The organism is Bacillus sp. KICET-1 (assembly GCF_027721405.1).
In the GTDB taxonomy this organism is placed as follows: Bacteria; Bacillota; Bacilli; order Bacillales; family Bacillaceae; genus Bacillus; species Bacillus velezensis.
This window is the reverse complement of the sequence record NZ_CP113515.1, coordinates 1,501,873-1,732,558: the sequence shown is the minus strand read 5'-3', so window position 1 is coordinate 1,732,558 and position 230,686 is coordinate 1,501,873. Positions and strand designations below refer to the sequence as shown.

Below are 230,686 nucleotides of genomic sequence, written 5' to 3'. Positions count from 1 at the left end.
GACCTCACGCCAGTTTTGTCCGCCGTCTGGTTTGATCCAGCCCTGCTTGTTCCGCCCGTGAAAACGGACAAGCGTTTTTTCTTCATCCGTTGCTTTCAGGACGGTCGGAATGCTGCCCTCGCCGATTTGCGGCTCGTCACATATGCTGTGAATCCAGCCTTCCTCCTTCATAAAGGAAAGCGTCTGCTCGTAAAATGGCGGGGAAAACCAAGATCGGTTGCGGAATTCAAGCGCGCACGGAATATCGCCCATCTGCTGCCTGCACCATCTTAAATATGCGACGTTTTCTTTCTTGCAGTCAAACCACGGCGGGAATTGGAACAGCACCATGGCAAGCTTTCCATGCTCTATATACGGCGATAATGACAGCTTAAACGCCTCAAACATTTCTTCCTTCGATTCAAAGGGAATATCGCCGCGCTGATGGCCCGTCATTCCTTGATATGCCTTAATGACAAATTGAAAAGATTCCGGCGTCTCTTTGACCCATCTTTCGTTATTGCGGGCGGGCTGTATCGCGTAAAAGCTCGCGTCCAGCTCAACGATGGGAAAATGGGAGGAATACGCCTGCAGTTTTTGCGGGCCCGCCGTTTTAGGCGGATAGATGCTGTCATGATCCCCCCACCCCGTCAGTCCGATATAAATCACAATCCTTCACCTCTCACTCTAGTTTATCACAGGTGTTTTTCTCTTTCCGTTTCCATGTTTTTTCTGAATGCACTTTTCAGGAACCGATATTGATGTTCATTGGTGTCCGAAAATGCCTCATCTCCGGAAGAAAGAATGTGCTGATAGACGATCGGCTCTGAAAACTGACCGCTCGTGAAATCATATATCTCCCCGTCTATTCGGTTATAAAAATGCCAGCTTGTGCCGGTTTTTGTTTTGAGAATGTCACCGCCGTAAACATCTTGGATGACTAAAGCCGTCACGCCGCACTGGCCTTTGGCCGGGCAATCTTCCGTCCATTTTGTACTAGTCTTGCGCGACCAGGATGCCGTTAATATGTTCAAGATTTGATCATACAATGTGTTTTACTCCTTTTTATAAAAAGATACCACGAGACCCGCTTTCCAAACGACAAAAAAAGCCGATTCTCATCAGAGAATCGGCTCTTTTATTAGAGAAGGCTTCAGGAATGTTCCGAATGCCCCGCTCTGCTTACGACCGCCATCCTGATACACACAGCGCCCCTTGCTGTAGGTCGCAGCAATTCGGTATGGAAAGGTGCGGCCTTCATACAGGCTTTGCTTATGTTTGGAAAACATCGTTTCTTTTGTGACGGTAAAAGGTTCCGGCCGGACAATGGCAAAATCAGCGTCAAATCCTTCTTCAAGCCGGCCTTTATTCGTTAAACCGAAGCGCTCGGCCGGTGCTTCGGCCGTCCATCGGGCCACATGTTCAAACGGAATCCCATGATCGATCGCTAATTGAATCATGCCGAGAAGCGTAAATTGGCCTCCGCTGATCCCGCCCCACGACAGGAACATATTATCCTCGCGTTTCAAAGACGGATGACAGGGAGAATGATCCGAAGACACCATATCAATCAGGCCCTCAGCCAAAACCCCGATCAATTCCTCTTTATCAGCCTCTGAGCGGAGCGGCGGAGCGCATTTGGCAGCCGCCCCTTTTTTGAAGAAGTCTTCAAAGCTGAATAATAAGTAGTGCGGACACGTTTCAACGGTGACATCCAATCCGTCTTTTTTCGCCTGCTGAATGGAGAGCACGGCCCGTTTCGTGCTGATATGTACAAAATGAAGCGCGCATCCCGTCGCTCTTGCATACTCAATCGCCCGCTGCACAGCCTCGCATTCGGCCTCTTCCGGACGTGAGGAAGCGTAAGCGCGGGCATCAATTTTCCCTTGGAGCGCGTACTCGGCTTCAAGGAATCGGGTGAGGGCGTCGCTTTCTGCGTGCAGAGCCAAAACCTTGCCGCACACCGCGATTTCCTTCATTCCCTTTAAAAGAGTCCGTTCATCGGCTGATTGAAATTCATCCGTTCCCGATTTAGACAGAAACGCTTTAAACCCGATTGCCCCCGCTTCTGCCATCGGCCGGATATGTTCGGTATATCCGGGCATCAAACCGCCCCAAAGCGCAAAATCAACCGCTGACTTCCGTTCGGCGATTTCCGCCTTTGCCAGCAGGTTTTCAGCAGTTACCGTCGAAGGGATGCAGTTAAGCGGCATATCAAAATAAGACGTACAGCCGCCGGCAGCCAGCATGTTTGAGCCGGTTTCAATGCCTTCCCATTCTTCGCGGCCGGGTTCATTGAAATGCACGTGACAATCGACCGCTCCCGGAAACACATACATGCCGTCCGCCTGCACCACTTGTTCCGCGTTTTCGTCAATGCCGGGCCCGATCAAGGCAATTTTTCCGTCCTTGATGGCGATATCAGCCCGCTCTGTTCCGCCTTTTCGCACAGCTTTCGCACCCTTTACAATTACGTCATAGGCCATTTTATCTTCCTCCCTGTAAGGATGACGATTTTCTGTCAGTTTTTATCACAACATGCGTCTATGATTGCCAGTTTACTGCTACTATGATCGTAATACATCAGCAAAACCGCTATAATTTTTGATGATTTTTATTCATATTAACCAATGGTTGTCTTTAGAACCTGAAAGGAGATTGACTGATGAATATTTATGATGTGATGAAGATTCCCGCTTATGAGCGGGCCGCATTAATCGCAGGCAAGTCCGGCGGCTGGAGGGAGGTGCAGCACGTCAACATGATGGATGCGCCGGACATCGCTGATTTTTTACATAAAAACGAATTGCTCGTCACCACGGCTTACCACTTGAAGGACCGCCCGCAGCTGTTGAAAGATTTGATCCGCCTCATGGCAAAACGGGGCTGCGCGGGACTGGGGATCAAAACGAAACGTTATCTTAATGTCATTCCGAAAGATGTTGCGGAGCTTGCCGACCGGTATGAATTTCCGATTATTGAGCTGCCGGAAGACATCAGGCTGGGAGATATCGTCAACGCCACACTGAGCCATATTCTTGATATGCGTTCAAATGAGCTGCAGCAGGCCATTTACGCCCATAAAAAATTCACAAACCACATCATGAGCGGCAAGGGGATTCAATCCCTGCTTAAGAAGCTCTCAGACATTCTCCGGCTTCCCGTGCTGCTTTTGGATCAGCATACAAAACTCTTATCATCGTCCCACCGCATACCCATTGACACGTCTTTATTGAAAAACATCTGTTATTCCCTTTCCGGGCCTTATTTCACCTGCTTTTCCATGCTGTCCGACAGAAAGGCGTATTCTGTCCTGCCGATTCTGAATGTTGAAAAAAACTGCGGTTATCTGGTGATTCCGGAGCTGGTGCAGACCGCTGATAAAGGCATGATTTTGACAATTGAACAGGCGGCCAACGTCATTTCCTTTGAACTGCTGAAAGAAAATGCCATCAAACAATTCGGCAGACGGGCGCGCAATGAATTTTTCAGCAATTTCATCGACCGCTCGTTTACCGGCCATGAAGAAATCAAAAGCCGCGCCAAAGAATTCCGGCTCCGCTGGGATCAGCAATACATGTGCATTTGCGGAAAACTCGACCGAAATGAGAAAACGATCAGCTTTACCGAAAATCAGCTCGTTTCCGATCATGTATTTGAACTGCTTGAAGGGGAGCTGTCATCCTTTCCGTTTCCCCCTCATCTCTTTATTAAAGGAAATGTCGGTATTCTTTTAATTGAAGCGACAGACAGCTGGAATGAAATGCACGCGTCTGTCATCAGCTTTTTGGAGCAGTTTCAAAAGCAGGTCCTGACGCAGTTTAAACGGACTGTCTCCTTCGGCATCTCAAACATATGCCAAAAGCTGATCGACGTCCCTGACGCTTTTACCGAAGCTTCAGACGCCATTTCATCCGGGCATTTGTCCAGAAGCGCGGAGTTTATTCAAATCTATCATGCCAAAGACGTGCCGGAGCTGCTCCGCCTGCTTCCCGCGGAAGATGTGAAAAAGTTTTACGAAGCCACCCTCCAAAGCCTGGCCGACCGGCAAAAGGAGGACCAGAGCCTGCTTCATACGCTGTCTGTTTACCTGGAGACCCACTGCCAGATTTCAGAAACGGCTAAGCGCCTGTACGTCCATCGAAATACGGTGATCTATCGTTTAGAAAAATGCGAGGAACTGCTCGGCAAAAGCTTAAAAGATCCGGAAACGACGATGCGCCTGCGGCTCGCGCTGAGAATGCAGCGGCTGATCGGTTAAGAAATCGTTAGAGACAGGGATGCGGGTGTTCTCCCGCATCCTATTTAAGGGGGATTCATTCAGCTACATTCTCAAAATGCTGCCATCAAAATCTGCTTCCGTTGATATCGTCAGCCGTTAGTTATGATTTTCAGCAGACTCTAATCTAAACTAAAAAAGCCTTTCCCGAAGAAAAGGCGTAAGTCGTTCAAGTTTGAAGGCGATCTGAAGCAGTTTGAAAGGTATCATGTGTTTTTCCCACTGTGTTCACACCCAATCCGCATATCAAAGATAACGACAGACCCAAAATAATGAAGATGCTTTTTTTCATACAGGCACTCTCCTTCTTAGGTTTGATTACGATCAGACGAAACTTGATATGATCCATCAAATGAAACAGCCGATGTTGCTAGACCGACCCCTGACATTAAAACGACAGCCGACACAATGATAAATACGCCTTTTCTAAAATTCATACAGGCATTCTCCCCTCTGAATTTGTTTTTGCGTTTGAATCATTTTTTGATGATAAAAATAAGATTTGTCATATTGCTTTGACTCTGCATAAACAGCAGCCGTATCAAGAGCAATATCTTCTACATACGAATAGTTTTTATTTTTCTCAAGGTAATCAATTGTTTTTTTAATTCCCATTTGGTCTATTGCATTAATATATAAAGCCTCCAAATATTTTTGCAGAGATTCAAACAGCTTATCTCCTTGAAATATCGCTGATGAAAGTCCCTTTTTGCTGATTTGAATCGCCTCGCTTGTTTTCCCTTGTTTAAATAGAAGCTTTGCGTATGTAAACAAGGAATGCGGAAGGTTACCCAATTTATACTTCTCAGATATCTCCGCTGCTTTTTTTAAGTAGATTTCAGCTTTATTGTATTCTTCTAAGTCTCCGTAATTCTTTCCTATGTTGTAATAAGCAGAACTGAGCAGCCTTTCATTATTGTTTACTTGTTTCGACAACTCTAAAGCTTTTTCTAAATGCGGCAAGCTTTTTTCATAACGTTTAAAGTCTACATAATTCCCTGATATGACAAATAGACATTGAATTTTCCGGACCTTATACAACTCATACTGATCGTAAATATCGAGCGCTTGCTTTACGTGATGCATGGAGACGTGGCTTTGTTTCATACCGTAATATGCTTCAGCCAGTTTAAAATGAAACTCCGCTCTCTCAATTTCATCATGCACATGAACGAGTTGTTTTTCAGCCTCTTTATAAAAGCCGATCGCCTTTACATACTGCTTTTGATCAAATTCATACATGCCGCGGAAAAATAAAGAATAATAGAACAGCAGGCCGGAAATTCCTTTATTTGATGCTTCAATTTTTTCCAGCAGCTCGTCAATTGTCGGTCTCACGCGGGTAGTCACCGGTTCTAAATAATCCAGCATAAGCTGATGGCGGAATTTCATGAGGGTGTAGTAAATCAGTAGATACTCGTCTTCTTCCATCTCATTTATTTCTTGTTCCACTTCCGCTTTCAAAATCTCCGCATCCGGAACACTGAACTGACGTATCATTTTGTACCATTCATTAATCTTAACGCCAACCTCCGATGATGGTAAAAGAGAACTCACAAGGCCACTCCTCCTTTTATATCATATTCTAACATTTCCAAAATTATGTATGTCCGCAATAAAACCGCAAAATTTCATTCGTCTTGATCATAAATCTTAGTTTGAGTTTTAAGTCTACAACAAAAAAAGCAGGCCTTATGCAGCCTGCTTTTTTTGAGAAATTTATCTAAGATGAACATAAATAATGTGAATAATAGAGACATCATCAACATGTCCAGTATAGTTGCATTAGAATTTTCTTTTACTAAGAAGAACCAGAGAAGCTGTAAAACGAAAGAAATCACAAAATACAATATGTACCTGATGCTATTCATGTCAATCCATCCCTTCAATGATCCTTATTGTCCTATACAGCGTACACTGAACTATGCTGGAACCTCCTGGTAATGATGAGTAAATATATGCAGAATGAACTGGAGCTGATCTAATCACCTAAACTTATTTTAAAATTTCAAAACGTGCAATTTCCCACTCTTTGTTTGCTTTTAGCGGGATTGTTTTTACCTTTTTGCCTGATTTCAAATCATAAGACGTGATGTCTCCAAGCTTGTTATCGCGCTGGATATCAAAGTTTTTGATTAAAACATACATCTCTCTATCAGTGAATTGAACATCATTCATTAATTTGTTATATCCCCCGCATAAAAATTGAAAGAGTTTTTCTTAACCATTTTTTTATCAAATATCTGCAGCTTCCCATCAAAAGAAACGGCTAAGACTTTATCTTTTACTATTTTCAATTTTGCAGGATGAAACCCTTTCTCCATCTCGACTTCTTTTTTTACCTTTAGCGTCTCTCTGTCTATTAATATGAGCTTAGAATTCTCTTTCTCATTCACGTTATCATTAACTGCCAGTACAAATGTATTTTCATCTAGAGCTTGGAACGCATCCTTTTCATCCATGAAGTATATCCCTTTATTCGGTATGGATGCCTTGTTCTCTTGCTTATTTGTCTCTGGGTTAATTGAAAGGATGGACATACTTTCTTCATCACTTGAAATGACATAAATTTTATTTTTAGCGACGATTGCTGATCCAAGTTCTCCGTCAAGCTTTATTTGTTTCTTGTTTTTTCGGCTGTTTTCCTTCCAATATACCAATTCACTTTCCAGCCCTTTGTCTGTATATCCAACGTTAATGTCATGGATGATATAACCGTCAGAACTATTTATAAAGAAAGCACCTTCATCTTCAGTTGTTTTTGACAAACTCTTTTCTTTTATTTTGTTTATTGTTCCGGTTTTATTGTCTATCATCAAGTGAGTATTGCTTCTATTTGACGATAAGAACGTATCGTTTTTGTTATGTGAAGACATCGTGAAATTTATACCATCTTTCAATTCCAAGCTATCCATTTTAGTACCATCTTCACTGTAAACCCCAATCTCACTTCCCCTATCTAAAGTGTTGGAAAAACCAACAATAAAACTCGCATTGTCAATATCCTTTAATACAGTCTTTTGATTGCTGCTTCTTTCCTCTTTTTCATTCCCAGTTGGGATGAGACCGCAAGAGGTTGTGACGATCAGTATGCAAATGAAAATAAACAGGGTTTTAAGTCTATTCATTTTTTTCCTCCCTATGAGATAGCAAAAAGCCTCCGGATACCCGGAGGCTTTTGATTCTTATCCTTGCTGCGTGAACGGCCGGGTCTGTGTCTTTTTGCCCCAGCCAAGCGCGGCCAGAAAACTGATGGCGAGAATGGCCGCTCCCAGCATATACGGAAATTCCATATTTACATCAAAGAGAAAACCGGCAGCAGACGGTCCGGCGATATTCGCTAAGCTGATGAATGAGGTATTCATCCCTCCGGCAAACCCCTGCTGGTCACCGGCAAGCTTCGACAGCATCGTATTAACCGCCGGCCGGAGCAGCGATGTCAGCGTCAGAAAAAAGATTGCCGCGGCAAAAACGGTCCAATATGAACCAGCAAACCGGCACCACACAAGTCCTGCAGCCGCCCCGATCAACGTCACGTTAATGACGCGTTTTTCCCCGAACCTGCGGACGAGATAACTGACGCCGACCGCCTGCACAAACACGCCGATGAGACCCGCAGCCGTAATAATAAAGGCAATATCAGACGCTTTAAATCCGTGTTTATGGTCAACGTAAAGGCCGAAAACCGATTCAAAGTTCATAATTCCGAAGTTCAGCACAAAAACCAGAATCAGCATAAACGCGAACGGCGATTTGAGCGCGCGTGACATTTGCTTAAACAGATGCTCACGTTTTTCCGTTTTAGCCCGGGCTTCCAGCTGCTTTTCACGCCCCAGCGTTTCGGGCAGAAAGAAAAATGAAAGCACCGTTGAAAAGCAGGCGAGACTTGCGGACACGATGAACGGCACAGACATGCCGTAATGAACCAAATAGCCTCCGACACCGGGCCCGATGACGACACCGAGCGTCATCGCCGCGCTGAACAGCCCCATTCCTTTCCCGCGTTCTTCTTCGGTCGTAATATCCGCTATGTAAGCGAACATTGACGGCATTAAAAACGCCGCGCCCATTCCGCCCAAAAGCCGGGATGCGAACAGTTGCCACAGGCTTCCGGCAAAAGCGAAGATCAATTGTGACACGGCAAAGGCGGCGATGCCGAAAATAATCAGTTTCCGCCGTCCGTATTTGTCGGTTATTTCCCCGGCAATAGGCGCAAATAAAAGCTGTGTAAGCCCCGCCGCCGCAACAAGCAGACCCATCGTGCTGCCCGTCGCTCCGAATTCGGTAATATATGCGGGCATAATCGGAATAATCAATCCGATTCCAAGCATCGCAATAAACATATTCAGCATTAAAATTGACAATCGGCCTATGTACGCCATGATTTCTTACCTTCTCCCCAGACAAACAGATGATCATTCCATATTTGTCATTTTTTATACCATTCAGTATAACGGGCAAAAGGGAAAAAAGTCCAGATGATTTCAATCTCGTTTTCAAGTCTCATGACAGCACACCGGTTTCAGCCGGCAGATCATATATGTTAAGGGCCGCCTGCAGCGCTTCCCCGGCTTTAACGGCAACACCGTGTCTGATCAGAACCGCTTCAAGTCCGGCCAGCACAAACAGCACATTTTCCTTTCTGCAGCTGTAGCCCATCGTTCCGATTCGCCAAATTTTCCCCTGCAGCGGACCGAATGAGCTGGCGATTTCAATTCCGAATTGAGACAAAAGCATACTTCTGATCGTTTCGCCGTCTGCTTCCGGCGGAATCTGCACGCATGTGACGACAGGCAGCTTCGCCTCCGGATCGCCGAATAAATCAAGGCCCATCGCTGCAAGTCCCGCCGTAAGCGCTTTTTCGTGACGCCGATGTCTGCGGAACCGTTCTTCAAGTCCTTCTTCCAGGACAAGACGCACACCCTCCCGCAGCGCATAAAGCATTGCTGTCGCTTCTGTATGGTGATTCAGCCTTCTTTCACTCCAATAATCTTCGAGCTGGCTCAGATCAAAATAGTTGCTCGTAATCGGCCGATGACCGGACAGCATGTTACCGTCAGCCGCCGTCGCAATGCCCCGTTCTACCTTTTTACGCGCGGCAATGACAGCTGCCGTCCGGTCATTATAAGTAATCGGCGCCATTCCGGAAGGGACCGATAGGCATTTTTGCGTTCCCCCGATGACTGCGTCAATCTTCCATTCATCCGTTTTTACGGCGCAGCCTCCGATCGTGGCCACGGCATCCACGATAAAGAGTGCGTCTTGGGCGCGGCACGCTTCCCCGATTTCTTTCAGCGGGTGAATCCGCCCCGTTGATGTTTCTCCGTGCACCATAGCGACGATTTTCGGGGAAATCTTTTTCATCTCGCTGATAATCTCGTCAGGCCGGAAGACCGTTCCCCATTCACACTCGATCATATGAACGTCCGCTCCGTATCGCTCGGCGATTTCAGTCAGCAGGTATCCGAAGCGTCCGTATATCGGAACGAGCACGCTGTCGCCCGGTTCTATCACACTTGCGAGAACAGCCTCAATCCCCGCTCTTGATGTGCCGTCAATCGGATAGGCCCAGCGGTTTTCCGTTTGAAACAATTCACGGAGCATTTGCATCGTTTCGTTCATGATGCCGGTAAATGCCGGGTCAAACTGGCCGATGATCGGAGCGCCCATCGCCCTCAGCACTCTCGGTTCAGCTTCTGTCGGTCCCGGTGTCATAATCGTTCTTTGCGGAATGCACAATTCTTTTCTGGTCGGCACGCCGATTCCCCCTTTACGTTAATAGGCAAGTTTATGTAATACATTCGCCAGCGTAAGGACGCCGGTTTCAAGCTGATGTGCGGGTGTGAATTCAAGCGGCGAGTGGCTGATCCCGCCACGGCTCGGCACAAACAGCATGCAGGCCGGAAAGGTTCTGCCGAGCATCTGGGCGTCATGTCCCGCTCCGCTTACGATCTTCTCCGGGTCCGCCCCCTGCTCTATTGCAGCCTCTGCTGCGGTTCGTGTCAGGGTCTGATCCATTTGAACCGGCTCTATCCTCATATATTCATCAATAACAGGTCTGACTCCTTTGCTGCGGCTGATGTTTTCAACAATCGACACCAGTTTCTGATGGAAGGCTGCCAGCACGTCTTCCTGCCGGTGGCGAATATCAATTGAAAACTGGATACGGCCCGGAATGACATTCGCCATATTCGGCTCAACCGTCATTTTCCCGCACGTCAGGCGGAGCTCTTCCGGCTGTCTTTCCGCTGAAAGCATCAGTTCGTGGATGATGCTGCTTCCCGCCGCGAGCGGGTCTTTCCGCCATTTCATCGAAGTGGTGCCGGCATGGTTGCATTCACCGTCAAGCGTAACGGTATAGCGTCTCTGTCCGGCAATCCCGGTGACAATCCCGATATCCTTTCCTGATCGTTCAAGCGTTTGCCCCTGTTCAATATGAATTTCCAGAAAGGCTTTGATATCAGTGCGCAGCGGTGCTGGATAACGGCCTGCACCGAAGCCGTACTGCCGCATGGCTTCTTTCAGAGAAATGCCGGACGCGTCTTTCGGCGTTTCCGCATCTGAAAGCGAGAAAGCACCGGTGATATTGCCTGAGCCCCAATAGGTGATGGGAAAACGGCTCCCTTCCTCTTCACAGAGCGACACAGCCTCCAGCGTTTTTTTCGGACGCCCGCACATCACATGCAAATGCCGGATCGCCAGCATGCCCGCCAGCACGCCGAACGCACCGTCATATTTGCCGCCGTCAATAACAGTGTCAATATGCGACCCGGTCAGAATCACCTCATCAGGCGATTCTGTGCCGTTCAGCCGGCCGAATACGTTACCGACATCGTCAAATGCCGTTTCCAGCCCGAACGCCTCCATTTTCTTTTTAACGGCAAGCTGGGCGTCCATCCATTCTTTCGTATATAAAAGCCTCGTCACTCCGCCGGAAGCGGAAGCGCCGAATTGAGACAGCCATTGTATGTCATCGGAAATCCCGATATTCGCCGCCGAAAGCTGCTGATGTTCCATACACGCCCTCCTTTTAAACTGAAAAACTGACAAGATGATCTTCATTATAGAAGGAGCGCATAACGAGTTCATTATCATATCTTCCAAAAAATCAATGATTTTCCGGATACTTTGACCAATAAGCCGAAGGAACCATTTTTCAAAAAAGATAGAATATTAGATTTATTTTTTGGATAATAGAGGTAAAGGAGGGCAAGTCATGACAAAAAAACTTTGGTTTCTGCCGATTGTCTGCCTGTTTTTCATTTTTGGATGGGCCGTGCCGTCAGCCTCTGCGGGCGCGCCGGCTGACACGAATCTGTACAGCCGGATGGCGGTTTCAACTGCCGGCGGCACAACTCTTTTTCCGCAAACTGCCTCAGCTGTCATCACTCCGTCTGCGGATACGGACACATATTACAAAGAAGCTTCCGGAAAAAGCGGAACAGCCTTAAAGAGCGCCCTGCACCGCATCATCAGCGGACATACAAAGCTGTCTTACAGCCAAGTATGGAATGCATTGAAGGAAACTGACGAAGATCCGGCAAATCCGAACAATGTCATCTTGCTCTACACCCAGGAATCACGGGCCAAAAGTAAAAACGGCGGCAGCGTCGGGGACTGGAACCGTGAACACGTATGGGCAAAGTCACACGGAAACTTCGGAACAGCTGCCGGCCCCGGGACGGACATTCATCATCTGCGCCCTGCAGACGTCCAGGTGAACAGCGCCAGAGGAAACATGGATTTTGATAACGGCGGCTCAGAATACCCGAAAGCGCCGGGCAATTATTACGACGGTGATTCCTGGGAACCGCGCGATGAGGTCAAAGGAGATGTCGCCCGCATGCTGTTTTACATGGCGGTGCGTTATGAAGGAGACGACGGGTATCCCGACCTTGAGCTGAATGATAAAACCGGAAACGGCTCAGCTCCTTACATGGGAAAACTGTCCGTTTTGCTCAAATGGAATCAACAAGATCCCGTCGACAGTAAGGAAAAACGGCGGAACGAAATCATTTACGAAGACTATCAGCATAACCGCAATCCGTTTATCGACCATCCGGAATGGGCGGACGAAATCTGGTAATCGTATCATAAGAAGTGATAAGGGAGCCCCGATCATCAGGCTCCCTTTTTCAATATACGGCGTTTTCAGTGTCGGCATCAAAAAAGACGGCCCGGTTCATATTGACCGCAAGCAGAATGGCATCGCCGGGTTTCACCTGTGAAGCGCCGTCAAGACGGATCGTCATGCGGTTATTTCCGCTCACCGCATGAACGTACATCTCCGCGCCTAAGTTTTCACATACTTCCGCCACAGCGCGGCACACCGCTTCAGGCGGGTGCTCTGATTGTCCGGCAAGCGTCAAATGCTCCGGACGCAGCCCCGCAATCATCTCCTTACCGCTGTATCCTTTCTGCACAAGAACGGCCGCTTTTTCTTTCGGAATGGGCAGACGAACGGACGAACCGGCAAAATACCATTGCCCGTGACTTTCTTCAATGAGGCCTTTTATAAAATTCATACTCGGAGAACCGATAAAACCCGCCACAAACATATTCGCCGGATAATGATAAATCTCATGGGGGCTTGCGGCCTGCTGAATATCTCCTTCATTCATCACGACAATCCGGTCGCCCATTGTCATCGCTTCCGTCTGATCATGCGTCACATAAACGATGGTCGCTTTCAAACGCTGATGGAGCTTGCTGATTTCGGCGCGCATCGTCACTCGCAATTTCGCATCTAAGTTGGAAAGCGGCTCGTCCATCAGAAACACTTTCGGCTCCCGCACGATCGACCGGCCGAGCGCAACCCGCTGCCGCTGCCCGCCTGAAAGAGCCTTCGGTTTCCGCTTGAGCAGATGCCCGATTTCCAAAATATCAGCGGCCGTCCGGACTCGCTCTGCGATTTCTTTTTTCGGCAGCTTTCTGAGCTTCAAACCGAACGCCATATTATCAAACACCGTCATGTGGGGATACAGCGCGTAATTCTGAAAAACCATCGCGATATCACGATCCTTCGGGGGCAGATCGTTTACCGCGTCTCCATCGATATAAAGCTTCCCCTCAGAAATGCTCTCCAGTCCGGCAATCATTCTGAGTGTCGTAGATTTGCCGCAGCCGGAGGGACCGACAAGCACCAGCAGCTCCTCATCTTTTACATCTAAGTGAAAATCCTTCACTGCCGCCGATTGGGCGCCGTATGTTTTTTTGATATGGTCAAATGTTAATGATGCCATTCGAAACCTCCTCCAATACTGGAAACCGCCACATCTTTCTGTTATGTTAAAAATGTTCGGGGTTTCTGACAGATTCATAAATGAAAAGCAAATTTGTATTATAACGTCATAATACATATAATAGTACTACTACTTGACAAAGGAGGTCCGTCCCATTGTTAAATAACGGGAGCTCGAAACCTTTATATATTCAGCTGAAACAAATTATCGCGGACGATATCAAGAAGGGCGTTTATTCGCCGTCCGTAAAACTGCCGACTGAAAATGAGCTGTGCGAAACGTACAACGTGAGCCGCATAACGGTCAGGAAGGCCATCCTTGATCTTGTGGAAGAAGGCTGGCTCGTCCGGCAGCAGGGAAAGGGAACGTTCGTTAAAAGCCCTAAACTGAAGCGGGAGCTCATCGCGGTCAACGGCTACTCTGAATTTATGGAATCAACGGGGAAAAAACCGAAACACCAGATCCTTTCTCATGAAATCATTGAAGCGCCTAAATCCATCGCCCAAAAACTTCGCGTCGATTCCGAAAGTCCCGTTCTTGAATTAAAACGCATTTTATTTCACGACGACCAGCCGCTCTCATTCGAAATCGCCCACTATCCGCTCAGTTTATTTCCCGACATCGGCAAGCATATTAAAGGCGGCGTGTCGATGCATGACATTTTGAAACAGCACTATCAGGTGGTGCCCACCCATAATACGAAGCTGTTAAATGTCGTATACGCCAAGCAGGAAGAAAGCCGCTATCTGGCTTGTGATATCGGGGATGCGCTTTTTGAAATTGACAAAACCGCTTTTATGTCAAAAGACCAGCCGATATACAGCTCTCTGTTTGTAATGCATACCGACCGCGTCACGTTTACCATTAACAGTCCCTATGCGTAACAAGTATAAAAAACGAGACAATGCTTATCGTATTCTCGTTTTTTCACTGCTTTTCCCGCCGCCCGGCCTGTAGGGATGCCCGTAACCGAACGCTCCGAACCCTCCGCATGTTTTGGCAGCCGTCCCGGCGGCCGCAGTAAGCGCTCGCCGAATATCCTGATGCTCGAAGAAATCGGTAAGAAACCCGGCGATAAAAGAATCACCCACGCCCAATGTATCTATTATATCAGCTCTTACCACCGGCTGATGATAGACGCGTTCACCATCCGATAACACCGCGCCATATTCCCCCCTTGTCAGACAGACGATTTTCGCTCCGAAACCGCGGGCTTTTTCGGCAAGCCGCACACATTCACTTTCACTCAAATCACTCCCGGAAAAAAACGCATACGTCACGTACGGACAGACCGCTTCTAAATAGGCTTCGTCACGTTTTACAGAGAAGTCAAAGGAAATCGGCACATGGCCGCTCAGCATCGGAAGGTCACGTTCTATCCTGCTGTATACGCTCGTATGCAGCAGATCATGTCCGGCGATAAATGAGATGTCATTCTCCTGAAAAGCGAGTGTCAGACGCGATTGCACGCCGCCTTTATTTGATCCGGCAAATATCCTGTCCCCTCTTTCATCAAGCGTGACGACCGCCATCCCGTTTTCTCCGTATGCCCGGCGGATCAGATCGGCATTCACCTTTTCCAATTTCAGCACATTCAATACGTGATCCGCCGCTTCATCACTGCCGAGAATCCCGATATAAGAAGTTTCGTGGCCTAAGCGCCGGGCAAGCACGGCTACATTTAACGCATTTCCGCCCGGGTAAAACGTCTCCTGATCCTGATAATAATCTACTACATTATCTCCGGCCGCTATCAGTTTCATCTTTTCATCCCCCTTATCCTTTCACGCTTCCCGCTGCAATGCCGCGGATAAAATATCTCTGCATCAATAAAAACAACGCGATGATCGGAGCAGCAGAAATCGTCAGCCCGGCCAGCAGCACGCCCCAATCCGTCTGCAGCGCATCTCTGAACTGCATCAGCCCGGCCGGAATCGTCCGTAAATTTTCATCATCGATAAAAATAATCGCAAACATAAACTCATTCCATGTATGGTAAGCCGTCAAAATGCCTGATGTCACCAGAATCGGCACGCTTATAGGTAAGAATATTCTGAAAAATATTCCGAAACTTGTACATCCATCCAGATAGGCAGCCTCCTCAAGCTCTTTGGAAATCGACAAAAAATAGGAACGGATCAGAATCACGGTAAACGGAATACGATAGGCGGCGTACGGAAGAATCAATGCCCAATACGTATTGTACAGTCCCAATGACTGGATAATGGAGTACAGCGGCACAAGACTGACCTGCGGCGTCAGCATCAAGCCGCCAAGACAAATGATCAGCACAAACCCTTTTCCTTTAAATTGAAAACGGGCCAGCCCGTATGCCGCCCAGGCGCTCACAAATACGGTGATGAGACAAGTCAGCACGGTCACAATGACGCTGTTCATAAAATAAGCGGAAATCCCTTGGTTCCATGCGGATACGAAGTTTTCGGGATGCCAGACAGAGGGCAGCGACCAGCTGTGCTCAAAAATCTCATCCGAGCTTTTAAAGGCGCTGACCGCCATCCATAACAGCGGATAAGCAACGGCAATGAGGTAGATAAAGAGAAACAGCCACACAGACGTTTCCCCGACATACCATTTTCTCGGTTTTCCGCCTGTTCTGACGGCCTGACGGGCATGACGCAAGTCCGTCTTTTCAGGAAGCATCGGCTACTCCTCCTTTCCGGTCTTAAAGAATTTCATCTGAATAAGCGACAGAGCAAGCGTCAGCAAAAGCACCACCGTCGCGATCGCAGAAGCGTAGCCCATCATATCCTTTGTGAAAGCGCTCTTATACAAAAATGTGCTCAGCACTTCTGAAGCATTGCCCGGCCCTCCGCCGGTCAGAATATACGGTTCATTAAATACGGTAAATGCGCCGGTCAGCGTCATCACCACGGCAACAAACGACATTTCTTTCGTCTGCGGCACCGTAATGTGAAAAAACTGCTGGATTTTTCCGGCTCCGTCCAGCTGCGCCGATTCATATAATTCAGCGGGAATGCTCTGAATCGAGACAATGTACAGCATGGCGATGTAACCGACAGACTGCCATTGAGACACAAAAATGACAGACAGCATAGCGGTGTTTTCATCGCCCAGCCACGCCCGGGTCAGTTCATCAAGTCCGACGGCTTCCAGCAGCTGATTCAAAAGCCCGATTTCCGGGTTATAAATAAAATCAAACAACAGCGCAATAACGGTCATGGAAATAACGACCGGAAGAAAAAAGACCGTGCGGAAAAACGGCGACCATTTTCTTACCAATCTGTCTTCCAGCACGGCCGCCAGAATTAAGCCGCCGCCAACCTGGCAAATCAGCGATATGACCGCATACAGCACATTGTTGCGGAGTGCTGTAAAAAACACGGGATCGTGAAACAGGTCAATATAATTTTTCAAACCGATAAACGTCTTTTCGGGTTGAAATGAGCTCCATTCAAACAGACTGAAAAACACATTCTCAATAATCGGAATGTAAACGAACAGCAGAAAAATCAGCGCGGGCGCGAGAAACAGATACGGAATGAAACGTTTTCGGCTGACCAAGGAAATCCTCATCTCCTTTCTCCAAAGAAATCTGTTCTATTCAGATGACGCTCTGACCTGACGCGCCGCTTTCTGCACGGAATTCATCACCTCGCGCGGTGTCATTGTGCCGCCGAGCATCTGCTGAACGCCTGCCGCATACACATCGGCGATTTCAACGTCAACATCCATATCAAACCAGGGCACCATTGATTCGGCGCGGACGATATCCTGCACGGCTTCGCGCTGGATCGGGGCGGAATTGTTTTCTGTCGCCGTTCCTTGAACCGCGCTGTATTTACCGACGTCTTTTATCAGCTTCTCTCCCATTTTTTTCGAGGTTAAAAACTGAAGAAATTCCATGGCTTCTTTCGGGTGCTTCGTTTTTGAGGAAATCATAAATCCTTCCGGAGATCCGGTCAGTGCACGGGGAGATCCCTTTTCGCCGCTGATTTTCGGGAAAGGAAACAAGCCCAGATTGACCGGTTCGACGAGCTTAATTTCTGCCGTTTCCGCATAAATCATCGCCGCTTTGCCGCTTGTAAACTGCTGGCGCACGTATTCGTGATCAACGGAGTTCACGTGCTTTGTAAAGTACGGCAGCAGTTCCTGAAGCTTTTCAAGCGCTTTGACATAGCCTTCGTCCGTAAACTCCCCGGTTTCCGGGCTGTAATCCTTCGCCCGCGTTTTTTCATCCACCATACGCTGGTTCAGCGTCCCGATATAATGAGAAATCGTCCAAGGCGCTTTTGTGCCGAAACTGATCGGAATATATCCGTTCTCTTTCAATTTCTCAGAGACTGTGATCAGTTCATCCCATGTCGCCGGGGGCTTCAAATGTAATGTATGAAAAATGTCCTTATTATAAAAGAATGATTTAGCGTCCATTTGCCACGGAACACCGTACTGTTTTCCGTCATGCGTAAAGGGTTTGATTTGTGACTGCACAAGCTGTGAGGACCAATCTTTATCCTGCTGATAGTAAGACGACAGATCGAGGGCTTTATCTCCTTTGATGAATTTATAAGCAAACCGGTCGCTCCATGAAAAGAAAATATCAGGGGGGCTCGTTGTTCCGAGCATGACTTTCACCTTGTCTTTATAAGAATCGTTTAAGACCGCTTCCGTTTGGATATGAATATCCGGATGAGCGGCTTCAAATTCTTTGACCGCTTCTTCAAAATAGCTTTTTTCCGGCTCCTTCGGCCACCTGTGAAAAAACTTCAAGGTCACTTTTCCGTCAGAGGAACTGCTTTGGCTTGAACAGGCGGCGGCTGACAGACATACGGCTAACAGAACGAACAGGCAGATGAGCTTTTTCAGATGCTTTTCCTCCTTTGTCACCGGACTATAACGTTATATATCATTATAGTCCGGTGAAATATAATGCGCGTTCTTAATATTCGACTTTCCACATGTAACGCCGCTGGCTTAACGGATGGTTCCTTGCTTCCGCCAGCGCATCCGCATAGCTTCTGAGCACCCGGTTTAATACGAGAGGAGCCAGATAGCCTTTTACAGAATCGTCAATTCCGGAAAAATCATATGCTGCCGCATCAAGCACAGTCAGTTTTTTGCCGTATCTTTTTGAGAAGGAAAGCGCCCGCTCTTCAAGGGGTCTTGTTTCGTCTAAGCCGAGCAGGATAATAAATGGAACGGATTCATCAATGATTTCGAACGGGCCGTGAAAATATTCTCCGGCATGAATGGCGTGGGAATGAATCCATTGCATTTCCATGAGAATGCAGATGCTGTAGGAGTAAGCGACGCCGTAGTTCGCACCGCTTGCCATCGTGTAAATGATATCTTCTTTTTCGTGGGCTTTCGCGAATGCCTTTGCGTGATCCGCTTCTTGTTTAAGCGCTTTGTCATATACGGTCTGGAGCTTATTGAGTCCGTCGATCGCCTGCTCAAACGCGGGATGGTTTTCCAGCACGTGTAAAGCGCCGAACACGATTTGATACAGAACCCCGTAATTCGTATTTATCGCCTGTGCTTTCTCACCCCAGTCATAAACCGCGACATATTCGGCTTCTTTCGCTAACGGCGAATCAGGCTCAAAGGTCATCGCAATCGTAAGCGCGCCTTTTTTTCTGGCGAAACCGGCGGCTTTCACCGTTTCCGGCGTATTGCCTGACTGAGAACATAAAATCACGAGAGAGTTCTCTCCGAGCTGAATGGGATTGCGCTGAATAAATTCATTTGAACTGTAGAGATCAGAGCTGATGGCTTTCGCCTCTCTGTCAAACACGTACTTGCTCGGATACATAATGGCTGAAGAACCCCCGCAAGCGACGAAAAAGACGTGGTCAATCGTTTTTCCTTTCAGATCATCCAAGAAAGCCTGAACCTTGTGATTCACTTGTGCGGCAGTTTGACTCAAATCCTTCACTCCTCAGTGTTTTATTATATAACGTTATATAACATTATATAACGTTATATTAATCGCAACAAAGGTGCGTTGTCAATCATATTTTCTGAAATTTCTAAAATATAAAATAAACCCGTCTTATTTCCCGCCCTCTCTTGACCTGACCCTTAGAGACACGTTTAGAATGAAAAGCAGGGAGTGATTCAGAATGAATATAAAAGAAGCCGCCAGACAGACGGGTCTCACGAAAAAAGCCATCAAATATTATGAGCAGGAAGGTTTAATCACCGTCAGCAAAAACCCTGATAACGGATACCGTGAGTATTCCGCTCAGAACGTGAATACGCTGAAAATGATTGCCGCCCTCCGAATGCTGGCACTGTCTGTAAGCGATATTAAAGCGTTCCTCTTAGAGGGCAGCAGTCTGCATGATATACTGCGCCAGCAGCATCAAAAGCTCAGCCGGCAGATTGAAGAGCTTGAGCAGGAACGGAAACTGACTGAAATGCTGATCAAGCGCGTGGAAGATGCGGAAAATGTCGATTCAATTTTGCATGATATCGGCGAGGTCAAAATAGATGAACCGAAGTATATGGGACTTCAGCTGAAAAAACTGTTCCCGGGAGATTTCGGAGAATTTATCGCCGCGCTGTTTGAACCGTTCCTCGACTTTTCTATTGATACAGATGAGAAAAAAGCGATATGGGCGGAGCTTATTAAAGTATTGGATGATATGGAAGAAGTTCCGGCTGAACACCCGATGATGCAGCTGGTCGGCAAGGAGGATCCGGCTCAGCTCCAGCAGCACAAAGTCCAGCATGACCAATTTATCGAGCGGATTTTGGAGAGAGACCCCGCCACTTGGGACACTCATAAAAACATCATCATTCAGCTTGTGAAAAGAGTGCAGACAGATGAAGAATACAGAGAAAGCCTGATCAAGGTCGGAGAATCCGCTTCTGATCTGCCCGCGCTGAAGGCGGGATCGCCTTTCAGCAATCTTCTTCAAAAGCTCAGCCCGAAATATGACACGTACGTGCGACTTCAGCTTGAACTGAAAAAAGAAGCCGACGAGGAACTCGGCTTTGATTCAGAAGCATATTTAAAAGAGATGCTTCAATCAAAAAAACGCTAAGGTTCGTTTCCTTAGCGTTTTCTTTCTTCAGCCTCAGTGCTGCGCGTTAATGCGGTCAACGACATTAGCGATGAGCTGCTCTTTTCCTAAGTCGGAATCTTCGTCAACGCTTGCTACTGTCAAAATGATGGCCGCTACCGCAAGAGCGATCGTCTCAATGGCGGCCGCCGCGTTTAAAAATACCCATACAGCCGTTGCGCATTGGCCGATGGCCGTTGATTTTCCTTTGTCCATGCTCTTTTTGTCAAACTCTTCTTTCAGCACTTTCGCCATAATCTGCGAACCTTGATCAATGACGCTGTTCACTTTCTCATAATCGCCGCTGTAGACCGCCGCTTTCAACTCTTTAAAATAATCCGGCGATGACTTTTTAATATCAGTAATCACCTGATCGGAAACTTGCTTTAATTCATCCTGATCAATCTTTTTGACAGCCTTGGTATCCCATACTTCAGGAAGGAGCTTTGCGACCTCACCTTGTCCGAAAAAGATGCCGGAAAAAATGTCTTCACCCGAATAAGAGACGGATGGCTCAGTTTTCGCCGCGGCATGCGGGCCGACTAATGCAACCATTAAAACAAACACCAGCATCATGGCAGCTGCGGACTTCTTGCTTTTAACCATATAATTTCCTCCTTTTCCTTTTATTGAAAAAATTGTATCTGATAAAAAGGGGATTGTAATGGTTCAAAGCTACTGTTTTCTCTGCCGGCACCAAAAACAGGACCAAAATACCAGCCACCGTAATGGAAAACGAGGTAAGCCCCAGCATAACGGCAAAGATTTCGTGCATAAAAATGGATATAAACAATATCAGACGCCAATATGTTTTCGGAGCGAACAAAGCGCAGAACATAATGGTTTGCACAATAAGCGTGCCCCAAGTCGGGATGATGACAAGCTTGGACTGCAGGATAAAGTCAAACAGACCGTGAAGCGCATCCGGCAGACCCAGCATCGGATCGTTCAAATAGTAATAAACGGCAGTTCCGTTCTGCCACTCTTCTTCCATCAGTTTGGCAATGACGGAGTTAAAATACAGCATTGCGACCTGTATTCTGATGATTGTCAGCGTCGCCCAGCACAAGGAGCGGTAATAAGGCTCAAGCGGCCTTTTCTCAAAAGACGCCTCGTACGGAGACCAGTGCCATTTCCGCGGATCGGTTAATGTCAGCGGGAGCAGCAGCAGTGTAAAAACGGCAGCCACCTGATCTCCTCCGTCAAGGGTAACGGCGGAGTTTTGGAAGCTGTACGAAATCCACCAGTGAAAAAAACCGGTGATTCGCGGCCGCCAGCCAATGACGACAAGGATTAACATACAGATACAAACGGCTTTGACGATCTCAATGTAACGGAAATCGGGAAACAGCAGAAACAGGCTGAACGTGTCGGAAAAGCTGAGCATTTGATTTTGCGTTTTGAAGAAGACAGATGCCGGATTGAACAGCAATGTCAGCAGCGTGCCGAGCGCGATTAAGCTTCTGGCAAGCCCGTACACATTTGTCCAAGGCGGATTCTTCATCATCCATAAGGTGAGCTGCTTTTTTGCATCCTGAATCAATTGACATCCACTCCGATGTATTTTTTGATGGTTCTTTTCGTTTCGGTATGCTGGCTCCATGCCCACGGGGTAATGCGTTCATATGTAATGATCATTTTCCCTTTCAGCCTTGGGGAGGGGGACTCATTTTTCATTTTCAAAAATGTGGTATCCTTAAAGTCTTGGCCAGCCGAAAAGTCATTCCACTTCTCTTTGGAAGGCAGCTTTTCCAGCATAAGGCCGAGCTCTATCCCTTGCGTCCGCCCGTAGCGGTTTAAGCCGATCACATTTTTCAGAGAATTATTCGGCCATCTGAGCTCCTCATCGGCATCAAGAAGATAGATGTTCAAGCTGTCTTCTCTCGGATCTTTACTGAAAAATCCCCAGCTTTGCGGATAAATCATGGAAACGGTTTTGGATTGATGCTTGGTTAATTGGATGGCAGAGCTTGGCAGTGCCGCGATGACGGTAAAAAACAAAACGATGATCCAGGCGGCCATGATAAAAAGAAAGAATGAAAACATGCTGGTTTGCTTCTTGTCAGTCAATTGAAACCCTCCTAGCGTATGGAAATTTCATTGACATGATTATACACCAATCAACAGGTAAAATATTGATAAATTAGTTTTTTTCGAACTAATATACTATTATATGTAAAAAAGGGAGTGTTCATATGTTTTTGATGAATGATAAAGTGCTGTGGGGAGCTGTGGTTCTCGCCTTTATTCTGTCGATTGTGTTTTATCCGTTTCTTCCTGCTGATATGGCCATTCACTATGACGTGTCAAACCGTCCGAATACATCAATCAATAAAACGGCCGGCGTCCTGATTTTTCCTGTGCTCATGATGATCTGCATGTTATTCAGAAAAAAGGTCGTCCAGCTATTCCTCGTCGTTTACTGTCTGCTGATCGTGCATATTGCAGTGATGTGGCTGGCACTGTAAACATAAAGAAAACCGGAGCCCTTAAGCTCCGGTTTTCCTTATTTATAAAATACTTTCTCAATGTTGTATTTCGACTGAAGGGTATTGATCGCGTACGTTTCGTAAATCTCCCTTTCCATCGGATCATTGACGACACATACTTCAATTTTATACACTTCGTCCCTGTGATGTTTAACAGGCGACACATTGTCTTCAAAATGCTTTTTGATTCTTTGTCTTAATTTACGGGCTTTCCCGACAAACAGCAGCTCATCATGAATGTTATAAAACATAAAGATGCCGCCTTTGTCTCTCGGAATTTGGTGAAAATCAATGAAACCGTAAATCGCTTTAATCGCCGGTTCATTCTCCGACGGTGACTGCTGCCGTTCCGTAATGGTTACATCAGGAGCAGGAAGGTTTATTTTTATCAAAATGGGTCACGTCCTCTTATTCATTAAAGCTCCATCCTATCATAAGAATGCACCAAAAGCTATTTTTTATTCAAGCGCCCCGGCCGGATCATAAAGGCTTAAATCAATTTCCGTCTGCTGACCGAGCGCGAGTTTCGCCAGTTCAGCCCCCAGATACGGCCCGCTCGTCAGTCCTGAGGCGCCCAGCCCGTTGGCAACGAGGAGTCCGCTGATATTCGGCACTTTGCCGATGACAGGAAGAAAGCCGGGAGTAAACGGCCTGAAACCGACTCTTGTCTCTATTACAGTACTGTCTGAAAGGCCTGGCGCCACGGTTAATGCTTTGTCAAAAATCTCGCGGAGGCCGCCGGCCGTCACCCGCAAATCCATGCCGGTATCGTTTTCATGAGTCGCACCCGCTATGATTCTGCCGCTGTCAAAGGCGAGAATGTATTGATCGTTTGGGGGCATGACGACGGGCCAGCCGCCCGTCTCCTCTCCCTGAAGCTCTAAATGAACGATCTGCGCCTTTTGGTATGATACTGAAAAACGGATGCCGAGCGGCTCAAGCAGCTCTCTCGCCCAAGCGCCGGCCGTTACGAGAACCTGGTCGGCAGTAAGCGTGCGTTCTGCGGTTTTCACACCGATGACGGCACCGTCCTCTGTCAATATTGACGCTTCTTCATTGTAAACAGCCGCTCCGTACTTAACGGCCGCATTTAACAGCGCCTTACGAAGCGCCCTCCCGTTCACCCGGGCCGCGCCGCTGACATGAACTGCCCCGTATTCCTCCGACAGCGCGGGGAACAGCGCCTTCGTTTCTTCCGGAGTCAGTCTTGTAATGTCACCGATTTCAGGGGCATCCTCTCTTCTTTTATAAGCTCTTTCCTCCATTTGGCTGAGCTTTTTTTCATCCGTATGGAGGCTGACGGCACCGACCTTTTGATAACCGGTTTCTGTTTCTCCGTCCGCTTCAAGCTGCTGTATCAATCGTTCATAATAACGGGCGCCGCCTTTTGCGATCGCATACCATGCCTGATTGCGCCGCTGCGACAGCCACGGGCAAACGATCCCCGCCGCGGCGTCAGTCGCTTGCCCCGGGTGTTTCCGGTCAATGACCGTTACATCCGCCCCGGCCTTTGCGAGATGATAAGCCGCGGACGCACCGAGAATGCCGGCCCCGATAATCATATAAGACTTCATGTGTAACACCTTTTCTATCTGTTTTGTCTTATTTATTTTAACAAATAGAGCGCCCGGTTCCTACCGGAGTCCTGACAGCAATGATGAGTTTCGAAAACGGAAACGTATAATAAAAGGAATACGTTCTTGTCTGAAAGCCGTTTTCCTCAAGAATCTCTCTGTATTGTGATGTATTTTTTATATCTGACACGGCCAATGTGCCGCCAGGCTTCAGCACCCTCACCATTTCTGCAATCGCCCGTTCCCTCTCTTTTCTGCCTGAAATGTTGTGTACGACAAAATGCGAAATGACAAGGTCAAACGTTTTATCAGGAAACGGCATGTCTTGCGCGAGTCCGTCATACAAATCAATTTCCGGCGCTCCTTCTGCCCGTCTGTTCTTTTCGAATGCGTCTCTCCCGTTTCCGCCCAGATCCCAGCCTGACCATTTGTCAATCGCTGAGACGTCAGCGCCTTTTTGAGCCGCGGCGATGGCTAGCAGCCCCCGTCCCGTCCCAATATCAAGCACCTTCATGTCCGGCTTTAAACCGGAAAGCGCAAGAATGCGGTGGCGGTGTGAAAGTTTAATGGCCGTTGAATACAAGAGCATCCAAAGTCCGAGCACTAAAAACAAGGCGCCCGTCAGCCAGCCCCAGAAAAGAGGAATCATGCCGCATAACGTGCCTGCGGCATAAAGGATCGCAAGCAGGATAAACCCAAAAGCCCCATAAGGCGCATCAATTCCGTAACGTGTTGTCATACCGTCAAGTCCTTTCAATATTTATCCAACTATTATACCATAATATTCAAAAGCCGAAAGGAGATACGACCATATGAAACGCGGCATTACATTTAACATCCCAAATCAATTCGGACGGTTTGCGGCAGATATATTACAACCGTTCCCGATCTCTCCCTATACGTGGTTTATCGGTGATGGAGAGGCGTATATTGAGTTCAAAGAAGACACCGATACAGACCTGTTTCCGCAAAATCAGCGCATCATTCAGGGTCAAGAACTCCGTCAGCGTCTGGAAGGAAACCCTTATTATATGATTTTTGCTGAATTGAAAGCTTTCCCGGGCGGGATGGTAACGGAAATCAATACGTATGAGGAATATTTGGAGAGTTCCTGTGAGCTTGTGCTTCTCATTGCAGATTGCTCGTATGTAACGTTATATTACAAAGATCCGGTTATGCTCGAAGCCCTTTATCAGCAGGCTGTACAATGCGGGTTTCACCGCGTTGACTATGTTACAGATGAGAATGACGCAAGAACGGGATTGTCTGTCTGGTGAAGGTCGTTCTTTTTATGAAGCGCCGGATAGGGCTTAGGATTCAAAATATTGACAAATTCGTGTGTTTTCAACAAAAAAACAACCCCCTCATGTATACTGAGTGCGTAACTTACATATGAAAGGGGTATGGCAATGAAAATCAGCTTGAAGAAAAAAGCAGGTTTTTGGAAGAAGACGGCGGTTTCATCTCTTATTTTCACCATGTTTTTTACCCTGATGATGAGCGGTACGGTTTTTGCGGCCGGGCTGAATAAGGATCAGAAGCGCCGGGCGGAACAGCTGACCAGCATCTTTGAAAACGGAAAGACGGAAATCCAATACGGATATGTTGAAGCGTTGGATGACGGAAGAGGTTACACTTGCGGGCGGGCCGGCTTTACGACGGCTACCGGAGATGCGCTGGAAGTAGTCGAAGTCTACACGAAAGCGGTGCCGAATAACAAATTGAAAAAGTATTTGCCTGAATTGCGTCGTCTTGCGAAGGACGAAAGCGATGACATCAGCAATCTGAAAGGATTCGCTTCTGCCTGGCGCTCACTTGGCAATGATAAAGCCTTCCGCGCTGCCCAAGATAAGGTAAATGACAGCTTGTATTATCAGCCGGCGATGAAACGTTCAGAAAATGCCGGACTGAAAACGGCCTTGGCAAAAGCAGTGATGTACGATACGGTGATTCAGCATGGCGACGGCGATGATCCGGACTCCTTTTATGCCCTGATTAAACGCACGAACAAAAAAATGGGCGGGTCACCGAAAGACGGAACTGACGAGAAGAAATGGCTCAATAAATTCTTGGATGTGCGCTATGACGATCTGATGAATCCGTCAGATGAGGACACTCAGGATGAATGGAGAGAATCGGTTGCCCGTGTCGACGTTTTCCGCGATATTGTCAAAGAGAAGAACTACAATTTAAACGGGCCGATTCATGTCCGGTCAAGCGAATACGGTAATTTCACTATTCAATAAACAAAAAAACCCCGCCACATGGCGGGGTTTTACTATTAACCGATGGAACCTTCCATTTCGAATTTAATCAAACGGTTCATTTCAACTGCGTATTCCATCGGAAGTTCTTTTGTGAACGGCTCGATGAAGCCCATAACGATCATTTCTGTTGCTTCTTCTTCAGAAATACCGCGGCTCATCAAGTAGAAAAGCTGTTCTTCAGAAACTTTTGATACTTTCGCTTCGTGCTCCAATGAAATGTTGTCGTTCAGGATTTCATTGTAAGGGATTGTATCAGAAGTTGATTTGTTATCCATAATGAGCGTATCACACTCGATGTTTGAACGGGCGCCGTCCGCTTTTCGTCCGAAGTGGACGATACCGCGGTATGTTACTTTTCCGCCCTGTTTGGAAATCGATTTTGATACGATTGTGGATGACGTATTCGGTGCAAGGTGAATCATTTTCGCACCCGCGTCCTGATGCTGTCCTTTGCCCGCAAGAGCGATAGAAAGCGTCATGCCGCGCGCGCCTTCACCTTTCAGAATGACAGCCGGATATTTCATCGTCAATTTAGAACCGATGTTTCCGTCAACCCATTCCATCGTCGCGTTTTCTTCACAAACCGTACGTTTCGTTACTAGGTTGTAAACGTTGTTCGCCCAGTTTTGAATTGTTGTATAACGGCAGTAGCCGCCTTTTTTGACGATGATTTCAACAACCGCGCTGTGAAGCGAGTTTGTTGTGTACACAGGAGCCGTACAGCCCTCTACGTAATGAACGCTTGCTTCTTCGTCAACGATGATCAGCGTACGTTCGAACTGACCCATGTTTTCGGAGTTGATGCGGAAGTAAGCTTGAAGCGGTGTTTCAACCTTCACGCCTTTAGGCACGTAGATGAAAGATCCGCCGGACCAAACAGCTGAGTTCAGCGCCGCAAACTTGTTATCAGTCGGCGGGATAACTTTCGCCCAGTGCTCGCGGAAAATGTCTTCATTTTCTTTCAGCGCGCTGTCTGTGTCTTTGAAGACGATGCCTTGCTCTTCAAGATCTTCTTTCATATTGTGGTACACAACTTCGGATTCGTACTGTGCAGAAACACCGGCAAGGTATTTTTGCTCAGCTTCAGGAATACCGAGTTTGTCGAATGTCTGTTTAATTTCCTCAGGCACTTCATCCCAAGAACGCTCTGAACGCTCAGACGGCTTTACGTAATACGTAATTTCGTCAAAGTTTAAAGAGTTTAAATCCCCGCCCCACTGCGGCATCGGCATGTTGTAGAAATGCTCAAGAGATTTCAGGCGGAAATCAAGCATCCATTGAGGCTCTTCTTTCATGCGTGAAATTTCTTCTACGATTTCTTTTGTCAATCCGCGCTCTGAACGGAAAATGGAAACGTCCTTATCGTGAAAACCGTACTTGTATTCACCAATTTCAGGCATTTTTTTAGCCATCCATTTTCACTCCAATCTTTTAATTGCCGCCTTTTTCGCCAGCGACTCCTTTTTCAAGTGCTTTCCATGAAAGGGTGGCACATTTAATCCGGGCCGGGAATTTCGAAACGCCTTGAAGGGCTTCAATATCCCCGAGATCTATTGAGTCGTCATACTCTTTCCCTTGCATCATGTCTGAGAAAATCTTAGACATGGAAAGGGCGGTATCAATATCTTTTCCTTTAATCGCCTGCGTCATCATGGAAGCTGAAGCCATGGAGATGGAGCAGCCTTCTCCTTCAAACTTCGCTTCCTGAACGGTATCGCCGTCAAGCTTCATTGTCAGTCTGATCCGGTCGCCGCAAGTCGGGTTGTTCATATCGACGACGATGCTGTCATCCAAAACCCCTTTGTTGCGCGGATTTTTGTAATGATCCATGATCACTTGTCTGTATAATGTATCTAAATTTGCATTAAAAGACATTTGTAAAGTACTCCTTTGTCTTTTGGAGGGCTTCCGCGAGCTTATCGATCTCTTCCTCTGTATTATACAGATAAAAACTCGCTCTCGCAGTAGCAGATACATCCAGCCATTTCATGAGCGGCTGGGCGCAATGATGGCCGGCTCTGACCGCAATGCCCTCAGCATCGAGGACAGTCGCGACATCATGAGGGTGAACCTCATCAAGATTAAATGTCACAAGTCCCGCCCGCTCTTTCGGACCGTATACCGTCACGCCGTCTAGCTGCTCGAAACGGTCAAGCGCATAGGCGGCAAGCTTATGCTCATGCCGGGAAATCTCGTCGAGTCCGATCTCTTCAAGAAAATCAATCGCGGCTCCCAATCCGATCGCGCCTGCAATGATCGGCGTGCCTGCTTCAAATTTCCACGGAAGCTCTTTCCAAGTTGATTCATAAAGCCCTACAAAGTCGATCATCTCGCCGCCAAATTCGGCCGGCTCCATATTCTCAAGCAGTTCTTTCTTGCCGTACAGCACGCCGATTCCCGTCGGGCCGCACATTTTATGGGAAGAAAGCGCGAAGAAGTCGCAATCCAAGTCCTGAACGTCGATTTTCATGTGCGGTGTGCTTTGCGCCCCGTCCACCACGATGACCGCGCCATTGTCATGAGCGATTTTGGCGATCTCTTTAATCGGGTTGATCGTGCCGAGCACGTTTGACACATGAGCGACTGCCACGATCTTCGTATGGCTTGTGACAGTCTGCCGGACGTCGTCCAACGAAAGCGTGCCGTCTTCCTGCATCGGGATATATTTTAAAGTCGCGCCGGTTGCTTTGACAGCCTGCTGCCATGGAATGATATTCGCATGATGCTCCATTTGGGTGATGACCACTTCATCACCGGGTTTTAAGCTGGCGCGGGCATAGCTCAGCGCCACCATATTCAGTGAAGTTGTCGTGCCTTTTGTGAAAATGACCTCAGCCATTGACTTCGCATTGATAAACTTACGGACTTTTTCACGCGCACCTTCATAGCCGTCTGTCGCTCTCGTGCCAAGAGTATGAACGCCTCTGTGGACATTGGAGTTGTATTTGTTGTAATACTGATCCACTGCTTCAATGACAGCACGCGGCTTCTGGGAAGTCGCCGCGCTGTCAAGGTACACGAGGTCATGTCCGTTCACTTGCTGATGAAGGATCGGGAACTGTTCACGAATATCGGTGATATTCATTATTTTACTTTCCTTTCGATGACGGAGACGAGCTGTTTCTTAACTCCTTCAATCGGAAGCTCTTTTACCACCGGAGCAAGGAATCCGTAAATGACTAAGCGTTCTGCTTCTTCTTTCGCAATTCCGCGGCTCATCAGGTAGTAAAGCTGAATAGGGTCCACACGGCCGACAGATGCCGCATGTCCTGCAGTTACATCGTCTTCATCAATTAAAAGAATCGGGTTTGCGTCGCCTCGCGCTTTTTCACTCAGCATCAGGACGCGGGATTCCTGTTCAGCGTTTGCTTTAGACGCGCCGTGCTCAATTTTGCCGATGCCGTTAAAGATGGAAGATGCGGCATCTTTCATGACTCCGTGCTTCAGGATATAGCCTTCGGAAGCCTTACCGAAGTGGATGATCTGCGTCGTAAAGTTTTCCGTCTGTTCTCCTCTTCCGACAACTACGGTTTTCGTATCGCCGTATGTGCCGTCTCCGTAGAGGTTTGTCGTGTTTTCAGAAATCGTGTCGCCATCGTTCATCAGACCGAGCGCCCACTCGATTTTGCTGTCGCGTCCGAGCGCGGCTCCGCGGCGGTTGACGTATGTTGTGACACCTGCTGACAGGTTGTCAACGGCGCCGTACGTCACGCTGGCATTATCGCCTGTGACCACTTCACTGATAATGTTGAATACAGCTTCTTTCGGATTCACCGTGCTGATGTAGTTCTCAACGTAAGTGACGGAGCTGTGGTCTTCAGCGACGATCAGCACGTGGTTGAACAATGCCGTGTCATTGCTTTCATGAACGTAAACGGCCTGAACAGGCGTCTCCACCTGAACGTTTTTAGGAACATAAAGGAATGCCCCGCCGTTCATTAATGCTGCATGAAGCGCAGTCAGTTTATGTTCGTCGACCTTAACGCCGTCTTTCATGAAATACTTCTCAACGAGGTCGCTGTGCTCACGGGCAGCCGTTAAGATGTCCGTAAAGATGACGCCTTTGTCTTTCAGTTCTTTAGAAAGAGAAAGGAAAGCGGGCGTTTGGTCACGCTGCACATATAACGTTTTGTCTTCGTTTTCGATATCGATCAGCGCTTTTGCTTCATCAGCTAAATCTTCTAAAGAAGCAAGCGGCGCATTTTCTACTGTATGCTTGTTGAACTTTGTAAAGTTCCAATTTGTGATTTTTGTTTTATCAGGCTTAGGCAGCGGCAGATCTTCAGCTTTTTCAAGAGCCTGTAAGCGCAGGTTTTTCAGCCAGGCAGGTTCTTGATGCTTTTCGGAAAAGCCTTTGACATATTCCTGATCTACGGATAGTTTCGTTTCCAATGTCATGATTATCCCCCTAACGCTTACGCTTCTTGGCCTACAGTTTCGTCTTCAATGCCTAGTTCTTGTTTAATCCAGTCATAACCTTCCGCTTCAAGGCGCTGTGCAAGCTCCGCGCCGCCGGATTTCACTACGCGTCCCTGCATCATAACGTGAACGACATCAGGCGTGATGTAGTTCAGAAGGCGCTGGTAGTGAGTGATCATTAAGCAGCCGAAGTTTTCGCTGCGCATTCTGTTAATTCCTTTAGAAACGACTTTAAGCGCATCGATATCAAGACCTGAATCGATCTCGTCAAGAATGGCGATTTTCGGCTCGATCATCATAAGCTGAAGGATTTCGTTGCGTTTTTTCTCCCCGCCTGAGAAACCTTCGTTCAGGTAACGCTGCGCCATTTCAGGGTCCATTTCAAGGAACTCCATGTTTTCGTCCATTTTGCGGATGAATTTCATAAGAGAAATTTCATCGCCTTCTTCACGGCGGGCGTTAATCGCAGAGCGAAGGAAATCAGCATTTGTCACACCGCTGATTTCGCTTGGGTACTGCATCGCAAGGAAAAGACCCGCCTGAGCGCGCTCGTCCACTTCCATTTCCAGTACATCCTTGCCGTCAAGCGTGATGCTGCCTTTTGTAACTTCGTATTTCGGGTGTCCCATAATCGCTGCTGAGAGCGTGGATTTACCGGTACCGTTCGGCCCCATGACAGCGTGGAATTCGCCGCCTTTTATTTCAAGGTTTACACCTTTTAAGATCTCTTTTCCTTCGATTTCAACGTGAAGATCCTTGATCGTTAATGTTGAAGCAGCCATATCTATACCTCCAAAATATATAATCATTATTCTCAATTTATTCTCATTCTAATTTTATAACAAATGAAAAGTAAATACAACTTTTTATATTACCCGGAACATTCCTAAAGTTTATCAAAGATCAAGGCGTAATTAAAGCTGTTTGAAACAGAAAAAGGGCGGAAATCCACCCTTTTTTACTGACCGATTTTCTCATTAAGCTGCGCTGCGAGGAACTTGCTTTTTTGATATTCAAGCTCCCTCTGCCGTTCGACTTCCATCCTTTTTGAAAGACGCCGTCCGTATTCCTCGTAGCCGATGCCGTGTGACTTCTGCATCGCTTTTTCCATTTCAGGCGTATAGTCAAGGTCCAGTCTCTCGTGGCTGGTGCAGATAATGAATCAATCCCTTCATATATTTGTTTCTATTGTAACAATGATCCCCTGCTCCGGCCAAAGAGAGTGTGCCCCTGAATCCTTTCGAATGTGCCGAAAACCGGCGCTCGCTTTATCTGAAAAACGGTATTCACACGATTGCTCTTTCTAATGCGTCGTATGTCCGAATTCCTGAATGCACTGCTGCACGAGGGTCACTCCCTGACTGAGAGCCGCGCCGCCCCCGAATGCCGCCGCGACGCCGATGACCTCAAGGATGTTTTCTTCTGTCGCCCCTTGGTCAAGGCAGCCCTTCGTATGATAAATCATGCAAAATTCATCTTGAGCGCTGATGCTGATGCCCAGAGCGATTAATTGTTTCTCTTTTTCAGTTAATGAATCCGCAGAGAAACACTGTTCAGTAAATTCATTAAACTTCCGCCCCATCATCGGCATTTTTTGCTCAAATATGCCTAAACCTTCTTTATATTGTTTCAATGCGTCATGCACGCTTTTGCCGTTATCCTGGTATTGAGCCACTGCCATTTCCCTCCAATAAGTTAACCTTCCTTTTTATTATGGACAGTTCTCCGATTAATACCCGAAAAAAACCCCGGATGATTCATCCGGGGTTTTCGTTTTATTCAGATACGGGAAGCACGGCTCCGTCGTATTTTTTCTCAATAAAGTCTTTGATTTTCTTAGAGTGAAGCACTTCCATAAGCGCTTTGATTTTCTCTGATTTTTCGTCACCTTTGCGTACGGCGATGATGTTTGCGTACGGGTTGTTTTTCGTTGATTCCACTTCAATCGCATCTTTTAACGGATTCAGTTTGTTTTGAATCGCATAGTTGACGTTAATGAAGACTGCATCGCCTTCTTCTTCATTATATGCTTTCGCCGTTAATTCAGGGGCGATTTTTTTGAAAGTCAGGTTTTTCGGGTTTTTCGTAATGTTTTTCGTAGTGGCTTCAATCGTTTTTACCTTCGGATCAAGTGTGATCAGCCCGGCTTTTTCAAGCATCGCCAGCATACGGCCTTGTTCAGCGACATTGTTCGTCATGATGATGGTCGCGCCTTTAGGCAGGTCTTTCAGTGATTTGTATTTTTTCGTGTAAATTCCGAATGGCTCAAGGTGAACGGCTCCGGCATTCACGAGTTTGTAATCTTTATTTTCTTTCATTTCCTGTTCAAGGTAAGGAACGTGCTGGAAGAAGTTCGCATCCACTTCATTATCAGCTAACGCTTTGTTGTACATTTTGTAATCATTCAGCACTTTTACTTTTAATGTGTAGCCTTTTTCCTTCAAGAGCGGTTCCGCTTCTTTTAAGATTTCAGCATGCGGTGTTTTTGTCGCGGCGACGACGATTTCCTTTTTATTCGAGCCGTTTGACCCGCAGGCGGCCAAAACTCCCGCGAACACAAGCAGCAGCGCACTTAATACAATCTTTTTCAATGTAAATCCTCCCTTATCTTTTGTCTATTATATTTGTAATTACATCACCGATAATCTGAATGATAAAGACGATGATGAGTATAAATACTGTCGCTACAAACGTTACATCCGTATTATTGGACTGGTAGCCTTCTACATATGCAAGGTTTCCGAGTCCGCCTGAACCGATGGCGCCGGCAATGGCGGTAGATCCGATCAGGGCGATGGCCGTAACGGTGATGCCTGAAATTAACGCAGGCATTGATTCAGGAATCAGCACTTTGAAGATAATCGTCGATGTCTTTGCTCCCATTGATCTGGCAGCTTCAATGACTCCTTTATCGACTTCCCGCAGCGCAATTTCCGCAAGACGGGCGTAAAACGGCGCGGAGCCGATAATCAGCGCCGGCAATGCGGCGTTCGGTCCTAAAATCGATCCGACCAAAATCTTAGTAAAGCCGAGAAGCAGAATAATTAAAATAAGAAACGGAATAGACCTGAAAATATTAACGACCGCCGCAATCACGGTGTTAATGATTTTATTTTCCCATAAGCTTCCCTTGCCCGTTAAAAAGAGCAGAAGACCGAGAATCGCTCCGATGATAAATGAAAAAACTAATGCCATGACCGTCATATAAAGGGTCTCGTATGTGGCCGTCCACAGCTCGGTTATATCAACGTTCGGGAACCATTTTTCAAACATTTGTGATCACCTCTGCTTCTACCTGTTTGTCTTTGATGAACCGGATCACGTTTTCTACTTCTTTTTCCTGACCGTCAATATGAATGAATAAAGAACCGTAGGCTCCGTCCTTCGTCTGTGAAATTTTCCCCTGCAGAATATTGACGTCCACATCAAAGTTTCGGATCATTTCCGTAATGAGGGGCTGCTCGGCGGCCTGCCCGACAAATGAAAGCTGAATCGTTTTTCCTGTCGCTGTTTCCTGCAGAAAATGCTGGATGGTTTCTTTCGTCTCCTCCGGTTCTGTCACCTGCTGAACGAAACGCTTAGTCATCGGTTCGCGCGGGTTTCTGAAAACTTGGAGTACTTCGCCTTCTTCAACGACTTTCCCGTTTTCCATGACGGCGACTCTGTTGCAGATTTTTCGGATGACGTGCATTTCATGGGTAATGAGCACGATCGTCAGACCGAGTCTGTCATTTATATCGGATAAAAGATCCAAAATTGAATCGGTCGTCTGCGGATCGAGCGCTGATGTCGCTTCATCGCACAGAAGGACTTTCGGATTATTGGCGAGCGCCCGGGCGATGCCGACACGCTGCTTTTGACCGCCGCTCAGCTGCGACGGATAAGATTTTTCTTTCCCCTCTAATCCGACCAGTTTAATCAATTCATCGGCGCGGCGGACCCGTTCGCTTTTTTTCACGCCGGCGATTTCCAGCGGAAACATAATGTTCTCCCGGACGGTGCGCGACCACAGAAGGTTAAAATGCTGGAAGATCATGCTGATTTCCTGGCGCGCTTTTCTCAGCCCGCGGCTGCTTACTTTATTTAATTCCGTCCCCGCGACTTCCACGGTTCCCGACGTCGGCTTTTCAAGGCCGTTCAGGAGACGGATTAAGGAACTTTTACCAGCTCCGCTATATCCTATAATTCCAAATATTTCGCCCTTTTTGATATCAAGAGTGACATCTTGGACAGCATTGACATCCCCATGCTTCGCTTTGTAAATTTTTGAAACATTTTGAAGATGGATCAAAGCAATCACCCGCCTTACACTATTCTAAGAAATCTTCCGGGTTTCTCCGCAAAAGAAAAGCCTTTCTGCAAAAATGAGCAGAAAGGCTTATTGAAAAAGGCCTTTCTCTCATCTTTCAAAGCAGACCGCTTCGAGTGAATTGGCACCATTTCAACATTGTTGATGGTTGCCGGGCTTCATAGGGCACTTCCCTCCACCTCTCTTGATAAGAGAAAACATATCGTATTTTCGTCCGGAAATTCTTACTGTAGAATAGCACGGCGAATGATAAAAAGTCAATAAAATAAATATTGGAAGCTATTGTCACATAGTAGATTGGCAGTTTAAGGCCGTTTACTGATCGCCTGAAAAAATCCATTTGTCAGCCAGAGGATGGCCTCCAGCTTCAGCAGAGCTCTGAATGATCCTTTCACTTTGAGTTTTCCGCTTTGGATAAGCTTTTGCAAAGAGACATCACCATGCAGGAGATGGATGATTTCCGTCTGGTTTCCGTAGAAGGTCAAATTAGATTTTTCCTTTGAAACCGACGTTTTTCTCATTTCTCCCTGTCCGTTAATTGAGACCGTTAAGGCTTCTGTTTCTCCTTGGAATGTAATCAGCAGCGTTGAGGCGTTTAATAGCGGTTTCAAAAACAGATGCTGTCCGTCATTCTCTGAAACTTCTATTTTCTCCACTCGTATAACCTCCCGTTTTAATGGCCATACATACACTTTCTCTTTTTAACGGACAGAACCCTTTATAAACCGCACGACATTTTCCTGTAAATATTGTCACATCGGGAACGTTTGCGATGTTTTTTGTTTAATCAGCTCATATAAATAGGAAACGGAGCGGAAGGCGTATCCTTTCTCAACAAGCTCTCCGCCTTTAAACAGCAAAAAGCACGGAACGCTTTCAATCTGATAGGCTTTGGCGAATGCGGGGGAATAATTCACGTTGTTTTTATAGAAGGCGGCGCCGGGCAGCATTTCTTCGACGACAGTAAGCATTTTGGACGCCAGCTGGCATGTGCCGCAAAACGGGGTGTACAAATACAGGAGATAAACGTCATCCTGAATCGATTCGAGTTCATTTTCTTGGAGTTCTTTCATGATTACCACCTCAGGTCGTTCTTTTTCAAAAATACAGTGTCAGCATCAAAGCCGGCTCTGATCAGCACAGATGCGAGATGATGGCCCGGGCACGACTCGACTTGCCTGTATGTTCTGTCTATATAAATATGGCGCGCTTCGGGAAGCTCCCGTTTCAGCTGTTTTCTTAGTTTATCTCCCGAGTCATCTGCGTCCGTTAAAATATAGACGTCTCTGTCAAACAGGCGGTCCGCCAAATCTTCCAGTTCGGTTTGGCCGATCGTCCCGTTTGTACAGACGATTTCCGCGGGTTCGATGAGCACTTCCCTGACTTTGATTTTATCAGATTTTCCTTCTACGATAATGACCTTTTCATCTCCGTTGTACATAAGCGCGTCACCTGCCGATTGTTTTAGCGTCAGATTGAAAAAGAAGGCAGTGAAATTCACCGCCAACTGTTAACACCAGCCATTCTCATAATCGCAATCGACATATTTCGGATCGCTGCCGTTTATGACATCGGCTGTTTTATAAAATTTTTGATTTTCAAATGAAAAGCCCTGTTTGAGCTCGTACTGGTCCATGCCTGTCATCTCGCCGATGGCTTCATTTTCATGAAACAAGGAAAACCGGCCGTTTTGAAAGCGGCCCGTGACGTTCTCCGTCACATCGACCTTTTGTTTATCAAAAGCCATTTTAGACACCTCCCGTTACAGATAGAATGTCCAAATGGCCCCTTTGCTATCCGATCAGTCTTCCTGTGTCATTTCGTCATATTGCTCGGAAGTCATGAGGTTTTCGATTTCTTCAGCATCAGCCGGTTCCACGACGATCATCCACGCTTTTTCATACGGAGACTCGTTTACGAATTCAGGACTGTCATCAAGGTCTTCGTTCACTTCCGTCACCGTTCCGTTAATCGGTGCGTACAGTTCGGATACGGTTTTGACGGATTCCACGCTGCCGAATGGCTCGTCCGCTTTAATTTCGGCGCCGACTTCCGGAAGCTCGACAAATACGATGTCGCCAAGTTCGGCTTGCGCGAAATGTGTAATCCCGATGCGGGCTTTTCCGTCCTCAACTTTGACCCATTCGTGCTCTTTGGAATAACGCATATCTTTCGGTGTGCTCATCTAAATCCCTCCATTTTTTTCTTATAATAAGAAGATACCATAATTCTTTGAACCTGGCATTACATCCAATATTTTTCGAATTGGTCTTCTTTAAAGCCGACAGTGACTTTTTCGCCGTCTGTCGTAATCGGGCGTTTCAGGAGCATACCGTCTGATGCCAGGAGTTCAAGCTGTTCATCCTCTGACATGTGGTACAGTTTTTCCTTTAAGTTCAGCTCGCGGTATTTCATTCCGCTCGTGTTGAAAAACTTTTTGAGCTCAAGACCGCTCTTTTCATAGAGGTCTTTAATTTCTTCTTTCGACGGAGTTTCCTCCGCGATATGTATTTCGTTTATTTCCTTACCGCGGTCTTCCAGCCATTTTTTCGCATTACGGCACGTTCCGCATTTAGGGTACCAGTAAAAATTTAACGACATCTTCTTCACCCCTTGTAAATGATCGTCGTTATTTTAACACAATCACTTGTAAAAACCTATAACGTTGCTTCATGAAAAAGCGCCCCTGATGAAGGAGCGCTTTCAGCATGTGATCAGACCGTATATTTTTCTTCACGGAAGACGGCGGCTGCCGCTTCACGTTTTTTCTGAATGAGGTTTTTCGGCGTCAGGCGCGTCAGTTTGCGCAGCACGGAAAGCATCATGCGGAGGGAATCTCCTTCCTCCATGGCGATCAGTGATTCTTTGGCGTGCGCTTCAATGTTCTGAAGGGCTTCCTGGGCAAAGATTTCCGTATATAACAGCTTCTGCGCGGCTTTTTCGGCACCGTCCGCCGCAATTGCTTTTTCCGTTCTGAGGACGGCAGATTCCAAAGCGTATAGCGCGCTGACAATATCCGCAATGTTCACCATGATTTCCTGCTCGCCTTCGATCTCTTTGCCGTATTTCTGCGCCGCGAGACCCGCTGTCAAGAGGGCGATCTTTTTCGCCTGTCTGACAATGTATTTTTCCTGTTCAAGAGGTTCTGAGCCCGGCTCTTCAGGCATCAGCATCATGAGTTCTTCTTGGAGCGCTTTTGCTTTTTCAAAGAGCGGCAGCTGACCTTTTACGGCTTTTTTCAGGAACGTGCTCGTTACGATCAGGCGGTTGATTTCATTTGTGCCTTCAAAAATTCTGTTGATTCTTGAGTCGCGATAGGCGCGCTCCACTTCATATTCCTGCATAAATCCGTAACCGCCGTGAATTTGAACGCCTTCATCGGCAATGTAATCAAGCGTTTCAGAACCGCACATTTTGTTGAGCGAGCATTCAATCGCGTACTCGGCGATTGACTTCGCGACTTCGCGTCCGTCTTTTTGCTCCTCTTCCGTCAGTCTGCTCATATTATCTTCGAATAAGCCCACTGTTCTGTATACAGAGCTCTCCATGGCGTAAAGCCGGGCTGACATCGTCGCAAGCTTTTCCTGAGTGAGCGTGAAGCTTGAGATCGGCGTTTTAAATTGCCGGCGCTGGTTTGCATAAGAGGCAGACAGCTCAATCACCCGTTTTGAAGCGCCGATTGTGCCGACGGCAAGCTTGTAGCGCCCGATATTCAGAATATTAAAAGCGATGACATGGCCTTTTCCGATTTCGCCGAGAAGGTTTTCTTTCGGGACTTCCGCCTGATCTAAAATCAGCGTTCTTGTCGATGAACCCTTAATCCCCATTTTTTTCTCTTCCGGGCCCGTTGACACGCCCGGATAGTTCTTTTCTACGATAAATGCGGAAAATTTATCTCCGTCCACTTTAGCGTAGACGACAAAGACATCTGCAAAGGCGGAGTTTGTAATCCATTGCTTTTCTCCGTTAAGAATATAGTGTGTGCCTGCTTCATTCAAAACAGCTGTCGTTTTCGCGCCGAGGGCATCTGAACCTGAACCGGGCTCAGTTAAGGCGTATGCCGCGATTCTTTGTCCTGAAGCCAAGTCCGGCAAATAGGTTTTCTTCTGTTCTTCCGTTCCGAAGAACACGATCGGCAATGAGCCGATACCGACGTGAGCGCCGTAAGACAGCGAAAAGCTGCCGGCACGTGAAAACTTTTCCGTAATGAAGGCTGAACTGATTTTATCCAATCCGATGCCGCCGTACTCTTCAGGCACGTCTGCTCCGAGGAGGCCGAGATCTCCGGCTTTTCTCAGCAGTCTGACCGAATGCTCGAACTGATGGTTTTCAATTTCATCGATATAAGGAAGCACATCGTTTACGACATAGTCTTCTGTCGTTTTGCCGATCATTTTATGTTCGTCTGTAAAGTCCTCCGGAGTGAATATTTGATCATATCCCGTCTCTTCAATCAGAAAGCTGCCGCCTTTTTTGACGTTGACCGTTTCCTGTTTCATGTTCATTTCCCCCTTTTTTTAAATGAGTTCAAATACGCCGGCAGCGCCCATGCCGCCTCCGATGCACATCGTCACAACGCCGAATTGCTCGTTTCTCCGTTTCATTTCATGTATAAGTGACAGGGTCAGCTTCGTCCCCGTGCATCCGAGCGGATGTCCGAGCGCGATGGCGCCTCCGTTGACGTTCACCTTTTCTTCATCTATCCCGAGCGATCTGATGACTTGAATGGCCTGTGAAGCAAAGGCCTCATTCAATTCAAAAAGCCCGATATCCTGTAATTCGAGTCCGGCAAGCTTGAGCGCCCGCGGAATGGCTTCAATCGGACCGATTCCCATTACCTCAGGGGGAACGCCGCCTACGGCAAAGGAACGGAATTTGACTAGCGGCGCCAATCCGAGCGACGATGCTTTTTCGCGATCCATCAACATGACAGCCGCCGCGCCGTCACTTGTTTGTGAAGAGTTCCCGGCCGTCACGGTTCCCGTTTTAGAAAAAGCCGGGCGGAGCTTCGCCAAGACGTCAGCCGATGTGCCGGGGCGCACGCCTTCATCCTGAGAAAACGTAAATTGTTTTTTCCGCGGCTTATGGTCATCCCCGACTTCTGTCAGCGATACTTCAACCGGCACGATTTCGTCATTGAATTTCCCTTCCTTAAGGGCTTTTGCGGCATTCTGATGGCTGCGGACTGCAAATGCATCCTGGTCTTCTCTGGATACGCCGTACGTTTCGGCGACCTGCTCCGCCGTATGCCCCATGCTCATGTAATACTCAGGCGCATGCTCCGCCAAAGCGATATTCGGCCGTGTCACATGCCCCATCATCGGAACTTGCGACATGGATTCCGCACCGCCCGCAATGACGGTGTCACCCGCGCCGATCATGATTTTTTCCGCACCGTAAGCGATGGATTGGAGCCCGGAAGAGCAGTAGCGGTTCACCGTAATGGCCGGCACCGTATGAGGAAGCCCCGCCAGCGCACCGATATTCCGCGCCATATTTAATCCTTGTTCGGCTTCAGGTGTTGCACATCCGATAATTAAGTCATCGATATTTCCTTCATAGCCGCCTGCCCGTTTCAGCGTTTCTTTTACACAAAGCGCGCCTAAATCATCAGGACGAACGGCTGCAAGCGATCCTTTTTTCGCTTTACCGACCGGGGTTCTCGCACCGGCCACAATGACTGCTTCTCTCATAAACACCCTCCTAGTTCCGTAAAGGTTTGCCTTTGACGAGCATATGCTGCATTCTCGCTTGAGATTTCGCCTCGCCAGCGAGGCTTAAAAAGGCTTCTCTTTCAATCTCGAGTAAATATTCTTCTGAAACCTCCGTGCCGAACGGGACTCTTCCGCCGGCAATGACATGGGCCAGCTTCTTCGCAATCTTCATATCGTGATCGGATAAATAACCCGACCGTCTCATTTGGTCTGCTCCGAGCAGTAATGCCGCACAGCCGGTTTCTCCGGTGACTTTCACTTTTTTGCGGGCAGGCGGGCGGTATCCGCTGTCATATAAGGAAGCAGCCAGCTGTTTCGCATCGTGCAGCAGGTGATCCTGATTCATGCTGATACGGTCTGCCGCGGACAAAATCTTCATGTCACGGGCTTCGTGTGCCGAACCGGACACCTTGGCAAGCGCGATTGTTTCGAAGGTTTTAATGGCCGCGTCCATCAGTTCACTTCCGCCGTCCAAATAATTCATGTACAGCTCTTTGTTTCCTCCGCCGCCCGGAATAAGGCCGACGCCGGTTTCAACGAGACCCATATACGATTCGCTCGCCGCCTGAACGCGTGCCGCCGGGAGACAGACTTCCGTGCCGCCGCCGAGTGTCATCCCAAATGGCGCCGCTACAACGGGTTTAGCGCTGTATTTGATGTTCAGCATCGTCTGCTGAAAACGGCGGATGACAAAATCGACTTCCATGAAGTTATCATCCTGGGCTTCCATTAAAATCATCGCAAGGTTTGCTCCCGCGCAGAAATGTCTGCCTTGGTTTCCGATGACAAGACCTTTATAATTCCGCTCCGTTTCCTCAAGCGCATTGTCAATCATCTGAATAATGTCTAAGCCGATCGCGTTGCTTTTCGTATGAAATTCCAGCAGCGCGACATCATCGCCGAGATCAATCAGACTTGCGCCGCTGTTTTTAGTGATAACGCCTTTTGTTTCTTTTAACGTCTGCAGGCTGATCCGTTTCGGATTTTCTTTCACAGCCCTGTATTGGCCGTCTGAATAATAAAATTGTGTTCCGTTTTCCTTCATATAAAATGTTTCATGGCCCTGATCAAGCATCTCTTTCACCCAGCCGGGGAGTGCTGCGCCTTCTTCTTCGAGCCGCTCCGCTGATTTTCTGACGCCGATGGCATCCCACATCTCAAACGGTCCGAGCTCCCATCCGAAGCCCCATTTCATGGCGTCATCAATTGCTTTAATATCATCAGCGATCTCACCTAAAAGCCGGGCTGAGTATAAGAGTGTTTGCGATGTAATATTCCAAAGCAGGCGTCCGGCGCGGTCATCAGAGTATATAAGCGCTTTCATTTTGCCTTTGGCACCCTTTGCCTGTTTGGCGGCTTCTAACGCGGGCGTCTTCATTTTCGAGCGCTCACCGTATGTCATGGTCAGCGGATCAAGTTCATATATTGTTTTACCTTCTTTTTTGTAAAAACCTTGGCCTGATTTGCTGCCCAGCCAATTGTTTTTCAGCATGTCATTCATAAATTCAGGAAGCTTAAACATGTCTTTTTCAGCGCCGTCGGCTTTATCATACACATTTTTTGCCACATGAGCGAAAGTATCTAGCCCCACAACGTCAAGGGTTCTGAAGGTCGCGCTTTTCGGTCTGCCGATCAAAGGCCCGGTCACCGTGTCCACCTCGCCGATGCGGCAGCCGGAAGAAAGCATTTCTCTTACCGTGACCAGGAGGCCGTACGTACCGATGCGGTTGGCGATAAAGTTAGGCGTGTCTTTTGCGATGACGACACCTTTCCCAAGCGTGTTTTCTGCAAATGAAGTCATAAACTCCAGAACGTCAGGATCTGTTTCCTGAATCGGAATGATTTCCAAAAGCTTTAAGTAGCGGGCCGGATTAAAGAAATGGGTTCCTAAGAAATGAGCTTTAAAATCGGCAGATCGGCCTTCCGCCATTTTTGTGACGGAGATACCGGACGTATTGCTCGACACGATGCTTCCCTGTTTCCGGTATTCATCAACGAGTGAGAAAATCTGTTTTTTCACGTCAAGATTTTCGACGACGACTTCAATAATCCAATCAGCATCCTTCAATTGAGCTGCGTCATCTTCCAAATTCCCCGCCGTTATATAGTCGAGATTGGCAGCCGAAGTCAGCGGCGCCGGTTTTTGCTTCAGCAGCTTTTGCATGGCCGATCGGCTCAGTCTGCTGCGGACCTCCGGGCTTTCTAATGTCAGCCCTTTTTTCATCTCATCCTTTGTCAGCTCGTTTGGCACAATATCAAGCAGCAGGACGGGAATTCCGATGTTAGCCAAGTGCGCGGCAATTCCGGACCCCATGACGCCTGATCCGAGAACGGCTGCTTTCTTTATAAACTTGTGCATGAGTCATCCCCCTTGAACTTTGAATGAATAGTCATTCATTTTTTCGGCAAAAAAAATGAAACCCTTTTCTTCTTTCATCTTAAAAGATTTTCAGGATGACTTCAATAGCAAATATGGAATTTTTTTAAATTTTTCGGCTTCCGCATGTTCCATGGCGCGGGCGGGAAACTTAAACCCGGAGGTGAAGGGAATGGTGCGAGGGAGAAAAGATCCGTCTTCTGCCGCAGTGAGCGCGGCCAGCATGAAAGGAAATGCGGGACCGAAGCAAAAATACGGCGGCGGCAAACGGACGAGCCAAAATCAGCAATATAAAAAAGACAACATGGAATAACATACTGCGGCTGCTTTTTGGAGCAGCCGTTATTTTTTAAAGATCCCTTTCAGCACAAACGCCGCATTTGCCGGGCGCTCGGCAATTCTTCTCATCAAGTACCCGTACCAATCGGTGCCGTACGGGACATACACCCTCATCCTGTATCCTTCTTCGGCAAGCTCCTTCTGGCGCTCCGTTCTGATGCCGTACAGCATTTGGAATTCAAACTGCTCCCGTGGAATTTGATGCTCGCTGATGAGTGTTTTCGTATAAGAAATGATGTCATCATCATGTGTTGCCACCGCCGTTTCATGGCCGCTCAAAAGCTGCAGCTTAATCAGCTGCTGAAAATGAAGGTCGGTTGCTTTTTTATCAGGGAATGCAACGGCCGCCGATTCTTTATAAGCGCCTTTTACAAGCCTGAGCCGCGGCTTGTATGGCATCAGACCGCTGATGTCTTCAGCTGCGCGGTACAAATAAGCCTGAATGACGGTGCCGAGCATCGGAAAATCCGGCTTGCACCGCTTATACAGCTCGAGTGTACGGCCGCATCTTGAATAGTCCTCCATATCAATCGTTACAGGCACGCAGCGTTCTTTTGCCTCCGTCAATATGTCTCTGACATGCTGTTCCGCGAGTTTCTCGGAAATATCCAGACCGATGGATGTTAATTTCAGAGACAGCTCACAATCCAGTTGATTCTCGGCAATGGCCCTGATTGCTTTTTTACATTCTTCCGCCGTCCTTTTCGCATCCTTCTCTGAACCCGCATATTCACCTAGATAATCAATCGAAGCCGACAGCCCTTTTTGGTTCAGCCGCTTTACCGTTTTCACAGCTTCCGTGAGTGTTTCCCCTGCAACGAACCTTCCCGCACCGAAGCGGATTCCGTAAGCCTGGGCGAATTTTGTAAGCATTTTATTTTTCGACAAAAATAAACATATGCTCCGCAGCAAGGATGAACTCCCTCCTTTTTCTTTTATTCGTGTATGAAATCCCGATCGCAGAGAAAGCTAAAAAGAACAGAATTGAAGGAGGCGTTTATATGAACAACCAAGAGCAGCACGGAAACTTGCCGCCTGCCGTCATCTCAACGAAAGACCATTTGTATCTTGAGGACATGCTGAACTGGAATCTGCTTGCCATGAAAAAAGCGCATTTTATGGCGGAACACTGCCAGAATCAGACGTTAAAACAAGAGCTTGATCAGATCGGCCGGATGCATGAGAAGCATTATCAGCACATATTAGGCCGCTTGAACCCCGATCAAGGCGGACAGACAACAACAGGCTACATGCAATAGGAGGACAATACATGGAACAGCAAAATCAAAAAATCACGAATCCGCAAACGCCCGTGCCCAATACGGCGCAAATGAATGACAGAGACTTGGTCAATGAGCTGCTGACGACGGAAAAATACATCACGGCTTCATATTGCACAGCCCTGCACGAGTTCAGCCACGAGTCTCTTTATCAAGATATTCAGGCGATTTTCGATGAGTCACAAAAAGCGCAAAGAAGATTATACGATGTGATGTTTCAAAATGGCTGGTATTCCATTGAAGCAGCCGATACCCAAAAGCTTCAGCAATCGTATGAGAAGTTCCGGCAGACCATTCAGCAGCAGTCTCCCTATCAGCAGTAAAACGAAGAAGGATTTGATGTTTTCGACAAGCATCAATCCTTTTTTTATTTTTGCACAAAAAGATTGACTTATCATTAATCCTTATTTATATTTAACTAATGTTAATTATTTTCTCAAGGAACAAGATGAGGAGGAGTTATGAAAAACGCGGATCAATATGTGTCTGACATCCAGAAATCTCTTCAGACGCTGCTGCAAAACATACAGCCTGAAATGGTGGAAAGCATGGCAAAACACGAGGTGACGCCTGCCCAATTATTTGTTTTAGCCAGCCTGAAAAAACACGGGAGCTGCAAAGTTTCCGAAATTGCGGAACGCATGGAAGTAAAACCGAGCGCAGTGACGCTGATGGCCGACCGCCTCGAGCAAAAAGGACTCATCGTCCGCAAACATAATCAGCAGGACAGACGTGTCATCGACATCAGCCTTACCAAAAAAGGCGAAAAAAAATTCGAAGATGTCGTGGAAGGAAGAAAAGCGATATTAGCGCGAAACCTATCCGTTCTGACTGACGATGAACTGATTCAGTCCATGAACATTATCCGCAAAGTAGCGGAAGCCGCCGAGAAATACGCGGCTGATCAAAAAGAAAACGAATAGAATAGAGGAGCTGCCGAAACATGAGCATTGAAAAGAAAGATCCAAAACGCACATTATTGATAACCGGCTTAATCATCGCCATGTTTTTCTCAGCCCTTGACGGCACCATCGTAGGAACGGCGATTCCTAAAATCGTGGGTGACCTCGGGGGATTAAGCATGATGACGTGGCTGACCACGGCATATCTTTTAACTTCGACGACGATCGTTCCGATTGCGGGGAAACTTGCAGATTTATTGGGACGCCGCGTCGTCTATGTGTCAGGTTTATTGATTTTTATGGGAGCTTCCGCACTGTGCGGAATGGCCAGCAACATGACGGAACTGATTATTTTCCGCGGACTTCAGGGAATCGGCGGCGGTGTCATGATGCCGATGGCTATGATCGTCATCGGGGATTTGTTCACAGGAAAACAGCGTGCCAAGTTCCAAGGGCTTTTCGGGGCGATTTACGGGCTTGCTTCCGTGATCGGCCCGCAAATCGGGGGCTGGATTGTTGACTCATTAAATTGGAAATGGGTTTTCTATATCAACCTGCCTGTCGGAATTTTAGCCGTGATCTTTATCGCAAGAGGACTTCAAGGCAGAAAACAGACTGGGCCGATTAACTTTGACATCGCCGGCATTTTCACAATGATCGTCGGAATCGTCAGCCTCCTCCTCGCGCTCAGCTTCGGAGGAAAGGATTACGCATGGGGCTCTTGGCAGATTCTCGGTCTCTTTGCGCTTGCGCTTGCCGGGATTGTCGGATTCATTTTCGCTGAAATCAAGGCAAAAGAACCGATTCTGCCGATGTACCTGTTTAAAAACAGAACGTTTACCGTACTGAATCTGATCGGGTTTTTCATGAGTATCGGCATGTTCGGCGCCGTTACGTTCGTTCCTTTCTTTATGCAGGGAATTATCGGAGTCAGCGCCACCGCGTCCGGCACGATTATGACGCCGATGATGGTATCTATGATTATCACAAGTATTATCGGAGGCCAGCTGGTTTATAAGATCGGTATTAAACCGCAAATCATGATCGGCATGCTGATCATGGCCGTCGGCTTCTTCTTATTAACGACCTTGCAGCTGGATACAAGCAAGCTCGCGGCTACATGCTATATGGCCGTGATCGGTCTGGGAATGGGGCTTGTCATGCCGCTTCTCACACTCGCTCTGCAAGAAACGTTTTCAAAAGAAGAGCTGGGCGTTGTGACTTCATCAAGCCAATTTTTCCGGATGATCGGGGGAACGTTCGGCATTACGGTGCTCGGCGCTGTCATGAATGCCAGATCAGGAAGCCTTTTAACCGACAGACTGGTGCCTTACTTAGATTCACTCCCGAAACAGGCAAGTGCCTTTGCCGCCCAGTTTAAAGGTATGATTGACAAGAATCCTGAAGGGCTGCTTCAATCCTTGTTCAGCCAGGAATCGATTAAGCAGATTCCGGCCGCATTTTCTTCCCATATCGTGCCGGTTTTGAAAACGTCACTGATGGATTCGCTTCACAGCGTGTTTTTCACAGGGCTGGCCTTTATCGCAGCCGGATTGGTCCTGACACTGTTTGTCAAATCAATTAAGCTGACAAACAAAAAAACAGGCAAAGAAGAAGAAAAAGCGAAAGCCGTTTAATAGAGAAAAAGCCCGCGAATGCGGGACTGCCCCCCGTTTTTGAGACAGGGGTCAAAACACCTTTTAAACAGCCAATTGCCGATAGTTTATCGGTGATTGGTTGTTTAGTTTGGTTTGAATACGAATATTGTTATAATAATGAATGTATTCTATGACAGTGCGTTCTACGATGGCAGTCGTAGTTCGATCAATGCTGTTAAGATAGAACGTTTCAGACTTTAGCGAGGAATGAAACGATTCGATGGAGGCATTATCAGCGGGCGTCCCTTTGCGGGACATGCTCATGGTAATGCCTTTTGTTTTAACAGCTTTTTGATACTCGTAAGATGTATACACAGAACCTTGGTCACTATGTAACACGCAGTTCTCAGGCAGCATTGGTAGCTGATCAAGTGTGTCTAAGACAAAGGCTGTGTCCTGCTTATCCCCAATAGTAAAAGCAATCACTTCTCCATTGTATAAATCTAATATACTGGAAAGGTACAATTGTTTCTGTCCATAAGGCAAATATGTGATGTCCGTTACTAGTTTTTCAAGAGGACGATCAGACTGAAAGTTCCGATCCAATATATTATCGACCACGGCATATGGCTGCCCATCCTTCTTGCGCTTTTTCACCTTAACCCGACACTGCCATTGATTTTTCTGCATAATACGTTGAACCGTTTTATGGTTAATACACATTCTCTTTTTTAGTATGGCTGTGATTTTTCGATATCCATATCGATACTTGTGCTCTCGGCACAACGTGCCGATTTGTTTTTCCAAATGGCGCTTGGGATGATCCTTCATCAGATTCTTCTTCCAACGATAATAAGACGCTCGAGAGATACCTAAATGAATACAGATATCCTGTACGGTCATTGTGCTGTGCAATATTTCTACAAGTTCGACTGACGTTTCGCTATCAACTTCCTTTCCAATTCGTTGTACTTTTTTAAAACTTCATTCTGTTGTCTCAGGTAACGAATCTCTGCCTGCAGTTTCTCTAAATCGGAAGAATACTCCGGACCTTTTCCGTAAGTGTATTGCTTTCCAACAGGCTGTTCGAATCGATGTGTATCACCAGCCTTATACCATCTAACCCATGTCTGAACCTGTGTCTTATTCTTAATATTCAACTCCTGCAGGATCTCTTTCATAGGTACGCCTGCCAATCTCATTTCTACAGCCTTCTGTTTCACTTCAACCGGATAACTCACTCTTGTCCCCATAGAAAAAACACCTCCAAGTCTAATTTCGGCTAACAATCATCCGTATTCAAACTTGAAGGTGTTTTTATTTGTCTCATCTTATGGGGTCAGTCCCATGCCGCGGGATTTTTTTATATCATCTGGGAATGGCCAGTCTTCCGCCTCATTGGAATTGGGGGAAAAATTCAAAAAAATAATGATGAAACCCTTTAATAAACCTTAAACATTTCATAGTTATCTTTATAGTACGACATAATAAAGTCACGAAAATTTCTTACCGAAGAAGATAACAGCTTATGTCTTAACCAAGATAAGCCGACTGGATATGAAGCAGAGTGATCAGTCACTTTTATAAAATTCAGCCCCAATGTTCTGCAAACTGAAATAGGAAGCAACGCCACACCTTGATCCAGCTTTATAATCTCGACCAGTAAAGGAAAGGGTGTCATTCAATGAAAATTGATGTGAAAGATATAGCAAAAAATTTAAATACGCCACTAACGGCTCCTGCTTATCCTATCCCAACCTATAAATTTGTTAACCGGGAATATCTTAATATTATTTACCGAACGGATGAAAAAGCTTTACGTGCGGCAGTGCCGGAACCTCTTGAAATTACTGAACCTTTAGTGAAATTCGAAGTGATGTGGATGCCCGATGTTTCCGGACTTGGTGCCTATACAGAGGCGGGACAAGTCATCCCTGTCAGCTTTAATGGTGAAGAAGGGGATTATGTACATTCTATGTATGTAGACAATTTCCCGGCTATTGCAAGCGGACGGGAACTTACTGCATATCCAAAGAAATTGGGTGCCCCTAAGCTGTATATAGACTCTGATACTCTTGTTGGCACATTAGATTATGGCAGTCTTCGTGTGGCAGCTGCGACTATGGGATATAAACATTTCGAAATGGACAAGGAAAAAGCGAAAAGGGAAATTTGCCGACCTAATTTTATGGTGAAGATTGCTACTGATTACAATGGTGATTTAAGGGTTTGTGATTTGGTGCGAACGCAAATAACGAATATAGAAGTTAAAGGTGCCTGGACTGGACCGGCGCGGCTTCAATTATTTGAACATGCTCTGGCACCGCTTGCAGATTTGCCTGTACTAGAAGTTGTTTCAGCATCTCATATTATTACGGATTTAACCTTAAATGCAGCACAGCCGGTTTATAACTACTTAGAGGAAAAATAAGGAGACGTTTACAATGAGAATTGCAGTTTTAGGAGCAGGTTCTTTAGGAACCATTATTGGAGCATATCTGTCTGCTGGCGGAATGGATGTCGAATTGATTGATTCATACAAAGAACATGTAGATACTTTAAATCAAATAGGTGCTAAAGTAGTTGGTACAACGGAATTTCAAGCAAAGGTGAAAGCCATTACCCCTGAAAACAAGTCGGGCAAGTATGATTTCATATTACTTCTGACGAAACAATTATATAATGACTCCATTCTTAAGGAGTTACTGCCTTTTTTAAAGGATGACAGTGTAGTATGTTCCTTGCAAAACGGTATACCTGAACAGAAAGTCGCTTCGATCGTTGGTGATGAACGTGTTATTGCAGGTTCTGTTGAATTTGGTGCTACGTTTATTGAACCGGGCGTATCCAGACTTACAACTGAGTATACTCAATTTAAAGAGTACGCTTTTCAAATTGGAGAATTACATGGTGAAACAACAGAAAGAATCCAGCGTATTAAATCGGTTTTAGACCTTATCGGCGGAACACATATTTCCGATAATTTAGTTGGAACGAAGTGGTCAAAATTACTTATCAATAATGCATTCAGTGGTTTATCAGCAGCATTAAACGGAGAATACGGAGACATTCTTGACCATGAAATCGGCATTGTTAGTGCAGTTCATATCGCAGATGAGACGATTAAGGTTGGACACGCCAATGGTGTCAAATTTGCGAAAATGGGCGGCCTTGATATAGAATCTTTGGAATTAAGAAGCGAAAATGATATTCCTGAACGTATCCAAACATTTAGGGCAGCCATGGAACCATCTAGGCTGCTAAGAGCAAGTATGCTCCAGGATCTTGAGAAAAAACGCAAAACTGAAATTGATTATATTAATGGAGTTATTCCCAAAATGGCAGAAGGTACTGGCATTTCAACACCTTTTCATGATTTGGTTGTAGCACAAGTCAAATGTGCCGAGGAATCTCAAACAGTGCCCAATTTTGATACAAATATAAAAGCATTTGAAGAGTTATTACGTATCCGAAAGGAAATGTGATATATAGGAAAGAGAGAAAGGGATTGCTGCGGCGGTCCTTTTTTCTTGGTTCAGCAAGCGGAAGAAATATACGTTAACAAACGGGTGCGTTACATTAAAGTTCTTCGCTATGAATTGAACGGCGCCTTTATTGATTCCTTTTCAGAAAAAAAAGCTTCCGGCACCTCTCTTTGATGCCGAAAGCTTTTTTATTGTTTTTTTCTGTGTGCTTCATTGAGCTGTTTAATGTGCTGTATCGCAGCTTTGATGCCCTCTTTGGCGTCCGGGTAGGATTGATTCCAATGTTTGACGAGCGGAGGCATGCTTTTTGCGATATGTGTATACAAAATCCACTGCCTGACTTCTTCCTTTACATCCGGGTTTGTTTCGCCAAGCAATAGTTCCGTGTATTTTTCAAGCAGGCCGTCCAGCTGCTGCTGCAGTTTCTCTTCCATACCGTCCCCTTCCCTTTTTCATGATTATGACAATCGGGCGGTGAGGGCCGCTTCCTGCACGATACATCTGCCGCGTCCGTGCGGAATGCAAAGCGGCGTGCCGAACAGCGGGTCTTGCGTTACCTGGCAGTTCATCGCAAAGACCTGCTGTACAAGCTCGCAAGTGATGACTTCTTCGGGACGGCCCTCTGCGTAAATCTGTTTATCCTTAATGGCGACCAGATAATGGGCATAACGGCATGCCAGATTGAGGTCGTGCAGCACCATGACGATTGTGCGTTTTTCTTTTTCATTTAATTCAAACAGCAAATCAAGAATTTCAATTTGATGCGTCATGTCGAGATAGGTTGTCGGCTCGTCAAGCAGAATGATATCCGTATCCTGAGCGAGTGTCATCGCAATCCATGCGCGCTGGCGCTGTCCGCCTGACAAGGAATCCACCGGACGGTCGGCCATTTCCTCAAGCTTCGTCGCTTTAAGCGCGTTTGCCACTGCGTCTTCGTCCTCTTTGGACCATTGCTTCAGCCAGCTTTGATAAGGGTATCTTCCCTGCTTCACAAGCTGATGCACCGTCAGGCCTTCGGGAGCTGACGGACTCTGCGGCAAAATAGCGAGCTCTCTTGCCACTTCCTTCGTCGGAAGCTTAGCGATGGCTTTTCCTTCTAAAAGCACAGAACCGCCCCTCGGTTTCATCAGCCGGGCCAATGAACGTAAAAGCGTCGATTTTCCGCAGCCGTTGCTTCCGATCAATACAGTTATTTCGCCTTTTGGAATCGCGACATCCAATTCGTCAATGATAACAGTTTCTCCGTACCCTAAGCTCAGCGTCTCTGTAGAAATTGCACTCATACCGCTAACCGCTCCTTTTTTGAGTTTCCCAACACTATGTATATAAACAAATTGCCTAAACATTCAACGTGAGATCATGATTATATTGTAACAGAAATTAATGACTCTGAATATCATTATCAATTAGTTTTGGGCAAAAAAGCAGCGGACGGCGGTTATTTTTTTATTTCTGTCATTTCTCCGTCGTTCTTTTTCAGTTTCAGATAAAAATGGTCATAGCGGCTGTCTAAATTAAAAGCCGAGAGCACCTGCCGGACGACCTCGCTTTCCTGCATCCGGCTGTTTACGGCAAGTTCTCCGAGGATCATCTTCATTTCATCAAGCGCTTCCTCGCCCTCTCTGTGAACCCCTGAGAGCTTGTCCCGGATGTCCGCCTTTTCATGACCGCTTTTTCTTTCATACAAACCTTCATAGCGGTTATGCTCTCCGGCTCCGTAGCTGACGCGAAGGGAAAAGCTGCTGTAAGGAACCGGCTTCGCGGATGACACGGGTGTGCTGTCTTGTTCCGCTTCCCGTTTTTCTTCATTCAATCGGCAGCCGGCAATCAGCATCAGCGTAAGACATAAAACGCCCGCCGTCCTGAACCATTTCATGCGATTCACTCCCATTCCATTCCGATCGTTTTTAGGTATTTCCAAGGGAGGCGGCTGTCATTCATTAAACAAAAAAGAACCGGAGCGGTAACACTCCGGCCGGTTCATCTCCAGATTATCATTCAGTCAGCTCTAAAAATTCCTGCACATCCTGTACAGCAAGGCGGACTGCGTCTTCCCAAAACGACCGTTCCGTCAGATCCGCTCCAAGGTGCTTCATCGCCAAATCCTCAACAGTCATCGAAGCCGTGTCACACAAAAGCGCGATATATTTTTCTTCAAAATCCGCTTTTTCCCGAAGAGCTCTTGCATATATTCCAAGCGAAAATAAGTAACCGAACGTATACGGAAAGTTGTAAAACGGCACTCCCGTAATATGAAAATGCAGTTTTGACGCCCAGAAATGAGGGTGGTATTCCCCTAATGAATCGCAAAACGCTTCTTTCTGCGCCGCTTCCATCAGTTCATTCAGTTTCTCAGCCGGAACGACGCCCTGCTTGCGCTCTTCATAAAAACGCGTTTCAAATAAAAATCTCGCATGAATATTCATAAACATGGCTACGCTTCTTTGAATTTTATCCTCAAGCAAGAACAGCTTTTCATCCTTTGTTTCCGCTTGTTTCAAAGCGGCGTCGGCGACGATCATTTCCGCAAAGGTCGAGGCTGTTTCAGCGACATTCATAGCGTAGGCTCTGTTCAGCTGCCGCACTTGAAGCATGGCCTCCTGATGGAACGCGTGACCGAGCTCATGCGCCAGCGTCGATACATTCGAAGCGCTTCCGGAAAACGTCATAAAAATCCGGGATTCCCCGCTGTCGGGAAAGCTGGTGCAGAAACCGCCGACCCGTTTGCCGCTGCGGTCTTCCGCTTCTATCCACCGATCGCGGAACGCTTTTTCCGTAAACGCGGACAGCTTTTTGCCAAACGTCGAAAATTGGCTGACGATCAGATTGGCCGCTTCATCAAATGTGTATTCTTTCGGAGCCTCGCCGATCGGCGCGTCCACATCATACCAGTTCAGCCGCTCAAGCCCTAAAAGAGATGCCTTTCGATTCAGGTATTCGGCAAAAGGTTTTTTATGATCGGTAATGACCTGCCACATGACATCCAGCGTTTCTTTTTTCATCCGGTTGATCGCAAGCGGCTCTTCCAAAGCGCTTTTCCAGCCCCGCGCTTTATAGATTTCCGTGCGGAAGCCGGCCAGATGGTTCAGCGTGCTGCCGAAAAGCTCCTCTTCTCCTTTCCAGGCTTCATTAAGCTCTTTGAACACTTGGCGTCTGATGCGGCGGTCCGGGTGCGCCATCATATTTTCCGCTTGGCCGACCGACAGCTCTTTATCCTCAAACGGAATCTTCATTCTGCCGACAGCCGCATTATACAGGTCGCCCCATGCGTGATAGCCGTCAACGGCCAGGCCTTCAATCAGCCTTTCTTCCGAAGCGCTGAGCTTCTCTTTGACACGGTCTCTTCTCTCATTTAAAACATATGTGAGATCCTGAAGTTCCGGTTTTTGCAGCAGCTCCTCCCAGACCCGCTTGTCAATCCGGGCAAGTGTATCGTCAAGGGTGACCAGAGCGGATTTAAAATCACTGCTCAGCTGATTAATCCGCGCCCTCCATTCATTCGCTTTCTGATCATGAGTGTTCTGAGCCTGAAGACAGCCGACGAACGCTCCCGCCTGCCTGATCATGATCGCTGACCGTTCAAACCTATCGATCAGATTGATCAGGTCCCGGCTTTCATCCGCATGCGCCGGAACTGTAAACGCTTCAACCGCATGTTGAAAAGCACTTAGATGCTTTTTGAGCTCTTGTATGTATTGCTGAAACTCTTCCGACCGGCTCCCGCCCTCAAAAATGGAGTTTAAATCCCATGTTTCCTTCAATCCCTTTAATGCCATCTTTTCTTTACCCCTTTCTATCCGAAGCTGACTCCATTATAAAACAATTCTGACATATTTCCGAACGATTTCTCCTTCTTTCCGCGAGATGTTATACACTATGAGATAAGAACAAACGGGGAGGATTATAAGATGAACAGAAAAATTGCCATTGTAACCGGCGCGACGAGCGGATTCGGGCTGCTGACAGCGCTGAAGCTCGCCCGGTCCTATCACGTCATCGCAACAGCCAGACAGCCGGAGAAAGCTGAAATACTGAAAGAGGCCGCCGCTCAAGCGGGTGCATCCGATCATGTTACGGTCGTTTCTTTAGATGTGACAAATGAGCAGTCGGTGTCTGACTTCGGGAACACCATCAGCGGTTTCGGACCGATTGACCTGCTCGTCAATAACGCCGGCTCTGCGTACGGGGGGTTTATTGACGATGTGCTGATGGAACATTACAGACAGCAGTATGAAACGAATGTATTCGGTCTGATTCACGTCACAAAAACCGTGCTGCCTTATATGCGAAAACATGGCGGGGCGAAAATCTTCAATATCAGCAGTATCAGCGGACTGACCGGTTTCCCGGCTCTATCTCCGTACGTCTCTTCCAAATTCGCGGTTGAAGGATTTACAGAGTGTCTGCGCCTCGAACTGCTGCCTTTAGGAATTGATGCCGCTTTAATAGAACCGGGCTCCTATAAAACGTCTATTTGGGAAACGTCTCTCTCCAATCATCTTACGGCACCCGCCAAAGATTCGCCTTATTACCGCTATTATCAGCAAATCGAAGCTTACTTCAAAGCCAACGCATCCAAAAGCGGCGATCCTGATGACGTAGCGGAGCTGATTTATCAATTGGCACAAAGGAAACGGCTGAAGAAACTGCGGTATCCGATCGGCAGGGGCGTTAAGCTGGCATTGGCTTTCCGCTCACTCTTCTCGTGGTCCGCCTGGGAATCTGTTGTGAAGAAAAAGCTGTTCACTTAAACCTAAATTATAATTATTATAATTTAGTATTGATTTTTATTTGATACGTGATATAATTAAATTAACAGATCACAGGGAGGACGATGAATATGAATACACAAAACGCGAAAAAAACTGAAACTCTTGTTGAGAAATCAATGAACACACAATTATCAAACTGGTTTATCCTTTACTCTAAACTGCACCGCTTCCATTGGTATGTAAAAGGCCCTCATTTCTTTACGCTTCATGAAAAATTTGAAGAACTGTATAACGAAGCGGCGGAAACGGCGGATGCCATCGCAGAGCGGCTTCTGGCCATCGGCGGACAGCCTGCGGCGACTTTACACACTTACCTTGAACAAGCTTCCATTACGGATGAAGGCCAGGAAAAAACGGCTTCTGAAATGGTGGAATCACTGGTTCAAGACTATAAACAAATCAGCCGCGAATCAAAATTTGTCATCGGCATCGCCGAGGAACAAAATGACCCGTCAACTGCCGACCTGTTTGTCGGATTAGTTGAAGAAGCGGACAAGCATGTGTGGATGCTGTCAGCCTACTTGGGAGAATGACGAAAAAAGCTGAACCTCAGTTGAAGGTTCAGCTTTTTTTATGCGTTCAGCTTGCGCTTTCGGTTTGTTTCGTTAATGTGACGTTCAGCGTCTTTTTGCTTCCGCTTCTGAGAACTTGAACAGTCGTTTTATCGCCGATTTTCAGCTGGTTATATAAGATTTGTCTGATATCTGCGCTGCTGTCGACATCTTTGCCGTTCAATTGTACAATGACGTCATTTGATTTGATGCCCGCCTTCGCAGCCGGTGAGCCGGATTGCACTTCTTTTACGTAAACACCCTTAGACAGCTGGTCGCCGAACAGTCCGAGCGTGTTTTCCTGATAGGTTTCCGGCACTTGGGACATATCAATCATCTGCACACCTAAAAATGGGCGCTCGACTTTTCCTTTTGCAAGGAGCTGGTCGACTATCGGTTCTACATCATTGCTCGGAATGGCAAAGCCGAGTGACTCCACGCCGTTTTCACTGACTTTCATGCTGTTGATCCCGATAACCTGGCCGCTTGAGTTGATTAACGGGCCGCCGCTGTTTCCGGGGTTAATCGCCGCATCCGTCTGAATCACGTTCATTTCCACCGTGCCTTGAGATGTATCGGCGTCTACCGTTCTGTTCAGCCCGCTGATGACACCTTGTGTGACGGTGCCGGAAAACTGCTGGCCGAGCGGGTTGCCGATGGCAATCACTTTATCGGCAATGCGGAGCTTGGAGGAATCCCCGAAGCTGGCCGCTTTTTTGACATTGGACGAGCTGATTTCCAATACAGCCAAGTCACTGATGGCATCCTTTCCGACAAGCTTTGCCGTTTCGGTTTTCCCATTGTAAAGAGTGACCGACAGTTTGTTCGCCCCTTCTATGACATGATTGTTTGTGATGATGTACGCTTTTTCGCCGTCTTTTTTGAAGATGACGCCTGACCCCGTGCCGCTTTCCGTTTCAGAGCTTGAACCGCCGTCAAGTCCGAACTGGCTGCTTTGCGAAGCTTGGTAGTTGGACACTCCCACAATCGCAGGCTCCAAATCTTCTACCATATCCGCTACGCTTGAGGTATTTTTCAAAGGCGTTGACGTAAAATTCGAAGACTGAACTTGTTTCGTATCAGAAACGGCTTCTGTCTTATGCTGCTCACTCGGCAGGTTCGGCACAATGCCAAGCACGAGGCCTCCGCCGATAATACCGCCTAAAATCGGGCTCAGCCAAGCGGCTCTCCGTTTTTTTTCTTTTTTCACGGCAGCCGTTTTTTCAAATTCCGCGCCGGCGGCCGTCTCTTTTTCCGCTTCTTTCGAGACGGGCCCTTCGAGCAGCTCCGGCTCCTGATGGCTGATCCGCTGCTGTTCATTTCTGTTTTGTTCCGTATGTGAAAGATCTGACTGATCGCGGCTTCTGCCGTCATCTCGATGATCATTCATATTCACGCACACTCCTTTTAGCATGTTTTCATTCTATCGATTACATATTCATCGCATGTACAAGTTCTATTGTCCCAATAATAAGGAGAAAAGCAAAGCTCCAAAACAAAATGTGTTTAAACATGTTATCTTCCCCGCTTTTTTTCTTCCTTTCTTCCCTTATACACATCATAAACAAACATTGTGGGATAAAAATGAAAAGAATATGTGAAATTATGAAAATGCGGCTTGAGTGTGTTAAAACTAGTATAATGACGTTGAAAGGATGTGAAATGCCTTGTCATACACCATTTATCTAGTTGAAGATGAGGATAACCTGAATGAACTGCTCACAAAATATTTAGAGAATGAAGGCTGGAACATTACATCTTTCACAAAAGGCGAAGATGCCAGAAAGCAGATGCAGCCGTCTCCCCACTTGTGGATTCTCGACATCATGCTTCCGGATACGGACGGCTATACATTGATAAAAGAAATAAAAGAAAAAGATCCCGATGTGCCCGTCATTTTCATTTCCGCGCGGGATGCCGATATTGACAGAGTCCTCGGGTTAGAGCTTGGAAGCAATGATTATGTCGCCAAGCCTTTTTTGCCGAGAGAGCTCATTATACGGGTTCAGAAGCTGCTGGAGCTCGTGTATAAAGAACAGCCCGCCGCAAAGAAAACCGGCATCACCGTTTCTTCCTACAATGTGATCGAAGATGCCCGAGAGGTTTATGATGAAACCGGCAGCCTGGTCAATTTGACGTCTAAGGAATTTGATCTGCTGCTTTTATTTCTTCACCATAAAGGACACCCCTTTTCCAGGGAAGATATTCTGCTGAAAATATGGGGCCATGATTATTTCGGCACTGACCGGGTGGTCGATGATCTTGTGCGGAGGCTGCGGAAAAAAATGCCGGAATTAAAGGTTGAGACCATTTACGGATTCGGCTACAGGATGATGACGTCATGAAAAATAAGCCGCTTGCTTTTCAAATATGGGTGGTCATCTCAGGCATCCTCTTAGCCATTTCGATTCTGCTGCTCGTGCTGTTCTCAAATACGCTGCGTAATTTTTTCACGGATGAAACGTATACGACCATTGAAAATGAACAGCATGTACTGACGGAGTACCGGCTGCCCGGATCGATCGAGCGTGGATATTACAGCGAGGATGCGACCGCTCCGACGACTTTCCGATCCGTTCAGCACGTTCTTCTGCCGGAACGGGAGGAATCGGCCAGTGACAAAGACTTGAACTACTTTTCTTCTTCCTTTATCCATAAGGTGTACAAGCTCGCGGGCCGCCAGCACAGCGTCACGAAACGATACAGCGCGGACATCAGCGGTGAAAAAGTATTTTTCGTCATTAAAAAAGGCCTCACCATTAACGGCCAGGATGCGATGATGCTGTCTTACGCCCTTGATTCTTATCGTGATGATCTGGCATTCACCCTGTTCAAGCAGCTGCTCTTTATCATTGCCGGCGTGATTTTGTTAAGCTGGATTCCGGCGATTTGGCTTGCCAAATATCTCTCGCGCCCGCTCGTTTCCTTAGAGAAGCATGTCAAACGGATTTCAAAACAGGATTGGGATGATCCGGTCATCGTCGACAGAAAAGACGAAATCGGAAAATTAGGCCATACCATTGAAGACATGCGGAGCAAGCTGGTACAAAAGGATGAAACGGAAAGAACGCTCCTGCAAAATATCTCTCATGATTTAAAAACGCCTGTCATGGTGATAAGGGGCTATACTCAATCAATAAAGGACGGGATTTTTCCTAAGGGGGATCTGGAAACCACAATTGATGTCATTGAAGGCGAAGCAGAAAAACTTGAGAAGAAAATTAAGGATTTATTATATTTAACGAAGCTTGATTATTTAATGAAGCAGCGGGTGCACCATGAGACATTTGACATTGTGAAGGTCACGGAAGAAGTCATTGAACGGCTCAAATGGGCCCGGAAGGAATTATCGTGGACCGTTGAAACAGAAGATGCATTAATGATGCCCGGTGATCCGGAACAATGGAGCAAACTTCTTGAAAACATTCTCGAAAATCAAATCCGCTATGCAGAAACGGCGATTCACATTCGGATCAGCCAAAATCAGCAGCAGATTGTCATGACGGTTAAAAATGACGGGCCTCCGATTGAGGATGAGATGCTATCCAGCTTGTACGAGCCTTTTAATAAAGGGAAGAAAGGCGAGTTCGGCATAGGACTCAGCATCGTAAAACGGATTTTAACCCTGCATAAAGCATCAATTTCAATTGAAAATGGCCAATCGGGTGTAATCTACCGAATTATCGTACCAAAGTAGACTGTAATGTTTCATTGCAGTCTTTTTTTATATGAAGGAGTAGCCGTTAAAATCTCTGTAGTTTGTTTTCAGCGGTTTTTGGCATTGATGAACCCATTTCTTTTCACAAATTGTCTTTTTCGGATATTTCACCTTTTCGACTTTAATTCCTCTGTTTCGCAAGCGGCTGATCATTTCATCTAATTCTTTCATTTTCAGATTCACCCTTTCGCCAGAACTTTGACCATTCGGTCAGCTCACTTTATAATATAAATAAAATAAAACAAAAAAACAAGTTACAATCAGGTTAAATTTACGGAATATCAATATGACCATATAGTCATACATAAGAAGCACAAGCCAGCCTCCTGGCTCCGAAAGGGTGGAACCATTGAAGGAAAAAGAAAAGCTGATCATTGAAGCAGCAATTAAACTGTTTGCCCGAAAAGGGTACAAATCTACATCGGTTCAGGAAATCGCCGATGAATGCAAAATCTCAAAAGGCGCTTTTTATCTATACTTTCCTTCCAAAGAAGCACTGCTTCTATCCATGCTGAATTACTACTATGATAAAACGTTTACCCGAATCACGACGATCCAAACGGAGGGTGACAGTCCGAGAGCCGCTTACCAAAAACAGCTTGCGGTGTTTTACGAATCGATTCTCGCCCATCAGGATTTTATTACGGTGCAGATGAAAGACGGTTCACTTCCTTATACCGAAGAAGCGGCGCAGTGCGGAAAGAGAATCCGCCGGTCGATCCTGCAGTTTCATATCGACAGTCTTCTTGCTATTTACGGAGAAAAAGCTGAACCATACACAGCCGAGCTTTGTTTTTTAATAGAAGGAATCAGTCAGATGTATCTTGAGTATCTGATTCTGACCGGCCGGTCCGTACAGCCTTCGCTTCTGGCAAATACCGTGATTCACAGAATTGATGACATCGTAAACGGAATGGCGGACAGACATGATGAAGCATTTATTTCTCTTGATGAGGCAAGCTCGCTGTTTGGGCCCCTTCATAACGGGCAGCCCGATCCTTTAAGTCAATCGATCTTGCAGACCCTCCGCACCCGCATCGGCACGATGGACAAGGCGCAAGCATCTGAATTCACCGAGAGCTTGGATATTCTGGAAGCGGAAATGAAGAAAAAGTCACCGAAACCGGCAATCATCAAAGGAATGATTTTGAATTTGAAGGAATCCGACCTGCTGGCTGAAGATGCAGAACAGCTCAGATTTTTACTGAAACAGCAGTTTATTTAGAAGAACGGCCGCAATATCTGCAGCCGTTCTTTCTTTTTATGCTTTCGGGTGCACCATATCTTCCGGACGCACCATTTCATTAAATTGTTCTTCTGTCAGAAGGTTCAGCTGTAATGCCGCTTCTTTCAGTGTCAGGCCTTCTTTGTGGGCAAGCTTGGCGATTTTCGCGGCGTTTTCATAACCGATGTGCGGGTTAAGCGCCGTAACAAGCATTAATGAGTTAGAGAGATTTTCCTGAATCGTCTCTTGGTTCGGCTCAATACCGACAGCGCATTTGTCATGGAAGGAATTCATTCCGTCACTGAGCAGCTGCACGGTCTGCAGGAAGTTATAAATAATAACCGGTTTGAAGACATTCAGCTCGAAGTTTCCTTGGCTGGCCGCAAATCCGATTGTCGCGTCATTTCCCATCACTTGCGCGGCGATCATTGTCAGCGCCTCACTTTGCGTCGGGTTGACTTTGCCCGGCATGATAGAGCTTCCCGGCTCATTTTCAGGAATGACGATTTCGCCGATTCCGCAGCGCGGGCCGCTAGCCAGCCATCTGACATCGTTGGCAATCTTCATCAGGTCGGCAGCCAATGCTTTTAACGCGCCGTGAACGTGAGTGATTTCATCATGGCTTGTGAGCGCGTGGAATTTGTTAGGCGAACTTTTGAATGTCTGCCCCGTTACTTTTGTGATTTCTTCCGCGACGTATTCACCGAACTGCGGATGGGCGTTGATTCCCGTGCCGACTGCCGTGCCTCCGATGGCAAGCGCGCGGATTTTTTCCGTTGACTCAAGAATCATTTCTTTCGAACGGTCAAGCATGTATACCCAGCCGCTGATTTCCTGTCCGAGCGTCAGCGGAGTGGCGTCCTGCAAATGCGTGCGTCCGATTTTCACAATATCCTGATAAGCTTTCGCTTTTTCATCAAGCGTCGCGCGCAGCTGATCAAGCGCCGGAACGAGCTGCTCATATACGGCAAGAACCGCCGCAACGTGCATCGCCGTCGGGAATGTATCATTTGAGCTTTGGCTGCGGTTGACGTCATCATTCGGATGAATCTTCAGCTCGGAATTTTTTTCTTTCAATAAAGCAGTCGCGCGGTTGGCCACCACTTCATTCATGTTCATGTTGCTTTGCGTGCCGCTTCCCGTCTGCCAGACAACGAGCGGAAAGTTATCGTCGTATTTGCCGTTTAAAACATCGTCACATACAGCGGCAATCGCTTGTGTTTTTTCAGACTCTAAGTTGCCGAGGCGTTCGTTGGCGATCGCTGTGCTTCTTTTCAATATTGCAAACGCCTTCACAACACGCTGAGGCATTTTTTCTGAACCGATTTTGAAGTTCTCCTTGCTGCGCTGTGTCTGAGCGCCCCAAAATTTATCTGCCGGAACTTTAACTTCTCCCATGGTGTCTTTTTCAATTCTGTAGTCCATTTATGTATCCCTCCATAACAGTTGCTTCACCCTGAGTATTATTCGCCAGTAACAGATGAAACCCTTTTTATTTTTCGGCCTTGGCCGTTTTTAATTTCAGCTCAAGATAGACGCGCGAATCCTTAGAGTATTTATACTTCGGATTTGTTTTACGGTATTCTTTCGACGTGTAAGCCACTTCGTAATGCGCTTCAAATGATTTGATGAGCTGTTCAATTTCTTCGGCATCCCCTGCCAGTCTGACTTGTGCCACATCTCTCCTCCGCTTTCATAAAAAAACTTGTACCATTAAATACTTTATCATAGTATATCATTTTTTTAACAGGAAAAGATAACCTCAATTAAGGATTGGAAGGCGGGTGACTGTCGATGGCGCAATCGGAATTCAAGGAATACATACACGTTAACCTGGCACTGGTGCTTCCCCACGTAGAGCAGAATGATGACCTGGTTCAAAATAAAAAGATGCTTCCGAACGGGCTTGTTTTTTATTATATGTATCTGAGTGAAATGAACGACGAAGACAAAATAAAAGAGGCGATTGAAACGCTGCTTCAGGAGGAAGACACTCTGACGCTGGATACGGTGGCGAAACGTCTTGATAAGATCGACGCCCGTCCCGTCTTTACGTCGAAGGAAGCCGTCATCTCCATTCTGCGGGGAAAATGCGCCGTGTTTATTAACGGACTTGACAGCGTATACATTTTGTCCACGGGAAAAAGAGAAAAAAGAAGCGTAAATGAACCCACATCCGAAAAGGTCGTAAGAGGTCCGAAAATCGCCTTCATAGAAGATTCTGATACAAACATCGCCATGATCAGGCAGCGCACGAACCATCCGAAGCTGAAAACGAAAAAGGTTCCGATCGGAGAAAACAAGTTAAAATACGCCACGGTCATGTACATAGATGATAAGGCGGACCCGTCTGTCGTCAGCGATGTTGTAAAGCGCCTCAGCGAAGTGAAGATGGACGACATCCAGGATTCCGGAACGCTTGAGGAGCTTATTGAGGATAATAAGTATTCGCCCTTTCCGCAAATACAAAATACGGAACGGCCTGATAAAGTCTCTTCCGCCTTGTTCAACGGCCGCGTCGCCATCCTTGTCGACAACTCGCCGTTTGCGCTGGTGGTTCCGGCTTCTTTAGGAATTTTAATGCAGTCTCCCGATGATTATTATGAACGGTGGATTTCCGCCTCACTCATCCGGGCGCTCAGGTTTACGTCTATTTTTATCACGCTGTTTTTTTCGTCCATTTATATCGCCCTCGTTTCGTTTCACCAAGGGCTGCTGCCGACGTCGCTTGCAGTCACCATCGCGGCGAACAGAGAAAACGTTCCCTTCCCGCCTATCATTGAAGCGATGGTAATGGAAATTACGATCGAGCTGCTGAGAGAAGCGGGCTTGAGGCTTCCCAGCCCGCTCGGCCAGACGATCGGATTGGTGGGCGGAGTCGTCATCGGCCAGGCGGCCGTTGAAGCGAATATTGTCAGCTCCATCATGGTCATCGTGGTCAGCATTGTCGCGCTCGCTTCATTTACGGTGCCGCAGTACGGGATGGGTCTGTCGTTCCGTGTGCTCCGTTTTATTTCGATGTTTACCGCGGCAGCTTTCGGGCTGTACGGCATGATTTTATTTATGCTGGCGATCTACACTCATTTATCGAGACAGCGAAGCTTCGGTTCTCCGTATTTCTCGCCGAATGGATTTTTCAGCTTAAAAAACGCAAACGACTCTATTCTCCGTCTCCCTATTAAAAATCAACCAAAAGAGGCGAAAAACATAAATGAGCCAGAAAACAACTCACAATAAGCTTACAAGCTATCAAGGGACAGCATTGATTGCAAACACGATGCTCGGCGCGGGGCTTCTCACCATGCCGCGGGCGCTGTCATCCAGGGCAAATTCGCCGGACGGCTGGATCGCGTTATGTCTGGAAGGCGTCATCTTTATCTTTTTGATTTATCTCAATACGCTCATTATGAAAAAGCATCAGTACGGATCATTATTTGATTATATGAATGAAGGACTCGGCAAATGGGCGGGAAATATCGTCAATCTGATGATCTGTCTCTATTTTATAGGAGTCGCCAGCTTCGAAGCCCGGGCGATGGCGGAAATGGTCAAGTTCTTTTTATTGGAAAGAACGCCCGTGCCGGTCACGCTGTTTATCTTTATTGCCTGTTCCGTTTATTTAATTATCGGCGGCATGAGCGATATCGGCAGGCTCTTTCCTTTCTATTTAACGATTACGATTATTATTTTGCTGGTGGTGTTTTCTTTCAGCTTTAAAATATTTGATATCGACAACCTGCGGCCGGTGCTCGGACAGGGGTTTTCTCCCGTTATGGCCTCCTTGACCGTCGTTTCTGTTTCCTTTTTGGGGATTGAGATTATGCTGTTTCTCCCCGAGTACCTCAAAAATAAAAAGCACACGTTCAGCATGTCGGCCATGGGCTTTGGCATCCCGATTATTTTATACATTATTACCTACGTGCTCGTCGTCGGCGCCTTAACCACCCAGGATGTCAAAACAATGATCTGGCCTACGATCGCGCTCTTTCAATCATTTGAAATCAAAGGGCTTTTTATTGAAAGGTTCGAGTCCTTTTTGCTTGTTGTCTGGATTATCCAATTTTTCGCCACCTATGTATCATACGGATATTTCGCGACATCAGGCCTTCATAAAATTTTCGGGCTGAAGCAGAAAAAGGGCGTCATCTTCGTCGGGATTGCGACATTCTTGGGGTCATTGATGCCAAAGGATGCGAACAAGCTGATGCTGTTCAGTGATATTCTCGGCTATATCTTCTTGGTTTTCTTTTTGCTGCCTTTACTGATATTTGCAGTCGTCGCTGTGAAAAGGAAGGTGAAAAAAGCGCAATGAAGAAATACATCGTAATCATATTTTGCACATTGCTTTTGGCCGGGTGCTGGGACAGCCGCAATTTAGAAGACTTGAGCCTCGTTATCGGGGTCGGGCTCGATAAACCCGAGGAAGAAAATGTAGAAGTGACACAGCAGATTCTGATCCCGCAAAAAGCAAGTTCCCAGCAGTCGTCGTCAGGCGATACGACAAAAGTAACGTCCACTCCCGGGGAAACCGTCCATCAAGCATTAAAAACGGCATCGTTAAAAAATCACCCCGCATTCTCCCAGCACTTGCGTATCATGCTGTTTTCCGAAGCGCTGTTAAAGGATAACATTCCGCTTGACGCATTGATGAACCAATTTATCAGGGACAACGGTACGAGAAGAAGCTGCAATGTGATGACGGTGCCGGATAAAACGAAAGATATTTTCAAAATCAGTGACCAGGGAGAACCTGCGTCAAATACGATCTATGACTTAACGGAGAATAATTCGGTCACCATCCGGATGATGGAGCCCGTGACATTGGGGGAAATATCCGAGAAAATCGCCAAAGGCGAGACCTTTGCCCTTCCTCAAGTGCGCCAAGTGGGCAGCAGACTGGAAATCTGGGGCGCTACCATTATTAAAAATAAATTCTGGTATGCGAATTTAACGCCTTTACAAGTCCAGAATATGAACCTGTTCACAGGCACGGTAAAGGGGGGCGTCACGTTTGCAAAGCATGACAATCATTATTTATCCTTCGAAGTATTTTCCAGCAAATATAATGTGAAAACACAATATAAACACGGAAAATTCAAGTTTATCGTCACCCGGTTTGTTGAAGGCCGTCTGTCTGAGGATTGGAATCCGAAAGAAGATTCCTTCAAGGAGTCCTATATAAATGAAATCAAAAACGCGGTAAAACGCAGCATTCATTCAGATGTCATGGCATTCATTGATTACATGCAGCATGAGTTGAAAGTGGATATTACCGGGTTAGGCGATCAAGTCCGGATTCATTATCCCGATAAATGGAAAAAGATATCCTCGGACTGGGACCATCACTTCAGTGAATCGGATATTGAATACAAAGTCAAAGTCGCCATCAGGGATTTCGGAACAAAGGGAATGTCCCAATGACCCTGTCTTCGGGAGAGTGTGCTGGCGCCGCTCTCCTTTTCTTATGTCACGAGATGATTGCGGTGGGCATATACGGCTGCCTGCGTGCGGTCACTGACATCAAGCTTTGACAATATATTCGTAACGTGGGTTTTTACCGTTTTAATCGTAATGAACAGCTCTTCACCAATCTCTTTATTCGTCTTGCCTTCCGCGACGAGACAGAGGATTTCCAGTTCTCTTTTTGTCAGCGTTTCATGCGGAAGCTGATTCTCTGAATGGCGCAGCCTTGACAGCACTTTTCCCGCCACCTTCGATTCAAGCTTCGGTTCGCCCTTGGCAGCCGCTCTGATGGCTTCGGCTATTTCTGCCGCCTTGGACGTTTTCAGCAAATAGCTGAGCGCTCCCGCTTCGATCACCGGATACACTTTGTCGTCATCAATAAAGCTCGTCAGCACGATGATTTTCGGGTCATTGAGTTTCGCGCAGATCTGTTTTGTCGCTTCGATGCCGTCCATGCCGTCCATGACAAGGTCCATTAAAATCACATCCGGCAAAAGCTCTGCGGCCAGATCGACGCCCTGCTGCCCGTCTGATGCTTCACCGGCGACTTCAATGTCCGGCTGTGCTTCTAAAAATGCGGCCAGACCCATCCTGACCATCTCATGATCATCAATCAGTAACACTCGAATCACTGTCGTTCTCTCCTTTTGTTTTCTGATAAATCGGGACTTTCACGTCGATCTGCGTGCCTTTTCCCTTTACGGAGATAATTTCCGCTATGCCGCCGATTTCACTCGCTCTTTCCTTGATGGAATGCAGGCCGTATGAGGATGCTTTCACTTGATCCATCGTAAAACCCGCCCCGTTATCAATGACTTTAAGCTGCAGCTTTTGATGTTTCGCGCCGAGTCTGACGGTGACCTTGGTCGCCTTTGAATGTCTGAAAACGTTGGAAAGCGCCTCCTGCACGATGCGGAACAGATGGTCTTCAACGCCTTTTGACACACCCGTATCGCTGATGTCCCACTCAATATCCAGCGGCTGCTTCGCTTTGAACTCTTTTAACAGCTCAATCAGCCCTTCTTTTAAGCCTTTTCCTTCTAAAGTGACGGGCCGCAGATGCAATAGCAGCGCTCTCATCTCGTTTTGCGCTTCCCCCGCCATATGTTCAACCATGCGAATCCGTTTGACGATTTTGTCATCCGCATCTTTCACCTGCTCTAAGACGGCGGATGTCATCATAGAAATGGCAAAGAGCTGCTGGCTGACGGCATCGTGCAGATCGCGCGCCAGCCGCTGGCGTTCTTCAGTGATGACCGATTTTTTCATTTGATCCTGCCATTCCGCCCGCTCGTTGGAGAGCTTTTGCAGCGATGTGACTTGGAGCTCGACCCGCTTGGCCATTTCGTTGAGCTGATCTGCCGCCAGACCGATTTCATCATCGCCGAGCGGCGGCACCCGATAAGCAAAATTGCCGTTTTCAAATTTCAAAACCGCTTCAATCAGTGTATCCATTCTTGTTTTCAGGCGGCCTCCGTATACATAACCGGAAATCAATCCGGCCGAAAGAGACGCCAGAAGCAGGATGACCACAAACGGAATACCGAACCAGCCGGAAGAAAACAGCAGCATCGGGTCAAGCCCGTAATACAGCAGCATCAGCGTAATAAACACCGCGCAAAGGAGCAGACTGAGCCCCGCGGTCATCCGCATGGCGCGCCACTGAATATTGGCGAGTAATTTTTTCCTCATAAATACTTCACATCCACATCGCCGATGAATAACGAAATTGAAATTTTAATCCGCCGCGGCGAGTCGCCGTACTCAGACGATACTTTATAAAGATTCGGGCTCATGCCGCTTTTCTTAGAGCCGAGCAGGTTCATATCGCCGATAAAAGCCGATGAACTGACGGACACTTCGATATCCGGCGGGACGTACACATCGACATTGCCGATGACACCGCTGATGGTCATCGTGCTTTCTCCTTCGGGAATCATCGCTTTTGACAAATCAATTTTCACATCGCCGATGAATCCGGAAACATTTAAATCATTCAGCTCAAACGGGTCCTTCATCATCCGCAGCTCGCCGATAAAAAAGCTGCGGAGGTCCGGCTGTCTGCTTTCCGTCTGGGCGGAAGGCTTTGGCTGCTCTTCTTTTTCAAGATTGATTTTCTTCTCTTTATGTTCATACACGCGCTTTCCTTTCAGGAGCCTGTAGCCCGCGTATATGAGAAAGGCGGCGAAGGCATAGCCGAACAGGTTAAAGGTGGCGCTGAACAGGTTCCTCAAAAATAAAAAAGCGGCGAAGATATACAGGACGGAGCCGAGCCAGCCGCGGGAATATTTATTAAAAATATAGCCTGTGATCAGAAAAAAGAGCGGCCAAAACAAGAAGTCGCCGATGCCGATAATACGCAAAAACATGCTGACGCCTAATAAGGCGATGATAAGTCCGAGAATCTGTTTTTTTGCCATCAGCTGCCTGCCCCTCCTTTCCTTGACTATTGCAGTGCAATATTGCCGCTCGTCACTTTTATATCAATCGGCCTGGCGCCGCTGCCTTTCATGCCGGTGAATGCCCCGCCGTCCTTACTCGTTTTCTCAAAGGAATAAGACGGCTGAATCCTTCCGCTTGCCGTCTCGGCGTTCACCGTAAAACTTCCGTCTTTCGGCAGGCTGATCGCTGCGCTGCCGCTCGCAAGCCTGACGGATACGGGAGCATCCGCCGTCTCAAGCGAGGCGTCGACACTGCCGGAAGCGACCCGCACGTCAAGGGCGCCCGCCGCATGTTGAAGCCCGACATGTCCGGAGGATAAGCGGATAGCCCCCGTTTTTGACGCAAGGCCTGCTGCTGTGAGGTTGCCCGACAGCCCCTTCGCTTCAAACACATCCGTCTTCACGTGCTTCAGCGACATATTCCCGCTTACAGAACGGACACCGAGGTACGCAAGAGACAGCCCCTTGTTTCCGTCAATGGCAATGCTGCCGTTTGATGTATGGACGGTGATGTCCCGATGATAATCATACGGAATGCGGACAATCAGCAGAGGGCGCTGAAAGAGATTCAGAAATTGGAACCCTTTCTCCTTCGCTTTAAGATTGAGGGTCTTTCCCCTGTTTTGGACAAACATTTTCCCCGCCGGTCCCGTCATGTTTGCCGCGATATCATTCCGCGCTTCCGCGATGATTTTCACATCCGTCTGTTCCGATGAAACCGACAGGCTGTTGACGGCACGCGGCGGTATGCTTGCCGATTCCGCTTCTGTTTCGTACAGCGGAAAAAAACGCCCGGCAAACACTTCTTTCACCAAAAACAGACAGCAGATCAGAACGGACGCCGCCATCAGTCCTTTGGCAATCTTACGCTTCATTACGTTCCATCCTTTTTCATTCATTTTATTATAAAGGAAAAGCCGGAGAATTGATACGTGCGTATAGGGAAGAGGCGTAAACGCGCCGATCTTCCCTTGTGCACATTATTCATGAGCCGCTTTTTGACGCTCTGTTTTTTCCAGAGAAAGCGAGCGCATTTTTTCAATCTCAGCTTCCACCTCATCTGAATATTGGGAGCGGCTGTATTCTGTGTTCGCCTCAGCTGAAGTGCCGTATTTGACGCGGACTTCCATTTCTTCAATGCGGCTTTCCATTCGAAGGAACTCTCTGTAGGCGCTTTCGCTGTCAATTTTGTCGAAAGAAGCGTTCATATGTTCCTTCGCATTTGCCGCGTTCGCGCGGGCGATGAGCGCCTGTTTTTTATCCTTTACGTCGCGGAGGCGCGTTTCTAAAGTTTCCAGCTGCTCTTTCAGCTCTGCCAGCTGTGTTTTCGCCTGCTCATACGCTTTTTCATGTTCGGCCGCTTTTCCCTCAAGGTATTTCATTTCAGTCAGCGCCTTTTTCGCTAGCTCCTCTTCCCCGGCGTCAAAAGCAAGCTGAGCCTGGTTTTTCCGTTTTGCCGCCGTTTCGGAGGCGTCTTCCTGTTTTTTCTTAAACTGATGAACGATCGTGTGCTGTTTGACAATCGTTTGTTTCGCCTTGGCGATGTCACTTTCCATATCACGCACATATTGATTCAGCATGACTTTCGGATTTTCTAATTTATCAAGCCCTTCGTTAACAGATGCGACGAACATATTTCTTATTCTTTTTAAGACCATTTTGTCTTCCTCCTTATTTTTTCTTCAGAAATTCTTCCCATTCAGAGTCAAATCCGGATTGATAGCCCGGTGATGCCGCTTCCGGTTCATACTGGCAGGAAGCGGTGTCTGAGCCGCCCTGCTTCATCATCTTCCACCCGAAATACACCATGGCGCCGGCCAGTCCGATCGCAACGATAAATGGAAGAGAACCGACGAGAATCATAGCTCCGATGACGCCCGCGATGATACCCGATACCGCCCGGCCTTTTGAAAAACGTTTGATTCCCCAGTAAAGCATCAGCCCTCCGATCGCCAGCGGGATGATAAATGCGAAATGGCCTCCTCCGAAAAAGACAGAAAGTCCGAACACAATCAGCAGAAAGCCGCCTGCCGTTTTACCATTTATATTCATGCAGATCCTCCTTTCGTTTTCCTTGTCTTTACTATAAACAAATCCCGCGGCCGGCAAAACGAGTCAGAGATTGATTTTCATATCAGACCGGGGTCGTATAAGCCCCCGGACCTTCGCATAAAAAAACGCCGCTGCACCGGACGGCGCAGGGCGTTTTACGAAAAATCTATATTCTGATGCTCGCTTCTTTTTCCCTGATGAGATCTGAGCGTTCGGCTTTGGCCAGCTTCGTAAAGAACAATATTCCGAGACCGGACAGGACTTCAACGAGACCGCCGGCGGCAATGACTTTTCCGGGACCGAAGGCGTTAGCCGCATATCCGCAAAGAACCGCGCCGAGCGGAATGGATATGTTTGAAATCATATGGATGACAGCATAGACTTGCGGCTGGTCATCGTGGTCCACAGACGTCTGAATAATCGTATATTCCGGCACATTAATCGCGCTGACGGCAGATCCGAACGCAAACGCGGCGAGGAAGACGAGCGGCAGAAAAGTGTTGAGGCCGGTAATGAAAAATGCCGCTCCTTCTATGATTCCCGCTGACACAAACAGGAGACCGTATTTGTTCACCTTCACCTTAGCCAAAATAAAACCCATTAAAAAGGCTCCGCCCGTTCCTGTCGCTTTCAAAAGCGAGTAGATGATCGGCGGCATGTTTAAATCTTCGGCGACATAAACGGCAGAGAGCGCCTCCCACGGAGCGGCCGCAAAATTCATGAAGATACAATAGATGGCGAGCGGGTATAAAATCTGGTGTTTCCTGACCAGAACGAAACCCCGTTTGAGCCTTCCGAAATACGTCCCGCGCTGTCTGACGGCGACGGTATCCTGTTTGGCATGCCGGACTTGGTATGACATAAAGAGTACGAGAAAACCTGATAGAAGATAGAATATAAGAGCGATAAACAAAGAATAAGCGGGACTGATAAATGTTAAGAACACCCCGCTCAGCGTAATGGCGGCAAGCCTGACGATCTGGCCTGATGACTGGATGACCGCATTCGCTTTCTGCAGGCTGTTTTCTCTGACAATATTGGGGATTAATGAGATAGATGCAGGATTATAAGCGGCTCCCGTGGCTGAATGCACAATCATGAGAAGCATGACAAACCATAAAGGAGAAAAACCGTTAAAATAACAGATCGGAATAATCAGCACGACCGCCGCGCGCGTGAGGTCGGAGAAATACATCCAGAATTTCAGCGTATGCTGCTTCATAAAAGGCCCGGTAATCGGCGCCAGCATCGCCTCCGGAAGGAACGTGACCGCAATGAGCAGGGACGTGCCGATCGCGCCTTCCCCGTCAAAAATCAAAAACCATAGAATGGAATTAAAGGCAAAACCGTCGCCTGACAATTTAACCAGCCTTGAGATAAACAGAAGGGTGAAATTTTTATTCCAGATGCTCTCGCTCTTATTATATGTATCCATCTATCAAATCCCCCATTATTTTACAATGTTTCTTATAATATCTCATTTTTTAATTTTTCAGTCAATAATGCATAAGATACATTTTCCTTCTGTCAATAAAGGTTCAATTGATGGATATCTCTATAAAAAAACAGCCGGCTTGCTGCTGCCGGCTGAACAAAACGTTATTCATCATCACGGAATACCGCGGCGCTTCTTTCATACTCTATATCCTGAACGCCCTGTCTTGCGTTAACTGCTCTTGCCGCCGCGAAAAAATAATCAGACAGGCGGTTCAAGTAACGCATCACCGTATCGTTTATCTCTTCTGTTTTGCCCAGTTTCACGACGAGACGCTCAGCCCGTCTTGTGACGGTCCGCGCAATGTGAAGCTGAGCAGCCGCCTTATGCCCGCCCGGAAGAATAAATTTCTCAAGCGGGGGCGCTTCAGCCGTGTAACGGTCTATACAGTCTTCCAATGCGGAAATAGATGTCTCTCTTAATGTATAGTTTCTATGTTCAGTGACCGTCGCCAAGTCGCTGCCGCAGTCAAACAGCTCATGCTGAATGTTTCGGAGTTCGGCTTTCACATCACCGCAATTCTCACAATCATCTAGCTCCGCAAGCGCAAGCCCGATAAAGCTGTTCAGCTCATCAATCGTCCCGTAGCTTTCAACCCGCAGACTGTCTTTATCCGTTCTGCCGCCGATCAGGCTTGTCTGTCCTTTATCACCGGTTTTCGTATACAGCTTCATCGTTGTATTCCTCCTTCTTCCGCCGCTTTTACACATGCCGCGGTTCCTCTTCTGACGGCTCTTTCCGCGTGAGGGACGTCCATTGCCTCTCCTGTCTGCAAGGCACAAATGACAATGTCGCCTTTTGCCTGTCTGCCGGAAAGGGCCTGCATTCTCGCTTCAGCCGCTGCCGTTAACAGCCGTACAAATCCCTGTTCCGATAAACGTCCGCTGATCAGCACCCAAACGGTATGCTGCGCAGTCACGGCAATTGTGACCGAATCAAACGTACGGCAGATCAAACCAGCGGCCGCTGAGCCGGAAAGCCGGCGGCTCCACGAAAATCCCGGGCCGTCAGATGCGGTTGACAGCATTCTGAACGGCCGTTCTGTATGAAGCGTTACGGTATTTCCGCTTTTGTTTATCAAAGAGGCGAACGGAACGTTGACAGGCTCTCCTTCCTTCCACGCTTCCGGCATGAAAGCGATCAGCGGTTTCGGCGACGATTGCTGGGCAACAGCGCTGACAGTGATACCGTAAATGTCTTCAATCGTCTCTTTTTTCAAAGCCTGATCCGGCGTCTGCTTCGGAAAAGCGCGTCCGTCTTTCATCATCAGGAGCTGATCACAATATTGGCCTGCGGCGTTTAGGTCGTGAAAAATACTGATGACCGTCAGGCCTCTTTCTCTCGTCAGCCGCTTCACCGTATCAAGCAGGTCTTTCTGATATTTGAGATCAAGAAAGGTCGTCGGCTCATCCAGACACAGTACCTCCGGCTGCTGAGCCAGCGCCTGCGCCAGATAGACGCGCTGCCGCTCCCCGCCGCTCAGATTGCGGACGGATTGCTGCGCATATCGGTCGATGCCCGTCATTTCCATCGCTTCCCGGACAATGTCTTCATCATGTTGATCCATCTGTCTGAAGAGTCCTTTTTGATACGGGTATCTGCCGAAGGACACTGTTTCCTTAACGGTAAATGTAAAAGCTTGCTCCGTATGCTGCGGCAAAACGGCCATGATTTTCGCAAGCTCCCGCGGCTTGTATCCGCCGACGGGCCTGCCTGCTACGAGCGCCTCGCCTTTTGACGGAGAGAGCATTCCCGTCAGCAATTTCATCAGCGTTGTTTTTCCCGAGCCGTTCGGACCGAGTATGCCGACAAATTCACCTTTTCCGGCGGTAAAGCTGACATCTTCCACAATCATCCGGCCTCCGTACCCGCCGGACAGGCTGCTCACCCTGATCATAAGCGTTTCCCTCCATGATGCTGGATAAGCAGAATCAAGGCAAATACAGGCGCTCCCGCCAAAGCCGTCATAATGCCGATCGGCAATTCGACAGGCTCAATGACGGTGCGGGAAAACAAATCCGCCAAAATGAGAAACCCGGCCCCCGTCAATGCTGACAGCGGCAGTAAATGGCGATGATCCGTTCCCCATAAGAGCCGTGTCACGTGGGGAATGACAAGGCCGACAAATCCGATCGTCCCCGAGACGGCAACCGCTCCTCCCGTCAGCAGAGATCCGGCGGCGATCATCAGCAGTTTTCTTTTTCCCGTACTGACGCCTAACAGCTTTGCCTTTTCTTCTCCATAAGTCATAATGTTTAATTCTCTGCCATTGATAAGCAGAAGCGCCGTCCCGGCCAGAAAAAAAGGCAGAAACAGCGCGACATAGCCCCAGCCCCTCATGGACACGCTTCCCAACAGCCAGCGGACAATCGGGAGCAGATCATTTCCCGTTAAAGCAATCACAAGCGAAATGAGAGCCCCGAGAAAAGAATTCATGATAATGCCTGTCAAAATGAGCGTCGAAACCGACATCGACGCATGAACGAGGCGGCTGAAAAACAGAACCGCCGCCATAACCGCAATGGCAGCGGCGATGCTGACAACCGGAAGTGTGAACCGGCCGATGACGGGAATCTGAATGCCGAAAAACAAGGTGATAACAGCTCCCGCCGAGGCTCCCGAAGATACCCCGAGTGTATAAGGATCGGCGAGCGGATTTTTCAGAAGTCCCTGAAACGCCGCCCCCGCAATGGATAACGCGGCTCCGACAAGAGCGGCCAGAACGACTCTCGGCAGGCGGATATTGATCATAATATTTACATTCATGGGATCAACAGAGGATGTCCGGCCGATCCCGATCCAAAAAACGTCAGATAAAGGAATATGCAGACTGCCGATTGAAATGCCGAGTGCCGTACAAACGGCTAAAAACAGCAGGCTGACCGTGTAGGCCAGCGGGCGGTTACTTTTTAAACGTTTCAGGATAAACGCTTTCTGCAAGCTTCTCGACCCCTTTGACAAGGCGCGGGCCTGAGCGTGTGACAAGGTCAGGATCAACAGAATAGACATTGTGGTGTTTGACCGCATTGACGGCACCCCAGCCGGCGCGTTTTTCCACTTCAGCGGCCTTTACGCCGTCTGTCGTAATGATGACGTCCGGATTCATTTTGACAATCGCTTCATCCGTCAGCTGCACCCAGCCGGTCTGGCTGCCGGCGGCGTTTTTCGCATGTATATCTTCAAGCATTTCGTTCATAAACGTGCCTTTCCCCGTCGTGTAGCCGTCAGGAGACACTTCGACGAATACTTTCTTTTCGTCTTTTTCAGAAATGGCCGCCGCTTTCTTTTCTATGCCGGAAAGGTCGGATTTCATCGATTGGATCAGCTGATCCGCCTGCTTTTCTTTGCCGGCCGCTTTTCCGATCATGCTGATTGATTTGTACACATCTTGGAACGATTGCGCATCATTGACCGTTAAGACGGTGATGCCCGCATCTTTCAGCTGCTTCATCGCATCGGCGGAAGCGGACATAGAGGACGCGTGGGCAAGCACGAGATCCGGCTTCAGCGCGATGACTTTTTCAGCGTTCACATTCATATCTCCGACTTTCGGTTTTTTTACGGCTTCTTTCGGATATGTATCATTTGTCGTGACGCCTGCGACCTTATCTCCCAGTCCGAGCGCGTATGTAATTTCCGTATTGCTCGGCATGAGGGAAACGATTTTTTCCGGTGCCTGCTTTATGGTTACTTTTTCGTTCGCGGCATCCTTAATGGTTACCGGGAATGCTTCGGTTGAGACGGCTTTTTGTTTGGCCGCGCTTCCTTCTCCCTGTGCGCCGGAACAGCCGGCGATCACAAAGGCGGTGACCAAGAGCGCCGCCCAGACGGCAGTGATCTTCTTCATTCTTTTAACTCCCCCTGATTATGGTAAACGATTGTCTCTTTGACATTCGTATCCTTTTTTCGCAGTAATTATACTATAAGTCTTTAAGGCTTGTATATCCGGCCTTTTTGCATGAAAGCAAATTGTTCGTACACACTAAAATTCATCATGTATACTGTTACACAATGGTGTAAAAAGGAGGATTATCATGGAATTACAGCTTGAACGAAAGCTCGTGTTGATTACAGGATCAACTTCAGGGATCGGAAAAGCCGCGGCAAAAAGCTTTTTAGCCGAAGGCGCCGAGGTGATTGTAAACGGAAGAAAAAAAGAAACTGTGGAACGGACGGTTGAGGAGCTTTCCGCTTACGGAACGGTTCACGGCATCGCTGCGGATTTATCGCGTCAGGATGAGGCGGATGACTTGATCAAGCGCGCCGGCGGAATCGGGGAAGTCGATGTTCTCGTCAATAATCTCGGTTTTTTTGAAGTAAAGGACTTCGCTGAGGTGTCTGATGATGAATGGACTCGGTATTTTGAAGTGAATGTTATGAGCGCCGTGCGCCTGTGCCGGCGTTTTCTGCCGCAAATGCTTGAAAGAAACAGCGGACGGATTTTGAACATCTCCAGTGAAGCCGGTGTCAAACCGCTTGCGCAAATGATTCCGTATTCAATGACGAAAACGGCGTTAATCAGCTTGTCCCGGGGAATGGCGGAAATGACGAAAGGCACAAATGTCACGGTCAACTCCGTGCTGCCGGGACCGACATGGACCGAAGGCGTCGCTTCTTACATGGAAGGAGCCGCAAAGGCTGCCGGAGAAGACACGGACAGCTTCGTCCGGAATTATTTTAAAGTGAATGAACCGACATCATTGATTCAGCGCTATGCAACCCCGGAAGAAGTCGCCAATACGATTGTATTTCTCGCTTCATCAGCGGCTTCTGCCATTAACGGCACCGCACAGCGGGTTGAAGGCGGCATCATCCGCTCCATTTAACACAAAAAAGCCCGGCACAATGGGAACTTCCCCATATGCCAGGGCTTTTTTTTACATCATGCCTGCAAACGGAACCGGCTCCCAGCCACCCGTCTCAAGCTCTGCTGAAAACAGGCCGCCCGCATGCGGCTGCTCAAGTCTTTCGGCTTCCGTCAATTTTTCCGTCGCGGTCGTAATGTATAACGTGTTCAAGTCTCTGCCTCCGAACGCGCAGCAGGTGACGTATTTCGCCGGAACTTCGATAGATGCAATTTCCTTATGCAAAAACGGGTCAATCCGGACGGCACGGCCGCCTCCGAACAGAGCCACCCACAGCATTCCGTCACGGTCAATGGTCATTCCGTCGGGAGATCCTTGCGACTCCGGAAAGCGGTAGACCGTTTTCGGATCTGATACGGCTCCGGTTTCAGGATCATATGAATAACAGACGATTTCCTGCGTCGGAGTATCGATATAGTACATCAGGTTTCGGTCCCGATCCCAATCCAAACCGTTCGAGGTGGAGACCTGGTCTTTTATTTTGGCAAGGCTGCCGTCCGTATTCAGACGGTACAGCGAAGCCTCCTCTTCTTTGCCTTCCATGCTCGTCGTTCCTGCCCATAATCTGCCGGACGGGTCGCATTTTGCGTCATTGAAACGGATATCTTCCCGCATGTCTCTCGGCTGCTTCATCTTCGTCAATGTATCTTCCCGAAGATTGTACAGGTAAAAACCGTCTTTCATCGTCATCACCAGCTCTTCCTTTGAATACAAGGCCAGGGCCGTGACAAATGATTTGAATTTAACGGAACGGTTGATTCCGTCAGCCGGAGTGAAGATATGGAGCTGGCTGCCCAGTATATCCACCCAGTACAGGCATTGCTTGTCCTTGTCCCATAAAGGGCCTTCTCCGATTACTGCTCTCGTATCTGCTCGTAATGCTGCTTCCATGTGTGAACACCTCTTTTGCTTGTCAGTCTTCTATTGTTATTCCCGACAAAGCGGCGTCCAAACTCAATCTTTTTTAAAAAGAATCGTAATCACCGTTCCGGCGCTGATTCTGCTGTTGACATGGATGGTTCCGTTATGAAGGTGTACCAGCTCCTTGGCAATGGCGAGCCCGAGTCCCGTTCCTTCTGACGGACCTTTCGTATTCGTTCCCCGGTAATAACGGTTAAACAGCTGGTGAATCGTTTCGTCGTCCATTCCTCTTCCGTTATCTTTCACCTTCAGAATGAGCTGTTCGGCTGATTCCTCAAGCACGACCCGAATGGCGGTCCCTTTCTTATTATGCTTAACCGCGTTTGCCAGCAGATTCTCCAGAACACGGCGGAACCACGCTTCATCAATGGCGAAAAGAATGTCTTCCTTTTTGGTTTCAAAGGCGATGTCATAGCCTTCCGAGAACGTGTTTTTCGTGAAATCGTTCGTGACGTTTCTGATAAACGGCACGACGTTGATCAGCCGCCGTTCGATCGGGAGGGCCGCGTTTTTGAGGCGGTATGTTAAGTTTAAGTCCTCAATCAGCTTGGACATATATTCTGATTTTTCCCGGACGATCTGCCCCATTTCTTTGACTTCTTCCGGGGTCCAGTCGTATTGCTTCGATTCAAGCATCATGCTGTAGCCGTAAATCGTGCTCAGCGGGGTTTTTAAGTCATGGCTCAGCCCGGCGATCCATTCTTCCCTTGTCGCCTGGATTTTTTCTCTGTTTTTCTTATCCCGCTTCAGCGTGTCGGTCAGCTGATCCATCGATTCGAAAATCTCGGCGAAAAAGCGGAACGGCTGCTTTGTTTTGCCTTTTTTGTTTTTGCTGACCGGCTGTCCTTTGCGGTTCTTTGGCTCTTCAAGCCGGCCCTTTGATAAATTGACGAGCCATTTGATGGTATGAAACAGCGGCCAGCCGAAACGGAAAGAGTACCAGATGGTCAGGATGCAGATCATAAATACCAGGATTCCGATCAAGAGGAAGAGGGTTTTCAACACATTTCTCAAAAATGATTTGTTAAACTCGTGATCGGGGATGTACACGGGGTTCGGCACCGACGCGACCATCCATTTCGTTTTATCGAGTCTTTTAAAAGAAATTTCCCGTTTGTAATTCCACGGCTTGGAACTGTATTTCAGCAATTCAAGCTCATTGACGGTGTTCCGTTCTTTTTTCGTGCTGTTGATATCCCCGAGCAGTCTGCCGCTGTCTTCGAGAAGGTAGACCGCCCCTTTTTCCCGTTTAATATAATCAATCGTGCTTTTTTTATATTGAGAAAGGGAAGCGAGGGATGGCTCCTGTGATTCGATGTAAGTGAGAAGCTGCTCACTGGCGGATTTCCAGCCGAACAGAATCAAATAGGTCTCATCATTTATCGTGACCGTCCAGTAATTCAGCTTGTAGTTGTCAAAATTCCGGTACTGATAAATGGATAAGAGGTCTTTTCTGCTGTAATGGCTCGGGACGTCTTTCGGCACTCTGTACGCATAGTCCGTTTTTTCATTGTCATTAATGATCTGCAGCCAGCCCTTCTGCTTTCTGACCGACATCTTTAAAAACTCATCGACATCCCATGTGCCGTCTTCATTTTTATCAAGCCATGCTTCAAACGAGTCCGCCGTCGCTTTGGTCAGTCCCGCATTGGCTTCCGCTTCGCTGAAACGCCAATCCAAATAGAAGAAAGAAGCGACGGCCAAAACGGACATCAGCAGGATGACAAGCAGCAGCTGTCCGAAAAAGTGGAGCAGAAATTTTCCGCGCATTCTCATGAGCGGGTTCCTTTTTCTCCTTGATCGGGAATAAACCGATAACCGAGGCCGCGCACCGTTACAATATAGGACGGATTGCTGGGGTCTTTTTCAATCTTTTCTCTGAGCTTGCGGATATGCACCATGACGGTGTTGTTGTCGCCGTAAGACGGATATCCCCATACTTTTTCATAGATCTGATCTTTTGAGAGCACCACATCAGGGTGTTCACAGAAATATTGAAGCAGCTGCAGAAGCTGTGCGGAGCAGCTGACGGGCTCGCCCCCGACGATCAGCTCGGCGTTTTGCGGTGAATAGGAAAAATGGCTGTATGAATACGTCTTTACCGCCGTTTTCTCTTCGCGCTTATAGGTTCTCTTTAACGTCGCCCTGATCCGCGCCGCCAATTCGAGCGGATTAAACGGCTTTGTTATATAATCGTCAGCTCCCAATGCAAATCCTGACAGCTTATCCGCATCAGAAGAACGGGCAGTCAGAAAAAAGATCGGAGCGTCGGTATAGTTCCGGATTTCGGTGCATGCTTCAAAACCGGACATGCCTTCCATCATCACATCCAGCACGAGCAGATCCGCGGTTTCATGTTTAACAAACTCGATCGCTTCCTCAGCGCTTCCGGCTGTCTTAATGTTGTGATAGCCTTCTTTGACGAGAACGCGTTTGACCATATCAACGATCGCCTTCTCATCGTCTACAATTAAAATTGACGCATTTTCCACTTGGACGTTCCTTTCTCTTTGTTTTTTTCATCATATCATTATATGGATAAGATTTGGTACTTTTTTAGTGCGGAGGTCTTGCGGGGAAACAGAAAAGAAAAACGAGACCGGACATCTCTTCTCGTTTTTCTCACGTTGTCAGAGCGGAATATCCATCATTCCGCCGCTTTTGTCAGGAGCTTTCATTTATAAGATGAAGAATAAATTCCCAAAAACCCGGCACGTCCTGGCATAACAGCATGTCCGCTTTTTCAACTATTTTAATCTTCAATTCTTGTTCAAGATCTTCTCTTTCCTGGTATGATGTATTGCTCAGTTTTTTTTTATCATTGGCGAAAAACGCGAAATCAAAAGTTCCATTTCGTCGGTATCTGTGTTCTCTTTGCTGAAGTCAAATGGCCCGTTCACTGCTTATTTTCCCCCTTTTTTTGCTTGTCCAGATGCTTTCTGAGATTATCGAGCCCTTTTTTATGAATATTAGAAATGTTCTGCCGTGATTCACCCAGCGACTCGGCAATCTCCTTCATCGTCGCTCCGTGAAGATAAATATTCGTCAGCACGCTTTTTTGCTTATCGGTTAACGTCTGAAGCGCTTCGTATAAATCACGGTTTTGGACATGCTGGCTCAAATCCCCCTGCTTCCGCAGAAACTCTTCATACGCGTCTTTTCCCATTTCATAGGGAAGCGCTTCACCTCCCTCCGGCTGATCCACCGTCAGCGGATAGCGCTTCTGATTTTTACGGATGCGCTTGTCAAAATCGATTGAGAAAATCCGGATCATAGAGTTCATATATTTGATGATCCGGATTTCCTTATAAAACTGCTTAAAATGGTCATCCAATGATTTTGCATCCTTCTCGTCTGAATGTTCCAGCACATTTTTAAATTTCTCGTAATGCTTTGGGTCACTTAAAAAATGTTTAACGATCGGATGTTTCATAATTTCCTTGCATTTTGACCGTAAAAGAACTTGATAGTCCATAAAACCGCCCCCTATTTAAATTAAATGAAAGAAAGCAAAAAAAAGTAAACTACTCCTTTCCGACTAAGATTCCGTATTCCTTATGTCCCGGTTTTGCCGGAACAAAAAAAAGACCCTCAACCGGGATATCAGGTTTACAGGAGCCGCTCTTTCTTTCACTTATATACATGACTGCAGGTCAAGTCAGGAGGTGGCTGATAATGGATCAGGTTTTTATAGAAGAAACGGTCAGACAGATCGGCAATCTCGGCTTTCCGGCTCTGATTGCCATGTATCTTCTCACACGGTTTGAGAAGAAGTTTGACGCCCTGATCGAACTGATGACGGAACTGAAAGAGCAGAAAATGAAAAATTAATTTTCACTCGAAGTTGACTTTTCATCGGAACGCATCACTTAACAAAGCAGAAGGGAAAACGAAAGGCCTTTCACATTCTCTTTCTGAAAAAACAAAGCTTGAGAGGAGACGATTTACATGTCAAAAGAAAACAACTGCAATATCCCGCAGCCGATCAGAGGAGACAAAGGGGCGACCGTCACGATACCGCGCAACCTTGAAAGAGACCGCCAAAATCCGGATATGCTGACGCCGCCGGAAACGGATCACGGCACAGTGGATAATATGAAATTCTCTTTCTCAGATGTGCACAACCGGCTGGAAAAGGGCGGATACGCGCGTGAGGTGACCGTTCGCGAGCTGCCGATTTCTGAAAATCTGGCATCTGTCAACATGCGTTTAAAACCGGGTGCCATCCGTGAGCTGCACTGGCATAAAGAAGCGGAATGGGCATATATGCTGACGGGCAAAGCGCGGGTCACGATTGTTGATGAACAGGGACGCAGTTTTATCGATGACGTGAAGGAAGGAGATCTGTGGTACTTCCCGTCAGGCCTGCCGCACTCCATTCAGGCGCTGAAAGAAGGCTGTGAATTCCTCTTGGTTTTTGATGACGGTTCCTTCTCAGAAAACAGCACATTCCAAGTGACTGACTGGCTTGCCCACACACCGCTTGATGTCATCGCCAACAACTTCGGGGTTTCAGAAAAAGACCTCGCCGGCCTGCCCGGGAAAGAAAAATATATCTTTGAAGAGCCGGTTCCCGGGAAGCTGAAAGATGACATTGTGGAAGGCCCGAACGGTGAAGTGCCATATCCGTTCACTTACCGCCTGCTGGATGAAGGCCCGACTGCTGAGACGGATGGCGGCAAAGTATATATCGCGGATTCCACAAACTTCAAAGTGTCCAAAACGATCGCTTCAGCGCTTGTCGTGGTCGAACCGGGCGCAATGAGAGAGCTGCACTGGCATCCGAACACGCATGAATGGCAGTATTATATTTCCGGTAAAGGGCGGATGACGGTTTTTGCATCGGACGGCCATGCAAGAACATTTAACTATCAGGCCGGGGATGTCGGTTACGTTCCGTTCGCAATGGGCCACTATGTGGAAAATTTGGGAGATGAGCCGCTCGTCTTCCTGGAAATCTTCAAGGATGACCACTATGCCGATGTGTCCCTGAACCAATGGCTTGCCATGCTTCCCGAGAAATTCGTCCAGCAGCATCTGGATCTGGGCAAAGACTTTACGGATATTCTTTCGAAAGAGAAACACCCTGTCGTCAAAAAGAAATGCTGAAGATACACATCGACTTGCAGAGTTCCGTCTCTGCAAGTCTCCTCTGTGTGAAAAGGAGCTGAACAGATGATCAATCAAAACGGGACGAAAATGTTTTTTCTTCAGGTGCTCCGGTATGCCCTGGCAGCCGCTGCCGTATTATTCGGGTATTTTATCGTGATGATGGCTGTATTTTCATTAGCCGGGACGAGCTACGGATCGATGGCGTACGTCCTGCTTTTTTCCGTGCTTTTTATTCTTCTCGGTTTATGTTTTGAACCGCTTGAGCGGCTGATGATACATAGCTTTACCTTTTTTGGGACGGGCAGGCTGCCTTTTCTCCTTTTAGCCGGCACCGTTCAGCTGCTGTTCCTCTGGATGACCGCGTATACGACGGATAAACTGATTGAAAAGATTTGGCTGTCAACGACGGAGGAGCTGATTGTGGCGGGAGTTTTTTTCGTTTTGGATAAATGCGTCTCCGGACAAAAGCAGCCCCGGGCGCACTAAAAAACGCAGGCCGGAATGGCTCTGCGTTTTTTTTTCATCTTACCGTTGCGTTTTCATGCCGGATTAAATCGTAGGTTAAGCAGACCGGTTTGTTCGTGCGCGGATCTTTTACAATCTGTGCGTCAATTTGAAACACGTCTTCCAATATGCCGGGAGTCATGACTTCCTCCGCCGTTCCTTCCTTGATGACGCGCCCTTTTTTCAGGGCGATCATGTAATGGGAAAAACGGGCGGCATGGTTCAGATCATGAATGACCATTAAAATGGTGCGGCCCTGCTCCTTGTTTAATTTGTCCAGCAGCTGCAAAATTTCAAGCTGATGGGAGAGATCTAAATAAGTGGTCGGTTCATCAAGAAGCAGCAGCTCCGTTTCTTGAGCGAGCGCCATGGCGATCCACACACGCTGCCGCTGTCCCCCGGAAAGCGCTTCGATCGGCCGGTCGTAAAATTCGGCCATCCCCGTCTCTTCAAGCGCCCATTTGATCATGTCACGGTCTTTATCACTCAAACGGCCCATTCCGGACTGATGCGGAAACCTGCCGTAAGAAACAAGTTCGTACACCGTCAGCCCGCTCGGCGCTTCAGGCGTCTGCGGAAGAATTGCCATTTCCTTGGCGATGTCCTTCGTGGATTTTTGCATGATCGCCTGTCCGTTTAAATAGACGGCGCCGGATTTCGGTTTCATGATTCTTGACATCGTTTTGAGAACCGTCGATTTTCCGCAGCCGTTCGGACCGATCAGCGTTGTAATTTTTCCTTTCGGGATGGCGATATCCAATTCTTTCGCTATCAAACGGTCACCATAACCGACAGTAAGCTGTTCCGCCGATAATGAGTTCATCGCGGCAGCCTCCTTCCTCTATTTCGTTTTCATCAGTAAATATACAAAATACGGCGCTCCGAGCACGGAAATCACCAGGCCGACGGGAATTTCGGACGGTGCAAGCACATTTCTCGCCAGCGTATCGGCAAGCAGAAATAAAAATGCTCCGATTAAAGCCGAAACCGGGATAAGCGTCTGGTGGCGCGGCCCGGTAAGCCTTCTGGCCAAATGCGGTGCAATGAGTCCGAGAAAAGCGATTCCGCCGGCTGCCGCAACACATGACGCGGTCAGGGCAACGGCGGACATCAGCAGAACGCGCCGCTCCTTTTCAACCCGGGTGCCAAGCCCCGCCGCCAGCTGATCACCGAGCTGAAGCACATTTAAATACCTGGCTTTATAGAGGCTGAACGGTAAAAGAACCAGCAGCCACGGCAAAATGGACAGCACCATTTTCCAATTGGCGTTCCAAATCGAACCGGAAATCCATACAAGCGCCTGCATGAAATCCCGCGGGTCCATTTTCAGCTGAAAAATCAAGAGAAGCGCATTAAACCCCGCATTGACGCCGATCCCGACCAAAACGAGCCGGACAGGTGAAACGCCTTTTTTCCAAGCCAGAACATAGATGAGCAGCGCAGCCAGAAAAGCCCCCGCCAAAGCGCTCACCGGAAGCAGCCATGTACCGGCCATGCTTAAATCAACAGCTGATCCTTGGAAAAAGAAGATAAACAGAACGACCGCCAAAGACGCTCCGGCGTTAATACCGAGAATGCCCGGCTCCGCCAAGTCATTTTGAGACACGCTTTGAAAAATCGCGCCTGAAACCGCGATTCCGGCGCCGACCAGCAATGACAGCACCATGCGCGGCAGTCTGAATTCAAATAAAACGAGCTGATCCCGGGCATCCCCCTGTCCGAAAAAGACACGCAGCGTATCAAGAGGCGCAATCCGGATCACCCCCATGTTTAAACTGATAAAAAAGACGATGCATATGAGCAAAAACGTAACGGCCATGACCGCCAGCGGTTTTTTCGATTTTACATTCATTACAGCCCTCTCCTTTCCCTGCGCGCCAAATAAAAGAAAAAGGGAACGCCGATAAGGGCGGTTAAAGCGCCGACCGGTGTTTCAAACGGCGCATTGACGAGTCTTGCGGCAATATCACTGAAGACTAACAGAACGGCGCCGAATACCGCCGAACAGGGAATGATCCACCTGTAATCTACCCCGACTAAAAACCGGGTGATATGCGGAATTACCAAGCCGATAAAAGAAATGGCTCCGGCGACTGAGACTGAAGCCCCCGTCAAGAGGACAACGACAAACATTCCGATTACTTTTACAAGCGATGTGTACTGCCCGAGCCCTTTGGCCAGTTCCTCACCCAAGCTCAGCACCGTCACTGAGCGCGCAATCAGAAATGCCAGCAATAGTCCGATAACACCGGCCGCCAAAAGCAGCTGCACGCCTTCCCATTTGACGGAAGCGACTCCTCCGGCATACCAGAACTTCACATCCTGGGCGACATCAAAACGGATCGCAATCGCGCTTGAAAGCCCCGTTAAGAAATAGCCGACTGCCGTACCGGCCAGCGCGAGCTTCACCGGTGTCAGACCGCCTTTTGAAAACAGGCCGATGCCAAACACAATAAGCGCTCCGATTCCCGCTCCCGCAAAGGACCACAAAACAAGTCCCGCCGCAGACAGACCCGGAAAAAAAGCAAATGCCAATGCGATCGCAAATCCTGACCCCGACGTCACGCCCATAATGGAAGGCTCAGCAAGCGGGTTCCGCGTCAGCCCCTGCATAATCGCCCCGGACACAGCTAAAAAAGCCCCGACGAGCGCGGCGGCGGCAGTTCTCGGCAGCCTCAGATCGCGTATGATTTGATGAGATGTATTTTGCGGCTGAAAGTGAAAGAGAGCATCCCACACCGTCCGCAGATGAATATCGGCAGCTCCGATGGAAACAGACAGAGCCGCGCCGATCAATAAAACTGCAATACCGGCACACAGCAGCACAGCAGCCCGGAATGAACGCGCCGTCCACTGGATTTCACTCCCTGATGCCCCTTGAGCCGTCATTGTCTGTTTCTTTTTCAATAGACCCAACACTCGTTCTTCCTTTCTCAAAACAAGAATGGTAATGATAATGATTATCAATGACTTGTTTCAGTATAGCACTTTTATCTTCTCTTTTAATAGACCTAATTTCATATAAAAAAAGAAAGTTTTTCTTTAAAAAGAGCGTGCTTCTCTATGAAAGCAGTGATATAATCACACTGATAATGATTCTCTTTATCACTAATTTTTATGAAAGAAGGAATGTCAGATGTTCCATACATACAAGAAAATCGGCGCAGCGCTGATTGCCGTGCTGCTCATCGCCGCTTTGGCCGCATGCGGCAATTCTTCAGACACGAAAGGTTCTTCTGAAAAAGAAGAAACCATCACGTATAAAGCCGAAAACGGCAATATTAAAATTCCGAAGCACCCGAAACGGGTCGTCGTCATGGCTGACGGCTACTACGGCGACTTTAAACAGCTCGGCATCAATGTTGTCGGCGCGCCGCAAAACGTATTTAAAAACCCTTATTACAAAGGGAAAACAAAAGGTGTGACAAACATCGGCGACGGCACGTCCGTTGAAAAAATCATTGACTTAAAGCCGGATTTAATCGTTGTCTGGACGACACAAGGCGCCGATATCGAAAAACTGGAAAAAATCGCGCCGACAATCGCCATTAAATATGACAAGCTCAGCAACATTGATCAATTCAAAGAGTTTGCGAAAATGACAGGCACTGAAGATAAAGCAGACAAATGGCTGGCTGAATGGGATAAGAAAACCGCTGCCGCTAAAACAAAGGTTCAAAAAGCGGTCGGCTCAAAAACCATCTCCATCATGCAGACAAACGGAAAAGACATCTATGTATTCGGTAAAGACTTCGGCCGCGGCGGAAGCATCATTTATGACAAACTCGGGCTGAAGGCCACAAAACTGACGCAGGAAAAAGCCATTAATCAAGGGCCGGGCTACGCCAGCATTTCACTCGAGAAACTGCCTGACTTCGCGGGAGACTACATCTTTATGGGGCCATGGCAGGCCGGCGGTGACGACAAAGGCGTGCTTGACAGCTCAATCTGGAAGAACCTCGATGCCGTCAAACAAAACCATGTCTACCGCATTGATCCGATCGGCTTCTATTTCTCAGACCCGATCTCACTTGAAGGCCAGCTCGACTACATCACAAAAAGCTTAACGAAGTAACCCCGAAGCCGCTGTGACAGCGGCTTTTTATTACGCTTAAAACTTGACAAAAAAATTTATTTATGCTATAATTTACATTTTTGGATTAACATGTATAATAAGATTCTCCCGGCCGGAGATTGATGTAAATAACGGAGGATCTTTATATGAAAGAAAACAAGGCGAGTATGACTTCCCTGCTGTCCGCTTTCGGAAGGGCGTACCACAGTAAATACGACACCCCAGTGATATTTGATGATTTTTTGGCACAAGATCTGATTTCTGAAAAAGAGCATTCGGACATCCGCGATCATCTGATTCAAGGTATATCATTTTTCAGCAAAGACATGGCCCAGAGGCTTCAAGGCCAACCGGATGACATCTTAAAATGGGTGACTCAAGTCCAGCTGTCTCCTACACCGTTAGCCCGTGCCGCATATTGTGAAGAAGTGCTTTTCAATGAAGTGAAGCTCGGGGCCAAACAGTATGTCATCCTTGGCGCGGGGCTGGATACTTTTTGTTTCAGGCATCCTGAGGTGACAAACGCCTTAGACATATTTGAATTCGATCATCCCGCTTCACAGGAAGACAAAATAAACAGATTGAAACATCTGAACCTCGGCATTTCCCATCATCTTCATTTTGTACCGATGGACTTCGCCGCTTCGCTTTCTTTCAGCCGTCTGTATCAGGAAGGTTTTTCAGTCCAAAAAACCTTTTTCAGCCTGCTCGGTGTGTCATACTATCTTACGAAAAAGCATCTCGCCCGCCTGCTCACACAATTATTTGCCGAAGTCCCGCCGGGAAGCTCTATCGTGTTTGATTATGCAGATGAGTCGCTCTTTGAAGAAAGAGGACTGTCAAACAGAGTGGAAAACATGGTGAAAATGGCTGCAGCAAGCGGAGAACCGATGTTATCGTGTTTCAGTTATAAAGAAATCGAAAAAATATTAGAATCATCAGGTCTGCTTATTTATGAACATTTATCTCCGGCGGACGTCAATGACCGTTTTTTCAGCGGACGCACTGACCATTTAACCGCATTCGAGACCATTCATTATATACACGCCGTCAAAAAGTAACCCGCTGCCGCAAACAAAAAAGACATCTCACTGACGTGAGATGTCTTTTTGTCATACCGATTGTCTGTTGTTTGCAAATTTCTTTGAGACGAAAGGATATAACAGCAAACCGACGAAAAACAGCCCGATACCGAGAATAAAGGTCGTTAAATCGGCCGTTCCGGTAATAATGACGTAAAAAGAATAAATGCAGGCAAGGATGGCGATGATACCGTCTCTTACTCTTGAGCCCTTTATCTCGTCATACGTTTCACCCGTAAAAATGAGCTTCAGGCTGTAAAACGCTGACACGAGATACGGAATCAGATAAGCAAGCGTCGCCGCCGTTGTTAAAAACGTAAACGCGTCACTGATCGTCCGGGAAATAACCGAAAAGATAAAGATCTGTGACATCACGTTCGTTACGATTAACGACACAACCGGGCTTCCCTGTTTATTCGTTTTTGCAAAAGCAGCGGGAAAGTCTCCTGATTTCGCCGCTTGATACGGAACTTCAGAACCGAGAAGAATCCAGCCGAGCATCGTTCCGAACAGACACAAAATCGCCAGAATCGCCATGATGACGCTTCCCGCATTGCCGACGATCGCGTACAATACGTCAACAAACGGTTTTTCCGAGCCGACAAGCTTACCATGCGGAAGCACGCCCATCGTAATCAATGTCACGATGATATAGATGCCAAGCGCGATCAATAATCCGGTAATGGTGGCGCGTTTCACGTCGCGCTGCGAACGGGCGCGTCCGGATAAGATGACTGCAGATTCAATTCCGACGAACGCCCATAATGTTGAAATCGCCGCATTGTGGATCTGCCCGCCGATTCCCTCAACTGTGTGAGGACCTGTTTGAACCGGAAAATAAAAATGATCGAAAAACGACGTTTGAAACACAAATAAACCTGCAATGATAAAGAAGATAAATCCTAATACTTTTGAAAACGTCGTGACGAAATTTAATTTACTCGCACCGTTAATGCTGGTGACGAGAATCGTGTGAGTGCCCCATAATAAAACCGTACATACGGCAAACGTCAGCAGCTGGCCGAGCGTAACCGCCTGACCGCCGATCGAAAACATTTCACGCTTATCCGTTAAAATCGGGAAAAATGATGTTAAATATCCGGCAAGGCTCGTGATGATCGCCACGTTGCTGATCCAGCTCGCCACCCAGTAGCCCCACACCATCGTGAAGCCCGCTGCATTCCCTTTTTTCCGATCATTGAACAGCGCACGCGCATAGCTTTGCGGCCCCGCCGTCAGCTCAGGCTTGCGGATGGATAAGTGGCCGAAGACCAGCGCGATCATTAACACACCGGCTCCCGTTAAAAGCCATGCCGATGTAGCGCCGAACGGGCTCGCGATTTTTGCGAGCGTACTCGGAAGCGAAAAGATGCCCGAGCCTACCATATTTCCTACGACAAACGCCGTTAATAACCAAAAACCCCATTTTTTCGTCTGTTCCATTCCTGTACCTCCTGGTTGTTCATTCGTACGGACCAGACCCCGAGACCATATTTACACGCAAAAAAAAGCCTGAACAAAAGTCCATGCTTAAAGAAACACACACACCCTTGATCTCCGGATAGCCCTCCGCGAAAAAGCACGCGGCAGTCCTGCACTTATTCAGATACAGTCCCAGCATAAAGAAGGATCGGCTTTCTTTACACTTCGGCGCTGATGCCTTTAACACATGTTTTGCGGCCCCTATCAGCCTGGCATGTGCGACTCATCATCAAGCGCAACCTCTACCTCACCGAGAAAGAGTGAGGATTTTTATCATTCAATTCTACTCAGAGGTTATCAGAGATAAAAAGATCTGTCAAAGGGAAAAATTAGATGGAAAACGGATAGAGCGTTCGCCCTACCCGTCTTATATGGTCAGCGGTTGTTTTTTTTCTTTTGAACAGCTTCTTGAAGCGGATCGTCTTTCAGAGCTGCACCGGCGTCGTCAAGCGCGCCTTGAATGACGTTTTTGTTTTTATCGCTGTTTTTTCCTTTTTCTTTGTTAAAGAAAGCCATCTGTATCACCTCTTTATCAAATATAGGTACACCTATAATGTGTCTTTTTCCGCGGCAGAATATGCGGAATCCGCGTCTCCTTCCTTTTGGCGGAACAGGTAAAGTTTGTTGATCAAACATGCATTCTCTTGATATATTTGTAATTCAGGGGATTTTGGCAAAAATAAAAAGGAGAAGCGAAAAATGACAGGAAAAACACACATCATGGGAGGCATCGCTTCTTGTTCCGCAATTGCGTATTATTACGGGTATGATCCGGTCCTTATGACCTCAGCGGGTGCCCTCGGGGCGCTGATTCCCGACATATGCCATACGAAAAGCAAAATCGGCAGGACGCTGCCCGTTCTGTCCAAAATCGTAAGCACGGTGTTCGGCCACAGAACGTTTACACACAGCCTGCTGTTTATGCTTATTATGTTTTTCATTACGGCAACCTATATTCCGAATCCGAGCATTTCCGCCGGACTGATGATCGGAATGGCGAGCCACCTTGTGCTTGACGCATGGACCGTCAACGGCATTAAACTGCTGTTTCCGTCCGCCATCCGCTTCCGTCTTCCCCTTTATATGAGAACGGGGAGCTTTTCGGAGCAGCTTGTGCTGGCCGGCTTAACGATTGTATCCTGCTATTATTTATACGAACTGGTTCACGGCCGCATCTCATAAACAAAAAGCATCTTTCGCTTTTAGGGTGAGGAGTCATACATATGAAGAAAACCTTTTTCAGCAATCATCGGTTTTTATGCCTGTCCATCCTGTTCATGTGGATGAAAACCTATGCCGTTTATAAGCTCGGTTTTGATCTGCAGAACAATTCGGTTCTTGAGGAATGTCTGCTTCTCATTAATCCGCTGAGCTTCATTGTGCCGCTGTTCGGCATCGCCCTGCTGCTGACGGAAAAAAAACAGCGGATATTTCTGCTTTCGGCAAATGTGATGCTGACGGGGATTTTAATCGCAAATACGGTGTTTTACGGGTTTTATATTGATTTTATCACCATACCGGTTTTGTTTCAGGCGAGCAATATGGGCGATATGGGGAGCAGCGTCCAAGAGCTGTTTCACCCGCTTTACATCGCTTTATTTTTGGATATTGCGGTTTTGTTTTATCTTGGTAAAAGGCATAAAGCCGGTAAAGGAAAAACGGGCGCCCGTACCGTTAAAGCGTATGCGTGGGCATCAGCCGGCCTCATGCTGTGCAACCTTGCGCTGTCTGAGGCCGAGCAGCCGAAGCTGTTCAAGCACCCTTTTGATCGTGAAGCGCTCGTAAAAGGAATCGGCCTGTTCCACTTTCATTTGTATGACACCATTTCGCAGACGCTGAATGCAGGGGCTAAAGCGTTTGCCGACGAAGACAGCCTTGCGGCGGTCGCAAATTACACTCAAGCCGACTACAGCAGGCCGTCCGAATCAAAGTTCGGGCTGGCAAAGGGGCGCAATGTGATTTTTGTTACGCTCGAATCAACCCAGCGTTTTGTAATGGATGAGCGGGTCAACGAGCGGGAGATTACCCCGTTTTTAAATAAACTGCGGAAAAAAAGTTATGACTTCACTCATTTTTATCAGCAGACTGAACAGGGAAAAACCTCAGATTCAGAATTCATTACTGCGAATTCGCTGTATCCGTCTTCAGCGGCGCCGTTTTTTTTACAAAAAGCGGCCACCGGTTCAATACGATGTACCATATGTTAAAAGATCATCAATACTATTCAGCCGTTCTGCATGCCAATCATAAGGCCTTTTGGAACCGGGATGAGATGTACGGGACATTCGGAATCGACCGTTTTTTCGACGCGGATGAATTTAAGGTGACACAGGAAAATTCAACAGGCTGGGGCCTGAAGGATAAGGAATTTCTCGAACAGTCAGCGGAAAAATTAAAGAAGCTTCCGCAGCCGTTTTACGCGAGCCTGCTGACTTTGACCAACCATTTTCCTTTTGAAATTGATAAACAGGATCAGCTCATTGAAGAACCGGACACAAGCAGCGATTTATTAAACCGCTATGTGACGACGGTCCGCGATGAAGATGAGGCCCTGAAACACTTTTTCAAGAAGCTGAAAAAAGAAGGACTGTATGACAACGCGATGATCGTCCTGATGGGAGATCATTACGGTATATCCGAAGCCCATAATCAAGGACTTGCCGAATTCTTAGGGAAAGAGGAAATCACTCCGTTTGATACGGTTCAGCTTCAGCGCGTGCCGTTTATCATTCATATTCCCGGGGTGACCGACCGTGCGCCGGAAACGATTGCTTCCGCCGCGGGACAGGTTGATGTAAGACCGACGCTGCTTCACCTGCTCGGCATTGAAACGAAAGGCAGCATTCAGTTCGGCAATGATCTGTTTTCCGGAGAGCGGACCCCGTTTGCGGTGCTGAGAAACGGCAGCTTTATCACGGATGATCATATTTATACGAAAAATACGTGTTACAGCCGTAAAACGGGTGAACCGCTTTCTGACATGAGCGCGTGCAGCGATGAGAAAGAAAAAGCGGAACAAGAGCTGATGCTTTCCGATAAAATATTAAACGGCGACCTGCTGCGGTTTTACAAGCAATAAAAAAATCCCTCCGTTATATGGAGGGATTTTTCATGTTTCATATATGAGCCGTCCGGTCATTTTCGTATCATATCCGGATAATTGAGAAAGCTGAGACTTGAATTCCTCAGAATTGAGGATGTCCTGCACGCTTTGAACAAGCTCCCGGTTTTGTTTTAAGACGACCACATCGTACTGTTCACTGATCACCGGGATAAAGTCCGTGCCTGCCATATGCGCCGCATGCTGCGACCCGACTCCGATATCCGCCTTTCCGCTTGATACTTGTGAAGCCGCTGACAGATGATCCGTGACAATGTCATGGTAGCCGGCGACATCAGACGGCGTAATACCGAAAGATCTGAGCTGTTCATCCAGCAGCACCCTCGCGCCTGATCCTTTTTCGCGATTGACGATACGGACATCCTTTCGGCTCAAGTCCTGAAAGCCCTGAATGTTCAGCGGATTGCCCTTTTTCACATATAATCCGGCCTGCCGCAGCACGACATGAAAAAGCGCAAACGGCTCCCCTGAAAGAATGCGCTTCACGTACGGGATGTTATACTGCCCCGTCTCCCCATCGTATAAATGCAGACTGACGATGTTACAAGCCCCGCGGTACATCTCGATCAGGCTGTTCAAACTGCCGCTGTACTTGCGGAGCGGGGCCGCCTGTATTGTTTGTTCCAGCTGTTTGCTGAGGAGGTCCATCGACACATCCTGCCCGCTGATGATAACGGACTGCCTTTTTTCCGGCTCCCGCCCGCGGGACGGGTCAGCAGCTTCTGATACGGATGGCTTTTTTGACATTCTCATGTTTGTTTTATATTGTTTTAAGTCCTCTTCATCGACCCTCATCTGTCTTCCGACCCTGTACGCCGGAATGAGTCCTTTTTTTATCAAATCATATACTGTCAGTTTTGAGACCTTCAAAAGGCCCGCAACTTCTTCTATTGTATAGGAAGTGGCTTCTGTCATATTATCACGCTCCATTTTTATTATAACTGTTCAGATATTGAAAAAAAACCGCACCATTACGTACAATTGCGTTATAATTAGTTTGATCTAATGATATCTAGCTATAAGGGGTGCACAATGTTGAAAAAGAAAGCGACACTACTCACAACTGCGGCTATGGCCGTTTTCCTCGCAACTGCGGGCTGCTCATCCGGACAATCGTCCAAAGGCGGACAAAACGAAAAAGTCACGCTGACCGTTTCTGCGGCAGCCAGCGCTCAGGATGCACTTGAAGAAATCCAGACCAACTACGAAAAATCACATTCAAACGTAACCATTCAAGACAACTTCGGATCATCAGGCACATTGCAGAAACAAATTTCACAAGGCGCGGGAGCTGATTTATTCTTCTCGGCAGCCGAAGATAAATTCGAAAAGCTCGTTCATGACGGAGATATCGATAAAAAGGACAGCACGGATCTTTTGAAAAATGATCTCGTCATGATCGTGCCTGAGAAAAACAGCGCACACCTGACACATCTGAATGACCTGAAAAAAGACAGCGCGGAAAAAATCGCGCTCGGCACGCCTGAATCCGTTCCGGCCGGACAATACGCCAAACAGTCATTGACGGCATTATCCCTGTGGGGCAAGGTAAAAGATAAAGTCGTCTATGCAAAAGACGTTCGCCAGGTGCTTTCTTATGTTGAAACCGGAAATGTCGATGCCGGGCTTGTCTATAAAACAGACGCACTGATTTCGAAAAAGGTGAAAATCACCGATGAAGCGCCGGCGAAAACGCACGATCCGATCGTGTATCCGCTCGGCATCGTCAAGGATACAAAGCACCGTAAAGAAGCAGAGGCGTTTTATCAGTATCTGCAGTCTGATGAAGCGATGAAAGTGTTTAAGAAATATGGATTTACTGCCAAGTAACATTACGGCTTCGGAGTTTTTCACTCCCGTCGTACTGTCGTTTGAGGTGGCTTTGGCATCGGGCCTCGCCGTCATCATTCTCGGGACGCTTGCCGGCGCCTGGATGGCGAAAGCGCGATTTCCCGGAAAAACGGCTGTGGAGACCCTGTTTATGCTCCCGCTCGTTCTTCCTCCTACCGTTGTCGGCTTCATTCTCATTATCATTTTCGGGAAACACAGCTTTATCGGCCGGGCGATTGAGCGGATTTTTCACCAGCCCGTCATTTTCACGTGGTCGGCCGCGGTGATCGCTTCGGCCATTGTCGCCTTCCCGCTTATGTATCAGTCCGCTAAAACGGGCTTCGCCGCGGTTGATGCCGACATCGAGGGAGCGGCGAAAGTAGACGGAGCCGGCAGGTGGCAGGTGTTCACCCGTATTTCCGTCCCGCTTGCCTTTCCCTCCCTCTTGACCGGAAGCATTCTCAGTATTGCAAGGGCGCTAGGTGAATTCGGGGCGACTTTAATGTTTGCGGGAAATATTCCCGGCGTCACCCAAACGCTGCCGACAGCAATTTACGTCGCGATGGACTCCGGCAATGAAACACTCGCCTGGGTGTGGGTGATCTGTATTGTGATCATTTCTTTCCTGATGCTGTTTTTCATCCAATTGAAAAAACCCGCTTGACTGATCCGCCTTCCGCGCACCTTTCGCCGGGAGGCTTTTTGATTTAAAATCGGATGGTATATAATGAAACAAAAAACACACAAAGGGTGCGGCCATGAAGATTAATGTCATTATCGCGGATGATAATTCTTTCATCAGAGAAGGAATGAAAATCATTTTGCATACATATGAGGAATTTACTGTATCGGCAACGTTGGAAAACGGCCTGGAGGCGGCAGAGTATTGTAAACACAATCCCGTCGATATCGCCTTGTTGGACGTCCGCATGCCGGTGATGAACGGCGTCGAAGCCGCAAAACGGATCGCGGAGGAAACGGATACGAAGCCGATGATCCTGACGACATTTGACGACGATGAGTATATTTTAGAAGCGATTAAAAACGGCGCGAAAGGATATTTATTAAAAAATACCGAACCGGAACGGATACGCGATGCGATCAAAAGCGTCTTCAACGGGCACAGCATTCTTCAGGACACCGTGCTGGATAAAATAAAAGACAGCCTTTTACGGCCGGCCGAAGCCGCGCATCAGATTGATGAAAGCCAGTTTACTGAAAGAGAGCTCAGCATCATGTCGCTTATTGCGAAAGGACTGTCGAACAGGGAAATTTCAAAACAGCTTTTCATTTCTGAAGGGACGACGGCCAATTATATTTCATCTATTTTAGGGAAAACAGGGCTTGAGCACAGAACGCAGATCGCCATTTTTTATATCACCGGGAAGGTGGATAACGGGCGTTGAACGGTATGGATTTTTGGATGCTGATGAGCAGACTGATCGCCATTTTTTATACGGCTTTTTTGTTCGTATCGGCAGACCGCCCTTACACGCCGTACGCCGTCTTGTTTCTGCTGCTTTATCTGTCTTTGGGCATCGCGGTCTGCATGATCAGGCCGCCCGTTTGGAGGCGCGGGATCACCCTCATGGCGCTGGCATTGACCGCTTGGCTTTCCGCCTTAGGCCATCCGGCGTTTCTGTTTCTTTTGCCGCCCGCCATTTTTGCGGTTCTTGCCGAATATCCGGTTCACCGCTATGTGTTCTGCCTGCTCGTGTTTTTGCCGTTTTTATTTATCCCGTACGGCGACCTTCCGACTTATATCGTCATGACCTTGTTCTGTCTGGCGATATTCGTTTTGGCCGCCCGGTCCGGCAATCGGCTGAAGAAATATGAAGAACAGTCGGACATCATGCGCTCAAGCATTGAAAAACTGACGAAACAGCTGCACAGCAGCACGGAATATATCAAACAATCGGAGTACACCGGCAAACTCGAGGAAAGAAACAGATTATCCCAAGCCATCCATGATAAAATCGGCCATTCCATGACCGGCGCGCTCATTCAGATGGAAGCGGCGAAGCGGATGCTCGGCTCCCATCCGGACAAAGCGGCTGAACTGCTCCAAAACGCCATTACCATTTCCAAAGAGGGCATAGAGGATATCCGCATAACGCTGAAAAATATGAAACCGCCCGCTGAACAAATGGGCATTCACAGATTAAGAACGTTTATTGATGAATTTTCGGCCAAAAACGGGATGCCGGTTCCGTTTACGCATCAAGGCGATTTGGACAGGCTGACGCAAATGCATTGGAGAGTCATTCAGGAAAACGTAACCGAAGCTTTGACCAATGCGATGAAATACGCCGATGCCACGCAGATTTTCATTGATATCCATGTACTGAATAAAGCCGTGAAAGCGGAAGTGAAAGATAACGGAAACGGCGCCGTCCGCTTTAAAAAAGGCCTCGGCATGCTCGGTATGGAAGAACGGGGGGCCGTCCTGCACGGAACCGTTATTTTTGACGGCACGGCCGGTTTTTCCGTCACGACATTGCTTCCGGTTGAATAAGTGAATGTTTTCATGTGAAAAATATGAAGATTCTCATGTCAAAGGAATGAACAGCTGCACTAACGGCCGTTCATTCTTTTTTTTATAATAAGAGCATCATAAGACATAGAGGTGGAAACATGAACATTTTGGAGCTCAAACAGCTGAGTAAGAAATTCGGTGATTATGCCGCCGTTGACCAGATGTCGCTTGCCGTAAAAGAAGGTGAGATTTTCGGGTTTCTCGGCGCAAACGGAGCCGGAAAAAGCACGACGATCAATATGATCTCAGGTCTTTTAAAACCTTCAGGCGGAGACATTCTGTTTCTCGGAAAAGATATTTTCAAATATAGCAAAGCAACGAAAATGAATATCGGCATCGTCCCTCAGGACCTCGCGATTTACGAAGAATTAAACGCCTATGAAAATGTGAAGTTCTTCGCCGGGCTGTACGGCCTGAGAGGAGCGGCTCTGAGAGAACGGGTCGAGGAAGCCCTGACATTCGTCGGCTTGAGCGATAAACACAAATATTTGCCGAAGCATTTTTCCGGCGGAATGAAGCGCAGGCTCAATATCGCGTGCGCCCTTGCCCACCGGCCGAAACTGATCATCATGGATGAACCGACGGTCGGTATTGACCCGCAATCAAGAAATTATATTCTGCAGTCAGTGAAAAAGCTGAATGAAATGGGCTGCACGATCATCTACACGAGCCACTACATGGAGGAAGTTGAAGAAATATGCACGCGCATCGCCATCATTGACCACGGGAAAGTCATCGCAGAAGGCACAAAAGAACAGCTGACCTCCATCATTACCGACACGAAGGACGTCGTGATTGAGCTTTCACCCGGAAACGGCATCAGCCTCGGCGATATTCAGGAGCTGCCCGGCGTCAGAGCCGCCGCACTGGAAGAAAACAGCGTGAAAATCAGCTCTGACACAGGGGTCAACAATTTAAACCGCCTGATCCGGTACTTCATGGACAAAGGAATTGAAATCCGCTCCTTGCAGGAACAGGCCCCTGACTTAGAAACGGTATTTCTCACGCTGACAGGCAGAAGCCTGCGCGACTGACCCCATTGAAAGGAGGATTGCAAATGAATATTCTGCACATCGCCGGGAAAGAAATCAAAATCAGTTTCCGCGACAGACGGACTTTTATTTTCATGCTTGCTTTTCCGATCGTCTTCATGCTGATTTTTACCGCGGCATTATCAAACGCCTTTGATTCAGAGGTGACGGTCGGAAACATCAAGGTCGTATATACGGACCAGTCAAACGGCCCTCTTTCTCATTATTTTACTGAGTTTATGAAAGCCGCCAAAAAAGAGCATGTCTATTTTCAAAAAGCGGACACGGAGGCAAAAGGCAAAAACGAGGTTCGAGAAAATCAGGCGGATGCTTTCGTCACTGTAAAAAACACCGGTTTTCAAGTCTATACAAATGACCGGAGCGGCATAAACGGCACGATCGTCCAAGGCATGCTGACCGCTTTTACCAATCAATACAAAGCAGGCGCCGCCGCTTACAAGGCGCATAAGGCGCCTTCCGCCGGACAAATCAAAAGCGATTATATGAAGCAGACGTCTTTACACAAAGCGAAAGAACCGAAAGCGAAAGATTTTTACGCGATATCCATGACGACGATGATCGGGCTGTACGCCTCGATTTTTGCAAGCACCTTATTCCGCGGGGAAAGAATACGGCACACCGCGGATCGCCTGATCGCCGCTCCGCTCCGGAAAAGCGATATCTTTCTCGGAAAGATGCTCGGCATTTTGGCTGTGAATGTTCTGACGATTCTTGCCGTTGTCGCCTTCAGCAAATTTATCTTAAAAGCGAATTGGGGCAGCCACATGGGCCTTGTGCTTTTGATTCTCGTTTCTGAAATTCTTTTGGCCGTCAGCTTCGGGCTCAGCCTGAGCTATTTGACCAGAAAACCCGAAAGCGCCAGATTAATCACCGTCATCATCGTTCAGGTGATGTCCATTATCGGCGGCGCCTATTACAAATATGAAGGCGGAGGAATTTCCGTCCTGTCGCCCTTATCATGGATCAATAAGGCGATTAACAGCATCATTTACGCAAATGATGTATCAGCGGCATGGCCTGCACTCGGTTTAAATACAGCATTGGCGGCACTCTTTTTGCTGATCGCCGCATTTACGTTTCAAAGACGGGAGGGATTGTAATATGAAAAACTTCTGGTGGCTGTTTGCACACACTCTCAAAGGGATTACAAAAAGCAAAAAACAGCTTATTCTTTATATCGGGGCTCCGCTGATCGGCGTCTTCCTCTCCTTCATGACCAATGCCAACGGCGGAGCCGAAACGCTCAATATCGGCATTCTCAATCAGGACGGCGGAGAAGTGGCACAGGATACGGTCACGTTTTTAAAAGGACTGGATCATGTGAAGATTTCGGAGGAAACGGCTGCGTCCGCCACATCCAAGATCGCTTCAGGAAAAATGGAGGCGCTCATTACGTTTGAAAAAGGCTTCTCCCAAAGCGTAAAAGACGGGAAACCGGCTCACATCGGCATGACCTCGCTGAAAGGCGCCCAGGTCACCGGATATGTCAGCTCTTATTTGTACAATTATATGAACAGCGCCGCCTCAATCGGCAAATCTTCCGGCGGAGACGCGAAAGCCTTTCAGGCGATGTACGCCGCTTTCAAGCATTCTCCGATTCAAACGGAGTCCGCTGTTTTACAAGATACATCGAATATAAAGAAATGACCTACTCAGTCATCGGGTATCTCATTATCATTATGCTCTATTCCGCCGGCAACCTGACGGAACTGATGATTAAAGAGCGGGAAAACAGGACGTACTACAGGCTTCTGTCAACGCCGATCACATCAAAGCAGTATGTACTGGCAAACGCGGCGGTGAATATCATTATCATGGCCGTCCAAATTCTATTCGCCGTTCTCTTTATGGGCGCCGCTTTTCATATTCATCCGTCATTCCCGCTGTGGCAGCTGTTCGTCCTGATGATGCTGTTTGCATTAAGCGCGATCGGGATCGCCTTTATTGCCGTCGGTTTTTCCAACAGCAGCGCTTCAACATCGGCGCTTTTGAATTTGATCGTCGTGCCGACATGCTTGCTCGCCGGCTGCTTCTTTCCGAGCAATATTATGCCGAAAACGGTGCAGACAATCGCCGAATTTCTGCCTCAGCGCTGGGTGCTCGATACGGTCGATCAATTGCAGCACGGCCGCACGCTCCAAAGCCTGATGCTGAACATCATCATTTTGGGAGCCTTCGCCGCCGCCCTGTTATTAATAGCCGCATACAGGTTCAGCGTAAAACGTCAGACACAGACATTTATGTAAAGAAAAACAGCCCCGTAAAGGGCTGTTTTTTCTTAGAACAGAAGCTCGTCCGGATTCGGGCCGACACGCTCGTCTTTGTTCAATGCGCTGATCTTTTCCATTTCTTCCTGTGACAGTTCGAAATCAAAAATATCGGCATTTTCTATGATGCGGTGCTCTTTAATGGATTTCGGAATGGTAACGACTTCGTTTTGAAGATCCCAGCGCAAAATCACTTGAGCAACTGATTTGTTATGTTTTTCCGCAATTTGTGACAGCACTTCGTTATCGAGGAGCTGTCCCTGCATCAATGGAGACCATGCTTCCACTTGAATGCCCTGCGCTTTGCAGAAATCTCTTACTTCTTTTTGAGTCAGGCGCGGGTGGAATTCAATCTGGTTGACCATCGGCTTGATTTCAGCATCTTTCAGCAGCTCTTCTAAATGATGCACTTGGAAGTTGCTGACGCCGATGGCGCGGATTTTGCCGTCTTTGTACAGCTTTTCAAGAGCGCGCCATGTGTCTTTATATTTATCCTTGCCCGGCCAGTGAATCAGGTAAAGGTCGAGGTAATCGAGGCCGAGGCGCTCAAGGCTTTTCTCAAACGCGTCAAGTGTCGTTTCGTATCCTTGATCTTCATTCCACACTTTTGACGTGATGAACAGCTCTTCTCTGGCAACGCCCGCAGCTCTGATGCCTTCGCCGACACCCTCTTCATTTTTATAAATAGCCGCCGTATCAATGCTGCGGTAGCCGTTTCTGATTGCCGCTTCGACGGAGTCCGCCGCTACGCTTCCGTTTTCCACCTTGAAGACGCCAAGGCCGAACCACGGCATTTCAACGCCATTATGAAGCTTTACAGTATCTTTTAAGCTTTTTGCCACGTTGAACCATCCTTTCTAGTCATTATGTAAACGGTTATTATTATCTCACATTTCCGCCGTAAGAAACCAATTATACGCTCATCGTTATCACAAAAACCATCTTTAGTGCCCAAGCACCACTGACGTTATTATTTTCCTATTTTTCAAAAATTCCGGTTAACCGGGTAACTGTCCGGGTAAATCGCTACTGTAGCCACCACACAATTGAAGGAGGAAATCATATGAAACGTATGCGTATCCCGATGACCGTTGCCCTTGGCGCCGCTTTGTCTCTGACTCCTCTGTCCTTTGTATCCGCTAAAGAAACCCCGGTCCCTCAAAACATGGCACAGCAATCATCAGATGTCTCAGCAAAAGATGTCGGATTAAACATTGACGTTGACCTGCTCGGCATCGGCAATTCGATTGCTGACGCGATTAAGTCGGCGCAAAACCGTGACGGCTTCGTCAAAAACTTAATGGAATCTTCATTCTACGCTTCCGGACAAAAATATAATGTCATGGTGTTTAATTTAAGCCAGGAATATGAAGATCATTTTAACGGCGTTCAGTTTTACGGTTCCGCCGTTTATGACGGCATCACGTACGGCATTTGGGTGTTTGAAGACGGAAGCTTCACCAACAAAGGAGATGGCGGCTGGATCAACTGGGCCTTCAGAGGCTGGTTTGACCGCGACGGCGATCACGTCGAATTCCATCGTCCGTAATCTAAAAAAGTCCGGCGAACAGATGCCGGACTTTTTTTATTCATCTCCGTCAAGCATGGCCGCTTCCACATCATTGATGTATTGGCGAAGCTCATGCGACATGTCGCGGGAAATTTCCCGCTCTTCGAATAATGTTTGGATTTCGTTGCGGATGGCCTGAACGGCCCGCAGTTTGATTTCAAGTTTTTGATTTTCAAAACGGCGGCTCGGACTCTGTTCGTGATACGAGTGCCCCAGCCTGAAAATCAAGTGATTGTAAAAGGAAATGACGGCAAGCGTCACATCTTTATTTTCTTCAGTCATGTGTTTTTTCAGGCTTTCAATGGCCGCTTTTGCCGTTTTAACCCTCGTGGTGCGGATGAGGCCTTCTTCATTTAAAATCGACATTTCCGGCTTTTTTTGTTCACCGAAAAAGATCCAGTACATCAGGCGTTTCAGCTTTTTCTTAGATAAGCCGACTTTAAACGGATTCGTATACAGCACTTCCAGTTCATCAAACCGTTCCTGAAGGCTGTCAGCCGTTTCTTCCGGTATGTCGCCCCGCTCAATCAGCCGCAGCAATTCTTCCTGTTCAGCCTGTATCCCTTGGGCGCGGACTTTCCGCTCATCTTTTTTCGTGCGGTTTTTGACTGTGAACTGCTGAAACCTGAGATTTTTCATTTTCTCATTGTATTCGGCAATGACCGCAAAAGAAGCCGTTTTGTTTGTCTCATTCATATTTTCTTTAATGGCGGTTAAGGCAGCTTTTATCAGCTTCCGTCTCGCTGTCAGCAATTTGACTTTCTTCTCTTTCACATTGTCTTCCGGCTTATCTGTCAAAATCGGCAGTACGATTGTCGCCAGCACCAATGTGCACATAATAACGCCCGCGGCTAAAAAGAGAATCAAATTCCGTTCAGGAAACGGCGAGCCGTCAGAGAGCACGTACGGAATGGAAAAGGAACCCGCAAGCGTAACCGCTCCCCTGACGCCTGAAACCGAAATCAGCAGGGTCGAGCGCAGGCCGGGTTTATAAATGCTCTGATCCTTGTTAAAAAACCACTTGCCGTTCCAAAAAAACAGCACCCACAAAAACCTGAGAATCATTAACGTCAGCGTAATGACGATAATGTACCCGATGACCATCATATTGTTAAACGCGGTATCATTAAAGATGACAGAAACCACATCCGGTATTTGCGCACCTAAAATAACGAAAACAAGACCGTTCAGAATGAACAAAATAATATTCCACGTACTTGAAGAGACGATTTGCAGTTTGACCATCGTTGATTCAAGACGGTCCTGCTCCACCGCATGCGTGATGCCGCCGGCCACAACCGCTAAAATGCCGGAAACGCCGATTTCTTCAGCAGCGAGATAGATGACGAACGGCGTCAGAATTTGAATCAGCATATGCATCGTGACATCCTGCATGCCGAGGCGGCGCAAAAACAGCCGGAAACGGATAATCAAAAAAGAAATGACGACACCGCTGAGTAAACCTCCGGCTGAAATCAGAACGAAACTGAAGGCGGCCTGCGCCAGCGAAAATGCGCCCGTCACGGCAGCCGCAATCGCAAATTTAAAAGCGACCAGGCCGGATGCGTCATTCATCAGTCCTTCTCCTTCAAGGAGACGCAGAATGCCTTTTGGCATCTTCACTCGCCCTGACAGCGCGCTGACCGCGACAACGTCAGTCGGTGAGAGTATCGCCGCCAGCCCGAACGCGGCAGCCAGCGGAATGCTCGGAATCATCCAATGAATCGTGTAACCGCCGACAATCACCGTGGCAAACACAAGCCCGAGCGCAAGCAGCAGAATCGGCGCCCTTAAATTCCAAAGTTCCGCACGCGGCGTCCGTTTTCCATCGTTAAAAAGCAGCGGAGCGATAAACAAAACAAAAAACAATTCGGTATTCAGTTCAAAATGAAGCCCCTGCGGAAATGACGCCGCAATGATACCGAGCGCCACCTGAATCAGAGGCACCGGGATAAAGGGGACAAACCGATTTACGATATTTGAGATCGCGATGATGGTTAAAAGTACGAGTACGACTAAAAATATGTCCAAAGCATGACCTCCTTCATCTGCTGCATCATATCATTATTGCCTGTTCTCTGCCTTTGCCAAAGGCCGGAGCCGATGATCGGGCAGATTCAATATATTTTCCGTACGCAACCATTCTTCTTTTATTTTACCCGTTTTTATTTAAAATTTCTCATAACGTGCTCACGGCGAACTTTTTTTGCCTTCAGCTACATTTTTTCCGGAAAAAGAAAAAGCCTGTTTTCTCTGAAAACAGGCTTTTTCGCAAGCATCGTCATCTGTTTCATGACGCGGTGCAGCGCTTATGCTGCTTAGTAAAGGATAGAGAACGCACCGTCAGTGTGTCTCTATCCTTGGTTTTAAGTGCTCATCTTATTCGTGAAAATTTGTGCCGTCTGTCGTCGCTTTAATGATGCCGGCGCGGATGACGAAATCGCCGAAGTGTTCGCCTTCCTCACGCTCTTTCGCGTAGCGCGGGAGAATGGTGCGAAGCTCACTCAGAATTTCCTCTTCACCGATATTTTCCCGGTACATTTTGCTCAAACGGCTGCCGTCAAACGCCGCTCCTAAATACATATTATATTTTCCGGGCGCCTTTCCGATAAATCCGATTTCGCCGAGCGCATGGCGGGCGCAGCCATTCGGGCACCCGGTCATACGGATGGTGATTTCTTCATCCCGCAGCCCGTTTTCGTCAACAATGTCTTCAATCTTATCAATCAATTTCGGCAGATACCGCTCGGCTTCGGCCATGGCGAGCCCGCATGTCGGAAGCGCGACGCAAGCCATTGAACTGCGGCGGAGGGCGGAATGCTGCCGGCCGTCTGTCAGACCGTATTGTTCGATTAATGCGCTGATTTGTTTCTTTTTCTGGCTCGAGACATTGCCGATAATCAGGTTTTGATTAGAGGTGAGACGGAAATCTCCCGTATGGACTTTGGCGATTTCACGCAATCCCGTCATCAGCTTGTAATTCTCATAGTCCGTGACGCGGCCGCCTTCGATAAACATTGTAAAGTGCCATTTCCCTTTTACACCCTTCACCCATCCGTAACGGTCGCCGTTATGGTCAAAATGATAAGGTTTCGCTTCATCCAGCTGCCAGCCGAGGCGGTTTTCCAGCTCGGCTTTTACGTTTTCCAGCCCGAGACGGTCAACGGTGTACTTGAATCTGGCATTCTTTCTGACGGAACGGTTTCCGTAATCGCGCTGAATCGTAATGGTTTTTTCCGCTACATCATACAGCTGCTCCGGTTTGCAGAAGCCGATGACTTTTGAAAGCTGCGGATAAGTGGCCGTATCGCCGTGCGTCATTCCCATACCGCCGCCGATTGCCACGTTGAATCCGATAAGACGGCCTTCCTCCACGATGGCAATGAAGCCGAGATCTTGAGAAAAGACATCGATATCATTGGACGGAGGCACGGCGATTCCGATTTTGAATTTCCGCGGCAGGTACAGCGGCCCGTACATCGGTTCCGTTTCCGTGTCAGGAGTGCCCGCCACACGTTCCTCATCAAGCCAGATTTCATGATAGGCTCTCGTGCGCGGAAGAAGGTCATCGCTCAATTTCTTCGACCATTCGTATACTTCCGCATGAATTTCAGACTGGTACGGATTTGAAGCGCACATGACGTTTCGGTTGACATCTCCGCAGGCCGCAATGGTATCAAGCAGCGCCGCATTGATTTTCTGAATCGTTTTTTTCATGTTCCATTTTAAAATTCCGTGCATTTGGAACGTTTCACGCGTTGTCAGCTTCAATGTATTGTTTCCGTATTTTTGCGCCAGTTCATCCATGACAAGCCATTGTTCCGGAGTTGAAACGCCGCCTGGCATCCGAACGCGCAGCATGAACTGATAAGCCGGTTCAAGCTTTTGTTTTTGACGCTCATTACGGAGATCGCGGTCATCCTGCAAGTAGCTTCCGTGATGCTTCATCAGCCGGTTGTCTTCGTCCGGGATGCCGGCTGAAATCCGGTCGAGCATGACTTCTTTCAATGTGCCGCGCAAATAATCGCTTTTTTCTTTAATTTCCTCAACATCACTTGGAGGGCCTTCCGGCGCTTTTAAAATGTTGTTCACCATGCTGAATAAGCTCCTTTCAAACCAAAATCAATATACGTCACGCTGATAGCGTTTTTTCTGCTGCATGTCTGCCAGGAAGCTTTCCGCTTTTTCACGGCTCATGCCGCCTTCTTCCTGAATGATATCGAGAAGCGCCTGGTGCACGTCATGCGCCATATGCTGTTCATCACCGCAGATGTATACGGCGGCTCCCTGCTGCAGCCATTCATACAGCTCTTTGCTTTGTTCTTTCATGCGGTGCTGCACATATACCTTTTCCTCCGAATCCCGAGAAAAAGCGACGTCCATTTTTGTGAGAACACCGTTTTGCAGCCATTTTTGCCATTCCGTCTGGTACAGAAAATCAGTGACAAAGTGCTGATCCCCGAAAAACAGCCATGTTTTCCCCTCAGCTCCGGTTTCTTCACGCTCCTGCATAAAGGAACGGAACGGCGCGATGCCTGTCCCCGGCCCGACCATAATGACCGGTGTATCTGGATTTTCCGGCAGCTTGAAGTTTTGGTTGTGCTGAATGTAAATCGGAAGCGTATCTCCCGGCTGAAGTCTTTCCGCACACAGAATGCTGCAGACGCCTTTTCGTTCTCTGCCGTGCGCGTCATATCTGACCGCTCCGATTGTCAGATGCACCTCTTCCGGATTCGCTTCTAAACTGCTTGCGATCGAATAGAGCCGGGCCGGCATTTTACGCAGGATGGAAAGAAAGTCTTCCGCGGAAGCTTCCCACGGACCGAAATCCCGGACGAGATCAAGCAGATCACGGCCGTTGATGTATGCTTTCAACTGCTCTTCGTTTCCTTCGGCCAGAAGTTCACTCAGCTTTTGGTCAGCCGTAAACTGTGCGGCCTTTTGCAGGAACGGTTTTGTTAAGACGGTTATTTCAAAATGAGAAGTAAGCGCATCTTTCAGCGGGAGGCGCTCTCCTTGTTTATTCACCGCCACTTCCTGTTTCGGGTCCCATTTCAGCTCATTGATCAGCTCATCAACGAGCGCCGGATCATTTTCCGGATAGATGCCGAGGCTGTCTCCGGGCTGATACGCGAGGCCCGATCCTTCAAGCGAAAGCTCGAGATGGCGTGTTTCTTTATTCGAACCGCGTCCGTTCAGATTGATGTTCTCAAGAACCTCCGCCCGAAACGGATTCGTTCTGGAATAAACGGATTCACCGAGAGCCGGCGTCTCGGCAGGCGCTTCGGCTGTTTGATTTCCCGCTCCTTCATTCAAACCGCCGATGACCGCGTCAAGCCATTCCGAAAACGGCTCATCATAATCAAGATCGCAATCAACCCGCGGCGCAAGCTGGGTGCCGCCGAGCTCTTGAAGACGCTCGTCAAACTCTTTCCCGGTCTGGCAGAAAAATTCATACGAGCTGTCCCCGAGCGCCAAAACGGAATAACGGAGCGCTTCAAGCTTCGGCGCGCGTCTGCCGTGAAGAAATTCATGAAAGGCCAGCGCGTTATCCGGCGGATCGCCTTCTCCGTGCGTGCTCACCACGATCAGTAAATTGTTTACTTTTTTCAGATTATTCGGCTTAAAATCGTTCATCGACGCGACGGTGACCTGGAATCCCCGTTCCTCAAGCGTCTTTACCGTCTGTTTCGCAAGACCTTCCGCATTTCCCGTTTGCGATCCGTATAATACGGTCACTTCTCTTGAGACTGCCGGGCTTTCTGCTGGAGCCTGAGCAGCGGGTGCGGCTGTTTCACCGGATTCGGACCGGGCAGCAGCCAAATAACCGCTCAGCCAGATTTTCTGTGATTCTGTCAAGGTCGGCAGAAGGCGGTTAAGGAGCTCTGCCTGCTCCTGATTAAACGGACTGTTCATGACCTGAAGTTGCAACGATATCCACCTCACAAGGAATTAAACGTAACGTACGTTATTTCTATAGGAATTGTCAAAATAATATTCTAATTGAAACTTTACCGAAAGTTTGTATGTAAGTAAAATATATAATCATGATGACAATGATTAAGATTACTAATGATAAAAAGCCCTTTGCACTTGGCAAAGGGCTTACACGAATAAGCCGGCGGGCACTTCTTTTATAAAAGGAGAGGGTTCTCCCGGAGACAATACGGTCAGATGATGCATCGCCCGCGTACAGGCCGTATATAACAACTTACGGTCATGTTCGCTTTTGTACTGGGCAGCAGAGGCGTCAGCGGCAATGACGGCGTCAAACTCAATGCCTTTTGCCAAATACACGGGAATGACGCATACCCCTTTTTGAAAAGGCTGGTTTTCTTTATTGATCAAGCGGACACCGCTCCCGTCGCTGACCGCCTGAAACACTTTTTTGGCTTCCGCGGCCGTTTTGCAGATGACGGCGACCGTCTCCCAGCCTTTTTGTCTGAGCTCCCGGATTGTATCCGCCAATTGTTCCCGCCGCGCATTTTCTGTATCCGTCCGCAAAACACGAGGTTTTTCCCCGTTCCGGTTAAAAGGCTCAATATCATCGCCGTCAGCCAGCAGCGCTTTCGTAAATTCAACAATCTGCCGCGTCGATCTGTAAGTCCGCTTCAGGCTGACATACTTTTCTGCACCATTGCGAAAGCAGCCGGCGAGGGAAGAAGGGCCCGTAATGGTGTGGGCATAAATCGACTGGCTGACATCACCGAGCACCGTCATCTTTGCCGCTGGGAAGATGCTTTGAATATACGTGAGCTGAAATGGGGAATAATCCTGCGCTTCATCAATGAAGACGTGCTTCATTTGTGTGTTTTTTCTTTTTCCTTCTAACAGATCCTGCAAATACAGATACGGAGCGGCATCTTCATACGGAAGTGACCGTTCTGCAAATGCGTTTCTGGTCAAAGCGCCGATGCTCTCCCAATGATCGGGCTTTTCATCAGCTCCCCAGTCTGAAAACAGCCGGAGATACATCCGTTTTATATCGAGAAAGCCGAGCCGTCTGACGGCCTGCTTAATCGGTTTAAAGGCTTTGCCGACAATAATGGCGCCAAGCAGCCGCTGTTCGCGCTGATGGTCGTCAAATACAGGTTCATCATCTGCCGCCTGCTTCTTGAGTGTTTGATAAACCTCAGCATAGTCTTCCTTATCAAGCAGCTCGCTCTCCTGCAAGACCCATTCCTTCTTACGCTCCTTTTTTTCGAGAGCGCTGATTTCCGCGAGAAGCCATTCCGCCGTCAGTTCAGCTCTGTTCGGAATCGGCAGCTGCTGATCAAGTGAATAAAAATAGTCTTCAATCCGCTCTTTTGAAATCAGGATGTCTCCCCGGAAGCTGATCTGTTTACACATCAGGCCCGAGCCGGAAAGCGAGCCGGCATAGCGGTCAATCATGGCCTGGAAAGCTGATGACGCTTTGTAAGCAATGGCTGCGAGCCTTACGGAAAGTGCGTCCTGGTTTTGTTCAGTCAGGCAATATTCAAGCTGCTCGTACGGGCTTTCACAATCAAACTTTCGTCCAAGCCGGCGGATGATATATTCTTGAAAGGTGGCCTGCTCCATATTCTCTTCTCCCAATTCCGGCAATACGGCGGACACATAACTGTTGAACAAAATGTTCGGGGAAAACAATACAATCTGACGGGCATCAAGCACCCCGCGCCCGCGGTACAGCAAGTAAGCGGCCCGCTGAAGCGCCGCGGATGTTTTCCCGCTTCCGGCGGCTCCCTGAACAATGAGATATTTGCTTTTTTCATCCCGGATGATTTCGTTCTGTTCTTTTTGGATGGTTGACACGATGTTTTTCATATGCTGTCCGGAATGGCCGCTCAGCACCTCTTGCAGCATTTCGTCACCAATCGTCATATCTGTGTTAAACATCGCTTTAAGCGTCCCGTTTTTAATGATAAACTGCCGCTTCAGTGTGATGTCTCCCTCTATCGTTTCTTCCGGAACTTCATAGCGGGCTTTTCCCGGGGAATATTGATAGTAAAGAGATGAGATGGGCGCGCGCCAATCGTAAATGAGAAATTGCTCGTTGTTTTCATCCATCAAAGAAGTCAGCCCGATATAAATCCGCTCGGAAGAGGACTCCCCTTTTTCCGTAAAATCGACACGGCCGAAGTAAGGAGAGGTTTTCAGCTTTTGGATTTTTTGAAGCTGCCGATATTGAAGCCGATGAGTCCGTTCACGTTCAGAAAGCATTTCTGCCTGCTGTTTAATGCTTGAAAATGTCTCAGCCGCTTCGTGGGCATCATCCATATTCACGGTGACATCATCCCAAAACGTTTTTCTCAAGCCCACAATATCCTGCTTCAATCCGCCCGATGAGGCTTCAAGATGAGTTTGTTTCTGTTCCAGTTCCTTCATGACAAAATTGATTCTTTCCTGCTCTTCTTTCCACTCTTTATCACGTTTTGCCATCAGCGGCACCTCCGACATCAAGCTGACAAATCCGGCTTTCATCATACAAACATATATGCAACATATTATTCAGCATTATGGTCAAATACCCTTTTTCTTATCATATCGGGCGTCTTTTTTTATCAGAAGCCGTTATGAAAAAAACCGATTTCGTTTGTGAAATCGGTTTTTTTACTGATCTATATGATAGGAACGATTCGGCAGGCGCCACCTGAACACATAACTGCAGATGCGGCATGCCACAAGCACAAGAAACAGCACATACAAACCGGCGGCATCCCCGGCCCAGCCGAGGCCCACGATTAACCCTCCGAGCGCGGCCCAGACCGCGTAAATTTCCGCTTTCAGCACAAGCGGCTTTCGTCCGGCAAGAAGATCCCGTATGATGCCGCCCCCGCTGCCGGTCAGGACCGCTGCCGCAATCACCGCACTGAGCGGATGGCCCATTTTCACGGCATATAAAGCGCCTTGGATGGCAAACGCCGAAAGCCCGATGGCATCGGATAGGTTGCCCCATTTACTCCAATGCCTTAACAGCAGCTTCGGAAACAAAAAGACAATCGTAACTGATGCGAGAGCGATTTGAAAAAACGCGCCTTGCTCCCACAAGGCGGAGACCGGAACACCGATCAGCAGATTTCGGATCGCTCCTCCGCCGAACGCCGTTACAATCCCCAAAATATACACGCCTAAAATATCATACTCCTCTTCCATCGCAACAATCGCTCCGCTGACCGCAAACGCAATGATGCCGATTACACTAAGCAGCTCCCAGGCCATTCCATATGCTCCTTTTTATTTGTTAAATTTTCTGACGACCATTAGATTTTATAATCGCTTTCTCTTAAAATCAACCTTATTTTTGAAAGATTCTGATTCCTAATCCGGGACAACCTCACCCGCAACGGCTGAGAGCGAGAGTATTTTCCTATTTTATACTTTAATGGAAGGTTTATTAGAAGTTTCATTGAATACTTTCTCTAACAAAAAGGGGGTTATGAGATGAAAATCAGTTCACTTGTTTTTCCTGTTTTATTGGCCGCCGGATTAATTCCCGGCCTGCCGTCAGCCGAAAGCCATACACATTCGCACACTCATGCGGAGCCGGCGAAAACGGTGTATACGGACCCGCTTCCGAAAGCCGATCATTTTAAAGACCTGAAGGGCCCGGTCCAAGTTGAACAGACGGTTGACACAAAAATTCTGGATGAAAACGGCAAGCAGGTCGGCACGAAACGATTTAATGCCAATGTCAGTCAGGATAAAGCCTCAACTAAAGCCGGTACGGGCAGCCAGAAGGTCAGAGTGCTGGCGGTGGCGGACGCTGAATACCGCGCCAAATACAGCGACTGGCAAACGCGAATCGTCCAGATCGTGGAGCAGGCGGATGTCGCTTTTAACCGTGATCACAACATTGATTTCGTCGTACAGGCCGTGCAGGCTTGGAATTCCTCCGGCTCAAACAGTTCTCAGATTTTATCGAATCTCCAAGGCAGCTTCAGAAATCAAAATTATCATTTTGTCGTCGGTTTTACCGCAAAATCAAGTTTTGACGCCGGCGGTATCGCGTATGTATATAACGGCAAACCGAGCGGCCCGGCTTTCAGCGTGAACCTTGATCAAGGAACGGCCAACACGGCGAAAGCGGCACAGCACGAGTTTTCCCATAACTTCGGACTTCAGCATGACGCCCAAGGCAGCGGCATCCGCTGCGTCATGAATTATGATTATGCCTATTCCGTGGATATTTGGGACAGCTCCCATAACAGACAGATTGCGACAAATAAAGCTTGGTACAAATAATAGAAAAAGAGCCGCTCCCATGGAGCAGGCTCTTTATTTTGCCGTGCGTTCCGTTTTGACAAAACACATGCAGATAATAATGAGAATAAATGCCGTCAATGCCAAGAAAGGAATGGTAATGAAACCGAACCAGTTAATATATTCAGATGAGCAAGGCACGCCGTAGACACACGGCTTGATGCCGCTGAAACCGGGCACCTTCTGCTCAAGGTAATGCATGGTCGATATAAATGCGCCGATGACGGCCATCGGCAGCACATATTTTTTCACGCGCGTGTCACCCTGGAAGGTGGCGATTCCTAAAATCAGGACAAGCGGGTACATGAGAATTCTTTGATACCAGCACAGCTCGCACGGTATGAATTTTCTGATCTCGCTGAAATAAAGGCTGACGAGCATGGCAGCAAGAGCTATCACCCAAGAAGCATATAAAAACACGATTCTATTTTTCATTTTTCAGCTCTTTCTTAATCGTTTTTGAAATCTCATCATATTTAGAGAAGTCATTAATCACCTTGTCATTTACATAAATCGTCGGTGTCGCCGTAATGTTTAATTTATCATTCAGGTCAGTGTCAGCTTTCAGCTCTTTTGCAAAGGTTTCTTTATCAAGGTTTTCCTTCAGCTTGTCAGGATCAACCTTTTTCGCGGTGCTTTTGACCGTTTTTTCAAGCAATGCAGGCGTGACCCATTCCTGTTCGCTTGACGGCTGCTGTTCAAACAGCTTTTCATGGAAAGCCCAGAATGATGCCGGGTCTTCTTTCCACACCTCTTCTGAAGCAAGTGCCGCCAGACGCGAGCCGGTTCCGTGGAACATGACGTTCACAAATGAAAATTTCACGTCGCCTTTATCGATAAAATCTTTTTTGATTTTCGGAAAGATATCGCTGTTAAATACTTTGCATGACGGACATTTGTAATCTCCGAATTCAACTACCGTCACAGGCGCGCTGTCTTTGCCGAGCACGGGCTGTCCTTTAATGGAAGGCTGTTCGGCGACTGTTTCGCCCGCTTTTTCCGTTTGGTTGTTAATAATTACGATGGCCGCAAATAAAACGACAACGATTAACGTCAGAATCACCGCAAATTTCGCAGACGATTGTTTCTTTTTCACTCAGACACCTCATTGTTTTTAAAATAAAAAAGAAGCGGATGCCGGATGGCCCGCTTCTCTATTTTACCAAGACAACCTTGTTTAAGAAAACCCTGAAAAACGAATTATCTTTGACAATTATTCCGCTTTCACTCTCATGACGCGCATCGCGTTGGCAACGGCGATCAGCGTGACGCCTACATCTGAAAAGACCGCTTCCCACATGGTGGCGAATCCGAATGCGCCAAGCAGGAGAAAAATGATTTTTACGCCTAAAGCAAATCCGATATTCTGCCAGACGATCCGGCGTGTGCGGCGTGCAATCCGGATGGCTTCGGCTGCTTTTGACGGCTGGTCTGTCATCAGGACGACATCGGCCGCTTCGACGGCGGCATCAGAACCGAGAGCCCCCATGGCAGCTCCGATGTCAGCTCTGGCAAGCACAGGCGTATCGTTAATCCCATCACCGACAAACATCAGTTTTTCATTCGGTGCAAGCGCCGCTTCGAGTTCTTCGACTCGGTCTACTTTGTCTCCCGGCAGCAGTTCTGTATACACGTCATCAATACCGAGCTCGCGGCCGACCGCTTCACCGGTCTGCTTTGAATCACCCGTCAGCATCACTGTCCGTTTGACGCCGAGCGCTTTTAAACGGGCAATGGCCTGTTTGGCGTCCTCTTTGATTTCATCGGCGATCACGATCGCCCCCGCATACCGCTGATCAACGGCGACATAGACGACGGTTCCGTTGTTTTCAGCTGTGCCGGAAGCGATTTGTTCTTTTGCCATCAGTTTTTGATTTCCGGCCAAAATCGTTGATCCGCCGGTTTTCACCCGAATGCCGTGTCCGGGTATTTCTTCATATTCTTCAATCTCCTCAGCCGCGAGCGGTTGATTGTAAGCCTCACGGATGGATGAAGCAATCGGATGATTGGAATGGACTTCGGCAAGCGCAGCCGCATGAAGCAGGCTGTCTTGCGTAAATCCTGCCGCCGGTTTGATATCAGTAACGGCGAAATTGCCTTTCGTTAAGGTTCCCGTTTTATCAAACACGGCGTATGCCACCTGATTGAGCGCTTCTAAATAGTTGCTGCCTTTCACGAGCACCCCTGCTTTAGACGCAGCCCCGATACCGCCGAAAAACCCGAGCGGAATGGAGACGACGAGTGCGCACGGACAAGAAATCACAAGGAAAATCAGCGCGCGGTACACCCAGTCGGATAGCGCCGCTGAAGGCACGAGAAGCGGCGGTAAAAAGGCGAGAAGCACCGCAACAATGACAACGGCCGGTGTATAATACTTGGCAAACTTCGTAATAAAGTTTTCCGTTTTCGCTTTACGTCCGGCCGCATTTTCGACCAGATCCAATATTTTTGACACGGCAGAGTCTTCATATCCTTTAGAGGTTTCAATATGAAGCACGCCGTTCTGATTCATAAATCCGGCCATCACATCTTGCCCCGGCTCCGCTTTTCTCGGCACGGATTCGCCCGTTAAAGCGGATGTATCAACCATCGAAGAACCGCTCAGCACCTTTCCGTCCAGCGGAATCCGTTCTCCGGGATTCACGACGATGACCTGTCCGACTTTGACGTCCTGCGGCGGAACGGCAGCCATGCCGTTTTCCGTTTTCACATTGGCGTACTCAGGACGGATGTCCAATAACGCGCTGATCGATTTTCTGGATCGGCTGACGGCCGCTCCCTGAAACAATTCACCGATTTGGTAGAACAGCATGACCGCGACGCCTTCCGGATACTGATGAATCACAAATGCGCCGATCGTGGCAAGCGCCATCAGAAAATGCTCATCAAATACCTGGCCGCGGACAATGTTTTTTCCCGCTCTGGCTACGATATCGCCGCCGATGATCAAATATGAAGCAAAAAAGAGCAGAAACTCAAGGACGGCGCCCGTGTGCGCGAAGTAAGCGATGACGGCCAAAACGGCTCCCGCTGCCAGCCTCACTAACATCAGGTGCAGCTTTTTGCGGTATTCATCCTCGCCGGGTTTATCTTCATGTTTCGCACGGACGGTCACATGAGGATCAATGGACTTTACTTTTTTCGCGACTTCGTCTTTCATCCATTGCTCGTTTTTGCCGCCGGCTGAGACCGTGATGGTGCTTGCCGCAAAATTGACAGCACAGCCGTCTATGCCGTCAATGGCTTTTACGCCGTTTTCTATTTTTTTTGCACAGTTGCTGCAATCAAGTCCGTCTAAAACAAATTCACCTTTGGCTGCTTTCATTTTCGACTCACCCTACTTTCCGTAATAGGATTCCCATAACATCAATACAGCTAAACGAATTTATATATATGAACATATACTCATATATGTGTTTTCTCTATTATATGCAGGCTTTGAATAAAGTGTCAATAAAAAAGACAAAACAGGCATCAGCCCATTTTGTCTTTTTTCACCTTCTGTAAACGCAAAGCATTAAGCACGACCGATACTGAGCTGAACGCCATGGCAGCGCCTGCCACCCACGGGGCCAGAAAGCCGGATGCCGCAATCGGAATGCCGATGCTGTTGTATCCCAATGCCCAGCCTAAATTCTGCTTGATGTTTCTCATGGTCAGCCTGCTCATGCCGATGGCGTCGGCAATGCCGTTCAGGTCACCGCGGATCAGCGTAATATCCGCCGCTTCCATTGCGATATCTGTGCCGGTGCCGATGGCCATTCCGATATCGGCCACAGCCAGCGCCGGAGCATCATTGATGCCGTCACCGACCATCGCCACGCGCCGGCCTTCTTTTTGCAGCCGGGAAATTTCCGCCGCCTTTTGTTCGGGAAGCACTTCGGCGATCACGCTGCCGATGCCCGCGGCTTTTGCAATGGCTTCTGCGGTCTTTTTGTTGTCACCGGTCATCATGATGACGTCAAGCCCCATATCATTCAGGCGTTTCACCGCGGCCGGAGATGTTTCTTTGATTGTATCGGCGACTGCGATAAGCCCCGCCGCTTTGCCGTCTGCCGCAATAAGCATCACCGTTTTTCCTTCCGCCTCCAAGCGGGCCATTTGCGGAAGCAGCGCCTCATGTTCAATGTGTTCTGATTCCATCAGCCGTCTTGATCCGGCTAGAATCGTTCTGCCGTCAGCCTCTGCATAGATTCCGGAACCGATCCGGGCTTGGAACCGGGTGATTTTCGGGATGGCAATCCCCCGTTTTTCGGCTCCTGACACGATGGCTTCTCCAAGCGGGTGCTCTGATCCCGTTTCGGCGGCCGCCGCCAGCCGCAGGAGTTCCTCTTCGTTCATTCCCGCTGCCGGCACGGCGTCTGTCAGAACCGGTCTGCCGTTTGTCACCGTTCCTGTTTTATCCAGTACGATTGTCGTCAGACGCTGTGTTTTTTCTAAATGCTCTCCGCCTTTAAAAAGAATGCCGAATTCAGCTGCGCGGCCCGAGCCCGCCATAATGCTCGTCGGTGTGGCGAGCCCAAGTGCGCACGGACAGGCAATGACAAGCACGGCGATGAATTTGCCGATCGCTTCAGAAAACTGTCCCGGCGCGGCCCATACATACCAAATGAGAAAAGTCAGCACGGCCAGCCCCAGCACAATCGGGACGAAAATGCCTGAAATGTGATCCGCGAGCCGCTGAATGGGGGCTTTTGATCCTTGGGCTTCTTCCACGATTTTAATAATGTGTGCAAGCGCGGTATCTTTCCCGACATTCACCGCTCTGATTTTGAGAAAGCCGTTTGCATTGATCGTCGCACCGGTGACACTGCTTTCGGGAGACTTATCGACAGGCATGCTCTCTCCCGTAATCATCGATTCATCAATTGCGGAATGGCCTTCAATCACTTCGCCATCGACAGGGACGCGTTCTCCCGGTTTCACGTATACGATGTCCCCCGTCCGGACCTCATCAATCGGAATCACCTGTACTTTGCCGTCCCGCTCAACCGCCGCCGTCTTCGCCTGAAGCTTCATTAACTTTTTAATCGCTTCTGATGAGCGGCCTTTCGCTTTCATCTCTAAAAGCTTTCCAAGCAAAATCAAAGTCAGCAAAATGGCGCTCGTTTCATAATAAAGCCCCTCAACATGTCCGTCTCGTCCGAGAGACGCAATCGTCATGTACAGGCTGTATGCGTAAGCGGCCGTCGTTCCGAGCGCAACGAGAACATCCATATTGGCGCTTTTGTTTCTCAGCGCCTTGTACGCCCCCATATAAAAAGGCCAACCGATGACGAGCTGCACCGGGGTGGCAAGCGCGAATTGCAGCCACGGATTCATCAGGATATCCGGCATCCAGATAAAAGAAGTAAAAGAAAAATGGCTGACCATCGACCATAGAAGCGGAAAGGAGAGAACGGCAGAAAATATCAGCCTGATCAGCTGTTTTCGCTGCTCTTTCTCCTTTTGGGATAATCCGCCGTCTCCATCAACCGCTTTCTTCTCGTCTAATCTGTAGCCGAGTTTTGCCACGGTCTCTTTCAGCTCTTTCGGTGTCACCTCTTTCGGATTGTATTCAACGGTGACTGTTTCCAGTGCGAAATTCACCGGTGCGCTGTCAACTCCCCCTATTTTGTTCAGGCGCTTTTCAATCCGGTTGGCGCAAGCGGCGCATGTCATGCCTTCAATCTGAAACTCGGCTTTTTCCGTCACGACGTGATAGCCGAGTTTTTCAATTTTTTCTTTTATGGCGCTTGCTTCGATTTTGTCAGGGTGATAGGAAATGTTTGAAGTCTCAAGCGCAAGATTGACGGAAGCGTCATTGACGCCGTCCATCCGTTTCAGCCCTTTTTCAATTCTTGAAGCGCAGGCGGCGCATGTCATGCCCCCCACTTGAATGGTCATTTCTTTCGGTTCACTCAATGTCCTCATCTCTCTTCATAAACCCCAGGGGGGTATAAATATGATAAAAGAAAACCGCGCCCGTTTCCGCAGCGCGATAAATCCTATACGACGTCATAACCTTGATCTTCAATCGCGTCTTTTATATCTAATACGGAGACTTTGTTCTCATCAAACGTCACATCCACCTGTCCGGCTTCCAATTTCACCTGAACCGCCGTCACTCCGTTCAGTTCTCCTACTCCGGTCTCTACTGCTTTGACGCAGTGCTGACAGGACATGCCTTCGACTTGCAGTGTTTTTTGTTCCATGATGATTCCCTCCACGTCTTGTTTTTTCTTCTTCATGTTACCATACCCCTGTAGGGTATTTCAAAACATTTTATTTTACGATTTTGCGATTTTTTTCACAACGTCAAGCAGCTCGGCAATCGCCTGCTCCCCGTTTCCGCTCTCAATGGCGCCGGCTACGCAGTGATGGGCGTGATCTTCCAGCAGATGAAACGCGACTTTCTGCATGGCTGCCTGTACGGCTGAGATCTGCACGAGAATATCCACGCAGTATCGTTCGTTCTCCACCATATTCTGAATGCCCCTGACCTGGCCTTCAATCCGTTTCAGCCGGTTCAGGATCTGGTCTTTTTCTTTGGCGCTTTTATGATTTAACGATTGATGCTCGGTATGTTTGTCCATTTTCCACCTCGGTTTTTTTCTTCGTTATCTTCATTATACAGACTTGAAAATCCGGTGTAAAAAATTTTCAACACACAAGTTTTACCAGTACACCCGCGGGGTATATATTGTTATCACATATCAAGAGGGGGAAATTCATTGAAAACGATACAGGTTGGCATATTGGGATATGGTTTGTCGGGTAAAGTCTTTCATGCGCCGCTTTTGGACGTCCTTGATGATTATCAGATCAAAAAAGTCATGACGTCCAGAACGGAGGAGGTCAAACGTGATCTGCCGGGGGCTGAAGCCGTGCGCGCGATTGAAGACATTACCGGTGATCCTGACATTGACCTCGTCATCGTCACGACACCGAGCGGAATGCATTATGAATCAGCGATGAAATGTCTACTGGCGGGAAAACACACCGTCGTGGAAAAACCGATGACGGCGACTTCAGCAGAAGCGGAGGAACTGAGAAGAACGGCTGAAGATAAAGGCGTCTTACTGAGCGTGTACCACAACCGGCGGTGGGACAATGACTTTTTAACGATACAAAAGCTGATTCGGGACGGGGCGCTTCAAGACATTCATACATATCAAGTCAGCTACGATCTATACAACCCGGTTGTACAGGAAAAATGGCGCGAAAAGAACGGACCCGCCACGGGAACGCTGTATGATCTCGGTTCACATATTATTGACCAGACACTTCTGCTTTTCGGAATGCCGGAATCCGTCACCGCACATGTGATGAAGCAGCGGGACAACAGCGAAACCGTTGATAATTTTCTGGCCGCGCTCCATTACGGCAAGCTTCAGGTCATCCTTCAATCCGGCTCCATGAATGCGGCAAGCGGCCCGCGCTATCAGATTCACGGACGGAATGCAAGCTTTATCAAATACGGAATGGATGGACAGGAAGATGCGCTTTCAGCGGGCAAAAAGCCGGTTGACGAGAGCTGGGGCGCCGATGATCCTGACAACTTCGGAGAGCTGACAACCGCAGCGGATGAAAAAAGGCATACAGAAACAATCCCCTCTGAGAACGGCTCTTACCTTACGTACTACAAACTGCTGGCGGACAGCATCTTAAACGGAAAACCGCTTCCCGTTACGGCAAAAGAAGGCATCGATGTCATCCGTGTCATTGAAGCGGCGATGAAAAGCAGCGAGCAAAAACGGACGATTGCCCTTTAATATAAAAAACCTCCCTGCCGACGGCGGGGAGGTTTTTTTTAAGATCAGAATGATTTTCCGGCTTCTTTCGCGCGGGCAATCGCATCTTCTTTAATTTGCTGTGCTTTATTCGGTTCAGCATTATGGCCTTCAACGATTAAACCGTCAAAAGAAGGAACGCCGAAGAAGTTCATCATGATGCCGATGTAACGGTGGCCCATTTCCATGTCAGCCGCCGGGCCTTCAGAGTAATAGCCTCCGCGCGCCTGAATGTGGAGCGCTTTTTTGTCAGTCAACAGACCGATCGGGCCTTGCTCTGTATATTTGAATGATTTTCCGGCTACAGCCACAGAATCAAGGTACGCTTTCATAACAGGCGGGAATGAGAAGTTCCAAAGCGGTGTGACGAATACGTATTTGTCAGCTGACGCGAATTGATCGCTCAGCTCGTTCAGACGGCCGACTTTCGCTTTTTCGTTTTCAGAAAGCTCTTCAAAACCTGTGCCGGATTGAAGTTTTCCCCAGCCGCTGAATACATCCGCGTCGATATGAGGAATGTTCTCTTTGTAAAGGTCGATATGTACAACCTCATCATTCGGGTTTGATTCTTTATAAGAATCGATAAACGCTTTTCCTGTCGCCATGCTGTAAGATGTCTTTTCATCATGAGGATGAGCAGTGATATAAAGTACTTTTGCCATTATAAACAGCCCTTTCGTTTTCAGATTACACACACATTTATTATGAAATATGAATGTTTTTTTATACTGATCAGTTCTGTAATAATTATAGTTACAAAAAAATCATTTAGCAACAATAATATCTCGAAATCAGTATATTTTTTTGAAAAGGCTGTAATGACGGGAATGGCAAGCAGCAGAAAAAGCAGAAACCTCAGTTTCTGCTCAAAATCGGATTGGGTCTGCAGGCCGGAATATCCAATCCGAGATTCCCCCGCAGTGTATCGGCCGGATAGCTTTTTCGGTACAGCCCCTTTTCCTGAAGGATCGGTATGACTTGATCCACAAAGGCTTCAAGCATGCCCGGAATGTCAGAATGAATAATAAATCCGTCCGCCGCTTCCCGCTGAAACCATGTTTCAATTAATGATGCCACACGTTCCGGTGTGCCGATAAAATGGGTTCGCGGAAACGCGGCTTCGCGCGCCACTTGACGCAGCGTAAGATTCCGGGCTTTCGCCTCTCTTTTGATACGGTCTGTCGTGCTTTGAAACGCGTTTTTCCCGACGTCGCCCAAATCAGGAAACGGCTCATCCAGCGGAAAACGGCTCAGATCATAATCGTCAAAGAATCTGGCCACATATTTAACAGCGTTCTCTATCGGAATCAGCTCGGCGAATTCTTGGTATTTCGCTTCCGCTTCTTCTTGTGAGCCGGCTATAATCGGACTGATTCCCGGAAAGATCCGCAGCTTGGAAGCGTCCCGGCCGTAATCTGCCGCCCGCTTCTTCACATCATCATAAAAAGCTTTCGTTTCCTCAAGTGAATTGGAGTGCGTAAAGACTGCATCTGCATTCCTCGCGGCAAACGACCGTCCGGTTTCTGAAGACCCCGCTTGGAAAACAACCGGCTCTCCCTGTTTGGACCGGCCGATATTCAGCGGGCCCTCCACTTGAAAATACTCGCCTTTATGATACAGGCGATGCAGTTTGTAAGGGTCAAAAAACTGCCCGGTTTCTTTGTTGCGGACGAAGGCATCTTCTTCCCAGGAATTCCACAGGCCGCGCACCACGTCCACATGTTCCTGGGCGATGGCATAGCGCCGGCTGTGGTCGGGAAGGCTTTCTTTGCTGTGATTGCGCGCGGCTCCCGCCTGCGGAGAGGTGACGAGATTCCAGCCCGCCCGGCCGCCGCTGATATGGTCAAGAGACATCAGCTGTCTTGCGATGGTGAACGGCTCAGTGAACGATGTGGAAAATGTGCCGATTAAACCAAGATGGGTTGTAGATGCGGTAAGCGCCGATAAAATAGTGATCGGCTCAAACCGATTTAAGAAGTGCGGGATGGACTTTTCAGAAATGAACAAGCCGTCCGCAATAAAAGCAAAGCTGAACAGCCCTCTTTCAGCAGTCTGCGCTTTTTGCCTGTAAAACGCCGCATTCGTGCTTGCTGTCGGATCGGCGTCGGGATGACGCCAGCCGTCCGTTGTGCCGCCGACACCGTGAATCATGGCTCCGAATTGAATAAGATCCGTCCGGTTCATTTTCTCTCCCCCTTTTTCCCCTCGTAATCGGCAAGCGCCCGTTCTACATGTTCAATGCCGACTTGAGTAACGGCCTGATACACACGACTGTCACCGCTGCCGATTTCAACGACGGGGACATGACGGATGCCGTACTTCGCCTGCAGCACGTCACGTAATTCATCCCGCTCTGTCACATCAATTGTTTCGTATGCAACGGCTTTTTCCCGCAAATATCCTTTCACTTCATCGCAATAGGAGCAGCCCTGTTTGCTCCAGACCACTACGTTTACTTCATGACTCATGTTCATCCCTCCTATAATTGTGGGGCCGGCTGCACCGCTTCGCTTAACAGCCGGTAAGACAATCGTTTTTCCTCAGCGTTTTTGATAGGCGACAAAATCACAAAATCAGTAATGCTGTATTGAACGGATAATCGTCGCAGCTCGGCGGCGGTCTCTTCTTTTGTCCCGGCAATCACACCCGTCTTTTGTGTAATCAGCTTATATGGCTGCGTGACTTGTTCAAGAAACGCTGCCGCTTGTTCCCGGGAACCGACATTCATCTTTTTGCCGTCTTCGAGAATGATTTTGACCGACTCACGCGATACCATGTGTTTTTCCGCTTCTGCTTTTGTATGCGCGGTAAATACCATCGGCGCAAGGTGAAATTCCGCCTTCGACCCTTTCGGCAGATGCTCGTCAAAGGCGTGGCGCGCTTTTTCTAACGCAGCCTCTTCACCGTTTATGAAATAGGCGAAAACGAAGGAAATGCCGAGTTTGGCCGCGGATATCGCGCTTTCCGTGCTGCCGCCGAGCAAAAAGATGTCAGGCGCATACTCAGTATGCGGCGCCGGCCGCAATGACGCGTAGCGGTGCGAGTCCGGAAAATCATTTCGGATGAAATGAGTCAGCTCCTCAAGCTTTTCTTCAAATAAACGGGCGGGCTGAATAAGCTCCCGCTGCAGCGCATCGGTTGACAGCTGAAATCCGCCGGGCGCTTTGCCGACACCGAGCGCCACACGGCCGGGAGCAAGGGCGGACAGAACCCGGAACTGCTCCGCCACTTTATAAGGACTGTAATGCTGCAGCATCACCCCGCCGGATGCGAGACGGATTTTTTTCGTGCTTGCGGCAAGATACCCCAGAACAATTTCCGGAGCTGATCCTGCTATCTCTTCATTGTTATGATGCTCCGCCGCCCAGAAACGGTCATATCCGTATTGTTCGGCCTCCTGAGCCAATTTCACCGTTTGCCGCAAGGCTTCTTCTGCGGTTTGGTTTTCCGCGGTGACACTTTGGTCTAAAATGCTTAAACGAATCATACGACAGGCTCCTTTATGCGCTCTTTTATGTCATAACCGTAATCAGGCAGCACGCGGCGGAGGAACTTCTTCGTTCTTTCTTTTTTCGTCTTGTAAAAGACTTCCTCAGGCGTTCCTTGTTCCACGATTGCTCCTTCATCCATAAACACAATTTGGTCGGACACTCTTCTGGCGAATTCCATTTCATGTGTGACAATGATCATGGTGGCGCCGGTCCGCACAATGTTAAGCATCACATCGAGCACCTCGCCGACAAGCTCCGGATCAAGGGCTGCGGTCGGTTCGTCAAACAGCATCACATCAGGATGAATGGCAAGCGCCCGGGCAATTCCGACCCGCTGCTTCTGTCCTCCCGATAGCTGATTCGGATAGGCGTGCAATTTATCCTGAAGCCCCACCTTGGCCAGTTCCCGCTCGGCAATGGCGTACGCATCTGTTTTTTTCATTTTCCTTGCGACCGTCAGGCCTTCCATGACATTTTGAATCGCCGTTTTATGCGAAAACAAATGATATTGCTGAAAAACCATCGCCGTCTGTTTCCTCAGTCTGAGAATGTCTTTTTTGGCAGGCTTTTTGCAGTTAATGACTTCACCGTGCAGCGAAATGGCGCCCTCATCCGGCCGCTCAAGTAAATTAAGGCAGCGCAGAAAAGTGGTTTTCCCGGAACCGCTCGGGCCGATGATGGTCACGACTTCTCCTTTCCGGACACTTAAATTGATCCCCTTTAGCACGTGATGACTGCCAAAATGTTTCTGAATGTTTCGGATTTCGATCATAATGCGCCTCCTTGATATCTGGCCGCTCTTTTTTCCGCCAGACTGTTTACAGCTTCGAGAATCAGCGTTAATCCCCAATAAATCACGGCCGCCCCGATAAATGCTTCCAGAAACGCATAGTTATCGGATGCCGCAATCGTCGCCGTTCCTGTAATTTCAGGCACTGCAACAATTGCCGCGATGGAAGTGGTATGCAAAAAGCCGATGCCTATATTGGTGAAGTTCGGCAGCGATATCACGAACGCCTGCGGCAGAACCACGCGCCGAATCATCTGTCCCCGCGTCAGGCCGATTGAATATGCCGCCTCCGCCTGCCCCGTATCGACGGCCATGATCCCGGATCGGAGAATTTCCGTCATATAAGCGCCTGCCGTTAATGACAGTGCCATGATGACAAACACGGCGACCGGAATCTGATTGGCCGACCAGCCGAGATGAAACGCGCGGCTGAATTGATCGGCAATCAGCGGAACCCCTAAATAAATCAGCATAATATGGAGAATCGCCGGGGTGCTGCGGAAAAAAGACACGTAAAACGATGAGCAGGCCAGCAGCCATTTGATGCGGAATATACGCACCGTGATATTGCCGAGAGCTATGAAAAATCCGGCAATAATCGGAATGACCGTCATCGCCAATGTAAGCGGAACGGTTTTCATCATTTGTTTTATCGCAGTGCCGATAAACGGAATGTCCAGCTCCACTGTTCTCCCTCCTTTTCAGCCGTGCGCGCTCATGTCAAAAACCGTCACAAGGCGCGTCTCATCTTTCTTGATTCGTTTTTCGGCCCATCTGAAGACACGTTCAAATAAAAGGGCGGCCGCATAATACAGAACAGAAAGCGAGATATACACTTCTAAAGAATGATTGCTCGATGTAATCAAGGTCTGTCCTCTGCCCGACATATCCATCACCCCGATCGAAAAAGCGAGTGATGTATCTTTTAAGAAACCGATCACCATATTTCCGATGTTGGGAAAGGCCTGCACAAGCGCCTGCGGCAGAATGATGCGCCGGAATGTCTGCCCCCCGTTCAGCCCGATGCTGAACGCCGCCTCCGCCTGCCCGCGGTCGACGCTGTTCACACCTCCCCTGATGATTTCCGCCGCTCTTGCCGCGCTGCTCAGCGCATACGTGGCGATGGCCGCATACAAAGGGTCCATTTTGGAGGTATCAATCCCGGCGAGCGCCGTGAGCGCCGGAATGCCGTAAAATACAATGAACAGCTGCACCATGATAGGCGTTCCTCTGAAAAAAGAGATATACAGCTTCGCAAACTGATTCAAGACGGGAATGCGATAGATGCGGGGCAGCGCCAAAAGCAGCCCCAATAGAAAGCCGAACAGCAAAGACACCGCCAATATATACAGCGTGACGGGCAAATACCCGAGCAATGTCGGCACAAAGGACGCGATCATACTGATATCAAACGCTTTTTCCATTGCCGATCCCTCTCTTTTTCACTTAATATTGCTCCTTTGAATAATCCGCGCCGAGCCACTTTTCACTCAGCTTTTTAAGCGTGCCGTCATCAATGATTTCCTGCAGGGCTTTATCAATGTCATCGCTCAGCGTTTGTTCATTTTTGTTAAACATAAAGAACACTTTGGCATTTGACAGCACCCCGCCGACTGTTTTTTCTTTGATCGCGCTCGTTTTGTTTTGGAAATCGACGGCAAACGGCGTTGAAATCGTCGCATCGGCGCGGCCGGATTTCAGCTGATTGGCCGCATCGTTGGAGCCTTGGCCGGCATAAGCGATTTCAAACGGACTGTCGTGTTCTTCATTCCATTTCTTCAGCACAAGCGCGCCGTTTGACGTCGGACTCGTAATGACCCGCTTCCCTTTCAAGTCATCAATGCCGTGAATGTTCCCGTTTTCTTGAAGCACCGTGATTTTCAGCGGGAAGTTGTTATACGCGACTTGATTGAACAGAAATTTTTTCTCCCGTTCGGCGCTTTTCTCCATTTGATGGGCTACGATATCGACTTTATGCTGGCCGAGGCTGACAAGCAGGTTGGAGAAATCCATCGTTTTAAAAGTGAAACGATAGTCCGGCAGGCGCCTGTCAAGCTCTTTCACCAGCTCAACGTCGTAGCCCGTCAATTTGCCCTTATCATCAATAAAGCAAATATTCGGAAATTGAGTTCCCGTGCCGACCGTGATGTTGTTCACGTTTTTCTGATTGCCTGATGCCGCCTCCCCGCCCGCGCCGCAGGCTGATAACGCCGCCGTTGCGGCAATTGTTAATGACATGACCGCCAATCTTATTTTCATGTGATCGCCCCGTTTTCTGCTTCAATTATTTCGTGAAACTTGATTTTGAATAATCCGCGCCGAGCCATTTTTCACTCAGCCTTTTCAATGTGCCGTCCTTCTCAAGCTTTTGAATCGCCCGATCCGTATCGTCCGCCAGGGTTTGGCTGTTTTTATTGAACATAAAATACACCTCGGTATCCAGCAGCACATCACCGACCGTTTTTTGTTTGAACGCGTGCGTCTTATTTTGAAAATCGACGGCAAACGGCGTGGATACGGTGGCGTCAGCGCGTCCCGTCTCAATTTGGTTTGCTGTATCATTGCCGCCCTGCCCGGCGTATTTCAAATGTATCGGGCTGCCGTGGGTTTTGTTGTATGCCGTCATATAGTCCGCCGCGTTTGACGTCGCGCCGACGATGACGGTTTTCCCTTTTAAATCCCGGAGCGTGTGTATCGCGTCATTATCCGCCTTCACCGTGATGTACATCGGCGAGTAGTTATACGGGATCTTGTGATACAAAAAGCGTTTCTCCCGTTCCTTATTTTTCGCCATATTGTGCGCGATCACGTCAATTTTCCGGTTTCCGAGACTTGTGAGCAGATTCGAAAAATCCATCGTCTTAAAGACAAATTTGTATTGCGGCAGCTGTTTATCAATGGCTTTCATCACTTCAATGTCATAGCCGGTCAGCTCGCCTTTTTCATCCATAAAAGCAATGTTCGGAAAATCAGTTCCCGTGCCGACAATGACGGTCTGCGCGCCGCTCCCCGCTTTTGTGCTTTCTCCTTGCCCGCACCCGGCCAGCACGCCGAGCAGCAGAAGCAGACAGCCGGCTCTGATCCGTTTTTTTATCATTGCGCCCAGCTCGGTGTGCCTAACAGCGACGCGTCAAACCGCTCCGGTATGAGCACCTTTCTCATCATGACTCCGATGTCTCCGTCTTTCTCCTGCTCAAAATACACTTCATACCCCCTCCGTCTGTACATATCTACAAGCCAGGGATGCTTGCGCGCCGAAGTGCCGAGCGTGATGGCCGGGGCCTTCAGCGTATCCCGCAGCACGTGTTCCTCTACATAAGTCAAAAGTTTGCTGCCGATGCCCTGCCCCTTCAGCTCAGGAAGCGTCGCAAACCACCAGACAAACGGATATTTTGACGGAGGCGTGTCACTCTCCCACGGAAAACGGATCGTAATTGTTGAAAGAAGCCGTCCGTCCCGTTCGAGCACGACGGCTGAATGATTTTCAATATTTTCTGTTACCATATCGATGTCGGCCCGCGCCGACGGCCAGTCAATCTCCAAATTGCGGATCGGCTGAAACGCGCTGTACAGCAGCTCTAAAAACTCCGGCGCATCCTTTTTCTCAGCCAATCGAAATATGTCTTCACTCATTCCGGTCACTCTCCCCGCAAAAATATATAATTCCAATTTGTTTACTAAGCTTTGATTGTTTATACTATAAAACAAACTGATTTATTTGACTAATCAAAAAAAGTAAAGGAAAGGTTCAAGAAAATTAATGAACAGCCGGGAGGGGATTTCGTTGGAATTACGCACCATTAAAACGTTTCATACCATCGTACAGTCAGGCAGCTTTTATAAGGCCGCCGAAATTCTGAACTACTCACAGCCGACGATTTCAATGCGGATTAAACAGCTGGAACAGGATGTAGGCGCGCAGCTGTTTGAACGGGGAAAGAAGCTGAAACTGACAAGGGCGGGGCGGCTGTTTCATGAGCGGGCCGGGCAGCTTCTCGCGCAATACGAGGTGCTTGACCATACTTTGGCCGACATCAGACAGGGCCAGGCCGGCCTTATTCAGATCGGCATATCCGAACCGACGGCAAGCCTGATCTTCCCTGCCGTACTGCGGGGTTTCTTACATGATTATCCTGACATGTCGGTCAATGTCAGCGTGGATGATGCCAATACATGCAGCCGCAAACTGCTGGAGGGCGCCATTGATTTTGCCGTATGCGGCGAGCCGGAGCTGATTCTGGAAAATTATTTCGATCCGTTTTTCCATGACTCGCTCAATGTCATCGTGTCAGACAGACATCCCCTTGCCGACAAAGCAAGCGTCAATCTCGAGGATTTAGAAAATGAATGCCTGATTTTCACGCCCGCCAATTGCCCGATCCGGATTCAAATTGAACAGCACCTGCAGCGTGCCATCGGGAGCCGCTATCGAAAAATGGAGCTGACCAGCAGCATGGCTCATCAATACTATGTCAGGGAAAATATCGGCGTCTCAATCTTTACGGCGACGGCGCACTCAGAACCGATCGAGGGCACGAAGGTCATTCCGATCAATAACTTAACAATTTCACCGCCGGTCGGGCTGTTGACAAACCAAAAAGAAGAGCATTTTGACTGCGCCACAAAAGATTTAATCAGCAGGATCATCGGCCGGTTTCAGCGTGATCCGCATTAAAAAAACCCCCGCTTTACGGGGGTTTTTTTACGTTCATCTTATATAATGCTCCGCACCAAGCCGCCGTCGATCCGCAATGCAGATCCGTTAATGGCAGACGACAGCGGGCTGCTTAAAAAGGCGACAAAGTGGGCGATTTCTTCCGGACGGATCAATCGCTGAATGATCGACGTCGGACGATTTTCCTTCATAAATCGTCTCTCCGCTTCAGCCACTGTCAGGTTTTCACCGGGATAAAGCGACTCAAGCATTGTTTCGACGCCCTCTGTTTTCGTGGAGCCGGGCATGACCGTATTCACCGTCACATTCGTCCCTTCCGTGAGCTCGGCCAGACTGCGTGACAGCGACAGCTGCGTCGTTTTCGTAGCGCTGTAATGGGCCATTTCCTGAGAAGGCATGACGGCCGCTTCACTCGCGATAAAAATCACCCGCCCTTCCTTCCGTTCAATCATCCGCTTTGCATACCGGCGTGTCAGCCTCACGCCGCTCATGATATTCACCTCGAAAAACCGGAGCCACTCTTCGTCAGGAATATCAAAGTATTCCGCAGGTTCAAAGATTCCTAAATTGTTGACGAGAATATCCACATCCGGATACTGCTGAAAAATCGCGCCGCACCCTTCCGCCGTGCCTAAATCAAATGCGGCCGGATAGAGACGGGCATCCGGCGTCTGTTTCTCTAGTTCCCGGATCGTTTCGTTCACCTTTTCTTCACGGCGGCCGTTAATGATCACGGCCGCACCTTCTGCAATCAGCGAAGCCGCAATCGCCTTCCCGATGCCTGACGTAGATCCCGTCACAAGCGCCGTCTTCCCTTTCAACTGCAAATCCATCATCCATTCCTCCCTATCGCAAGTCTCTTCTTATATATGGACAGAAATCGAAAGCCTGAAACCTTCCGTCCCTATTATCGGATAGAAAAATAGATGAGGGAAGTACGCACTTTTTAGTGCCTGTCCGTTGTCCCGGCTGACGGCTGATCGATTTGAATGACAAATCGATTCCCTAACTCTTCCTGAGCCTCTTGAAGCAGCTCCAAGACATCTTCCGCATCCGAACCCAATGCCTTTTGACTGGCCTCAAAGTTCTTCCACACCAAAGTCAGCGGAAGTTCGATCCAGCCTGTCAGACAATCCCATAAGGCATTCAGATTTTCACCATAATAGTCCGGGAAATCTAATTGATCTTTTAAGATTCGGTGTAATGCTTCTGTGCTTGTAACATCTTTTCCGTCTATGATGACTTTTAACATCAATAACACCTTCCACTATTTTATTTTATGAAATGTTTTATAATGGTCTGTTGTTTTATAGATTAACCCATCATTAGAATAAAGAAGTCCGTCCCTATTATCGGATAGAAAAATAGATGAGAGGAAGTACGCACTTTTTAGTGCCTGTCCGTTGTCCCGGCTGACGGCTGATCGATTTGAATGAAAAATTCACCATCTAATTCTGCCTGAGCCTTTTTTAATATCCTTAATACATCATCAGCATCCGAACCCAATGCCTTTTGACTGGCCTCAAAATTCTTCCACACCAATGTCAGCGGATATTCTATCCAGCCTGTCAGACAATCCCATAAGGCATTCAGATTTTCACCATAAAAGTCCGGGAAATCTAATTGATCTTTTAAGATTCGGTGTAAAGCTTCTGTGCTTGTAACATCTTTTCCGTCTATGATGACGATTTCCATTCACTTTCACTCCTTGATTTCGGCATGAAAAAACCGCAGTGCGTCATGTGACGGCACTGCGGTTCCTCTGTTATGTATGGAGACGGTGGGAGTCGAACCCACGTCCAGAAACATCGATTACTTAAGCGTCTACGAGCGTAGCCTGCATATTTCGTGTTTCACTCGTCTTCGTGCCTGCGGGCGGGCCTTCCGAGAGCTAGTCTGTCAGTCTCTTCTTACGTTCTCAGACGGGAACGCAAGCGTAGCCTACTTGGATGTGCTCTTCACGGACACATAGGCAATGTCAGGAAGAGCTCGCTGCGTTTATTAGGCAGCTAGTGCTAAGTTTTGGTTAAAACTTTTAGTTTTGCCAGTTATATTTAGGTGCGTGTTAACGAGATCGCCTCTCGGCTCGCAGCTCAAGCTCGATCCATCCCTGTCGAATCCGTAACGTCCCCTTGTTAAGGGTATACGGGAGATCTATCAAGCTCTTGCTCAACTGGCTGTACTGTTATTATACCATGATCACAGGCAAATTCAATTGGGAATGTCTTCAATAAACAGCCTGTGAATCTGATGTGTGAACAGTATAGCACAGGGCATATCATCACATCAAGGCTCATGCATCAGAAGCCTTTTTGTCTGTCTCTGAACGCTCTTTCGATTTCTCTTTTGGCGTCTTTTCGTTTTAAATCTTCGCGTTTATCGTATGTTTTCTTCCCTTTTCCGAGGCCGATTAACACTTTGGCAAAGCCGTTTTTCAAATACAGCTTCAGCGGCACGAGGGAATAGCCTTTCTCTTTCGTCAGGCCGATCAGCTTATTGATTTCTTTCCGGTGCATCAAAAGCTTTCTCGTCCGGAGCGGGTCATGGTTATAGCGGTTTCCCTGCTCGTACGGGCTGATGTGCATGTTGTGGAGGAACACTTCGCCGCGTTCGATTTTCGCAAAGGAATCCTTCATGTTTACGCGGCCGGCGCGGATGGACTTAATCTCCGTTCCCTGCAGCACGATGCCTGTTTCATAGGTTTCTTCTATAAAGTAATCATGGTTTGCTTTTTTGTTTTGCGATAATACTTTGCCTGATCCTTTTGGCATGCCTTATCCTCCTCTCTCCGCAAAAACCGTTCATGTGTGCGATACGCTTTATTTTAGCAAATGGAGCGTTCCGCGACAATGAAAATGCGGCTTGCGAAAGAAAGCAAACAGAGCATTTTGCCCCATTTGCTTTTCGCATTTACTTCTTCTTTTTGCGTTTTTGTTTCGGCGCGTTTTGGAAACCGCGTTTTTTCTTTTTCTTCTTCGGTTTTGTAAACCATTCCCCTTTTTCCTCCGATTTCGGCGGTGAAGCCGGGGTATTGCTGTTTAACACGCGTTTCCGCGCCGGTCTGCCTCGTTTTCTGCGGTCGCCTGTTGTTTCTCTCGGACGGCGGGTGCCTTTCATGCCGACAATTTCAAAGTCGATGTTTCTCTCATCTTTATTGACGTCGACGACTTTGACCGTGATTTCGTCTCCGATGCGGTAAACGTTGCCCGTGCGTTCACCGATCATGGCGAAATGCTGCTCGTCAAAACGGTAATAATCATCCGTCATAAAGCTGACGTGCACAAGCCCTTCAATCGTATTCGGCAGCTCGACGAACATTCCGAAATTCGTGACGGAACTGATCATGCCGTCAAATTCCTCGCCGATTTTATCAAGCATATATTCCGCTTTTTTCAGATCGTCCGTTTCCCGCTCGGCGTCAACGGCGCGACGTTCCATCGTTGACGTATGATCAGCGATTTCCGGAAGGCGTTCGGCCCACTTTTCTTGAGTCGCTTCGTCCGATTGTCCGTTGATCAAATACGTTCTGATCAGCCTGTGAACGATTAAGTCAGGATAACGGCGGATCGGCGATGTGAAGTGTGTATAAAACTCAGTCGCCAGCCCGAAATGGCCCAGGCTTTGCGGGTCGTATTTCGCCTGCTTCATGGAACGGAGCATGACCGTTGAAATCACCGTTTCTTCCGGACGGTCCCGTACTTCATCAAGAATGCTTTGCAGCGCGCGCGGATGAATGTCTCCGGCTTTCCCTTTGACGATATAACCGAATGTCGTGACGAACTCCAGGAACTTTTGCAGTTTTTCGGCGTTCGGCTCTTCGTGAATCCGGTAAATAAACGGCACGTTCATCCAATGGAAGTGCTCGGCCACCGTTTCGTTTGCGACAAGCATGAATTCTTCGATCAGCTTTTCCGCTACTGAGCGCTCTCTGATGACGACGTCTTTTACGGCGCCTTCCTTATCGACGAGCACCTTCGCCTCTTTGAAATCAAAATCCACGGCGCCGCGGTCCATCCGTTTCGCCCGGAGAATTTCCGCCAGACGTTCCATGTCTTTAAACATCGGGACGAGCGGCTCATATCTTTCTTTCAGCTCGGCGTCGTCTTCTGTGAGGATCCGGTTGACATCTGAATAGGTCATTCTTTCCGTCGTTTTGATGACGCTTTGGAAGATCTCGTGCTCCGTTACCTGTCCCTGCTGGTTGATTGTCATTTCGCAGGAAAGCGTCAGCCGGTCGACCTTCGGATTTAAAGAACAGATTCCGTTAGACAGTCTGTGAGGAATCATCGGAATGACCCGGTCAACCAAGTATACGCTTGTCCCTCTTTCCAGCGCTTCTTTATCAATCGGGGAATTCTCCGTGACGTAATGGCTGACGTCGGCAATATGGACGCCGAGCTTGTAGCTGCTGTTATCAAGCTTTGTCACGGTGACGGCGTCATCCAGATCCTTCGCATCCGCGCCGTCAATGGTGACAATGACCTGATCGCGGAGATCACGGCGGTTTTTGATGTCTTTTTCATCGATGGTATCCGGCGTGCTTGTTGCCTGCTCCATCGCTTCAGCCGGAAAGTCCCCCGGCAGGCCGTGCTTATGGATAATTGATAAAATATCGATGCCCGGATCATTTTTATGGCCGAGTATTTCAACGATTTCTCCTTCGGCGTTCATTCTGCCTTCAGGGTAGCTTGTCAGTTTGACGACGACTTTATGGCCTTCCGCAGCGCCGTTATTGGCATGTTTCGGAATAAAAATATCACTCGTGATTTTCTTATCATCCGGGATGACAAAGCCGAAGCTTTTCGTTTCTGTGTATGTGCCCACGACGCGGTCGATGCTTCTTTCCAGGATGCGGATGACCGTGCCTTCCTGTCTCGATCCGCTTGACTGGGAATTGAGCCGCACCATGACGATATCGCCGTTCATGGCCGTATTCAGCTCATTCGGCGGAATAAACACATCGCTTAAAGAGGTATCCTCCGGCAATAGAAACGCGAATCCCTTCGCATGCGCGGAAATTTTTCCTTTTACTAAATTCATTTTTTCCGGAAGCCCGTAGCGGTTGCTTCTGGTGCGGACGATCTGTCCCGTCTCCTCGAGCGCCACCAGCGCTTTTACCAGCTCTTTAAATTCATCTGCTTCCGTGATGTTCAGCATCTCCTCGAGTTCCTGAACGGTAAGGGGCTTGTACGCCTCTTCCTTCATAAACGCGAGAAGACGGTCCATAAACGCTTCTTTTTCCATTATTCGACCTCCTGTTTGTTACCAATCGAGTTTCTCTAAAAATTCGTACACATCCTGATGAACGAGGTCCCGTTCTTTATCAAGCGTGATGACATGGCCTGATTCTTCATACCATTTCAGCTGTTTGTCGTCCGTTTCCACCTCGTTGTAAATGATGTTCGCACTTTCTGTATTGATCATATGGTCATGCCGTGCCTGAACCACAAATGTCGGGGAATAGATCATGTCGACGTTTTTGCGCACATCGGCAATCAGCTCTTGAAGCGATTTGAGCGTATTCATCGGTGTTTTTTCAAACTCCTTCATTTCCTTTTCAATCTGCTCCGGCTGTTTTCCTTCGAATTTTTTATAATTGCGCGCGTAGGAAAGAACTCCTTCGTACATAACCTCTTCACTTTTAATGTGCATCGGCGCACACATAGGAACAATTCCCTTTATGGGTACAGTGTAACCCAATTTCAATGAAAAAACCCCGCCCAGCGACAGTCCGCAGGCCGCAATGTTTTCATAGCCTTCAGACCGTAAATATTCATAACCGTCCATGACGTCTTTCCACCAATCTTCAGGCCCCGTATGTACCAGCTCTTCCGGCGGAACGCCGTGCCCTTTATATTGAGGCGCGTGACAAGTGTAGCCGCGCTCATTCAAGTAGCGGCCGAGCATTCTGACGTCTGCCGTATTTCCCGTAAATCCGTGCAGCAGAAGCACCGCTTTGTCTCCGCCTTTAAATGTAAATGGTTTTGGTGTCACAATTTTCATGCTCATAACCCCTTTTTTGCACATTCAATTTAGTTTTCCACAGTTTTGCGAGAAACAAACGCCGTCTCTCAACAAGAAAAAGGCCTGATATTAAATCAGACCTTATACAAACATTGCCTTATACGATATACGCCAGCGAAATCGTCAACACGAAAAACAAGACTGCCAGCACAACGGTTGTGCGGTGAAGAATCAGATCAAGGCCCCTTGCTTTCTGTTTTCCGAAAAGCTGCTCCGCCCCGCCTGAAATTGCACCCGATAAACCGGCGCTTTTGCTGGTTTGAAGCAATACGACAATAATAAGTGCAATACTGACGATAACCAATAAGGTAATCAATAATGTGTGCATTCCATACACCTCCAGACTGACTGGCCTACATTGCTTCTATTTTACATGAAAAGCAAAGGCATGTCACGCCGTATCGGTATACATCATGTCAGAAAAACGGAAATGCGTTTGAATCTTCCATCATCATTGACTTTTGTCAACAAAGTCGTAGTAAAAAAGATCTTCAAATTTCATGTCAAAGTAATAGAGCATTTTTCCGATGACCAGCTGTCCCGGCCTCCGCTCTCCATTCAGTACACGGCTCAGTGTGGCGGGAGATATTCCGATCTCCAGGGCGAGCTGGTTTAACGAGTAGTCATTATTGACCATATACTGCAGCACATAATCTCTTCTGATCTGTATCTTTTCGACCACTTTCTTCACCTTCCGTTCTGTCAAATACTTTCTTTCTTATACATAAGATACGGCTTTTGTTAACTTTTGTCAATACTTTTCCAGCCTGGCTATTCCCTTTAGTCAATAAACATACTAGAATATAAATAGACCGCGGGAGGGGGAGAGACTGTGGAAAGCTTCGGGAAACAATTGCGGACATTGCGGGAAAAAAGGCATCTGACAGTGAACCAGCTGGCAACGTATTCAGGCGTCAGCGCCGCGGGAATCTCGCGGATTGAAAACGGCAAACGCGGGGTGCCGAAACCTGCAACCATTAAAAAGCTCGCAGATGCGTTAAAAATCCCGTATGAGGAACTGATGCAGACGGCGGGATACATAGAGACCGTCCAGGAAACGAGAGCCCCGTACGACACGGGCTGCACCTTGCTGGAAAAAGCCGAAACGTATGAGCTGCATGATTTATCCCTATTGGAGCGGGAGAACTGGCGGCACCTGTCGAAAGAAGACTTGGTTCTGCTTGATAAATACTTTGCGTTCTTATCGGCGGAAGCCAAAAAAAGAACAAACGAAGACTCATGACTTTGCACATGTGAGGCGATCTTATTGAACACATTCGGAAAGCAATTAAGAGAGCTGCGCCGCGCCCGGAAGCTTACCGTCAATCAGCTTGCCGTCTATTCCGGTGTCAGCTCGGCGACCATTTCCAGAATTGAAAACGGGCACCGCGGCATTCCTAAACCCGCGACCATCAGAAAATTGGCGGACACATTAAAAATTCCGTACGAGGAGTTAATGGCGCGGGCCGGACACATCAAGGCATTTCAGGAGGAAATCCGCGAAACATCCGAAAGCTATCAATCCATCTGCGCCATCTATCAGACCGCCGTTGACAGAGGCGCGGAGCATCTGCCGCTGTTTGACAGCAAAAAGTGGCAGCACTTCACAAAAGAAGATATTGAAAGCGTCAGCAAATACTTTGATTTTATCGCGGCTGAAGCGAAAAAGCGCTCCCCGGATTCCTCATCCTCTTTTTGATTCCCTCCCAACTTAACGAGCGCCAGACATACGTTCCCTCCGATTTTGCGGTATAATAGCAGAAGACGAGGTGAAAAAGCATGAACCAATCAGAAATGTGCCCCAGATTCGAAAAAGCGGTCGACATCCTAAGTAAACGCTGGGTGGCTCTAATCGTCTTTCAGTTATTGAACGGACAGCAGCGATTTAGCGAAATTGAAGCGGCGCTTCCGAATTTAAGCGGAAGAGTCTTGTCAGAACGTCTGAAAGAACTTGAAACAGAAGGTGTCATCAAACGGGATGTTATCCCCGAAACGCCTGTCCGCATTGAGTATTCATTAACGGAAAAAGGCTGCGCATTAGCCCCTATTTTAGAGGAAATTTCCAAGTGGTCTTCACAATGGATTGATCCTTCCTGATAAACTCTTTTCCGCATAAGCGGCTGATCTCTCAAACGGGCAGCCGTTTTTATTTTTGCCTTTCTCAAAGAAACATGGAAACAGAAAAAACAAGCCCTCATACGTGCAGGGCTTGTTTTTGTCTGACGCCTTCCAGCGGAATTCGAATCTCCGCCCGGGCTCCTCCAGACTCCTGATTTTCAAGTATTAATTCGCCGTGGTGAAGATGTACGACATGATGGGCGAATGTAAGCCCCATGCCGTGATGCCCCGCCGAATGTCTGCTTTTATCCTCCGTGTAAAAAAGCTGTGTCGCTCTTTTCAGCGCTTCCGGCGAGAACCCGCTTCCGCTGTCGGATACGGCAAGATGGAGGGCGGAATCGGTGCACAGGACGTCCACACGGATTTCTCCTCCTTCCGGCGTATAGTCGACGGCATTTGCCGCGATATTCATGACCGCCCTGTGGAGCAGCTCATGATCGATCGGCGCTTCTATTCGGTCAATTCCCCGTTCGCTGAGGACGAGATCAATCTGCTTCGGCCCCGCAAGCGCCGCCGCGTCACGATATATGTTTTGAATCCACTCTTTGAGGTCAGTATATTCCACATGAACGGCAACTGCCTCCTCCGCTTTGGAAAGCTGGATCAGCTGTCCGACATAATGCTCGATTTTGTTTCCGGCATCCAGAATATACTGCGCATATTCCGCCTGCTCCTCATCAGGCTCTGTTAACTGAAGCAGCTCGGCATTTCCTTTAATGATCGTTGCCGGAATTTTAATATCATGCGCAAGCGCGCCGATCTGTTCTTTCTTTATCCGCTCCGCCTCCCACTGCGCCGCCAGAGATGCTTGAAGCGCGTCTTTCATTTTCAGCAGAGAGTCAATGACATCGTCAAATTCTTTTATACGCGACCTTTTTGGATTGATATTTAAATTCTGTTTTTGAATGCTTGCCGTAATGGAGCTGAGTGTGCTGAAATGCCGTCTCAGCTGATTGGCGAAACGCGTCGTCACGATAAAAACGGTCAAAAGAAGCAAAGTGATCAGAATCGTAAGACCCGTCCATTCATAATTCGGCAGATAGCGCCTTAACAGCGGCGACTGAAATTCCGACCTGAGTGAATATTGGAGAACGCCGTATTCATCTTTCCGATTTATCACCATGAATCCTTTTTGAGCATAATTAAAATACGGCTGATGCTGAATCTTTTTTCTGGCGTTGGCCGCATCTTGTTCCGTCATCGTTCCTTTCGTCATCCGCTTTGTTTTTTTATCAAAAACGGCGTATGTCATACCTGCGGGGATCATATCTTCTGTTATCTTTTCCGCTGATTTCAGGCGGGGTTTGATCTGTTCCGCCTCATGCTCGCTGTAGTTTGCGGGCAGGATCGCTCCGGCATTCATGGCAATGGCATTTAAGGCGACACATAATGCCGCCACCCCCATCGTGCTCAGACACAGTGTGATCGTAAATTTGACAAGCTCTTTGCGGATGCTGGATTTTCCTTTTGCTATTCCCATTTGTATCCGACACCCCACACCGTTTTGATCGGATCAGCCCCGTGTTCTTTACATTTTTTACGGATGGTTCTGATAAACTCCGTAATGGTTGAATAGAGCGCATCGCCGTCCAAGCCGTACACTTCCTCGTAAATCTGCTCCCGTGAGAATGTTCTGTTTTTATGCTGTGCCAGAAATTCAACGATTTTATATTCGTTTTTCGTAAGAGGCAGTTTCCGGTCATCCATCCACACTTCTTTATTGTCAAAATCAAACATGAAGCCTGATATCAGCCGTTTCGTCTGATGCTTTTCCCGCCGTTCCCTTCTGACATGCGCGTTTACCCTTGCCATCAATTCCTGTACGCCGAACGGCTTTGTGATGTAATCATCAGCGCCTGTCATGAGGCCTTTCACAATGGATTCTTCGTCAGACTTTGCCGTTAAAAACAGGATCGGGCTGTCCACCAGCGGCCGAATCCGCCGGCAGAGTTCAATCCCGTCCGTTCCGGGCATCATGACATCGAGAAGAATCAAATCATAGCCTTGAAAAAAATCCAATGACTGATCCTCCGCTTTTTCCAGAATCGTTACTGTATGCTGATCACGCTGTAAAATGTTTCTGATCAGAACGAGAATATCTTTTTCATCATCAATTGCTAAAATGTTTGCCACCGGCCGAATCGCTCCTTGCCTTTATTCATATGAACGCCGCCCTTCCCATCTTCTGCACCAAAAGAGGCCGGCCAGACATAATATCACTATAGAAAAATATAACATTATTTCTCCGAATCTCATATCGTATCTTACATAAGGGAGGAACTCTTTTTTGACTTTGTCAAAATGCAGCAGTCCTGCAAGGCCTGAAAGCCGCACGCTCCATGCCCACGGGAAAAAACGCCAGATGATATCGCCAAGTCCCGTATTCATGAGCGCCGCCATTAATAATCCCGCACCCCCTAAAAGCCCGGACGGTCCCATGCCGTACTTTACGCCGACAAAAAAAGACATCATATAAAGCGGAATACTGCCGGCAATCAGCCACGCCCCTCCTTTTAAAAACGTAAGATAGGGGAGATCATTGATGTGAAGAACAAATTTCATCCCCGCCAAATAAAGACAGATGGCGAGACCTGCCGATAACACATTCAATAGGAGCAGCAAAAGCAGCTTGCCCGCAAAACTGACGATTTTCGAATACGGCACCGCCAGCATCATCTGAAAATGGCCCGCCTGTTCCTCAACCGAGGCAGACATCCCGCAGACAATACTGATGATTAAAGGGTATAAAACAGCAATCGCGCTGAAAAACACACTGTACAGCATATAAGGCTCCTGAACCCTTCCATACATATACAACAGGAAAAATCCCGCGCATAAAACCGGCGCCGCAGCATGCATCCATATGAGCGGCGTGCGCTTCATTTTTAATACATCGGCCCACATATATCGTAAAAGCACGGTCATGACCGGTTTCCCCCTTTTGCAAAAGACACTGCGGAAATCAAACTTATTGCGATAAAAGAAAGGATAGAAAGAATAATAGCCGGAAAGATCACGTTTCCGTTTAATAAGCCGCTGTCTGCGGGAAGCGGAATTCCGTTCGGATGGATCCCGAGAATCGGTGACATCACCCGGACTGACCAGCTCCATGGGCTCAGCCACCACAATGAACCGGACGCCGGCACAATACCCAAAACAAAAGCGGCGATCATATTCACGAGAATGACTGCCGTAAATCCGAACTGTCTGGCAATCCATAAGCAGAACGGAATTTCCCAAAGCGTCGTCAGCCATAAAAGGGAGCCTGCTTCAACGCCTTTCAGCTGCAGCGCAGCAATTCCCGGAAATACAAGGCCAAGTAAAAACATGATGATGAAAAAAACGATTTGCGACAGGAGTGAATACAGCGCGATCAAGCTTATTTTTGAGAGCCATATGCTTTTTAAATCTGCCGGCAATGAGTACACCGCGCGGTCATTCGCAGATTTTTTCTCTTTTTTAACAGATAAACCGCACATTAGAGAAATCATGAGCGGCATGAAAATAACCGCCCACCAATTGAACGTGCCCGTCATAAAATAAGCCGTATTCAGCAGAAAAGAAAAAGCCGTGTTCAGAAGCGGAATCAGAATGATGAGCTTTCTGATAAATGTTCTTTTAGATGTAAGATGTTCCGCCTGCATGTACTGAATCATTTTCCTGTCCCCGCTTTCTCCCGTGTTGATTTGACTACCTCCAGAAACAACTGCTCCAGATCATCTTCCCGGCTGATTTCTCCCTGATATCCTAAAACGCCGTCACTGATGATCCCGATATGGTCTGCGATCTGCTCGACTTCTGATAACAGATGGCTTGATAAAATAACCGTCATGCCCTGTCCGGGGAGGGAGCGGATAAATTCCCGCAAATCCTGAATTCCCATCGGGTCCAATCCGTTTGTCGGCTCATCAAGAATTAAGAGCGACGGACGGCTTAATAATGCTAACGCAATGCCGAGACGCTGTTTCATTCCCATGGAAAATTGTCCGGCGCGCTTTTTTCCGGTTCCCGTTAATCCCGTGATTTCCAGCACTTCCGCAATTCTTGAATCAGGCAGTCCGAGCATCACGCAGCGGACTTTCAGATTTTCAGCGGCTGTCAGGTTGCTGTAAAGCGGCGGCGCTTCAATCAGGGAACCGATGCTTTTCAAGTCTTCGCGCTTCCATGTATGTCCGTCGAACAGGACCTCGCCGGATGTTTGCTGCAGCATGCCGGTCAATATTTTAAGTGTTGTTGATTTTCCCGCGCCGTTCGGACCGAGCAGGCCGTATATACTGTTGCGTTTTACTGATAGAGACACATCAGCCACTGCCTGTTGTCTGCCGAATGATTTTTGCAGCTGTCTCGTTTCTATGATGTTGCTCATTTGATTACCCCTCTGCTTTGTTATTTGATAAGTAAGACTTTACAGCGCAGTTATCAAAATTTAATCAAGAAATCAAAAAAAGCATCCTTCCCGCGGAAGAATGCTTTTTTTCATGAGGCTGAGCGTACGATCAGCTTTCTTTTTTGTTTTTTCACCGGGCTGAGGGCTCGTTCCAGCCACGCCATCAGCAGGTCTGCGGCCACCGCCATCAGCGCGGTCGGGATGGCGCCCGCCAGAATAATGGCGGTTCCGTTTGTCGCGTTCGATCCTCTGACGATCATATCGCCGAGGCCGCCCGCCCCGACGAAGGTGCCGATCGCCGTGATGCCGATGGCAATGACGAGCGCCGTTCGGAGCCCCGCCATAATGACGGAAAGCGCAAGCGGCAGCTCCACCATACGAAGGATTTGGTATTTCGTCATGCCCATCGCTTTTCCCGACTCGAGATAAGCGTGCTCGATATTGATAATGCCCGTGTGCGTATTTCTGAGAATCGGCAGCAGGGAATACAAAAACAAAGCCGTGATGACCGTATTGGCGCCGAGTCCCATGACAAGCATCAGGACGGCGAGCATCGCCAGCGCCGGAACGGTTTGAATCACATTCGCCACAGCAAACACCCAGCCGGAGAGACGCCCGTGCCTGGCTGTCACAATTCCGGCCGGAATGGCGAAAACGGCGGCGAAAACGACGCCGTACGCCGACATGAGAAAGTGCCGCCAGCACTCATACAGAACATAGCTGCCGTTTTGAGCGTAATACGTAAATAGCTCCTTCATCGTGTCCATCCGCACATCTCCTTTCCGTTATTCAAAGTAATGATGTTTTTCTAAATATTCCTTGGCCACGACGGACGGCTCTTTTAATCGGCCGTCAACTTCGTAATTCATTTTCTGCATCATCTTTGTATCAATCGCGCCGATCATTTTATTGATCACGCCCTCCAGTTCGGGATGCTCTTTTAATACTTGATCCGGAACGACGGGTGAACAGTCATACGGAGGAAAGAACCGCTTATCATCCTTCAGCGTTTTCAGTCCGTAAGCGATGATTCTTCCGTCGGTGGAATAAGCGAGCGCGATATCCATCTTTCTGCTTTTCAGCGCGTCGTAAACGAGGCCGATCTGCATCGGATACGTGCCTTCAAATGACATTCCGTATGTGTTCATAAAATCCTGATATCCGTTGCCTCTCAGCTTCATCCAGTAGTTATCTACGCCGAATTTCAGATGAGACGCTTCTTTTTTGACATCGGATACCGATTCTAAATGGTACTTGCGGGCAAGCTGTCCGGAAACGGTAAAGACGTATGTATTATCAAAGCCGTAAGAATCAAACCATTTCATGTCATATCTGCTTTGAAATTCACGCTGAACGAGCCGCAGCGCTTTGTCCGGGTCTTTTTCCGGGTCCATGCGAAGCGTCCCGGTCAGCGCGTCACCTGTATAGCGCGTAGCGGCGATATCAATATCACCGTTGATCAAGGATTGCTGCTGTACGGCGTTGGAACCGAGATTTTTAATAACGGATGTTTTCAACCCGCTGTGATGTTCGATCATCTGTCCGAGCATGCTCGCGATGATTTCTGATTCGGTCATGCTTTGCGCGCCGATTTTAATGGTATCCTCCGATGCGGCGCTCAATCCCGGGAGCGAGCATCCGCCAAGGAGCAGCATGCCGATACAGGCGATTGCGAGCAGCCGTTTTTTGCATCTATTCCCCATGAGAGACCTCCTCCTTATGAAGCATCCTTTATGCTCTTCAGCCCGTCAGGCGTGACTTTCCGTTCTGTCATCCCCAGCATGTAATCGACGGCGGCCGCCAGCACTGTGACCGGAACGGCGCCTGCGATAATATACTCCGGCTGATAAAGGTTCAAGCCGATAAAAATGTAATCTCCCAGCCCGCCTCCGCCGATAAAGGAGGCGAGCGTCGCCCAGCCTATTAAATAAATCGAAGACGTCCTGATGCCCGCCATGATGACCGGAGCGGCAAGCGGGAGCTCTACAAGCCTGATCTGCTCCCATGCCGTCATGCCGATTCCTTTTCCCGATTCCAGAAGATGCCGATTGACGCCGAGAATCCCCGTATACGTGTTTCTGAGAATCGGCAGCATGGAATAGAAAAACAGCGCCGCAACGGCCGGGACCTTTCCTACGCCTAAAAGCGGAATAAAAAACGCAAGAATGGCAAGGCTCGGCAAGGTTTGAATGATGTTGACGATGCCGATGACGGCGCCGGCTCCTCTTTTCATCCTCGTCAGCAGGACGCCGAGCGGAACGGCGGCGAGAATGCCCGCCATGACGGCGATTAATGAGATGTATAGATGCTCCCATGTTTTATAAAGCATCTCTCCTCCATTTGCCTGTAAAAATTGCACGGTCTGATTCATATCAATTGAAGCCTCCTCATGACATCACCGCGAGCTGATTCTCTTCTCCCCAGATGGAGTCATAGACGATGTCAACGAGGCTTGCCCTTGTCACGATTCCCGTTAATCGGCCGGCTTCATCAAGGACCGGCACAAATTTCATGCCTCTTTTTAAAATTTTATGGACGGCGTCGCGGAGCAGAGTGCCGCTTCTGACCGTGTACAGATCCCGCTCAAGCACTTCCGCGACGGTTACCGCTTGTCTTCGTTTGCGGTCAATCATCTCCACATCGACATAACCTTGGAGAACGTTCTTTTCATCAATGACGAGCAGCGAATCCACCCGCTCGGCACGCATCAGCTGAATGGCGGCTGACAGTGTTTTCTCAGGTGTTACCGTCACGGGATCGGGATTCATGATCTGCTCCACCCGTTCAATATCAGGGCTGGATGATTGAATCAGCCGTTCCTTGCCGATAAACTCCTCAACAAATTCATTCGCCGGAAATCTAAGAATCTCATCAGGCGTTCCGGCCTGGACGATTTCTCCCGCTTTCAGAATGACGATTCTGTCCGCAAGCTTGATGGCTTCGTCCATATCATGGGTAACAAATACGATGGTTTTATGTAAGGTTTTTTGCAGTTTTTTAAATTCTTCCTGAAGGGAATCTCTCGTAATCGGGTCAAGCGCCCCGAACGGTTCATCCATTAAGATGAGCGGCGGCTCTGCGGCAAGTGCCCGTAATACACCTATTCGCTGCTGCTGTCCTCCGCTCAGTTCATGAGGGTAACGGTCTAAATATTCAGGCCCCATATCAACGAGCTTTAAAAGCTCCCGCGCCCGTTCCTTCCGTTTTTCGTCAGGATGCTTTAAAAGCTTCGGAACGAGCGTAATGTTCTGCTGAATGGTCATATGCGGAAACAGCCCGATCTGCTGGATGACATAGCCGATGCTTCTTCTGAGTTCCACCGGGTCTTGTTCCATAATGTTTCGGCCCTCTATCAGGATTCTGCCTTCTGTCGGTTCAATTAAGCGGTTGATCATTTTCATCGTCGTCGTTTTGCCGCAGCCGCTCGGTCCGATAAAACAAATAAATTCGCCTTTGGCGATATTCAGGTTGATGCTGTTGACGGCTTTTTTCCCGCCTTTATACATTTTCGAGACATTTTCTAATGTCAGCAAACACTTACACCTCCATGATTAAGTTTATTCAATTCGTTAAATTCAAATTTAACTTTTCAGACAATTGAACGTTTCCCATTATAAATTAAACTTTGTAAATTAAAAAGTTTACAATTTGTCCATATTATATATAAAGGTTGTGTAAGCACTGATTAACCCGTATTGACCGGCAAAGTTCTTCTTATTGCTCCGGATTACTGCCAAATTCTCTCGGAAGAGCATTTCCGCCGGTTTAAAAATGTGGTATATTGACATCGGAATTGCTGACTGAAAGGATTGAAACTGTTGGAGAAAGATCCGTTACACGTAATCGAACAAGCTGAAGATCATTTGATAGAACGAATCGCTGAAAATATGCATACATTCGGAATGCCCGCGACGGTGGGGCGCATTTTAGGCATTATTTATATGAACCGCAAGCCGATGACCTTAACTGAATTATCAGAAGCGACCGGCATGAGCAAAACGAGAATGAGCCAGGCGGTCCGTGAAATGCTTGACGTCAATCTGGCGGAAAAAGTGTTTGAAAAAGGCGTCCGCAAAGATTTATACGACGTCGAGCAGGATTATTACCAAACCTTTATTACGCTGTTTACGGCCACATGGAGCAAGGTCGTCAGCAAAAATAAAATGATGCATAAAAAGCTGAACCGCGAACTGACAGCCGTCCTTGAAAACGGCGTGCCGGAAGAAGCTGAGGAAAAAATCAACGAACTGCTGAAAGAATTAAAGGATTGGCTTGATTACTACAACTGGATCAGCCGTCTGATCGAGTTTTTTGAAAGCGAAGAAATATTCAAGCATGTTCCGAAGCCATAAGAAAAAAACGCCCTGACCCGCAAGGCGTTTTTTTTTCATGCCGCATTCGGCGCTTTGGTTCGTTTTTTCTTTCTCACCGGACTCAGCGCCCGCTCCAGCCATGCCATCACAAGATCTGCGATAACGGCCATCAGCGCTGTCGGAATGGCGCCGGCCAAAATAATCGCGGTTCCGTTCGTGGCGTTTGAGCCCCTGACAATGATGTCACCGAGTCCGCCCGCGCCGACAAACGTTCCGATTGCCGTAATGCCGATCGCGATGACAAGGGCCGTCCGCAGCCCCGCCATGATGACGGAAAGCGCAAGCGGCAGCTCCACCATGCGGAGCACCTGAAATTTGGTCATGCCCATCGCTTTTCCCGATTCAAGATAAGCATGTTCAATGCTGGCGATTCCGGTGTACGTATTCCGGATGATCGGAAGAAGCGAATATAAAAACAGCGACAAAATCACCGTATTGGCGCCGAGCCCCATGACGAGCATCAGCACCGCAAGCATCGCAAGCGCCGGCACGGTCTGAATCACGTTTGTCACCGCGAATATCCAGCCGCTTAATGTTCTGTATCTGGCAATGAAGATGCCGAGCGGAATCCCAACGATCGCCGCAAATAAAACGCCGTATACCGACATGAGAAAATGGCGGTAAAACTCCTGAAGCACATAGACGCCGTTTTGAGAATAATAAGTGCCGAGCTGCTGCAGCACTTCCATTTGCCCCACCTCATTTCTTATTCAAAATAATGATGTTTCTCCAGAAATTCTTTAGCGACGACGGACGGTTCTTTCAGCTTGCCGTCCACCTCGTAATTCAATTCCTGCATCGTTTCCGTATCGATTTTGCCGATCAGTTTATTCACAATGCCCTTCAGTTCAGGATGCTGCTTCAGCACGCTGTCGGGAATGACCGGCGAACAGTCATACGGCGGGAAAAACTGCTTGTCGTCTTTTAAAATTTTCAGATCGTACGCTTTAATCCGTCCGTCCGTTGAATAAGCGAGGACGGCGTCCATTTTCCCGTTTTTCACGGCATCGTATACAAGTCCGATCTGCATCGGATAGGTTGTGCCGAATTCAAAGCCGTACGTGTCGGTAAAGCCTTTATAGCCGTCACCTTTTCTTTTCAGCCACGCATTGTCTACACCGAGCTTAAATTGATCGGCATGCTTCTTAATGTCGGACACTTTGTCTAAATGGTCTTTTTCCGCAAGCTCTTTCGTGACGGTAAAAGCGTATGTGTTCTCAAATCCGTAAGAATCAAACCATTTGTAATGGAAGCGTTTCTCAAATTCCTTCTGGACGATGGCTAATGCTTTTTTCGGGTCTTTTTCCGCTTCCATGCCGAGGGTGCTCGTTAAATCCGTTCCCGAGTAGCGCGTCGCGGCGATATCGATTTCACCGCCGAGCATCGCCTGCTGCTGGACATAGTTCGATCCGAGGTTTTTAATTAATGCCGTATTCAAGTCTGTATTGTGTTCAATCATCTGTGCGATCATATTGGCGATAATTTCTGATTCCGTCATGCTTTGCGCCCCGATTTTGATCGTATCATCGGAAGCCCCGCTCAGGCCGGGAAGGGAACAGCCGCCTAGAAGCAGAGCAGCCGACAGCGCCAGTGCGCACATCCATCTCTTTTGGTTTTTTTTCAAAACAGCCAACTCCTTATGATACTTCCTTCAGTCCTTTCAGCCCTTTCGGCGTCACCTTCCGTTCCGTCGCCGCCAGCAGATAATCAATGATAATGGCTAAAATGGTGACGGGCACGGCGCCGCCGATAATATATTCAGGCTGATAGAGATTCAGGCCGATAAAAATATAGTCTCCGAGCCCGCCGCCCCCGATAAAGGAAGCAAGCGTCGCCCAGCCGATCAGATAAATGGTGGATGTGCGGATGCCCGCCATGATCACCGGAACCGCAAGCGGCAGTTCCACAAGCCTGATCTGCTCCCAGACCGTCATCCCGATGCCTTTTCCCGATTCCAGCAGATTTTTATTTACGCCTTGAATGCCGGTATACGTGTTCCGGAGAATCGGCAGCACCGAATAGAAAAACAGCGCGACGATCGCGGGCACCTTTCCCACGCCTAACAGCGGGATAAAAAACGCCAGTATCGCGAGACTCGGCAAGGTCTGCACAATGTTGACGGCACCGATGACGGCGCCTGCGCCCTTTTTCATTCTCGTCAGCGCCACTCCGAGCGGAACGGCGACGACAATGCCTAATATGACGGCGATGATCGAAATGTATAAATGCTCCCACGTTTTATATAACAGTTCTCCGCCGTTCGTCTGCAAAAACTTGATCATTTCATTCATTGTAAGCGTTCCTCCCCTTGTCAGCCTGTCACCAGCTGGTCTTCCTCGCCCCAGATTGAATCGTAAACGATGTCGACAAGGCTCGCTCTCGTGACAATTCCGACTAAATGCCTTTGTTCATCAACGACGGGTACATATTTCATTCCGCGCTTTAAAATTTTGCGTACGGTATCGCGCAGCAGTGTCCCCTGCTCGACCGTATACAGATCAGAGCGGAGCACGTCGCCGACGAGACTCGCTTTTTTCCGGTTCTGATCAATGATTTCGACATCCACATATCCTTGCAGCACATTCAGGTCATCAACGACAAGCAGGGAATCGACACGGTGTTCCCGCATCACCTGTATCGCCTGCGAAAGCGTTTTGTCCGCCGTAACGGTGACAGGCTTTTTGTTCATCATCTGCTCGACGCGTTCTATATCCGGTCTTGATTGCAATAACCGTTCTTTGCCGATAAATTCTTCGACAAACTCATTAGCCGGATTCCGGAGAATGTCATCAGGAGTGCCGGCCTGAACGATCTCTCCCGCTTTTAAAATGACGATCCGGTCAGCCAGCTTAATGGCTTCATCCATATCGTGTGTTACAAACACAATCGTTTTATTCAATGTTCTTTGCAGTTTTTTGAATTCTTCTTGAAGGGAATCCCGCGTAATCGGATCAAGCGCTCCGAACGGTTCATCCATAAGAATAAGAGGCGGTTCCGCTGCAAGGGCGCGCAGCACGCCGATTCTCTGCTGCTGTCCGCCGCTCAGCTCGTGAGGATAGCGGTCTAAATATTCCGGGCCCATATCGACGAGCTTCAAAAGCTCCCGTGCCCGTTCCTTCCGCTTTTGTTCCGGCCATTTCAGCAGTTTCGGCACGAGGGAAATGTTCTGCTGAATGGTCATATGAGGGAAAAGTCCGATCTGCTGAATGACGTAGCCGATTTTCCGTCTCAGCTCCACCGGGTCCTGCTCCATAATGTTTTCGCCATCGATAAAAATCTTACCGGATGACGGCTCAATCAGTCTGTTAATCATTTTCATCGTCGTCGTTTTTCCGCAGCCGCTCGGCCCGATAAAACAAATAAACTCGCCTTTTTCGATATTTAAATCAATGCTGTTGACAGCTTTTTTTCCGCCTTTATAGACTTTCGATACATTTTCTAATCTCAGCAATCCGTGCACCTCCGAAGGGTTCCGTTATTTTTCTGAAAAGTATAATCTTTATTATAAGATGAAATTTGTAAAATAAAAAGTTTACAATGTGTTGAAATTATATACAATATACGTATTTTTTCATGTTATCCCGCTGACAATGCGGATGTTCTTACAATCGCTCCCGATAGCTCGCATATCCTGCCGCATCATCTTTTTCATCAACTGTAAAAAATATGATATATTGTCAGCATGAAAAGCCAGTGAAGGGATGATCAGCCGTGGAAAAAAACGCTCTTGATATCATCGGGCATGCTGAAGAGCATCTCATTGAGAGAATCGCCGAGAATATGCATACATTCGGAATGCCGGCCACACTTGGACGTGTGCTCGGTATTATTTATATGAACCGCAAGCCGATGACGTTAAATGAGCTGTCAGAGGCGACCGGGATGAGCAAAACGAGGATGAGCCAGGTGGTCCGCGAAATGACCGATGCCAATCTGGCTGAAAAAGTGTTTGAAAAAGGCGTTCGGAAAGACCTTTACGACGTCGAGCGTGATTATTACCAGACGTTTATCTCCCTGTTTACGGCAAATTGGACAAAGGCGGTCAGCAAAAACAAAATGCTCTATAAAAAGCTGAACCGTGAGCTGACTGAGCTTCTGGAATCGGAAAATCTCAGTCCCGATATTGAAGAAAAAGCCCGCCAGCTTTTGGATGAACTGACGGATTGGCTCCATTATTATGACTGGCTGAGCCGTTTGATAGAATTTTTTGAGAGTGAAGAAGTGTTTCAGCATGTGCCGAAAATAGAAAAAAGCAGCACCCGAAGATAACCGGGCGCTGCTTTTTTAAGTCAGGAAACCAATATCGGGAACATGCCTTTCAGACCGGCGCCGATCATGCCGATCGCCACCACCGCCAAAATCAGCCCCATCAGTCGGGTAATGACGTTCATTTCGGTTTTCCCGAGCTTATTGCTGATGAAAGATGAATAGTGAAAGAAGATAAACGTCATCGCGATGACGGCCGCAATGCCGATAAGCACGCTGATGTAATGGATGATGCCGCCATGGCCGGCCGATAGACTCATCACCGTCGCGATCGTACCGGGACCGGCGATAATCGGAATCGACAAAGGCGTCACGGATATATCGGCTTTCTCCTTGCTCTCCCCTTTCTCTTCATGATGGAGAGACTGTACATGAGATTTCTTCGCGTTCAGAAGATTATAAGCGATGCCGAAAATAAAAATGCCGCCCGCGATACGTAAGGCATGAATGTTAATGTCAAACAGTTTAAAGATCAGATGGCCGAAGATTAAAAAAGCCGCCAAGATGATAAACGACAGCACGGAAGCCTTGCGCGCAATCGCTGTCCGTTCTTTCTCCGAGTACCCTTCCGTCAGTGAAAGAAAAATCGGCACGTTTCCGATGGGATTGGAGACTGCAAACAGTGAAATGAAGACATGAATGATGAATGAAAACATGCGTACCTCCTTATGGCTTGCCGTTATTGAGTTATGTTTTGTTCTCCGCTGTTTCTTATGCATGGTTTTTACCCCGGGGTCTGCTTTTTATAACCTCAGCCGGACGGTCCGGAAACAGAAAAAAACCGTCCTTGTAAGGACGGTTTTTTTTGTTTGCTATCTCCATAAGCCTTTTCCGAATTTCAACAGCCGATAAAGCATTTTCAATTTTTTTAGCATGCGTTAATTTCCTTTTTCACTCTGAATCAATGCGCCGAGAGACATGATATCTATCAGCTCCATTAAAATTCTACCATAATGGGTACGTTTTCTCTATTATCAATTCATAGAGAAAGTGATTTGTATATCTTTAGAAAACTCCGTTACATCCGCCCTATTTTCTTTTATAATGTAAATATTGAACAAAATCCCTATATTACTTGTAAAAGGAGTTTTAGAATGTATTGTTCTCAATGCGGCCATCATACTGATGGCGGAAAGTTTTGTGAAAAGTGCGGGGCGCCCCAGCCCGGGCAGGGAGGCGCAGGCCAAACGCAAGGCCAGGCCGCTCAGGCCGGCGCCGCGGCTAAGCAGGCTTCAAAGCAATTTGCCTTATTCGTGCTTGATGTGTTAAAGAGACCGTACCAAACATGTAAAACGACAGGCGGCGAACAGCTTGTCAGCAGCATCATCAACATGGTGCTTTTCTGCCTGGTGACGCCGATTATGTTTTATATTCTCCTATCAGACGGCTTTCGTGACGTCAGTTTTACCGCGGTTGTGATCAAACCGGCGCTTACCTTTGCATTATGCGTTTTCTGCCTGTATCTCTTGATTTTTATCGCTTTGAAGGCCGGCGGCGCGCAGGTGTCATTTAAAGATTCGCTGTCCAGATTCGGGGCCTTTTTGATTCCGTTTACAGCTATTTTGCTTCTTGCCCTCATTTTTATGCTGCTTCATACAACCGTTTGCTTCACCATTCTGGCTGTCGGTCTTTTAGGAGCGGCGTTTGCCGTGCCTCCGCTCATGCTGGCGAGCTATCAGCATCAGCTCACTACTAAGGCGGATATCATTTATTCTGTTATCGTCATCTATTTGATCATTTGCGTAACGTTTCAATTCACGATCAAGCATTATATAAAAGAACTCATGAATTATTTCTTCTTTTAAAAACGGAAACCCCCGCCGCCTGATTGGCGCGGGGGTTTTTTTTATTGAATGGATGTTAAATAAATTCTTCCGTCTTTAACAACGCCGCCATACGTCCAATTGTATGTTCTGAGCTTCGGACTGCCGCCGGCTTTCGTAATATAAAACTCCTCGTACGTGTGAATCGTCAAATGGGAGCCTTTCTGTGAAAAGCTTTTGACATTCACTTCATTAAATACTTCGGTCGTCCCCTCGCTGTGCAGTTTTTTGACCAGTTTCTGCTGATCAGCATACAAAGGGCTCCCCTCTTCTAAATTGCCCGCCATGATGGCAAAATTGTTAAGGCTGACGGCGCTTGATTGATTTGTCAGGTAATCAGTCATAAACGATGTGACTTGCTCGTTTGTCACGCTGGCTGAAGCTGTGTTTCCTTTGGATGATGCCCATGCGGATGTATAGGTTTTCGGCTGGTCATTTTTTATTTTTTTTACATTTGTCCCGGAAGAATCTGAGGCAGGGTCAGCTTTTTCGAAAACCCATTTTTTATGTTTTGTATCATATGAGAGTACATAATGAAAGCTCGGCTCAGCCTCTTCCATATCAGGCTTCGTATTCCCGTCGAAATAAGCAGACTCATGAAGCTCTTTACCCGTAACAGTTACTTGCCAGCGGCCGTTCTCTTGAGAAATCGCAAATGAATCCAGATCAAAGCTTGTCTCTTTATACTGATCCTTCAAAAAGGTGCCGGAACTCTTCATGCCGGATACCACTTCTTTCGTCTGCTCTTTCCAGGCGGAACCAGCCTCGGTCATCTGATCGGTATTTCCGTCTGCCATCGCTTTTGTATACTGCTTCGTTGTTTTGACAATCGTGTCCATGATTGTTTGTTGTGTATCTTGATCCGGGATAAGCGTTAAGTCCACATCAGTACTGTTGATCGGAACATCGGCAGTTTTCATTTTCCCCCAAGGAAAATCAGCCTCCACGGCGGCTGTCATGGAACCGTCAGTTAAGAGCGGACCGTATGTAACGGATGTAAACGGATCTTTATGGACGGACTTGCCGTTTATCAGCAGATCGCCTTTCGCGCTTTTGAAGCTGTCTGCCGGAGTGAATGTCACATCCTCGGCGTCTAACGGCAGGTCAAACTCAACATTCCGGCTGCCGGCCGCCTCTGCCTCTTGCTTTTTGACAACGTCAACCGTCTCATTTTTAAGCTTGGCTTCCGCCGTGTAGACACCGGGTGCATACGGGCCGAAGATTTGGGTTTCATCGGCTTTTTTGACCGTACCTGTTTTCTCGCTGTTGATATAAAGATCGGCGCCTTTATAATTGCTTGTGACGCGGAAATAAACCGGATCGACTTTCAGTTCGTAATGGTCAAACAAAAGAAGGGTTTTTCCCTCTTTTTTGACGTATACCGCATCTTTTTCTGATGAATTGCCGCGAAGCGATGCCAGCAGTTCATCGTGTTTCTTTGCGTATGCAAGGAGCGGTTTGACATTGGTCTCATTCAGCTTCAGTTTTTTGTCTGAAGGAGTGAGCAGGGCTGCGAGCTTTTTCGTGTCCCCGTCATGAACCGCCTGTTCGAATTGATCTGTGAGCCTTTTTTCAGATGTCAGCCAGGCTCCGGTTTTATATGCGGCAATCAATAAGATCAGCGCTGCGGCAATGCCTCCCCATAGGAAGAGCGTTTTTTTAGGGATCGGCTTTCTCGGCTGTGATGCGGATTCAGCCGCCTGCCGCTCCAGCCGGCTTCCTTTCCCGATCGGTTTTCCGCATTCTTTACAGAAATGCGCCTCTTCGTTGTTCTGCTGGCCGCAATACTTACAAAAAGACATGACTTTCCTCCTATTCAATCTGCAAAACTTGTATAACTTTTCCTATGTTTCATATTTTATAATAAAGTAGAATGATTTTGGAGTTATTTTGAAAAATAGCTGTCGATCATAATGGAGGAGGAGAAACGGACATGCAAAAACTGAGTATCCGAAAAGCCGCGGAGCCGGATGAAGCGCTGTATGAACTATTGCTGCTGGCCGATCCGTCGAAAGAGATTGTCGATGATTATCTTGTAAGAGGAGAATGCTATACGGCTTGGACGTCAGACGAGCTTGCAGGGGTCTTCGTCCTTTTGAAAACAAGACCAAAAACAGTAGAAATCGTCAATATTGCGGTGAAAGAATCAATGCAGAACAATGGCATCGGCAGAAAGCTCATAGAAGAGGCCGTGAATAAGGCAAAACAAATGGGAGCGGCGACTATTGAAATTGGAACGGGCAACTCCAGTATAGGCCAGCTTGCCCTTTACCAAAAATGCGGCTTCAGACTTCAAGCCATCGACCATGATTTTTTCATCAGGCATTATGAAGAGGAGATTTTCGAAAACGGGATACAGTGCCGGGATATGGTAAGGCTTTATGCAGATATATAAAAAAACCTCCCCATGGGGAGGTTTTTTCGATTACTTATTCAAGTTATAGAAAGAGTTGATACCGTGGTATTGAGCAGTTTCAGCCAACTGATCTTCGATGCGAAGAAGCTGGTTGTATTTCGCAACACGGTCCGTACGGGACGGAGCACCTGTTTTGATTTGTCCTGCATTAGTTGCCACAGCGATGTCAGCGATTGTGCTGTCTTCAGTTTCACCTGAACGGTGAGAGATAACGGCAGTGTAGCCCGCGCGTTTCGCCATTTCGATCGCATCGAATGTTTCAGTCAATGTACCGATTTGGTTTACTTTGATCAGGATAGAGTTGCCTACGCCGTTTTTGATACCTTCAGCAAGCTTTTTCGTGTTTGTAACGAAAAGGTCGTCACCGACAAGCTGAACTTTTTTGCCAAGACGCTCTGTAAGAAGTTTGTGGCCTTCCCAGTCGTTCTCGTCAAGTCCGTCTTCGATAGAGATGATTGGGTATTTAGAAACCATTTCTTCGTACCAGTCAACCATTTCAGCAGATGTTTTCACAACGCCTTCGCCAGACAGATGGTATTTGCCGTCTTCTTTGTTGTAGAACTCAGAAGATGCAGCATCCATAGCAAGTTTCACTTCTTCGCCAGGTTTGAAGCCGGCTTTTTCGATTGCTTCAACGATTGTTTGAAGCGCTTCTTCATTAGAACCAAGGTTCGGAGCGAATCCGCCTTCGTCACCTACAGCTGTGTTCATTCCTTTAGCAGAAAGAACGGATTTCAGGCTGTGGAAGATTTGAGCGCCCATGCGAAGCGCTTCACGGAAGTTAGGCGCGCCTACAGGCATAATCATGAATTCTTGAATGTCTACATTGTTGTCAGCATGCTCTCCGCCGTTTACGATGTTCATCATCGGTACAGGAAGCGTTTTTGAGTTGAATCCTCCAAGGTATTGGTAAAGAGGAATCTGTAAGAAATCAGCAGCTGCGCGCGCACAAGCCATAGATACGCCAAGGATTGCGTTCGCACCGAGTTTGCCTTTGTTTTCAGTTCCGTCAAGCTCGATTAAAAGCTGATCGATTGCGTTTTGTTCAGTTACGTCAAAGCCGAGAAGCTCTGGAGAAATGATTTCGTTTACGTTGTTAACAGCAGTTAACACGCCTTTTCCAAGGTAACGGTCTTTGTCGCCGTCACGAAGCTCAACCGCTTCGTATTCACCTGTAGAAGCTCCGCTTGGCACTAATGCGCGGCCGAAAGCTCCTGTTTCTGTATATACTTCAACTTCAACTGTTGGGTTGCCGCGGGAGTCGAGGACTTCGCGTGCATAAACATCAACAATGTATGGCATGAGTTTGTCTCTCCTTTTGATTTACGCTTATTTTTGAATTAAAGATGTTCCTGTCATTTCTTTCGGTTTTTCAACACCGAGAAGGTCTAATAACGTTGGTGCGAGGTCGCCTAGGATTCCGCCTTCGCGCAGCGTCACGCCTTCTTTCGTCACAATGACAGGGACTGGGTTTGTCGTATGGGCAGTGTGCGGTTCGCCTGTTTCTGTAATCAGAATGTCCGCATTACCGTGATCAGCGGTAATGATGGCATGTCCGCCTTTAGCGATGATGGCGTCAACCACTTCGCCTAAGCATTCGTCCACTGCTTCAATTGCTTTAATCGTCGGTTCGACCATTCCGGAGTGGCCGACCATGTCAGGGTTTGCAAAGTTCAGGATGATCGCGTCGTGCTTGTCAGCCGCGATTTCTTTTACAAGAGCATCCTTCACTTCATACGCGCTCATTTCAGGCTTCAGGTCATATGTCGCGACCTTCGGCGAGTTAATGAGGATGCGCTCTTCGCCCGGGAATTCTTCTTCGCGGCCGCCGCTCATAAAGAACGTAACGTGCGGATACTTTTCAGTTTCTGCAATGCGAAGCTGTTTTAACCCGTGCTGTGCTAATACTTCACCCACCGTATTGTCAAGGTTTACCGGTTTAAAAGCCACATATCCGTCAACAGATTCACTGAAGTGAGTCAGGCAGACGAAATACAGGTTTTTCGGATGATTTTCACCGCGGTCGAAATCGCGGAAATCTTTGTTGGTAAACGTGTTTGAAATCTGGATAGCGCGGTCCGGTCTGAAATTATAGAAAATCACAGAATCGCCGTCATGAATTTTCGCAACGGGTTCACCGTTTTCTTTTGTGATGACGGACGGAATGACGAATTCATCATGAATGCCGTTCGCATAAGAATCATCGACTACATCCATCGCGCTGCGGTAAGACGGGCCTTCGCCGTAAGCCATTGCGCGGTACGCTTTTTCCACACGGTCCCAGCGTTTGTCGCGGTCCATGGAGTAGTAGCGTCCGGAAATGCTGGCGATTTCGCCGACACCGATTTCTTCGATCTGCTCATTCAGCTGCTGAATGTAAGTTTTCGCTGTTTGCGGACCTACATCGCGGCCGTCGAGGAAACCGTGAATATACACCTTCGTCAGTCCTTCACTTTTCGCAAGCTTCAGCAGCGCGAATAAATGATTGATATGACTGTGTACGCCTCCGTCAGAAAGAAGGCCGAACAGGTGCAGCGCTTTGTCGTTGTCTTTCGCGTTTTTGATGGCGTCAAGGAACGTTTGATTGCGTTCGAATTCGCCTTCGCGGATGGCAACGTTCACGCGTGTTAAGCTTTGGTACACAATACGTCCTGCGCCGATATTCAAATGACCGACTTCAGAGTTCCCCATCTGTCCTTCAGGCAGTCCGACTGCTTCGCCTGATGCCGTCAGCGTCTGATGAGGGTATTGGTTCCAATAACGGTCGAAATTCGGTTTTTTCGCTTGTGCGACTGCGTTTCCGACTGTTTCATTGCGTAATCCGAACCCATCAAGAATGATGAGTGCAGCTGGTTTTTTACTCATATTGACCTTCCTCCAATAATTGAACGAATGACTGCGGTTCAAGGCTTGCGCCGCCGACCAAAGCACCGTCAATATCGGACTCTGCCATATATTCTTTAATATTTGCAGGTTTTACGCTGCCGCCGTATTGAATGCGGAGCTTGTCAGCAGTTTCCTGGCTGAAGCTTTCAGCAACGACTTTACGGATATGCGCGCAGACGTCGTTAGCATCTTTCGCTGTAGAAGATTTGCCTGTTCCGATTGCCCAGATTGGCTCATACGCAATAACGGAAGCGGCAACTTGCTCTTCAGAAAGACCCGCAAGACCTTTTTTCACTTGATCGGCAACAAGACCATTTGTTTTTCCGGCTTCGCGCTCTTCAAGCGTTTCACCTACGCAAATGATCGGCACAATGCCGTGTTTGAAAGCGGCATGCGCTTTTTTGTTAACTGTTTCATCAGTTTCAGCGAACATTTCACGGCGCTCAGAGTGGCCGATGACGCAGTAATCCACGCCAAGGTCTTTCAGAGCGACCGGGCTGATTTCACCTGTGAACGCACCGTTTTCTTCAAAATGCATGTTTTGGGCGCCGACTTTCAGGTCAGTTCCTTTAACAGCAGAAGTCAGCTTTTCTAAGAAAAGAGCTGGTGCGCAAACAACGGCTTCCGCTTTGTCTGCTGCTGGAATGGAAGATTTCACTTCTTCAACGAAGCTGACAGCTTCGCCGAGTGTTTTGTTCATTTTCCAGTTACCGGCTATAATTGGTTTTCTCATCTGTTCCACTTCCTTATAGCAGTTTTTATTTATCGTTCAGCGCAGCTACACCCGGAAGCTCTTTGCCTTCCATGAATTCAAGGGATGCGCCGCCGCCTGTTGAGATATGGCTCATTTTGTCAGCAAGGCCGAATTTTTCAACGGCTGCCGCAGAGTCTCCTCCGCCGATGACAGAGTATGTATCGTTTGCCTCTGCCAATGCTTCAGCCACTGCTTTTGTGCCTTGAGCGAACAAGTCGATTTCGAATACGCCCATCGGTCCGTTCCATACGACAAGTTTGCTGTTTTTGATAACTTCAGCATACGTTTCGCGGGTTTTCGTTCCGATGTCGATCGCTTCTAAATCACTTGGAATCTCAGAGATCGGCACGATTTGAACGTTTGCATCGTTAGAGAAATCATCAGCAACGAGCACGTCTTCCGGCATATAGAATGTAACGCCTTTTTCTTTCGCGCGGTCCATGAATGATTTTGCAAGTTCGATTTTATCTTCTTCAAGCAAAGATTTACCGACTTCATAGCCAAGCGCTTTTACGAATGTGTAAGCAAGACCTCCGCCGATGATCAGGTTGTCCACTTTATCAAGCAGACTTTCGATTACGCCGATTTTGTCTTTTACTTTCGCGCCGCCGATGATTGCCGTAAACGGGCGCTCAGGATTTGTCACGGCTTTGCCGAGAACGTCAAGCTCTTTTTCCATCAGGAATCCTGCAACCGCCGGCAGATGCTCGGCAATTCCGGCTGTAGATGCGTGAGCACGGTGGGCAGCACCGAATGCGTCATTGACATATACATCCGCAAGCTCAGCAAATGCTTTAGCAAGCTCAGGATCGTTTTTCTCTTCACCAGGGTAGAAACGTACGTTTTCCAATACAAGAACGTCTCCGTCCTTCATATCAGAAATTTGTGCTTTTACAGCATCGCCGTAAGCTTCATCCGCTTTTTTCACTTCTTTGCCGAGCAGTTCGCCTAAGCGTGCAGCGACAGGAGTTAAACGAAGCTCCTCAACCGTTTCGCCTTTCGGGCGGCCTAAGTGGCTCGCAAGAAGGACTTTCGCGCCTTGGTCTGCAAGGTGTTTGATTGTTGGAAGCGCAGCTCGGATACGAGTATCGTCTGTTACTTCCCCGTCTTTCATTGGAACGTTAAAGTCAACGCGGCAGAATACGACTTTGCCTTTTACGTCGATGTCTTTTACTGTTTTTTTATTCATGCCTTAGGAGATCCTCCTTCAAAATGGTTTGCATAGCACGAAAAACGTGAAACGTGAAACCGCCTCATGATGCTTCCGCCGCGGGGCAGATTGCAGCTTCCGGGCACGGGGCAGATCGTCTTCTGAGCCAGGGCAGGCGGCTCAGAAAACGAAAGTGCCGCGGAAACTTCAAAACGCGGACGTTCTGCAGCAATCCGGCGCTTTCTGAAAGCCGGTTCTCATGGAAAAAGGGAAAGGGAGTCCGTCCCCTTCCCTTGTCCGCTTTCATTATAGCGTTTCTGTCCGAAAGAACCAAGTCCGGCCCTTTCCGGGAGCTATGAATTAAAGACCTTGTTTTGCGATGTAAGCTGCAAGGTCAACAACGCGGTTAGAGTAGCCGCTTTCGTTATCGTACCAAGAGATTACTTTTACCATGCTGCCTTCCATAACCATTGTAGAAAGAGCATCGATTGTAGAAGAGTTAGCATTGCCGTTGTAATCTCCGGATACTAATGGCTCTTCGCTGTAGCCGAGAATTCCTTTAAGATCGCCTTCAGCCGCTTCTTTAAGAGCTGCGTTTACGTCTTCAGCCGTTACGTCTTTGTTCAGTTCAGCAACTAGGTCAACAAGAGAAACGTTTGGAGTCGGCACACGCATAGCTCCGCCGTTCAGTTTGCCTTTCAGTTCAGGAAGAACAAGGGAAACTGCTTTAGCAGCACCAGTTGATGTAGGAATGATGTTTTCAGCTGCTGCACGCGCACGACGGTAGTCTTTGTGCGGAAGATCAAGAATTTGCTGATCGTTTGTGTAAGAGTGAACAGTTGTCATCATACCGCGTTTGATGCCGAATTTGTCGTTAAGTACTTTTGCAAACGGCGCAAGGCAGTTTGTTGTGCAAGATGCGTTAGAGATAACATGGTGGTTAGCCGCATCGTATTTGTCTTCGTTAACACCCATAACGATTGTGATATCTTCTTCGTTAGCAGGTGCAGAGATGATAACTTTTTTCGCGCCTGCTTCTAAGTGTTTCGCAGCGTCTGCGCGTTTTGTGAAGAAACCAGTAGATTCAACTACGATTTCAACGCCTTGTTTGCCCCAGCTGAGTTTCGCAGGATCGCGCTCAGCAGAAACTTCGATTGTTTTGCCGTTAACAACAAGGTTGCTGCCGTCAACTTTAACTTCTGCATCTAATTTTCCGTGTACGGAATCATATTGTAAAAGATGAGCAAGCATGTTAGCGTCTGTTAAATCGTTAACCGCTACTACCTCAACTTCAGGATTGTTTAATGCTGCGCGGAATACGTTACGTCCAATACGACCAAAACCGTTAATACCGACTTTTACTGCCATGATTATTTCCTCCTTTAAATAAGTGAGAGATATTTATATTGAGGGACTGTTATCCCTTAATAACTTCTTTGCGGCTCCTTCGTCCGTGACGAGAACCGTGTTTCGCTGCTTTTTAAAATAAGCTTCGATTGCTTCTGCTTTTGATGATCCGCCCGCTACCGCGATAATGTCGGGAATGGCATCGAGGTCATCAAGCTGCATTCCGACTGAATGCACCTTGTGAACGACTTCTCCGTCCGCATTAAAGTAGTAGCCGAATGCCTCTGTCACCGCATGATTGTCATCTATTTTCTTCAAATCTTCCAAAGGCGTGTTTCTTCGCTCCGCCATTGTTCTAGCTTCGCCGATTCCGTGAACGAGCATACTCGCTGATTTAATCGTGTGAAGCACCTCTTTTACGGAAGGCTCTTCAATAATAGATGAGTAGGCGCCTTGTGACAGCTGCCCGGGAACGAACAAAAGCCGGTAAGTGCCTGAAGCCTTTTCCGCCATATGCGCGCATATGGTGTTCGCCTGGTTTTTCACATCTTCGCCTAAACCGCCTCTTGCGGGCACAAACAGGAGCTCGCGGTTTTTTGAATCCGGCGTCATCATATCGGCGACGGCTTCAATTGTCGTACCGCCGGTTACAGCGACGATATTTTTGCCTGAAAATCTCTTTTTCATACATGCAACGGCCGCTCTCCCTAATTCTTTTTTGACCCAAGGAGATTGGTCGCTGTCTCCGGAAACGATAATGGCGTCTTTCAGATTAAGCCGCTCTTTTAATGTCTTTTCCAAAAGCGTCAATCCTAAAACATCCTTCATCGTATCTTCCAGAATCGAAAGCAGTGAGTAGCCCTCTTCCGTCATTGTCATGCCGTTTGTTTTAATATCGATGAGATTCTGTTCTTTCAAAAACTGAACCTCGCTTCTGAGAACGCGCTCGGTCAATCCGAGACTGGCTGCAAGACTTCTGCGGCCGATCGGTTCGGTAAGCCTGATATACTGCAAGATTTCAAATCTTTTCTGCATCACAAGCAAAAGATCAGGCAATAATTTTTTTTGAGCTTGTATTAACTGGTTCATGACTCAAACGTTCCTTCCTATTCATACTGGACAGAAAATGTCCCGCTATGACAAAAAACGTCCCATCATAGCCAAAAAAAATTATGTCTGCTTTCTTTAATTATTTTAACAGGATGACATTGTTAATTCAACTGTTAAAGGTCAATTCGTCGACATTCTTCGCAGGATTTCCCAGTATCTCCTTGATACAGTCATTATATACAGAAACGGAATGAAGGTGACAGACAAAAGCCCGCCGGAGCGGACTTTTGTCGTAAAACGCTTTCATTTTATCCAGAGTTTTTCTATTTCTTCTAATGATTTATTTTTCGTCTCAGGGCAGATCGTCACGACAAACAAGAAACAGAGAATATTAATGACGGCGAATATCCAGAAGGTGTACGCGAGCCCCAACCCGCTGATCATCATCGGCACGAACTGGCCGATCGCCCAGTTGGCCCCCCATAAGAATATCGTCGCAATACCGGCGGCGCGTGCGCGGAGGTGGTTCGGAAAGATTTCCGAAATCATGATCCACGTAATCGGCCCGACTGATACGCAGAAAGCGGCGACGAATCCCAATATAATGACGACTAAAGCCGGACCGCTCGCCAGCTTAAAATAAAAGGATGCCCCGATTAAGATCATGAACAGCGCCATAAAGGCAGATCCGACCCCCATCAGCTTTTTCCGGCCCACCTTATCGACTAAAAGAACCGCGATAATGGTGAAAATCACTTCAACGACACCGACGATGCATGTCGTGATAAACCCCGCATTCTGTCCGAAGCCCATCATTTTGAAAATTTCCGGCCCGTAATACGTAATTGCGTTCATGCCGATGACCTGATTGAATAAAGCCAGCAGAATCCCGATCACAAGCGCTTTTCTCAGCCCCGGTTTAAACAGCTGAGACAATGACCCCATTTTTTCTAATTGTAAAGACGTTTCGATTTGTTTGATTTCTTCTTTCGCGGTTTGCTCGCCGTTAATGCGCGTCAGCACGGCGAGGGCTTCATTCCGGCGCCCCGCTTTCGCAAGCCAGCGCGGGCTTTCAGGCACGATAAGCAGCACGATAAAAAAGATGACGGACGGAATCATGCCGTAAGCGAGCATCCACCGCCAGCCGGTGTGCACCCCCCATTCATATGAGCCGGACTGCTGAACGGCGAGGTTAATAAAATAAGTGCCGGAAATCCCTAATATCGTAAACAGCTGATACAGTGAAGACAGACTGCCGCGTATTGCCGGCGGAGCGGCTTCGGTAATATACGTGACAGAAAGCGAGGAGCCCATGCCGATTCCCAGACCGCCGATGACTCTGGCGATCACTAAGGAAGACACACTTTGAGAAAGCGCAGAGACAACCGCTGACACCGCAAACAACAGCGCCGCTGCCATCAAAATCTTTCTCCGTCCGAAACGGTCGCTCAAAAATCCGGAAATCCCGACGCCGAAAACACCGCCGATCATTATGCTTGAAATCACGAGCCCTTCCATAAAAGGACTTAAGCGGTACAAATCTTTCAGGAAACCGATGGCGCCGGAAATCACCGCCGTGTCATAACCGTACAAAAGCCCTCCCAGTCCGGCCGCGCATGAGATGAGAATGACAAACCACTTGGAATGCTGCCGAGTGACAGGTACATTTGAGCCAATTGGTGCCGGGTGATTCTTCATGAATTTTACCCTCCCGCGAATAATAGAATAAAAACGCTTACAAATCTGAGTGCGGCGCTTGATGTTGCTTTGTTTTCTTCAGAATCGCCACATTTGTACGTACTTATAAAGAATTTTATCTAAAAATAAGGAAAATTAGTACGTACAAATAAAGAATAAGCAGTTTTTCATAATCTGTCAATTATTTTTACAGCTTGATGAAAGGGCTTACTATGTTATACTGGAATTTGTCCGTATACATTTTGGAGGAATTGATATGCTACCGAAATATGCTCAAGTAAAAGAAGAAATTTGTTCATGGCTGAATCAAGGAAAAATACAGCCGGACGAAAAGCTGCCTACGGAAAATGAGCTGATGCAGCAGTTCGGCGTCAGCCGCCATACCATCAGAAAGGCGATCGGAGATTTGGTCTCGCAGGGGCTGCTGTACAGCGTTCAGGGCGGAGGCACCTTTGTCGCTTCACGCACGGCGAAATCAGCCATGCATTCAAACAAAACGATCGGCGTCATTACAACGTACATATCAGACTATATTTTTCCGAGCATCATCAGGGGAATCGAATCGTATTTAAGCGAACAGGGCTATTCCATGCTGCTGACGAGCACCAACAACAATACAGAAAGTGAACGGCGCGGCCTTGAAAACCTGCTGTCCAAAAATATAGACGGGCTGATTGTCGAGCCTACAAAAAGCGCGCTGCAGACGCCCAACATCGGCTACTATCTCAATCTGGAGAAAAACGGCATTCCGTTTGCCATGATTAACGCCTCTTATGCGGAGCTGGCCGCACCAAGCTTTTCCGTCAATGATGTCAAAGGCGGCATGATGGCTTGCGAATACGTCATGTCCCTCGGCCACACGCACATTATGGGAATCTTTAAAGCGGATGACACGCAGGGCGTCAAACGGATGAACGGCTATCTTCAGGCACATCGGGAGCGCGGGATTTTTCCGTCTCCGGACATGATCGTGACTTACACGACTGAGGAAAAAGAAACCGTGCTTCTCCAAAAAATTAAGCATACCCTTGAGCAAAACAGCGGGTCACATCCGACGGCCATTCTTTGCTACAATGACGAAATTGCGCTGAAGACGATTAATCTTCTCAGGGAATTCGGGTTAAAGGTGCCTGATGACGTATCGGTCATGGGCTATGATGATTCACATTTCGCCCAGATTTCCGAGGTGAAGCTCACCTCTGTCAAGCATCCGAAATCCATTATGGGGAAAGCGGCGGCAAAATACGTCATCGACTGCTTAGAACATAAAAAACCGAAGAAGGATGACGTCGTGTATGAACCGGAACTCATCATCCGGAATTCAGTCAGGCGGATCGGCGAATAAAAAAGGGCAGATACAACAGTATCTGCCCATCAGTCATTAAATTGAAAACTAAGCTGAAAATCATGAGGCGGAAGAACATCATCTATATTTTCTTTATTAAAATGCTTTAAAATATAATAAAATGACGAATCTGAAATATATAGTCTTTTATCATAGTATGTAAAGACCTTTGGAAAGATATCCTTTTTGGATTGCAATTCATCGAAGTGGTTAAGTACAGAGGTCAGCGCACCATGATTTATTGACTTTTTCTCATGGATTCGGTGAATATTCTCATATAAATACTGAAAAGAAAATCCTCTCCTCGCTATATCTTGATCAGACGTTAACACAATTTTCATTATATAATAGTATAACTTCAGCTTCGCTTTTCTTTCTCCATCTGCAATGTCTTGAATTTTTGTCAGATATTCCTCGCTTACTCTTTTATAATACAGAGCATTACATTCCTTAGCTAATTCAAGACTGTCAAGAACAATGTAATTCTGACTTCTCTTTCTTATCCCACTTTCACGACAATAGTCAAAAAGAAGTTGTTGATATACAGCAACTATTTGGCTAGATGCCTCTATAAAATAATTTGTTACATTTTCACTAATGTCTATGTTCAGCTCTTTACAGCCTCTACTCTTTATATTCATTAAATCTGTAGTAGACCATTTAGTAGCATCAATATAATCAATTCTTTGAGATAATTCTCCATTGAATTTTTCAAAATAGCCATTTATAATTTTCGTCCCGATTATAATGAACCTTAAGCCGCTTTGATAAAACATTTTCAGGTCAAAAGCCAACAGATATTGATCGACTAAATTTAAATAATGAAAGTCATCCAGTACGATAAACTGAATACCTTTTTCCTTCAGTGATTCAGCCACTCTGACACTTACGGTCTTGGGAAGATCCATTTTCCCTGATTCACTTAATAACTCTTTTTCAGATGAATCTCCGGTCACTTTCGCTTTTAAAAATTGAAATAGATTTGCCTCTACTTGACTATCAATTTTTGAGCACTTTTCAATACTTTTGGAGAAGTTATCAGATATCTCCACACCAGATTTGTATAAAATTTGTGTGTAAATATCAGCTAAATCAACTCCCTTCGTACAGTCTATCACTATAGTGTTTTCAGCTTTGGTTACATATTTTTTTCTTAATAATGTTTTTCCGACTTTTGTTTCACCATATATTACGATGTGATGATCCGTAAGTTCAATTTTATCTTGGTAATCCTCATCAATTTGTTGTCTATCAACATAACTTTTTAAAACAATCCGCGAAATACCAAAAACATCTTTCAAAGAAACATCCAAGTTTTTATTCCCCCCTTCTATTTCAAGAAAATTTTTCTAATAAATAATATCACAATAATATGAAATTTCATATTATTATACGAAAACAGGCAGCACATATATATATAGTGTGCTGCCCGTTTTTCATCTTTTTAATTCGGCGATGATTTCAAATGATCTCATTCTGTCGGCATGCTCAAAGCTTTCTGAATTCACCATGATTTCATCCGCCTGTGTTGTCCGGATGAAGCTTTCCAGCTTCTCCTTCACACGCTCCGGTCCGCCGACGATCGTTGAACTGAGCTGTTCATTGACCATCGCTTTTTCATACGGCGACCAGATTTGATCCATGTCTTCAACAGGAGGCTTCAGCTGGTTCGGCGTGCCGCGGACGAGGTCTAAAAATCTTTGATAATGCGATGTTGCCAGATGCTCCGCCTTTTCATCCGTATCGGCGGCAATGACGGTGACGCCGACCATCGCGTACGGTTTATCCAGTACATCTGACGGACGGAAGGAGCTGCGGTACAGCTCAAGGGCGGGCACGGTGTTTTTCGGTGAAAAGTGAGCCGCAAAGGCGAACGGAAGCCCGAGCTCTCCCGCAAGACGCGCGCTGAAGCCGCTTGAGCCCAGAAGCCAGATCGGCACGTCCAGCCCTTCGCCCGGAATGGCGCGGACTAGATTGCGCACATTGCCTGACGGTTTGAAGTAATTTCTCAATTCTTCAAGCTGCTCCGGGAAATCCTCCCCGCTGTTTATGTTTCTTCTTAAGGCCCTCGCCGTTAATTGGTCGGTACCCGGCGCACGCCCGAGTCCGAGGTCAATCCGCCCTGGATATAACGTTTCAAGGGTTCCGAATTGCTCCGCGATTATAAGTGACGAATGATTCGGCAGCATAATACCCCCAGAACCGACGCGGATTTTTTTCGTGCCGCCGGCGATGTGGCCGATCAGCACCGCCGTTGCCGAGCTGGCAACGCCTTCTATATTATGATGCTCCGCAAGCCAATAGCGGTTATAGCCCCACTCCTCGGCGCGGCGCGCTAAATCCATGCTGTTGCGGAACGATTCAGCAACCGTTCCCCCCTGTACGACCGGCGATAAATTCAATACGGAAAACGCAGTATCTTTCAATGTATGTTCAGCCATCGTTTTCTCCTTTATGGTTTAGTGTAAGCAGATCTTAAACAAGGTCTCTCTACACACCTTACCACAGCTTTTCCCGTGAGTTAAACAATTTGATTCGATGATCTTCGAACAATCAGTCAGCGGCGGTTTTCTTACGGATGAACAGCTCCTCGGCGACATCAATAAAAAGCTTGGCGGCAAGTGATGCGTCTTTCATGGAAGGAACCGCCAGCTGCACCTCCCTGAATACATCCGGCGTAAACTCTTTAATCACCACTTCTTCCGGGAGGGGATTGCCGGCCATGGACATATCGGATAAGATTGCCATGCCCAACCCCTCCCGCACCATATTGATGGACGTGCTGACATTAAACACGGTAAAGGCCGCGCAAAGTTCGGCACCGGCTTGTTTAAACAGGCCTGCAAAAGGTGACGTGTAACCGCCTTCGCAAACCACCATCGGTTCACCGTCCAGATCTTTTATCGTTACGGTTGAGCGTGCGGCGAGAGGATGATCTTTATGCATAACCGCTGCCATTTTGTCTTTTTTCAGCAGAAAGGAATCCATATCCTCTGTCGGGAACAGCAGAATGCCCGCGTCAATCATCCGGGATTGCAGCCATTCTTTTACTTCGTCCGCCGTTCCTTCATGAAGCACCAGTTCAAGCTTCGGATACCGTTTTTTAAACACGCTGATCAGCTTTGGAATGAAATAAGCGGAAGCGGCCGGAAATGTGCCGATGTGAATCGTTCCCTGTTCAAGCCCTCTTTCCGCGGCCGCCAGCTGCTCGGCTTTTTCTATGCCTTTGAGCACCTCTCTGATATGAACGAGAATTTTTCCGCCCGTGTCCGTGAGCCTTACGCCGTTGCGGCGCTCGCGGATGATCAGCTTGATGCCGAGCTCTGACTCAAGCGCCGAGATGGCATGGCTGACGGCGGGCTGCGTCATATTCAGCGCCTGCCCCGCTTTTGTAAAGCTTCCCGTTTCAGCGATTTGAACAAAAACCCGCAGTTGTGTAATCGTCATAACGTTTTACTTATGCTCCTTATAAAAAAGATTCATTTTATTTATCTTACTGATTACCGTATCATATGATGGAATTGTTCTACAAGGAGTGAACGACGTGAAACAGCTTTCGAAAATACAGACGGCTCTTATGCTGGCGTTTCTAGTCACGGTATGGGGAATTAACTGGCCGCTGACAAAGGCCGCGCTTGCCTATTCGCCGCCTCTTCTGTTTGCCGGAATCCGCACGCTGATCGGCGGACTTCTATTATTAATGGTGGCGCTGCCCCGTTTTAAAAAGCTGCGTTTTAAAGAAACGTGGCCGATCTATCTTATTTCTGCCATTTTAAATATTACTTTATTTTACGGCCTGCAAACGGTCGGCTTGAATTACCTGCCTGCCGGCCTATTTTCAGCCATCGTGTTTTTCCAGCCGGTGTTAATGGGCGTTTTTTCTTGGCTGTGGCTCGGGGAATCGATGTATCCTTTAAAAATAGCCGGTCTTATTCTGGGCTTTGCCGGTGTCGCCGTCATCAGCGCAGCCGGTTTCGGAGGCCATATTTCCATCGCCGGCATTCTTTTGGCCCTAGGCTCCGCGGTCAGCTGGGCGCTCGGCACGGTATATGTGAAAAGAACGGGCGGACGCGCGGATTCTATCTGGATGGTCGCTCTTCAGCTTCTGATCGGCGGCGTGCTGCTTGTCAGCTCCGGCCATTTTTCAGAAAGCTTTTCAGCCATTCAATGGAAAGCTCCGTTCATTCTCAGCCTTCTGTTCATTTCAGTTTTTGTTATCGCGCTCGGCTGGCTCGCCTTTTTTACGCTTGTCGGTTCAGGGGAAGCAAGCAAGGTTGCCTCTTACACCTTCCTGATCCCGCTCATATCCATTGTCGTCAGCTCGATATTCCTGCATGAGCCGCTGACCGTCAGCCTTTTAGCCGGACTGCTTCTGATCGTCACAAGCATTTGTTTAGTGAATATAACACCGAAGAAACTGAAAACACCTGCTCTGGCCGCAGAAAAAAAGGCCGTTCATTAAAAAAACTCTTGCCGCGGGGCAAGAGTTTTTTTATTTATTGACGTCTCCCTTTCACAAGATACGCAGCCGTAATGAGGAGATAGATGGCCGCAGTGATGCATGTGATGACGATGGATGTCGTCGCAATTACGCCGATCAGGATGGCCAAAAGCGCAAGCACCGAGAACCATGTCGTGTACGGGAACCATTTGACGTAATAAGCCGGCTGTTCTGTTGAATGTTTTCTTGATTTCAAATGGGCGAATCCGATAATCAGCCAGATGAACAGCACGGTATAGCCGAGTGAACCCATCAAATAATTAAACGTCTGGCTTCCTGCGAATAAAGAAATCAGGACGCCTACATATAAAAATGACGTACAAGTCAGAATCGCATAGACGGGAACCTTTTTCTTCGATAGTTTTGAAAAAACTTTCGGCACCCGGCCGTCAGAAGCCTGCGTAAACAAGACGCGGGATGATCCGTACAGTCCCGAATTCATAGACGAGATAATCGCAAGAAGAATGACGGCATTCATAATATGGTCGGCACCCGGAATTCCGATCATCTTAAATACTATGACAAACGGGCTTTCGGGAACGCTGTTGACTTGATTCCAAGGAATCAGGCTGACGATGATGAAAAACGGCAGCAAGTAAAAAGCGACAATCCGCGTTAACGTGCTTCGGACAGCTTTCGGGATCACCTTTTCGGGATTTTTTGTCTCCGCCAGCGTGACGCCGATGATTTCCGTTCCGCCGTATGAGTAGATCACGACGAGCATCGCCGTAATGACGCCCCCCGCTCCATGCGGGAAAAATCCTCCGTGATCCGTTAAATGAGACAGCCCCGGCGCCGTGTGATTGCCGAATGAGAAAAATAAAAGCAGAATCCCGCATAAAATAAAGATGACAATCACTGTAATTTTAATAAGCGCGAGCCAGTACTCCGTCTCGGCAAACAGTTTCACAGAAAGCATGTTTACGACCGTCACCACGATGGAAATGATCAGAGCCAGTATCCATATCGGACATTCCGGCAGCCAATATTGAATGAAAATGGCGGCTACGACCGCCTCCGCGGCAATATTGAGCACCCACATTTTCCAATAGATCCAGTCTAAAAAGTATGCAGCGTACGATCCGAGCGACTGCTGAACCAAATCACGGAACGTCCTTGCATGTTTGTTTCTGACTGCCATTTCGGCCAGCCCTTGCATAATAAATAGCAGAATGATTCCGCCGAGGAGGTAGGCCAGCAGCACGGACGGCCCCGCCTCATCAATCGCCGTGCTGCTGCCTTTAAAGAGCCCGGCCCCGATCGCGCCTCCAAGCGCCATCATCATAATGTGTCTGGACGACATCGTCCGTTTTAACGTTTGCTTGTCCTTTTCCATCTATCACACGCCCTCTCGCAAAAAGTGTTCATCACATAAAAAAGCACGCCGCCTCTTTAGGAAAAGAGACGGCGTGCCTTAGGCAGCCGCGGTACCACTCTTGTTGATCCCGAAATATCCGGAATCCAGCTTAAAAACCTTTTAACGAAGGTCAGCCGTTAGGACATAGGGAATATTCCGACAATTCCGTTCCGCCCTGCCACTTCCGGGCGAGTTCAAAGAACAATCAGTCCGCGTTGCACCAACCCGCGGCTCTCTTTTTCTGACTGGATTCTTTTACTGCTCCCGTTCACAGTGTTTTATGTTAAATGAATCTCTTGAGTTTTTATTTTCTGAATATAGTATCATAATATACAGTCTTCTATTTTCAAAGTCAATACTAATTTTTGCCGCCTATTGTCCTACCCGGTGATTCGGAAATTTCAGCTGAAATCCGGACACAAGGCTTTGCTTTCCGGGCGCCGCGCTTTCCGCTTTCACCTTTGTGTTTGCGTATAAAAACAGCGCAAGCGCAATGCCGAATGATATGACGAGAATCCATACTTTTTTCATTCAGGTGCCTCCTCACTTTCTATCATCGGCGGCTTTTTCTCTTTTTTTATATACAAAATTGAAAAAACAATTTTAAAATTCTGTTTTCCTTATATTGAAACTTGCTTTATCATAAAAGTATGCGTTTACATTCAAGTAGGGAGGTTATAGCATGACCCCTGTGAATTCAAGCAGCATCGGGAAGATTCAGGCGGCCAGCAAAGGTTTGTCGCCAAAATTGAGAGCGATTGCAGACCATATCGTGAAGGAACCGAAAGACGTGGTTCACCTTTCCATCATTCAGCTGGCGGAAAAAACGAAAAGCTCTGAAGCGACGATTTTCAGGCTGTGCAAACGGCTCGGTTTTTCCGGCTATCAGGATTTAAAAATCGCGCTTGCTCAGGAGATCGTTCAGGAGCCGGTGCAGCACATTCATGAAGAAATGAGCCCCGACGACGATATCGAAGTCATCATCCAGAAAGTTTTCCGCACAAACATTTCCGGTCTGACCGATACCTTTCATTTATTAGATCCGGCCGACGTTGAAAAAGCGGTAGAAATGATCCACCGCGCAGACAGAATCGAATTTTACGGAAACGGCGGTTCCGGGCTGATCGCCACTGACGCGTATCATAAATTTATGCGTACGGGTATAAATTGCATCGCGCACACAGATTCTCACTTTCAGGCGATGTCAGCGGGTCTTCTCGGTCCCGAAAGCGCAGTCATCGGCATTTCTCATTCGGGAAGCAATAAGGACGTGCTTGACGCGGTGAAAATGGCCAAATCGCTCGGCGCTGGCACGATCGGCATTACAAGCTACCAAAAGTCGCCGCTCACCCAGATTTCCGACGTGGTGCTGTATACGTCAACAAGGGAGACGGCTTTCAGAACGGAAGCAATGTCCGCAAGGCTTGCCCAGCTGTCGGTCATTGATACACTGTATTTCGCCACGGCCCGGCTGCGGCAGGAGAAAACGCTCGCCAACTTGCAGCAAATCAGAAAAATGATCGCGCACAAACGTTTGTAATCGCTTTCTGAATATTTATTTTTCAAAAGAGAGAATGCCGATACAGCGGGAATTGAGGCAATTTTATGAAAAAAATTTTCTTCTTCATCGTTGATTTATAAAAAATTATTCCTATAATTGACTTTGTAAGGGCATACATTATCAATCTATCTTATTATTCAATCAGATTAGGCGGGATATATTATGAAGGAAACCCAAGCTGTTATCGGTCTGGATATCGGCACAACCAGTACGAAAGCCGTTCTGTTCGGACCAAGAGGCAAAGTGTTAGCCAAGCATTCGGTTCACTATGATTTAATACAGCCAAAGCCGGCATGGGCCGAGCAGGATCCTGAGCACATTTTGGAAGCGGTTATCGGAAGCATCAGGGGAGCCGTCACAAAGGCCGGACTGAGTCCTGACAATCTGCTTGCAATCGGCATCAGCACCGCCATGCACTCATTGATAGCTGTCGATCAAAACGGCGGCCTGCTGACCAAAAGCATCATTTGGGCGGACAACCGCAGCGCCGAGCAATCAAAACGGATTTTAAAAGAGATGAACGGTTTTGATATTTATAAAAGAACGGGTACGCCGATTCACCCGATGTCTCCGCTTTCCAAAATTGTGTGGATGAAAGAACAGGACAAGGAGACATTCGCGAAAACCGCCAAATTCATCAGTATTAAAGAATATATTCTGCACGAGTTTTTCGGAACTTATGTCGTCGATTATTCGATCGCTTCGGCAACGGGGCTGTTCCGTTTAGATACGCTTTCCTGGGATGAAGAAGCGCTCCGGATTGCCGGAATCCGGGAAGATCAGCTGTCGGACATCGTGCCGACCACTCATCAGCTGCGCGGCCTTGCGCCGGAAATCGCTGCACGGATGGGCATTCATGCGGATACACCGTTTATTATCGGCGCAAATGACGGCGTGCTCGCCAACCTTGGAGTCGGCGCGATCGGCAAAGGCGAAGTGGCCGTTACGATCGGAACGAGCGGAGCCGTGCGTTCGGTGACGGATGCGCCGATTACGGATGAAAAAGCGCGGACATTCTGTTACGCGCTGACTGACAAGCATTGGGTCATCGGAGGCCCGACGAATAACGGAGGCATTATGCTGCGCTGGCTTCGAGACGAATTCGCTTCTCCGGAAGTCGAAACGGCGAAGCGGCTCGGCATTGATCCGTACGATTTAATGATTGATATCGCTGATAAAGTGCCCGCAGGCTCTGAGGGATTGCTGTTTCTGCCGTTTTTATCAGGGGAGCGCGCGCCGTTTTGGAATCCGAATGCCCGCGGAACGTTTTTCGGCATCAGCCTCCGCCATAAACGGGAGCATTTTATCAGAGCGGTGCTGGAAGGCGTCATCATGAGCGTCTTTTCAATCGGTGTCGCACTGAGAGATTTGGCGGGCCCCGCAAAAGACGTGCGGGCTTCGGGAGGATTTGCGAGATCACCGCTTTGGAGGCAGATTTTGTCCGATACGATGGGACGGGAAGTCCTCGTTCCGGAAAGTTACGAAGCCTCGGCGCTCGGAGCGGCCGTTCTCGCTTTGCACAGCCTTGGCGAAATGGAACGGATCGAGGATGTTCAGGACTGGATCAGAATTTCTCACCGTCATGAACCGAACGTCAAAAACAGCGAAACATATATTGAGCTGTTTTACTTATACGAGCGGCTGTATGACAAGCTCAAAGATGAATTTGACGTCATCAGTGAATTTCAGCTCAAACAAAGCCGTTAATTCTTCTTTGAAAGGGTGAAAAGGTCATGTTACTGTTTATTGTCATTGCCGCTATTATCGTTTTACTCTTATTGATTACGGTCGCTAAATTAAATCCGTTTATCAGTCTTTTGATTACATCCATCCTTGTCGGTTTCGCAACGGGCATGAATCTGCCGGACATTATCGCTTCGATGAAAACCGGGCTCGGCAATACGCTGTCGCTGCTTGCGATCGTGCTGGCCCTCGGTACGATGCTCGGAAAAATGATGGCTGAATCAGGCGGTGCGGAGCGTATCGCCCACACCCTGATCGGCCGCTTCGGCAAAAAGAAAGTGCATTGGGCGATGATGGCCGTCGCTTTTATCGTCGGCATCCCGGTCTTTTTCCAGGTCGGCTTCGTCCTGCTCGTGCCGCTTTTATTTACGATTGCGATTGAAACCGGGGTTTCATTAGTGACGATCGGGATTCCGCTCCTTGCGGGACTTTCCGTCGTGCACGGATTGGTTCCGCCCCACCCGGCGGCGATGGCGGCTGTCGGCATTTATCACGCCAATGTCGGAAAAACGATTTTGTTTTCTTTAATCGTCGGCATTCCGACTGCCATCATCGCGGGGCCGCTTTACGGAAAATGGATTGGTAAGCGCATTCATAAACCCGTTCCCGAACTGTTGAAAAAACAATTTATTGAACGGAATGAAAAACGCAAGCTTCCGGGATTCGCAAATACATTGTTTACGATATTGGTACCGGTGATCCTGATGCTTATGGCAACGCTTGCCGAAATTGCGCTTCCGGAAAAAAGCGCGCTCTATGAAACTTTTAAATTTATCGGCGACCCTGTCACGGCGCTTTTGATCGCCACGGTTTACTCCTTTTTCAGCCTTGGTTTTTATCAGGGCTTTGACAGAGAAAGCATTTTAAAATTCAGCAATGACTGTCTCGGGCCGATCGCTTCCATTCTGCTTGTGATCGGAGCCGGCGGCGCTTTTAACAACGTCCTGATTGATTCAGGCGTCGGCACGTATATCGCTGACATGGCGAAGCATTCAAGCTTCTCTCCCGTTCTTTTAAGCTGGACGATCGCGGCGGTCATCCGCGTCGCCACAGGTTCAGCGACTGTCGCCATGATGACGGCGGCCGGCATTGTTGCACCGATTGCATCTGTCATGCCTGGCGTCAGCAGCGAGCTTCTCGTTTTGGCAACGGGAGCGGGCTCTTTGATTCTGTCACATGTCAATGACTCCGGTTTCTGGCTCATTAAAGAGTATTTCGGAATGACGGTAAAAGAAACGTTCCTGACATGGACGGCGATGGAAACGATTATTTCTGTCAGTGCGATCTGTTTTATCATGATCATTAACGCGTTTATATAAAAACAAACCCCGGCCGCAAACCGGGGTTTGTTTTTTTATCGATCATTCACAAGGATATAAGCGGCTTTAACGGGTCCGTGGACGCCGACAACCAAATCCATTTCGATATCGGCCGAGTTGCTCGGTCCAGTAATATAGTTGATGCAGGAAGGAACGGTGACGCCGTCTCTGATCTGCTGTTTCAGTATATCGCTGGCCTGTGTCATTCTCGGCACAATGGAAGATTTCGGGATGATTGCGATATAGGTGGTCGGAAGCAGGCTGACAGAACGGCCGGCATGCTCTGACGCATACAAAACGACGGTGGCTGATTCTGCAAGCGTAATCTCGCTGAATGTGATGCCCACATTCGCTTGTTCCGCTTTTTCAATATTTTTCGCTCCTTGTTCCGCGTCCCATTCCCAAACTGGAATCCCTTCATCCGGCCACTCTTCTGTCATAAGGGTCTGCAAGCCGTACGTTTCAAACCGGCTGTCCTTCGGAATGATGACAGGCCCTCCTTCAAAGCGGTTCACCTGCGTGCGCAAAGCGTCGTAAAGCCCGGCTGCATCCGTTTCGATCAGTTCGGTATGAATGTTGACACAGTGGTCTTTCAGCATCGTGACAAGATCGTCTTCCGTACAGTCCGCATGCGTTTGATATTGAGGCTGATACTTCCATTCAGGCAGGGACACGCCTGATTTCCTGCGCTCTCTGCCCAGACTTTCGGCGATCCGGTTTAAAAAGGATTCCTGATGTGTAACCGTCCCTTTCATCATCATTCTTCCCCCTTTTGTTTTTCCCGGTCTTTAAACCAATCTCTGAATCTCGATTTATGCGGCGCCGGGAAATCCCGTATTGCCGTCCATTCTTTTAACGGCCCCGGCCCTTTTGATATTTTGTCATCTTCCGTAAACGGCGTCATGGCGGCAGGCGCCCATTTCGATCCCATTTTATAAAGGGACGGGGATGACGAGCCGAGCCCGAAGGCTTTCATCGCCAGTTTTTCGCTGATCGGCGCTTTGCCCTCTTTTTCCACGATGTTCTGCCGATGCTTGAGCAGCAGCTCGTGCAGCGGAATTTTAACGGGACATGCTTCCGTACAGGCCGCGCATAAGGAAGATGCGTACGGGAGCTCCTTGTATTCGTCATATCCGCCGAGAAGAGGCGATAAGACGGCGCCGATCGGACCCGAATAGATGGACCCGTACGAGTGTCCGCCGACATGCCGGTACACGGGACAGACGTTGATGCAGGCGGCGCAGCGGATACATTGCAGCACCGATTGGAATTCCGTGCCGAGTATGCGGGAACGCCCGTTGTCCACAACCACAAGGTGGAATTCCTCAGGCCCGTCAGCTTCTCCTTGCTGACGAGGTCCCGTCAGCGCCGTAATGTAACTTGTAAGCCGCTGGCCGACCGCGCTTCTCGTCAGCATGCTGACAAGCACTTCAAACTCAGAAAATGACGGAACGATCCGCTCCATTCCCATCACGGTGATCTGCGTCTTCGGCAGCGCGGACACAAGGCGGCCGTTTCCTTCGTTCGTCACGAGACTGACCGATCCGGTATCCGCGATTGCAAAGTTGCAGCCTGTAATGCCGACATCCGCTTCGAGAAATTTTTTCCGGAGAACGCTGCGCGCGTGCATGACGAGCTCTTCCGGTTTTTCCGTCTGTTTGTATTCGAGTCTCTCTTTAAACACGTCACGGATCTGCTCTTTGTTTTTGTGAAGAGCGGGAGCAACGATATGTGACGGCGGATCGTGGTCGTCAATCTGGAGAATGTATTCGCCGAGATCCGTTTCTGTGACTTCACAGCCCTCTTCCTCAAGCACTTCGTTCATATTGATTTCTTCTGTTACCATGGATTTGGATTTTACGATTTTTTTGGCGTTTTTCTGCCGGATGACATCGCGGATATAGGAGGACGCTTCTTCCGCCGTTTCGGCGAAAAAGACGTGTCCGCCTCTGTTGGCGACGTTTTCGGCGAGCTGTTCCAAATAGAAATCAAGATTGTCCAGCACATGCTGTCTGATTTCTTCCGCATGGGAACGCCAATCCTCCCAGTTTCCCAATTCCTCGGCCGCCTGAAGCCTTCTTGTCCTGAGCCGTTCCTGCGCACCGGAGACGGCTCCTCTCATAAACTCATTATCTATTCCTTCTGATACCCGCTCTTTAAAAGCGGCGGTACCGATTTTCATCGCCATGATTTTACCCCCTTGTTGTTTCTCGTCTTATCTGCTGTTCAGCACTTCTGCGATGTGCATGACTCTGACGTTTTTATCCTTACGGTCAAGACGCCCGCCGATATTCATCAGACATCCGCAATCCGCCCCGATCAGCACCTCGGCCTCCGTGTCTTCCACGCAGGCGACCTTCTCATCCACCATTTGTTCAGAGATTTGCGCCATTTTCACAGAAAATGTTCCTCCGAATCCGCAGCATTGGTGCTTTCCGGGAAGCGCGGTCAGCTCGAGCCCTTTGACATGGCGCAAAAGCTTCATCGGCTCCTCCGACACGCCGAGCAGCCTCGTCATGTGGCATGATGTATGGACTGTCGCTTTTTTATGCAGCACCGCCCCGACATCCTCCACCCCGAGAACGTTGACGATAAAATCCGTTAACTCATATGTTTTGTCCGCAAGCTGCTGCGCTTTTGCGGCCCACTTCGGATCGTCCTGAAACAGATGCGGATATTCACGGAACATCGTCGTACAGGAACCTGACGGACTGACGACATACTCCGCTTCTTCAAACGCGGCAATCATCCGCTTCATCGCTTTTTTCGCATCCGTCACATACCCGCTGTTGTATGCGGGCTGCCCGCAGCAAATCTGCCCCTCGGGAAAATCCACCTCACACCCGAGCCGTTCCAGCACCTCAACCGTCGCCTTTCCGACATTGGTCTGGAACATATCCACAAGGCACGTGACAAATAATGAGACTTTCATGATGAACCCCTCTTTCATCCTCAATATGTGATCCGGTCATCTGATGACCTGTTTTTAGGAAAGCTCTATGAATATCCTACACTATTCTGAATATGGATTGGAAGGTTTTTCTGAAAAATCCTTTCGCCTGATGTGCTGAGGGGACAAAAAAAGAGAAGCCCGAAAGCTCCTCATGCTGCTCTACATCCCGTTTTCCAGCAGGCGTCCCAGTTTTTGCACACCCTCTTTTATCGCGGCTTTACCGGCATAACTGAACGACAGGCGAAGATATTCCGCACCGTCTTCCTGATGCAGAAAAAAATATTTTCCGGGGACATAGGAAACGCCGTGAGAAAGAGCCTGCGCCAGCAGTGCGGACGTATCCGCTCCAGGCGCTTTCACCCATACAAAGTAACCGCCTTTAGGCACGTGCCAGGATGCGGATTCCGGAAGATATCGCGCTATTGCGGCGAGCAAAACGTCACGTTTGCTTTGATATGCTTCCCGCAAGGCGGCGAGCCGTTTTTCCACATTCGTTTGTTCCAGATAGACGGCGGTCACCGCTTGGGAAAACGGGTGGCCTAAGTCTTTTTTTAACCATGACAATGCCGTGATGAATGCGGCGTCCCCTGCAATCCAGCCGATCCTCATACCCGGGGCGATGACTTTTGATAATGAACCGGCGTACAGCACCCGGCCGTTTTGATCCATGGCTTTCAAAGGCGGCGGAATATCGGTGAATCCGAGCTCGCCGTATGCATCATCCTCCAAGATGAGAAAATCATACGCTTCGGCAAGCTGAAGCAGGCGGGTTCTCCGCTTCGCTGACATTACGGTTCCCGCAGGATTCTGAAAAGCGGGTATCGTGTAGAGAAGACGGGGAATCAGAAGCCCTTTTCGTTTTCTTTCCTCAAGCATGAACGCTAATGTTTCTGTTTGCAGGCCCTCTTGATCTGTCGGAATGCTCATGATATGCGGTGTGTAATTTTTAAAAATCTCGAGCGCTTCCATATAAACCGGAGCTTCAACGGCAGCGGCGGTTTGTTCATCGAGGAAAACCCGGGCTGCCAGATCTATCGCCTGACAGGCGCCTGACGTCACGAGCAGCTCATCGTCCCGACAGTGAATGCCGCGGGTGGCTAACCGTTCTTGAATCTGCTTTTTTAAAACGGCCGTCCTCGGGCTTCCCATATAATGCAGCGGCAGATCGCGCTCCTCATCCAGAAGGTGGGCGGCGGCTTCTTTCAGCTCCTTATCAGGAACGAGTGCGGGATCGGGATAGCCGGAATGCAGGGGGATGCACGCTTTCGGAACTGCCGGCATCCATTCCCCGGGAGGATCGTTTGTCAGAGCTTTCTTTACATGGTCAGAAAAAAAAGATTCGGCCTGCATGTGATGTTATCCCCTTTCACAAGTCAGCTTCTATACATTTTCTTCAAAATAAGCCCCCAGCACTTCTTCCACATTCGTCAGATGCGCCGTCATCGCCGCTTCCGCTTCATCCGCGTCTCCAGCGGCGACGGCGCTGTAAATGCGTTCATGCTCTTCATACAATCGCTGCACGCTCGTTCGTTTAGAAAACAGCCAAATTTTTCTCGTTTCTCTCATTGTTTCCAAAAGGAGCGCGGAGACATGATTCATGAGATGCTTAAGCAGCCCGTTTTGTGATGCTTCCGCCAGCGCCATGTGAAAGGAGAAATCTGCTTTTTCGCCCAATTCTTCATCTCCGTCGATGTCTTTCATCTCCAAGAGAGCTTGGCGGATTTTTTGTAAATCGTCTTCGGTGCGTTTTTCAGCGGCCATGGCGGCGACGCCGAGTTCAAGCAGCTTTCTGACTTCGAGCAGCTGTTTGACGTCCTCTTTTTTCATCAAGAGGGCGGAAGAAAGCGGCTGGGAAACATGAGACGGCTCAAATTCTCTTATGTATGTGCCTTCTCCCTGCTTCATGTCGACGAGCCCCATCGCTTTCAAAGCCGACAGCGCTTCTCTGACCGCCGAGCGGCTGACCTGAAAACTCTCAGAAAGCGCCTGAACGGAATCAAGCTTTTCACCCGGCTTAAGCTCGCCCGCTTTTATCTTCTCCAGCAATGCGTCAGCGACTTCTTCGTAGATTTTTTTCGTTTTAATTTGTTTATATTTCAACGCGATCACCCCGTCACTTGTGAATCTTGATGTTTATCGTCTATTATACTTCTTTTTTCGCACCGCCGACAGGTTCAGACAATTTGTTCAAGAAAAGTATTGTACTTTCAAAACTTTCAAAATATAATGCTAATTAACCCGGTCATCAGATGACCTTATCATAAAAAGTAATCGCTTACATGACATAAGGAGGGGTTTTTTAGGGATGCAATGGACACAGGGGTACGCTCCTTTAGGGGGAAATTTGCTTTTATCGGCAGCTTGCGCGCTCGTGCCGATTATCTTCTTTTTTTGGGCGCTTGCGGTGAAACGGATGAAGGGGTACATCGCGGGGCTTTTCACGTTAGCCGTTTCACTTTTAATCGCTGTATTTGTTTACGGCATGCCGGCGGAAAAAGCGGTGATGTCCGCTTCTCAGGGAGCGGTGTACGGGCTGCTTCCGATCGGCTGGATTATCGTCACATCGGTCTTTCTGTATAAAATCACCGTGAAAACGGGACAGTTTGAGATTATCCGGAGTTCGGTGCTCTCAATTACAGATGATCGGCGTTTGCAGGCGCTGCTCATCGCCTTTTCATTCGGGGCGTTTTTAGAAGGCGCCGCCGGTTTCGGCGCTCCCGTCGCGATCTCGGCCGCTTTGCTCGTCGGACTTGGTTTTCAGCCGCTGTATGCGGCGGGAATTTGCCTGATTGCCAATACGGCCCCCGTTGCCTTCGGTGCGATCGGCATTCCGATTACCGCCGTCGAAGGTCCGACCGGGATACCTGCAATGGAAATTTCCCAAATGGTCGGCCGGCAGCTTCCGTTTTTATCCGTCTTTATTCCGCTTTACTTAATCATTTTAATGAGCGGGTTTAAAAAGGCTTTTGAGATATGGCCGGCCATTCTTGTTTCCGGCGTCTCCTTTGCGGCCGTGCAGTACGCAAGCTCGAATTTTTTAGGGCCCGAGCTTCCGGATGTGCTGTCGGCGCTTGTTTCCATGGCCGCGCTCGCTCTGTTTTTGAAATTTTGGAAACCGAAAACGGCCTTTCGTTTCGCCGCAGAACGGGAATCAGCAGCGGCCGCTGACCGGGCGCCGATCAAGTACGGGGGCGCCGCGGTGTTTAAAGCGTGGTCTCCTTTCCTTCTTCTGACGGCCATGATATCCGTTTGGGGGATTCCCGGCGTGAAGGCTGCCTTAACCGGTCATTATGAAGGAACGTCAATGTGGCTTTCCTGGCTGAATGCAGCCGGGCGCGCATTGACCTTCACGCCTCCCGTCCCATTTGTAAATCAGCAGATTCTTCAGGCGGACGGCACGCCGATTGAAGCCGTATACAAGCTTGAGCTTTTCGGTTCAGCGGGGACGGCGATTCTGATTGCCGCCGTCATCTCCAAGTTCGCCCTCGGCATGTCGTGGAAGACGTGGGGCGAAGCGTTTATTGAAACGGTGAAAGAGTTAACGCTTCCGGTTGTGACCATTGTTTCTGTTGTCGGCTTTGCTTATGTGACGAATGCTTCCGGCATGAGCACGACACTCGGTCTTGCGCTTGCCATGACGGGCGCGATGTTTACCTTTTTTTCGCCGGTGCTCGGCTGGCTCGGCGTATTTATTACCGGCTCTGATACATCGGCCAACCTATTGTTCGGCGGATTGCAAAAGGTAACGGCGCTCTCTGTTGGGATGGACCCGGTTCTCTCCGTCGCCGCCAATTCATCGGGCGGTGTCACCGGAAAAATGATTTCTCCGCAATCCATTGCGGTTGCCTGTGCCGCTGTCGGTCTGGCGGGCAAGGAAGCCGATCTTTTCCGCTTTACGATTAAGCACAGTCTGTTTTTGCTTCTGCTCGTCTGTCTCATTACATTTTTACAGCATCATCTGTTTTCATGGATGATCCCGTAACACGGAGAACCTCCCCGGGGTTTGGCTCGGGGAGGTTTCAGCTGTACCGTTTTCTCGCCGATGACGGCGGAATATTTAATTGGTCACGGTATTTGGCGACGGTGCGCCTTGAGATTCGGATGTCATATTGTTCATGCAGCAGATCGGCAAGCTTTTGGTCTGAAAAAGGTTTCTTTTTATCTTCTTTATGGACCAATTCCTCCAGATGCGCTTTTACGGCATAATTGGAGGCGCCGCCGTCCCCCGATGATTCAGCTTTCGCCGAGAAAAATGTTTTCATTTCATACAGTCCGTACGGCGTCTGAACGTACTTCCCTTTGATGGCCCGGCTGATCGTTGATTCGTGGAGCTCCAGCGTTTCCGCCACCTCTCTTAAGGTCAGCGGCTGCATTCCGCTTTTTCCTGTGAGAAAAAAGGATTCCTGCCGTTCAGTCAGGACGCCGATAATTCTCGTGATCGTTTGTTTTCTTTGCGACAAAGCCCGGTTCAGCCAGCGCCATTCCTGATATTTTGCCGACAGATAATTTTTCGTGTCACGGCACCCGGCAGCTGACAAGAGCGGCTGATAATGGGTATGAAGCTGGATGTCAGGAAACGAACGGCTGTTGAGCCGCGCTTGAATGATGCCGTTTTTCACTGTGATGAAAATATCCGGTTCCACGTAAAAACCCGGCTCCTCATGCGCATAACGGAGCCCCGGCCTCGGATCAAGGGCGCTGATCATGTCAGCGATGTCCTGAATGTCTTTAAGCGGAATGCCCGTTTTTGTTGTAAGCGCTTTCCAGTTCTTTCTTGCAAATAGCTCAAAATAGGCTTCGGCAATCCATTCCGCCTGTTCGTTCCGCTCAGGAAGACGGCGGAGCTGAAGAAGGATGCATTCCTGCAAAGACCGGGCGCCGATTCCCGCGGGCTCAAGGGATTGAAGCTTTTTCAGAACCGCTTCCGTCTCCTCTTGTGAAGCGGATACATGGTCGGCGGCAGCTGGTATGTCCTCTTTTAAATATCCGTTTGAGTCCAATGAATGTATCAGATAATTGAAAATCTTTTTCTCATCATCGGACAGCTTCATGTCTAAGGCTTGCTGTTTGAGCGAATCCTGCAGCGTTTTGCGGGTATGTCTGATCTGCTGGCTTCCGTCCCGTTCTTTCATCCTGTTTTTATTTGTTTTATGGTAAGATAGTGGCGGCGTGTCTGTTTCCTTTCGTTCAATCAGAGGGTTTTCCAGTGAGAGCTCATCAATATATCCGGCCAGTTCCGCGGAATTGTATCCGAGTAATGTGATAGCCTGTTTAAGCTCTTGCGTTAATTGAGGCTTTAACATTTGTGTTTGCTGAAGTTTGATATCCATCATGCTCACTCCCCTTTTTTCATTGTACATGATTGGTTTCATACCGTATATACTTATTAAAAGGAGTTGCTTTATAGATGTCAGAACTTTTTTCTGTTCCTTATTTTATTGAAAACTTTACACAGCACATTGAAATGAATCCGAATGAAGACCGAATTCATGCGATGAACAGCTATTACCGCTCCGTCGTCTCAACCCTTGTTCAGGATCAGCTGACGAAAAACTCGGTTGTGCTCAAAAGAATTCAGCATTTGGATGAGGCGTACAACAAAGTAAAACGCGGAGAAACAAAATAAACCTTCCGCTCATTCAAAGCGGAAGGTTTTCCTTCGTGCCGGCGATTTCCCCGATCAGACGGACGTCCGGCGCTTCGTGCATCCAGGTGTAATAATAGTTGGCGTTTTTCCCGTATGAATTATCAATGACGGTATTCGGTTTCCCGAGAAGCGAGGACAGGATGTGGCCGTGAAGCCTTGACGTTTCCACCGATTCGTACCTGCTGAAAAACAGAACCGCTTTTTTCGTCAAGAAATCGGAATAGCGTTTCCAAAACCGCGCAATCGGCAGCGGGTTTCCCGCTTTTTTATTCAAAACATTCAGTGTTTGGAAAAAAGCGATTCCCCTGCGGTCGCTTGCTGACAGCACATCCTGCCAGTCGCAGCTTTTAACGGAAGGATTGTTTTGCAGCTTCGGATTGATTTCCCCATCCGTGCGGATAAAATGAAGCCTGCCGCGTGACGGAGCCGCTGACGCCGCGATCGGATACAGCTGATGGGCCATATCAGGCATAAGCCCGATATGATTCGCCGAAAAAAAGCGTTTCGCGGTCTCGTATGACACATGATCCCTCGTAAACAGGTGGAGATCCTTGTGCCCCGCAAAAAGCGCCGATGTCTTCCCAAGCCGTGTCTCATCCTGATAATAGATGGATTGCGGCAGGATGACGATCCTGTTTTCCGGGAAGGATTTGACGATTTTTTCCCTGAACGTCTGATAGTACTGATAGAGATCCCCGAAATTTCCGCCACCCTGACAGACGATGATCGTCTTTTTGTCCGCCCGGCGCCCGAATGGAAAATTGTCGGGATTCCAGCGCTGTTTCACGCAGATGCCGTGTGCTTTAAAAAACGCCTCCGTCCCTTTCATTATCAATAAATCCCCTACATTTCCGTAGAGGGGATAGTCGGCATATATGATGTCAGATTGCGGCGGTATAACGCTGAGCAGACCCGTCAGCGTTTCTTTTAATCGGCTCATAACATGGCGGCTGTCCATGTTTTCTCCCCTTTCGTTTCAAACAGTTGCGCAAGTGCGTCAATGACACGCTGCTGCTCCTCAGAAGACAGGTCAGACCCGGATGGCAGACAGATGCCCCGGCTGAAAAGGTTCTCAGAGACACGCTCATGTTCGCTGTGAGGATAAAAGACGGAAGATGAGAAAAGCGGCTGCGTATGCAGCGGTTTCCACAGCGGCCGGGCCTCAATATTCTGTTCCGCAAGACAGGTGACGGCTTCTTCCGGCGTCACGCCGTTATCAAGCGTCAGAGCCGTCAGCCAGCGGTTTGAAACCGTTCCTTCAAGCTCCGGCATCATGCGGATGCCCGGATACGTTTCCAGCGCTTCCCGATACCTGTGAAAGATTTCTCTTCTGGCCCGGACGCGATCTTCGAGCACTTCCAGCTGCGATATCCCCACGCCCGCGAGAATGTTGCTGAGCCTGTAGTTATAACCGAGCTCGCTGTGCTGGTAATGAACGGCGGCATCTCTCGCCTGTGACGCAAGAAACCTCGCTTTTTCAATCGCGGCTTCATCGTCAGACACGAGCATGCCGCCTCCCGATGTTGTAATGATTTTGTTGCCGTTAAAGGAATAAATGCCGAAACGGCCGAACGTGCCGCTCTGCCTGCCTTTATATGTTGATCCTAAGGACTCGGCAGCGTCTTCAATCAGACAGACGCCGTATGCGTCACAAAGGCTCATTAATTCATCCATTTTCGCGCTTTGGCCGTAAAGATTGACGGCGATCACCGCTTTCGGGAGTCTGCCGCGCCGTTTTGCATCCCGCAGCGCCCGCTCAAGCGCATCGGGCGACATATTCCACGTCTCCCATTCCGAATCAATAAAAACGGGCTCAGCCTGCTCATACACAATCGGATTCGCCGTGGCGACAAACGTAAAGGAAGGACAAAATACAGCGTCTCCTTTTTTCACACCCGCAAGCCGCAGGGCAAGATGGATGGCCGCCGTTCCCGAGCTTACGGCCGCCGCGCTTTTCACTCCCGCATATTCCGCGAGCCGCGCTTCAAACGAATTGACGAGCGGACCGAGCGGGGCAATCCAATTGGAGCGGAAGGCTTCTGCGATGTATTCCTGTTCTTTTCCGCTCATATGAGGCGGAGACAAATAAATCCGTTTGTTTGTTTGCATGAAATCATCCTTTTTCATTATGGATAGGGGAGATGACGCGGGCCGGAACGCCGACCGCCGTCACATGGCCGGGAATTCGGCTGATGACCGCAGCCCCCGCGCCGATAACGGACCAAGGGCCGATGTCAATCTGCGGTATGACGGACGCGCCGATTCCGATGTGCGTTCCTTCCCCGACTTTCACTCCGCCGGCAAGCGCCGCGCGCGGTGAAAGATGGACGTAATCTCCGATTGCATTGTCATGATCGGCAACCGCGCCCGTATTGATGATGCAATGGGCGCCGATGTCAGCGCCCGCCTGAATGACGGCGCCCGCCATCACAACCGTTCCGTGTCCGACGGAAGCCGTTTCACTGACGATCGCCCCGGGGTGAATGAGTGCGGCATAATCGTCATCTTCAAGCCCAATCGTTTCAGCGAACTGCTTTCTGACGCCGTTGCGGCCGATGCATATCGTGAATACGGCCTCGGGGACGAGTTTCCGAAGCATGGGCACGTCTTTCGTCCGGCCCGTATATAAACCGTTCCGAACGGCAAAACCGCTGAATCCGTCATCCAATACGCCCGCAAGCTCCATATCGGAACGGGCCTGCACGATTTCCTTCACGACTTTTCCGTGTCCGCCGTTTCCGATCAGCACGACCTTTTTCACGATGACATATCTCCGCTGCCTGTGAAGCGCTTTGCCGTCACATGGCCGGCTTGATGTATGCCTTCTGACACGAGAACTTTTTTCACTGTTAAAAGCAGAATCTTTAAGTCGAGAAGAAATGTGCGGTTGTCGACGTACCACACGTCGAGCTTGAATTTTTCCTCCCATGAAATCGCGTTTCTCCCGTTAATCTGCGCCCAGCCCGTAATCCCCGGCTTCACCTCGTGGCGCCGCGCCTGCTCCGCCGTGTAAAGCGGCAGATAATCCATCAGCAGAGGGCGGGGGCCGACCAGACTGATATCTCCTTTGAGCACATTAAAAAGCTGGGGAAGCTCATCGATGCTCAGTTTTCTGATCAGCCTTCCCGTTTTGGTCAGGCGCAGATGATCCGGAAGCAGCACACCGTTTTCATCACGCGCATCCGTCATCGTCCTGAGTTTATACAACGTAAACGGACGCCCGTTATGCCCCGGTCTCGTCTGTTTGAACAATACCGGAGACCCGATGGCGCATCTGACGGCGGCCATGGCGAAGAGAAGGATGACGCTCGCGCCGCACAATAACAACACCGCGGCCGCTATATCAAATACACGTTTCGCCTTCAAATCTGAACAGCTCCTTTCACTTTTCGGCATTTCTGTAAAGCAAGCCGCCTTTCTTCTTTCGTACAAATGAAGAAAAAAGCGAATGCGGCATAGCTCATGCATACGGCAAGCCCCGTAGCGATCAGGCCGGCCCAGCTGTCAAGCGGTGAAAACAGCCGGATACCCCGGCAGACAGCCCAGGCAAATACGGCCGCCGCCAACGGGCCGAACATTCCTTTGTAAAACGCGGTTTTCTGAAAACCGGTAATATGCGAAACATACAGCGGCGTGAAGACGGCATTTTTCAAAATGAGCGAGACTGCACCGGCGATGGTGATGCCGTACAGCCCGAGATGAGCCGGTCCGCTGAGAACCACGGCCAATATGACATTCAGTCCGCCTAAACATAAAGTAACGACGGCGGGCGTTTTTTGTTTATTAAAAGCCGTCCATACGTAAAAAAGCGGCATGACAGAGAGACTGACCGCCAAATACGCGGCGTGAATGTATAAAAGCGGCGCCGTCTGCACAAACGACGGGCCCAGCCAAATCGCCAGAAACGGTTCGGCGAGCCCTCCTAATAATGCGGCGGGAAGCGCGAGGAGAAGCCCGTTCAGCCGCACGGCCTTATTGGCGTAAGACAGGAGACCTTCCATATCGCCTTTTGAATAGTAGGAAGTCAAAACCGGCGCAAACAGTGAAGCAAGCGTCCCGGCAAGACTTCTGAGCAGGAGCGGGAATTGAATAATCGCCGCATAGACACCCGCTTCAGACGGCCCCAGCACGAGGTTGGCCGTCATGAGGTCAATCTGCAGAAACAGCAGCACGCCGATCTGGTTGACAGAACTCCAGGCACCGGCCGAAAACAGCACTTTGCTCGTCTGTAATGACAAGGTTTTACGGCTGAAAGAAAACCACGGAATCAATTTCTTAAAAAAGAAAAAAGTCAGCACGGCCGCACAGACGGCTCCCGCTAATGCCGAAAGCTGGATCTGCCAGATTTTCGGCGGCAGGCACGTAAACAGAGCGAGCACACACAGCACCCTGACCAGCATTTGCACGGCCTGAATGGAGCTTGTGATATAAAGCTTGTTGGCGAAAAACGGCCCCGTCGCGAACCCCGCCATAAAAAACGTCAGCATAAACAGCACGCTGCCGATCACGATAGAGAGCCTCACATCCGTTAAGAGCCCGGCCGGTACATTCATAATCTTGTCAATAAAAAAAGCCGTCCCGGCGAGCGGCACAGCGAGCAATAGAGATATCACGACAGACGCGGCTAAATAATTGCTTACATACGCATTGGCCTCGTCCTTGTTCCCCCTGTGGGCGGCGACGGAGAAAAACCTCACAACGACAGAGCTCAGCGCAACGGTAATTATAGAGAAATAGTTAATGATATTCTGTGTCAGATGGACAAACCCAAAAGCCTCCACACCTAATGTTTTCACAATAAAGGGCGTCATCCACACTGATAAAAACACCGATAGTAAAAACGCCGTCACATTGGCGCCGAAATTAATGGCAAATTTCATGCTCCTTCCGCACTGCCTTTCTCTTTCGATTTCCGTTCGAAAAACGCATGCAGAAGAAGAGGAAGGCGCATTTTGCACAGGCCGAGCACCACGCGCTCCCCCGCCAGCAGCTGTTTATGCCGGCACGGCGTGCTGCGCACCGCCGTTTTTACCATGTCATACGTTAAGATTCTGCCGATATGCGCCGTAATCTGATGTGACGGCTGCGGGGCGGCGCATGCGTTGGCGATCAGCATCGGAATCTGATGCTTGCACAAATACGTATCAATATCGCTCCGGCAGGCGTCCGTCAGCCCGTTTTCCTCATAAAAAGCCATTTTCGCTTTATATTGCTTTTGCAGTTCGTGATCTAAGCGGGGCTTAAACGGGGTTTCTGTAAGACTTTGCGGATTTTCCCGGTAGATATACAGCCCTTCGTCTATCACTTTGACACGCGCGGCTTGGCGGAACGCTGCCAAGTTAAACGGAGAGTCCTCGGCAAACCGGATATCTTCATGGAACAACAGTCCTTGCAAAGATTCTCGCCGGTATATATAGCGCCACACATACCAAATAAACCGATGTTCGTGCGCGCGGGTCAGCAATGCAGTCATTTCATCCGCTGTGAAGACGCGGCCCGCCGGAATGGACGGCGGCATATATGTTCTTTTCTTAGACGGCGTTTCCTTATAATAGCCGCATCCGGCGATATCCAGCCGGTTCTTCTCCGCTTCTTCATAAAGCCGCTCGAACATCGTTTCCGTCACATAGTCATCGCCGTCCGCAAAACCGATATAACGGCCGCGGGCGGCTTTTATTCCGGCATTGCGGGCCGAGCTGAGGCCGCCGTTTTCTTTATGAATCACCCGGATTCTCGCATCTTCTGCGGCGAATTGTTCAGCAATACGGCCTGACTGATCCGGTGAACCGTCATTGACGAAAATGATTTCGATGTCTCTCAGCGTCTGTTTTGTTAAAGAAACCGCGCATTCTTTAATAAAAGGCTCTGTCTTATACATCGGCACGATCACGCTCACAAGCGGCGCGGTCATTGGGCATCACCGCTGATTTTCGAGCGCAGCCCGGCAAAATAAACACTTCGCAATGAACCGCCTTCCTCATGCTTGCCGCTGAGCATCCGGTTTACGGCGGACGTTACGGCTTCAGGGTCGGGACGCTCAAGCAATGTCATGTTCGGTATGTTTTTCAGCCATTGATAGCCTTCCATCACCTTATGATCAAACGAACGAATGACGACACAAGGCGTTTTCGTCAGCGCACAAAAAATCATCCCGTGAAGCCTGTCAGTGACGACGGCTTCCGCGCCTTTCAGCGTATTCCAAAGCGCTTCCAGCTCCTTTTCGCGTGTATGGCGGCTGACCCTCCGGCCGACCGTCGTGGTAAAGGAATACAGCTCGCCGTACTCTTTTGCCAAAGCTTCTTTTACCATCGTTCTGTCCTCAGCCGTCAGCGCACTCTCCTTATCCTCCCGTAAACAGAGGTAGATCCCTTCCCGCGGGGTGCGCCGCTCGCTTTTATCCAAATATAAGACCATGTCAGGCTGTTTGAGCACTGTTTTTCCGGGAAAATGACGCTTCATCCATTGATACGTCGTCTCATCTCTCGCCATTAACAAAAGGTCGGGATGCGCATTGTACACTTTTCGGGCGCGCTTCAGTTCCTTCCGTCCCTTTTTTGATTCAGAAAAGTGAGCCGTCGCCGGAAGCTGAACGATCCGATATTCCCGGAATGTTTTGATAATAAAGCGGCGCGTCCATTCCTCATACCGGTACAAATCCCCCATGTTCCCGCCGCCGATGATGAATACCATATCATCGGAGTGGCGCTTTTTGATCAGCGCTTTTGCCGATCTGTATATATCCTTCATATCCACCTCGACAATGTCAAAATCGGGATACTCCCGTTCAAGAAACGTTTTGCTTGCATAGGCGATGGCGTGATCGCCGAGATTATCGTGGGACGGGAGCAGCGTCAGAATGATCTTTTTTCTTGCCGCTGAAAGCCCCGACCCATCCGCTGCCGTTCCGAAATGAAATTGGGACGGGTATTTGACCTTAAGCAACAGCCATTCCGCAAGATTGATTTTTAAAGATTGTATCGACATGTCTTCACCCTCTGATTTTCATTTTGTACTCGATTGCCCGCTGATACGCGGCTGATGCCAGCGACACGAACGGAATCAGCTTCAGCTTCGCCAAAAGCAGAAGGCATGAGCGTTTGGCGTCAAACGGCGCCGTTCCGGTTTTGGAAAGGCTCAGGCGAAACACGGGATCAGCGCATATCCGGCTGATATTCTTCCACTTCTCAGAAAACCGGCCGCCGTTATTCCGCTTCCATTCATTCAGCAGGCAGACTGTTCCGTGCTGAACGATGAAAAAATCCAGCTCCTGCCGGTATTCCTGTAAGCAGCCGTTTTCACGCAAAAAAGCCTCGTTCAGCCGATAGAGAACGAGACCTGAGTCAAACAGCTTTTTCTGATAGCTTTGCACAATGGAAGTCAAGTGAATCCGATAATGATAGAGCGGCTGATCCACGTACGAGACCGCACCTGCGAAAACATGCGCCCTGAGGCTGAAGTACTGATCCTCCACGTGCTCCAGCTCATCACGAAGCGGAAAGCGCAGCTGATGATGCTCGATCATCGTTCTTTTGTACAGCTTGTTCCATGAAAAACCGCTGACTCTTCCTTCAAATAAATCTTTCAGGTACCGTTGTTTCGGGCGGCCCGCGTACGCTGAAGCGATCGTTGAAACGGCGGTTTTCCCCGTATCCGCAAATTCGGCCGCATATTCGCAAATCACGAGATCCGCCTGATCAGCCTTCGCTTTTTTATACATGCGCAGGCAATAATCAGGTTCAACCCAGTCGTCCGCATCAATAAAAGCGATAAATTCGCCGCGCGCCGCCTCGATTCCCCTGTTGCGGACCGCGCCGAGCCCCCGGTTTTGCTGATGAATGACCCTGATTCTCTCATCCCGCTTCTGATAGGTTTCAAGAATCGCCGGGCTTTGATCCGTTGACCCGTCATTAACGGCCACGATTTCGATATTGGCGAGCGACTGATTGAGCAATGAATCTAAGCATCTTTCTAAATAAGTTTCCGTATTATACACAGCAATTAATAAACTGACCGCGGGTGTTTCCATATAAACCTCCAGTGTCCATTACCGGGAAAAAATCGTTCTGTACGGAAGCACAGACGAATCGACCGGCATAAGCAAGTAACTGTAAAGAAAATAACAGACAATAATGGCGATATAAATCAGCGCATTTGATTTTTCATCAAAAATCCTCACAAAATAAGGGATCAGGATCATTTGGTACAGGCCGAAATATATATTAAACCGGGCAAAAATAACATCCTTTGTCGCCAAAAGACCGAAGAGCAGGCCGAGCAGACAGAAATTCACGATGACATCAATGTCAGGCCAGAGCTTCCGCAGCCGCTCCCGATAGCAGAAAGCCAAAAACAGCGGCAGAAGCAGCACCGCGATTTTTACGACGTTCATCCCGTTCGTATTGGTCATCAGCCATTTCTCATAATGGCCGTACGAGCTGTTTTCCAGCACGACGACAAACAGCGAAATGAACTTCTGATACAGAAACGTCATAAGAAGAAACAATGCCGACAGTCCGAAAATCGCGGGCGACCAGGCTCTTTTTCTGACGAGAAAATAAACCGGAATCATAATCAGCGCTGAGGAATGAAAAAGCGAACACAGCAGCACGATTGACATATAACGCTTCCAGCTTCCGCTGATCACGTAGCGGACGGCCCAAAACAAAACGGCCGCCACCATATACTGCCTGATCCCGTTAAAGGAAGCATAATAGTGATACGTGCCCAAAAACAAAAACACACTCAGCTCAAACGGACGGCCGAACTCAACGAGCCCCTTTAAAATAAAGCTGCACGTCACGACCGCCACGGTGAAATACATGATTTGCGGATCTTTCGTGATAAAATTCATGAGCCAGATGAGAGCCGTAAACCCCGGATCAACGGCTGCTTTTTTCGCTCCGAACCCGAAGATCTCCCAAATGCTGCCGTAATTTCCCGCCAGCTTGTACATCAGCGCGTACGTCTGAAAATCCGTCCCGACTCTGTAGCGCAAACCGGAGACCAATACGAGCGATAGCAGCGGAACGATCATGACGAGCTGATTCGGCCGGTATCCGGTCGAAAGCGATTGATCACGCCCGCCGCACATTTTCGCGAACCATGACCAAATATACACAATTCCCATATTGACTACGTATACAATCATTCGTTACTGTTCCTTTTTCCAATTCATATTGTAAAGCTTCATAACAGCCCCCGCATTTTCTCCCGCGTCATATCCCTGCCGTCTGAGGGTTTCTTTAATGCGCGCCCCGTCAGGCTTTGCCGCCTCTGCTGCCCGTAAAACCGCGGATGCCCATTGTCGGGGCGGTTCTTTAAGGCTGAGCCTTTTGACCAGCCCGAGCCCGGCATCGGCTTCTTCCGTTATGCCGTCTGATATCACGCACGGCACCCCGGAGGCCTGCGCTTCAACGAGCGTGACAGGCAGCCCTTCATAAAGAGACGGCATGACAAATACATCCAGCGTTTTCAGCAGGGCATGAACGCGTTCTTCTATGCCGATAAAACGCACATCATCATCAAGCCCCAGCTTCGCCGCCAAATTTTCCATGTCGGTGCGAAGCGGACCGTCCCCGGCGAGAACCAGCTGTAAACCGATGCCCCGCTCTTTCATATCAGCGGCCAGCCGGAGCAGAAATTCGTGGTTTTTTTCTTCTGTAAAGCGGCCGATATGGCCGATCACCAAACGGCCGTCTGCAATGCCCCGCTTCCTTTTTTCAGCTTCTGTGTCCGCGCACCCGCCGGCAAATAAGTCGAGATCAATGCCGTTCGGCAAAAGATGCACGTCTTTTTCTTTCCCGAATAAGAAACGGCCCGCGTCTTTTCCGCAGGCGCACAGTGCCGTGGCGTTTGCCGTAATCAGCCGTCTGAAAACAAACAGCTGCATCCCGGCAAGCCGCGACGCCCGCCCCCGCCACGACGTACTGTGCGAATGGCAGATCCGCACCGGGACGCCGGCTAAACGAGAGGCAAGCGCGATGAATCCCGACTGAAAATCGGTATGGGCGTGCACGGCGGCAAACGGGCCTTTTTCCTGAATCACCCGCTTGACCTGTTTTACAAATGTAATCGGGTTTGTGCTGCCGATGCTCGGCACATAAAAAAGCCGTCCGCCGAGAGCGAGAATTTCCTCATCATAAGCGCACGGATCGTTCCTATGGGTTAAAAAATCAAACTGCACCTTCGTTCTGTCCATCTTCCGGTACAAATTCATCATCATCGTTTCTGCGCCGCCCCTGTTCATCCCGCTGAAGATGTGCAGCACCCGTATCGGTTTGTCAGTCATGTTCGGCAAGCCCTTCTTTTTGGCGGATGTCCCTGTTTTTATGATAACGGTTCATGACCGCGGGCGGCGTAATGGCGCGGATGAGCGGTTTTGCGATATACGCGTAATGGGAAAGCGGCAGCTTCAGCCGTCTGCAGGCCTGAAAAACGAGCACCGCATTATCAATGGAATACGTAAACGATCTCCTCTTAAACGCATCACTGTCCTCTCTTACTTTATACAGCGTTTCTTGGAGATTGTATCCCCGGAAACCCGCTTCAAAAAAGCGCAGCCACAAATCAATATCCTCCATCCGCCGCGTCCGCCTGACTGACCGGTAGCCGCCAAGCGCTTTGTACGCTTCAGCCCGCATCATAATGGTGCCGTGGCAGAACGGTGTGCCTTTCGCCATAATTCCCGGTTTCGGCACGGGCGGCAAAAGCCGGGCGCCCCTTACACCGAATTCGTCAAATACGAGCATGCCCGTGCCTACGACTTGATAGTGGGCGTGCTTGTTTAAGAAAGCGGCCTGTTTTTCCAGTCTCCTGGGGTTGGAGATGTCATCACCGTCCTGCCTGGCGATATAATCCCCCGTTGCGTATGTCAGACAGCGGTTAAGCGAAGCGGCAAGCCGTTGATTTGTCTTATTTTGAATCAGCGTAATCCGGTCGCCGTAATGATCCGCGTAACGGCGCGCAATCTGATACGTTCCGTCAGTTGACGCGTCATCACACATAATCAGTTCCCAATTCTTATAAGATTGGCTCAGGATGGATTCAATACTCTCCGCTAAAGTCTCTTCGCAATTATAAATTCCCATGATGACGGAAATTTTCGGTTGTGCTCCTGCATTCATACGCTTTTCTCCTTTTTATCCATATAACCGGCGTAAATGTGCGCCATTTCCTTTACCGTACGTGTTTCTGAAAAACATTCCGCCGTCCTGCGCCCTTCTTGCCCCATTGCTTTTCGCAGCCCCGGGGAGCGGTACAGCTTTTCAATCCGATCGGCAAACGCCGCGCTGTCCCCCGCCGGCACGAGAAAACCGTTCACGCCGTCTTCGATGATCTCGCGGTGCCCCCTGTTGTCCGCGGCAACGGCGGGCTTTTCGGCAGCCATTCCTTCAAGCAGATTCATGCCGAGTCCTTCGCGGATGCTTGAGGCGACAGACAGATCAGCAAGCTGAATCAGTTCATGAATATCGCGGCAAAAACCGTAAAACCGCACCATGTCGGATACACCGAGTGATTCAGCCTTTTTTCTGTACGGCTCTTCCATCGCGCCTTCTCCGGCAAATACGAGTTTCAGCTCCGGGATGCGGTTCTTCAGCAGTGCCGCAGTCTCAATGAGAAGTCCCTGGTTTTTATTGCCGTTTAATTCAGCGGGGTATACGAGAATAAATTCCCCGGCGCCGAAGCCGTGTTTTTCTCTCAGACGTTCACTCTCTTCCCGGCTCACAGGGCGAAACCTGTCTGTATTCACCCCGATGCCGTGTATTTTTTTCGCGCTGCAATCTGTTTTTTTCATTTGCTTGGCCCGTTCGTAATCCTCTTCATTAATCGTAATCAGACAATCCGTATAAGAAGAAAGAAATTTTTCGATCGGGTAATAAAGAAGCCAGTTTTTCAGAGGCGCTCCGTCGCAGAAGTGAAAGCCGTGCGCGGTGTACAGCACCTTTGTCCCTTTTTGGCGCGCTTGTCTCGCCGCAAGGCGTGCAAGCACGCCGCCGACCGGCGTATGACAGTGAATCATGTCGTAGCCGTTGTCCTGAATGAGCCGTTTCAGACGCCTGTAAACAGAAAGATTTTCGGGATGAAACGGCGAGCGCCGGATCGGAATGGAAAACTTTTCATCAACGAACGGAAGATTCATATTGCCGCCTGCCGCGACGTGCACCTCCCAGCCCATATCCTGAAACCATTGAAAATACGGAAGATGAAAGGCTTTAAAATGATAATCGACTGTGGCGCAGAATAATACTTTTTTCGTCATCTTTCTGTCCTCCCATCACACGCCTGCGGCCGCTTCTTCATGTACTGATTCAATCGCCTCAAACAGCCTTTTTCTCAGCTCTTCTTCAGGCAGACGGCTGAATTCCTCCATAAAACGGATGAGCACGGCCCAATTCCCGTCCACCGCTTTCCCGATATGGATTTTCGGAAAAATCTGCTCCGTATGTACTTCATTATGATTCAGCAATTCTTCATACATCTTTTCTCCCGGACGGATGCCGGAGAATTCGATGGGAATCTGTTCTGTCGTATAGCCTGATAAATGAATCAGGTTTTTTGCCAGATCGACGATTTTGACGGGTTCTCCCATATCCAGAACGAAAATCTGCCGCCCTTTTGCAAGCGCACCCGCCTGAATGACGAGTCTTGACGCTTCGGGGATCGTCATAAAATATCTTGTCATCGCCGGATGCGTGACGGTGACGGGTCCGCCTTTTTCAATCTGCTTTTTGAAAATCGGAATGACGCTGCCGCGGCTTCCGAGCACATTTCCGAAACGGACGGCGGCGAATTTGGTGCGGCTGATCTTTCCGAGGTTCATGATGACCATTTCCGCAAACCGTTTCGTCGCGCCCATGACATTGGCCGGATTGACCGCTTTGTCAGAAGAAATCAGCACGAATGTTTCCGTTCCGCACATGTCGGCGGCTTCGGCGACATTTTTCGTGCCGATGATGTTGTTTTTAACGGCTTCTTCCGGATTATGTTCCATTAACGGCACATGTTTATGGGCAGCCGCATGATAGACGACGTGCGGCTCGTATTTTTTCATCAAAGTAAAGATTTTATCTCTGTCCTGAATATCGGCGATCTCCGCGTGAAAGAGCACCTCTTTGCCGAAGCGTGCGGACAGCTCGGTATGTACGGAATGAATGCTGTTCTCCCCGTGGCCGAGAAGGACGATTTCCCGCGGAAGAAACGCGCTGATCTGGCGGCAGATCTCAGAACCGATTGAGCCGCCGGCGCCCGTGACCAGAATCGTTTTTCCCTTGATGCTGTCAGAAATTTTGCTCGTATCAAGGGTGACCGGCTTTCTGCCGAGCAGATCTTCGGCTTTTACATCCCTGATGTGTCCGGCAGCCTGCGTTCCGAGCAGGATCTCATCAAATTGCGGCATGATTTTAATATGGGCGCCCGTCTGCACACATTCTTTGTATAACGTCTGAAGCTCATGGGTGCAAAGAGACGGAATGGCGATGATAATATGGTGAATTCTCAGCCTCTGCACCGCCGGCATAATGCTTTCTTTTCCGCCGATGACGGGCAGGCCCATGATTTCGAGCTTATGCTTCGTCTGATCATCATCAATAAAAGCCACAGGCATGATTCCGAGATCGTTTTTCTGGGTAAGCTGACGGACGAGCAGCGTCCCTCCCGCACCTGCGCCGATGATCAGCGCCCGGGAAGAGTCATTTTGCTTCCTGCCGATCGTTTCTTTCAGCACCCGTGAAATCATCCGGCTTCCTCCGATGAACAATAGCTGAACCATCCAGCTGACGGCCAACAGCCGGAACAAAATCGTGTGGAACACCCCGTATTGGACGGCGGCTGTCACAGCTGCGGACAGCGTGATCCCCTTCAGCAGATCAAGCAGCTCGCCTATTCCCGTGTACGTCCATACCTGCTTATACTGGTGAAACATAAAAGCGCATACATGATGGCTGATCAGCATGCTCACGGCAGTCAGCAGCAACGCTCCGGAGTCATAAAAGTGATAAGAATCCTCAAAAAATTGATATCCTATAACAACGGAAAGTAAAACGAGATACGTATCCAATGCAAAAATCATTGAAAGTCTTCTCCGGTAAGTCAATCTTTCCCCTCCTCATTTATCGGTTTAGCTGATACGGTTTTCGTAAAAACAGACATAACAGCTAAGCCGATAACAATGCATCATCTTAAGATAAATTGGGCATTTAACCCGTCCTCACACCCCGCCACCGACGACCAGCATCTAAGGCGGCGAAAAACGCCGCCCACAGCAGAGCCGAGTGCCTCCGTTGATAAAGGTAAGGAGACATCACCTGCACCGCTCAATACGAGTAGTGCTCCGTTTTTTTGATTTTCTTTTTATTCAGCAGCGCCCCCAAAAGCTTTGCCTTTGACTGCTGGAGCGCGTCTCTCGCCTTTTGGACGGTATCCATTTTCGTTTTTCCGCTCAAGACGACGAGAACGCTTCCATCTGTCTGGTTCGCTAAAATCTGTCCGTCCGCCACCGCCAAAAGCGGAGGTGAATCGAAAATAACCAGACTGTACCGGCTGTACATCTCCTGAATCAGCTCTCCCATCGCCTTTGAAGATAAAAGCTCAGCCGGATTCGGCGGCGTCGGCCCGCTCGTTAAGACGTAAAGGTTATCAATCAGCGTTTTTTGCACCGTTTCGCCGAGGGAAGCGTTTCCGACTAACACATTCGTAAGGCCTTGTACATTTTCAAGCTGATAGGTCTCGTGTATCGTCGGTTTTCGTAAATCCGCATCGACGAGCAGCACCTTTTTTTCCTGCTGCGCAAATACCGCGGCAAGGTTGGCGGCGCTGAATGACTTTCCTTCTCCCGGAACGGAGGAAGTGACGAGAATAGAGCGCAAATGGGTCTGAACAGAGGAGAACTCAATATTTGTCCGAATGGTGCGGTATTGTTCAGCCACCAATGATTTGTGATGTAAAACGGATATTTGAGCCAGTCCCCTTCTTGATTTCTTTTTTCTGAATCCCAAACGCCTCACTCCCCGAAATGTTTTTCATCAGACCGTGTCTGCTGATTTTTGATGTCATACACAACCCCTAAAACAGGCAAGTCTGTTTTTTCGCTGAGCTGCCGCTCGCTTTTAACGGTTTCATCAAGAAAGTGGAGAAAAAACGCAAGCGTCACACCCGCCATGAGAGCCGCACCGAACGCCATCATGATATTCCTGATGCGCGAAGGCTTGACCATCGGGCTTTCCGATGCTTTTGCCTCGGACAAAACAATGACGCCTTTTATATTCATCCTGTCACGGACTTCTTTTTTAAATGTCTTCATCAGCGTGTTCGCTATAGCGGCGGCCTGTTTCGGGTTCTCGTCCTGCACCGCTACGGTAATGATCTCTGAATCGGTTTCGCTGCTTGTCGTGATCTTTGCTTTTAAAGCGGATGCCGTCTCAGAAAGATGCAGCTTCTGTTTCACTTTCTCAAGCACAACCGGGCTTTTCATTATCGTTTGAAACGTATTGTTGTAATGAAGATTCAGCTGAACGTCGCTGAGATTCGAATTTTTTTCACCGCTTGTTTCATGAATGAGCACTTGGGTCGATGCCTGATAAACGGGCGAAACCACCCGGAATTGGATGTATCCCGTCACCAGCGTTACAACTGCTGTCATGATAAAAATCAGTAAAAGTCTGTGTTTAATAATGTCAAATAATTCTTTAAAACTCATATTCTCATTCATGTAATTACAGCCTCATCCTTATTGCATCAGGCTTAAACGCCCCCTTCTGTTAATGATTGGATTATAAAAGAAAAGGTCGAAATTTGAAAATTTCAAATTAAGCCATTTGGTTCTTTTTAGAGAACATTATCATGATTTTCCTCTTATTTACTGCACTTACCTTATAATTTTAAATTTTATAAAGAACGAAAAATTTCTTATAATGAACAAAAAATGCCAGTATACAGGGGAGAATTCAGCACAATGATTGGAAGAATAATTCGTTTATACCGCAGAAGAAAAGGCTACTCTATTAATCAGCTAGCAGTTGAAGCAGGTGTCTCTAAATCTTATTTAAGCAAAATAGAACGGGGGGTTCACTCAAATCCGTCCATCCAATTTCTGAAAAAAGTATCCGCCACCCTGCAGGTCGATCTGACGGAGCTTTTTGATGCCGAAACGATGCTGCATCAGATGGGAGACACGGAAGATGAGTGGCGCATCCACCTTGTGCAGGCCGTGCAGTCGGGCATGCCGAAAGAAGAACTGTTCACCTTTACGAACAAACTGACTGAAAAACGCCCGGAGCCCGCACCCTACCGTAACAGAAAACTGACTGAATCCAACATTGAAGAATGGAAAGCGCTGATGCAGGAAGCAAAAGAACTCGGCTTGTCCGTTCAGGAAGTCAGATCATTTTTAGAACGGAAGCGTTACTGATGATATGCTGATGAAAGGGCTTTTATTCGCTTCATGCCTTCATCTCTGTTTATAATGAAAAGAAAAAAGGGGATGAAATCATGACAAAACTTACCGTTCAAACCCGCTGCGGCGCACTGAAAGGAACTGCCGGCCGCGGTGCCCGCACATGGAAGGGCATACCGTACGCGAAGCCGCCCGTCGGAGAGCTCAGATTTAAAGCGCCGGAGCCGCCCGCACCTTGGGACGGCGTAAAACATGCCGACTCGTTCGGGCCGATTTGTCCGCAGCCGGATGATATGCTGTCTATATCGTTTTCCGGGGATATACCGGCTCAATCTGAAGATTGCCTTTACCTCAATGTTTTCGCCCCCGATTCAGAGGGCGAAAAAAAGCCTGTCATGGTATGGATACACGGCGGGGCATTTTATTTAGGTGCCGGAAGCGAACCGCTTTACGACGGATCTGCCCTTGCCGCTGACGGAGATGTCATTGTCGTGACACTCAATTACAGGCTCGGACCGTTAGGCTTTTTACATTTGTCTTCTATTCATGACGCGTATTCCTCCAATATCGGGCTGCTCGATCAGATCGCCGCGCTGCGCTGGGTGAAGGACAATATCTCCGAATTCGGAGGAGACCCGGATAACGTCACGATATTTGGTGAATCGGCAGGCGGCATGAGCATCGCCTCCCTTATGGCAATGCCTGACGCAAAAGGCCTGTTTCATAAAGCCATTTTAGAAAGCGGCGCCTCTCATACGATCCCGGCGGACATGGCAAAAGACATCGCGGCGGCATTTATTCATGAAGCCGGCACTGATCAATTGCAGGAGCTTTCCGTTAATGACCTGCTTAAGACTGCGGATAAAGTGCGGCGCTCACTAGATCAAAACATTTTTCAGCTTTTGTTTCAGCCCGCCATCGATCCGGCCACATTGCCTGCGGAATCGGTGAAAGCCATAGCAGACGGGGCCGCAGAAGGCATACCTATGATCATCGGAACCAATCGTGATGAAGCATATTTGTTTTTCACCCCTGATACAGACATTCATTCCGAGAAAAAGCAGCAAGATTATTTGCATTATTACCTCGGAGAGAACTGCACCGAGCAAGCGGCAGATTTATATCCGCATTCATTAAAGGGACAAATCGATATGATGACGGATCTGATTTTCTGGCGGCCGGCTGTCGCTTTCGCACAAGGACAGTCGCAGCACGCACCGGTCTGGATGTACCGCTTTGATTGGCATGGCGAAACACCGCCGTTTCATAAAGCCGTTCACGCTCTGGAATTGCCGTTTGTGTTCGGAAACTTTGATTCTTTGAGAAAGACGCTGCAAGAACCGCTCGGTGATGACGCAGAACAGCTTTCCAAACAAATCCAATCCGCATGGCTCGCTTTTGCAAAAACCGGAAACCCGAACACCTCTCACTTCAATTGGCCTGAATATGATACCGATTCACGCGAAACTTTGCTTTTCAACACGGATACCGCTGTCGAAAGTGATCCCGATTCAGCAAAACGCCGCATCTTGTTTCAAGCATAAAAAACGCCAAGGGAGCCGGCTCCCTTGGCGTTTCGTTTTCATCTTACTTCAGACATCGCAGAAAATCCATTTCCGCATTACCCTGATATGTTATATTCTAACCCAATACGTTAACCAAACATTCATAAAGGAGTTTTTATATGGAGAAATCAAGTATTATCGGCACAGCTGCCGTTATAATCGGGGCGCTTATGACCTTAGTTTCATTAATATTCCTGCGCGACACTGATTTCTATGCCGTGAGGTGGATAGGGGTTGTTATCATGGTTGCAGGATTTTCATGCGGGCCGGCCCACTCCATTTCAAAACATAAAAACAAACATGAAAAAGAAACCCGGTAACCTTTACTGGGTTTCTTTCATACACTTCATTTCATCTCACTTCATAATGCAACTCCGCAAATTGCTTATAGCGCCTGACATCAGTCAGCTTCAGCCCTGTCTCCCGGTCTCCGGGTTTGAACAAAGAAATTCCGCGGCCGAGCAGAACGGGGGCGATCTGAATGATAAACTCATCGACAAGTTTTTCCTCCAAAACCGGGTGCAGCAGATCACTCCCGCCGACAATCCAAATCCGCTTGCCTTCTTGGCGTTTCAATGCTTTTATAAAATCGGCAGGCTCTTCATGAATAAACCGCACATGTTCAGTGCACCCGGTCAATGTCCGCGAAAACACATAGCATTCTTTACCTTTGTACGGAAATTCCTCAGGCAATAAAACCAATATTTCTTCGTATGTTTTTCTGCCCATGATGATCGTATCGACAGATTCATAGAAAGCTTCATAATCGGTGCCGTCTTCACCTTCAGTTCCGATTAACCAATCTAAAGAGTGATTTTCCCGCGCAAGATAGCCATCTGCGCTGACAGCTCCGTAAAAAACGAGCTTTCTTTGACCGCTCATAAAAATCCCTCCCCCTTTTTTATTATACCTTGAACATGCGGATGAAATGAAAAATGATAGAACCGGATAAAAACCCCTGCTACCGGGTTTTCGTTTCTTCCTGCTTTGGAGATGCTGTTAATATGCCGTCTATCCATCTTCCGGTAATCGGCATAAAGAAATGAAGGATGATCCCGCCTAAACAAACGGTTAATAACGTTCCGATGCCTACCGGACCTTTTAGCATCACGGCCAGTATGAAAAATATGAAGTAAATGACCGTTCTTGAAAAAAAGATGCTTCTCCCGGTTAAATCGCGGACAATTAGCGTTAACCGATCAACCGGGATCGGGGCGAAATTTGTGTGCAGATAGGTTGCGGTTCCTATCCCTATCACAACTAAACCGATTGCAAAACAGCCCGCTTTTCCGTACCATAGTTCAGGCGTTATGACTCGATGCAGAAAAAAAAGCCACATATCAATCCCGATTCCCGTTATAAACGCCGTAATCATCCCTGAAAATTCCGGCCTTTGCCTTTTTAACATTGAATTACAGCAAATTAACAGGAAAGCGATGATGATTTCCCAGCTTCCCACGGTAAGCCCTGCATGGACGGATAATCCCACAATAAGCGCATCAAAAGGAGACGTTCCAAGATCTGATTGAATCGTGACAGAAATACCAAAGGTCAAGATCATGATTCCTAAAACATAAAAAACATATTTCACTTTATCGTCCTCATTTTCTTATTTTATGTTGCAAATACAACAAAAATACGGTATGTTTACTATACGGTATTTTCATTGCAAACACAACAAAAAAACAGCTGATATGATAAATGAAGAAAGGAGCTGTATGACCATGAGTATTCAATTAAAAAAGTGCAGCCTTAACGATATAACAGAGCTCCGGGAGATAAGCATTGAAACATTCAATGATACATTTAAGGATCAAAATTCAACAGAAAATATGAAAGCTTATTTGGAAAATGCATTCCGCTCTGAACAGCTGAAAAAGGAATTATCCAATCCGTCTTCTCAATTTTATTTTATTTATTATCATAATGACCTTGCGGGGTATGTAAAAGTCAACATGAACGAAGCACAGTCAGAAAAAATGGGGGATGATTCTCTTGAGATTGAGAGAATTTATATAAGAAAAAGCCATCAGAAACACGGGCTTGGCAAATATCTGCTGAATGAAGCTGTGAAAATCGCAACAGCACACAATAAAAAGAACATCTGGCTGGGCGTATGGGAAAAAAACGAAAATGCAATCGCCTTTTATCAAAAAATGGGGTTTGTCCAAACCGGAGAACACTCTTTTTATATGGGGGATGATAAACAAGTCGACTTTATCATGACCAAAACCCTGTCGTAAAAGGATACAAAAAACCCGGCCAAGCTGCCGGGTTTTTTCTCTTATTTTAATTTTCCCGCACGGATTTCATCGGTCATTCCTTCGTACGGCGCTTCTGAAATCAATGTTTCGTTATTGATTCCCGCATTGTTGAGATACGTAATATCCGCAAACTCGGGAACGACATATTTCGGGTACGTTTCATATTTCTCACGTGATTCTTTCATCACGTCAATGTAATCATTTTGGTAGCACACCGTGATTTCCGGATGCTCATGCACCCATTTCGGGAAGAAAATAATTCCGTGCATCCGTTTTTCATTCGGCATAAAGTTTAAGGAAACATCTGTGCCTGTCGGTTCAGTCCATGACACTTTGTATACGCCTTCTGTCAGCTTGACGATATTCACTTCCTGGTCGCGCACCCAGCGGCCGCCTACCATTCCGCTATGAATCCGATAGTCGATCGTATGATCATTTTTAATATAGATTTCATACTCCCAGCCGTTTTCATACGTGTAAATCATATGGCTTCCGATAAAGTTTTCCATGTTGACTCACTCTCCATCTTATTATTGAACTTCATAAATATCTAACCGAATGTCATCCGGCAATCGGACCGCAGCCCCGATAAACAGCCGGTCCTGCAGATGCTGATATGCCTCGCTGCTTGTTTCAAACACAGGCACAGTGCGGAAATACGTGTGCTCGGGATCAATGATGCGGTTCACTGACTCATAAATGACTTTTTTAAAGAAGGTTCATTCAAGGACGTATCACCTCCCGAGACATTATGTTTATTTAAACATGTAACTATTTACACGTTTAATTGTAACGCTGTTAAAATGGACTGTCAAATGATGAGCTGTTTCTGATTATGTTTTCCAATGTTCAATGAAAAAAGACAAGGGCGGCACATGCCGAACCCTTGTCTTTTTCGTTTAGTGTATGCTCATACCAGACGAGCGTCTTTATTAATAATCGCAATCTTTATCTCTGCATTCTTTCTTTATTACAGCGTCTATTGAGTGCCCCATGATCTTGTCATTTGCCTTATCGTAAATACCATCGAATTTATTCGATGTATCACCGTTGTAATAGCCAAATACCTCTATCCCGCCCATTGGATCTATTTCGTATTTATCTTTAAATGTAACGTTATGTATGCCTTCATAATTCGCTTTGATAAATTTCTCCATTCGTTCTTGAGCAATCTTTATCTCTTCAGCCTGAACATTTTTATCATTCATACTCTTCATTATAAAGCCTCCGGCTGCTATAAAAATAACTATGAAGATAATAATGTATTTTTTCACAGAATCATCCCTCCCATGAGTTATGATGAAGCTCGCGGACTGGAAAAAATGGTCGGTGACATCCGGTGCATTTAGGCGTCTTAAGATTTTTCTTCAGTGTCCACAGAGGATCATATAAGCGGCATTCCAGAGTACTTCTTTATTCCAGCGTCTTTTTTAGTATTCACATTCTTTTTCCTGACACTCAGGTTTCTCTTCCGCATCGACTGACGAAACTCCTATTTCATCATTCGTTTTGTCATAAAGCCCGAAAAATTCTTTTTCCTTATTACCATTCAAGTACCCCTTCACGGAAATACCACCCATAGGATTTATTTTATAATCGTTAATGTATGTAATTTGCTTTATATTTTTGTAATTAGCTTTTATATAGCTTTTCATTTTATTTTTCGCTTGGATAAAAAGTTCTTGTTCTGCTTCTTTTTTATCATGTTGGTACTTCATGTAAATACCTCCTAATGCTATAATTATTACAGAGATTAGGATAATTATGTATTTCTTCATAAACTCATCCTTTCTTAGATTAATCTTACATCAACTCCGGGGTGTTGTACATGTCTAAAAACATCAATGTAACAAATATCAGTGACCGAGAATACTTTTATTTAAGCCAAGTATCTTATGATTATGAAACTCTTAAGAATCACTTAGAAACACAAAAGCCATTAAAATTTAAATCTTCCACCAGATGGTACGTCGATCAAATAAAATCGGACAACGATACCGGACTTGACGCGGTTGTTCTGTCACAAGCTGAAAAGAACAACGGTAACTGGACAAAATCAAAAAACCCTGAAAACGTGGTCGTCGCCTTTGCGGGAACCGATATCGGAAAAGACCCGATTAATGACGGCGTAAAAGCGGACGGCGGCAATATTGTTTTCGGAAATGATCCGAAAACAGAAGTACATTATATTGTGAAAAAAGACGCGGAGGATACCTCAAAAACACTCGGAAAATACAATGGAACGCCCTCTCAAGACGCCATGCTCACAACCGGAAAGTATAAGCTGATGACGAAAACATCGCAAATCGACCAAGCCGATCAGCTGGTACGGAGCGTAAAGAAAAAGTATGCCGGAACGTCAACGATTATTTCAACAACCGGCCATTCACTCGGCGGCGCTGAGGCCGAATACAGCGCGGTGAATAATGATGTGTATGCCGTCGCGTTTAACAGTCCTTCCGTCGTGAAGCTGCACGATGAAGAAACACAGAAAGAGATCAACAGCGGCATATATGATCCTTACATCCGGTCAATTATCAATCCGGACGACATGGTCGGGGCAGGTTATTGGAACGAATATGACCGCCACAACGGGACAACGATTTACACGAAAAACCCCTCTCTCTCACAGTTCAGCCGAAAGCAGCGGCTTGATGGGAAATTGAGCGAGCAGATCGGAAAAAATCTCGCTTATTTCTTCACTACCGTCATTCTGAGAAATCCGGATACACACGGCTTAAACGAAGCAAATTTCGTGTTCGACAGAAACGGAACTATCGCAAATCCGAACGGAGATGAATTAGTCTTTGATAAAAACCTCGGCGCTCTTCTGCCGGCCGGTGCAATCGGAAGCGCAGATACAATAAAAGTAACGCCGACAAACGCAAAGAAGCTGGCTGAAAAGGTGCAGGCTATGACTGAGGATTTGCGGACGATGAAAAAAGAAGCGCAAAACGCCTATCAAGAACACGATGAAAAAATCGCCGAGCTGAAAACGGAATTTTACGGCCAAGTCGGACACGGCTTGTATGATCAGCTTCAAGCACAGGACGTGACCAATACCATTGAAGATATTGCGCTATCTTACGATAAAGGCCCGATTTTTTATGACACTCAGGCTGAGCAGGCGTTTATTGATTCTTTGCAGGCAGCGATCACAGACCTTGAAGAGATCGGCGGATTCTTACATAAAATAGCAGACGAATTTCAGGAAAAAGACCAGATGCTCGCAAACTGGTTAAGATGATAGAGGTGGATACATAATGCCGACATTAGACGAACTTTTAGAACACAAGGACGATCCAATGAAGAAAATGCTGCAGCGGCAGATGCTGAAAACAGGAATAACGCAGGCAGCGGGGACAAAATTGGAGACAGTGCGCCGAACGCTGAAACCGACATTCGAAATGGATACGTTGAAAGATGAATTATATGAAGTGTATTCAGCACTATTGAACAGCTTTGAAGGCAAGGCGCAAAAAGCTCTCGCGCAGCGGATCAGTGAAAGTGCGCGGCTGATTGCCGGCACCGAACATAACAGAGACACATTCGTTAACAGTTTCAAAACAAGATAAAATAAAAAAACCTCACAGATTTAACATCTGCGAGGTTTTTCCTATCGTCTTAACTGAGACGCGCTCGGAGGGATTCGAACCCCCGACAGACGTGGTACCGGAAACCACCGCTCTATCCAACTGAGCTACGAGCGCACGTTTTTTCAATCAGATACCTTTATATTATAATAAAGAAACGCACAGAAAGCAACTCTTTTTTGATAATGCAACAACAGGATTATGCAGCTTCCTCATGCAGCATAATCCTGCATCGTATAACGGCATTGATTTTCACAAAAAAACCATTTCAGGCGGACTGCCCCCGGATCGGTACATTTCCAGCCACTTCAGAAAAAGCACATTTCAGCTTTTTTTCCAAATGTCCTTTAACGTCCAATAGGTGAATTCCTCAACCTTTACGGCGCCTTTCTCCGAAAACAGCTCAATCCCCAATCTGCCTTCATTCGGATAGATACGGCTTGTCATCGTTGTTTCTCCATGATTGGCGAATACTTCAATCGAGGATCTGTCAATAAAGATACGCAGCGCCAGCTTGCCGTTTGTATCCGTCTGCACCCTTCTCACACCGTCTTTCGCTTTCCCCATCTTGGTGCAATCAAGTGTCAGCTTTTTATCCGTCAGATTGTATGTCAGCACAAGTTCTTCTTCGTCAAGGCCGCGAATCTTAAAACCTGCCGTTTCGGCATCAGAATCGTTTATATCAAACACGACTCGGACTTCAAGCAGGTCTTCGGACGTCTTTGCCAAGTAACTCCCTGAAACCGATCGTCCGGCACATTCCCGATATTCCATTTTCCGCAGCTGCTTGGTTTCTTCCACGGGATTCATCAAAAGTTTATGATCATCACGCAAAGTCAGTTCTCGCGGCAAAGTCAGTGCACCGCACCATCCGTCCGCTTTTGTCGGCATCTCAGATTCCCACATATCCATCCACCCGATAGCAATTCTGCGTCCTTTATCATCTAATAATGTTTGCACGGCGTAAAAGTCATGGCCGTGATCCAGTTCTTTAAAAGCGCCGTGTGTAAATTTGTTTGTTTCATCATGATAGTCACCGATTAAATAACCGGTTTGATGTAAATTTTGATATGAATCACCGTCCGCCTCGATCCCCTGGGGCGAAATCAGCAGGACATGCTTGCCGCCTAATTCAAAGAAATCAGGACATTCCCACATATAGCCGAGATTACCGTCACTTTGGGCGAGAACCCCCGCGTATTCCCAATCACGCAAATCAGGTGAACGGTATAAAACGACCCGTCCGACGTTTTCTTTTGAGGAGTTGCCGATGACCATATACCAAACATCGCGATGCTTCCATACTTTCGGATCGCGGAAATGACGGGCGCTGTCTTCCGGCGGTTCCGCAATAACAGGGTTTTCCTGAAGCTTTTCAAACACGGTTCCATCTTGGCTGACAGCGATATTTTGAGTTTGATAGAATAGGTCTTTCTCTTGATCAATTATATTATGTCCTGTATAGATGAGGGCCAATCTTCCATGATCATCGACCGCGCTTCCCGAAAAACAGCCGCTTTGGTCGAATTCATCCCCCGGAGCTAAGGCAACCGGCAGGTGCTCCCAATGAATGAGATCTTTACTTTTTACATGTCCCCAATGCATCGGCCCCCAATGCTCATCATACGGATGATGCTGAAAAAAGACGTGGTATTCTCCTTTAAACTGAATAAGCCCGTTCGGATCATTGATCCAATTCGCCCGGGGCATAATATGGTACCCCAATCGATATCTTTGTTTCACTTTACCCTCGGCTTCCTTCAAAGCTTCTTCCGCCTGCTGAATTCTATCCATTTGTAACATCCTCTCTATCCGATTTTTTGCAGACGCTGGACACGCCTGCTGTTTTGTTTCGGGCCCAATAAAGTAAATATGGAGATGACGGTAAAACCGAAGACGACGATTCCCATGATGAGATAGGTTTGACGGAACCCCGCACTGTCATATAATCCTCCCGCAAGCGGCGACAGAATCGACGCGCCTGCCTGAGATGCGAATTGAAAACCGACGAGGTAAAGGACGGACGACAGACGCGTATCAAAATTGGCAGCCAAATATTTAAAAACGGCGATCAGCATAATCGGCAATTCCAGTGCGTGGATGAGTTTCATTGATGAAATGCCTACAGGCTCAACTGCAATTCCGGACCCGACGATGCGGAAAGCCATTAAAAACCCCGCTAAAATCAAACTGTTTTTCGCCCCGAACTTATTGACGATAAAAGGCGCAAGAAACATCATGCCGGCCTCCAAAAACACTTGGAATGAATTAAGATAGCCGAATACTTGGTTACCCGTCGACACTGAAGGAAACAAAGACGCATAGTAGATCGGGAACTGCTGATCATATACGCCGTAAATGCAAGTCACCCCGATAATGTACATCATAAAAAACCAGAAATCTCTTAGTAAAAAGAGCCGCCCCACATCTTTTAACCGGACCGAATCCGCTCTGTTTTTCTCATGATCGGTCATTTCAATTTTCACAGACATGATGATGACCGTTAATATGACGGCTGAAACAGACGCGATCCAGAAGTTGATATTGGGATTGATATTGAAAAGCTGCCCTGCAAAAAATGCAGCCGCCGCCCAGCCCAGCGAGCCCCACATTCTTGATTTTCCATACTCGAAATCATATTTACGGCTGACCTTTTCAATGTACGTTTCAATCGCGCCTATCCCCGCCAAAAAAGCGGCTCCCAAATATAAGCCTCCGACAACGGCGCCAAGAAAGACGTTGTATTGTAAAAGCGGCCCATAGACGAAGATATAAAACGGACCCGTGAATATGAGAAGACAGCTGATCATAAACAATATCTTTTTCTTCAGCCCCAATTTGTCAGAGATAAAACCGTAAAGAGGCTGCATGCACAGGGCAAATACGGCGTTTACAGAAAAAATAATGCCTGTCGCTGATCCGTTTAAATTGATTTCCTGCCCTAACCAAATCGCAAATAAAGAATAGCTGGAAGACCAAGTAAAAAAGAAAAAGAAGAAATAAGCACTCAGTTTCCAATACAGACTTTTTGAGCTTTTCATTTGCACCGCTCCTTTAATAGGACCTTTTAATAGCCGTTTTAGAGCCGCATACTTCCTTCTTCATTTTCATCACATACATGCGAGCTCTGAGTAAGCGCTTACTTTACACCGTTGCTCGATTCTTTCACTTTATTGCCGCCAGCCATCTCTCCATACCCGTCACTTCCCTTCACTCTGCGAATAAAGCGCTTTCAAAAAGAATTGTATGTCAACCGGTTCCATATGTCAATCGGTTGACATACAATTTTCTGATTATTTCAATCAAACCAAACACGCCCTCTTTATATGAAAACAGAAACATGGAATGTCCTTGCACATGTCAGCCTGATTCTCTAAAATAAGTGCGTGACGGAAATTGTAAGCCATTTCAGTAAGCAGGAGGGCACGGGAATGAAGCCTAACATTCATGATGTTGCGAAAATAGCGGGAGTTTCATCTACAACCGTTTCGCGGGTATTAAATAACCGCGGCTATATCAGCGAAAAAACAAAAGAAAAAGTGTACAAGGCGATGGAAGAAATCAATTACTTTCCAAACGATCTGGCCCGCTCTTTATTCCGAAAACGAACCAATTTAATAGGACTTATCATCCCAAACTCCAGCAATCCGTTTTTCGGCGAACTCGCCTTTCATATTGAAAGCATTTGTACGTCCATGGGCTACAAACTGCTGCTTTGCAACAGTTTACATCGAAAGGATAAGGAAGAAAAATATTTGGAGATGCTGATAAGAAACCAAGTGGACGGCGTGATCGCCGTGACTTACAACCGGGGAATTCTCAATGATCACAAGCAGAATCTGCCGATTGTCGCCATTGATCATTACTTATCGGACACGATTCCCGTCGTCGGCTCAGACAACTATGACGGCGGAAAAAAGGCGGCAGAACTGCTGATTGAAAAAGGGTGCCGGCACATCGTCCATATCAACGGCCCGATTGAACTCGAAACACCGGCAAACCTCAGAAGAAAAGCATACGAAGACGTCATGCATGAACACGGACGGAAGCCTATTACATATGAAGTACCCTTTTATCAGCATTACCATGACATTATTTCAACATTATTCGATGAACAGCCTGACACCGACGGAATTTTTGCCAGCGATGATATCATGGCGGCTGCCGTGATGACCGAGGCCAAAAAACGGGGAATAGACATCCCGAATCAATTAAAAGTGATCGGTTATGACGGCACTGAAACCGTTCAATCGGTTCTGCCGGACTTGGCAACCATCCAGCAGCCGATTGAATTGATTTCCAAAACAGCCATCGAGATTTTAGCAAAAGAAATTGAAGGCGAATTTGATGATTTGCCGCTGGAAACGTATTTGCCGGTACGGCTTTTGGAAGGGCGGACAACGTAGTCAGACCCTTCAGCCGTACGTAGCGACGCGATTGCGGTCTATTTTGAGCGCTCCGGCCATATCATTTTCTCAAGCGCCGGTGCTGATCATCCTCATTTCCACTTTGCTGTTTGAACTTTTTGTTTTATGGGAAAAATGGTGTTAGAAGAAAAGGTTGGCATTTTGGTCAGCGTTTTGTTTGACCTTTATTGACCAAAAATGTATCATGTAAATACATACTTACCTAAAAGGTGAAGGAGGAGCATTATGAATTTAATACCTACAGTCATTGAACAAACGAACCGCGGAGAAAGAGCTTATGACATTTACTCCCGTCTTTTGAAGGACCGTATTATCATGCTTGGATCTGCGATTGATGACAACGTTGCGAACTCCATCGTGTCACAGCTTTTATTCCTTGAAGCGGAAGACCCTGAAAAAGATATTTCCATTTACATTAACAGCCCTGGCGGATCAATCACTGCCGGTATGGCAATCTATGATACAATGCAGTTCATTAAACCGAAAGTATCCACGATCTGCATCGGTATGGCCGCTTCTATGGGAGCATTTTTACTTGCAGCCGGAGAAAAAGGCAAACGTTACGCGCTTCCTAACAGTGAAGTTATGATTCACCAGCCGCTTGGCGGAGCGCAAGGACAGGCGACAGAAATTGAAATCGCGGCAAAACGCATTCTCTTGCTTCGCGACAAATTAAACAAAGTGCTTGCTGAACGTACCGGCCAGCCGCTTGAAGTCATTGAGCGCGATACAGACCGCGACAACTTCAAATCAGCTGATGAAGCCTTAGAATACGGCTTAATCGATAAAGTGCTGACACGCAATACAGAAGACCAGAAGTAATGCCCAAAAAACCTGCAAGAGATGATGTCTCTTGCAGGTTTTTTTCACTCTCTGATGCTTTTTAAAACCTTTCCCCTATACTGCTTCCATTCTTCCTTCAACAGCTCAAACGACAATTCACCGGTTTGCCTCACAACCAGATCAGCACCAAGCATCGACTGTTCACGCCCGACACCGACCGCGAACATCCCGGCAGATTTGATTGCAGATATTCCTGCTTCAGCATCTTCTATTGCCGCGCAATCAGCCGTGGAAACACCGAGCAGCGCTGCAGCTGTTAAAAAGATTTCGGGATCAGGCTTCCCCTTCGCAAGAGCCGCCGGGTCAACAATGGCTTGAAAATCATCGATAACCGCCAAACGTTTTAAGATCGCGCGGGCATTGCGGCTTGAAGATGCTAACCCGATTTTTATATGTTCATTTTTTAATTCACAAAGAAGCCTGCCGATTCCCGGCAAGAGATCTTCCGGCGTCAATCTGCTGATCAACGTTTGATAATATTGGTTTTTTTGATGCAGCAGTTCTTGTTTCTCCGCATGTGTAAACCTTTTTTCCGCTCCGCCAAAGATCAGTATGCTTTCCAGTGACTCTTCCCGGCTGATTCCTTTCAGGCCTTCATTCACATTCCTGTCAAAGGGAATATCAATTTGTTCTGCGATGTGCTTCCAAGCGAGAAAATGATATTCAGCCGTATCTGTTATCACTCCGTCTAAATCAAAAATAACCGCTTTCATATGCTGATGCCCATCACAGCTTCATAAGGTTTGAGGCTGATGCGCTTCAAGTCAGCCGGCTCCTGCGGATAGTTCGAAATAAGCACTTTCCAGCGCTCATGGATCAGTTCCGGAGGCGCTTCGAACTGGGCCTTGTCTTCCGACAAATTCACAACGACGAGAAGCTTTTTCCCTTGATATTTACGGATATAACAATAGATTTGCGGATCATCTTCCAGCAGCAGCTGATAATCTCCATATATCATGACCTTATATTGCTTTCGTAATTGAATGAGCTTCTGATAGTAATAGAAAATTGAATCTTGATCTTCCAAGGATTCTTTCACATTGATTTCTTGGTAGCGGGAATTGACCGCTAACCAAGGGTCTCCAGCTGTGAATCCGGCATGTTTTCCTGCATCCCATTGCATCGGCGTCCTCGCGTGATCTCTTCCTTTTATCATCACGGCTTTGACAAACTCTTTTTCTGTCATCGTCTTGTTTTCGATGACTAGTTCACGGTATGCATTTTTTATTTCAAGATCGTCATACATCTCCAGCGGCATATCACTGTTGACCATGCCGATTTCTTCTCCCTGGTAAATAAACGGTGTGCCTTTCATCCCGTGGAGAACCGTTGCGAATGCTTTCGCACACTGTTTTCGCAGCTCACCGTCATTGCCCCAGCGGGAAATCACCCGCGGCTGATCGTGGTTCTCAAAATACAAGGTATTCCAGCCGCTATTCATCAACCCGGTCTGCCACCTTGTCATCGTTTGTTTTAAAGCAATCACATCAAACGGCTTGATCTGCCATTTCCCATTTGGCGAGTTTTGTTCTGTATCGATATCCATATGTTCAAATGTAAAGATCATATTCAGCTCTTGCCTGCCTGCATCCGTATATTTTTTCGCCTCTTCAATATCAGAACCGTTTGCCTCTCCGACTGTCATGCAGTCGTAATGAGAAAGCACTTCCCTGTTCATCTCTTGAATAAATTCATGCAGGCGGGGGCCGTTAGAGTGGTAACGGCCGACGATATGGGGGCGGCTGTTATCTGTTTCATAGTCCGGAAAATCGGTATGTTTGGAAATGGAGCCGATCACATCCATCCGCCAGCCGTCAACGCCTTTATCCATCCAGAACTTCATCAGATCATACACTTCCCGGCGAACGGCTTCATTTTCCCAATTTAAATCAGGCTGTTTTTTCGAAAAGTAGTGCAAATAATACTGTCCTGTCCCTTCATCGAACGTCCACGCCGAGCCTGAAAAAATCGATCCCCAATTATTCGGCTCAGAACCGTCCGATTTCGGGTCTTTCCAAAAATAATAATCCCGGTAAGGATTGTCCTTCGACTTGCGGCTTTCAGCAAACCAGGCATGTTCATCCGACGTGTGGTTCACGACCAGATCCATGATGATTTTCATTCCGCGCTGATGCACTTCATCAATTAACTGAAACATATCTTCATTTGTTCCGAATTTTTCGTACATGTTTCTGTAGTCACTGATGTCATAGCCGTTGTCATCCTGCGGAGAATCAAACACGGGCGACAGCCAGATCACATCCGCGCCAAGTCCTTTGATATAATCAAGCTTTTTGATAATGCCTTGTAAATCCCCAAATCCATCTCCATTGGAATCATAAAAACTGCGCGGGTAAATTTGATACACGACAGCTTCTTTCCACCATTCACTCATCAGGCATTCTCCTTTCACATCGTTCATTCAGCACCATTGGTTCTCCATAAACTGTGATGGACACCGGTTCGCCTTTGACAAGCTCAAAAATGGCGCGCCTTTCTTCGACCGTCACCTTGATCAAGCGGTTTCGATAATTGATATGGAACGAGTAACCGTCCCATTCATTCGGCAAAAATGGGGTGAATGAGAGCGTTCCTTTTAAAGTACGCATGCCGGCAAACCCTTGGACGATCGCCAGCCAGCTTCCCGTCATTGAAGTAATGTGAAGGCCTTCCTCCGTATCGCGATTGTAATTGTCGAGATCAAGCCTTGCTGTACGCTTATATAATTCAAGCGCCTTCTTTTCCATCCTCAATTCGGCAGCGAGCACCGCGTGAATGGAGGGCGATAGGCTTGATTCATGAACCGTCATCGGTTCATAAAATTCATAGTTGCGGCGTTTTTCGTCTATAGAGAAACGGTCAGGAAATAAATAAATGCCTTGCAGCACATCGGCTTGTTTAATAAAGCTGGAGCGGAGGATTTTGTCCCATGACCAATTTTGATAAAGAGGCCGTTCAGCTGGATCTAATTCGTCAACTGATTGCAGGTCTTTGTCCAAAAATGTGTCATGCTGAACGAAAATTTGCAGTTCTTCACTATACGGATAGTACATGTGCCGGATGATTTCTCTCCAGACTTTCAATTCTTCTTCCTGCACATCCAGAAGGCGGCGTTTCTCCGCTGAGATCCTTTCGAGACTTTGCAGAGTATAATCCAACGTCCAAGCCGCAATGACATTCGTATACCAATTGTTGTTAACGTTGTTTTCGTATTCATTCGGCCCTGTGACGCCGTGGATCATATACTTATTTTTTCGTTTCGAAAAGTGAACGCGGCCGGCCCAGAATCTGCTGACTGCCACAAGAACGTCTATCCCATATTCCTCCATATAGGCGCGATCACCTGTATATTGGACATAATTGCAGATCGCATAGCAAATCGCGCCGTTGCGGTGAATTTCTTCAAACGTAATCTCCCACTCATTGTGGCATTCATCTCCGGTAAACGTCACCATCGGATAAAGCGCCCCCTTCATCCCCAGCTTGGCGGCGTTCCGTTTGGCAGCCTCCAAATGATGATAGCGGTACAAAAGCAGGTTTTTCGTGACTTCCGGCTCGGCTGTCGCCAAATACATCGGAACGGCATACGCCTCGGTATCCCAATAGGCGGCACCGCCGTATTTTTCGCCTGTAAATCCTTTCGGTCCGATGTTCAAACGGGCATCTGCCCCGTAGTATGTCGAGAATAACTGAAAGATATTGTAGCGGATGCCTTGCTGAAGTTCCTTATCTCCCTTTATCTCTATATCCGCTTTTGCCCATCTTTCCTTCCACTTGGCAATATGCTGCTGTCTCGCTTCTTCATAACCTTGCTTAAGAATAGCCGCCAAAAGCTCCTCCCCTTTCGAAGTAAGCTCTGCTTCTTGAACATCGCGTGAAGTCGTGACAACAATAAACTTCTTCAATGAAGCTTTGTTTTGGTAGCTGAAGCGATTTTCAGCATACATGCCGGAAGTTTGAAAGCTTTGACTGACATAGCCTTCTGTCAAATTTTCCATTAAGGCTGAGACAGTGAAACGCGGCGTTCCGAACGGATTGTCGAGCGTTTTTGCCGTTATATGCCCGCGGCGGTAATCCGCTCCTGTCTCTTTTTCCTGCCAAAACCGCTCTTGATAGTTTGAATCTTCGTTTACAACATTGCCATCAAGATAAGGAACAAGCGTAATAACGGCGTCCCCTGTCAGACACTCCGCTTCATAATGAATCGCACATAGCTCTTTTACGGCCAGGCTGAGAAATCGTTCTGATTTGATTCGCACGGTTTTATCCTGAATACGGACAACAGCGCTCCTCCTCAGAATTCCTTCTTTCATATGAAGCTCTAACTCAAATGATTCGAGTCGGTTTTGATAGAGATCGACTTTTTCACCGTCAACATACACATCTATACCAATAAAATTCATCGCATTGATCACTTTTCCGAAATAGTCCGGATACCCGTTTTTCCACCAGCCTACCCGCGTTTTGTCAGGGAACCACACGCCCGCAATATATGTGCCTTGATGGCTGCCGCCTGAATACCCCTCTTCAAAATTCCCCCTGATGCCCATATAGCCGTTGGCAAGAGAAGTCAGGCTTTCCTGCAGCCGTATATACTCTTTTTGAAATGTATTGGTTTTGATTTTCCATTCATCAATCTCAAACAACCGCTGATTTATCATGTCTTCCTCCCGAATGAACATTTTCATTATGACGGCGGGTTTTGGCCATATATCTGAATAAAAAAGCAATCATCAACGTGACGCCGCATGTATGAACCATTAATACAGTAATCAAATCAAAGCGGATCAGCCCGATAGCAGCTGCCGCGAATGCAGGCAGAGCCGATGCGCATATCGCTGCAGAAGCTGCTTCCTTACATGACGCGATATCGATCATTTTTGATAATTTTGCCATCCAGATGCCTCCCGCAAGCACAGCTGTAAAAAATAGCTGGATCAAAAAAATCACTGCGCACCCCAGCATCATGATCATCGGCTTATACTGTGCCAGCCACAATTGACCGATAACAGCCTCCGTCTCATATACGCCCGGGTCCGTAAGACTGGCGTCCGCTTTCCCATAGCGAACTGAAAACCCCATTCCGTTTTGGTCGGTAATAATCAGCCGGTCAGGCTGGAATATGACCGCGTTGTCATATCCTTTTACACGCAAACGCCCATTTTCACCGTTTGGTTTCCATTCATGCTCCATATCGACTGCCATCAGATGGTTGCCCTCTTCAATTTGATCAAAACGCTGTCCGCCTGTCAGTTTTCCGTTCCTGATTTGAATACCGTTTAATTGTTCGGCAAAACGATCATTCACTGCAGAAAGCGCCACAGGCATAACCAATTTGAGGCTGAAGCGGTCCATTTTCAAAAACGACATCGTAAACGGCGCCATAAGGCAGGACGTCAAAAACATAAAGAGAAAGGAAAGCTGAAGCCAGCTGAATGTTTTCCCGTAACGGCAAATACCTGACGGAGACACCGATGCTTTAAGACTGCGGATCATAAAGCTTTCATTTTGCACATTCTTCATTGAACTACCCCTTTGTTCCGCCCGCCGCCAGCCCGGATACAAAGTTCTTTTGGAGAAAAAAGAACAAGATGCATATCGGCAGTGCGGCAAGTATAGCTCCCGCCGCAAACAGGGCGACTTTTTGCTGCTGCGGATTTGAAATGAACGACTGCAACCCTACTGCAATGGTCAGCCTTTCCGGCGAGCGAAGCAAAAACTTCGCCAGCAAATAGTCCCCGAACGGCGCCATAAACGCCCAAAGCGCTTGAACGGCAAGCATCGGCTTCACAAGCGGCAGCACAATGGAGGCAAATATCCTGAAATGCCCCGCTCCATCCATCCGCGCAGCCTCATCAATTTCTCTCGGAACTGTATCAAAATAACCTTTCATCAGCCACGTGTTCATCGGAATTCCGCCGCCGATATAGATCGCTGTCAAAAACCAGTATTGATCAAGAGCGCCTATCAGCATGGCCAATACATAAAAAGCAGTCAGCGCTGCCATTGTGGGCACCATTTGAATGATTAAAAAGAAGACAAGACTCTTTTTTCGCCCCGCAAACCGATAGCGGCTGTACGTATACCCGGCAAGCGTTACAATCGTGACCTGCAATACCATGACTGACAGCGCGATAACCAGCGTATTGCTGTACCAATGAAGATAGAGCGTCTCTTCAAACAGCCGCTTAAAATGATCAAAAGTCCAGGGACCTGAGAAATCGAGCTGAAAAGCCGTCACATTTCCCGCACGGAAAGCGGAAGAGGCCGTAATCAGCAGCGGATATAAAATGACAATGCTTAAAATCAGCAAAAACAAATAGGTGCAGATTTTCGTAAGCATTCCGGCCGTTCTGGAACCCATCTACATCACCTCCTCATTGCCGAAAGCATTTGACTTTTTAAAAGCAATCAGGGATATTCCAATGACGACGAAAGAAATTAACAATGTCACGGCCGCTGCCACAGCATATTGCGGAGAAGTGCCGGTTGTCAGTTTATAGATCCAGGAAATTAAAATATCGGTCGACCCGGCACCGGCTCCCGCGCTTCCCGGACCGCCTTCATTAAACAAATAGATGATCGAAAAATTATTAAAGTTAAATGTGTACTGTGTAATCATCACCGGTGCCGTCGCAAATAAAATCATCGGTAATGTAATATTGCGAAAACGCTGCATAAAAGAAGCTCCGTCAATCTTTGCGGCTTCATACAATTCACCCGGAATCGACTGCAAGACCCCCGTTACCATGACATAAATATAAGGAAAGCCAAGCCAGGTCTGAATCATAATCAGAGCGGTCTTCGTCCAGAAAGCATCAGTCTTCCACGCGATCGCCGGCAGTTCCACAAACGGCAGGTGGTTAATTAATGGGATCACCTGCGTGTTCATCGCCCCAATACTGTCATTAAAAATATTGGAAAAGCTCATAATTGTGATAAAGGCCGGAACAGCCCATGGAAATAAGAAAATCATTCGGAATATCCGTCTGCCTTTAATAAAATCTTGATTCACAAAAAGTGCCGTCACGATCCCCAAAATGATTTGCAGCGTTGTTGCACAGATTGTCCATATCATGGTCCAGCCCAGTACATTCACAAATGTTTCCCGGTAGGAACCGACAAAAAAGATATTCAAGAAATTTTTAAAGCCGACCCAGTCAATCAGACTGTTAGGCGGTATATGATAAAAATCATAGTTTGTTAAGGCAACAAACAGAGTCACCAGAACAGGAAAAATAATCACAAACACCATCATGAGATATGCCGGCAGTGTAAATAAATAAGGAAACCCTTTATCTCCCGCATGGCGGATGATATCCTTGGCCGCTGTATTCACCTTCAAACCCGCCGCTTTCATAGTGGCGGTATGACGGAAATCATAAACTGAAAAGATATAGAACATGAGAAAAATCAACGTTAAGATCAATTGCAGCGTGCCTTCAATCAGCATAAATAATGAGTGATCTTCACCGGGAACACTTCCCAAGGTAACCAATCCGGTCAGCGCCTCAATACCGAAAACGCATAATTCAACAGCAAACAAACTCGTAATGACCAGAAATAAGATCCCCTTTGATATCTGCTGATTCGCGATCTGTCCAATTCCCGGAATGATCGATAAAAACCATGACGCCTTCCGTTTTTGGTGTAAAAGTGTATCATCTTTATTCATTTTTCGCCCTCTATTCTTACGGACACTTCCCCTCCGATTTTATTTCACATACTTTTCTCTGATGTTTTCTTTTATGACGTTTACCGCATCATCCGCCGATTTTTTTGCTGTTTTTTTCCCCGAAGCCGCATCAAACATTAAACTTTCAGCGCCGGTCCATACCTCGGCCATTTCAGGAATATTCGGCGCAGGTGCCGCTGACTCATATTGTTTAATAACAGCTGACGCCAGCTCATTTTTTTGCTCTCCCGCTTTCTTCCTTGCGGCTGTGTTGGCCGGAACTTCATTTGTCTTCTCATAAAAGGCGTAAGCATTGGCATCATTTGTTGCATACTCAAGCCATTTTTCAGCCAGCTCGGGTTCCTTTGTATATTTTGAAGCAACCCAGCCTTTGCCGCCCGCAAACGGAGCATATTCTTTTCCGTTTGGCAATGTCGGAATAGGAGCGGCGCCATAGTTCAGGCCGGCCTCTTGAAAATTGGCAGCCGACCAAGGCCCGCCGATGATTGCAGCCGCTTTCTTATCCAAAAACATTTGCTGAATAAAATCGTCTGCGCTTGAGTTATCCTGCATGCCTTTTGGCCAATACGTTTTAAACCATTTCTCCGCATATTTCACCGCTTCTGCAGCCCCTTTATTGTTCAGGCCGATATCCCCGGGATCTGTGCCGTTTTTCCCGAATACATATCCGCCGTAACCGGACAGCAAACCGTACGACATATAAAAGTCAGTCCACTTTGCCAAAAATCCCGTTGACTTTCCTTTTTCAGAAGCAAATGAAAACCGGGGATCCTCTGTTAATGTTTCAAGGTCTTTAAATGTTGCCGGCGCTTTTTTTATAAGATCTTTGTTGTAATACAGAACAAGCGTCTCAATCACCAGCGGCATTCCATACACCTTTCCGTTAACCGTTACCTGCTGCATCTCTTTATCTCCAAAGCTTTTTGTATCAGCAGGTTTTAGATCAAGCAAATGGCCTTGCTGCGCCAAACTGCCGATCCGGTCATATGCGGCAAGCATAACGTCAGGCGCATTGCCGGCCGGGCCGTCCAAAGGAAGCGCCTCCAGCTGATCGAACATTTGCTTTTCTGCAATGTTGATTGTGACGTGATTCTCTTTTTCAAACTCTCCTTTAATGCTTTCAATATATTTTTTATAGGTTTCTTCAACGGACACGGTCAGTACCTTTTTGCCGTCAGCGCCGGCCGATTCCTTTGAATTTGAACAGGCGCCGAGACAGAATGCCAAAACTGATGCCGTCAATAAAGCCAATCCCTTTTTGACGAACCCCGCCATATCTTTTCCCCCTTTTATTATGAATCTATTACAATTCTACTCTGTTAGAGAAAGCGGTTTCAAAGCCTTTCAGCCTGTTACCGATAACAGAATTCAGACAGGGGCGTCAGCGCTCAAAATCAAAAATTCTCCCGGCTGAACAGCAATAGCGGCATCATGTTGAAGGATCTGATCCGTCCACGCATCGTAAACTTTTCTGCTTCTCTCCATATTAAAATCTTGCAAACGGACATCCCAGGCCAGGTTCCCCTGATTAAAATAGAAAATCAATTGCCTGCCATTGAAAACCCTCGAAAAACTGATACAATCGTTTTGATCATCAAGCAGATGCCACTCAAGACTTCCGTACGTCAATAAAGCGTTTTCTTTTTTGCGTAAGGTGATTAAGCGTTTCATAAAGCTGAGCATTTCCCGGTTTTGCTTTTCCTTTTCCCAAACCATACACTTCCGGCATAATGGATCTCTCCCGCCGTCCAGACCGATTTCCGTTCCGTAGTAGATGCAGGGCGCTCCTGTCTGGGCAAACATAAAGGCCAGCAGAGCGCGGGCTGTTTTCTCATCATTTCCGCACCTTGTCAGAAGACGTTCTGTATCATGGCTGTCCAGTAAATTAAACATCACCTCGTTGGCCTGCCGCATCCCATTCATCAAGTGCGCGTTTAATCGATAGGCCATGGATGAAGCAGAAATCTCCCGGTCAGCAAAATAAGCAATCATCGGCTCTGTGAAAGGATAATTCATCACAGCGTGAAACTCATCTCCTCTGAGCCAAGGTTCGGAGGAATGCCATATCTCTCCCAAAATATAAAGATCGGGCTTCTCGGCCGTTACAGCCTGCCTGAATGCCTTCCAAAAAGCGTGATCCACTTCATTTGCCACATCTAAACGCCAGCCGTCAATGTCAAATTCACGAATCCAGTACAAAGCAATCTCAAACAAATACCTCTGTACTTCCGGATTAGCCGTATTCAGCTTCGGCATATCAGGCGTAAACGCAAACCTGTCATAATTGTCTTCTTTCACAGGAAAAGAGTGAATATGGAACCAGTCTTTGTAGCGGGACCGGGCCCCGTGTTTTACAACATCCTGCCATTGCGGAGAAGCGCTGCCTATATGATTAAAAACAGCATCAAGCATAATTTTCATTCCCCGCTCATGAAGCCGGCTGACCAATGTCCGGAAAAGCTCCCGATCCCCAAAATGCGGATCGATGGAATAGTAATCCAGCGTGTCATATTTATGGTTGGATGGAGAGGAGAAGATCGGAGTTAAATAAATTCCGTTCACCCCTAATTCTTCTAAATAATCGAGCTTGTCGATAATCCCCTGCAAATCTCCGCCAAAAAAATCATTAACGTCCGGGTCCTTGCTCCCCCAAGGCAGTGCAGCTTCCGGTGACAGGTCTTCTCTTCCATTCGCAAAACGTTCCGGAAAAATTTGATACCAAACCGTTGATTTCGCCCATTCAGGCGCTTGAAATGTATCCGCCTCATGAACAAACGGAAGCTTAAAATAATAATGAATCGTTTCCAGCGTTTTTTTATTTACAGGACAGACCCCTGACGCTCCGAAAAAGATGTTTTCATGCTGGTCTGAGACAATAAATGCATATTGCAAACGCCTGAATGGCGGTGACACTTCAGCAAACCAATAATCATGGTTTTGGGTTGCGGCTGTTTTTCTCATTGGCTGCTCGGCTGCCGACCACCTGCCGCCGCTGTATTCATAAGGATCGCCCCAAACCAATCGAATCTGATCAGCATCACCTTTTTTCGTCCGGATTTTGATATGCACCGTCCGCCCGTCATAAGAATAAGCATCAGCACTGAACGGCTGATGATGTATTGCGGCATATTCCATCATGTTTCCCCCTTTTTTATAGGCTGGCTTATGCTTTGAAGGTAGCATGATGAAATCGGGAGAAGCAATCGTTTTTCTCTTGTTACCGATAACAGAATCAAGCTTTCACAAAGTTGATTCCCGCACAATTAACTCCGGTTCAAAAAACAAATGACCTTGAGCTGCGCCGCCTTCATTCATTTTTTTCAGCAGCATTTTCGCACAGGCCTCTCCCATTTCCACAACCGGCTGTCTGACCGTAGTCAGCCGCGGGGAGGAAATGCGGTCAAGAAAAACACCGTCATTTCCAGTAACGGCCACATCTTCGGGAATTCGTTTTCCGAGTGACTGCACCGCACGAATGACCCCCAGCGCGATTCGGTCGGTGGCGCAGACAAACGCGGCTTGCCGGCCGAGCGTTTTCAAAACTTCTCTTGCCAGACTTTCGCTTTTTTTTGAACTGTTAGCGATCCGAAACAGCTTCGTTTCTCTGCAGCTCTCTTTCATCGCCCGAATATACCCCTGTTCTCTTGAGCGTTCGAATGGCTCATCCAAATCAATGCCGAAAAAGACAACCTCACGCTCCCCCAGCCCCATGACATGGCGGGTTGCCATAAAAGTCCCTTTTTCGTTATTCACATCGACGAAATCATAGCCCATTTCATTTTCTCCAAATACGACTAACGGCTTTTCAAAAGCTTTGATGACAAATTCAAAATCGGCCTTTCTCAAGCCGGTGGCAATAATGCCGTCGCATTGCCCGATATTGAGTGAATTTCTTGTCACAAGCTGCAAAGCATAATGATGGCGATCCAGCTCCCGGCTGATTCCGGTCAGCAAGTTCATGTAATAGGGTTCGGTCGTATCCATTTCCTCGAGAATCAGCAATTTGACAACCTGTGTTCTGTTTTGCACAAGCGCTCTTGCCGCATAATTAGGGATGTAATTCAGCTCTTTCATTGCGGAATGAACGAGCTTTTTCAGTTCATCTGTTACCGTATCAGGGTGATTAATCACACGTGATACCGTCATTTTCGAAACATTCGCTCTCTTAGCCACATCTGACAACGTCGCCATTTTCCGTCTCCTTCCGCTTTTGCTTAGATAGCCAATCCGAATTAGTTAAATTATACTACGATGGTAATCTGGACATAAAAAAAGATTTCCCTAAGGAAATCTCACATTGTCAAATACACTCGATTTTCATGAAGTCCGCCCGGGACTCACACACATGTCAGATGGCTCTTTTTTTATATTTCCGTCCATTTTTTCTGAAGGATCGGGTACGAGTAATTGTTCATCTGCTCAATCAGCTCATCCGGCCGGGAGGAACTGTGTATCAGCTTTAAATGAGACTCATTCGAAAATCCTTCCTGGATGCTGTACTTGACCATCTTCATCATCGGCTCAAAATACCCGTTCACATTGTACAGTCCGATCGGTTTTTGATGAATGCCGATTTGCGCCCAGCACAGCACTTCAAATAACTCTTCATATGTTCCGAAACCGCCGGGCATGGCAATGTACCCGTCGGCAAGTTCACTCATTTTCGCTTTCCGCTCATGCATGCCGCTGACTTCAATCAGCTCCGTCAGATTCTGATGAACAATCTCTCCGCTGAAAAGCCCGCTCGGCATGACGCCGACAGCTTTTCCGCCGCCTGCCATTAACGCATCAGCAACGGTTCCCATCAGACCGACCCGTGAACCGCCGTAAACAAGGCCGATTCCCTGCTCCGCCATATATTCACCCAGTTCGGCCGCTTTGCGTTTGTACTCTTCATTTACCCCCGGGTTTGACCCCGCAAATACACAAATGGTTTTCATTTTTTCATCTCCGCATCTATATATGTACATCAATAAATCAAAATACACTATATATTGTCCCATCTCTATATGATAATATCAATAAGAATCATACAGGACATAAGGAGTGTTTCACATGCAGATGGCTGAAGCAGAACAATGGACGAAAGATTTTTACGAAAAACGAGGATGGACGGCGTACGGGCCATTTATCAGAATCGGCTTTTTAATGGAAGAGGCGGGTGAGCTCGCCCGGGCGGTAAGAGCATATGAAATCGGCAGAGACCGGCCGGATGAAAAGGACGCAACCCAGGCTGAACGCAGACAGGAGCTGATTGAAGAAATGGGTGACGTCCTCGGAAATCTGGCCATCCTTGCCGATAAGTACGGAATCACGTTAGAAGATGCGATGAAAGCCCATCAGGAAAAACTGATCAAGCGCTTTGAAACCGAATAAAAACACGGCCTGTCCGCTTTTTCATGGACAGGCCGTATCTGAATTTATCCCGTTATCTCGTCCTGATGCTCAAAGAAATGCTGTTTCCCGATTTTATGAAACAGCCCCGTCTTCCGGATCAGCTCTCTCGGCTGTGATTGCAATCCGACGATCATCAATCTCCCGTTATGCCGTTTGATCCGGTTCATCACATTCCCCAGCACCGCTTCTGCGGAGGTATCCATGTAATGCACATTATTCATCAGCAGAATAAGCGTCTTCGGCTTTTCCTGAAGCCTCTCCAGCAGCGATGATTCCAGTGAATCAATTGAACCGAAAAACAGCGGCCCTTCAATGGAATATGTGCTGACGGATGAATCATTTTTAACCGATTTGACAGCGGCATGCGGTGTTTTAATGCTTGTTGATTCGCTCATCTTTCTGATAAAGAAAACAAAAGCGAGCACGAGACCGGCAGAAACGCCGATGATTAAATCAAACAGAACCGTCAGCAAAAAGGTTGCCGCCAGTACGAATGAATCAGTGTTTTTCAGCCGCATCATATTGGCGACTTCCCTCCGCTCACTCATGTTCCAAGCCACAACCATCAATACCGGCGCCATGCTTGCCAGCGGTACGTGAACGGCAAGCGGGGCGAAGACGAGCAGGACGAGGAGGACGGTGACTCCGTGGACAACACCGGAAATCGGAGAAACTGCGCCGTTTTTAATATTTGTTGCGGTCCGCGCAATCGCTCCCGTTGCCGGTATGCCGCCGAAAAGCGGCGCTGCCATATTGGCGATGCCCTGCCCGACAAGCTCCCTATTGCTGTCATGCCGTGATCCTTTCATATTGTCCGCGACCATCGCCGATAATATGGATTCAAGTCCGCCGAGAAGCGCAATGATCAAAGCAGACGGGAACATCATCACCATGTTATCGATTGAGAAATCCGGAAGCTGAAAAGCCGGGAGCTGCCGCGGAATCTCCCCGTAAGCAGAACCGATTGTCGCCATTTTGTCAGGAAAAAACACGACCGCCGCGGCTGTAGAGACAAGCAGCGCCACAAGCGCGCCCGGAATCTTCGGCATCAGCCTGGCTGATAACACCAAAATGGCCAAAGCAATTCCCGCGATGAGGATGCTGTACAAATTAAAGGTTCCGATCTTCTTGCCTATTTCCGCAATGTTGAGGATAAAGCTTTCATGCTTTTGAATATCGCGCAGACCGAGAAAATGGGCAATCTGCTCCGAGAAAATCAGCACCGCGATTCCGGCCGTAAATCCGACGATCACCGGCTTCGGCACGAATTTCATAATCTTTCCGAGCTTAAATACGCCAAACAGGACGAGCATAACGCCTGCCATAAAACCGGCTACAAGTAAATTCTCAAAACCATACTGCATCACAATGGCAAATAAAATGGGAACAAACGCCCCCGTAGGCCCGCCGATCTGATATTTAGAGCCGCCCAACAGCGAAATCAGAATTCCGGCCACAATAACGGTGTAAAGCCCGTATTCCGGACCGACCCCCGAGGCGATAGCAAAGGCCATTCCCAGTGGAATCGCTACAATTCCGACCACAATTCCCGCGATTAGGTCTTTCTGAAATTTCTGCAAATTGTATCCCTGATATCTGCCGGTAAATTGCATCGTCAGCTGCATCCTCCTTTGACTGTTTCATAACCGTCAACGACTACATCCAGCGTCCCCGTCCCCGGATCGATCACCAGCCCGTGCACCGGCACCTCTTCAGGCAAGAGCGGATGATGCCTGACCATATTCACGCTGTGGGCCACGCTTTCTTCGACGCTGTGAAAACCGGTCAGCCATGTTTCCAAATCGACTCCCGCATGTTGCAGAAGGCTGAGACATTTGTCCTCCACGCCGCGCTCTTTCGCTTTATTTAATATGGAAGCCGCATTTAATCCCGACATTCCGCACTCGCGGTGACCTATGATGCAGACTTCCTCTGCCTGCAGTTCATAAACGGCAACCAAAATGCTCCGCATGACACTTCCAAATGGGTGAGAAACAATGGCTCCCGCGTTTTTTATGATTTTGGCATCGCCGTTTCTGAGTCCCATCGCCTGCGGCAGAAGCTCCGTCAGCCTTGTATCCATACAGGATACGATGACAAGCTTTTTTTTCGGGAATTTTGTCGTTTGGTAAGGTTCATATTTCCTTTCTTGGACAAACTGCTGGTTGTGCTCCAAAATGCTTGATAAAGAAACCATTTTTCTATTCATCTCCCATCCGATTGTATTGCAAGCCTTCTTACCCAGCTTACAGTAAGGAATTATAGCACAGAAAAAGGCCTCAAAAGCGCTTTCAAAAAAAGACACGATAATTTGACTGTAAATTCAGATTATGTTCATTTATATCTTTCAAAAATAATAAAATTTATCTTTACACCAACCTATAAAGCTTTTGAAAACAGCGGTTCCGCTCATTTTGCCTTCAGAAATATAGGCGGATTCTGTTATTGTTTGGAGAAATCCAGCATGTACGTTTCTTTTTCTTTCATTTTAAGTTCAAAAGAACCAGAAATTTATCGTAATACGTTTGAATATTTCTCACGTTACCGCTTCTCTTATATAATAAAATAGAGAAGAAAGACAAAGGAGGAGAAGCCCGTTGAAACCCTATGTATTCATCGCGAAACCGATACCGCCGGAAGTCGAACAAATGATAGGCGAGCATTGCCGCTATGACATCTGGAAAGAAGATACCATTCCAAAAGAGGAACTGTACGAAAAAATGAAAGATGCTGAAGGGCTGCTGACATCCGGAACGGCGATTGACAGTGATTTACTGGATCACGCGCCGAAGCTGAAGGTCGTCAGCAACAATTCAGTCGGCTATGATAATTTTAACATTGAAGAAATGAAAAGACGCGGGGTTGTCGGCACGCATACGCCGTACACCTTAGATGACACTGTCGCTGATCTGGCTTTTTCATTAATCCTGTCTTCCGCCAGACGGGTTGCCGAATTGGATCGATTCGTCCGCGCCGGCAAATGGGGAACCGTTGAGGAAGAATCTCTTTTCGGTATGGATGTCCACCATCAGACATTAGGAATTATCGGCATGGGCAGAATCGGTGAACAAGCTGCCAAACGGGCAAAATTCGGCTTCGATATGGACGTGCTGTATTATAACCGCAGCAGAAAACCGGACGCTGAGAAGGAACTCGGGGTTACATATGCCGACTTAGATACACTGCTGAAAACATCAGACTTTGTGCTGTTAATTACGCCGCTTACTGACGAAACCTATCATATGATGGGAGAGCGGGAATTTAAATTGATGAAAGATACGGCATGTTTCGTCAATATTTCCCGGGGAAAGACGGTTGATGAGAAAGCGCTCATCCGCGCATTGCAGGAGGGCTGGATAAAAGGCGCCGGTTTAGATGTGTTTGAAAAAG

The 230,686-nt window shown here is 47.8% G+C and carries 230 protein-coding genes, 1 tRNA gene, 1 other RNA gene, 6 pseudogenes, 2 riboswitches and 1 other annotated feature (2 of these 241 running past the window's edge); of the genes and pseudogenes, 65 read left to right on the top strand and 173 right to left on the bottom strand.

Going from position 1 to position 230,686, the window contains the following annotated elements:
• The 3 genes from OVA33_RS08860 to OVA33_RS08850 form a co-directional block, all read right to left on the bottom strand.
• Nucleotides 1-648 carry the 5' portion of a DUF72 domain-containing protein gene (locus OVA33_RS08860; RefSeq protein ID WP_014418802.1) on the bottom strand. Its footprint begins 204 nt before the window's first position, so 648 of the gene's 852 nt are visible here — the first part of the coding sequence; the start codon lies at nt 646-648; its stop codon lies off the left edge, out of view.
• A 26-nt stretch (nt 649-674) separates the two neighbouring features.
• Nucleotides 675-1,028 carry a YunG family protein gene (locus tag OVA33_RS08855; protein ID WP_017419461.1) on the bottom strand — a complete coding sequence of 118 codons (354 nt, stop codon included), beginning with the start codon at nt 1,026-1,028 and terminating at the stop codon, nt 675-677.
• A gap of 72 nt (nt 1,029-1,100) precedes the next feature.
• Nucleotides 1,101-2,465, bottom strand: a complete 1,365-nt coding sequence (locus OVA33_RS08850) for an allantoinase (RefSeq protein ID WP_017419462.1) — start codon at nt 2,463-2,465, stop codon at nt 1,101-1,103.
• A 179-nt stretch (nt 2,466-2,644) separates the two neighbouring features.
• On the opposite strand from OVA33_RS08850, the gene OVA33_RS08845 reads away from it, so the two are divergent.
• Entirely contained in the window at nt 2,645-4,240 is a 1,596-nt protein-coding gene (locus tag OVA33_RS08845) for a PucR family transcriptional regulator (RefSeq protein ID WP_063637053.1), read from the top strand.
• A gap of 444 nt (nt 4,241-4,684) precedes the next feature.
• On the opposite strand, the gene OVA33_RS08840 is transcribed toward OVA33_RS08845, so the two are convergent.
• From OVA33_RS08840 to allC, 6 genes are all read right to left on the bottom strand, one after another.
• Complete coding sequence (locus tag OVA33_RS08840) at nt 4,685-5,815, bottom strand: response regulator aspartate phosphatase (RefSeq protein WP_063637108.1); 1,131 nt, start codon at nt 5,813-5,815, stop codon at nt 4,685-4,687.
• Between the two features lie 438 nt (nt 5,816-6,253).
• The gene (locus OVA33_RS08835; protein WP_223255047.1) at nt 6,254-6,436 is read right to left on the bottom strand and encodes a hypothetical protein; all 183 of its coding nucleotides are present in this window, start codon (nt 6,434-6,436) and stop codon (nt 6,254-6,256) included.
• A complete protein-coding gene (locus tag OVA33_RS08830) occupies nt 6,436-7,386 on the bottom strand; it encodes a hypothetical protein (RefSeq protein WP_223255046.1) in 951 nt (316 codons plus the stop codon). The genes OVA33_RS08835 and OVA33_RS08830 overlap by 1 nt, the downstream gene beginning before the upstream one ends.
• Nucleotides 7,387-7,443: 57 nt before the next feature.
• A complete protein-coding gene (locus OVA33_RS08825) occupies nt 7,444-8,640 on the bottom strand; it encodes an MFS transporter (RefSeq protein WP_025650315.1) in 1,197 nt (398 codons plus the stop codon).
• A 121-nt stretch (nt 8,641-8,761) separates the two neighbouring features.
• Nucleotides 8,762-9,973 (bottom strand): pyridoxal-phosphate-dependent aminotransferase family protein, encoded by a 1,212-nt coding sequence (locus OVA33_RS08820; RefSeq protein WP_272930795.1) that lies wholly within the window; start codon nt 9,971-9,973, stop codon nt 8,762-8,764.
• A 60-nt stretch (nt 9,974-10,033) separates the two neighbouring features.
• Nucleotides 10,034-11,275 (bottom strand): allantoate deiminase, encoded by a 1,242-nt coding sequence (gene allC / locus OVA33_RS08815; RefSeq protein WP_017418979.1) that lies wholly within the window; start codon nt 11,273-11,275, stop codon nt 10,034-10,036.
• Between the two features lie 199 nt (nt 11,276-11,474).
• On the opposite strand from allC, the gene OVA33_RS08810 reads away from it, so the two are divergent.
• On the top strand, nt 11,475-12,344 hold the full coding sequence (locus tag OVA33_RS08810) for an endonuclease I family protein (protein ID WP_025650316.1): 870 nt from the start codon (nt 11,475-11,477) through the stop codon (nt 12,342-12,344).
• Between the two features lie 49 nt (nt 12,345-12,393).
• Here the strand turns inward: OVA33_RS08810 and OVA33_RS08805 are convergent, their stop codons facing one another.
• Nucleotides 12,394-13,500 carry an ABC transporter ATP-binding protein gene (locus tag OVA33_RS08805; protein WP_025650317.1) on the bottom strand — a complete coding sequence of 369 codons (1,107 nt, stop codon included), beginning with the start codon at nt 13,498-13,500 and terminating at the stop codon, nt 12,394-12,396.
• A gap of 155 nt (nt 13,501-13,655) precedes the next feature.
• Between OVA33_RS08805 and OVA33_RS08800 the strand changes: the two genes are divergently transcribed.
• Complete coding sequence (locus OVA33_RS08800; protein ID WP_014418812.1) at nt 13,656-14,384, top strand: transcriptional regulator FrlR; 729 nt, start codon at nt 13,656-13,658, stop codon at nt 14,382-14,384.
• Nucleotides 14,385-14,408: 24 nt separating this feature from the next.
• Here the strand turns inward: OVA33_RS08800 and OVA33_RS08795 are convergent, their stop codons facing one another.
• The 5 genes from OVA33_RS08795 to OVA33_RS08775 all read right to left on the bottom strand — a co-directional run bounded on the left by OVA33_RS08795 (nt 14,409) and on the right by OVA33_RS08775 (nt 19,405).
• Entirely contained in the window at nt 14,409-15,263 is an 855-nt protein-coding gene (locus tag OVA33_RS08795) for a PfkB family carbohydrate kinase (protein ID WP_063637106.1), read from the bottom strand.
• Nucleotides 15,264-15,276: 13 nt separating this feature from the next.
• Nucleotides 15,277-16,161, bottom strand: coding sequence for a carbohydrate ABC transporter permease (locus OVA33_RS08790; protein ID WP_063637105.1), 885 nt, complete (start codon nt 16,159-16,161; stop codon nt 15,277-15,279).
• A 3-nt stretch (nt 16,162-16,164) separates the two neighbouring features.
• A complete protein-coding gene (locus OVA33_RS08785) occupies nt 16,165-17,055 on the bottom strand; it encodes a carbohydrate ABC transporter permease (RefSeq protein ID WP_012118373.1) in 891 nt (296 codons plus the stop codon).
• A 24-nt stretch (nt 17,056-17,079) separates the two neighbouring features.
• Nucleotides 17,080-18,345: an ABC transporter substrate-binding protein gene (locus tag OVA33_RS08780; protein WP_025650319.1), complete on the bottom strand. Its 1,266-nt coding sequence runs from the start codon at nt 18,343-18,345 to the stop codon at nt 17,080-17,082.
• Between the two features lie 73 nt (nt 18,346-18,418).
• A complete protein-coding gene (locus OVA33_RS08775) occupies nt 18,419-19,405 on the bottom strand; it encodes an SIS domain-containing protein (RefSeq protein ID WP_025650320.1) in 987 nt (328 codons plus the stop codon).
• 196 nt (nt 19,406-19,601) lie between these two features.
• Here OVA33_RS08775 and OVA33_RS08770 point away from each other — a divergent pair, with 196 nt between their 5' ends.
• Complete coding sequence (locus OVA33_RS08770; protein ID WP_017418972.1) at nt 19,602-20,528, top strand: MerR family transcriptional regulator; 927 nt, start codon at nt 19,602-19,604, stop codon at nt 20,526-20,528.
• Between the two features lie 33 nt (nt 20,529-20,561).
• Here the strand turns inward: OVA33_RS08770 and OVA33_RS08765 are convergent, their stop codons facing one another.
• The 3 genes and pseudogenes from OVA33_RS08765 to OVA33_RS08755 all read right to left on the bottom strand — a co-directional run bounded on the left by OVA33_RS08765 (nt 20,562) and on the right by OVA33_RS08755 (nt 22,616).
• Entirely contained in the window at nt 20,562-21,152 is a 591-nt protein-coding gene (locus OVA33_RS08765; RefSeq protein ID WP_017418971.1) for a sporulation delaying protein family toxin, read from the bottom strand.
• A gap of 84 nt (nt 21,153-21,236) precedes the next feature.
• Nucleotides 21,237-22,053 (bottom strand): annotated as a pseudogene (locus OVA33_RS08760) (sporulation-delaying protein SdpB family protein); the annotation flags it as partial.
• Nucleotides 22,054-22,085: 32 nt separating this feature from the next.
• Nucleotides 22,086-22,616: an SdpA family antimicrobial peptide system protein gene (locus OVA33_RS08755; RefSeq protein ID WP_017418969.1), complete on the bottom strand. Its 531-nt coding sequence runs from the start codon at nt 22,614-22,616 to the stop codon at nt 22,086-22,088.
• A 125-nt stretch (nt 22,617-22,741) separates the two neighbouring features.
• On the opposite strand from OVA33_RS08755, the gene OVA33_RS08750 reads away from it, so the two are divergent.
• Nucleotides 22,742-23,014: a DUF1648 domain-containing protein gene (locus OVA33_RS08750; RefSeq protein WP_007410095.1), complete on the top strand. Its 273-nt coding sequence runs from the start codon at nt 22,742-22,744 to the stop codon at nt 23,012-23,014.
• 38 nt (nt 23,015-23,052) lie between these two features.
• Here the strand turns inward: OVA33_RS08750 and OVA33_RS08745 are convergent, their stop codons facing one another.
• The 3 genes from OVA33_RS08745 to OVA33_RS08735 all read right to left on the bottom strand — a co-directional run bounded on the left by OVA33_RS08745 (nt 23,053) and on the right by OVA33_RS08735 (nt 25,348).
• A complete protein-coding gene (locus OVA33_RS08745; RefSeq protein WP_007410094.1) occupies nt 23,053-23,427 on the bottom strand; it encodes a nucleotide excision repair endonuclease in 375 nt (124 codons plus the stop codon).
• A gap of 66 nt (nt 23,428-23,493) precedes the next feature.
• Nucleotides 23,494-24,609: an NAD(P)/FAD-dependent oxidoreductase gene (locus OVA33_RS08740; RefSeq protein ID WP_017418968.1), complete on the bottom strand. Its 1,116-nt coding sequence runs from the start codon at nt 24,607-24,609 to the stop codon at nt 23,494-23,496.
• A gap of 37 nt (nt 24,610-24,646) precedes the next feature.
• Nucleotides 24,647-25,348: a class I SAM-dependent methyltransferase gene (locus OVA33_RS08735; protein WP_025650321.1), complete on the bottom strand. Its 702-nt coding sequence runs from the start codon at nt 25,346-25,348 to the stop codon at nt 24,647-24,649.
• A 73-nt stretch (nt 25,349-25,421) separates the two neighbouring features.
• Between OVA33_RS08735 and OVA33_RS08730 the strand changes: the two genes are divergently transcribed.
• On the top strand, nt 25,422-25,886 hold the full coding sequence (locus OVA33_RS08730) for a DUF2691 family protein (protein WP_017418966.1): 465 nt from the start codon (nt 25,422-25,424) through the stop codon (nt 25,884-25,886).
• A gap of 132 nt (nt 25,887-26,018) precedes the next feature.
• Complete coding sequence (csn, locus tag OVA33_RS08725) at nt 26,019-26,855, top strand: chitosanase (RefSeq protein WP_003151879.1); 837 nt, start codon at nt 26,019-26,021, stop codon at nt 26,853-26,855.
• 35 nt (nt 26,856-26,890) lie between these two features.
• On the opposite strand, the gene sufB is transcribed toward csn, so the two are convergent.
• From sufB to OVA33_RS08630, 19 genes are all read right to left on the bottom strand, one after another.
• Nucleotides 26,891-28,288 carry a Fe-S cluster assembly protein SufB gene (gene sufB / locus OVA33_RS08720; RefSeq protein WP_007410090.1) on the bottom strand — a complete coding sequence of 466 codons (1,398 nt, stop codon included), beginning with the start codon at nt 28,286-28,288 and terminating at the stop codon, nt 26,891-26,893.
• A gap of 19 nt (nt 28,289-28,307) precedes the next feature.
• Nucleotides 28,308-28,751: a Fe-S cluster assembly sulfur transfer protein SufU gene (gene sufU, locus OVA33_RS08715; RefSeq protein ID WP_003151877.1), complete on the bottom strand. Its 444-nt coding sequence runs from the start codon at nt 28,749-28,751 to the stop codon at nt 28,308-28,310.
• A complete protein-coding gene (sufS, locus tag OVA33_RS08710; protein ID WP_014418823.1) occupies nt 28,741-29,961 on the bottom strand; it encodes a cysteine desulfurase SufS in 1,221 nt (406 codons plus the stop codon). The genes sufU and sufS overlap by 11 nt, the downstream gene beginning before the upstream one ends.
• Complete coding sequence (gene sufD / locus OVA33_RS08705; protein WP_128974220.1) at nt 29,961-31,274, bottom strand: Fe-S cluster assembly protein SufD; 1,314 nt, start codon at nt 31,272-31,274, stop codon at nt 29,961-29,963. Before sufD ends, sufS begins: the two co-directional genes overlap by 1 nt.
• 17 nt (nt 31,275-31,291) lie before the next feature.
• Nucleotides 31,292-32,077 (bottom strand): Fe-S cluster assembly ATPase SufC, encoded by a 786-nt coding sequence (gene sufC, locus OVA33_RS08700; protein ID WP_003327022.1) that lies wholly within the window; start codon nt 32,075-32,077, stop codon nt 31,292-31,294.
• Between the two features lie 176 nt (nt 32,078-32,253).
• Complete coding sequence (locus OVA33_RS08695) at nt 32,254-32,406, bottom strand: YuzK family famiily protein (protein ID WP_003151857.1); 153 nt, start codon at nt 32,404-32,406, stop codon at nt 32,254-32,256.
• Nucleotides 32,407-32,598: 192 nt separating this feature from the next.
• The gene (locus tag OVA33_RS08690; protein WP_029973602.1) at nt 32,599-32,976 is read right to left on the bottom strand and encodes a carboxymuconolactone decarboxylase family protein; all 378 of its coding nucleotides are present in this window, start codon (nt 32,974-32,976) and stop codon (nt 32,599-32,601) included.
• A 94-nt stretch (nt 32,977-33,070) separates the two neighbouring features.
• Nucleotides 33,071-33,886 (bottom strand): methionine ABC transporter substrate-binding lipoprotein MetQ, encoded by an 816-nt coding sequence (gene metQ / locus OVA33_RS08685; protein ID WP_014418825.1) that lies wholly within the window; start codon nt 33,884-33,886, stop codon nt 33,071-33,073.
• Nucleotides 33,887-33,899: 13 nt separating this feature from the next.
• Nucleotides 33,900-34,568 (bottom strand): methionine ABC transporter permease, encoded by a 669-nt coding sequence (locus OVA33_RS08680; protein ID WP_025650323.1) that lies wholly within the window; start codon nt 34,566-34,568, stop codon nt 33,900-33,902.
• On the bottom strand, nt 34,561-35,586 hold the full coding sequence (gene metN, locus OVA33_RS08675) for a methionine ABC transporter ATP-binding protein MetN (protein ID WP_003151850.1): 1,026 nt from the start codon (nt 35,584-35,586) through the stop codon (nt 34,561-34,563). The genes OVA33_RS08680 and metN overlap by 8 nt, the downstream gene beginning before the upstream one ends.
• A 105-nt stretch (nt 35,587-35,691) precedes the next feature.
• A riboswitch (SAM riboswitch) is annotated at nt 35,692-35,798 on the bottom strand.
• A gap of 111 nt (nt 35,799-35,909) precedes the next feature.
• Nucleotides 35,910-36,260, bottom strand: a complete 351-nt coding sequence (locus tag OVA33_RS08670) for an SCP2 sterol-binding domain-containing protein (protein WP_007410085.1) — start codon at nt 36,258-36,260, stop codon at nt 35,910-35,912.
• A gap of 96 nt (nt 36,261-36,356) precedes the next feature.
• Nucleotides 36,357-36,677: a thioredoxin family protein gene (locus tag OVA33_RS08665; RefSeq protein ID WP_003151847.1), complete on the bottom strand. Its 321-nt coding sequence runs from the start codon at nt 36,675-36,677 to the stop codon at nt 36,357-36,359.
• Between the two features lie 2 nt (nt 36,678-36,679).
• Nucleotides 36,680-37,045, bottom strand: a complete 366-nt coding sequence (locus OVA33_RS08660; protein WP_017418962.1) for a toprim domain-containing protein — start codon at nt 37,043-37,045, stop codon at nt 36,680-36,682.
• A 69-nt stretch (nt 37,046-37,114) separates the two neighbouring features.
• Nucleotides 37,115-37,351, bottom strand: a complete 237-nt coding sequence (locus OVA33_RS08655; RefSeq protein ID WP_003151845.1) for a YusG family protein — start codon at nt 37,349-37,351, stop codon at nt 37,115-37,117.
• Nucleotides 37,352-37,405: 54 nt separating this feature from the next.
• The gene (gcvH, locus tag OVA33_RS08650) at nt 37,406-37,789 is read right to left on the bottom strand and encodes a glycine cleavage system protein GcvH (protein WP_003151844.1); all 384 of its coding nucleotides are present in this window, start codon (nt 37,787-37,789) and stop codon (nt 37,406-37,408) included.
• Between the two features lie 59 nt (nt 37,790-37,848).
• The gene (locus OVA33_RS08645) at nt 37,849-38,205 is read right to left on the bottom strand and encodes an arsenate reductase family protein (RefSeq protein ID WP_003151843.1); all 357 of its coding nucleotides are present in this window, start codon (nt 38,203-38,205) and stop codon (nt 37,849-37,851) included.
• A 113-nt stretch (nt 38,206-38,318) separates the two neighbouring features.
• Nucleotides 38,319-40,103, bottom strand: coding sequence for an acyl-CoA dehydrogenase family protein (locus OVA33_RS08640; RefSeq protein ID WP_017418961.1), 1,785 nt, complete (start codon nt 40,101-40,103; stop codon nt 38,319-38,321).
• A gap of 18 nt (nt 40,104-40,121) precedes the next feature.
• The gene (locus tag OVA33_RS08635) at nt 40,122-41,297 is read right to left on the bottom strand and encodes an acetyl-CoA C-acetyltransferase (protein ID WP_003151841.1); all 1,176 of its coding nucleotides are present in this window, start codon (nt 41,295-41,297) and stop codon (nt 40,122-40,124) included.
• Between the two features lie 10 nt (nt 41,298-41,307).
• Nucleotides 41,308-43,677 carry a 3-hydroxyacyl-CoA dehydrogenase/enoyl-CoA hydratase family protein gene (locus OVA33_RS08630; protein ID WP_063637103.1) on the bottom strand — a complete coding sequence of 790 codons (2,370 nt, stop codon included), beginning with the start codon at nt 43,675-43,677 and terminating at the stop codon, nt 41,308-41,310.
• A gap of 190 nt (nt 43,678-43,867) precedes the next feature.
• Between OVA33_RS08630 and OVA33_RS08625 the strand changes: the two genes are divergently transcribed.
• Nucleotides 43,868-44,008 carry a YuzL family protein gene (locus OVA33_RS08625; protein WP_003151836.1) on the top strand — a complete coding sequence of 47 codons (141 nt, stop codon included), beginning with the start codon at nt 43,868-43,870 and terminating at the stop codon, nt 44,006-44,008.
• A gap of 29 nt (nt 44,009-44,037) precedes the next feature.
• On the opposite strand, the gene OVA33_RS08620 is transcribed toward OVA33_RS08625, so the two are convergent.
• Nucleotides 44,038-44,946 carry a proline dehydrogenase family protein gene (locus tag OVA33_RS08620; protein WP_017418958.1) on the bottom strand — a complete coding sequence of 303 codons (909 nt, stop codon included), beginning with the start codon at nt 44,944-44,946 and terminating at the stop codon, nt 44,038-44,040.
• Nucleotides 44,947-45,035: 89 nt separating this feature from the next.
• Between OVA33_RS08620 and OVA33_RS08615 the strand changes: the two genes are divergently transcribed.
• The 4 genes from OVA33_RS08615 (at nt 45,036) to OVA33_RS08600 (ending at nt 47,853) form a co-directional block, all read left to right on the top strand.
• The gene (locus OVA33_RS08615; RefSeq protein WP_003151832.1) at nt 45,036-45,293 is read left to right on the top strand and encodes a hypothetical protein; all 258 of its coding nucleotides are present in this window, start codon (nt 45,036-45,038) and stop codon (nt 45,291-45,293) included.
• Between the two features lie 11 nt (nt 45,294-45,304).
• A complete protein-coding gene (locus OVA33_RS08610; protein ID WP_017418957.1) occupies nt 45,305-45,637 on the top strand; it encodes a spore coat protein in 333 nt (110 codons plus the stop codon).
• Between the two features lie 138 nt (nt 45,638-45,775).
• Nucleotides 45,776-46,237 carry a MarR family winged helix-turn-helix transcriptional regulator gene (locus OVA33_RS08605; protein ID WP_063637102.1) on the top strand — a complete coding sequence of 154 codons (462 nt, stop codon included), beginning with the start codon at nt 45,776-45,778 and terminating at the stop codon, nt 46,235-46,237.
• Between the two features lie 20 nt (nt 46,238-46,257).
• The gene (locus tag OVA33_RS08600; protein ID WP_063637101.1) at nt 46,258-47,853 is read left to right on the top strand and encodes an MDR family MFS transporter; all 1,596 of its coding nucleotides are present in this window, start codon (nt 46,258-46,260) and stop codon (nt 47,851-47,853) included.
• A 63-nt stretch (nt 47,854-47,916) separates the two neighbouring features.
• Here OVA33_RS08600 and OVA33_RS08595 read toward each other — a convergent pair.
• A protein-coding gene (locus OVA33_RS08595) for an IS3 family transposase (RefSeq protein WP_094246999.1) occupies nt 47,917-49,067 on the bottom strand; the annotation gives its coding sequence in 2 pieces (ribosomal slippage) (nt 47,917-48,794 and nt 48,794-49,067; 1,152 coding nt in all).
• A 188-nt stretch (nt 49,068-49,255) separates the two neighbouring features.
• Nucleotides 49,256-49,480 (bottom strand): annotated as a pseudogene (locus OVA33_RS08590) (LysR family transcriptional regulator); the annotation flags it as partial.
• 18 nt (nt 49,481-49,498) lie between these two features.
• Here OVA33_RS08590 and OVA33_RS08585 point away from each other — a divergent pair.
• Both OVA33_RS08585 and OVA33_RS08580 read left to right on the top strand, forming a co-directional pair.
• A complete protein-coding gene (locus OVA33_RS08585) occupies nt 49,499-50,245 on the top strand; it encodes an acetoacetate decarboxylase (RefSeq protein WP_014418833.1) in 747 nt (248 codons plus the stop codon).
• 13 nt (nt 50,246-50,258) lie between these two features.
• Entirely contained in the window at nt 50,259-51,299 is a 1,041-nt protein-coding gene (locus OVA33_RS08580) for a ketopantoate reductase family protein (RefSeq protein WP_017418954.1), read from the top strand.
• Nucleotides 51,300-51,487: 188 nt separating this feature from the next.
• Here the strand turns inward: OVA33_RS08580 and OVA33_RS08575 are convergent.
• The 4 genes and pseudogenes from OVA33_RS08575 to OVA33_RS08560 all read right to left on the bottom strand — a co-directional run bounded on the left by OVA33_RS08575 (nt 51,488) and on the right by OVA33_RS08560 (nt 55,075).
• Nucleotides 51,488-51,755: pseudogene (locus OVA33_RS08575) on the bottom strand (YusU family protein).
• A 2-nt stretch (nt 51,756-51,757) separates the two neighbouring features.
• The gene (locus OVA33_RS08570; RefSeq protein ID WP_014418835.1) at nt 51,758-52,582 is read right to left on the bottom strand and encodes an ABC transporter ATP-binding protein; all 825 of its coding nucleotides are present in this window, start codon (nt 52,580-52,582) and stop codon (nt 51,758-51,760) included.
• Nucleotides 52,583-52,737: 155 nt separating this feature from the next.
• Nucleotides 52,738-53,175 (bottom strand): YusW family protein, encoded by a 438-nt coding sequence (locus OVA33_RS08565; protein WP_017418952.1) that lies wholly within the window; start codon nt 53,173-53,175, stop codon nt 52,738-52,740.
• Nucleotides 53,176-53,293: 118 nt separating this feature from the next.
• Entirely contained in the window at nt 53,294-55,075 is a 1,782-nt protein-coding gene (locus tag OVA33_RS08560) for a M3 family oligoendopeptidase (RefSeq protein ID WP_063637057.1), read from the bottom strand.
• 132 nt (nt 55,076-55,207) lie between these two features.
• Between OVA33_RS08560 and OVA33_RS08555 the strand changes: the two genes are divergently transcribed.
• Nucleotides 55,208-56,050 carry an oxidoreductase gene (locus OVA33_RS08555; protein ID WP_017418950.1) on the top strand — a complete coding sequence of 281 codons (843 nt, stop codon included), beginning with the start codon at nt 55,208-55,210 and terminating at the stop codon, nt 56,048-56,050.
• A gap of 89 nt (nt 56,051-56,139) precedes the next feature.
• The gene (locus OVA33_RS08550; RefSeq protein WP_007410071.1) at nt 56,140-56,604 is read left to right on the top strand and encodes a Dps family protein; all 465 of its coding nucleotides are present in this window, start codon (nt 56,140-56,142) and stop codon (nt 56,602-56,604) included.
• A 46-nt stretch (nt 56,605-56,650) separates the two neighbouring features.
• Here the strand turns inward: OVA33_RS08550 and OVA33_RS08545 are convergent, their stop codons facing one another.
• Nucleotides 56,651-58,012 carry a S1C family serine protease gene (locus OVA33_RS08545; RefSeq protein WP_017418949.1) on the bottom strand — a complete coding sequence of 454 codons (1,362 nt, stop codon included), beginning with the start codon at nt 58,010-58,012 and terminating at the stop codon, nt 56,651-56,653.
• A gap of 277 nt (nt 58,013-58,289) precedes the next feature.
• On the opposite strand from OVA33_RS08545, the gene OVA33_RS08540 reads away from it, so the two are divergent.
• Together OVA33_RS08540 and OVA33_RS08535 are read left to right on the top strand one after the other, a co-directional pair.
• Nucleotides 58,290-58,967: a two-component system response regulator CssR gene (locus tag OVA33_RS08540; RefSeq protein WP_014418841.1), complete on the top strand. Its 678-nt coding sequence runs from the start codon at nt 58,290-58,292 to the stop codon at nt 58,965-58,967.
• A complete protein-coding gene (locus tag OVA33_RS08535) occupies nt 58,964-60,319 on the top strand; it encodes a two-component system sensor histidine kinase CssS (protein WP_014418842.1) in 1,356 nt (451 codons plus the stop codon). The genes OVA33_RS08540 and OVA33_RS08535 overlap by 4 nt, the downstream gene beginning before the upstream one ends.
• Nucleotides 60,320-60,346: 27 nt before the next feature.
• Here OVA33_RS08535 and spxO read toward each other — a convergent pair whose 3' ends face one another.
• Nucleotides 60,347-60,511: an anti-adapter protein SpxO gene (gene spxO / locus OVA33_RS08530; RefSeq protein WP_270777847.1), complete on the bottom strand. Its 165-nt coding sequence runs from the start codon at nt 60,509-60,511 to the stop codon at nt 60,347-60,349.
• A gap of 178 nt (nt 60,512-60,689) precedes the next feature.
• Between spxO and OVA33_RS08525 the strand changes: the two genes are divergently transcribed.
• Entirely contained in the window at nt 60,690-61,565 is an 876-nt protein-coding gene (locus OVA33_RS08525) for a TetR/AcrR family transcriptional regulator (protein ID WP_017418948.1), read from the top strand.
• A gap of 36 nt (nt 61,566-61,601) precedes the next feature.
• On the opposite strand, the gene fumC is transcribed toward OVA33_RS08525, so the two are convergent.
• The gene (fumC, locus tag OVA33_RS08520; RefSeq protein WP_063637058.1) at nt 61,602-62,990 is read right to left on the bottom strand and encodes a class II fumarate hydratase; all 1,389 of its coding nucleotides are present in this window, start codon (nt 62,988-62,990) and stop codon (nt 61,602-61,604) included.
• Nucleotides 62,991-63,057: 67 nt separating this feature from the next.
• On the bottom strand, nt 63,058-63,243 hold the full coding sequence (locus OVA33_RS08515) for a YvzF family protein (RefSeq protein ID WP_017418947.1): 186 nt from the start codon (nt 63,241-63,243) through the stop codon (nt 63,058-63,060).
• Between the two features lie 116 nt (nt 63,244-63,359).
• Here OVA33_RS08515 and OVA33_RS08510 point away from each other — a divergent pair, with 116 nt between their 5' ends.
• The 3 genes from OVA33_RS08510 to OVA33_RS08500 are packed head-to-tail and all read left to right on the top strand — an operon-like array spanning nt 63,360 to nt 66,986.
• Nucleotides 63,360-64,802 (top strand): spore germination receptor protein GerAA, encoded by a 1,443-nt coding sequence (locus OVA33_RS08510; RefSeq protein WP_063637059.1) that lies wholly within the window; start codon nt 63,360-63,362, stop codon nt 64,800-64,802.
• Nucleotides 64,777-65,877, top strand: coding sequence for a spore germination protein (locus tag OVA33_RS08505; protein ID WP_025649264.1), 1,101 nt, complete (start codon nt 64,777-64,779; stop codon nt 65,875-65,877). The genes OVA33_RS08510 and OVA33_RS08505 overlap by 26 nt, the downstream gene beginning before the upstream one ends.
• Complete coding sequence (locus OVA33_RS08500; RefSeq protein ID WP_025649265.1) at nt 65,874-66,986, top strand: Ger(x)C family spore germination protein; 1,113 nt, start codon at nt 65,874-65,876, stop codon at nt 66,984-66,986. The genes OVA33_RS08505 and OVA33_RS08500 overlap by 4 nt, the downstream gene beginning before the upstream one ends.
• A gap of 41 nt (nt 66,987-67,027) precedes the next feature.
• Here OVA33_RS08500 and OVA33_RS08495 read toward each other — a convergent pair whose 3' ends face one another.
• The 11 genes from OVA33_RS08495 to OVA33_RS08445 all read right to left on the bottom strand — a co-directional run bounded on the left by OVA33_RS08495 (nt 67,028) and on the right by OVA33_RS08445 (nt 76,863).
• Nucleotides 67,028-67,660 (bottom strand): two-component system response regulator LiaR, encoded by a 633-nt coding sequence (locus tag OVA33_RS08495; RefSeq protein ID WP_017418943.1) that lies wholly within the window; start codon nt 67,658-67,660, stop codon nt 67,028-67,030.
• Nucleotides 67,638-68,720 carry a two-component system sensor histidine kinase LiaS gene (liaS, locus tag OVA33_RS08490; RefSeq protein WP_003151796.1) on the bottom strand — a complete coding sequence of 361 codons (1,083 nt, stop codon included), beginning with the start codon at nt 68,718-68,720 and terminating at the stop codon, nt 67,638-67,640. Before liaS ends, OVA33_RS08495 begins: the two co-directional genes overlap by 23 nt.
• Nucleotides 68,717-69,448, bottom strand: coding sequence for a cell wall-active antibiotics response protein LiaF (gene liaF, locus OVA33_RS08485; RefSeq protein WP_003151794.1), 732 nt, complete (start codon nt 69,446-69,448; stop codon nt 68,717-68,719). Before liaF ends, liaS begins: the two co-directional genes overlap by 4 nt.
• A gap of 26 nt (nt 69,449-69,474) precedes the next feature.
• A complete protein-coding gene (liaG, locus tag OVA33_RS08480) occupies nt 69,475-70,344 on the bottom strand; it encodes a LiaG family protein (RefSeq protein WP_063637060.1) in 870 nt (289 codons plus the stop codon).
• A 105-nt stretch (nt 70,345-70,449) separates the two neighbouring features.
• Complete coding sequence (gene liaH / locus OVA33_RS08475; RefSeq protein ID WP_007410057.1) at nt 70,450-71,127, bottom strand: stress responsive protein LiaH; 678 nt, start codon at nt 71,125-71,127, stop codon at nt 70,450-70,452.
• 13 nt (nt 71,128-71,140) lie between these two features.
• A complete protein-coding gene (locus OVA33_RS08470) occupies nt 71,141-71,521 on the bottom strand; it encodes a hypothetical protein (protein ID WP_063637061.1) in 381 nt (126 codons plus the stop codon).
• Between the two features lie 166 nt (nt 71,522-71,687).
• Nucleotides 71,688-72,956, bottom strand: a complete 1,269-nt coding sequence (locus OVA33_RS08465) for an MFS transporter (RefSeq protein ID WP_014418851.1) — start codon at nt 72,954-72,956, stop codon at nt 71,688-71,690.
• Between the two features lie 164 nt (nt 72,957-73,120).
• The gene (locus OVA33_RS08460) at nt 73,121-73,690 is read right to left on the bottom strand and encodes a cob(I)yrinic acid a,c-diamide adenosyltransferase (protein ID WP_063637062.1); all 570 of its coding nucleotides are present in this window, start codon (nt 73,688-73,690) and stop codon (nt 73,121-73,123) included.
• Nucleotides 73,687-74,913 carry an ABC transporter ATP-binding protein gene (locus tag OVA33_RS08455; protein WP_063637063.1) on the bottom strand — a complete coding sequence of 409 codons (1,227 nt, stop codon included), beginning with the start codon at nt 74,911-74,913 and terminating at the stop codon, nt 73,687-73,689. Before OVA33_RS08455 ends, OVA33_RS08460 begins: the two co-directional genes overlap by 4 nt.
• A complete protein-coding gene (locus tag OVA33_RS08450; RefSeq protein WP_063637064.1) occupies nt 74,910-75,956 on the bottom strand; it encodes a FecCD family ABC transporter permease in 1,047 nt (348 codons plus the stop codon). The genes OVA33_RS08455 and OVA33_RS08450 overlap by 4 nt, the downstream gene beginning before the upstream one ends.
• Complete coding sequence (locus OVA33_RS08445; protein ID WP_017418938.1) at nt 75,919-76,863, bottom strand: ABC transporter substrate-binding protein; 945 nt, start codon at nt 76,861-76,863, stop codon at nt 75,919-75,921. The genes OVA33_RS08450 and OVA33_RS08445 overlap by 38 nt, the downstream gene beginning before the upstream one ends.
• Nucleotides 76,864-77,050: 187 nt before the next feature.
• On the opposite strand from OVA33_RS08445, the gene OVA33_RS08440 reads away from it, so the two are divergent.
• Complete coding sequence (locus tag OVA33_RS08440; RefSeq protein WP_063637065.1) at nt 77,051-77,842, top strand: SDR family NAD(P)-dependent oxidoreductase; 792 nt, start codon at nt 77,051-77,053, stop codon at nt 77,840-77,842.
• Between the two features lie 51 nt (nt 77,843-77,893).
• Here the strand turns inward: OVA33_RS08440 and OVA33_RS08435 are convergent, their stop codons facing one another.
• From OVA33_RS08435 to OVA33_RS08415, 5 genes and pseudogenes are all read right to left on the bottom strand, one after another.
• Nucleotides 77,894-78,772 carry an SMP-30/gluconolactonase/LRE family protein gene (locus tag OVA33_RS08435; RefSeq protein WP_063637066.1) on the bottom strand — a complete coding sequence of 293 codons (879 nt, stop codon included), beginning with the start codon at nt 78,770-78,772 and terminating at the stop codon, nt 77,894-77,896.
• A gap of 63 nt (nt 78,773-78,835) precedes the next feature.
• Nucleotides 78,836-80,578: a HAMP domain-containing sensor histidine kinase gene (locus tag OVA33_RS08430; RefSeq protein ID WP_021494020.1), complete on the bottom strand. Its 1,743-nt coding sequence runs from the start codon at nt 80,576-80,578 to the stop codon at nt 78,836-78,838.
• Nucleotides 80,575-81,294, bottom strand: coding sequence for a response regulator transcription factor (locus OVA33_RS08425; RefSeq protein ID WP_003151779.1), 720 nt, complete (start codon nt 81,292-81,294; stop codon nt 80,575-80,577). The genes OVA33_RS08430 and OVA33_RS08425 overlap by 4 nt, the downstream gene beginning before the upstream one ends.
• A gap of 172 nt (nt 81,295-81,466) precedes the next feature.
• Nucleotides 81,467-81,654, bottom strand: a pseudogene (rsoA, locus tag OVA33_RS08420) (sigma-O factor regulator RsoA).
• 44 nt (nt 81,655-81,698) lie between these two features.
• The gene (locus OVA33_RS08415) at nt 81,699-82,235 is read right to left on the bottom strand and encodes a sigma-70 family RNA polymerase sigma factor (protein ID WP_088056565.1); all 537 of its coding nucleotides are present in this window, start codon (nt 82,233-82,235) and stop codon (nt 81,699-81,701) included.
• Between the two features lie 242 nt (nt 82,236-82,477).
• Here OVA33_RS08415 and OVA33_RS08410 point away from each other — a divergent pair, with 242 nt between their 5' ends.
• The 3 genes from OVA33_RS08410 (at nt 82,478) to OVA33_RS08400 (ending at nt 84,400) form a co-directional block, all read left to right on the top strand.
• A complete protein-coding gene (locus tag OVA33_RS08410; RefSeq protein WP_065180478.1) occupies nt 82,478-82,633 on the top strand; it encodes a YvrJ family protein in 156 nt (51 codons plus the stop codon).
• Nucleotides 82,634-82,750: 117 nt separating this feature from the next.
• A complete protein-coding gene (locus OVA33_RS08405; protein WP_007410043.1) occupies nt 82,751-83,911 on the top strand; it encodes an oxalate decarboxylase family bicupin in 1,161 nt (386 codons plus the stop codon).
• Between the two features lie 66 nt (nt 83,912-83,977).
• Nucleotides 83,978-84,400, top strand: coding sequence for a regulatory YrvL family protein (locus OVA33_RS08400; protein WP_003151772.1), 423 nt, complete (start codon nt 83,978-83,980; stop codon nt 84,398-84,400).
• 34 nt (nt 84,401-84,434) lie between these two features.
• On the opposite strand, the gene OVA33_RS08395 is transcribed toward OVA33_RS08400, so the two are convergent.
• The 3 genes from OVA33_RS08395 to OVA33_RS08385 are packed head-to-tail and all read right to left on the bottom strand — an operon-like array spanning nt 84,435 to nt 87,307.
• Nucleotides 84,435-85,241, bottom strand: a complete 807-nt coding sequence (locus tag OVA33_RS08395) for an ABC transporter ATP-binding protein (RefSeq protein WP_063637067.1) — start codon at nt 85,239-85,241, stop codon at nt 84,435-84,437.
• An 18-nt stretch (nt 85,242-85,259) separates the two neighbouring features.
• Entirely contained in the window at nt 85,260-86,270 is a 1,011-nt protein-coding gene (locus tag OVA33_RS08390; RefSeq protein ID WP_014418863.1) for a FecCD family ABC transporter permease, read from the bottom strand.
• A complete protein-coding gene (locus OVA33_RS08385; RefSeq protein ID WP_172401312.1) occupies nt 86,270-87,307 on the bottom strand; it encodes a FecCD family ABC transporter permease in 1,038 nt (345 codons plus the stop codon). Before OVA33_RS08385 ends, OVA33_RS08390 begins: the two co-directional genes overlap by 1 nt.
• 247 nt (nt 87,308-87,554) lie before the next feature.
• On the opposite strand from OVA33_RS08385, the gene OVA33_RS08380 reads away from it, so the two are divergent.
• The gene (locus OVA33_RS08380; RefSeq protein ID WP_021494112.1) at nt 87,555-88,493 is read left to right on the top strand and encodes an iron-hydroxamate ABC transporter substrate-binding protein; all 939 of its coding nucleotides are present in this window, start codon (nt 87,555-87,557) and stop codon (nt 88,491-88,493) included.
• A 146-nt stretch (nt 88,494-88,639) separates the two neighbouring features.
• On the top strand, nt 88,640-89,554 hold the full coding sequence (locus tag OVA33_RS08375; protein ID WP_063637068.1) for a class I SAM-dependent methyltransferase: 915 nt from the start codon (nt 88,640-88,642) through the stop codon (nt 89,552-89,554).
• Nucleotides 89,555-89,605: 51 nt separating this feature from the next.
• Here OVA33_RS08375 and OVA33_RS08370 read toward each other — a convergent pair whose 3' ends face one another.
• Both OVA33_RS08370 and sspJ read right to left on the bottom strand, forming a co-directional pair.
• Nucleotides 89,606-91,018 (bottom strand): amino acid permease, encoded by a 1,413-nt coding sequence (locus OVA33_RS08370; RefSeq protein WP_029973585.1) that lies wholly within the window; start codon nt 91,016-91,018, stop codon nt 89,606-89,608.
• Between the two features lie 111 nt (nt 91,019-91,129).
• Nucleotides 91,130-91,310, bottom strand: a riboswitch (Lysine riboswitch).
• Between the two features lie 122 nt (nt 91,311-91,432).
• Nucleotides 91,433-91,573 (bottom strand): small acid-soluble spore protein SspJ, encoded by a 141-nt coding sequence (gene sspJ / locus OVA33_RS08365; protein ID WP_021494114.1) that lies wholly within the window; start codon nt 91,571-91,573, stop codon nt 91,433-91,435.
• Nucleotides 91,574-91,756: 183 nt separating this feature from the next.
• Here sspJ and OVA33_RS08360 point away from each other — a divergent pair, with 183 nt between their 5' ends.
• Together OVA33_RS08360 and OVA33_RS08355 are read left to right on the top strand one after the other, a co-directional pair.
• Complete coding sequence (locus tag OVA33_RS08360; protein WP_003151759.1) at nt 91,757-92,239, top strand: metal-dependent hydrolase; 483 nt, start codon at nt 91,757-91,759, stop codon at nt 92,237-92,239.
• A gap of 41 nt (nt 92,240-92,280) precedes the next feature.
• Nucleotides 92,281-94,136 (top strand): annotated as a pseudogene (locus OVA33_RS08355) (LTA synthase family protein).
• Nucleotides 94,137-94,166: 30 nt separating this feature from the next.
• Here OVA33_RS08355 and OVA33_RS08350 read toward each other — a convergent pair.
• On the bottom strand, nt 94,167-95,093 hold the full coding sequence (locus tag OVA33_RS08350) for a substrate-binding domain-containing protein (RefSeq protein ID WP_017418932.1): 927 nt from the start codon (nt 95,091-95,093) through the stop codon (nt 94,167-94,169).
• Nucleotides 95,094-95,210: 117 nt separating this feature from the next.
• Between OVA33_RS08350 and modA the strand changes: the two genes are divergently transcribed.
• The 7 genes and pseudogenes from modA (at nt 95,211) to OVA33_RS08315 (ending at nt 101,842) form a co-directional block, all read left to right on the top strand.
• Nucleotides 95,211-96,008, top strand: a complete 798-nt coding sequence (gene modA / locus OVA33_RS08345; protein WP_025649275.1) for a molybdate ABC transporter substrate-binding protein — start codon at nt 95,211-95,213, stop codon at nt 96,006-96,008.
• Nucleotides 95,989-96,672, top strand: a complete 684-nt coding sequence (gene modB / locus OVA33_RS08340; protein WP_017418930.1) for a molybdate ABC transporter permease subunit — start codon at nt 95,989-95,991, stop codon at nt 96,670-96,672. Before modA ends, modB begins: the two co-directional genes overlap by 20 nt.
• Nucleotides 96,673-96,766: 94 nt before the next feature.
• A complete protein-coding gene (locus OVA33_RS08335; protein WP_063637069.1) occupies nt 96,767-97,414 on the top strand; it encodes a response regulator transcription factor in 648 nt (215 codons plus the stop codon).
• Nucleotides 97,415-97,419: 5 nt separating this feature from the next.
• The gene (locus OVA33_RS08330) at nt 97,420-98,523 is read left to right on the top strand and encodes a sensor histidine kinase (protein WP_063637072.1); all 1,104 of its coding nucleotides are present in this window, start codon (nt 97,420-97,422) and stop codon (nt 98,521-98,523) included.
• A gap of 119 nt (nt 98,524-98,642) precedes the next feature.
• Nucleotides 98,643-99,578 (top strand): ABC transporter ATP-binding protein, encoded by a 936-nt coding sequence (locus OVA33_RS08325; protein ID WP_128974223.1) that lies wholly within the window; start codon nt 98,643-98,645, stop codon nt 99,576-99,578.
• A 23-nt stretch (nt 99,579-99,601) separates the two neighbouring features.
• Nucleotides 99,602-100,696 (top strand): ABC transporter permease, encoded by a 1,095-nt coding sequence (locus tag OVA33_RS08320; protein WP_128974224.1) that lies wholly within the window; start codon nt 99,602-99,604, stop codon nt 100,694-100,696.
• 1 nt (nt 100,697) lies between these two features.
• Nucleotides 100,698-101,842, top strand: a pseudogene (locus OVA33_RS08315) (ABC transporter permease).
• A 32-nt stretch (nt 101,843-101,874) separates the two neighbouring features.
• Here the strand turns inward: OVA33_RS08315 and OVA33_RS08310 are convergent.
• Nucleotides 101,875-102,705: an aldo/keto reductase gene (locus OVA33_RS08310; RefSeq protein WP_007410023.1), complete on the bottom strand. Its 831-nt coding sequence runs from the start codon at nt 102,703-102,705 to the stop codon at nt 101,875-101,877.
• 221 nt (nt 102,706-102,926) lie between these two features.
• Between OVA33_RS08310 and OVA33_RS08305 the strand changes: the two genes are divergently transcribed.
• Nucleotides 102,927-103,412, top strand: coding sequence for a hypothetical protein (locus OVA33_RS08305; RefSeq protein WP_025649280.1), 486 nt, complete (start codon nt 102,927-102,929; stop codon nt 103,410-103,412).
• A gap of 36 nt (nt 103,413-103,448) precedes the next feature.
• Here the strand turns inward: OVA33_RS08305 and OVA33_RS08300 are convergent, their stop codons facing one another.
• The 5 genes from OVA33_RS08300 to OVA33_RS08280 all read right to left on the bottom strand — a co-directional run bounded on the left by OVA33_RS08300 (nt 103,449) and on the right by OVA33_RS08280 (nt 112,634).
• Nucleotides 103,449-105,464, bottom strand: a complete 2,016-nt coding sequence (locus tag OVA33_RS08300) for a Na+/H+ antiporter (RefSeq protein ID WP_063637071.1) — start codon at nt 105,462-105,464, stop codon at nt 103,449-103,451.
• A 348-nt stretch (nt 105,465-105,812) separates the two neighbouring features.
• Complete coding sequence (gene cysI / locus OVA33_RS08295; RefSeq protein WP_025649282.1) at nt 105,813-107,528, bottom strand: assimilatory sulfite reductase (NADPH) hemoprotein subunit; 1,716 nt, start codon at nt 107,526-107,528, stop codon at nt 105,813-105,815.
• 27 nt (nt 107,529-107,555) lie between these two features.
• A complete protein-coding gene (locus tag OVA33_RS08290; RefSeq protein ID WP_022553786.1) occupies nt 107,556-109,364 on the bottom strand; it encodes an assimilatory sulfite reductase (NADPH) flavoprotein subunit in 1,809 nt (602 codons plus the stop codon).
• Between the two features lie 174 nt (nt 109,365-109,538).
• Nucleotides 109,539-111,854 carry an RNA polymerase recycling motor HelD gene (gene helD, locus OVA33_RS08285; protein WP_025649284.1) on the bottom strand — a complete coding sequence of 772 codons (2,316 nt, stop codon included), beginning with the start codon at nt 111,852-111,854 and terminating at the stop codon, nt 109,539-109,541.
• 171 nt (nt 111,855-112,025) lie between these two features.
• Entirely contained in the window at nt 112,026-112,634 is a 609-nt protein-coding gene (locus OVA33_RS08280) for a trimeric intracellular cation channel family protein (protein ID WP_007410017.1), read from the bottom strand.
• Between the two features lie 222 nt (nt 112,635-112,856).
• On the opposite strand from OVA33_RS08280, the gene OVA33_RS08275 reads away from it, so the two are divergent.
• A complete protein-coding gene (locus OVA33_RS08275) occupies nt 112,857-113,657 on the top strand; it encodes a zinc-dependent metalloprotease (RefSeq protein ID WP_007613764.1) in 801 nt (266 codons plus the stop codon).
• 33 nt (nt 113,658-113,690) lie between these two features.
• Here OVA33_RS08275 and OVA33_RS08270 read toward each other — a convergent pair whose 3' ends face one another.
• The 6 genes from OVA33_RS08270 to csoR form a co-directional block, all read right to left on the bottom strand.
• Nucleotides 113,691-114,110, bottom strand: a complete 420-nt coding sequence (locus OVA33_RS08270) for a disulfide oxidoreductase (RefSeq protein ID WP_014418879.1) — start codon at nt 114,108-114,110, stop codon at nt 113,691-113,693.
• A complete protein-coding gene (locus OVA33_RS08265) occupies nt 114,100-114,771 on the bottom strand; it encodes a disulfide bond formation protein BdbD (protein WP_128974225.1) in 672 nt (223 codons plus the stop codon). The genes OVA33_RS08270 and OVA33_RS08265 overlap by 11 nt, the downstream gene beginning before the upstream one ends.
• Nucleotides 114,772-114,888: 117 nt before the next feature.
• A complete protein-coding gene (locus OVA33_RS08260; RefSeq protein ID WP_128974226.1) occupies nt 114,889-117,000 on the bottom strand; it encodes a heavy metal translocating P-type ATPase in 2,112 nt (703 codons plus the stop codon).
• A gap of 149 nt (nt 117,001-117,149) precedes the next feature.
• Entirely contained in the window at nt 117,150-119,579 is a 2,430-nt protein-coding gene (locus tag OVA33_RS08255; protein WP_017418917.1) for a heavy metal translocating P-type ATPase, read from the bottom strand.
• An 83-nt stretch (nt 119,580-119,662) separates the two neighbouring features.
• The gene (copZ, locus tag OVA33_RS08250) at nt 119,663-119,869 is read right to left on the bottom strand and encodes a copper chaperone CopZ (RefSeq protein ID WP_026092300.1); all 207 of its coding nucleotides are present in this window, start codon (nt 119,867-119,869) and stop codon (nt 119,663-119,665) included.
• Nucleotides 119,870-119,944: 75 nt separating this feature from the next.
• The gene (csoR, locus tag OVA33_RS08245; protein WP_013353610.1) at nt 119,945-120,250 is read right to left on the bottom strand and encodes a copper-sensing transcriptional repressor CsoR; all 306 of its coding nucleotides are present in this window, start codon (nt 120,248-120,250) and stop codon (nt 119,945-119,947) included.
• 138 nt (nt 120,251-120,388) lie between these two features.
• Between csoR and OVA33_RS08240 the strand changes: the two genes are divergently transcribed.
• A complete protein-coding gene (locus tag OVA33_RS08240; RefSeq protein ID WP_017418915.1) occupies nt 120,389-121,429 on the top strand; it encodes an oxidoreductase in 1,041 nt (346 codons plus the stop codon).
• A gap of 44 nt (nt 121,430-121,473) precedes the next feature.
• Here OVA33_RS08240 and azoRB read toward each other — a convergent pair whose 3' ends face one another.
• The 10 genes from azoRB to OVA33_RS08190 all read right to left on the bottom strand — a co-directional run bounded on the left by azoRB (nt 121,474) and on the right by OVA33_RS08190 (nt 129,361).
• On the bottom strand, nt 121,474-122,109 hold the full coding sequence (gene azoRB / locus OVA33_RS08235) for an FMN-dependent NADH-azoreductase AzoRB (protein WP_003151719.1): 636 nt from the start codon (nt 122,107-122,109) through the stop codon (nt 121,474-121,476).
• Nucleotides 122,110-122,302: 193 nt separating this feature from the next.
• On the bottom strand, nt 122,303-123,631 hold the full coding sequence (locus OVA33_RS08230; RefSeq protein ID WP_017418914.1) for an LLM class flavin-dependent oxidoreductase: 1,329 nt from the start codon (nt 123,629-123,631) through the stop codon (nt 122,303-122,305).
• On the bottom strand, nt 123,628-123,915 hold the full coding sequence (locus OVA33_RS08225) for a glutaredoxin family protein (RefSeq protein WP_017418913.1): 288 nt from the start codon (nt 123,913-123,915) through the stop codon (nt 123,628-123,630). Before OVA33_RS08225 ends, OVA33_RS08230 begins: the two co-directional genes overlap by 4 nt.
• A gap of 11 nt (nt 123,916-123,926) precedes the next feature.
• The gene (locus OVA33_RS08220; protein WP_128974227.1) at nt 123,927-124,934 is read right to left on the bottom strand and encodes an LLM class flavin-dependent oxidoreductase; all 1,008 of its coding nucleotides are present in this window, start codon (nt 124,932-124,934) and stop codon (nt 123,927-123,929) included.
• The gene (locus OVA33_RS08215) at nt 124,931-125,710 is read right to left on the bottom strand and encodes an amino acid ABC transporter ATP-binding protein (RefSeq protein ID WP_014418886.1); all 780 of its coding nucleotides are present in this window, start codon (nt 125,708-125,710) and stop codon (nt 124,931-124,933) included. Before OVA33_RS08215 ends, OVA33_RS08220 begins: the two co-directional genes overlap by 4 nt.
• Nucleotides 125,707-126,414 (bottom strand): amino acid ABC transporter permease, encoded by a 708-nt coding sequence (locus OVA33_RS08210; RefSeq protein ID WP_017418911.1) that lies wholly within the window; start codon nt 126,412-126,414, stop codon nt 125,707-125,709. The genes OVA33_RS08215 and OVA33_RS08210 overlap by 4 nt, the downstream gene beginning before the upstream one ends.
• A gap of 15 nt (nt 126,415-126,429) precedes the next feature.
• Nucleotides 126,430-127,152: an amino acid ABC transporter permease gene (locus tag OVA33_RS08205; RefSeq protein ID WP_017418910.1), complete on the bottom strand. Its 723-nt coding sequence runs from the start codon at nt 127,150-127,152 to the stop codon at nt 126,430-126,432.
• Nucleotides 127,153-127,174: 22 nt separating this feature from the next.
• A complete protein-coding gene (locus OVA33_RS08200; protein WP_017418909.1) occupies nt 127,175-127,987 on the bottom strand; it encodes an amino acid ABC transporter substrate-binding protein in 813 nt (270 codons plus the stop codon).
• 25 nt (nt 127,988-128,012) lie between these two features.
• Nucleotides 128,013-128,825: an amino acid ABC transporter substrate-binding protein gene (locus tag OVA33_RS08195; protein ID WP_128974228.1), complete on the bottom strand. Its 813-nt coding sequence runs from the start codon at nt 128,823-128,825 to the stop codon at nt 128,013-128,015.
• Nucleotides 128,822-129,361 carry a GNAT family N-acetyltransferase gene (locus tag OVA33_RS08190; RefSeq protein ID WP_003151702.1) on the bottom strand — a complete coding sequence of 180 codons (540 nt, stop codon included), beginning with the start codon at nt 129,359-129,361 and terminating at the stop codon, nt 128,822-128,824. The genes OVA33_RS08195 and OVA33_RS08190 overlap by 4 nt, the downstream gene beginning before the upstream one ends.
• Nucleotides 129,362-129,512: 151 nt before the next feature.
• Between OVA33_RS08190 and OVA33_RS08185 the strand changes: the two genes are divergently transcribed.
• A complete protein-coding gene (locus OVA33_RS08185) occupies nt 129,513-130,403 on the top strand; it encodes a LysR family transcriptional regulator (RefSeq protein WP_017418907.1) in 891 nt (296 codons plus the stop codon).
• A gap of 38 nt (nt 130,404-130,441) precedes the next feature.
• On the opposite strand, the gene OVA33_RS08180 is transcribed toward OVA33_RS08185, so the two are convergent.
• From OVA33_RS08180 to OVA33_RS08140, 9 genes are all read right to left on the bottom strand, one after another.
• Nucleotides 130,442-131,236 carry an SDR family NAD(P)-dependent oxidoreductase gene (locus OVA33_RS08180; protein ID WP_003151697.1) on the bottom strand — a complete coding sequence of 265 codons (795 nt, stop codon included), beginning with the start codon at nt 131,234-131,236 and terminating at the stop codon, nt 130,442-130,444.
• 113 nt (nt 131,237-131,349) lie between these two features.
• Nucleotides 131,350-131,655 (bottom strand): barstar family protein, encoded by a 306-nt coding sequence (locus tag OVA33_RS08175; protein ID WP_017418906.1) that lies wholly within the window; start codon nt 131,653-131,655, stop codon nt 131,350-131,352.
• Nucleotides 131,656-131,792: 137 nt separating this feature from the next.
• Nucleotides 131,793-132,098 carry a barstar family protein gene (locus tag OVA33_RS08170; protein WP_104842829.1) on the bottom strand — a complete coding sequence of 102 codons (306 nt, stop codon included), beginning with the start codon at nt 132,096-132,098 and terminating at the stop codon, nt 131,793-131,795.
• 74 nt (nt 132,099-132,172) lie between these two features.
• Nucleotides 132,173-132,535: a transfer-messenger RNA gene (gene ssrA, locus OVA33_RS08165) on the bottom strand.
• A 168-nt stretch (nt 132,536-132,703) separates the two neighbouring features.
• Nucleotides 132,704-133,174: an SsrA-binding protein gene (gene smpB / locus OVA33_RS08160; RefSeq protein ID WP_003151688.1), complete on the bottom strand. Its 471-nt coding sequence runs from the start codon at nt 133,172-133,174 to the stop codon at nt 132,704-132,706.
• Between the two features lie 139 nt (nt 133,175-133,313).
• On the bottom strand, nt 133,314-135,647 hold the full coding sequence (gene rnr / locus OVA33_RS08155; protein WP_063636463.1) for a ribonuclease R: 2,334 nt from the start codon (nt 135,645-135,647) through the stop codon (nt 133,314-133,316).
• Nucleotides 135,648-135,665: 18 nt separating this feature from the next.
• On the bottom strand, nt 135,666-136,406 hold the full coding sequence (locus OVA33_RS08150; protein WP_007409986.1) for an alpha/beta hydrolase: 741 nt from the start codon (nt 136,404-136,406) through the stop codon (nt 135,666-135,668).
• Between the two features lie 118 nt (nt 136,407-136,524).
• The gene (gene secG, locus OVA33_RS08145; RefSeq protein WP_003151681.1) at nt 136,525-136,755 is read right to left on the bottom strand and encodes a preprotein translocase subunit SecG; all 231 of its coding nucleotides are present in this window, start codon (nt 136,753-136,755) and stop codon (nt 136,525-136,527) included.
• A gap of 123 nt (nt 136,756-136,878) precedes the next feature.
• Nucleotides 136,879-137,064 carry a helix-turn-helix domain-containing protein gene (locus OVA33_RS08140; RefSeq protein ID WP_087920807.1) on the bottom strand — a complete coding sequence of 62 codons (186 nt, stop codon included), beginning with the start codon at nt 137,062-137,064 and terminating at the stop codon, nt 136,879-136,881.
• Between the two features lie 195 nt (nt 137,065-137,259).
• Between OVA33_RS08140 and OVA33_RS08135 the strand changes: the two genes are divergently transcribed.
• The 3 genes from OVA33_RS08135 (at nt 137,260) to OVA33_RS08125 (ending at nt 138,524) form a co-directional block, all read left to right on the top strand.
• Nucleotides 137,260-137,670 carry a transcriptional repressor RghR gene (locus OVA33_RS08135; protein WP_003151677.1) on the top strand — a complete coding sequence of 137 codons (411 nt, stop codon included), beginning with the start codon at nt 137,260-137,262 and terminating at the stop codon, nt 137,668-137,670.
• 24 nt (nt 137,671-137,694) lie between these two features.
• Complete coding sequence (locus OVA33_RS08130) at nt 137,695-138,126, top strand: helix-turn-helix domain-containing protein (protein ID WP_003151674.1); 432 nt, start codon at nt 137,695-137,697, stop codon at nt 138,124-138,126.
• An 80-nt stretch (nt 138,127-138,206) separates the two neighbouring features.
• The gene (locus OVA33_RS08125) at nt 138,207-138,524 is read left to right on the top strand and encodes a catDE operon transcriptional regulator CatR (RefSeq protein WP_007613812.1); all 318 of its coding nucleotides are present in this window, start codon (nt 138,207-138,209) and stop codon (nt 138,522-138,524) included.
• Nucleotides 138,525-138,621: 97 nt separating this feature from the next.
• Here the strand turns inward: OVA33_RS08125 and OVA33_RS08120 are convergent, their stop codons facing one another.
• The 9 genes from OVA33_RS08120 to OVA33_RS08080 form a co-directional block, all read right to left on the bottom strand.
• Nucleotides 138,622-140,025: a sensor histidine kinase gene (locus OVA33_RS08120; protein WP_017418904.1), complete on the bottom strand. Its 1,404-nt coding sequence runs from the start codon at nt 140,023-140,025 to the stop codon at nt 138,622-138,624.
• Nucleotides 140,016-140,678, bottom strand: coding sequence for a response regulator transcription factor (locus tag OVA33_RS08115; protein ID WP_003151668.1), 663 nt, complete (start codon nt 140,676-140,678; stop codon nt 140,016-140,018). The genes OVA33_RS08120 and OVA33_RS08115 overlap by 10 nt, the downstream gene beginning before the upstream one ends.
• A gap of 21 nt (nt 140,679-140,699) precedes the next feature.
• Nucleotides 140,700-141,470 carry a lantibiotic immunity ABC transporter MutG family permease subunit gene (locus tag OVA33_RS08110; RefSeq protein WP_128974119.1) on the bottom strand — a complete coding sequence of 257 codons (771 nt, stop codon included), beginning with the start codon at nt 141,468-141,470 and terminating at the stop codon, nt 140,700-140,702.
• A complete protein-coding gene (locus OVA33_RS08105; RefSeq protein ID WP_017418902.1) occupies nt 141,467-142,201 on the bottom strand; it encodes a lantibiotic immunity ABC transporter MutE/EpiE family permease subunit in 735 nt (244 codons plus the stop codon). Before OVA33_RS08105 ends, OVA33_RS08110 begins: the two co-directional genes overlap by 4 nt.
• Complete coding sequence (locus tag OVA33_RS08100; RefSeq protein WP_022553802.1) at nt 142,198-142,911, bottom strand: lantibiotic protection ABC transporter ATP-binding protein; 714 nt, start codon at nt 142,909-142,911, stop codon at nt 142,198-142,200. Before OVA33_RS08100 ends, OVA33_RS08105 begins: the two co-directional genes overlap by 4 nt.
• A gap of 110 nt (nt 142,912-143,021) precedes the next feature.
• The gene (locus OVA33_RS08095; protein WP_021494139.1) at nt 143,022-143,699 is read right to left on the bottom strand and encodes an ABC transporter permease; all 678 of its coding nucleotides are present in this window, start codon (nt 143,697-143,699) and stop codon (nt 143,022-143,024) included.
• An 18-nt stretch (nt 143,700-143,717) separates the two neighbouring features.
• Complete coding sequence (locus tag OVA33_RS08090; protein ID WP_017418899.1) at nt 143,718-144,635, bottom strand: osmoprotectant ABC transporter substrate-binding protein; 918 nt, start codon at nt 144,633-144,635, stop codon at nt 143,718-143,720.
• Between the two features lie 14 nt (nt 144,636-144,649).
• Nucleotides 144,650-145,303 carry an ABC transporter permease gene (locus OVA33_RS08085; protein WP_017418898.1) on the bottom strand — a complete coding sequence of 218 codons (654 nt, stop codon included), beginning with the start codon at nt 145,301-145,303 and terminating at the stop codon, nt 144,650-144,652.
• 16 nt (nt 145,304-145,319) lie between these two features.
• The gene (locus OVA33_RS08080; RefSeq protein ID WP_017418897.1) at nt 145,320-146,465 is read right to left on the bottom strand and encodes a betaine/proline/choline family ABC transporter ATP-binding protein; all 1,146 of its coding nucleotides are present in this window, start codon (nt 146,463-146,465) and stop codon (nt 145,320-145,322) included.
• Between the two features lie 285 nt (nt 146,466-146,750).
• Between OVA33_RS08080 and OVA33_RS08075 the strand changes: the two genes are divergently transcribed.
• Nucleotides 146,751-147,284: a GbsR/MarR family transcriptional regulator gene (locus OVA33_RS08075; protein WP_003151660.1), complete on the top strand. Its 534-nt coding sequence runs from the start codon at nt 146,751-146,753 to the stop codon at nt 147,282-147,284.
• Nucleotides 147,285-147,319: 35 nt separating this feature from the next.
• Here the strand turns inward: OVA33_RS08075 and opuCD are convergent, their stop codons facing one another.
• The 4 genes from opuCD to opuCA are packed head-to-tail and all read right to left on the bottom strand — an operon-like array spanning nt 147,320 to nt 150,756.
• Complete coding sequence (opuCD, locus tag OVA33_RS08070) at nt 147,320-147,994, bottom strand: glycine betaine/carnitine/choline/choline sulfate ABC transporter permease OpuCD (RefSeq protein WP_017418896.1); 675 nt, start codon at nt 147,992-147,994, stop codon at nt 147,320-147,322.
• Between the two features lie 17 nt (nt 147,995-148,011).
• Nucleotides 148,012-148,905: an osmoprotectant ABC transporter substrate-binding lipoprotein OpuCC gene (gene opuCC, locus OVA33_RS08065; RefSeq protein WP_088056564.1), complete on the bottom strand. Its 894-nt coding sequence runs from the start codon at nt 148,903-148,905 to the stop codon at nt 148,012-148,014.
• Nucleotides 148,906-148,942: 37 nt separating this feature from the next.
• Nucleotides 148,943-149,596 carry an ABC transporter permease gene (locus OVA33_RS08060; RefSeq protein WP_003151654.1) on the bottom strand — a complete coding sequence of 218 codons (654 nt, stop codon included), beginning with the start codon at nt 149,594-149,596 and terminating at the stop codon, nt 148,943-148,945.
• A gap of 20 nt (nt 149,597-149,616) precedes the next feature.
• Nucleotides 149,617-150,756, bottom strand: coding sequence for an osmoprotectant ABC transporter ATP-binding protein OpuCA (gene opuCA, locus OVA33_RS08055; RefSeq protein ID WP_003151651.1), 1,140 nt, complete (start codon nt 150,754-150,756; stop codon nt 149,617-149,619).
• A 260-nt stretch (nt 150,757-151,016) separates the two neighbouring features.
• Between opuCA and OVA33_RS08050 the strand changes: the two genes are divergently transcribed.
• A complete protein-coding gene (locus OVA33_RS08050) occupies nt 151,017-151,574 on the top strand; it encodes a GbsR/MarR family transcriptional regulator (protein ID WP_014418904.1) in 558 nt (185 codons plus the stop codon).
• A gap of 20 nt (nt 151,575-151,594) precedes the next feature.
• Here the strand turns inward: OVA33_RS08050 and OVA33_RS08045 are convergent, their stop codons facing one another.
• Complete coding sequence (locus tag OVA33_RS08045) at nt 151,595-152,227, bottom strand: NAAT family transporter (RefSeq protein WP_025649294.1); 633 nt, start codon at nt 152,225-152,227, stop codon at nt 151,595-151,597.
• A gap of 438 nt (nt 152,228-152,665) precedes the next feature.
• Between OVA33_RS08045 and OVA33_RS08040 the strand changes: the two genes are divergently transcribed.
• Nucleotides 152,666-153,376: a hypothetical protein gene (locus OVA33_RS08040; protein WP_014418906.1), complete on the top strand. Its 711-nt coding sequence runs from the start codon at nt 152,666-152,668 to the stop codon at nt 153,374-153,376.
• A 41-nt stretch (nt 153,377-153,417) separates the two neighbouring features.
• Here OVA33_RS08040 and OVA33_RS08035 read toward each other — a convergent pair whose 3' ends face one another.
• Nucleotides 153,418-155,196 (bottom strand): zinc ribbon domain-containing protein, encoded by a 1,779-nt coding sequence (locus tag OVA33_RS08035; RefSeq protein ID WP_025649296.1) that lies wholly within the window; start codon nt 155,194-155,196, stop codon nt 153,418-153,420.
• Between the two features lie 131 nt (nt 155,197-155,327).
• Here OVA33_RS08035 and OVA33_RS08030 point away from each other — a divergent pair, with 131 nt between their 5' ends.
• Nucleotides 155,328-155,789, top strand: coding sequence for a GNAT family N-acetyltransferase (locus tag OVA33_RS08030; protein WP_025649297.1), 462 nt, complete (start codon nt 155,328-155,330; stop codon nt 155,787-155,789).
• 30 nt (nt 155,790-155,819) lie between these two features.
• Here OVA33_RS08030 and eno read toward each other — a convergent pair whose 3' ends face one another.
• The 7 genes from eno to OVA33_RS07995 all read right to left on the bottom strand — a co-directional run bounded on the left by eno (nt 155,820) and on the right by OVA33_RS07995 (nt 164,695).
• The gene (gene eno / locus OVA33_RS08025; RefSeq protein ID WP_007409956.1) at nt 155,820-157,112 is read right to left on the bottom strand and encodes a phosphopyruvate hydratase; all 1,293 of its coding nucleotides are present in this window, start codon (nt 157,110-157,112) and stop codon (nt 155,820-155,822) included.
• Nucleotides 157,113-157,139: 27 nt separating this feature from the next.
• Nucleotides 157,140-158,675, bottom strand: a complete 1,536-nt coding sequence (gene gpmI, locus OVA33_RS08020; protein ID WP_003151620.1) for a 2,3-bisphosphoglycerate-independent phosphoglycerate mutase — start codon at nt 158,673-158,675, stop codon at nt 157,140-157,142.
• On the bottom strand, nt 158,668-159,429 hold the full coding sequence (gene tpiA / locus OVA33_RS08015) for a triose-phosphate isomerase (protein WP_017418891.1): 762 nt from the start codon (nt 159,427-159,429) through the stop codon (nt 158,668-158,670). Before tpiA ends, gpmI begins: the two co-directional genes overlap by 8 nt.
• Before the next feature lie 25 nt (nt 159,430-159,454).
• Entirely contained in the window at nt 159,455-160,639 is a 1,185-nt protein-coding gene (locus OVA33_RS08010; protein WP_025649298.1) for a phosphoglycerate kinase, read from the bottom strand.
• 321 nt (nt 160,640-160,960) lie between these two features.
• Nucleotides 160,961-161,968: a type I glyceraldehyde-3-phosphate dehydrogenase gene (gap, locus tag OVA33_RS08005; RefSeq protein WP_003151611.1), complete on the bottom strand. Its 1,008-nt coding sequence runs from the start codon at nt 161,966-161,968 to the stop codon at nt 160,961-160,963.
• Between the two features lie 33 nt (nt 161,969-162,001).
• A complete protein-coding gene (gene cggR, locus OVA33_RS08000; protein WP_003151607.1) occupies nt 162,002-163,036 on the bottom strand; it encodes a gapA transcriptional regulator CggR in 1,035 nt (344 codons plus the stop codon).
• Between the two features lie 264 nt (nt 163,037-163,300).
• Nucleotides 163,301-164,695 (bottom strand): arabinose-proton symporter AraE, encoded by a 1,395-nt coding sequence (locus OVA33_RS07995; RefSeq protein ID WP_014418911.1) that lies wholly within the window; start codon nt 164,693-164,695, stop codon nt 163,301-163,303.
• 256 nt (nt 164,696-164,951) lie between these two features.
• Between OVA33_RS07995 and OVA33_RS07990 the strand changes: the two genes are divergently transcribed.
• Nucleotides 164,952-166,040, top strand: a complete 1,089-nt coding sequence (locus OVA33_RS07990) for an arabinose utilization transcriptional regulator AraR (protein ID WP_022553808.1) — start codon at nt 164,952-164,954, stop codon at nt 166,038-166,040.
• Nucleotides 166,041-166,069: 29 nt separating this feature from the next.
• Here the strand turns inward: OVA33_RS07990 and OVA33_RS07985 are convergent, their stop codons facing one another.
• The 3 genes from OVA33_RS07985 to OVA33_RS07975 form a co-directional block, all read right to left on the bottom strand.
• Nucleotides 166,070-167,353, bottom strand: a complete 1,284-nt coding sequence (locus OVA33_RS07985; protein ID WP_025649299.1) for an ATP-binding protein — start codon at nt 167,351-167,353, stop codon at nt 166,070-166,072.
• A 123-nt stretch (nt 167,354-167,476) separates the two neighbouring features.
• Complete coding sequence (locus OVA33_RS07980) at nt 167,477-168,481, bottom strand: LLM class flavin-dependent oxidoreductase (RefSeq protein ID WP_021495222.1); 1,005 nt, start codon at nt 168,479-168,481, stop codon at nt 167,477-167,479.
• A 112-nt stretch (nt 168,482-168,593) separates the two neighbouring features.
• Entirely contained in the window at nt 168,594-169,487 is an 894-nt protein-coding gene (locus OVA33_RS07975; protein WP_014418914.1) for a LysR family transcriptional regulator, read from the bottom strand.
• 97 nt (nt 169,488-169,584) lie between these two features.
• On the opposite strand from OVA33_RS07975, the gene OVA33_RS07970 reads away from it, so the two are divergent.
• Nucleotides 169,585-170,502: a DMT family transporter gene (locus OVA33_RS07970; RefSeq protein ID WP_022553811.1), complete on the top strand. Its 918-nt coding sequence runs from the start codon at nt 169,585-169,587 to the stop codon at nt 170,500-170,502.
• 34 nt (nt 170,503-170,536) lie between these two features.
• On the opposite strand, the gene OVA33_RS07965 is transcribed toward OVA33_RS07970, so the two are convergent.
• Nucleotides 170,537-171,877, bottom strand: coding sequence for an amino acid permease (locus tag OVA33_RS07965; protein WP_025649300.1), 1,341 nt, complete (start codon nt 171,875-171,877; stop codon nt 170,537-170,539).
• Between the two features lie 61 nt (nt 171,878-171,938).
• Nucleotides 171,939-172,179, bottom strand: a binding site (T-box leader).
• A gap of 91 nt (nt 172,180-172,270) precedes the next feature.
• A complete protein-coding gene (locus tag OVA33_RS07960; protein ID WP_014418916.1) occupies nt 172,271-172,429 on the bottom strand; it encodes a hypothetical protein in 159 nt (52 codons plus the stop codon).
• Between the two features lie 151 nt (nt 172,430-172,580).
• Between OVA33_RS07960 and OVA33_RS07955 the strand changes: the two genes are divergently transcribed.
• The 3 genes from OVA33_RS07955 (at nt 172,581) to OVA33_RS07945 (ending at nt 176,521) form a co-directional block, all read left to right on the top strand.
• The gene (locus tag OVA33_RS07955) at nt 172,581-173,438 is read left to right on the top strand and encodes a MurR/RpiR family transcriptional regulator (RefSeq protein ID WP_017418881.1); all 858 of its coding nucleotides are present in this window, start codon (nt 172,581-172,583) and stop codon (nt 173,436-173,438) included.
• Between the two features lie 183 nt (nt 173,439-173,621).
• The gene (gene gntK, locus OVA33_RS07950) at nt 173,622-175,166 is read left to right on the top strand and encodes a gluconokinase (RefSeq protein WP_007407372.1); all 1,545 of its coding nucleotides are present in this window, start codon (nt 173,622-173,624) and stop codon (nt 175,164-175,166) included.
• A 26-nt stretch (nt 175,167-175,192) separates the two neighbouring features.
• Nucleotides 175,193-176,521 carry a GntP family permease gene (locus OVA33_RS07945; RefSeq protein ID WP_025649301.1) on the top strand — a complete coding sequence of 443 codons (1,329 nt, stop codon included), beginning with the start codon at nt 175,193-175,195 and terminating at the stop codon, nt 176,519-176,521.
• 35 nt (nt 176,522-176,556) lie between these two features.
• Here OVA33_RS07945 and OVA33_RS07940 read toward each other — a convergent pair whose 3' ends face one another.
• From OVA33_RS07940 to OVA33_RS07920, 5 genes are all read right to left on the bottom strand, one after another.
• Complete coding sequence (locus OVA33_RS07940) at nt 176,557-177,279, bottom strand: LutC/YkgG family protein (protein WP_025649302.1); 723 nt, start codon at nt 177,277-177,279, stop codon at nt 176,557-176,559.
• Nucleotides 177,279-178,709, bottom strand: a complete 1,431-nt coding sequence (locus OVA33_RS07935; RefSeq protein ID WP_007407375.1) for a LutB/LldF family L-lactate oxidation iron-sulfur protein — start codon at nt 178,707-178,709, stop codon at nt 177,279-177,281. Before OVA33_RS07935 ends, OVA33_RS07940 begins: the two co-directional genes overlap by 1 nt.
• Nucleotides 178,710-178,736: 27 nt before the next feature.
• Nucleotides 178,737-179,453, bottom strand: coding sequence for a (Fe-S)-binding protein (locus tag OVA33_RS07930; protein WP_007613889.1), 717 nt, complete (start codon nt 179,451-179,453; stop codon nt 178,737-178,739).
• A gap of 180 nt (nt 179,454-179,633) precedes the next feature.
• Nucleotides 179,634-180,824 (bottom strand): aminotransferase-like domain-containing protein, encoded by a 1,191-nt coding sequence (locus OVA33_RS07925; protein ID WP_110085646.1) that lies wholly within the window; start codon nt 180,822-180,824, stop codon nt 179,634-179,636.
• Between the two features lie 30 nt (nt 180,825-180,854).
• Nucleotides 180,855-181,574, bottom strand: a complete 720-nt coding sequence (locus OVA33_RS07920) for an L-lactate utilization/bacilysin biosynthesis transcriptional regulator LutR (protein ID WP_017418877.1) — start codon at nt 181,572-181,574, stop codon at nt 180,855-180,857.
• Nucleotides 181,575-181,779: 205 nt separating this feature from the next.
• Between OVA33_RS07920 and lutP the strand changes: the two genes are divergently transcribed.
• On the top strand, nt 181,780-183,456 hold the full coding sequence (gene lutP, locus OVA33_RS07915) for an L-lactate permease LutP (RefSeq protein WP_065180494.1): 1,677 nt from the start codon (nt 181,780-181,782) through the stop codon (nt 183,454-183,456).
• Nucleotides 183,457-183,493: 37 nt separating this feature from the next.
• Here lutP and rpoN read toward each other — a convergent pair whose 3' ends face one another.
• Nucleotides 183,494-184,804 (bottom strand): RNA polymerase factor sigma-54, encoded by a 1,311-nt coding sequence (gene rpoN, locus OVA33_RS07910; protein WP_031304540.1) that lies wholly within the window; start codon nt 184,802-184,804, stop codon nt 183,494-183,496.
• 77 nt (nt 184,805-184,881) lie between these two features.
• On the opposite strand from rpoN, the gene yvfG reads away from it, so the two are divergent.
• Nucleotides 184,882-185,100, top strand: coding sequence for a protein YvfG (gene yvfG / locus OVA33_RS07905; protein ID WP_003151570.1), 219 nt, complete (start codon nt 184,882-184,884; stop codon nt 185,098-185,100).
• Nucleotides 185,101-185,113: 13 nt separating this feature from the next.
• Here the strand turns inward: yvfG and OVA33_RS07900 are convergent, their stop codons facing one another.
• From OVA33_RS07900 to OVA33_RS07830, 15 genes are all read right to left on the bottom strand, one after another.
• Complete coding sequence (locus OVA33_RS07900) at nt 185,114-186,079, bottom strand: polysaccharide pyruvyl transferase family protein (protein ID WP_017418874.1); 966 nt, start codon at nt 186,077-186,079, stop codon at nt 185,114-185,116.
• On the bottom strand, nt 186,058-187,230 hold the full coding sequence (locus OVA33_RS07895; RefSeq protein WP_106067826.1) for a DegT/DnrJ/EryC1/StrS family aminotransferase: 1,173 nt from the start codon (nt 187,228-187,230) through the stop codon (nt 186,058-186,060). The genes OVA33_RS07900 and OVA33_RS07895 overlap by 22 nt, the downstream gene beginning before the upstream one ends.
• 4 nt (nt 187,231-187,234) lie before the next feature.
• On the bottom strand, nt 187,235-187,882 hold the full coding sequence (locus tag OVA33_RS07890; protein ID WP_065180496.1) for an acetyltransferase: 648 nt from the start codon (nt 187,880-187,882) through the stop codon (nt 187,235-187,237).
• Nucleotides 187,879-188,487 carry a sugar transferase gene (locus tag OVA33_RS07885; RefSeq protein ID WP_007407383.1) on the bottom strand — a complete coding sequence of 203 codons (609 nt, stop codon included), beginning with the start codon at nt 188,485-188,487 and terminating at the stop codon, nt 187,879-187,881. Before OVA33_RS07885 ends, OVA33_RS07890 begins: the two co-directional genes overlap by 4 nt.
• Nucleotides 188,484-190,001 carry an MATE family efflux transporter gene (locus OVA33_RS07880; protein WP_017418871.1) on the bottom strand — a complete coding sequence of 506 codons (1,518 nt, stop codon included), beginning with the start codon at nt 189,999-190,001 and terminating at the stop codon, nt 188,484-188,486. Before OVA33_RS07880 ends, OVA33_RS07885 begins: the two co-directional genes overlap by 4 nt.
• On the bottom strand, nt 189,998-191,032 hold the full coding sequence (locus OVA33_RS07875) for a glycosyltransferase (protein ID WP_128974120.1): 1,035 nt from the start codon (nt 191,030-191,032) through the stop codon (nt 189,998-190,000). Before OVA33_RS07875 ends, OVA33_RS07880 begins: the two co-directional genes overlap by 4 nt.
• Nucleotides 191,029-192,105: a polysaccharide pyruvyl transferase family protein gene (locus tag OVA33_RS07870; RefSeq protein WP_025649307.1), complete on the bottom strand. Its 1,077-nt coding sequence runs from the start codon at nt 192,103-192,105 to the stop codon at nt 191,029-191,031. Before OVA33_RS07870 ends, OVA33_RS07875 begins: the two co-directional genes overlap by 4 nt.
• A gap of 4 nt (nt 192,106-192,109) precedes the next feature.
• Nucleotides 192,110-193,147: a glycosyltransferase family 2 protein gene (locus tag OVA33_RS07865; RefSeq protein WP_061862591.1), complete on the bottom strand. Its 1,038-nt coding sequence runs from the start codon at nt 193,145-193,147 to the stop codon at nt 192,110-192,112.
• Nucleotides 193,148-193,165: 18 nt separating this feature from the next.
• Entirely contained in the window at nt 193,166-194,269 is a 1,104-nt protein-coding gene (locus OVA33_RS07860; RefSeq protein ID WP_007613926.1) for a biofilm exopolysaccharide biosynthesis protein EpsG, read from the bottom strand.
• Between the two features lie 3 nt (nt 194,270-194,272).
• On the bottom strand, nt 194,273-195,409 hold the full coding sequence (locus tag OVA33_RS07855; RefSeq protein WP_025649309.1) for a glycosyltransferase family 1 protein: 1,137 nt from the start codon (nt 195,407-195,409) through the stop codon (nt 194,273-194,275).
• Nucleotides 195,402-196,244 (bottom strand): glycosyltransferase EpsE, encoded by an 843-nt coding sequence (locus OVA33_RS07850; RefSeq protein ID WP_012118512.1) that lies wholly within the window; start codon nt 196,242-196,244, stop codon nt 195,402-195,404. Before OVA33_RS07850 ends, OVA33_RS07855 begins: the two co-directional genes overlap by 8 nt.
• Nucleotides 196,241-197,380 carry a glycosyltransferase family 4 protein gene (locus OVA33_RS07845; RefSeq protein WP_022553825.1) on the bottom strand — a complete coding sequence of 380 codons (1,140 nt, stop codon included), beginning with the start codon at nt 197,378-197,380 and terminating at the stop codon, nt 196,241-196,243. Before OVA33_RS07845 ends, OVA33_RS07850 begins: the two co-directional genes overlap by 4 nt.
• Nucleotides 197,381-197,395: 15 nt before the next feature.
• Entirely contained in the window at nt 197,396-199,213 is a 1,818-nt protein-coding gene (locus tag OVA33_RS07840; RefSeq protein WP_021495233.1) for a polysaccharide biosynthesis protein, read from the bottom strand.
• 220 nt (nt 199,214-199,433) lie between these two features.
• Entirely contained in the window at nt 199,434-200,114 is a 681-nt protein-coding gene (locus OVA33_RS07835; RefSeq protein WP_007407393.1) for a protein tyrosine kinase EpsB, read from the bottom strand.
• Between the two features lie 5 nt (nt 200,115-200,119).
• Entirely contained in the window at nt 200,120-200,827 is a 708-nt protein-coding gene (locus tag OVA33_RS07830) for a YveK family protein (protein ID WP_017418864.1), read from the bottom strand.
• 243 nt (nt 200,828-201,070) lie between these two features.
• Here OVA33_RS07830 and slrR point away from each other — a divergent pair, with 243 nt between their 5' ends.
• The 3 genes from slrR (at nt 201,071) to OVA33_RS07815 (ending at nt 203,396) form a co-directional block, all read left to right on the top strand.
• Nucleotides 201,071-201,526, top strand: coding sequence for an HTH-type transcriptional regulator SlrR (gene slrR / locus OVA33_RS07825; RefSeq protein ID WP_017418863.1), 456 nt, complete (start codon nt 201,071-201,073; stop codon nt 201,524-201,526).
• Nucleotides 201,527-201,606: 80 nt separating this feature from the next.
• The gene (locus tag OVA33_RS07820; protein ID WP_128974121.1) at nt 201,607-203,055 is read left to right on the top strand and encodes a carboxylesterase/lipase family protein; all 1,449 of its coding nucleotides are present in this window, start codon (nt 201,607-201,609) and stop codon (nt 203,053-203,055) included.
• A 140-nt stretch (nt 203,056-203,195) separates the two neighbouring features.
• A complete protein-coding gene (locus OVA33_RS07815; protein ID WP_063636471.1) occupies nt 203,196-203,396 on the top strand; it encodes a hypothetical protein in 201 nt (66 codons plus the stop codon).
• A 31-nt stretch (nt 203,397-203,427) separates the two neighbouring features.
• On the opposite strand, the gene OVA33_RS07810 is transcribed toward OVA33_RS07815, so the two are convergent.
• Together OVA33_RS07810 and OVA33_RS07805 are read right to left on the bottom strand one after the other, a co-directional pair.
• Nucleotides 203,428-203,958 (bottom strand): dihydrofolate reductase family protein, encoded by a 531-nt coding sequence (locus tag OVA33_RS07810; protein ID WP_017418861.1) that lies wholly within the window; start codon nt 203,956-203,958, stop codon nt 203,428-203,430.
• Nucleotides 203,959-204,037: 79 nt separating this feature from the next.
• On the bottom strand, nt 204,038-204,667 hold the full coding sequence (locus OVA33_RS07805; protein WP_014305880.1) for a YczE/YyaS/YitT family protein: 630 nt from the start codon (nt 204,665-204,667) through the stop codon (nt 204,038-204,040).
• A gap of 133 nt (nt 204,668-204,800) precedes the next feature.
• Between OVA33_RS07805 and OVA33_RS07800 the strand changes: the two genes are divergently transcribed.
• Nucleotides 204,801-205,319, top strand: coding sequence for a spermidine/spermine N(1)-acetyltransferase (locus OVA33_RS07800; protein WP_031378298.1), 519 nt, complete (start codon nt 204,801-204,803; stop codon nt 205,317-205,319).
• A 41-nt stretch (nt 205,320-205,360) separates the two neighbouring features.
• On the opposite strand, the gene OVA33_RS07795 is transcribed toward OVA33_RS07800, so the two are convergent.
• From OVA33_RS07795 to OVA33_RS07780, 4 genes are all read right to left on the bottom strand, one after another.
• Complete coding sequence (locus tag OVA33_RS07795) at nt 205,361-205,849, bottom strand: phenolic acid decarboxylase (RefSeq protein ID WP_033575180.1); 489 nt, start codon at nt 205,847-205,849, stop codon at nt 205,361-205,363.
• Nucleotides 205,850-205,870: 21 nt separating this feature from the next.
• Nucleotides 205,871-206,029, bottom strand: coding sequence for a DUF3237 family protein (locus OVA33_RS07790; protein ID WP_079979765.1), 159 nt, complete (start codon nt 206,027-206,029; stop codon nt 205,871-205,873).
• A gap of 243 nt (nt 206,030-206,272) precedes the next feature.
• Nucleotides 206,273-206,557 (bottom strand): DUF1433 domain-containing protein, encoded by a 285-nt coding sequence (locus OVA33_RS07785; protein WP_050556579.1) that lies wholly within the window; start codon nt 206,555-206,557, stop codon nt 206,273-206,275.
• A 213-nt stretch (nt 206,558-206,770) separates the two neighbouring features.
• The gene (locus tag OVA33_RS07780) at nt 206,771-207,058 is read right to left on the bottom strand and encodes a DUF1433 domain-containing protein (protein WP_017418857.1); all 288 of its coding nucleotides are present in this window, start codon (nt 207,056-207,058) and stop codon (nt 206,771-206,773) included.
• 110 nt (nt 207,059-207,168) lie between these two features.
• Between OVA33_RS07780 and OVA33_RS07775 the strand changes: the two genes are divergently transcribed.
• Both OVA33_RS07775 and OVA33_RS07770 read left to right on the top strand, forming a co-directional pair.
• Nucleotides 207,169-208,587 carry a lipase gene (locus OVA33_RS07775; protein ID WP_128974122.1) on the top strand — a complete coding sequence of 473 codons (1,419 nt, stop codon included), beginning with the start codon at nt 207,169-207,171 and terminating at the stop codon, nt 208,585-208,587.
• 16 nt (nt 208,588-208,603) lie between these two features.
• The gene (locus OVA33_RS07770; RefSeq protein WP_128974123.1) at nt 208,604-208,915 is read left to right on the top strand and encodes a hypothetical protein; all 312 of its coding nucleotides are present in this window, start codon (nt 208,604-208,606) and stop codon (nt 208,913-208,915) included.
• Between the two features lie 59 nt (nt 208,916-208,974).
• Here the strand turns inward: OVA33_RS07770 and OVA33_RS07765 are convergent.
• The 3 genes from OVA33_RS07765 to OVA33_RS07755 form a co-directional block, all read right to left on the bottom strand.
• Nucleotides 208,975-209,050 (bottom strand) — tRNA-Arg (locus tag OVA33_RS07765).
• A 207-nt stretch (nt 209,051-209,257) separates the two neighbouring features.
• A complete protein-coding gene (locus OVA33_RS07760) occupies nt 209,258-210,727 on the bottom strand; it encodes a glycoside hydrolase family 32 protein (protein ID WP_014418948.1) in 1,470 nt (489 codons plus the stop codon).
• Between the two features lie 14 nt (nt 210,728-210,741).
• Nucleotides 210,742-211,974 (bottom strand): MFS transporter, encoded by a 1,233-nt coding sequence (locus OVA33_RS07755; protein ID WP_115941078.1) that lies wholly within the window; start codon nt 211,972-211,974, stop codon nt 210,742-210,744.
• Nucleotides 211,975-212,364: 390 nt separating this feature from the next.
• On the opposite strand from OVA33_RS07755, the gene OVA33_RS07750 reads away from it, so the two are divergent.
• Both OVA33_RS07750 and clpP read left to right on the top strand, forming a co-directional pair.
• Nucleotides 212,365-213,339, top strand: coding sequence for a LacI family DNA-binding transcriptional regulator (locus OVA33_RS07750; protein WP_015418285.1), 975 nt, complete (start codon nt 212,365-212,367; stop codon nt 213,337-213,339).
• 246 nt (nt 213,340-213,585) lie between these two features.
• Entirely contained in the window at nt 213,586-214,182 is a 597-nt protein-coding gene (clpP, locus tag OVA33_RS07745; protein ID WP_003151513.1) for an ATP-dependent Clp endopeptidase proteolytic subunit ClpP, read from the top strand.
• 44 nt (nt 214,183-214,226) lie between these two features.
• Here clpP and pgmB read toward each other — a convergent pair whose 3' ends face one another.
• From pgmB to OVA33_RS07695, 10 genes are all read right to left on the bottom strand, one after another.
• A complete protein-coding gene (gene pgmB / locus OVA33_RS07740; protein WP_025649318.1) occupies nt 214,227-214,916 on the bottom strand; it encodes a beta-phosphoglucomutase in 690 nt (229 codons plus the stop codon).
• Complete coding sequence (locus OVA33_RS07735; RefSeq protein ID WP_128974124.1) at nt 214,913-216,598, bottom strand: glycoside hydrolase family 13 protein; 1,686 nt, start codon at nt 216,596-216,598, stop codon at nt 214,913-214,915. The genes pgmB and OVA33_RS07735 overlap by 4 nt, the downstream gene beginning before the upstream one ends.
• Nucleotides 216,591-218,864, bottom strand: a complete 2,274-nt coding sequence (locus tag OVA33_RS07730) for a glycoside hydrolase family 65 protein (protein ID WP_025649320.1) — start codon at nt 218,862-218,864, stop codon at nt 216,591-216,593. The genes OVA33_RS07735 and OVA33_RS07730 overlap by 8 nt, the downstream gene beginning before the upstream one ends.
• The gene (locus OVA33_RS07725) at nt 218,842-219,726 is read right to left on the bottom strand and encodes a DUF1189 family protein (RefSeq protein ID WP_128974125.1); all 885 of its coding nucleotides are present in this window, start codon (nt 219,724-219,726) and stop codon (nt 218,842-218,844) included. The genes OVA33_RS07730 and OVA33_RS07725 overlap by 23 nt, the downstream gene beginning before the upstream one ends.
• Nucleotides 219,727-219,730: 4 nt before the next feature.
• On the bottom strand, nt 219,731-220,567 hold the full coding sequence (locus tag OVA33_RS07720; RefSeq protein ID WP_022553840.1) for a sugar ABC transporter permease: 837 nt from the start codon (nt 220,565-220,567) through the stop codon (nt 219,731-219,733).
• Entirely contained in the window at nt 220,568-221,878 is a 1,311-nt protein-coding gene (locus OVA33_RS07715) for a carbohydrate ABC transporter permease (RefSeq protein WP_025649323.1), read from the bottom strand.
• Nucleotides 221,879-221,917: 39 nt separating this feature from the next.
• A complete protein-coding gene (locus tag OVA33_RS07710) occupies nt 221,918-223,174 on the bottom strand; it encodes an extracellular solute-binding protein (RefSeq protein WP_025649324.1) in 1,257 nt (418 codons plus the stop codon).
• A 93-nt stretch (nt 223,175-223,267) separates the two neighbouring features.
• The gene (locus tag OVA33_RS07705) at nt 223,268-225,037 is read right to left on the bottom strand and encodes a glycoside hydrolase family 13 protein (protein WP_032865383.1); all 1,770 of its coding nucleotides are present in this window, start codon (nt 225,035-225,037) and stop codon (nt 223,268-223,270) included.
• Nucleotides 225,038-225,139: 102 nt separating this feature from the next.
• The gene (locus tag OVA33_RS07700) at nt 225,140-226,090 is read right to left on the bottom strand and encodes a LacI family DNA-binding transcriptional regulator (protein WP_014418958.1); all 951 of its coding nucleotides are present in this window, start codon (nt 226,088-226,090) and stop codon (nt 225,140-225,142) included.
• Between the two features lie 173 nt (nt 226,091-226,263).
• Entirely contained in the window at nt 226,264-226,839 is a 576-nt protein-coding gene (locus OVA33_RS07695; RefSeq protein ID WP_025649326.1) for an LOG family protein, read from the bottom strand.
• Nucleotides 226,840-226,954: 115 nt separating this feature from the next.
• Between OVA33_RS07695 and OVA33_RS07690 the strand changes: the two genes are divergently transcribed.
• Nucleotides 226,955-227,275 (top strand): MazG nucleotide pyrophosphohydrolase domain-containing protein, encoded by a 321-nt coding sequence (locus tag OVA33_RS07690; protein WP_003151506.1) that lies wholly within the window; start codon nt 226,955-226,957, stop codon nt 227,273-227,275.
• A 44-nt stretch (nt 227,276-227,319) separates the two neighbouring features.
• Here the strand turns inward: OVA33_RS07690 and OVA33_RS07685 are convergent, their stop codons facing one another.
• Together OVA33_RS07685 and OVA33_RS07680 are read right to left on the bottom strand one after the other, a co-directional pair.
• Nucleotides 227,320-228,909, bottom strand: a complete 1,590-nt coding sequence (locus tag OVA33_RS07685; RefSeq protein WP_025649327.1) for a SulP family inorganic anion transporter — start codon at nt 228,907-228,909, stop codon at nt 227,320-227,322.
• A 2-nt stretch (nt 228,910-228,911) separates the two neighbouring features.
• On the bottom strand, nt 228,912-229,493 hold the full coding sequence (locus tag OVA33_RS07680) for a beta-class carbonic anhydrase (protein ID WP_003151503.1): 582 nt from the start codon (nt 229,491-229,493) through the stop codon (nt 228,912-228,914).
• Between the two features lie 400 nt (nt 229,494-229,893).
• Here OVA33_RS07680 and OVA33_RS07675 point away from each other — a divergent pair, with 400 nt between their 5' ends.
• Nucleotides 229,894-230,686: the 5' portion of a 2-hydroxyacid dehydrogenase gene (locus OVA33_RS07675; protein ID WP_012118532.1), read on the top strand. Its footprint extends 173 nt past the window's final position; 793 of the gene's 966 nt are visible here — the first part of the coding sequence; it begins with the start codon at nt 229,894-229,896; the stop codon falls past the right edge of the window.

Bases quoted from the DNA above. Each gene is read 5' to 3' on its own strand.
- OVA33_RS08850 (WP_017419462.1), bottom strand. From the start codon at position 2,465: ATGGCCTATGACGTAATTGTAAAGGGTGCGAAAGCTGTGCGAAAAGGC.
- OVA33_RS08845 (WP_063637053.1), top strand. From the start codon at position 2,645: ATGAATATTTATGATGTGATGAAGATTCCCGCTTATGAGCGGGCCGCA.
- OVA33_RS08835 (WP_223255047.1), bottom strand. From the start codon at position 6,436: ATGAATGATGTTCAATTCACTGATAGAGAGATGTATGTTTTAATCAAA.
- OVA33_RS08830 (WP_223255046.1), bottom strand. From the start codon at position 7,386: ATGAATAGACTTAAAACCCTGTTTATTTTCATTTGCATACTGATCGTC.
- OVA33_RS08825 (WP_025650315.1), bottom strand. From the start codon at position 8,640: ATGGCGTACATAGGCCGATTGTCAATTTTAATGCTGAATATGTTTATT.
- OVA33_RS08820 (WP_272930795.1), bottom strand. From the start codon at position 9,973: ATGACACCGGGACCGACAGAAGCTGAACCGAGAGTGCTGAGGGCGATG.
- allC (WP_017418979.1), bottom strand. From the start codon at position 11,275: ATGGAACATCAGCAGCTTTCGGCGGCGAATATCGGGATTTCCGATGAC.
- OVA33_RS08810 (WP_025650316.1), top strand. From the start codon at position 11,475: ATGACAAAAAAACTTTGGTTTCTGCCGATTGTCTGCCTGTTTTTCATT.
- OVA33_RS08805 (WP_025650317.1), bottom strand. From the start codon at position 13,500: ATGGCATCATTAACATTTGACCATATCAAAAAAACATACGGCGCCCAA.
- OVA33_RS08795 (WP_063637106.1), bottom strand. From the start codon at position 15,263: ATGAAACTGATAGCGGCCGGAGATAATGTAGTAGATTATTATCAGGAT.
- OVA33_RS08790 (WP_063637105.1), bottom strand. From the start codon at position 16,161: ATGCTTCCTGAAAAGACGGACTTGCGTCATGCCCGTCAGGCCGTCAGA.
- OVA33_RS08785 (WP_012118373.1), bottom strand. From the start codon at position 17,055: ATGAGGATTTCCTTGGTCAGCCGAAAACGTTTCATTCCGTATCTGTTT.
- OVA33_RS08770 (WP_017418972.1), top strand. From the start codon at position 19,602: ATGAATATAAAAGAAGCCGCCAGACAGACGGGTCTCACGAAAAAAGCC.
- OVA33_RS08765 (WP_017418971.1), bottom strand. From the start codon at position 21,152: ATGGTTAAAAGCAAGAAGTCCGCAGCTGCCATGATGCTGGTGTTTGTT.
- OVA33_RS08750 (WP_007410095.1), top strand. From the start codon at position 22,742: ATGTTTTTGATGAATGATAAAGTGCTGTGGGGAGCTGTGGTTCTCGCC.
- OVA33_RS08740 (WP_017418968.1), bottom strand. From the start codon at position 24,609: ATGAAGTCTTATATGATTATCGGGGCCGGCATTCTCGGTGCGTCCGCG.
- OVA33_RS08735 (WP_025650321.1), bottom strand. From the start codon at position 25,348: ATGACAACACGTTACGGAATTGATGCGCCTTATGGGGCTTTTGGGTTT.
- OVA33_RS08730 (WP_017418966.1), top strand. From the start codon at position 25,422: ATGAAACGCGGCATTACATTTAACATCCCAAATCAATTCGGACGGTTT.
- csn (WP_003151879.1), top strand. From the start codon at position 26,019: ATGAAAATCAGCTTGAAGAAAAAAGCAGGTTTTTGGAAGAAGACGGCG.
- sufB (WP_007410090.1), bottom strand. From the start codon at position 28,288: ATGGCTAAAAAAATGCCTGAAATTGGTGAATACAAGTACGGTTTTCAC.
- sufU (WP_003151877.1), bottom strand. From the start codon at position 28,751: ATGTCTTTTAATGCAAATTTAGATACATTATACAGACAAGTGATCATG.
- sufS (WP_014418823.1), bottom strand. From the start codon at position 29,961: ATGAATATCACCGATATTCGTGAACAGTTCCCGATCCTTCATCAGCAA.
- sufD (WP_128974220.1), bottom strand. From the start codon at position 31,274: ATGACATTGGAAACGAAACTATCCGTAGATCAGGAATATGTCAAAGGC.
- sufC (WP_003327022.1), bottom strand. From the start codon at position 32,077: ATGGCTGCTTCAACATTAACGATCAAGGATCTTCACGTTGAAATCGAA.
- OVA33_RS08695 (WP_003151857.1), bottom strand. From the start codon at position 32,406: ATGGAAAAAGCGATGCAGAAGTCACACGGCATCGGCTACGAGGAATAC.
- OVA33_RS08690 (WP_029973602.1), bottom strand. From the start codon at position 32,976: ATGGCAGTGGCTCAATACCAGGATAACGGCAAAAGCGTGCATGACGCA.
- OVA33_RS08680 (WP_025650323.1), bottom strand. From the start codon at position 34,568: ATGTTTGAAAAATGGTTCCCGAACGTTGATATAACCGAGCTGTGGACG.
- OVA33_RS08665 (WP_003151847.1), bottom strand. From the start codon at position 36,677: ATGAAAGAACTCCAAGAAAATGAACTCGAATCGATTCAGGATGACGTT.
- OVA33_RS08660 (WP_017418962.1), bottom strand. From the start codon at position 37,045: ATGTACAACGGAGATGAAAAGGTCATTATCGTAGAAGGAAAATCTGAT.
- OVA33_RS08655 (WP_003151845.1), bottom strand. From the start codon at position 37,351: ATGGCTTTTGATAAACAAAAGGTCGATGTGACGGAGAACGTCACGGGC.
- gcvH (WP_003151844.1), bottom strand. From the start codon at position 37,789: ATGAGCACACCGAAAGATATGCGTTATTCCAAAGAGCACGAATGGGTC.
- OVA33_RS08645 (WP_003151843.1), bottom strand. From the start codon at position 38,205: ATGTCGTTAAATTTTTACTGGTACCCTAAATGCGGAACGTGCCGTAAT.
- OVA33_RS08640 (WP_017418961.1), bottom strand. From the start codon at position 40,103: ATGAAACAGGAAACGGTCAACGTCAAAAAAGGCGGCAGCTTTCTGATT.
- OVA33_RS08635 (WP_003151841.1), bottom strand. From the start codon at position 41,297: ATGAGAGAAGCAGTCATTGTGGCCGGTGCGAGAACCCCGGTCGGTAAA.
- OVA33_RS08630 (WP_063637103.1), bottom strand. From the start codon at position 43,677: ATGCACAAGTTTATAAAGAAAGCAGCCGTTCTCGGATCAGGCGTCATG.
- OVA33_RS08625 (WP_003151836.1), top strand. From the start codon at position 43,868: ATGGTGCGAGGGAGAAAAGATCCGTCTTCTGCCGCAGTGAGCGCGGCC.
- OVA33_RS08615 (WP_003151832.1), top strand. From the start codon at position 45,036: ATGAACAACCAAGAGCAGCACGGAAACTTGCCGCCTGCCGTCATCTCA.
- OVA33_RS08610 (WP_017418957.1), top strand. From the start codon at position 45,305: ATGGAACAGCAAAATCAAAAAATCACGAATCCGCAAACGCCCGTGCCC.
- OVA33_RS08605 (WP_063637102.1), top strand. From the start codon at position 45,776: ATGAAAAACGCGGATCAATATGTGTCTGACATCCAGAAATCTCTTCAG.
- OVA33_RS08600 (WP_063637101.1), top strand. From the start codon at position 46,258: ATGAGCATTGAAAAGAAAGATCCAAAACGCACATTATTGATAACCGGC.
- OVA33_RS08585 (WP_014418833.1), top strand. From the start codon at position 49,499: ATGAAAATTGATGTGAAAGATATAGCAAAAAATTTAAATACGCCACTA.
- OVA33_RS08580 (WP_017418954.1), top strand. From the start codon at position 50,259: ATGAGAATTGCAGTTTTAGGAGCAGGTTCTTTAGGAACCATTATTGGA.
- OVA33_RS08570 (WP_014418835.1), bottom strand. From the start codon at position 52,582: ATGAGTGCAATTTCTACAGAGACGCTGAGCTTAGGGTACGGAGAAACT.
- OVA33_RS08565 (WP_017418952.1), bottom strand. From the start codon at position 53,175: ATGAAATGGTTCAGGACGGCGGGCGTTTTATGTCTTACGCTGATGCTG.
- OVA33_RS08560 (WP_063637057.1), bottom strand. From the start codon at position 55,075: ATGGCATTAAAGGGATTGAAGGAAACATGGGATTTAAACTCCATTTTT.
- OVA33_RS08555 (WP_017418950.1), top strand. From the start codon at position 55,208: ATGAACAGAAAAATTGCCATTGTAACCGGCGCGACGAGCGGATTCGGG.
- OVA33_RS08550 (WP_007410071.1), top strand. From the start codon at position 56,140: ATGAATACACAAAACGCGAAAAAAACTGAAACTCTTGTTGAGAAATCA.
- OVA33_RS08545 (WP_017418949.1), bottom strand. From the start codon at position 58,012: ATGAATGATCATCGAGATGACGGCAGAAGCCGCGATCAGTCAGATCTT.
- OVA33_RS08535 (WP_014418842.1), top strand. From the start codon at position 58,964: ATGAAAAATAAGCCGCTTGCTTTTCAAATATGGGTGGTCATCTCAGGC.
- spxO (WP_270777847.1), bottom strand. From the start codon at position 60,511: ATGAAAGAATTAGATGAAATGATCAGCCGCTTGCGAAACAGAGGAATT.
- fumC (WP_063637058.1), bottom strand. From the start codon at position 62,990: ATGGACTACAGAATTGAAAAAGACACCATGGGAGAAGTTAAAGTTCCG.
- OVA33_RS08510 (WP_063637059.1), top strand. From the start codon at position 63,360: ATGGCGCAATCGGAATTCAAGGAATACATACACGTTAACCTGGCACTG.
- OVA33_RS08505 (WP_025649264.1), top strand. From the start codon at position 64,777: ATGAGCCAGAAAACAACTCACAATAAGCTTACAAGCTATCAAGGGACA.
- OVA33_RS08500 (WP_025649265.1), top strand. From the start codon at position 65,874: ATGAAGAAATACATCGTAATCATATTTTGCACATTGCTTTTGGCCGGG.
- liaS (WP_003151796.1), bottom strand. From the start codon at position 68,720: ATGAGGAAAAAATTACTCGCCAATATTCAGTGGCGCGCCATGCGGATG.
- liaF (WP_003151794.1), bottom strand. From the start codon at position 69,448: ATGGCAAAAAAACAGATTCTCGGACTTATCATCGCCTTATTAGGCGTC.
- liaG (WP_063637060.1), bottom strand. From the start codon at position 70,344: ATGAAGCGTAAGATTGCCAAAGGACTGATGGCGGCGTCCGTTCTGATC.
- liaH (WP_007410057.1), bottom strand. From the start codon at position 71,127: ATGGTCTTAAAAAGAATAAGAAATATGTTCGTCGCATCTGTTAACGAA.
- OVA33_RS08470 (WP_063637061.1), bottom strand. From the start codon at position 71,521: ATGAATATAAATGGTAAAACGGCAGGCGGCTTTCTGCTGATTGTGTTC.
- OVA33_RS08465 (WP_014418851.1), bottom strand. From the start codon at position 72,956: ATGGATACATATAATAAGAGCGAGAGCATCTGGAATAAAAATTTCACC.
- OVA33_RS08460 (WP_063637062.1), bottom strand. From the start codon at position 73,690: ATGAAGCTGTATACGAAAACCGGTGATAAAGGACAGACAAGCCTGATC.
- OVA33_RS08455 (WP_063637063.1), bottom strand. From the start codon at position 74,913: ATGATCAGGGTGAGCAGCCTGTCCGGCGGGTACGGAGGCCGGATGATT.
- OVA33_RS08445 (WP_017418938.1), bottom strand. From the start codon at position 76,863: ATGAAGAAGATCACTGCCGTCTGGGCGGCGCTCTTGGTCACCGCCTTT.
- OVA33_RS08440 (WP_063637065.1), top strand. From the start codon at position 77,051: ATGGAATTACAGCTTGAACGAAAGCTCGTGTTGATTACAGGATCAACT.
- OVA33_RS08435 (WP_063637066.1), bottom strand. From the start codon at position 78,772: ATGGAAGCAGCATTACGAGCAGATACGAGAGCAGTAATCGGAGAAGGC.
- OVA33_RS08430 (WP_021494020.1), bottom strand. From the start codon at position 80,578: ATGAGAATGCGCGGAAAATTTCTGCTCCACTTTTTCGGACAGCTGCTG.
- OVA33_RS08415 (WP_088056565.1), bottom strand. From the start codon at position 82,235: ATGAAACATCCGATCGTTAAACATTTTTTAAGTGACCCAAAGCATTAC.
- OVA33_RS08410 (WP_065180478.1), top strand. From the start codon at position 82,478: ATGGATCAGGTTTTTATAGAAGAAACGGTCAGACAGATCGGCAATCTC.
- OVA33_RS08405 (WP_007410043.1), top strand. From the start codon at position 82,751: ATGTCAAAAGAAAACAACTGCAATATCCCGCAGCCGATCAGAGGAGAC.
- OVA33_RS08400 (WP_003151772.1), top strand. From the start codon at position 83,978: ATGATCAATCAAAACGGGACGAAAATGTTTTTTCTTCAGGTGCTCCGG.
- OVA33_RS08395 (WP_063637067.1), bottom strand. From the start codon at position 85,241: ATGAACTCATTATCGGCGGAACAGCTTACTGTCGGTTATGGTGACCGT.
- OVA33_RS08390 (WP_014418863.1), bottom strand. From the start codon at position 86,270: ATGAATGTAAAATCGAAAAAACCGCTGGCGGTCATGGCCGTTACGTTT.
- OVA33_RS08385 (WP_172401312.1), bottom strand. From the start codon at position 87,307: ATGACGGCTCAAGGGGCATCAGGGAGTGAAATCCAGTGGACGGCGCGT.
- OVA33_RS08380 (WP_021494112.1), top strand. From the start codon at position 87,555: ATGTTCCATACATACAAGAAAATCGGCGCAGCGCTGATTGCCGTGCTG.
- OVA33_RS08375 (WP_063637068.1), top strand. From the start codon at position 88,640: ATGAAAGAAAACAAGGCGAGTATGACTTCCCTGCTGTCCGCTTTCGGA.
- OVA33_RS08370 (WP_029973585.1), bottom strand. From the start codon at position 91,018: ATGGAACAGACGAAAAAATGGGGTTTTTGGTTATTAACGGCGTTTGTC.
- sspJ (WP_021494114.1), bottom strand. From the start codon at position 91,573: ATGGCTTTCTTTAACAAAGAAAAAGGAAAAAACAGCGATAAAAACAAA.
- OVA33_RS08360 (WP_003151759.1), top strand. From the start codon at position 91,757: ATGACAGGAAAAACACACATCATGGGAGGCATCGCTTCTTGTTCCGCA.
- OVA33_RS08350 (WP_017418932.1), bottom strand. From the start codon at position 95,093: ATGACAGAAGCCACTTCCTATACAATAGAAGAAGTTGCGGGCCTTTTG.
- modA (WP_025649275.1), top strand. From the start codon at position 95,211: ATGTTGAAAAAGAAAGCGACACTACTCACAACTGCGGCTATGGCCGTT.
- modB (WP_017418930.1), top strand. From the start codon at position 95,989: ATGGATTTACTGCCAAGTAACATTACGGCTTCGGAGTTTTTCACTCCC.
- OVA33_RS08335 (WP_063637069.1), top strand. From the start codon at position 96,767: ATGAAGATTAATGTCATTATCGCGGATGATAATTCTTTCATCAGAGAA.
- OVA33_RS08330 (WP_063637072.1), top strand. From the start codon at position 97,420: ATGGATTTTTGGATGCTGATGAGCAGACTGATCGCCATTTTTTATACG.
- OVA33_RS08325 (WP_128974223.1), top strand. From the start codon at position 98,643: ATGAACATTTTGGAGCTCAAACAGCTGAGTAAGAAATTCGGTGATTAT.
- OVA33_RS08320 (WP_128974224.1), top strand. From the start codon at position 99,602: ATGAATATTCTGCACATCGCCGGGAAAGAAATCAAAATCAGTTTCCGC.
- OVA33_RS08305 (WP_025649280.1), top strand. From the start codon at position 102,927: ATGAAACGTATGCGTATCCCGATGACCGTTGCCCTTGGCGCCGCTTTG.
- cysI (WP_025649282.1), bottom strand. From the start codon at position 107,528: ATGGTGAACAACATTTTAAAAGCGCCGGAAGGCCCTCCAAGTGATGTT.
- helD (WP_025649284.1), bottom strand. From the start codon at position 111,854: ATGGCAAAACGTGATAAAGAGTGGAAAGAAGAGCAGGAAAGAATCAAT.
- OVA33_RS08280 (WP_007410017.1), bottom strand. From the start codon at position 112,634: ATGGCCTGGGAGCTGCTTAGTGTAATCGGCATCATTGCGTTTGCGGTC.
- OVA33_RS08275 (WP_007613764.1), top strand. From the start codon at position 112,857: ATGAAAATCAGTTCACTTGTTTTTCCTGTTTTATTGGCCGCCGGATTA.
- OVA33_RS08270 (WP_014418879.1), bottom strand. From the start codon at position 114,110: ATGAAAAATAGAATCGTGTTTTTATATGCTTCTTGGGTGATAGCTCTT.
- OVA33_RS08260 (WP_128974226.1), bottom strand. From the start codon at position 117,000: ATGAAAGCAGCCAAAGGTGAATTTGTTTTAGACGGACTTGATTGCAGC.
- copZ (WP_026092300.1), bottom strand. From the start codon at position 119,869: ATGGAACAAAAAACACTGCAAGTCGAAGGCATGTCCTGTCAGCACTGC.
- csoR (WP_013353610.1), bottom strand. From the start codon at position 120,250: ATGGACAAACATACCGAGCATCAATCGTTAAATCATAAAAGCGCCAAA.
- azoRB (WP_003151719.1), bottom strand. From the start codon at position 122,109: ATGGCAAAAGTACTTTATATCACTGCTCATCCTCATGATGAAAAGACA.
- OVA33_RS08230 (WP_017418914.1), bottom strand. From the start codon at position 123,631: ATGAACCGGACGGATCTTATTCAATTCGGAGCCATGATTCACGGTGTC.
- OVA33_RS08225 (WP_017418913.1), bottom strand. From the start codon at position 123,915: ATGAGTCATGAAGTAAACGTAGTGGTCTGGAGCAAACAGGGCTGCTCC.
- OVA33_RS08220 (WP_128974227.1), bottom strand. From the start codon at position 124,934: ATGATTCGTTTAAGCATTTTAGACCAAAGTGTCACCGCGGAAAACCAA.
- OVA33_RS08215 (WP_014418886.1), bottom strand. From the start codon at position 125,710: ATGATCGAAATCCGAAACATTCAGAAACATTTTGGCAGTCATCACGTG.
- OVA33_RS08205 (WP_017418910.1), bottom strand. From the start codon at position 127,152: ATGGAAAAAGCGTTTGATATCAGTATGATCGCGTCCTTTGTGCCGACA.
- OVA33_RS08200 (WP_017418909.1), bottom strand. From the start codon at position 127,987: ATGAAAATAAGATTGGCGGTCATGTCATTAACAATTGCCGCAACGGCG.
- OVA33_RS08195 (WP_128974228.1), bottom strand. From the start codon at position 128,825: ATGATAAAAAAACGGATCAGAGCCGGCTGTCTGCTTCTGCTGCTCGGC.
- OVA33_RS08190 (WP_003151702.1), bottom strand. From the start codon at position 129,361: ATGAGTGAAGACATATTTCGATTGGCTGAGAAAAAGGATGCGCCGGAG.
- OVA33_RS08180 (WP_003151697.1), bottom strand. From the start codon at position 131,236: ATGGATTTGCAGTTGAAAGGGAAGACGGCGCTTGTGACGGGATCTACG.
- OVA33_RS08175 (WP_017418906.1), bottom strand. From the start codon at position 131,655: ATGTTAAAAGTCATCATAGACGGAAAAGATGTTACAAGCACAGAAGCA.
- OVA33_RS08170 (WP_104842829.1), bottom strand. From the start codon at position 132,098: ATGGAAATCGTCATCATAGACGGAAAAGATGTTACAAGCACAGAAGCT.
- smpB (WP_003151688.1), bottom strand. From the start codon at position 133,174: ATGCCAAAAGGATCAGGCAAAGTATTATCGCAAAACAAAAAAGCAAAC.
- rnr (WP_063636463.1), bottom strand. From the start codon at position 135,647: ATGGAAAAAGAAGCGTTTATGGACCGTCTTCTCGCGTTTATGAAGGAA.
- OVA33_RS08150 (WP_007409986.1), bottom strand. From the start codon at position 136,406: ATGAAAATTGTGACACCAAAACCATTTACATTTAAAGGCGGAGACAAA.
- secG (WP_003151681.1), bottom strand. From the start codon at position 136,755: ATGCACACATTATTGATTACCTTATTGGTTATCGTCAGTATTGCACTT.
- OVA33_RS08140 (WP_087920807.1), bottom strand. From the start codon at position 137,064: ATGGTCAATAATGACTACTCGTTAAACCAGCTCGCCCTGGAGATCGGA.
- OVA33_RS08125 (WP_007613812.1), top strand. From the start codon at position 138,207: ATGAACCAATCAGAAATGTGCCCCAGATTCGAAAAAGCGGTCGACATC.
- OVA33_RS08120 (WP_017418904.1), bottom strand. From the start codon at position 140,025: ATGGGAATAGCAAAAGGAAAATCCAGCATCCGCAAAGAGCTTGTCAAA.
- OVA33_RS08110 (WP_128974119.1), bottom strand. From the start codon at position 141,470: ATGACCGTGCTTTTACGATATATGTGGGCCGATGTATTAAAAATGAAG.
- OVA33_RS08105 (WP_017418902.1), bottom strand. From the start codon at position 142,201: ATGATTCAGTACATGCAGGCGGAACATCTTACATCTAAAAGAACATTT.
- OVA33_RS08100 (WP_022553802.1), bottom strand. From the start codon at position 142,911: ATGAGCAACATCATAGAAACGAGACAGCTGCAAAAATCATTCGGCAGA.
- OVA33_RS08095 (WP_021494139.1), bottom strand. From the start codon at position 143,699: ATGGACACGATGAAGGAGCTATTTACGTATTACGCTCAAAACGGCAGC.
- OVA33_RS08090 (WP_017418899.1), bottom strand. From the start codon at position 144,635: ATGGGGAATAGATGCAAAAAACGGCTGCTCGCAATCGCCTGTATCGGC.
- OVA33_RS08085 (WP_017418898.1), bottom strand. From the start codon at position 145,303: ATGAATCAGACCGTGCAATTTTTACAGGCAAATGGAGGAGAGATGCTT.
- opuCD (WP_017418896.1), bottom strand. From the start codon at position 147,994: ATGGAAGTGCTGCAGCAGCTCGGCACTTATTATTCTCAAAACGGCGTC.
- opuCC (WP_088056564.1), bottom strand. From the start codon at position 148,905: ATGTGCGCACTGGCGCTGTCGGCTGCTCTGCTTCTAGGCGGCTGTTCC.
- OVA33_RS08060 (WP_003151654.1), bottom strand. From the start codon at position 149,596: ATGAATGAAATGATCAAGTTTTTGCAGACGAACGGCGGAGAACTGTTA.
- OVA33_RS08045 (WP_025649294.1), bottom strand. From the start codon at position 152,227: ATGTTTTCATTCATCATTCATGTCTTCATTTCACTGTTTGCAGTCTCC.
- OVA33_RS08040 (WP_014418906.1), top strand. From the start codon at position 152,666: ATGTATTGTTCTCAATGCGGCCATCATACTGATGGCGGAAAGTTTTGT.
- OVA33_RS08035 (WP_025649296.1), bottom strand. From the start codon at position 155,196: ATGTCTTTTTGTAAGTATTGCGGCCAGCAGAACAACGAAGAGGCGCAT.
- OVA33_RS08030 (WP_025649297.1), top strand. From the start codon at position 155,328: ATGCAAAAACTGAGTATCCGAAAAGCCGCGGAGCCGGATGAAGCGCTG.
- eno (WP_007409956.1), bottom strand. From the start codon at position 157,112: ATGCCATACATTGTTGATGTTTATGCACGCGAAGTCCTCGACTCCCGC.
- gpmI (WP_003151620.1), bottom strand. From the start codon at position 158,675: ATGAGTAAAAAACCAGCTGCACTCATCATTCTTGATGGGTTCGGATTA.
- tpiA (WP_017418891.1), bottom strand. From the start codon at position 159,429: ATGAGAAAACCAATTATAGCCGGTAACTGGAAAATGAACAAAACACTC.
- OVA33_RS08010 (WP_025649298.1), bottom strand. From the start codon at position 160,639: ATGAATAAAAAAACAGTAAAAGACATCGACGTAAAAGGCAAAGTCGTA.
- gap (WP_003151611.1), bottom strand. From the start codon at position 161,968: ATGGCAGTAAAAGTCGGTATTAACGGTTTTGGTCGTATTGGACGTAAC.
- cggR (WP_003151607.1), bottom strand. From the start codon at position 163,036: ATGAACCAGTTAATACAAGCTCAAAAAAAATTATTGCCTGATCTTTTG.
- OVA33_RS07995 (WP_014418911.1), bottom strand. From the start codon at position 164,695: ATGAAGAATCACCCGGCACCAATTGGCTCAAATGTACCTGTCACTCGG.
- OVA33_RS07990 (WP_022553808.1), top strand. From the start codon at position 164,952: ATGCTACCGAAATATGCTCAAGTAAAAGAAGAAATTTGTTCATGGCTG.
- OVA33_RS07980 (WP_021495222.1), bottom strand. From the start codon at position 168,481: ATGGCTGAACATACATTGAAAGATACTGCGTTTTCCGTATTGAATTTA.
- OVA33_RS07975 (WP_014418914.1), bottom strand. From the start codon at position 169,487: ATGACGATTACACAACTGCGGGTTTTTGTTCAAATCGCTGAAACGGGA.
- OVA33_RS07965 (WP_025649300.1), bottom strand. From the start codon at position 171,877: ATGGAAAAGGACAAGCAAACGTTAAAACGGACGATGTCGTCCAGACAC.
- OVA33_RS07960 (WP_014418916.1), bottom strand. From the start codon at position 172,429: ATGAAAAAAGTATGGATTCTCGTCATATCATTCGGCATTGCGCTTGCG.
- OVA33_RS07955 (WP_017418881.1), top strand. From the start codon at position 172,581: ATGACCCCTGTGAATTCAAGCAGCATCGGGAAGATTCAGGCGGCCAGC.
- gntK (WP_007407372.1), top strand. From the start codon at position 173,622: ATGAAGGAAACCCAAGCTGTTATCGGTCTGGATATCGGCACAACCAGT.
- OVA33_RS07945 (WP_025649301.1), top strand. From the start codon at position 175,193: ATGTTACTGTTTATTGTCATTGCCGCTATTATCGTTTTACTCTTATTG.
- OVA33_RS07940 (WP_025649302.1), bottom strand. From the start codon at position 177,279: ATGATGAAAGGGACGGTTACACATCAGGAATCCTTTTTAAACCGGATC.
- OVA33_RS07935 (WP_007407375.1), bottom strand. From the start codon at position 178,709: ATGGCGATGAAAATCGGTACCGCCGCTTTTAAAGAGCGGGTATCAGAA.
- OVA33_RS07930 (WP_007613889.1), bottom strand. From the start codon at position 179,453: ATGAAAGTCTCATTATTTGTCACGTGCCTTGTGGATATGTTCCAGACC.
- OVA33_RS07925 (WP_110085646.1), bottom strand. From the start codon at position 180,824: ATGCAGGCCGAATCTTTTTTTTCTGACCATGTAAAGAAAGCTCTGACA.
- lutP (WP_065180494.1), top strand. From the start codon at position 181,780: ATGCAATGGACACAGGGGTACGCTCCTTTAGGGGGAAATTTGCTTTTA.
- rpoN (WP_031304540.1), bottom strand. From the start codon at position 184,804: ATGGATATCAAACTTCAGCAAACACAAATGTTAAAGCCTCAATTAACG.
- yvfG (WP_003151570.1), top strand. From the start codon at position 184,882: ATGTCAGAACTTTTTTCTGTTCCTTATTTTATTGAAAACTTTACACAG.
- OVA33_RS07900 (WP_017418874.1), bottom strand. From the start codon at position 186,079: ATGGACAGCCGCCATGTTATGAGCCGATTAAAAGAAACGCTGACGGGT.
- OVA33_RS07895 (WP_106067826.1), bottom strand. From the start codon at position 187,230: ATGCAAACAAACAAACGGATTTATTTGTCTCCGCCTCATATGAGCGGA.
- OVA33_RS07880 (WP_017418871.1), bottom strand. From the start codon at position 190,001: ATGAAATTTGCCATTAATTTCGGCGCCAATGTGACGGCGTTTTTACTA.
- OVA33_RS07875 (WP_128974120.1), bottom strand. From the start codon at position 191,032: ATGACCGCGCCGCTTGTGAGCGTGATCGTGCCGATGTATAAGACAGAG.
- OVA33_RS07870 (WP_025649307.1), bottom strand. From the start codon at position 192,105: ATGTCGATACAATCTTTAAAAATCAATCTTGCGGAATGGCTGTTGCTT.
- OVA33_RS07865 (WP_061862591.1), bottom strand. From the start codon at position 193,147: ATGGAAACACCCGCGGTCAGTTTATTAATTGCTGTGTATAATACGGAA.
- OVA33_RS07860 (WP_007613926.1), bottom strand. From the start codon at position 194,269: ATGATTGTATACGTAGTCAATATGGGAATTGTGTATATTTGGTCATGG.
- OVA33_RS07855 (WP_025649309.1), bottom strand. From the start codon at position 195,409: ATGACTGACAAACCGATACGGGTGCTGCACATCTTCAGCGGGATGAAC.
- OVA33_RS07850 (WP_012118512.1), bottom strand. From the start codon at position 196,244: ATGAATGCAGGAGCACAACCGAAAATTTCCGTCATCATGGGAATTTAT.
- OVA33_RS07845 (WP_022553825.1), bottom strand. From the start codon at position 197,380: ATGACGAAAAAAGTATTATTCTGCGCCACAGTCGATTATCATTTTAAA.
- OVA33_RS07830 (WP_017418864.1), bottom strand. From the start codon at position 200,827: ATGAATGAGAATATGAGTTTTAAAGAATTATTTGACATTATTAAACAC.
- slrR (WP_017418863.1), top strand. From the start codon at position 201,071: ATGATTGGAAGAATAATTCGTTTATACCGCAGAAGAAAAGGCTACTCT.
- OVA33_RS07820 (WP_128974121.1), top strand. From the start codon at position 201,607: ATGACAAAACTTACCGTTCAAACCCGCTGCGGCGCACTGAAAGGAACT.
- OVA33_RS07815 (WP_063636471.1), top strand. From the start codon at position 203,196: ATGGAGAAATCAAGTATTATCGGCACAGCTGCCGTTATAATCGGGGCG.
- OVA33_RS07810 (WP_017418861.1), bottom strand. From the start codon at position 203,958: ATGAGCGGTCAAAGAAAGCTCGTTTTTTACGGAGCTGTCAGCGCAGAT.
- OVA33_RS07800 (WP_031378298.1), top strand. From the start codon at position 204,801: ATGAGTATTCAATTAAAAAAGTGCAGCCTTAACGATATAACAGAGCTC.
- OVA33_RS07795 (WP_033575180.1), bottom strand. From the start codon at position 205,849: ATGGAAAACTTTATCGGAAGCCATATGATTTACACGTATGAAAACGGC.
- OVA33_RS07785 (WP_050556579.1), bottom strand. From the start codon at position 206,557: ATGAAGAGTATGAATGATAAAAATGTTCAGGCTGAAGAGATAAAGATT.
- OVA33_RS07780 (WP_017418857.1), bottom strand. From the start codon at position 207,058: ATGAAGTACCAACATGATAAAAAAGAAGCAGAACAAGAACTTTTTATC.
- OVA33_RS07775 (WP_128974122.1), top strand. From the start codon at position 207,169: ATGTCTAAAAACATCAATGTAACAAATATCAGTGACCGAGAATACTTT.
- OVA33_RS07770 (WP_128974123.1), top strand. From the start codon at position 208,604: ATGCCGACATTAGACGAACTTTTAGAACACAAGGACGATCCAATGAAG.
- OVA33_RS07760 (WP_014418948.1), bottom strand. From the start codon at position 210,727: ATGGATAGAATTCAGCAGGCGGAAGAAGCTTTGAAGGAAGCCGAGGGT.
- OVA33_RS07755 (WP_115941078.1), bottom strand. From the start codon at position 211,974: ATGAAAAGCTCAAAAAGTCTGTATTGGAAACTGAGTGCTTATTTCTTC.
- OVA33_RS07750 (WP_015418285.1), top strand. From the start codon at position 212,365: ATGAAGCCTAACATTCATGATGTTGCGAAAATAGCGGGAGTTTCATCT.
- clpP (WP_003151513.1), top strand. From the start codon at position 213,586: ATGAATTTAATACCTACAGTCATTGAACAAACGAACCGCGGAGAAAGA.
- pgmB (WP_025649318.1), bottom strand. From the start codon at position 214,916: ATGAAAGCGGTTATTTTTGATTTAGACGGAGTGATAACAGATACGGCT.
- OVA33_RS07735 (WP_128974124.1), bottom strand. From the start codon at position 216,598: ATGAGTGAATGGTGGAAAGAAGCTGTCGTGTATCAAATTTACCCGCGC.
- OVA33_RS07730 (WP_025649320.1), bottom strand. From the start codon at position 218,864: ATGATAAATCAGCGGTTGTTTGAGATTGATGAATGGAAAATCAAAACC.
- OVA33_RS07725 (WP_128974125.1), bottom strand. From the start codon at position 219,726: ATGAAGAATGTGCAAAATGAAAGCTTTATGATCCGCAGTCTTAAAGCA.
- OVA33_RS07720 (WP_022553840.1), bottom strand. From the start codon at position 220,567: ATGGGTTCCAGAACGGCCGGAATGCTTACGAAAATCTGCACCTATTTG.
- OVA33_RS07715 (WP_025649323.1), bottom strand. From the start codon at position 221,878: ATGAATAAAGATGATACACTTTTACACCAAAAACGGAAGGCGTCATGG.
- OVA33_RS07710 (WP_025649324.1), bottom strand. From the start codon at position 223,174: ATGGCGGGGTTCGTCAAAAAGGGATTGGCTTTATTGACGGCATCAGTT.
- OVA33_RS07705 (WP_032865383.1), bottom strand. From the start codon at position 225,037: ATGATGGAATATGCCGCAATACATCATCAGCCGTTCAGTGCTGATGCT.
- OVA33_RS07700 (WP_014418958.1), bottom strand. From the start codon at position 226,090: ATGGCGACGTTGTCAGATGTGGCTAAGAGAGCGAATGTTTCGAAAATG.
- OVA33_RS07695 (WP_025649326.1), bottom strand. From the start codon at position 226,839: ATGAAAACCATTTGTGTATTTGCGGGGTCAAACCCGGGGGTAAATGAA.
- OVA33_RS07690 (WP_003151506.1), top strand. From the start codon at position 226,955: ATGCAGATGGCTGAAGCAGAACAATGGACGAAAGATTTTTACGAAAAA.
- OVA33_RS07685 (WP_025649327.1), bottom strand. From the start codon at position 228,909: ATGCAATTTACCGGCAGATATCAGGGATACAATTTGCAGAAATTTCAG.
- OVA33_RS07680 (WP_003151503.1), bottom strand. From the start codon at position 229,493: ATGGTTTCTTTATCAAGCATTTTGGAGCACAACCAGCAGTTTGTCCAA.